We start from the raw sequence: 224,834 nt of genomic DNA, 5'->3' as shown, positions 1-224,834 counted from the left end.
GCTTGAGCAGCGCCCGGGCCTTGTCCGGGTCGTACTCGCGGTGGTCGTCGACGAACGCGGCGAGCTGCGGCGGCACGGGGTTGTCCCAGCCTGCCGAACCGGTGCCCTGCAGCGCGGTGTCGACGATCTTCCGGGGGTCGTAGGCGAGCTTCATCGCCTGGCGCACCCGCGGGTCGCTGAACTCGTCGCTCGTGGCGAGCATCGGGATCGTGTACCACTGGGCGTTCTTCGACCGGGCGACGGTGGCGCGGTCGGACGCCGACACCACCCGGGCGGTGGCGAAGTCCAGGTTGGTCTGCGAGATGAGGTCGATCTGTCCGGCGAGCAGGGCGTTCACCCGCGCGGTGGTGTCCTGGATCGAGTAGAAGTCGATGCCGTCGAGCGCCGGGCGGCCGGCGAAGTGGTCCGGGAACGCCTCGACGCTGCCGGCACCGGCGGGGGTGAACGACGACAGCCGGAACGGCCCCGTCCCGATCCCGGTGCGGCCGATGTCGGCGACGGCGTCGGCCGGCACGATGTAGCACTGGTAGGCCGTGAGCAGCGACGGGAACTCGGCGTTCGGCTTCGTCAGCGAGAAGCGCAGCGTGTACGGGTCGACGGCGCGCATCGAGTCGGCGTCCATGACCTCGCCGAGCACCCCGGCCTGCGGGCTGCCGGTCTTCTCGTCGAGGATGTGCCGGATGCTCGCGATGGCGTCGTCGGCGGTGAACCGAGAGCCGTCGTGGAAGGTCACGCCCCGGCGGAGCGCGAAGGTCCACTCGGTGCCGTCGGCGTTCGCGGACCACTCCTCGGCCAGGTCCGGGACCGGGGTGCCCTGCTGGTCGAGCTTGACGAGCCGGTTGTACAGCGCGCCGAGGTACTCGTAGGCCGACAGTGAGCTCGCGGAGTCGAGGGTCTCGGCGGCGGACGCGGCGGGCCGCGCGATGCGCAGGCGTCCGCCGCGACGGGCGACGCCGGTGGCCGCGGCCTCGGGGATCGTGGGGGTGCCGGCGGACGCGCCAGAGCTGCACCCGGCGAGCGTGAGCAGGCCGAGGCCGGCCAGACCGGCGGCGCCGGTGATGAGCGCCCGACGGCTCGGACCGTGGGCATTGCGGGGTTCGGGGACGATGGGCTGCATTCGGGGTGACCCCTCCTGTAATCGTTCCGGTGAACGATAGAGGTCCCAGGCCGATCCCCCAAGCCCGCTCCCAGCGGTCGCGTCGGTGCCGAGGGCGCCGAGAACGGCGGACCGGTGGGGATCCGGCCTGGGATACGACCGTTCCGTACACGGGTGGAACGTTTACCAACCCGTTACACGGCACCGCCCGCCACACGGCATGATCGGGAACGCACCGACGTCCCCGAGGAGGACCATGGCCACGTTCACCCGCGGGTTCGGCGGTCGCCGCGACGACCGCGACGACACCCGCATCCCGCCCGGTCAGACCCTGGTCCGCGACTGGCCCGTCCTGTCCGCCGGGGCGACGCCCGACATCGAGCCGACCGACTGGGCCTTCTCGATCCGCACCGAGTCCGGCCTGCACCAGTGGACCTGGGACGAGGTGCACGCACTCGGCGTCGAGGACGTCACCGTCGACATCCACTGCGTCACGCACTGGACCAAGCTCGACATGCCGTGGCGGGGTGTCCCGCTCGACCGTCTGTTCGAGGACGTCGAGACCGAACTCGACTACTGCATGGTGCACAGCCACGGCGGCTACACGACCAACGTCCCGCTCGACGAGCTGCTCGACGGCAAGTCCTGGATCGCGTTCGAGGCCGACGGCGAGCCCCTGACGCCCGAGCACGGCGGGCCCGCCCGCCTGCTGGTCCCCCACCTGTACTTCTGGAAGAGCGCCAAGTGGGTGCGCGGCATCGTCATGCAGTCCGACGACGAGCCCGGCTTCTGGGAGAACGCGGGCTACAACCTGCACGGCGACCCGTGGAAGGAAGAGCGGTACTGGTGACGCTCCCCGACACCGGCCTGGAGGCACGGATCACCCCCGTCGCTCGTCCCGCCACCCGCAGGCGGCCGGCCTGGCACGCCGCCACCGTCGCGTCCGTCGGCCGCGAGACGACGAACGCGCGCCGGATCGTCCTCGACGTCCCGACCTGGCCGGGCAACGACCCCGGGCAGCACCTGGACCTGCGGCTGACCGCCGAGGACGGCTACCAGGCACAGCGCTCGTACTCGATCGCGTCAGCCGGCCCCGCGACCGACGTCGTGCTCGCGGTCGACCGGGTTGACGGTGGCGAGGTCTCCCCGTTCCTCGTCGATGCCGTCGAGGTCGGCGATGCACTCGAGGTCCACGGACCCCTGGGTGGCTGGTTCGTCTGGCGGCCGGGCGAGTCCACCCGTCCGGTGCAGCTCATCGCCGGCGGCTCCGGCATCGTGCCGCTCGTCGCGATGGTGACCGCGCACGCCGAGGCGGACGACCCGGCGCCCTTCCGGCTCCTCGCTGCCGTCCGCACACCGGATGACGTCTTCTTCCGTCCGGAACTCGACCAGGCGCTCGCGAGCCGGGCACCGCTCGAGGTGACCCACGTGTACAGCCGCACCGCGCCTCCAGGCTCGACCGTGCCGGCCGGACGGCTGACGCGGGACGCGCTCGCTGCCGCGGTGTTCCCGCCGGACGCGGGCGCCCTGGTCTACGTGTGCGGGTCGACGCCGTTCGTCGAGCAGGTGCTGCGCTGGCTCACCGAGCTCGGGCACGACACGAGTGACGTCCGCGCCGAGCGGTTCGGGGGCAACTGATGGTCGTCGTGGACGGCAACGCGCTGGCGGGGACGCTGGCCGACAGCCTGGGACCCGAGCCGACCGTGGTCGCCCTGCGCTGCGCCGGGTGCGGGTCGCTCGGGGTGCTCGGGCAGACCACGGTCTACCGCACCGCGATGGGGTCGGTGGCGCGCTGCCGCGGGTGCGACACGGTGCTCGTCACGGTCGTCGAGTCCGGAGCCCGGCGGTGGGTCGGGTTGCCCGGTGCCCGCACGATGTCGGCGTCACTACCGGACGGCATCGAGTAGCACAAGGCTCACGCGGCGGGTCGTGCGGGGTTCTTGCGGGTTCCCGCAACCCTGGATCCGGTTCCCACCCGAACGGGGCACGGCTCCGGATACATCCTCGGAACTGCGCCGGGCCACCCACCCGGCGCGTACCGGTGGGGGCAGGGTCGCCTCCGCGCCCGGCGGGCGCGGGTACCCGAAGCCTGCGCCCGCCGGGCCCCCACGCCTCCGGTGCTGCGACGCCCCCGAACGACGGAACCCCCGCCGCTCTTCCGAGCGACGGGGGTTCCGGTCTTCCTGTTCTGAGCGGATGACGAGATTCGAACTCGCGACCCTCACCTTGGCAAGGTGATGCGCTACCACTGCGCCACATCCGCATTCACACGCCGTCCTGGCCGTGCGGAGATGACTCTACCCGAAGAAGGGCGGCATCACCGGTTCCGGTGGAGGTTCCGGGCGTGTCCGGCGCGGCGCGGGCGGTCCGTCAGGTCGACGGAGTTCGATCGGACCATGAGCTACGTGCACGACAATCCCGGCGGGACCGAGGCCCACGGCGTCGACCTGGTCGACGGCGACGCCCCCGCGATCCGGATCCTGGTGCACGGCGACCTGCCGACCACGATCGAGCACGAGGGTCGCACCTGGCTCGCGACGGGCGACGCCCACGACGCGGGCGACGACGACACCCCGCCGATCGCGATCTACCGCCCGGTCTGAGCCGACCAAGGGCGGCCCGGTCAGTGGCCGCGGACGTCACCCGTCAGGATCGCGTGCTCGACACCCGCTGACAGCTCGTCGTGCAGGGCGTCCGCGAAGAACTCGCCGGCACCGAGGCTGATGAGGTGCGCGACCGCGGCCTCGGCGGCCGGGAACCCGGGCTCCCACTCGTCGTGCAGGAACGCGCGGACGTGTCCGGACTCGTGCACGACGACCACGCCGATGTGCTCGTGCCGGGTGCCGTCCTCGAGCACGGCGTCGAAGACGATGGGTTCGGTGTCCTCGCCGAGCTCCTCGAGCAGGACGGTACCGGTGCCCGGCCACTCCGTCCGGTACGGCGGCAGGTCGGGTGCGTGCAGGTGCCCCGCGAGTTCGTCCGACGCCGACTCGATGTGTCCGGTGGACAGGTACTCGTCGACGACGTCGTGGATGCGGGCGTGCAGGTCCGGCTCGTACTGCCACCAACGCTGGTGCACGGTGCGGAGCCACTCCTGGGTCGCGGCGTCGGCCGAGGCCGAGATCCCCACGAGCTGCGGTGCGGTGCCGGGCGAACCGACGACCTCGAGCTGTTCGTCGTGCGTCTCCACCGTGATCGACCCGGTGGTCTCGTCCGGGTGCACGCCGTGGACGTCCTCGGGTGCGGCGGCCCAGATGCTGGCGGGGAGCTTCGGCGGCAGGTCGAACGGCACCGCGATCGCCGGTTGCGTCATCGCGTGGTCGATCGCGTCGCCGAGGTGCACCTCGTCCGCCCGGGACCCCATCACGATGCCACCGGCCGGCGGGACGAGCGACAGGTGTTCCAGGTCGTCCGGCGCGGCGTTCATCGAGGTGAGCACCGCGGTGTCGGCCCACTGCACGAACGCGCCGGCGGACCGGTCGTCCTCGCCGAACGGCACGTCCCAGACCGTCGGGTCGGTGAGCACCCACGATGCGGTGCGCCCGGCAGGTCCGTGGCGGACGGCGTCGACGATCGCCGGCACCAGTCCGGGCAGCCCCCGGTACGCGGGACGGACCGTGAGCCGGTCGACGGCGAGCAGGTCGGGCTTGCCGAGCATCTCGGCGGCGTGGGTCTGCAGCGAGAAGAACGTCTCCCCCGTCGCGTCCTGCGCGGCGACGGCGGACGCGAAGGACCCGGCGACGTCGGAGACCTGGTAGCCGAGCACCAGTGCCTCGAGCGACTCCGGTGCACGGCTCGTGAACGCGGTGACCTCGGCGACGGAGACCGCCTCGGTCTCGTCGTCGTCGGTGATCGGGACGCGGACGTCGATCACCCACCGGTCGACGTCCTGCCCGGGGTAGGCGTCACCGTCCTCGTCCGAGATCGTGATGTGCACCAGGCGCAGGGAACCGTCCCAGGCGTCGTGGACGTGCTGGGCGATGGCGGCATCGGGGTCGTCGTTCACGGACGCAACGGTACCGGTGCGGAGGGCGCCGACCGGAGCCGCGTGCCCGAGGAGGCGTAGGCGGAGCACGACGGGCACCGCGTCAGCAGGTCGTGGGTGCAGTCGATCACGTGCTCGAGGAACCGCTCGGCGTCGGCCAACTGGTCACGCTGCGCCCGGATCTGACGGAGACGTTCGGTGATGACTCCGGACCGGTCGGGTGCACTCCGTCGGAGCACCAGCCGGATCTCGGCAAGGCTCATGCCGACGCCCTGGCAGGCCCGGACGACCTGCAGGCGACGGACGTGTTCCTCGGAGTACTCCCGGTGACCCGACGGCGCTCGATCGGGCACGACGACCCCCGTGTCGTGCCAGTGCCGGAGCACGTGGACCTCGACGCCGACCCGCCGAGCTGCTGCACCGATCCGCACTGCCCCGTCCGTTCCTCTTGACCTCAGGTCGACATGAGGTCCTAGCGTGCGACCATGCTGCCACGTCGAGTGCCCCTCCCCGTCCCCGTCCACCTCCCCGCCCCGGTCCCGATCGTCGTCGACGGCACCACCATCGCCACGAGGGTCCTCGAGCCGGCAGGACCGGCACGCGGCGACGTCGTCCTGTGCCACGGGACGCCCTGGTCATCGGCGGTCTGGGCCGAGGTCGGCCGGGCGCTCGCGCAGGACCACCGGGTCTTCCTCTGGGACATGCCCGGGTACGGCGACTCGGACCGCGGGCCGACCGTGGACACCACGCTCCGAGCGCAGGCGATCCGTCTCGGCGCGCTCCTCGACCGGTGGGGGCTCGATCGACCCCACCTGGTCGCACACGACGTGGGTGGCGCCGTGGCGCTCCGGGCGCACCTGCTGCACGGTGCCGAGTACGCGAGCCTGTTCCTCTGGGACGCCGTCGTGCTCGACCCCTGGGGGTCTCCGTTCTTCCGGCTGGTGGCGGAGCACCGTGACGTCTTCGACCGACTCCCCGGTGACCTGCACGCCGCCCTGGTGCGGCAGTACATCGACGGTGCCTCGTCGCGGGGCTTCTCGCCGTCGGACCTCGAGGCCCTCGCGCGGCCCTGGGCCGGCCCCGAGGGGCAGGTCGCGTTCTCACTCCAGATCGCCGCGCTGACCCCCGACGACACCCGGGCCGTGGCCGAGCTGTTGGGCTCCGTGCGGTGCCGGACCCGGATCGGGTGGGGGCGGCAGGACCCCTGGATCCCCCTGCACCAGGCGTACGACCTGCAGACGGCGCTGCCTGGGCACCCCGAGGTCGTCGTGCTCGACGACGTCGGTCACCTCGCGCCGTGGGAGGACCCCGTCGCGGTCACGGCCGCGCTCCGGCAGTGGGTGCACCGTCCGGAGCGTTCGGAGTGACCCGCACGGGGCCGTTCAGATCAGGGCGCGGGCGGCGAGCACGACGGCCGCTCCCCCGACGGTCAGCGCCGCGAGCACCGACAGCACGACCGCGACGGTGTCCCGCCGGGCCGGGGCACTCGCGCGGACAGCACCGGCGACGAGCTGCTGGGCCGCCGCCAGGGACGCCGCGCTCCCGAGCGGGCGGTCGTCCTGGTCGAACGCCAGGAACCGCTCACGGACGTGCAGCACGAGCCCCAGGCTGGTCCCGTGGTCGCGCGCCACCCAGGACTTCGGTCCCTGCTGCTCCCAGCGGACGGCGAGCATCAGGGGCCGGGGACCGGCAGACCGGCCCGCTCCCCCTCCGGACGCGGCCAGCTGAACGCGACGACGAGCTGGACGACACCGAACACGATGAGCACGCTCCCCACGGCGGCCACCGTCACCAGCGCGCCGAGACCCGGAAGGTTCATCACCAGGATGCCGCTCAGCACACTGAGCACGGCGAGCACCACGGTCAGCGCACGGCGGCCCACCCACGGTGCGTAGATGAGTGCGATGCCCTCGAGGATCCAGGCGAACCCGAGCAGCAGCGCCACCCACCGCGCCCCGATCGGCGGGAACACGATCGCGACGACACCGCCGGCGACCACCAGCGCCCCGAGGACCACCAGCCCGACCTGACGCCACCAGACCCGAGGGTGCACCTGGAGTCCCCGGACGACCAGCACCGCCCCCGACACGACCAGGTAGATCCCGAAGACCCACGACACCGCGAACAGCGTCGCGTGGGGCAGGACGATCGCAGCCAGTCCGGCGAGCACGCCCACCGCGCCGACGATCCCGAACGCCACCCGGATCCCGTCGCCGCCCGGCGGAAGCGAGCCAGTCCGCTGGCCGACGTCACGTTCGTCACGCATGTCCGTCCGACCTCCCTGCAGGTCCCGACTGGTGCTGTGGTGCTGGTGGGTGCTGGCGACCTGTGACCGCCCGTGCAGTGCGTCCTGCGCACAGGACTACACCCGAAGGTGAGCACTTGTCCATGTCCCATGCGTGCGCATGAGGCCACGCCGCCGGCCCGGGCGTACGGGCGACGAGCGCTCCGGGGGCGGTAGCCTGACGCGCCGGCCGACGAACCACCGGCGATCGCGACGGCAGACCAGACGGAGGACCACGGTGCCAGCACTCGGAGACGGCCGCGCCGACGGCGTGTGGTGCACGCTCGGCGAACCCCGCACCACCGCGCAGATCGCCCAGAACGGGTTCGCCTGGCTCGGCCTCGACGCCCAGCACGGCGCCTTCGACGACGCCACGCTCCTGGCGACGATGCCGGCACTCGCCGCGGTCGCACCGCAGGTCCCCGTCGCCGTCCGGGTCGCCGAGGGCTCGGACGCAGCGATCGGCCGTGCGCTCGACCTCGGCGCCGACATCGTGATCGTCCCGATGATCGAGACCGTCGAGCAGGCCGAGCACGCCGTCCGTGCCGCGCACTACCCACCGCGGGGCCGACGGAGCTGGGGGCCGATGGCGGGTCTCTGGGGCTGCGCGGCACCATCCGCCGCCGCTGCCGACCCCGAGGTGTGGGTGATGCTCGAGACACCCGAGGGCCTCCGTGCCGCCGAGCAGATCCTGGCGGTCCCGGGCGTCTCGGCGGTGTTCGTCGGTCCCTTCGACCTGTCGATCGGGCTCGGCGTGGATCTGCGCGAGCTGCTCGACGCCGACAGCGCCACGGACCCCCTCCCCGCGATCGTCGCCGCAGCCCGCCGCGCGGGCAAGCACACCGGCGCCTTCGCCGGTGACCTGGCCCGCGCCGAACGGCTCCGCGCGCTCGGGTTCGACCGCGTCGCCGTCGTCACCGACGGGACCCTGCTGGCCCACGGCGCGGCCGCGGTGCTCGGCGCAGCAGCCACCGGTCGCACCTCGTACTGACGGGCCGTCAGCGGCGAAGTACTGACGGGCCGTCAGCGGCGAACGCACCGGCGACCGGTCCTCGTCGGCGTCCTCGACGCCGCTGAGAGGGCGTGCCCGCGCCCCGGTCCACACTCGGTCGGGAACCCGAGCCGACCGCGACCGCAGAGAGGACGAGACATGACCGACGTCTCCAGCCAACCGCCCGCCGAGGGCGACGACCGCCGCATCCTGACGAACCGCCAGGGCCACCCCGTCTACGACAACCAGAACCAGCGCACCGTCGGGGCCCGTGGCCCGGCGACGCTCGAGAACTACCAGTTCCTCGAGAAGATCAGCCACTTCGACCGCGAACGGATCCCGGAGCGGGTCGTGCACGCGCGCGGTGCCGTCGCCTTCGGGTACTTCGAGGCCACCGGCACGTGGGGTGACGAACCCATCGCGCAGTACACCCGCGCGAAGCTGTTCCAGGAGCCCGGCAAGCGCACCGACCTGGCGATCCGGTTCTCCACCGTGATCGGCGGCCGTGACTCCTCGGAAGCTGCCCGCGACCCGCGCGGCTTCGCCGTGAAGTTCTACACCGAGGACGGCAACTGGGACCTCGTCGGCAACAACCTCGGCGTCTTCTTCATCCGCGACGCCATCAAGTTCCCCGACGTCATCCACTCCCTCAAGCCCGACCCCGTGACCTTCCGCCAGGAGCCGGCGCGCATCTTCGACTTCATGTCGCAGACCCCCGAGTCGATGCACATGCTCGTCAACCTGTTCAGCCCGCGCGGCATCCCCGCGAACTACCGCACCCAGCAGGGCTTCGGCGTGAACACCTACAAGTGGGTGAACGCGGACGGTGACACCAAGCTCGTCAAGTACCACTGGATCCCGTCGGTGGGCGTGTCCTCGATGACCGAGGCCGACGCCGCCGCCGTGCAGGCCGGCGACCTCGGGCACGCTTCGAAGGACCTGTACGAGGCGATCGAGCGTGGTGAGTACCCCGAGTGGGAGCTCCGTGTGCAGCTCATGGACGACCACGAGCACCCGGAGCTCGACTTCGACCCGCTCGACGACACGAAGGTGTGGCCGGAGAACGAGTTCCCGCCGAAGCCCGTCGGCAAGATGGTCCTGGACCGCAACGTCACGAACCACTTCGCCGAGAACGAGCAGCTGTCCTTCGGCACGGGCGTGCTCGTCGACGGCCTGGACTTCTCCGACGACAAGATGCTCGTCGGCCGCACGTTCTCGTACTCGGACACGCAGCGCTACCGCGTCGGCCCGAACTACCTGCAGCTGCCGGTGAACGCCCCGAAGAACGGCGCCGTCGCGACCAACCAGCGCGACGGACAGATGGCGTACCACCAGGACCACGGCGGCGAGAACCCGCACGTCAACTACGAGCCGTCGATCACCGGCGGCCTGCGCGAGGCGGAGTACCCGACCCACGACGACCAGGGACCGGAGATCGTCGGGCGCCTCACCCGCAAGCGGATCCCCCGGACGAACGACTACACCCAGGCCGGCCAGCGGTACCTGCTCCTGCAGGACTGGGAGCGCGACGACCTGGTCGCGAACTTCGTCGACCTCATCTCGCAGGCGGCCCGTCCGGTGCAGGAGCGCATGCTCTGGCACTTCTACATGGTCGAGGACGACCTGGGTCGTCGCGTCGGCGAGGGACTCGGCATCACCCTCGACGAGGTCAAGGACCTGCCCCCGCTGCAGTCCCAGACGCTCAGCGACGACGAGCTCGCCCGCCTGGCGAACCTCGGCCACAACGGCTCCCGCGACATCGACGGGCTGATGATGACGCACTGCGTCCCCGACGAACGCGCCGTGCGCGTCTGAGACGCGACCCCAGGACGGACGGGAGGCCCGGTGCCAGCTGGCACCGGGCCTCCCGTCCGTCTCACTGCCGTTGCCTGCCGCAGCGCATCACGGACAACCCGGGACGGCGCCAGGGAGGCCACGCTCATCGTGGATCGACAGGAGCGACTCCGTGGTCCCGACCGGCACGATCGCGCGGTCGTCGCTCCCGTCCCGTTGATCCGCACCGATGCGTCTCAAGGAGGCCGCGATGGAACACACGAATCCCCGGCGGTGTGGCGCGAACGCGTCCGCTGCCCACCGACTCCTCGCCAGGACACCACGATGAGGGCCCGGAACCTCGCCGCCGCTGCGATGGTCACGGCTGCCGTCGGCGTCGTCGTCTCGCGCCGCCGACGCGGCGCACCCGGGCCCGTACGGAAGGTGCTGGCCGAACCGCGTTCCGGCTGGCATGCGGTCACGGTGAACCGCGGGCAGGACGAGGTGCTGCCAGGCGGGCGGATCCCCGCGCCGCTCACGGCGTTCGGGCAGGACGTCGAGGTGGAGGCCCGTCCCGCGCCCGGCGATCGTGGCACCGAGCTCCGTGCCCGGTTCCGTGGCGGCGGCCCGGATTCTCAGGGTCGGCTGCGGGCCGCTCTGCGTGAGGCGAAGCAACTCATCGAGGTCGGCGAGGTGCTCCGGGTGGATCCGGTCCCCCACGGCCGACGGAAGGCCACACCCACCGGCGCGTTGGTGGACGTGGCGACGAAACGGAGCAACGAGGAGGGTGTGCTGTGAAGGCGCTCTGTTGGACCGGGGTCAACGAGACCGCGGTGGAGACGGTGGAGGACCCGAAGATCCTCAACGAGCACGACGTGATCCTGAAGGTTCGTCTGAGCACCACCTGCGGCTCGGACCTGCACCTGCTCGGCGGGTACATCCCGACCATGCGATCCGGTGACGTCCTGGGGCACGAGTTCATGGGCGAGGTCGTCGAGACGGGATCGGCCGTCACGAAGCACAATGTGGGCGACCGGGTCGTCGTCTGCTCGTTCATCGCCTGCGGGCAGTGCTGGTACTGCACCCACGGGCAGTTCTCACTCTGCGACAACGGCAACCCGAACCCGGGCTTGACCGAGGCGATGTGGGGGTCGTCGATCGGCGGCTGCTTCGCCTACAGTCACGCGCTCGGCGGGTTCGCAGGCAGCCACGCCGAGTACGTCCGCGTGCCCTACGCCGATCAGGGGGCGTTCACGGTCCCCGACGGCGTGTCCGACACGGCCGCCCTGTTCGCCTCCGATGCCGCACCCACCGGGTGGACCGGAGCCGACCTGGCCGGGATCACACCGGGTGACACCGTCGCAGTGTGGGGCGCCGGTGGTGTGGGCCAGATGGCCGCTCGTGCGGCGATGCTCCTCGGCGCCGAGCAGGTGATCGTGATCGACCGTCTGCCCGAACGGCTGCGACAGGTGCGCGAGCACATCGGTGCCGAGACGCTCGACTACACGAGCGACGCCGTGCTCCCGGAACTCAAGGAACGCACCGGCGGTCGGGGTCCCGACGTGTGCATCGAGGCGGTCGGCATGGAAGCGCACGGCACCGGACCGCTGTACCTGTACGACCAGGCCAAGCAGCAGCTGCGCTTGCAGACCGACCGGCCGACCGCCCTGCGCGAGGCCATCTACGCCAGCCGGAAGGGCGGCAGCCTGTTCTCGCTCGGGGTCTTCGGTGGGCTCGTCGACAAGTTCCCGTTCGGCGCGATCATGAACAAGGGCATGACGGTCCGCGGCGCCCAGCAGCACGGGCACCGCTACATCCCGATGATCCTCGACCGCATCGCCGGGGGAGAGATCAGCACCGAGCACCTCGCCACGCACGTGATGCCACTGTCGCAAGGGCCGCGCGGGTACGAGATGTTCAAGAACAAGGACGACGGCTGCGTCCGCGCCGTCTTCACCCCCGGCGTGTGACGACCGACCACGCAGCGGACAGGGGGAAGGAACGATCGTGAAGGCACGACGATGAACGATCGGATACTCTCCACGCGCCGGGCCCTCGTCATCGTGGGGATCGGGGTCCTGGTCGGGGTCGCGCTGACCTTCACCGGGGCTCCGTCCCTCGGGCCGCTCGCGGCCTGGCGCGAGATCCGGCCTCGGTCGCGGCGGTCATGCTGGGTGTGCTCGGCACGATGGTGGCGTGGGCGTTGGTCAACACGGTCTACGCCTTGAAGTACGCCCGGATGTTCTTCCTCGACCACCGGGGCGGTGGGTTCGACGTCAAGCAGGACGGGCGGCCGACCTACAGCGACTTCGCCTACTTCGCCTTCACGATCGGCATGTCGTACGCGGCACCAGAGATCGAGCCGGATGACAGTGAGACCCGGCGGAAGGCGTTGCCGCACGCGCTGCTGTCGTACTTCTTCGGGACGGTGCTGATCGCGGTCGCCATCAACCTGGTGACGAACCTCGGTCAGGGGTGAGCAGAGGGATCCTCGTCGCCCCTAGGCTGGCCGACGTGACCGACCTCGCTCCTGACCAGACCGCGCCGAGCGCCGCCGGGTCCCCCGCATCGGCAGCCGTGCCGGTACCGCCCCTCAGCATGCTCGCGGTGGTGGCGATCGCCCTCGCATTCGTGGCACCGATCGGCGGTCTCGTCGTCGGGTTCATCGCGCGCCGCGACGTGCGACTGACCGGTGAGCGGGGTGACGGCATCGCGTTCGCGGCGATCCTGATCGGGGCGACGCTGACGATGTTCGGGGTCATCGTGCCGCTGTTCCTCGGCGGTGCGGGGTTCTTCGACCTGGATCTCCAGCTCTGAGCACCGGACGCCGGTCGCTACCCTGATCGAGTGGGGAACGATGACGACGTCTCGACGCTGATCCGGCCGGCGACGCTCGCCGATGCGGATGCGATCGCCCACGTGCACACGGTGTCGTGGCGAGAGACGTACGGCCGGTTCGTCGACGACCCGGACACGAGCCCCTGGTTCGACGCGGGTCGTCGGGTCGACATGTGGCGGTCGACGCTCGCGAGTCCTGACGCCCGAGAAGGCATCCAGGTCGCTCTCGACAGCACCGGCGTCGTGGGCTTCGCCGCGGCGCAGACGACCCCCGAGCCGGATGCCGTCCGCCCCGAGGAGCTGACGACGCTCTACGTCCTGGCACGTGCGCACGGGACCGGAGCCGGCCAGGCACTCCTCGACACCGTGCTCGCCGATCGTCCGGCGTCACTGTGGGTGGCCGCGGACAACCCGCGGGCGCACGCCTTCTACCGGCGGAACGGCTTCACGCCCGACGGTGCCGAGTCGGCGTTCGGACCCATCCCCCGGACCGTGCGTCTGGTGCGCTGAACGTCAGTCCCCCGCCGGCGCGGAGATGTCCCACACGGTGGTCTCCTCGTACTGCTCGGACCAGCCGCGGCGCATCCGTGCGGCGGCACGGTCGAACGCGTCGACGACGTCGGTGTCCGGCGTCAGCAGCGCCTGCAGGCGGATGCCGTCGTAGAGCGCGAGCAGCTGCTGTGCCCCGCGGATCGGGTCCATCGTCGCCGGTTCGCGGCCGGCGCGGACGTCTTCCTGCAGCGCGGTGCGGACGGTCTCGCGGAACTGCAGGTACGCGGACCGGTAGTAGTCGGCGCCGTCCGTCGACGGGTCGGTCGAGATGGCCAGCGTCGCGGCGATCAGGCGCATGAGGGACGGGTCCTCGGCGTGGGCGGAGAGCAGCGCGTGCAGGAACGCCACCGTGCCCTTCTCACCGGCGAGCGGCAGCAGCGGTGCCGACACCGCGCGGGTCCACCGCATCACCGCGGCGGCCAGCAGTGCGTGCTCGGAGGGGAAGAGCTCGAGGATCTCGGCCTGCCGCATCCCCGACCGGGACGCGACGCCCTCGAGCGAGAAGCGTGACAGTCCCCCGTCGTGGATGACCGCGATCGCACCGTTGATCGCCCGCGTGCGCGGGACTTCCTCGTCGGCGGCGTTCTGGTTCGTCAGTGGTGCCAGCGGGTGCTTCCGGAACCAGTCCAGGAGGGCGCGAGCGCGGGAGGCCCCGAACGCCGGATCAGTCGGGCGACCCGGGCTGAACAGGTCGCTGAACCCCGGGACGTCCTGCATCAGCGGGTCGAGGGACTGGAACGCCATCGACCAGTCCGGGAACGAGCGCTGGGCGATCGGCTCGTCGAGCAGCACCCGGACGTTCGTGTGTCGCGGGTCGGCCCGGACCTGGTCGAAGCGTTCCCGGACGACGTCGTCCTCGCCCTCGATGATCCCGATGCAGTTGTCGTCGCGGTGCGCGAGCATGCCGGTGACGCCGAGCCGGGTGTTCTTCTCGCGACCGACCGCCAGGATCTGGGCGAGTTCGGAATCCGTGATCGGACGGGTCTGGGTGCTGGTGTAGACGAGCGATCGCATGGTGCTGCTTCCTGGTCGGACGGTCCCCCGGTGTGTGGGAGGCGCCGCCGTGTCGAACCCGAATCGACTCGACGGCACCTCGTGGTCACCGTAACCAGCGGCGACCACCTTCACTGCGACGCAAGACGGTCCGTGGCTGTTCGGCACCCGGAGGATGCCGACCTCTGAATGGAACCATCTGGCCGAGTCCGGCGGTACCCCCACAACGGGGAACGCACGTTCTCCGGCCGCATTCCGGGGCGAGCGTCAGTGCGCGCGGTCGCCCGACGGCGGCGTCTCGAAGATGCGCTCGCCCGTCGTCGGGTCCCACCCGATGGTGCGGGGTTCCGCTGCTCGCGGGCGTCGTGCGTCCCGCGGGAAGAACGGACGGGCACTGGGCAGGTAGCTGAGCACCGCGGCGACGACGACGCAGACGGCCTCGATGAAGCTCCAGTCCACGCCGTCGGTGGCGATGGCAAACACTGTGCTGCCGGCACTCAGCCCGGCGATGATGGCGAGCCAGAGACGCGCGTTGCCGGAGCCTCGTCCCATCCGCGTCGCCAGCCACACGAACAGTGCCGACCAGGCGAGGACGAGGACGAGCCCGAGCGACGCCCCGATGATCGCGCCGCCGGCTTCGCGCATGGACACGACCATGCCGGGCGCAGCGGCCACGAGGCTGATGATGACGGACGCCCACCAGAGGGCCACGGCGATCGTGACGACCCGCGGTCGCGTGCGCTGTTCGGCGTGCTGTTCCATCAGGTGCTCCCCCGTCGTTCCGCTGGATGCGGCTCGACGATCCTACGGTGACGGAGCGGAACCACGGTCGCGCTGCCTAAGGGCGGTAGTCCTCGCGACGTGGCGGGACCTGCGCCGCGTGGGAATCGGTGTACGGCTTCGCGCCACGCATCCCGCCCAGCGTCTTCGCAGCCGTCGTCAGCAACCAGCCCAGCCCTCGTGCCACGATGCTCAAGATCTTCATGGCGCCCCCTCGTCGGACCGACCTACGGAGTCGGCCTCATGTCGTGACACCGTACGCGGAACAGCCGGATTCCCGCCAGGGACGGCAGACTCTCGGTCCCGTCGTCGATCGAAGTCGCGCATAGGCTGGACGCCCGACCGGGGAGGAGTCGCGATGCCGGTGGTCCGCGAGCGAGTGCCGTTGTGGCGCACACCCTGGTGGCACCCTCGCCGCTGGGAGGCGCGCATGTGGGTGCTGCTCGTCGCGGCTGCTGCTGGCGGCGTCCTCCGCGAAGTGGCGCATCCGTTCTACGACGACGGGGTCGAGGCGATCGTGAAGTGGCTCGGCCTCTGCATCCCAGGATGTGTGATCGCGTACGTCGTGGTCGGTCGGTGGAAGAAGGGCCTCACCACGCTCTGGAAGCCGTCGTGGCGCGAGCTCCGACGGATCCTTGTGGCAGCACCGCTCGGAGTGCTGGCCCTGCGGCTGCTCATCGAGGACGACGACGGGTGGTTGTGGCTGCTCGCCGGGGTGTCCGCCGCGCTGCTCGCGCTCGCGGTGGCTCGCTGGGTCGCTGCGCGCCGCGATCGTCGACGTCGGACGAATGCCTACGGGACGGTGTCCGCTGACCCGTACGCGTAGCGCCCGATGGGGTTCGTCTGTGCCCTACGCGTCCCGTGCGGCGGCCGTCTTCGACGGTAACCGCGATGCCACGAGCGTCCCGACGAGCGCCACCACCGCGAAGGCCGCGAACCCGAACGGCAGCCCGATCGCGCTGCCGACACCACCGACGACGAGTGGTCCGACGGCGTCCCCGGTCTCACGCCCGAGCTCCGCTGAACCCATGGTGCGACCGAGCCGATCCGGCGGAGTCGTCCCGGCGAGGTGCGCGAACGCGACGGGTGTCAGCGTGGCGACACCGGCCCCGGCGAGCAGGGCCGCGATGAAGACGGCCACCGCCGAGGGTGCGACGGCGACCACCAGGAACGCAGCGGCCACCGCGGCCGTCCCGGCCACACCCGCCACCCCGGTACCGAGACGCCCGGCGTCGTGCAGTCGGCCGGCGACGGGCTGCACGAGCGACGACGTCACGGCGAGGACGGCGACCGCGAGCGTCGACACCAGGAGTGGGATGCCGACCTCGGTGCCGAGCGCCGGGAGCATCCCGGTCAGCGCGCCGATCGCAGCGCTGCCGACGGCCAGGACGACGACCGGGATGAGGAACTGGCGGTCCGTGGCAGTTCGGACCATCACGGCGAGCGTGGCCCGCTGCCGGGGCAGGGGCACGATCGGCTCGACGGCGACGAGCACCGCCACCGCCGTCACGAGAGCCATCACGACGAGGATCCCGAACAGCCACTGCGTGCTGCCGAACTGCACCACGAGTGCACCGATGACCGGTCCCCCGGCGTAGCCGAGACCCTTCCACGAGCCGTACCGACCGAAGTACGTCCCGCGGCGGTGCGCCGGCACGAGGCGGGCAACTGCGGCGGACGATGCGGGCGAGAACGCGGAGGCGCCGGCACCCTGCAGCAGACGGGCGAGCCCGAGCCAGAACGGGCCGGTCCCGAAGACGCCGATGAGTGAAGCTGCCGCGAAGACGACGAGTCCGCCGACGATCACCGGTCGCGGGCCGATGCGGTCGGACAGTGCGCCGAAGACCGGCTTGAGGACGAGTTCGGCGACGTCGTAGAGCGCCAGGAAGAGCCCCAGCCACGCGAGCGTCAGACCCAGTTCGAGGTGCTCGCCGCCGACCGCCGCGGCGATGCCGTTCGCCCCGAAGGCGGTCACGAACCCCGCGGCGTACAGCGGAGCGAGCCGAGGGGGCGTGGTCGTCGACAGGGCGGTCACGTGACCACCCTGGCCGACCGCGCTCTGGCCCACCAGCCCCTCGTGGTCGACACGCGGGTCGGCGAACTCCGCGCGCCCTGCGACGAGGCCGGCTGACTCGATCTGGGCCATTCCAGTCGCCGTCGAGGGAACTCCGTCGCTACAGCCGGATCGCCCACTCGATGGTCGGCGGTGCTCCGCCGCCGTGTCGGAGGGCGTAGTCGTCCAACACCGCCCGGCGGACGTCCACACCGCTCGCGAATCGTTCCAGGTGTGCCAGGAGCCAGTCTGCCGGCGCCTCGTCGATCATCTCCTGCCACGTCGGGCCGAGCACTTCGTCCAGTTCGAGCACGGCAGCGTGGGTGTCACGGCCGTCGAACTCGTAGACCGCGACTCGGCGCGCGGTGAACGCCAGCCAGACTCCTCGTTCGACGACGACGTCACCGGGGTCCCGATCGTTCCGCTGCCACTCGCAGACCTTGTGGAACAGCACCGGCGTGGTGCCGCGTCGGGCACGCTTCCGCCTCCGGCCGATCTGCATGACCACCACCGTACCGGGCGGGGTCCACGGAACATCGCGGTCCTGGCGGACTGGGAACGGCGAGCAGACCGGAACGAAGAAAGCCCCCGACCGGACCTGGTGGTCCTGCCGGGGGCTTCGTGGTGGTGGGCGATACTGGGATCGAACCAGTGACCTCTTCCGTGTCAGGGAAGCGCGCTACCGCTGCGCCAATCGCCCAAGTCCCTGCGTGGACCGGGGTCCATCAAGGTCTTGGAGGGTGGATCTGGAGGTGGGGACGGGATTCGAACCCGCGTGGACGGCTTTGCAGGCCGCTGCCTAGCCTCTCGGCCACCCCACCATCGAGGTTCACGTCTCCGTGAGTACCCGAACGGTGGGATACCCTCTGGTGAGTCGCGGGCCTTCGAGAAGACCCACACTCGAGCGGATGACGAGATTCGAACTCGCGACCCTCACCTTGGCAAGGTGATGCGCTACCACTGCGCCACATCCGCACTTGTCGTTCCGCTGTCGCGGCGACGACGTAAACTCTATACGCACCGGGGCACTTCCACCAAAATCCTCCCCGTTCACCGGGCGTGTCCCCCGAGTTCATGCGGATCGGGGCGGTTCGACACCCCCTACGGGCAGCGCGCCACACCCGGGCCGCGCGACGTGTTCGATGCACCGCCGGACTTCCGCTAGTATCGATCCGCACGAACAGTGCAGGGGGCGATTGGCGCAGTTGGTAGCGCGCTTCGTTCACACCGAAGAGGTCATCAGTTCGAGTCTGGTATCGCCCACACAGCAACACACACCACCGACAAGAGCCCGACGCAGCAGCGTCGGGCTCTTCTCATCTCATCAGGCCGCAGCACGCGGGCCAGACCACCAGCACGATCGGACGAAGGGGCGCATGACCGACGTCGACCTCGAGTTCGCCCGGGTCCGAGCGGTCCTCGACCGTCCGACCCTGCGGCTCATGTCCCGGCCGACCAGCGCCACGGTCCTCGCCGTGTTCCGCACGGTCTTCGACCGCGACGTGCAGTACGTCCCCGCCGACCGCATGCACCTGCAGGTCGAGGAGCACGTCGCGCGCCTGCAGGCTGCTGGTGCCCGCGTGCCCGCGAGCGACCAGCCGATGCCGGCGGCCAGCGCGCAGGCCGACAGCGAGCAGACCGAGGGCGAGCAGGAGGCCCGCCCGAACGGCCGCGCCCTGTGCCGCGAGTGGGTCGGCGCCCAGTGGCTCGTCCGCTCGAACTCCCCCGACGGCGACGAGCAGTACTCCCTGACGAGCCACGCCCTCGAGGCGCTGAGCCTCGTCGACGCCCTGTCGGCTGACCGCGCCCTGATCAGCGAGAGCCGGCTGGCGATGATCGTCGACGCCGTGCACCGGTGGGCGGCCCGGGCCGAACCCGACCCCGACGTGCAGATCCGCAGGATCGACGCCCAGATCGCCGAGCTGCAGGCCGAGCGGGAGCGCCTGGAGCACGGCGACGACGTCGTGGCCGTCGACGACGACCGGATGCGCGACGGGTACACGAACATCTCCGACCTGATCCGGCAGCTGCCGAGCGACTTCAAGCGCGTGGAAGAGGCGGTCGCGACGATGCACCGCTCGATCGTCGAGGACTTCCGGCAAGAGGTCCGCCCCATCGGCGAGATCCTCGACGACTACCTGGCGCGCACGGACAACCTGATGGAAGCGACGCCCGAGGGCCGTGCCTTCGAGGGCGCCTTCGAACTGCTGCGCGATGACGCCCTGCTCCTGCGGCTCCGGGACGACATCGCGACGATCCTGGCGCACCCGTTCGCGCAGGGCCTCGGAGCCGGCGAGCGTCGGGCCTTCCGCAACACCGTGACGATCCTGCGCCAGGGCATCGAGGACGTCCTCGCCCAGCGCCGTCAGCTCACCGCCACGCTCCGCGACCAGATCGTCGCCCACGACGTGGTGCGCGACCGCGAGCTCGACGCCGTGCTCCGCTCGATCAACCGCGGCCTCGCCACCCTGATGGACCAGGGCGGCGCACGCGACCGGATCCCGCTGCCGCTCCTACCGGCGGCCGCCGAGGTCGGCACGCTGCGCGAGCGCTTCTACGACCCGGACGCCGAGTCCGTGCCGCCGCCCATCGAGGAACCCGACGACGACGTCTTCGAGGACCTCGACGTCGAGATGCTCCGCATGCACGGCGGGCCGCTCCTGACCGAGCTGCGCGCGGCACTCCGCTTCGCCGAGGCCGACTCCAGCGTCGACGCGTTCCACGGGCTGCCGCCCGAGCAGCGCCGACCGGTCGAGCTCTTCGGCCTCGCGCACCTGCTGACGGGGCGCGACGACTTCGAGTCCGCCGCGCACGTCGCCGAGCACCGCACGATCCGCCCCGACGGCACCGCGATCACCTTCCACATGCCCACCGCTGCGCTCGACGACGAGCGCACTCCGGTCGGCGACGCACACGACGAGAACGCACAGGAGGCACGGTGAGCGACACGACGCCGGCACCGGTCGACGACACGGTCCCCTACGACGACCCCGCATCCGTGATGCAGGACGACGAGCGTGACGAGTCCAGCTTCGCCCTCTTCGAGGGCGACGAGGGTCGGCTCGACGAGCACCAGCGACGCGCCCTGGTGGCACTGCTGCGGCACTCGTACGTCAGCTCCCGCACGCACCCCGACGAGTGGCGCGCGGTGCTCGACGCCGAGTACCAGCTGCGGTCCCGCCTGAACGACCTGTTCCTCGAGCTGCACGTCGACCGTGACCGCGAGGTCGCCTGGAAGCGCCAGGCCCGGTCGGAGAGCCAGCGCCGCACGTTCCCGACCCTGCTCCGCGACCTGCCGTACACCCGCGAGGAGACGATCGTCCTCGTCTACCTGCGGATGCGCCTGCGCGCCGACGCCCGACCGGGCCCGGACCAGGTCGTCGTCGACCGCTCCGAGATCCTCGGGCACGTCGCGGGCTTCCGTCCGGCGACCGCGACGGACCGCACCCGCGACGAGGGCCGGGTCGCGAAGGCCATCGAGCGCCTCGTGACCGCGCGCATCCTGATCCGCACCTCCGACCCGGACCGCTTCCGGGTGGCGAGCGTCGTCGAGGTGCTGCTCCCCCTGGAGCGCCTGCTCGAACTGGACGCCTGGCTGCGGACCACCACCTCGCAGGGTGAGGCGACCGCCCCGGGTGGCGAGCCGACCGACGGGGACGACCCGTCCCTCCAGGCAGACGGCGAAGCCGAGACCGACACCGACGACGAAGGCGAGACGGAAGCGTGACCGACACGTTCGAGATCCCGGCGCTCTTCGACACGGTCGCGCAGTGGCGCGCCGAGTCGATGCAGGTCGTCAACTGGGGTGGCTTCCACGGCCACCGGCAGGTCGAGCTGTCCGGCACGGCGACGCTCATCTCCGGCGCCTCGGGCACCGGCAAGTCGACGCTGATGGACGCCTACCTGGCCGTGATGATGCCGTCCGACGTGCCGTTCAACGGCGCCTCGAACGACGCCACCACCGGCCGCGCCCGCAGCGCCGACCAGCGCAACCTGCTCACGTACCTGCGCGGCAAGGTCGACACCCGGCGCGACCCGGAGACCGGCAGCCTGCGTGACGTGAACCTGCGCGGCGACGACCAGACCACCTGGGGTGCGGCGGCGGTCACGTTCCGGAACGACGACGAGCGGCGCTTCACGGTGCTGCGTGCGTACATCGTGCCGAAGCGCGCACGCGGGGTCGGCGACATCCAGATGACCATGGCGACGGTCGACGACACCTTCGACCTGCGCCGGCTCGAGGAGTTCGTGCCATCGCGGTTCCACCACCTCGAGCTGACCGGCCGCGTGCCGGGGCTCGTCATCCGCGACACCTACCAGGAGCTCGCGTACACGCTGCAGACCCGGCTGGGCATCGGTGACTCCGGCGGCGGCAACCGGGCGATGCGTCTGCTCGCCCGGATCCAGGCCGGCCAGCACCTGCCGACCGTCGACGCGCTGTACAAGTCGCTCGTGCTCGAGACCCCCGGCACGTACGAGGCGGCTGACCGGGCCCTCGCGCACTTCTCCGCCCTCGACGAGGCGTACGAGGCGATGGACACCGAGGAGCGCAAGGTCCGCATCCTCTCCCCCATCACCGACCTGCACGACGAGATCTCGCGCGCTACCGAGGCCGCAGCGGCCCTGGACGGCATCGCGACCGGCGCCGAGGTGTCGCCGTTCGCACACTGGACGGCCTCGCGGAAGCGCGACCTGCTCGACGCCGAGGTGTCGCGCAACGCCCGCGAGCGAACGGCATCGCGCGCCGAGGTCGCCGCGGCCGAGGCCCGGCACGCCGCCGTCGAGATCGAGCTGCGCGACGCCGAGGCCCGGCTCCGCGACCAGGGCGGCAACGCGCTCGCCCAGCTCGAGGACCGCATCGAACGGCTCACCCGTGAGCGCGACGCCGTGGTGCGCACCCGCGCCACCTTCGACGAGCGCACGGCGGTGCTCGGGGTCCCGGTCTCCTCGGAGCAGGACTTCACCGGGATCCAGCGTGCCGCGCACGAGTTCCTCGGGTCGTACGCCGACGCGCGCACCGCCCTCGACGAGCGCCGCGACGCCCTGACCCGCGAGGAGTACCCGCTCCTCGACCGCGAACGGTCCCTGCGGCAGGAGCGCCAGTCGCTCGAGCACCGGCAGGGCGCGATGCCGCTGCCGATGCACGAGGCCCGGCTCGCGATGGCCCGCGCCGCCGGCATCGACCCGTCCGAACTGCCCTTCGTGGCGGAACTGCTCGACGTGCTGCCCGGCGAGGAGCGCTGGCGCACGGCCATCGAGTCCGTCCTGGCCCCCGTCGCCCGCACGCTGCTCGTCGACCAGGACCGCCTCGGCGACTTCAGCGAGGCGATCGACGCACTGCGCCTGCCCGTCCGCGTGCAGTTCGAGGGTGTGCCGACCGGCCCGCACCTGGACCTCGACGGCGACCCGGCGATGGTCTCCGGCAAGCTCGCCATCAAGCCGTCGCCGTTCAGCACCTGGGTGCGCGAACGGATCGAGTCCGACCGCACCGACGCCCGCTGTGTCGCCTCGGCGTCGGACCTCGGCGGAGGTGGCCGCCGGGTCACCGAGTCCGGGCAGCTGCGTGACGGCCGTCGTGGCGCGCACGGTGACCGCCGCCAGTCGAACGTCATCGGCTTCACGAACGAGGCCCGCGTCGCCGCGGTCGAGCAGGAGCTCGCCTCGATCGCGCAGGACCTCGCCACGCTCGAGGCCCGCCGCACCGACGTCGCGCAGGACCTCACCGCGCTCGACGTGCTCCGCGCCGCGCACCAGCACGTGGTCGACGTCACGTGGGCCGTGATCGACGTCGACGGGCTCGGGACGTCCCTCGCCCGGCTCGACGAGGAACGGCAGGCGCTGCTCGCCGCCGACGACGGCCTGCGGACGCTGCGGGCCTCGGTCGCCCGGCTCCGGAAGTCCCTCGACGAGGCGGCCGACCGTCGCTCCGCCGCACGGCTGTCCGTCCAGCGGCTCGAGGATCGCCACGCGGTGCTCGTCGACGGCCAGGACGCCGCCGCCGAGATCCTCGAGCGCTTCGAGTCCTCGCCCGGTTCGCTGCCGGACGACCAGCAGTCCCGCCTGCTCGAGGAGACCTTCGAGGAGATCGGCGCCCCGGACGGCGTCGACGGGTTCGACGACGCCACTCGACGGCTGAAGCGTCGGCTCGAGGAGCGGCTCACGCAGGCGCTCGACGGTGCCGCGGCGGCCTCGACCTCGTTGACGCTGACGTTCCAGCGGTACCAGGACGCCTGGCCCGACCCGAACCTCGGCACCGGCGTCGCGTCGTACCCGGACTACCACGCGATCCTCGACCAGATCGTGGCGACCGGCCTGCACGCGCGTCGGAGCGAGTGGCGTCGACGCCTGTCGCAGTGGAGCGGCGAGGACCTCGTCCCGCTCGCCGGCGCCTTCGACCGCGCCGTCGTCGAGATCGAGGAGCGCCTCGAGCCGGTGAACGAGATCCTGCGGGAGCTGCCGTTCGGCGCGAACCGGGACCGCCTGAAGATCCAGATCCGCCGGGTCACCCGCGAGGACGTCACCGCGTTCCGCCGCGAGCTCCGCGCGCTGTCCGCCTCGGTCGACACCGAGCTGACCGACGACGTGCTCGAGACCCGGTTCCGACGGCTCCGGCGCTTCATGGCGGTCATCCGGCCCGACCCGGACGCCGCCCGGGGCCGCACCACCCAGCGCGACGCGGTGCTCGACGTCCGCCGGCACATGGAGATCACGGCGGTCCGGTACGACACCGACGGCAACGACCTCGGCGTCTACTCGTCGCTCGGCGACAAGTCCGGTGGTGAGACGCAGGAGCTCGTGGCGTTCATCGTCGGCGCCGCGCTGCGCTACCAGCTCGGTGACGAGACCCGTCCCCGGCCCCGGTTCGCGCCGGTGTTCCTCGACGAGGCGTTCATCAAGGCGGACTCGGAGTTCGCCGGCCGTGCGGTCACCGCGTGGCTCCGGCTCGGCTTCCAGCTCGTCGTGAGTGCGCCGCTCGACAAGGTCACGGCGCTCGAACCGTCGATGGAGCGGCTCCTGTCGATGCGCAAGCACCCCGAGACGGGCCACTCGTCCATTACCGAGATCGCCCGGGTGGAGCCGGCCGCCGTCTGACGCGGGTTGGGGTGAGTGGTCGCGCGTGTCGGGTGGTCAAGACACCCCGCTCAGGTCCGCCGAGGGGTCACGAAGTGTCGGATGGCGGCGCCGCCGCCGACAGTTCGTGACCACTCGACGCGCGGCAGGCAGGGTGTCCTGACCACCCGGCGGCCGGTCCGTCAGCGTGTCGACAGGTGCTGCACAGACGTTCCGTGACCACTCGCCGCTACGGTGATGGCGTGTTCGGACGCCGCCGCTCCCCCAGTCCCCGCCCCGACGACGCTCCCGGTCTCGGCATCGGGGCCCTCGTGCAGGTCATCGACACCGATCGGGGTGGCGAGCAGTGGGCCGACGAGCCGATCGGGGTGATCGTGGCTCCCGGCGGGAGTCAGATCGGCGGGACACAGCGCACGTGGACCGTCGCCTTCGATGAGCCCGCCTACACGAAGGACGGCCGCGGCCCCTTCGAGCGCGCGACCGTCCTGAGTCGTCAGTTGGTGCCGGTCACGACCGACAGCGGCGAGTAGTCCGGGTCAGGGACTCAGTACTCCTCGGAGCCGCTCTTCATCATGGCCGCGACGGCCATGCAGCACCCGACGCCACCGAGGACGCCGACGCCGATGATGATCCCTGCGATGAGTTCGAGCATGGGTGGTGACTCCTTGGTTGCGTCGGCGTGTGGCTCCGCTCAGGTTACCGGATGCCGCGCATGAGCCGCAGCACCGGCTTGGCCAGGAGCAGCAGGACCACGCCCACCACGACGGCGACCAGACCGAGGATCGTGAAGTACGGGGCCTCGTCCGCCGGGTCGTAGTAGCGGGACAGCACCCCGGTGACGGCGGTGCCGAGCGACACCGACAGGAAGAACAGCGCGACCATCTGCGTCTGGAACTTCGGCGGCGCGAGCTTCGTGGCGACGGACTGGCCGACCGGCGAGAGCAGCAGCTCCGCGAGCGTGAACACCAGCAGGATGCCGACGAGCGCCAGCAGCGGCGTGCCGTTCTCGCCCGAGCCGGTGAACGGCAGGAACAGCAGGAACGCGAGCCCCATGATCCCGGTGCCGAGGGCGAACTTCGTCGGGGTGGACGGCTGGCGGTCGCCGAGCTTGGTCCACAGCGCCGCGAAGACGCCGGACAGCACGATGATGAAGACCGGGTTGATCGACTGCACCCACGACACCGGCATCTCCCAGCCGAACAGTGAGCGGTCGAGGCGCTCGTCGGAGTAGACCGTCACGACGGTGAACTGCTGCTGGTAGAGCGACCAGAACACGGCACTGCCGATGAACAGCGGGATGAACGCGAAGACCCGCGACCGCTCGTCACGGGTGATGCCGCTCGACAGGATGACGACGAAGTAGCCGATGGTGGCCAGCACGACGACCGCCACCACGACGGTGGGCAGGTTGCCGACGTTGAGCAGGCCGGTCAGCACGGCGACGACGATGACGACGAGCGCGACGACGACGCCGGCTCCGATGAGCGGCAGACGGCGGCGGTCGACGGGGTTCGCCACGTGGCGGACGACCTCGGGCAGCTTCTTCCGCCGGATCGCGTACTGCACCAGGCCCGCCGCCATGCCGACGGCGGCCAGGCCGAAGCCCCAGTGGAAGCCGAGCGAGCTCTGCAGCAGCCCGGTGAGCAGCGGTCCGAAGAACGCCCCGAGGTTCACGCCGAGGTAGTAGAGCGAGAAGCCGGCGTCGCGGCGCGGGTCCTCGCGGCTGTAGAGGCCGCCGACGATCGTGGTGGCGGTGGCCTTGAGCCCGCCGGAGCCCAGCGCGATGAGCACGAGACCGACCCCAACCCCGGCCACCCCGGGGATGAGCGCGAGGGCGATGTGCCCGAGCATCACGACGATCGCGCTGCCGAACAGGGTCCGGTCCGCCCCGATCAGCCGGTCGGCGATCCACGCCCCGATGATCGTGAACAGGTAGACCGCGCCGCCGTAGGCACCCATGATGCCGGTGGCGATGCCCTTGTCGATCCCCAGGCCGCCCTGCGTGACCGTGTAGTACATGTAGATGAGGACGATGCCCTGCATCCCGTAGAACGAGAACCGCTCCCAGAGCTCCACGGCGAACGGTGTCGAGAGCTCGAACGGTTGCCCGAAGAAGGTGCGTCCGGGACGGCCTTCGCGGTCCGCGGGGGTGGTACGTGACATGGCGGCCAGTCTGCCCCTGGCCGGGTGGGCACGCCCAATCGTCGAACACGGCTCATGTCTTTGGAGGGTTCCCACGACCTCGTGACGCCACCGACGACACGGGGTTGTGCGGCCCGCACGGCGTTCCCGCCACTGTCGGCACCGGTGTCTAGCGTGGACGGTGCAACACGGACACCGCAGTTCAGGAGGACTCCGCCCATGGTCGACACCGCACCCGCCCAGCGCACCACCCCCGCCAGCGGCAACGACACCGCGCCGGACGTCGACGCGCAGCACGCCGCGCCGAACGCGGACGCCGCCGGCGACCCGGCAGCGGGCACACCGACCGCCGGCACGGACACCGACGTCCGCATCGACGTCGAGCTGGTGCAGGAGCTCCTGCTCGGACGCTGGGCCGAGGACCGCCGGATCTCCCGGCGGCTCGCGCTCGACCCCGCGATGCAGAAGATCGAGGGCCAGCCGATCCCCGAGCACCGGGCACGCGTGCTCGAGCAGCTCCGGACCCTGGTCGACGCCGGGGCGATCCAGCGTCCCTACCCCACCGAGTTCGGCGGCCAGGACAACCACGGCGGCAACCTGGCGGCGTTCGAGGAGCTCGTCGTCGCCGACCCGTCGATGCAGATCAAGGCCGGGGTGCAGTGGGGACTGTTCGGGTCCGCCGTGCACCACCTGGGCACCGAGGCGAACCACCGCGAGTTCCTGCCGGGCATCGTCTCGTTCGAGGTCCCCGGCTGCTTCGCGATGACCGAGACCGGCCACGGCTCGGACGTCCAGAGCATCGCCACGACGGCCACGTACGACCCCGCGACCGAGGAGTTCGAGATCCACACGCCGTTCCGTGGTGCGTGGAAGGACTACATCGGCAACGCGGCCCTGCACGGGCACGCCGCCGTCGTGTTCGCGAAGCTCGTGACCGCCGGTGTCGACCACGGCGTACACGCGTTCTACGTCCCGCTCCGCGACGCCGAGGGAGCGTTCCTGCCCGGCGTGAGCGGTGAGGACGACGGCCCCAAGGGCGGCCTGAACGGCATCGACAACGGCCGGCTCGCGTTCGACCACGTCCGGGTCCCCCGCACGAACCTGCTGAACCGCTACGGCGACGTCGCCGCGGACGGCACCTACTCGTCGCCGATCGCCTCGCCCGGCCGCCGGTTCTTCACGATGCTCGGCACCCTGGTGCAGGGCCGGGTGTCGCTCGACGGCGCCGCCGTCGTCGCGCAGAAGATCGCGCTGCAGATCGCCCTGACGTACGCGATGCAGCGCCGTCAGTTCCCCACCGGTGACGGCACCGAGGGCGTGCTGCTCGACTACGGCCGGCACCAGCGCCGTCTCATCCCGCGCCTGGCGACGGTGTTCGCGCAGTCGTTCGCGCACGAGAAGCTGCTGCGCACCTTCGACGACGTCTTCAGTGGGCGCGAGGACACCCCGGAGCGCCGCGAGGACCTGGAGACCCAGGCCGCTGCGTTCAAGTCGATGTCGACGTGGTCGGCGCTCGACACCCTGCAGGAGGCGCGCGAGGCCTGCGGCGGTGCCGGGTTCCTCGCCGAGAACCGCCTGACCGGGCTCCGCGCCGACCTCGACGTCTACGTGACGTTCGAGGGCGACAACACCGTGCTGCTGCAGCTCGTCGGCAAGCGCCTGCTCACCGAGTTCCGCGCGAAGGCCCCGAAGGACCCGGCGTCCACCGCGAAGTTCGTGGCGGCCGTCGCGGCGTCGAAGCTGGCCGACGCGTCCGGCATCCGCCGCCTCGGCCAGACCGTGGCCGACCGCGGGTCCCTGGCCGCCAGCGTCGCCGACCTGCAGGACCCCCGCACGCAGCGCGAACTGCTCGCCGGTCGGGTCGACACCATGGTCGCCGAGATCGGCATGCGCCTGGCGTCGGCCGGCAAGGACCGAGCCCGCGCCGCCCGACTGCTGAACCGCTCGCAGCACGAGCTCATCGAGGCGTCGAAGGCGCACGCCGAGCTCATGCAGTGGGACGCCTTCACCGAGGCGCTCGACGAGGTCACCGAGGGCGACACCCGACGCGTGCTCGTCTGGCTGCGCGACCTGTTCGCGCTCGGCCTGCTCGAGCAGCACCTGGACTGGTACCTGCTGCACGGCCGACTGTCGGCGCAGCGTGCCCGTGCGGTGTCGGCGTACATCGACCGGCTCGTCGCCCGGGTCCGGCCCATCGTGCCGCAGCTGATCGAGACCTTCGGCTACGAGCCCGGTCACGTCCGGGCGCCGATCGCGCTCGGTGCCGAGCAGGCCCGACAGGACGAGGCCCGTGCCTGGTTCGCCGCCGAGGCCGCCGCCGGCCGCCAGCCCGAACAGGAGAAGAAGCCCCGTCCGTGATGGACACGCGGCCGCGCCCGTGACGGACGTGCAGCCACGTCCGTAACGGGCGTGCAGCCCCGCACGTGACGGGCGCGGCCGTGTCGGCCGCTAGGAGTCGGTCGGCTCCGGCGAAGTCGCGCCGCCCGCGGCAGCCCCACCGCGGGCCCCGAGCGCCGCGCGCAGCTGCGCCTCGGCGTCGTCACCGGCAGCGGCGGCCTCGGCGTTCGCCTCGGCGACCGCACGCACGACCTCTTCGCGCTGGATCTTCACGCCGCGCGGGGCGTCGATGCCGATCCGGACGCCGTCGCCCCGGGAGTCGAGCACCGTGATGACGATGTCGTCGCCGACGAGGATCCGCTCGCCGACCTTCCGCGTGAGTACCAGCACCCGTTCAGCCTAGCGACACGACGGGGAGCCCCAGCAGGTCCACTGACCCGGGCGTGGCGGTCTCCCCCGCACCGATCGCCACGACGCCGACCACGGGCAGCCGCGAGGCCACCGCGGACACCATCGCGGCCGAGTCCGCGGGCTTCCGCCCGACGTCGACCACGACCCACACCTGGTCGGCCTGCAGCGCGTCGCCGGTCGCCCGGTCGTCCCACGCGGCGACGGCGAGCACGGCGTGCCCGTCGCGGACACCGTCGGCCCGCGCCAGGATCGCCGCACGGCGGTCGGCGGCGTCCGTCGGCCGGAGCGCGTGCCGCACCGCGAAGAGCCCGGCGGCCGCGTCGACGTCGTTCGGCCGCCCGACCAGGAGCACCAGGTCACCGTCCGCGGACCGCACGGTCGGGGCCGTGGGCCGGCCCACCGGTGCCGGCGAGGGCGCGTCGAGGACGCGGGACGGGCCTCCCGACCGGGTCTCGACGACCGGCTGCGCGACGGCCACCGCCTGCGCGTCGACCACCGTTTGCGCGTCGACGGCGGCCTGGAGGCGCGGGTCGACCCCGGTGGGCGCGTCCGGCTCGGACGGCGCGCGCGTCGGGCGCGGGGCGCTCGGCGTGATGCCGTCCGCCTGGAACCCGTCGAGCACCGACGCGAAGGCGTCGGCCCGCGTCGCCCTGGTGCCGTCGGTGCCGGCGATGCGTGCCTCGGCTGCCTCGGCGTCGGCGAGCAGCGCGGCGATGCCGACGCGCTGCACGGGCGAGTCGGCGATGAGGACCCGGGCGGTGGGCTGGTCCCCCGGTTCCGGCACCTCGACGGTGGCCTCGACGTGCGCCTTGCGGAACAGCCCGCCGAAGCCCGGCGTGGTCACGCGTTCGGCCGCGACGATCCGCGCACCCGCGCCGAACTCGGTCCGGACCGCGTCGCGGAGGGACTCGAGCGTGGCGCCGCTACGCTGCAATCGGGTCGGCGGCACGGACCACTCCCACGGTCTCGATGGTGGAGCCCGCGGCGGTGGCCTCCTGGTACGACAGCACCGGGAGCCCGTTCGACTGGGCGGCGACCATGCGGTGCACGGCCGGGCGGAGCTGCGGGGCGCAGACCAGGACGGCGGAGAGCCCCTGGTCCTCCACGGAGCGCACGGCGTCGCGGACGGAGCCCAGGACCTGCTCGACGCGGTGCGCGTCGAGCACGATCTGGCTGCCCTGCTCGGACGGCCGGAGCCCCTCGAGCATCGACTGCTCGAGCATCGGGTCGATCATGATGACGCGCAGGGTGCCGGCGTCGGTGTGGCGGGCGGCGAGGGCCGGTCCGAGGGCCGCACGGGCGGACTCGACGAGCCCCTCGGGGTCGGTCGACACCTTGGCGCGGAGCGTGAGGGCCTCGCAGATCCGGCCGAGGTCGTTGATCGGCACGCGCTCGGCGAGCAGGCCCTGCAGCACCCGCTGCAGCTCGGCCATCGAGAGCATGCCGGGGACGAGTTCCTCGACCGCAGCGGGGTTGACCTGCTTGACGCCCTCGGTCAGGACCTTGACGTCCTCGCGGGTGAGCAGGCGCGCGGCGTTGTCGCCGATGACCGCCTGCAGGTGGGTGACGAGCACCGAGACCCGGTCGATCACGGTCGCGCCGGTCATCTCGGCAGCGTGCCGGAGCTCGGCGGGCACCCACTTGCCGGTCAGGCCGAACACCGGCTCGACGGTCGAGGTGCCGGGCAGGCCGTCCAGGTGGTCGCCGAGCGCCAGGACGCTGCGGGCGGGCGCGGTGCCCCGACCGGCCTCGACGCCGGCGATCCGGATGGCGTACGTCGACGGCGGCAGGTCGATCGAGTCGCGGGTGCGGACCGGCGGGACGACGATGCCCATGTCGATCGCGATCTTGCGGCGGAGGGCACGCACCCGGCCGAGCAGGTCGTCGGAGGCGCCGGAGACCATGTCGACCAGGTCGGGGGCGAGCAGGATCTCGAGGGCGTGCACGCGCATCTGCTCGAGCAGGTCCTCCGGGGTGTCGCCGGTCGGTGCCGCCGCCGCGAGTGCCTGCTGCTGGGCGGCGTCGGCCTCGGCCCGGGCGGCGTTCCGGCCGATGCGCCAGCCCGTGAAGAGCAGGGTCGCGCCGACGAGCAGGAAGGGCAGGATCGGCATGCCGGGGATGAAGCCCATCGCGATCGCGGCGACACCGGCGATCATCAGGGCGTTCCGCGACTGCGACAGCTGGGTCGCGGCCGATGACCCCATCTCGGACTCGGCGCCGGACCGGGTGACGATCATGCCCGTCGACACCGCCATGAGCAGAGCCGGGATCTGCGTGACCAGGCCGTCACCGATCGTCAGGATGCCGTACTTCGACAGTGCGTCGGTGACGGACAGTCCGTTCTGCAGCATGCCGATCGCGATGCCGCCGATCAGGTTGATGATGATGATCAGGATGCCGGCGATCGCGTCGCCCTTGACGAACTTCGACGCACCGTCCATCGCGCCGTAGAAGTCGGCCTCGGCGGACACCGCGGCGCGGCGCTCCTTGGCTTCCTGATCGGTGATGAGCCCGGCGTTCAGGTCGGCGTCGATCGCCATCTGCTTGCCCGGCATCGCGTCGAGGGTGAAGCGTGCCCCGACCTCGGCGACGCGCTCGGCACCCTTCGTCACCACGACGAACTGGATGACGATGAGGATGAGGAAGATGACCGCGCCGATGATGATCGACCCGGAGACGGCGACGTGGCCGAACGCCTGGATGACGTCACCGGCGAAGCCCTCGCCGAGCACCAGCCGGGTGGACGCCACGTTGAGGCCGAGGCGGAACAGCGTCGCGACGAGCAGCAGGGACGGGAACACCGAGAAGTCGAGCGGCTTCTTCACGAACAGCGTCGTGAGCAGGATCACCAGCGCCAGCAGGATGTTGATGATGATCAGGAAGTCGAGCAGGAACGACGGCACCGGCAGGATCAGCAGCAGGATGATGCCGACGATGAACACCGGGACGACGAGCTTCGGCAGGTCCTTGCGGTTCATGCGGGGAGTCCTTCGGTCTGGTTCTCTGCGGTGCGCGGTGTGCGGAGCCTGCGGGGGCGGAGGTCCCCGGTCAGGGTGGCGGGGTCGATGACGCTCGCGACCTCGTCCGGGGTGGTCGGCCGTGGCGGCGCGTGCGTGCCGGCAGCGGTGCCACGGGCCTTGAGCGCCATCACGAAGGACAGGACGCGGGCCACGGGCGTGTACAGGTCGACGGGGATCTCGTGCCCGAGCTCGCACGCGGCGTGCAGGGCCCGGGTGAGCGGGACGTCGCGGACGATCGGCACGCGCTCGTCCTCGGCACGGGCGCGGATCACGTCGGCGACCGGGCCGGCCCCCTTCGCCACCACCCGGGGCGCGGACTTCCCCGGCTCGTACTTGATCGCGACGGCGTAGTGGGTCGGGTTCGTCATCACGACGTCCGCGGTGCCGATGGCCTGGATCATCCGGTTGCGGCTCATCGCGAGCTGACGGGAGCGTCGCTGCGACTTCACCAGCGGGTCGCCGTCGCTCCGCTTGTTCTCGTCCTTGACCTCGCGCTTGGTCATCATCGTGCGCTTCCGGTTGCGGCGGATCACCACGAACACGTCGAGGGCTGCGAGGACGAGCCCGGCGACGATCGCGGCGCGCAGCAGGGTGCCCGACCCGGCGGCGGCGGCCTCGAGCACGGCCGACAGCGGCAGCGAGCCGCTCGTCATCAGGACCGGCATGAGCCCCTGCACCGCGAACCAGAGGACGAGCCCGACGACGGCGGTCTTGAGCAGCGCCTTCGCCCCGTTCCAGAGCGCCTGGGTGCCGAACACGCGCTTCAGTCCGGCGATCGGATCGAAGTGGTCGGGCTGCGGCGTCATCTTGCGGAAGTGCACCCCGCCCTGGGTGACGGCGGCGGCGAGCACCGCGACCGCGACGACCGCGAGCATCGGGCCGAGGGTCGCACCCATCGAACCGAGGGCGTCGGCGAGCAGGGCCTGCACGGCACCGAGCTCGGGGTCCTCGATGACCCGCTGCACGGCGAGGAGCTGGTCCTGTCCGGCGGCCGCGGCGTTGCCGATCGCGGCCGGGATCATGAGCGCCGCGACGGCGATCCCGATCCACGCGCCGAGGTCCTGCGAGCGACCGATCTGGCCCTTCTCGTGGACCTCGCGCATCCGCTGCTGGGTTGCCTGTTCGGAACGTTCTCCGCTGTCGGACACGTCGTCACCCCCGTCCCGTGATCGCCTCGACGGCGTCGCCGGTCAGCGACGACACCACCGAGGGCAGGGCCATGAAGAGCGCGCCGGCGAACAGGACGGTCAGCCCGATCTTGATCGGGAAGCCCATCTGGAACGCGTTGAGCGCCGGTGCCACGCGGGTCAGCAGCCCGAGGCCGACGTCGGCCAGGAACAGCACGACGACGAGCGGGCCGGCGATCTGCAGGGTGGCGAGGAACATCTGCGACATCGCGGTCACGAGCATCGACGCGAGCCCGTCCACCGCGAAGGTGCCGGTGAGCGGCACGGCGTCGAACGACCGCACCAGGCCACCGACGATGAGCTGGTAGCCGCCCGAGGTGAAGAGCAGCGCGAGCGCGGTCATCTGGAACAGGCGGGTGAACTGGGCGCCGTTGACCTGGGACTGCGGGTCGAACGCCTGCGCGAGCGTGAACCCGCCGAACAGGTCGATGAGCGCACCCGCCGACTGCACGGCGGCGAACACCAGGAACACCAGGAACCCGAGGGACAGCCCGACGACGAGCTGGGTGAGCAGGGCGAGCAGGAACGGCCCCGTGTCGAGCGACTCGTAGCCGACGGCGACGCGCGGGGCGACGCCGATGGCGAGCCCCAGCCCGAGGATCACCTTGACGGTGCCGGGGAACGCCCGGTACGAGAACGGCGGCGCGATGACGAAGAACGCGACGAGCCGGACGCCGGCGAGCATGGTCGCCTCCAGACGGTCGGCGTCGATGCTGAGCTCCATCAACCGGCCCCGAGCAGCTTCGGGATCATGTCGAAGGCGACGTGCGTGAACGCGATCATCTCCGAGATCATCCAGTTGCCGCAGACCACCAGGGCGATCGCGACGGCGACGGCCTTCGGCACGAACGAGAGCGTGACCTCCTGGATCTGCGTCACCGACTGGAACAGCGAGATCGCGAAGCCGACGACGAGCGAGGTGACGAGCACCGGGGCGGCGAGCTTGCCGGACACCAGGAGCGCCTGGAGCACGAGGTCGATGACTGCCTGCTGGTTCATGCGTGCCCCCTAGACAACGTGGTAGCTCTCGATGAGCGACGTGATGATGAGGCCCCAGCCGTCGACCAGCACGAAGAGCAGGATCTTGAACGGCAGCGAGATCATGACCGGCGGGAGCATCATCATGCCCATCGACATCAGGGCCGCGGAGACGACGAGGTCGATCACCAGGAACGGGATGAAGATGACGAACCCGATGATGAACGCGCTGCGGAGCTCCGAGATGATGAACGCCGGGATCACCGTCGTCATCGGCACGTCCGCCATCGACTTCGGGTTGTCGAGCCCGGCGGCGCGGGTGATCAGGGCGACGTCCTCGTCGCGGGTCTGGTGGAGCATGAAGGTCCGCAGGGGCTTCGTGCCGATCTCGACGGCCTGGTTGAAGTCGAGGTGCCCGGCCAGGTAGGGCTGCAGGGCGTCGTCGTTGATGTGCCCGAGCACCGGTGCCATCACGAACAGCGACAGGAACAGCGCCAGTCCGGCGATCACCTGGTTCGGCGGGATCGACTGCAGCCCGAGCGCGTTCCGGGTCATCGCGAGCACGACGAAGATCTTCGTGAACGACGTCATCATGAGCATCAGCGCGGGTGCGACGCTCAGCAGCGTGATGCCGATGAGCGTCACCACGGCCGACGACGGGGTGCCGTCCGGACCGTTCACGCTGACGCTGAAGTCACCGGTCGCGGGGGCGGTCGGGGTCGCCGGGGCGGTGGGTTCGACGACACCGGCGGCGTGCGCACCGGTCGTCGTGAGCATCAGGAACCCGGCCACGACCGCCAGGCCGAGCAGGACGAGGGCGACGAGTCGACCCGACCGTGCCAGCCGGTGCGGCCCTGCCGCGGTCACCCGGCCCGCCGGTTCCGCAGCGCGGCAGCGGCCTGGCGCCAGGTGTCGACCGACAGGATCGAGCCCTGCAGCTGCTGCGCGCTCGGCACGGCGCGCTGCGGGCGACGGTTGCGCGGGCGCATCGGCAGCGGCGCGACGGCGCTGGTCGCGTCGGTCGTGCGGGTCACGTCGTCCGTGTCTGCCGGGAGGCCCGTGGTGGCGTCCGACTGCTGCGCGAGTTCCCGACCGAACGCGTCGGCCGACGGGGCGGGACGCACGGGCAGCGCCACCGGTCCGGTCACGATGGTGAGTTCCGGCGCGGGCGCCTGCCCGCTGGTGAGCAGGTTGACCCCGTGCTCGGACACGCCGAGCACGAGCCGCTCCCCCTCGACGTCGACCACGACGACGCTCGCCTTGCCGCCGATGCCCTGCCGACCGACGACCTCGACGGTCGCGGCACGACGGCCCGACGGCTTGCCCGAGAAGCGCTTGCGGCTCGCGCGGTGCAGCACCCACATGAGGGCGAGCACGACGCCGAGCGAGAGCGCGACGCGGAGGGTGACGACGAGGGTGTCCACGCGCGGGTCAGACCGTTTCGGCGACGTCGAGGATGCGGGTGATCCGGACCGCGTAGTCCTGGTCGACGACGACGACCTCGCCGTGCGCGATGAGGCGGCCGTTCAGCAGGACGTCGGCGGGGGCACCGGCACTGCGGTCGAGCTCGACGACGGCGCCGGGCTCCATGCCGAGCACGTCGCGGACCGACATCCGGGTGCGGCCGATCTCGACCGTCAGGGTCATCTCGACGTTGTTGATCCGGCCGAGGTTGCCGGCGGGCAGGTTCGCCACGACGGGCGCCGACACCGTGCCGTTCTCGCGGACCCGGATGCCGAACCACCCGGCGGGCAGGCCACCGGCGGCCAGTTCGAACACGACGGTGTCCGGGTCGGCCAGCAGCGACGCGGCCGACTCGCGGTTCGCCTCGCCGAGCACCCCGACGCCGAGGACCCCGGCCGCGGCCTCGAGCGACGGACGCAGGACGTCCGTGACGGCCACGATGCCGTGGTCGGTGCCTCCGGCGGCCGTGATCGACTCGAGGTCGGTGAGCACGAGCGCCAGGTCGGCCGACAGGCCGCCGACGAACGAGGCGACCACGGCGTCCGTCGCCGCGTCGAGCACGACCGGTGTCGCGCCTCCAGGCAGGAGCACCGCGGTCAAGGGGGCGGCCGTCGGGAGCTGCGCCGCGAGCGACTCGGCCGCTGCGGTGTGGAGGGTGGTCGTTTCGGTCATCAGTGCTGCTCCGTGCTCGTGGTGGTGACGACGATGCCGGCGAGGCGCGAGCCGTTCGCGCCGACCGCGGCGGTGCCGACGGGTTCGCCGTCGACCGCGATGGTGAGGGGCCGGTGCTGCGGGTGCGGCAGCGGCAGGACGTCGCCGACGGCGAGCCGCAGGACCTGCGTCGGCAGGACCGCGGCCGGGGCGAAGCGCAGGCTGACGCCCACGGGCACGCTCTCGAGCTGCGCGTCCAGCAGGGCTCGGGCGTCGGCGGGCGACACGTGTGCGGCGGCCTCGCCGAGCTGCGGCAGGACGGCCTCGGCCGGCAGGGCCAGCGTGCCGGGGGCGATGCGGTCGCCGACCCGGATCGAGAACGAGGCGACGATCATCAGGTCGCCCTTCTGCGCGGCCTGGGCGAACTGGCTGTTGAACTGGAACCCGCCGACCGTGACGTCCTGCGCGAGCAGCCCGCCGAACGAGTAGCGGAGGTCGTCGAGGGCGTCCTCGACGATCTTGCGGACCAGGGCCTGCTCGATGGGCGTGAAGGTGCGGTCCGGGGTCGGCAGCGGCTTCGAGGCGCCCAGCGCGTGGGACACCCACGTCAGCGCGGCGTCGAGCGGGACCTGCAGCACGCCCTTCGGGGTCAGGCCGGTGATCGGCAGCAGCACCATGCCGGTGAGCGCGGGCAGCGACGCGGCGTACTCGTCGTACGTCGTCATCTCCACCTGCTCGCAGGTGACCTGGCTGACCGCGCGGACCTTCGCCGTCAGCTGCGTGCCCCACTGGCGCGCGAACGTCTCGAAGGCGAGCTCGAGGACCCGGGCGTGCTCACGGGCCAGCGTCGACGGGCGCGCGAAGTCGTACACCTCGGGCGCTGGCAGGGTCTCGGTCACGGGTGCGTCTATCGGTCACCTGTGGGGCACCCGTCAGTGCTGTACCCCGTAGTGGGGCGGTGGCGGCAGCGCTCGTGCGCTCCGCGCGCTGCGTGTCCCGGCCCTGCTGCGCTCCGTGTCCCAGCCCTTGCTGCGCTCCGTGTCCCAGCCCTTGCTGCGCTGCGTGTCTCAGCCCTGCTGTGCTCCGTCCTGCGCCTTGGCCAGCGCTGGCATGAGGGCGCTGACGTCCTGGTCGGCGTTCGACAGGACCACGATGTCGACCCGCCGGTTCAGTGCGAGGTCCTGCTCGGTGCCGCCCTTCGCCAGTGGTCGGCTCGACCCGAACCCGACGCTCTGCACGTGGTCGCCGGGCATCCCGCCCCGCTCGACCAGGTCGCGCAGGACCCCGGTCGCCCGTGCTGCGCTGAGCTCCCAGTTGGTGGCGTACGGCGCGGTCGAGTTCCGCTGGTCGGCGTGCCCCTCGACGCTGACGTCGTGGGCGGAGGTCTTCAGCACCGGCGCGATCGCGTCCATGATCGACCGCGCCTGGTCGGACAGGTCCGCGCTGTTCGTGCCGAAGTACGTCTCGCTGCCGATCAACCGGACGATCAGGCCGCGGGCGTCCACGGTGAACTGGACGTTCTCGGTCTGACCCGCCTTCGCCAGGTTGCGCTGGATCGCACGCTCGAGCTTCGTCAGGTCGTCGAGCTCGCGCTTCGCCTCGGCCAGGTCCTGCTTGCTCGCCGTCGTCGGCACCACCGTCGACGCGGGGTCGACGTTGGTGTCCTTCGTGCCCGACGAGGCGGTCGAGTGGTCGGCCTGGGACTTGTCCGTCGAGTAGCCGGAGCCGTCCTCGACCTGGTCCTTCGTCACGACGGTGCCGCTCGCGGTGTCGATCTTCTGCGAGTCGACCTCGCCGAAGCCGGTGGCGAGCGACTGCTTCAGCTGGATGTACTTCTCCTGGTCGACGGTGGACATCGCGAAGAGCACGAGGAACATGCACATCAGCACCGTGATCATGTCCATGTACGACGCCATCCAGCGCTCGTCGGGGTGCTCGGCCTCGTCGTGGGACTTCTTCGCGCGACCGCGGCCGCGGCCCCGGGGGTTGGCGCTCACGGTCAGGCCGCCAGCTGCTGGTCGTCGGCCGCGTCGGCCTTCTTGCCGGCCTTGCCGGGCTTGCCACCCGTGTCGGCGCGGGCGGCGGGCGGGACCATGGCCTTCAGCCGCTCACCGAGCAGACGGGGCTGGCTGCCGGCCTGCACCGCGAGCAGCCCCTCCATCAGGAGCGTCTGGCGGTCCGACTCGAGCTGGGCGAGCTTGCGGAGCTTGCCGCCGATCGGCAGCCACATGAAGTTCGCGGTCAGCAGGCCCCACAGGGTCGCGACGAAGGCGCTTGCGATCAGCGGTCCGAGCTCGTCGGGCTTGCCGAGGTTCGCGAGCACGTGGGTCAGCGAGACCACGGTGCCGATGATGCCGACGGTCGGGGCGAAGCCGCCGAGGCCCATGAAGAACGCGCTCGCGCTCCGGGTCGGGGCCGCGTTCGACTCGATCTCGTCCTCGAGCAGGATCCGCAGCTCGTCACCGTCCGTGCCGTCCGCGATGTTCTGCAGCGCCTTCTTCATGAACGGGTCGTCGTGCTTGTCGGCCTCCTGCTCGAGGGCGAGCAGGCCGTTGGCGCGGGCGGTCTCGGCGAGCCCGACGACGTCGTCGATGACCGACGCCGGCGGGGTGACCTTGCCGGTGAACGCCTTCGGCACGGCCTTGAAGCTGGCGATCGCGTCCTTCAGCGTGGTGCTCGCGATGCCGCAGCCGATGGTTGCGCCGAACACGAGCAGCATCGGGGCGGGCAGGAAGAGTCCACCGAGCTCGACGTGCTCCATCTGGACCATGCCGAACAGGGCGCCGAAGGCGAGCAGGATGCCGACGATCGTTGCGATGTCCACGTCAGCGACCCCCATCCAGCGCGCGACCGTGCTGCGTGGAGCGGAGCGCGGCGACCGGGGCGAGCGTCGGCAGCGGGCCGGTGTTCGTGCGGGGGGCCTGGTCGGTGCCGTAGGCCATGCCGACGATGCGTGCCCGGTACGCGGCGATCAGGTCGATGACGTCGGCCATCGACTCCCGCACGATGTACTTCGCACCGTCGACCATGATGAGCGTCGTGTCCGGCGTCTCCTGGATGCGCTCCACGAGATCGGGGTTCACAGCGAATCCGCTGCCGTTCAGTCGTGTGACGACGATCATGGCCCGTCCTGGTTCTCGATCGTCCCGCCGCCGTCCGTGGGGCGGGATGCGGGCCCGTCCGTGGGCCTGCACGGAGGACTATCGGCGGGTGCGACGGGTGCGTTAGCGACGCGTTCTGGCCGTCTCAGGTGATCCCCAGGAAATCGCTGCATCCGATCGGGGTGCTCCGGCGGTAGTGGGAGTACGACGTCGAGGACGACGTCGTCCGCACCGGCCCGGACAGGCCCGAAGGAGACACGTCATGCGCAAGACACTCGCCACCGGCCTCAGCGCCGGTGTCCTGTTCGCCGCCGCTGCGGCCGTACTGCCCGCGACCGCTGCGACCGCCGCCACCGGCGAGGCGACGCTCTCGGTCCTCCATGCCGTCCCCGACGTCACCGTCGACGTGTACCTCGACGGCGAACGTGCCATCGACGACTTCACCCCGGGCACCCTCGCCGGCCCGATGATGGTGCCGGCCGGTGCTCACCAGCTCGCGATCACCGCCTCGGATGCCACCGACGCGTCGAAGCCGATCATCGGCCCGGCGGACGTCTCGTTCGACGCCGGCGGCAACTACACCGCCGTCGCCCACGACGCCACGGACGGGTCACCCACCGCCACGGTGTTCACCAACGACACCTCGGCCGTCGCGGCCGGCCAGGGACGTCTGGTCGTCCGGCACGTCGCCGCCGCACCGGCCGTCGACGTCCTCGCCGGCGGGAAGGCCGTCGTGTCGAACCTGTCGAACCCCGACGAGCAGGCACTCGAGCTGCCGGCCGGCACCGTGTCAGCGACCGTCGCCGCCACCGGGACCACCGACCCCGTGATCGGCCCGGCGGACGTCGCGGTCACCGCGGGCTCGTCGACCATCGTCTACGCCTGGGGCAGCCTGGACGACGACAACCTCGCCCTCGCCACGCAGACGATCGCGGACCTCGGCGGCACGCCGAACGGCGTCCCCGCCGGGAACGCCGGTCTCGTGGCCACGAACGACCAGGACCCCCTGCCCCTGGTCGGCGCAGCGGCGGCCGCACTGGCCGCCGCTGCCGCGATCGGGGCCGTGGTGCTCCGCCGCCGGCACGCAGCGACCCGCCGCTGAACGTGCCACGCCCCGTGCGGTCCGCCACGGTGACGCTCGTCGTCGCCGTGGCGGCCGCCGCCCTGACCGGGTGCTCGTCGGCCGGGACCACCCCCGGCGGGCAGCCGTCCGTCCTGCCGACCACCACCCCCACACCGGTCCCGTCGGCGTTCTCGACCGAGGTCCCGCAGCAGGCCGCCACGATCCCCCCGGTCCGGGACGCCCCCGCCCCCACCACCATCACGGTCGACCACGCCGGCATCCGCGCGCCGATCCGCCCCGAGGGGGTCGACGAGGACGGCGCCATGGCGCTCCCGCCCGACCCGGCCACCGCAGGCTGGTACCGGTTCGGTGCCGCACCGTCGTCCACCGAGGGCACCGTCGTCATCGCGGCCCACGTCGACGCGGTCGGCTACGGCATCGGCCCGTTCTCCCGGCTCGGCGACGCCCCGACCGGCACCCGGGTCACCCTGACCGACGCGGACGGTGCCGAGACCGCGTGGCGGATCGACTCCGTCAGCATGCTCGAGAAGCAGGGACTCCCCTGGGGCGAGGTGTTCCGTGACGACGGACCACGACGGCTCGTCCTGGTGACCTGCGGCGGGACGTTCGACGCAGCCACCGGACACTACGAGAGCAACCTCATCGTCACCGCGGTCCCGGCCTGACCGTGGCGACGATCCGCACCCTACGATCGGATCGTGGTCGACGACGACCGCGCCAGCGACAGGAAGACGTGACGACCATCCTCCCGGACGACAGCGAGCTCTCGGACGCGTTCCGCGCCGGGGGCGAGCACGCCCTGCGAGCCGTCTACGAACGGTGGTCGTCGCTCGTGTACTCGCTGGCCCTGCGCGCCCTGGCCGACCCGGCCGCCGCGGAGGACGTCACGCAGCAGGTCTTCGTGAAGGCCTGGCAGCGCAGCACGAGCTACGACCCCGGCCGCGCCCCGCTCGGCGCGTGGCTGGTCGGCATCACCCGGAACTGCATCGCCGACGCGCAGAACGAGCGTCGCCGGCACGCCAGCGCCGCCGACCCGGACGTGGTCGAGGAGACCACCCCGGCGCCGGAACCGGCCTTCGACCTGGCCGAACGCGCCCTGGTCGCCGGCGAGCTCGAGCGGCTCGACGAGGTCCCACGGCGCGTGATGCGACTGGCGTTCTACGACGACCTCAGCCATCGTGAGATCGCCGAACGGCTCGAACTGCCGCTGGGCACCGTCAAGAGCCACATCCACCGAAGTCTGGCTCGGCTCCGAACACGTCTGGAGGTGATCGAATGAAGCACGTCGACGACGAGACGCTGGCGATGCTCGCGGTCTCCGACCAGGTCGCCGCGGACGACGTCGCCGAGCACCTGGCGTCCTGCGACCGGTGCCGCGACGAGGTCGCCGCGCTGCAGCGGGTCGCCGCGGTGACCCGGGCGTCCGAGGACGTCACGCTGGCCGCGCCCCCGGAGCACGTGTGGGACCGGATCGCCGCGGAGATCGCCCGGACGCCGCAGCAGGCTGCGGCGCCGGCGGCCGACCCCGGACGAGCGGCCGAACGCGCGTCCGCCGCCACGACGTCCGACGCGCAGCACCACGCCGTGGCACGCCAACCCCGATCCCGTCCGCGTCGTCGCCGTGCCTTGGCGCTGGTGATCGCCGGCGTCGGTGTCCTCGCCGTCGTCCTCGGCATCGGTGTGGCGTCGGGGGTCGTCCCCGGACTCCCCCGCGGCGACACCGAGACCGTCCTGGCGAACACCGAGCTCGCCGCGCTGCCCGGTTGGTCGGGGACGACCGGCCGCGCCGAACTCGAACGTGACCAGGACGGCCGGGTGACCCTGCTCGTCGACCTGCACGGAGAGCGCGGTCGCTCCGGCACCGGTCCGCTGCGCGAGGTCTGGATGATGCGGTCGGACCTCGGTGGACTGGTGAGCGTCGGCTACCTCGACGGCGACCAGGGCCGCTTCACGGTGCCCGACGGCGTCGACACCGCGGAGTTCCCCGTGGTGGACGTCTCGGCCGAGGCCGACGACGGTGATCCGGCGCACTCCGGTGACTCGATCGTCCGGGGCACCCTGACCGATCCCTGAGCAGTGCGGGGCACTGGTGTCCGCGAGCGGGACAACGGTGCGCGCGGCCACGCGGAATCGTACGGGTGGGACTGCTCAACAGACGGCGTTGATTGGTGCCCCGCCTGTCGTGCAGCGCAGGCAGAAGGCCGATGGCCACTTGACGTCGCAGATCGCACTGCCTTGGGGTACTTCATCGCGTTGCAAGCAACCCGGACACAGGTGAACCGAAGAACGGCAGACTCGCTCGCTGCTTTCGCCGCACGGCTTGAGATTGGCTTCGGGGGACGAGATCGGTTCAAGGCTCGGCTCGAGCACGACGGAAAGGACCGTCCCCGAGGAGAAAGTGCAACAGCTGTGGGATGAAGCAATGCGCCCCGAGAGGCCGCCCGTACAAGTCAGTCATGGGGAGTTCGCCGAACAGATGCTGAAGACCGCCGACGGCGTTCTGAAATACCTGATCGGACGACCTTGGACGCTGGTCCGATTCGATCGCAGGTCGCTAGTCACCTCCGACTCCCCGGTGAGCTTGGTCGCACAGCCCGACGCTAACGAGTGGGAAGGGGTCGGATACATGACCGCTTGGGGCATCGCGATGCCCTTGACTCGGAAGCTTGGACTCATCATGGGAGACCCGACGCCGTTCCAAGGCCTGGTCCCCGTCGAGGAGGCGCACCAGGGCCTGCGAGACACACTCGTCCCTGTAGACACGACCGCCTACGAGCGCTTCTTCAACGAGCACACGATCGGCCACGCAAGCCGATGGCTCTACTGCCACCCCAGCGATGAGCACCGCATCCCGGACGACCTACCCGAGCCCCATCTCGTGAACATGCGCATCCAGAACAATCCTTGGGAGTTCAACGGCGAACCGAACGGTGTTGTCTAACCGCTCGCCGACGCCGAGCACGCCGCGAATCCGGCCCACGCGGACCGTCTCGATAGCCGATCGGCTACCGGACGAGATCAGCGGAAGAGCTCGGCGTTTTCCGCGACCCAGTCCGGGATCGAGCGGGCAGGCCGGCCCAGCAGATCTTCCACAGTGGACGTCTTTTCGGTGCTGGCGCCAGACGCAAGGGCTTCGACGTCGATGCTCACGAGGAGCCCCACGACCATCTCCGGCAGTCCGAGTGACAGCAGCAGGGCCCGCTGTTCGTCAGGGGTTCGGTGCGTGTAGGTCACGGTGCGCCCGATCGCTTCCGAGATGAGCTCTGCTATGGCGTCCATGTTCAGCCCGTCGGGTCCGGTGAGGTGGTAAGCCCTGCGGACCGAGCCGCTCGCTGCACCGCTCAGGATCAGGCGTGTCGCGACGTCTCCGACGTCGCGCACGTCGATGAGGTTCGCGGGAAGCGTGCCGGCAGCGCCTCCCCACAGGTCGCTCTTGATGAGTCCGGCCTGACCTCCGATGACGGCGCTGAAGGTCATGGGGCGCAGCACGCTGTAACCGATGTCGACCGCGCCGAGATGGTCCTCCACCTGCAGATGCCAGTCGATTGGGTGCATGCGGGAGGGCCAGCTCCACGAGCTGACCTTGACGATGTGTTCGACCCCGGCGCGGGCGGCCGCGTCGATGAGGGCGATTTCCTGGTGGGCTTGGTCGTCGGAGCTGCCGAGGCTGATGACCAGCACGTCGGCGCCGTTGACAGCGGACGCGATCGACTCGGGGTCCGCGTAGTCGATGTGGACGCTCGTGGTCTGGGTGCCAGCGTTTTGCGCTGCGGGTGTCCGGCTGAGTGCACGTACCGCGGTGCCGGCAGCGGAGAGCCCGTCGGTGATCACCCTGCCGACACGCCCCGTCGCGCCTGCGATGGCAACGAGCCCCGGTCCTGATACTTCGGTCATGTCGATGTCTGCCTTCTCTTGGTGACTGCGGCTCGGGCGGGCGCTTCGCGCTCCTTGACGACCGGGATGAGCGGTGGTCGTGGTGCGGCTCAGCCGTTCGCTCGGACGGAGAACTCCTTCCAGGACTCCCACTCCGCCAGTCGGGCGGCGTAGACCTGGGGGACGACAACCGTCGGTGCGGCGCCGAAGAAGACGCGGAGCGGCGGGGTCGGGTTGTCGACGAGCTCCAACATGGCTGCGCCGACGGCCTCGGGCTTGCCCAGCCACTCGACCGGTCGCTTCCTTTCGGCCGCCTCGGCTGCGCGGTGGGCGTCCTCGTACGCCGAGTTCGGGGTGGCGTTGACAGCGCTCGATCCTGCCCAGTCGGTGCCGTACTGCCCCGGTTCGACCAGGGTGACGTTGATCCCGAACGGGGCTACTTCCTGGGCGAGGGCGTCCGAGAGGCCCTCGAGTGCCCACTTGGAGGCGTTGTACCCGCCGAGGCCGGGGAACGCGATGACCCCGCCGATGGTGGAGATCTGCACAATGTGGCCGCTTCCCTGAGCGCGCAGGACGGGCAGCGCCGCCTGCGTGACGTTGAACGCGCCGAAGAAGTTGACGTCGAACTGCTGGCGGAGTTCGGTTTCGCTGAGTTCCTCGACCATCCCGAACAGGCCGTACCCGGCGTTGTTCACGACGACGTCGAGCGTGCCGAAGCGTTCGGCCGCCGCGTCGACCGCCGCGTGGACGGCGGCGGCGTCGGTGACGTCGAGTGCGATGGCGAAGAGGCGGTCGCCGTGGGTGGCGGCGAGGTCGTTGAGTGCGGCGAGGTCCCGAGCGGTCGCTGCGACGCGGTCGCCGCGTTCGAGGGCGGCAACCGTGAACTGCCGGCCGAAGCCGCGGCCGGCGCCAGTGATGAACCAGGTCTTGGAGGTCATGCGTTTGTTCCGATCTGCTGTGTCTGCGGAGTTGTGTTGCGGGGTGTCAAGTTGGAGCGGATCAACTGGTTGACGAGTTCGCTTCGGTTCGGCTGATGGTCCTGTCTCGGTGCGCACGGACGCGGGCCGCGTTGCCGCAACGGGCCGACGAATGCCACTTGCCGGCCCCGTTCTTCGACTGATCGAAGAACGCGACCTGGCAGTCCGGGTTCGCGCACAACTTGAGCCGCGAGAGCGCACCCGTGGCGCGCCCTTCGAGCAGCGCGACTGCGACCTTCGCCTCGATGAAGTCACCGCCGCCGTGCGGCACGGTGATGCCGTCGTCGTCGAGGCGCAGGCGGAGGGCGAGATCCACTGGCTGATGGTGTTCCGCGGGCCCGTCACCGAGCAGTCGCCTGAGGGCTGTCCGTAGGCGACGCAGGCGTTCGAGGGAGTCAACGTCGACGCCGGCCCCGGTGCCGGTGCCGATCGACGCCAGCCAGGTCGTTGCGCTGTCGGTGGATCCCAGGAGGTCAGCCCCGGGGCCGACGCTGACGGTGTTGACGAGGTCCTGCAGGAGCGCGAGGTCACCCGGTGCGGGGTTCGCCTCGTACCGGGTCGTCGCGGTGCCCTCGAGCATCAAGCCGCTCCCCCCAGGAGGGTGAGACCACCGAACCAGACAGGGCTGAGATTGAGGTGGTGAGGGTAGCGGGTGGTCATCTCCTGCAGGAACCGCTCCGGGGTGACACCGTCATCGAGCAGCGCCATGACGTCGCGCAGGTACATCCGGGTTTCGGCGATGGTTTCGGGGCTGTCCGCCAGTGCCCGGTTCTTGTGGCCTGCCACGACGTGATGGGCTCCGAGTGCTTCGATGACGTCGAGCGCTGCGAGCCAGTGCTCGAAGCCGCCACCAGGCCCCTCCAGGAGGTACTGGTGCACCCCGTTGTAGACGCTGTCGCCAGCGACGACGAGGTCCAAGTCCGGGACGTGGAGCACTGTGGTGCCGTCGGTGTCGGTGTGTCCGACCTCGATGGGGAGCAACCGATGACCTTCGAGGTCGAACCCGTCGGGGCCAACCTCTTCCGCGATGACAGGTGCCTCCGGGATCAGCCCCGGGAAGATCTGGTCCCACAGCTGTTCGCGGCCCGTTGTCGCCTCCTGGTGCATCATCGCGATCGTCTGCTTCGTCGCGACCACCGTCGCCGACGGGAACCGCTCCACCAGGGCGTGTCCACCGAACCAATGGTCACCGTGGCCGTGGGTTGCGTAGATGGACGTCAGTGTCTTGCCGGACGCTTCGACCCAATCACCGACCGCCTTGATCTGCTCGTGGGTGAACGGTGCGTCAACGAGCACCGCGTGCTCCGCCCCGGAGATCAGGACCGTGCTGCCTGGGTTCCACACCAGAGGGCGGCCGTCAGGCAGCCGTGCGTCACCAGCCCACTCCGGTCCGTCGGTCACGAGAACGTCGTAGCTCAATTCACTCATGCGACTCACTGTAACGTACAAAACGGTTTTGCTCGTTACAGAACCTCAAGGAGTTCGATGCTGCCGTTCGGTTCGGCTCGGCTCGGCACGCACCCGCCCGCGCACCCCCATCGGTCAGGCTGATCGCGGGGCTGCCACAACAGGCCTCACTCACTGAGCATGCCCTCATCGAGCAGGACCCACTTTTCGACATACGGTCGTATGGCGTGATGCGACCGCAGGACCGCGGCCATGCGACCGCGGGCGCTTCGGAACCGAGCGCCGTCAAGACACGACTCGCCGGCGAGGAGCCCCGTGAACCTGTACTTCCGACTTCTTCTGGTGCTCTTCGGACAGCGCTTCCGACGAGGCCTCAACATCCACGAGACCGACACCACCATCTTCCGCGTGACCGTCGGGGACCTCGATGTGTACGGCCACATGAACAACGGCCGCTACCTCACGATCATGGATCTCGGCAGACTGCGGTGGCTCCGACGCACCGGGATCTTCGGTCGCACCCGGGCCAGAGGTTGGGCAGCGGTCGTGGCGCAGCAAACGGTGACCTACCGGAGGCCCCTCCGAGTCGGCCAGCGCTTCGAACTCCGCACGAGGTACCTCGGTTCCGACGATCACGGCAGCTACACCGAGCAGACCTTCGTTCGACGCGGAAACCTGCACGCGCACGCCGTCGTGCGGACGAAGTTCTTGACGCGACACGACGGCCCCGTCGTGACCGACGATCTCCGCGCTCTCCTCGACGGGGACGATCTCGTTGTGCCCGACTGGGTCGCTGACTGGTCCGCTTCCGCTCGCAGCGCCGCGGCCGATTCGCCGTCGTGAGCCCGGCGGCAGCGTGACACAGATCCCGCTCAGGACCGCGGGGTGTCAGTCGCCGGACGGCCGATCGACGATGGCGTCGGCGTGCTCGACTATCCAGTCCATGAGGGGAACGAGTCGAGCTGCCAGTTCGCTACCGCTGTCGGTGAGCGAGTAGTCCACCCGAGGCGGGATCGTGGGCTGCGCGACCCGGTTCACGATCCCGTCGTGCTCCAGCGTCCGCAGGGTCGAGGCGAGCATCTTCTCGCTGATCCCCTCGATGGTGCGTCGAAGTTCCCCCCAGCGCATGCTGCCCGGCTCGAGCGCGAGGAGCACGAGGACACCCCACCGACTCGTGACGTGGGTGAGCACGACTCGCGTAGGACACGCCGCTGGGAAGCGCGCGAACGCATCCGGATCCTGCACGGGCGGTGCAGGGGCTTCCACGATTCCGACATCCATGTAAGTACCTTACAAAAAGGTGCGTACCTCCGTACAGGAGAGTTTCCTGCGATGCTGCGATCACCCGCTGAAGATCGCAGAAGGAGACCTCGTGTCCATCATCGTCACCGCCGCTTCCGGCCAGCTCGGCCGCCTCGTCGTCGAAGCTCTCATCGAACGCGGGGCCGACCCCGAGTCGGTCATCGCGACCTCACGCAACATCACTCGCCTCGCAGACCTCGCGACACTGGGCGTCCGGACCGCCGTGCTCGACTACACCCGTCCGAGCACGATCGCTGACGTCATCGGTGCCGGCGACGTCGTCGTCCTGATCTCGAGCGATGCCGTCGGGCAGCGTGTCGCCCAGCACACTGCGGTGATCGACGCCTCCGCAGCGGCCGGCGCCAGCAGGATCATCTACACGAGCGTCCTGGACGCTGGTCGCTCGGAGTTGATCCTCGCTCCCGAGCACAAGGCCACGGAGGAGGCCATCGCCGCATCCGGCGTCCCCGCCACCATCCTCCGCAACGGTTGGTACACCGAGAACTACGCGACCACGCTCGACATCGCACGGCAGTCGGGTGTGATCACGGCGAGTGTCGGAGACGGCCGCGTCGCCAGCGCCAGCCGACGCGACTTCGCTGAAGCAGCCGCGGTCGTCGCGCTCGATGACGAGACCGCCGGGCGTGTGTTCGAACTCTCCGGCGATTACGCATGGACCCATGCCGAGCTCGCCGATGCCCTCACCGACGTGATCGGTTCACCGGTGCACTACCAGGCCCTCAGCACGGACGAACACGCTGTCTCCCTCCGGGGAGCGGGGCTCGACGAGGGCACAGTCGCGTTCTTGGTGGCCCTCGACGCGGGCATCCGCGACGGTCTCCTCGCCCACACCAGCGGGGAGCTCAAGGCTCTCATCGGCCGACCGACCACCCCGCTCGCCGAGGGCCTCGCAGCCATCGCGGCGCAGTGACCCGCATCCAGTCCCGTCAACCACACACGAGCAGGAGCACAACCATGACCAACGACCTGATCACGCGCACACGAAGCAGCCGCATCGCCCGCGGCGCGGCGGCCGTCGCCGGAGCCGCCCTCCTCACCGGTCTCGTCGTGTCCACGCCGGCAGCGGCCGCTCCCGCAACCCAACCGAAGCCGACCGTGACGGTCGCCGGGAACCGGCAGAACACCAACACGGAACACCGCAACGCCTGCATCGTCCGGACGCTCATCACCCGGACCTTCACCGATCCTGACAGCAGATCCTCCCGGCAGGTCGCGGCACGGTTCGTGTCCCCGAGCGCAGTCACGCACGGCGCAGCAACCACTGCCGGACCGAAGGGTGTCCTTGCCCAGTTCTCGGCGGACCGTACCCGCATCCCTGGTGCTCGAGCAGTGATCAAGCGCACCGCAGCAGACGGCAACCTCGTCGCCGTGCACTGGCAGATCGCACCAGACCCGCGCAACGAACGACGCGGTGATGCCGCCGTCGACCTGTTCCGCCTCCAGCACGGACGGATCGTCGAGCACTGGTCGCTCGAGCAGCCCATCCCGACGGGCACCCCCGCAAGCGGGAACACGAACACCATGTTCAGCGACCTGTACCGGCCGGCACGTCCGACCACCGCGCCGTCGGAACGTCAGGAAGAACGCAACCGCGTCCTCGCGGTGTCGGCGTACAACACACTCTTCCGAGACCACGATGCGTCCGTCCTCGACCGCGCCTTCGACCCCGCGTACTTGCAGCACAACACCGTCGCTCCGAACGGGACAGCAGCCCTCAAGCAACTGTTCGGGAGCGGCGCCCAGTTCCCGGCGCAGCAGTCCGTCATCTCGCTCTCCGACGGTGACATCGTCTGGACCTTCTCCCGCGCGGTCGGGGCGAAGCCCGGCGACCCGCTCCTCGCTGCCGACCTGTTCCGCGTCGACGGTGGCCTCATCCGAGAGCACTGGGATGTCGTCCCCACCAGCTGACCACCGCCCGGGAGGCAGAACCTGCCACCGCGACGAGTTGTCTATGACGACTGCAACCAGTCGGCAAGACGGGGTCTCATCAGCCGATCGCCTACCGGGACAGCGGAGCTAAGGGTGATTCGCTGAGTGCCGTGACGGCCCCCGAAGTGATCCTCGTTCACGGCTTCTACCACCAGCGGCAGCACATGCAGCCACTCCGGGCAGCTCTCGAAGAGCAGGGCGCGATCGTGCACATTCCTCGCCTGCACCGAGGGTCTCTCATCAGCTCCGTCAGCGCAGGACGCCGAGCGCCCGGGCCTCGGACACCGCGGCGGTCCGGGATCCGACGCCGAGCTTGGAGAACACGTGGACCAGGTGTGACTTCACGGTGGCGTCGGTGATGTGCAGGCGTGCCGCCACGTCGACGTTCGAGGCGCCCTCGGCGACGAGCCGGAGGACCTCGATCTCACGAGCGGACAGGCTGACCCGTGGCGCACGCATCCGCGCCATCAGGCGGCTCGCGACCGCCGGCGCGAGGGCGCTCTCACCGGCGGCTGCGGCACGGACCGCGGCGAGCAGTTCGTCGGGCGGCGTGTCCTTGAGCAGGTACCCGCTGGCCCCCGCTTCGACAGCGCCCAGGATGTCGCCGTCGCTGTCGTAGTTGGTGAGGACGAGGACGTACGGCGCGGCGTCGGTCGACCGGATCTGCCGGGTGGCGTCGGCACCGGTGCGGTCCTGCCCGAACTGCAGGTCCATCAGCACGAGGTCGGGGTCCAGGGACGCCACGAGCGCGGCGGCTTCGTCGGGTGTCGCGGCCTCCCCGACGACGTCGATGTCGACCGCCCCGTCGAGGAGTGCGCGCAGGCCGGCGCGGACGACGGGGTGGTCATCCGCGATGACGAGTCGGATCACGGGCGACCGACCTCCACGGTCGCGGTGATGGTCGTGCCGTCCCCGGGTGCGCTGTCGATGGTGAGACGGCCACCCAGCTGGTCGACACGTTCACCCATCGCGCGGAGCCCGAACGCGTCGGACGTGCCGGAGCGGGTGCCGACACGGTCGGGGTCGAAGCCGGAGCCGTCGTCCTGCACCCGCAGGGACGCGTGCGTCGAGGTGACGTCGAGGGTGATGTCGACGGTCGTGGCGCCGGCGTGCTGGGCGACGTTCGCGAGGGCCCCTTGGGCGATGCGCAGCAGAGCGGTCTGCACGTCCATCGTCAACTCCGACGCTTCGGGTGCGGCCGTCACGGTGATGCCGAGCCCCTCGCGGTGCCACTGGTCGCTGAGGCGGCGCAGTGCCGCGGGGAGGCCGGCGTCGAGGGACGGCGGTGCGAGTTCCCGGATGAACCGCCGGGTATCGGCGAGGCCGTCGGCCGCTGTGGCGCGTGCGAGGCGGATGTGCTCGATGCCCGGCCGGCCGCCGTCGGCTGCTTCGGCGGCGTGGAGGAGCATCTGGATGCTCGAGAGGTCCTGCGCGACGGTGTCGTGGATCTCGCGCGCCAGGCGGGCGCGTTCGGTGAGGACGCCCTGCTGCCGTTCGGTCGCGGCGAGTCGGTCGCGGGTGGCGAGGAGTTCCGCCAGGAGTGCCTCCCGCTCGACGGACTCGCGGGCGAGCGCCCGGTAGCCGAGGCCGATGAGCAACGCGACCCCGGCACCGACGAGGGGCCCGATCACCCCGCCCACGGTGAAGCCGCCGTGCAGGCCCAGGGCGACGACCGCGATCAGGGTCGCTGCGACCACGGCGGCCGGCCCGACGATCCGGGGCAGGACGTGCAGGTAGAGGAAGAACAACGGGAACACCAGGTACGCCGCTTCCGGCACCAGGACGAGCAACGCCACCCACACGGCGGTCAAGGCGGTGATCCAGGCCGCTCCCACCACGGCTCGGCGTGCCTCCGGCGCGGCGGCGACACCGGCGCCGAGCAGGTACAGGACGGCGAACCCGACCACCAGGGCGATCGCCGCCCACATGGTCGGGTCACGGACGACGAGGACCCGGACGACGACGAGTGCCACGAGCGCGGCGAACAGCACGTGCAGTCCGGTGCGGAGCCCGACGAACACGGGCGTGAGGGTGCTGTGTGCCATGTCCGTTGCAGCGTACGGCGGCCACGACCTACCGGACATCAACCAGAAGTCGGACGACAGCAGTCAACCTCCCGGCGATGGCACCGGGACCCGCGACGGCGAGGCTCGTCTGGACGGCAGGGAGCGTCCCCGCCGTCGGGAAGGAACCATCGTGTTCGTCGCTTGGCGCGACCTCCGATCCGCCCGTGGCAGGTTCGTGCTCATCGGGTCCGTGGTGTCGTTGATCACCCTCCTGGTCGGCTTCCTCGCCGGCCTGACCGGCGGCCTCGCCGCGCAGAACGTGTCCGCGGTCCTCGGCCTCCCCGGGAACCGGCTCGTCCTGCAGGAGCCCTCGACCGGGCAACCATCGTTCTCGCAGTCGACGATCGACGCCGCGACGGTGTCCGCGTGGCGGGAGTCCTCCGGCGTCGAGCACGTCACGCCGATCGGGATCGCACAGGGGCGCGCCGCCGTGCACGCCGAAGCCGCACCAGCGGTCGCCGTCGCCCTGTTCGGCGTCCCACGGGGAGCCCCCACGTCGACGGTGACCGACCTTGCTCCGAGGTCCGACGACACGGTGGGCCTGTCCGCCGGCGCAGCGAAGGACCTCGACGTCGCCGTCGGGGACGCCGTCACGATCACCGGGACGACCTACCGGGTCGCCACCGTCGGCGGAGACGCCTGGTACAGCCACACCCCCGTCGTCGCGCTCTCCCCGACGGCGTGGGCGTCGACCGACCGGCGCCTCGGCGGGGACGGCGAAGCGACCGTGCTCGCCGTCTCCGGAACGCCGGACTGGGGCAGCACGGCGGACCGCACGCGCACCGTCGCCGTGTCGCCGCTCGCCAGCCTCACCGCGCTCGAGACGTTCAAGTCGGAGGTCGGGTCCCTCGGACTCATGATCGTGATGCTCTTCGGAGTCTCCGCGCTCGTCGTCGGGGCGTTCTTCACCGTGTGGACGCTGCAGCGTGCCGACGACATCGCCGTCCTGAAGGCCCTCGGCGCCTCCGACGCGTCGCTCGTGGGCGATGCCCTCGGCCAGGCACTCGTCGTCCTGGCCGCGGGCGTCGGGGTCGGGATCGGTCTCGTGTCGGTCCTGGGGACGCTCGCGAACGGTGTCCTGCCGTTCCTGCTCAGTCCGCTCACCACCCTGCTGCCGGCCGCCGTGATGGTCGTCCTCGGCCTCGCCGGTGCCGCCGTCGCACTCCGCACCGTCACCAGGGCCGACCCCCTCACCGCACTCGGGAGCAACCGATGATCACCCTCGACGACGTCACCCTCACCTTCCCCGACGGCGACTCCCGCATCACGGCGGTGGATCGCGTGTCCCTGACCGCTCCGAGCGGGGTCGTCACGGGCATCACCGGGCCCTCCGGCTCCGGGAAGTCCTCACTGCTCGCGGTCGCGGCGACCCTGATCCGCCCGGACTCCGGGCACGTGTGGATCAACGACGTCGACGCGGCGACCCTGAGCCGGAACGAGGCGACGACGCTCCGCCGCGACCAGGTCGGCATCGTGTTCCAGCAGTCGAACCTCATCGAGTCGCTCACCGCTCGGGAGCAGCTGCTCGTCATGGCGGAGCTCGGCGGCGGCCACCGTGACCGGACCGCGGTGCGCACCCGTGCCGATGCGCTGCTGGCAGCGGTCGGTCTCGCCGAGCACCGCGGCAAGCGACCCGCGCAGCTCTCCGGCGGCCAGCGGCAACGGGTCGCCATCGCCCGAGCCCTGGTGAACACCCCGTCCGTCCTGCTCGTCGACGAACCCACCAGCGCGCTCGACCAGGAGCGAGGCGCCGAGATCATGGCGCTGATCGCGCGCCTCACGCACGAGCAGGGCACGGCGACGATGCTCGTCACGCACGATCTCGTCCACCGCGAGGCGCTCGACCGCCTGGTCACCGTCGTCGACGGCCGCCTGACCGATGCCTGAGCGTTCGTCCCCCGAAATTCCCAACTGTGACGTATTCGAGACCTCGGGACGCGCAACGGGTGTCGATCTTCCACTGGTTTATCTCATGAGCGTGTTAGCGTGGCGCGCATGACCGACACCACCACCGTCGTCTCGCCGGCATCTCCGGCGACCGCAGCACCCCTCCGTGAGGTCGGCGCCCTGATCCGGGGCGCCCGCAAGGGCCGCAGCATGACGCAGGCCCAGCTCGCCGAACGCGTCGGCACCAGCCAGAGCGCCATCAACCGCATCGAGCAGGGCGGGCAGAACCTGTCCCTCGAGATGCTCACCCGCATCAGCGACGCCCTCGACCAGCAGATCGTCTCGATCGGCGGCGCCCCGCAGCGCGCCCACCTGCGCGTGCAGGGCGGCCGGAAGCTCAGCGGCTCCATCGCGGTGAACTCGAGCAAGAACGCCGCCGTGGCACTGCTCTGCGCCTCGCTGCTCAACCGCGGCGTGACCCGGCTGCACAAGGTCGCCCGGATCGTCGAGGTCGACCGCATCATCGACGTGCTCCGCAGCCTCGGCGCGAGCGTCACCTGGTCGGAGGACGGCGAGACCCTCGAGATCGTCGCCCCCGACGACCTGCACCTCGACGCGATCGACGCCGACGCCGCCCGCCGCACCCGCAGCGTGCTCATGTTCCTCGGCCCGCTCAGCGGCCGGTACGAGTCCTTCCGCCTGCCCTACGCCGGCGGCTGCGACCTCGGCACCCGCACGGTCGAGCCGCACCTCATCGCGCTCCGTCCGTTCGGCGTGGACGTCGAGGCGACCTCCGGTTGGTACGAGGTCGACGTCGCGAACCAGGCCGTCCCCACCAAGTCGGTCGTGCTCACCGAGCGCGGCGACACCGTGACCGAGAACGCGATCCTGGCCGCCGCGGCCCGCGACGGCGAGACCGTCATCCGGAACGCCAGCCCCAACTACATGGTGCAGGACCTCTGCTTCTTCCTCGAGCTGCTCGGGGTGCAGATCGAGGGCATCGGCACCACCACGCTCCGCATCACCGGCAAGAGCAAGATCGACGAGGTCGTGGACTACTGGCCGAGCGAGGACCCGGTCGAGGCGATGAGCCTGCTGACCGCGGGCATCGTCACCGCGTCGACCCTCACCGTGACCCGTGCACCGATCGAGTTCCTCGAGATCGAGCTCGCGACCCTGGCCGAGATGGGCCTGCGCTTCGACGTCACCGAGGAGTACGCCGCCGCCAACGGCCGCACCCGCCTCGTCGACATCACGGTGTACCCGTCCGAGCTGCACGCGCCGATCGACAAGATCCACGCGATGCCGTTCCCCGGCCTGAACATCGACAACCTGCCGTTCTTCGTCGTCATCGCGGCCATGGCCGAGGGCACCACGCTCGTGCACGACTGGGTCTACGAGGGCCGGGCGATCCACCTGCTCGACCTCACCCGCCTGGGCGCGAGCGTCACCCTGCGTGACCCGCACCGCCTCGACGTGACCGGTCCGACGCACTTCTCGGGCGCTGAGATCAGCTGCCCGCCGGCGCTGCGGCCCGCCGTGGTGATCCTGCTGGCGATGCTCGCGGCGAAGGGCGAGAGCGTCCTGCGCAACGTCGGCATCATCGCCCGTGGCTACGAGCAGCTGCAGGAGCGCCTCAACTCGCTCGGCGCGTCCATCGAGACGTTCCACGACTGACGCGACCACCCGCCCGCGCGACCTGACGGCCCGTCCCCGCAAGTGGGGACGGGCCGTCACCCGTCTGACGGGGTCCCCACGGGCCTCCAGGCCGATGCCCAGGAGCGCTCCATGCGCCGCCCAGCCCGACCGTGCTGGATGGGCAGATGGCCACGAGATCACTCCTGACCGTCCCCCTGCTCATCACCGTCGCGGCCGCCGCGGCGGCCTGGCTGGTGCTCGGCCCCGCCGCAGCGCTCGCCTTCGTCGCCCTCGCGTTCCTCGAGATCGCGATGGCCGCGGACTCGTCCGTGCCGATGGCCGGCATCGCCGGCCGGCTGCACTCCCCCGCCCGACGGCTGTTCCTGTCGCTCGGGATCGTCGCGGGCGTACTCGCGATGCGCCTGCTCCTGCCACCGGCCGCCGTCGCGGTCGGTGACGCGACCGACCCGGCCAGCTCGGTGGAGGAAGCCGTCTTCGCGCCCGGCTCGTTCTCCGCGCACCTGGCCGAGGTGCGTCCGGCCCTCGCCGCCTTCGGCGCCGCGTTCATCTGGCAGGTCTTCGCCGAGTACCTGTTCAACACCGACCGCGCGTCCCGCAGGTCGTGGCTGGGCAGCCTGGAGGCGCGGCTCGCCTCCGTCGCGCGACCGCGCGTCTGGTCGCTGGTCACCGCTGCGACGGGGGTCGTGGTGACCTCCGTGCTCGTCGGGTCGCGTTCCGGGTGGGCCGCCGGTGCGCTGCTGCCGGTCGCGCTCGGCGGGGTGGCCGGCATCGCCGCGTACCTCGTGTCGAAGCGGACCGCGTCGTGGGCGCTGCGCAGCGGCCCCGTCGGCGGCGCGTCGGACACGGCGTCGATCGGGGTCGGCCGCGGTGCCTGGCGCATCCACCTCTACGCGTCGACCGTCGTCTTCGAGCGGGGGCTCGTCGTGTTCATGCTGTTCGAGATCCTCGACGGCGTGTACAGCCTGTCGGGGTCCGGGCCGCTCGGATCGGACGGGCTCGGGGCCCTCGAGCAGGCCGCCGTCGCCATCGGGGCGATCGGTGTGGGCGCCGTCTTCCTCGCCCGCCTGACCTCGCGGGTGGACCAGGCTGCGGGGCTGAAGCGGCTGCGGTACCTGAAGGCCGGGGCGGCGTACGTCCTCGGCGTGCTGTCGGTGCTGCTGTGGGCGAGTCTGCTCGTGCCGATCCCGGGCGTCGTCGTGGGGTGGTTCGGGACCGTCGTGATCGGGTCGGCGCTGGTGAGTTCCCTGCCGTGGCGCGCGTGGTGGCGGCGGGTGGTGCGGCGGCCGCGGGCGGTGTGAGCGGCGGCTCGTGACGCGTCGTGCGCTGTGGTGCGGCGCGTCGTTCGGCTGTGCGCGGCGCGTCGTCCGGCTGTGTGCGGCGCGTCGTCCGGCTGTTCTGGAAGGATCCACCGTGGATCGGCGTTGACTGGCGGGTCGGACGACGATCGGAGTGCACGTGCTGGGACCGGAACTGGTGGTCGTGCTCGGCCTCGCCATCGCACTGACGGCGGCCGTGGCCGACCGGATCCGGATCGCACCACCCGTGCTGCTCCTGGTCTTCGGCGCGCTGCTCGGGCTCGTGCCGGAGTTCGCGGACGTCGAGCTCCCCGCCGAGGCCGTGCTGCTGCTGTTCCTGCCGGCGCTGCTCTACTGGGAGAGCCTGACGACGTCGCTCCGCGAGATCCGGAAGAACCTGCGCGGCATCGTCCTGATGGGCACCCTGCTCGTCGTGGTGACCGCCGGTGCCGTCGCCGTCCTGCTGCACCTGCTCGGGATGCCGTGGGGACCGGCCTGGGTGCTCGGCGCCGCGGTCGCCCCGACCGACGCGACCGCGGTCGGCGTGCTCACGAAGATGCTGCCGCGGCGGAACGTCACGGTGCTCCGCGCCGAGAGCCTGGTGAACGACGGCACCACCCTCGTCGTCTACGGCATCGCGGTGGCCGTCACCGTCGGCACGCAGGAGCTCACGTTCTGGGGCGTGTCCGGCATGCTCGTCGTGTCCTACATCGGCGGGGTCGCCGCCGGGCTCGCGGCCGCGTGGATCGGGACGATGGTGCTGCGGCGCGTCGACACCGTCGTGCTCGAGAACCTCGTCACCCTGCTCGTGCCCTTCGCAGCCTTCCTGGCCGCCGAGGCCATCGGCGCTTCCGGCGTGCTCGCCGTCGTGGCGGCCGGCATCGTCGTCAGCCAGGTCGGTCCCAAGCTCGACCGAGCCGAGACCCGCCAGCAGGTGCGCGCGTTCTGGTCGTTCCTGACCTTCCTGCTCAACGGCGCGCTGTTCGTCCTGGTCGGCATCGAGGCGATGGTCGCCGCACGTGCACTCGACCCCGCCGACCTGCTGCGCGGGACCGGCATCGTCTTCGCGGTCGCGGTGCTGCTCGTCATCGTGCGGTTCGCGTTCCTGAACGCCGCGGGCGGGACCATCTGGCTCGTCACCCGACGCACCGGCGGAGAACCCCGCGATGGCCACCGCGACCGGCTCGTCAGCGGGTTCGCCGGGTTCCGGGGCGCCGTGTCGCTCGCCATGGCCGTCGCCGTGCCGCGCACCCTCGAGTCCGGCGGTGACTTCCCCGAGCGGGACCTCATCGTCTTCGTCACCGCCGGCGTGGTCATCGTCACGATCGTCGGCCAGGCCCTCGTGCTGCCGGCCGTCCTGCGTCGCGCCGCGCTGCCCGAGGACGAGTCCGTCAGCGAGGAACGTCGCTACGCCGAACGCACCGCGATCGAGGAGGCACTCGATGCGCTCCCCCGCCTCGCACGGTCGACCGGAGCCGATCGTGCCACCGTCGATCGCCTGCGGAAGGAGTACGAGGCGCACCTCGACGTGATCGAGGCCCGCGAAGGGGACGACGACGACCACCCCGCGCTGCAGCGGCACGACAACGCGGTCGCCCTCGAGCTCGCACTCGTCCAGCACAAGGCGAACACCCTGTTGCGCCTGCGGGACGCCGACGAGATCGACGACCTGGTGCTGCGTCAGGTGCGTGCCGGGTACGACGCGGAAGAGGCGCGGCTGGACGGCATCGAATCGGTGGCGTCACCGCCCACGTCGTCGTAGGGCGACTCCGGGCACACCTGGTCGAAACGGGCGTACCCGGTCTGTCGTTCCAATCAGGTATGCCCGTTTCCGGCTCCCGTCGCAGCGGGAACGCTAGCCTGGCCGCAGTGATCCTCCGTCTCTCTCGGTGACCCACCGGTCACCCAGCACCACCGGCTCGCCCCGCCGACGCGCGGGGGTGGTCTCGTGCGCCCGGACGGGGAACTCCACCCGGAGTTCCCCCGCCCGCGGCACACCATCCAGACCACCAGAGGAAGACCACTCCATGACGACCACCGACCGGTCCGCCCTGCGCGCGGACTGCGGCAACTGCTTCGCGCTCTGCTGCACCGCCTTCGGGTTCCAGCGCTCCGCCGACTTCCCGATCGACAAACCCGCCGGCACCCCTTGCGGCAACCTCGCTGACGACTTCTCCTGCTCCATCCACGAGGCGCTGCGGCCGCGAGGGTTCCGGGGCTGCACCGTCTTCGACTGCTCCGGTGCTGGCCAGTACGTGTCCCAGACCCTCTACGACGGGGTCAGTTGGCATGACCACCCTGACTCCCGCGCGGAGATGTTCCGGGTGTTCCCGATCGTCCGCAGGTTGCACGAGATGCTCTGGCACCTCGCCGAGGCACAGGACCGTGCGGTGACCCCGGACTCAGCAGACGACGCTGCCCTGCTCGCGCAGGAGATCCGGCGAAGCCTCGACGCCGGTCGGCCGACGCTCCTCGCGCTCGACGTCGAGCCGCTGCACGCTCGAGTGCGCGACGTCCTGATCGAGGTGAGCGCCGAGGTCCGAGGCCGGTACAACGCCGGGGCGGACGACGCTCCGGACGGCCTGTTGCGACCGGGGGCGGACCTCGCCGGTCGCGACCTCCGCGCAAGGTCGCTGCGCGGGGCCGACCTGCGGGGAGCCGCGATGATCGCGGCAGACCTGCGCGGTGTCGACCTGTCCGGTGTCGACCTTCTCGGCGCGGACCTCCGGGATGCGCGGGTCGACGGAGCCGACCTGTCCACAGCGGTGTTCCTCACACAGGCGCAGGTGAACGCGGCGCGCGGAGACGGCACCACGGCGCTGCCCCGTGGTGTCGATCGACCGACACACTGGCCGTCGACGGCCGCCCCGGTTTCGCCCACGGCGCCGCGCTGAGACCGCGGATCGGCCGGTCAAGGCCTCGCGTCGAACCGTCGGCGGTAGCTCGAGGGTGTGCTGCCGAACGCCACGGCGAAGTTCTGCCGCAGCGTGACCGGGTTGCCGAACCCGCACGCTGCGGCGATCCGGTCGACGGGCAGGTCGGTGGTCTCGAGCAGCCGACGGGCCTCGTCCAGACGGCGACTCCGTACCCAGGCCGCCGGGGTGGTGCCGGTCGACGCCTTGAAGGCCCGGACGAAGCTGCGGCGGCTCATGTGGGCCGCCGCAGCGAGTCGGTCGACGCCGAGTTCCTCGTCCAGGTGCTCCACCGCCCAGGCCGATGCCGTCGCCACCGGGTCGTCGCCCCGACGCTGCACGACCGGCCGCTCGATGTACTGGGCCTGCCCGCCTTCGCGGTGCGGCGCGACGACCAGGCTGCGCGCGACCCGGTTCGCCGCCTCGGCGCCCAGCCGCGTCCGCACGACGTGCAGGCACGCGTCCAGCCCGGACGCCGTGCCGGCCGAGGTCAGCACGTCACCGTGGTCGACGTAGAGCACGTCGGCGTCCACGGTGACGTCGGGGTGCGCGGCGGCGAGCCGGTCGACCTCGCGCCAGTGCGTGACGGCGCTGCGTCCCGCGAGGAGCCCGGCACCGGCGACCGCGATCGACCCGAGGCACAGACCGACCACGCCCGAACCCCGCGCGTGCGCGTCGACGACCGCCCGCTCCGTCGGTGCCGGCAGTCGGGTGCCGTCGTCGGTCCAGGACGGCACCACGACCAGGTCGGCCTCCGCCGCGGCGTCGAGCCCCTGCACGGGACCGAGCGTCAGTCCCTCAGCGGTCCGGACCGAACCGGGCCGGTCGGAGAACACGACGGTCTCCCAGTCGGCGAGCCCGAGCCGGGTGACCTCGTCGAACACCATCTGCGGGACCGACAGGTGGAACATCGTGATGCCGTCGAAGGCGTAGATGGCGATCCGCACGCGGGACTCCTCCGGTTTGGCCTGGATCCATCGTACCGACGCACGCGTGCCAATCGCACCGAGGGTGTCGGCGGACGAGGATCGTCGAGTACGCCTACCGACCCAAGGAGCTCCCGTGTCCGATCCCCAGCGCGCCCTCGTCCTCGTCGACATCCAGCTGGAGTACTTCAGCGGTCCACTCGAGGTCCGGTTCCCGCCCGTCCGCGACGCACTCGCGCAGATCACGACCGCGATCGACGCCGCGACCGCTGCCGGCACGCCGATCGTCGTCGTCCAGCACACCGCCGGTGACGCTGCACCGGTGTTCAACCCGACGACGGAGGCGTTCGCCCTGCACCCCGAGATCGAGCGGCGACGGACACCCGAGTGGCATCAGGTCACGAAGCAGTTCAGCTCCGTCTTCGCCCACACGGACCTGCTCGCCTGGCTGCAGGAGCGGTCGATCGACACGGTCACCCTGGTCGGCTTCATGACGAACAACTGCATCATCGCCTCGGCTGCCGAGGCGGAGGCACTCGGCGTCTCGGTCGAGGTGCTGTCCGACGCGACCGGCGCGATCAACATCGTCAACGCCGGCGGGGCTGTGTCCGCCGAGACGGTGCACAACACCCTGATGGCGTTGTTGCAGTCGAACCTCGCCGCCGTCGCACCGACCGCGGAGTGGACGGCGGCACTCACCGCCGGAGTCGCGATCGCCGCGGACACGCTGCCGACGTCGGCCGTCGCGGGAACCCAGCGATTCCCGGGCTGACATCCGTTCTCATCTATAAATGTATTGCTACGTCTGCATATGTGATCTACGCTGAGGGCATCCCAACCGCCGATCAGCAGGAGGTCACCATGGCCGAGCACGAGAACAGCGCAGAGCACACCGTCGCCGAGCACACCCACCAGGACGGCTGTGGCCACGAGACGGTGCAGCACGAGGACCACGTGGACTTCGTCCACGACGGCCACAAGCACGCCCAGCACGGCGACCACTACGACGAGCACTGATCTCCTGATCAGCGCAGGCCCGTGATCAGCACCGATCGACGGACCTGCACGACGGCCCCGACGCACCGCGCCGGGGCCGTCGTGTTGCATGCACGTATGCGCGTGCGCTTACATGAGTCCATGTCAGACGGGATCGAAGCAGCAGCCGAACTCTTCAAGGCGCTGTCCTCGCCCGCCCGACTCCGGATCCTGTCGGCGTTGATCTCCCAGCCTTCCGACGTCGGCTCCCTCGCCGACGCGACCGAGCTGTCGCAGCCCCTGGTGTCCCAGCACCTCCGCACGCTGCGGCTCGCGGGCATCGTGCAGGTCGAGCGCATCGGGCGGAACGCCGTCTACTCGCTGCACGACGAGCACATCGCGCACATCGTCGGTGACGCGGTCAGCCACGTCAGCGAGTCCGAAGCCGACTGAACCACCGGCCGCTGGCTGACTCGGTTCAGCAGCAGTCGCAGCCGTCGCGCTCGCGCTCCCCCGTCAGCGCCGACACCGGCTGCTTGCACGCGTCGCCGCGCCAGGCTTCGAGCCCCTCGCGCACGGCGAAGACCACCACGACGAGTCCGGCGAGCGGGTCCGCCCACCACCAGCCGAACAGGCTGTTCGCCAGCAGGCCGAGCAGCACCGCCGCCGACAGGTAGCTGCAGATCAGCGTCTGCTTCGAGTCGGCGATCGCGGACGCCGAACCGAGTTCGCGTCCGGTCCGCCGTTCGAGGAGGCTCAGGAACGGCATGACCGCCAGGCTCACCGCGGCCAGCAGGATGCCGACCGGACTGTGCTCCGGCGACCGGACACCCGTGAAGGTCAGGACGGCATCGACACTGACCACGACGGCGAGCCCGAAGAACGAGACCGCGATCACCCGCAGTGCCGTTCGTTCCCGGGCTTCCGGGTCACGCCCGGAGAACTGCCACGCGACGGCCGCTGCCGACAGGACCTCGACGATCGAGTCGAGCCCGAAGCCGATCAACGCGGTGGACGAGGCAACCGAACCGGCGGCGATCGCCACGACGGCCTCGATCACGTTGTAGGCGATGGTCGCCGCGACGATCCACCTGATCCGTCTCCGGAGCACGCCGACACGAGCCGGTGCGAGCGACACCGCGGTCGTGGTCACCGCTCGACCTCGCATCCGTCGTCGTCGGTGACGTCCACCGCCAGCACCACGTCGACCAGGGACTCGAGCGCGCGGGTGAGGTTGCGGTCGGCGATCTCGTAGCGAGTCCGACGCCCCTCGGGCACGGCGACGACGATCCCGCAGCCGCGCAGGCACGCCAGGTGGTTCGACACGTTCGTCCGCGTCAACTCGAGTTCCTGGGCGAGCCGCGCTGGGTAGCCGGGTCCGTCGAGCAACCGGAGCAGGATGCGCGCACGCGTGGGGTCGGAGAGCGCCCGCCCGAGACGGTTCAACACGTCGTGCCGCGAGGCAATGGTCAGCATGCGCTGACCATACATCGGGCCACGCCCAGACCGCCACCGATCCGGACGACGCGTCGCGCTCCCGGGCAGCGTTCGGGCTCAGACCTCCCTGAGCCGACGCCCGGTCAACCCGTCGTTCCAGTTCGTGCGGGTGCTGCCAGCGCCCGATGCGTGGGGACCCGGATGGCCGTCCGGACGCTCACACCGCCAGCGGTCGAAGACGCTGCAGCATCGGTGGTCGGACTGGTGGTCGGTGTCGTGGTTCTCGCGCATCGCACCGATGAGACGTGGCGACGCAGCGTTTCGTCACGAACGGGCGCCGAACTCCCTGCACCACGAACGATGGTGAGCAGGAACGGTCGAGTCCCCCTTCAGCACCCGACCGTTCCTGCTCACCAAGCGCCCGCGACCCGAGACGCGAGCGCAGCGCCCGCGAGCCCCCGCGCCTAGCGCTTCAGGTTCGTGAGCTCCTGCAGCACCTCGTCCGAGGTGGTGATGATGCGGGCGTTCGCCTGGAACCCGCGCTGCGCCACGATCAGGTTCGTGAACTCCTGCGACAGGTCGACGTTCGACATCTCGAGCGTCCCCGCAGCGAGCGAACCGACGCCCGCCGAGCCGGGGCCGCCGACCGTCGCCCCGCCCGAGTTCGCCGTGGCGCGGTAGCCCGACGCCCCGGTCTTCTCGAGGCCGGCCGGGTTGGCGAACGTGGCGAGCGCGATGCGGCCGAGCGCGAGCGACGCGCCGTTCGAGAACGTGCCGGTGACGGTGCCGTCCTTCGAGATCGAGTAGCCCTGCAGCGCGCCGGCCTCGCGGCCGTTCTGCGAGCCGATCGCCGCGGTGTTGAGCGAGGCGAACCCGGTCAGGTCGCCCATGTCGACGCGGATGCCACCGACGGCGAGGGTGCCGCCGGCGGTCAGCTTGCCGTCGGTGCCGAAGGTCAGCGAGGTCGTCGCCGTGGTGCCCTGGCCGTTGCGCCCGGTGACGTCCCAGCCGTCGGCGGTGCGCGTGTAGGCGAGCGACATCGTGTGCTTGGCACCCGAGGCGTCGTACACGGTGGCCTCGCGGGTGATGGTCTGGCCGACGGCGGTCTCGGACGGCAGGTTGCCGGCGACGGTGGCGGCGGTGGTGCGGACCGCCGGGGCCGCTGCTTCGAGCGGCAGCGTAATGTCGGACAGCTGGCCGTTCTCGTTGACGACGCCGTTCGTGGCCGGGTAGCCCTGCACGATCTTGCCGTCGGCGGTGACCAGGCGGCCGTTGGCGTCGAAGTCGAACGCCCCGGCACGGGTGTAGACGGTGTCGTTGCCCAGGCGGGTGACGAAGAACCCGTCGCCCGAGATCATCAGGTCGGTGGCCTTGCCGGTGGCCTGCGCCGAGCCCTGCGAGAAGTTCGTGGAGACGCCGGCGACCTGCACGCCGAGGCCGATCTGGGCGGGGTTCGTGCCGCCGATGCCGGTCTGCGGTCCGCCGGCACCCTGGGTCATCTGCGACAGGGTGTCCTGGAACACGGTCGTCGACGACTTGAAGCCGACGGTGTTCACGTTGGCGATGTTGTTGCCGGTGACGTCGAGCATCTGCTGGTGGGAGCGGAGGCCGGAGATCCCGGAGTAGAGCGAGCGGAGCATGGTGCGTCCTTTCGGAGAGGCAGGAAGAGCGAGGAAGTACGAGGAAGAGCGAGGAAGAACAGAGAAGGAAACAGCGGGCGTCAGGACGCCGGAGCGGTGGTGGTGATGCCGGAGATCACGTCGAGAGCGACCTCCTTCCCGTTCACGGTGACCGTGGGCACGCTGTTCGCGTACGACACGGCCGAGGCGGTCCCGGTGACGGACTTGCCCGAGTCGGCGTCGGTGTAGCTGACCTGCTTGCCGACGAGGTTCGCTGCGGCGATGCGCATCTGGAGCGAGAAGTTCTCGTTCCCCGTCGTGGTCTGGTTGGTGATCTGCTCCATCATCGCGAGCTGCGTCTGCTGGCCGATCATCTGGTTGGTGTCCATCGGCGACGACGGGTCCTGGTTGCGCAGCTGCGTGACGAGCAGCTTCATGAAGACCTCGGAGTCCATCGTCTGGGACTTCTGGGCGGTGGAGTTCGCGGCGAGGGCCGCGGCCTGCGCGGTCGGGTCCACGCTGCCGGTGATGCCGTCGATGGGCATGGTGCGTTCCTGTTCGTGAGCCGGATCAGGCGAGGACGTCGAGTCCCGCGGTGCGGATGGAGGGCGTGTGGGCGGTGGGCTGCGTGCGCGGGGTGACCCGCGCCTCCAGGCCGGGGTCACCAGGCAGCGCACGCGCGGCCGGACGCTCGTCGCGACCCGGCGCATCCTGCGGCTGGTTCTGCGACGACAGGTCGAGCGTGGTGCTCACACCGGTGCCGGCCGCATCCCGCCGCAGGTCCGGCAGGACCTGGCGGACGGCCTCGCGGCCGGCGTCCGACGCGGCGAACAGCTCGACGTGCATGCCGTGCGCGGTGACGTGCGCGCGGACCGTGACCGGGCCGAGGCTGTCCGGCACGACCTGCACGGTGACGACGTGCTCGCCGGGGCCGGCCTGTGCGAGCGAGAACACCGGTCGCGCCAGCTGCTGGGCGAGCGGTGCCGGGGCCGGCGCGGTCGCCGCGGCGGGCGCGGCGGTCGGCGTCGTCGACATGACGAACGGCGTCTCGCCACCGCGGCTGGGGGCGACGGCCGGGAGGCCCGGATCACCCGGCGTCGACGCCTGCTGCTCCGTCCCGTGGCTGGCTCGGGAGCCGGTGCCGGCTGCCGGGGCGGCGGCCGCCACGACCGGCGGCTGGCCCGGGGTCACGGTGGCGGTGTCGCCGTCGCCGGTGCGGGCGGCGGCGGGGGCTGCGATCGCGGCAGCGGCCGTCGGGGCGGTGGTCGCCGGGTCGCTCGTGGCCCTGGTCGTCGACGCAGCGGTCGTCGCGGGGGTCGCGTCGGCGACGGTCGTCGCGGCAGCGGCCGGAGACGCGGTGCCGGCGGGCGTCACGGTAGGCGTCGCCGCGGCGGCGGTCGCCGGCCGGGTCGTCGCAGCGGCAGCCGTCTCCGGTGCCACGCCCGACGCCGGTGCCTGCTGCGGGGTCGCCGTGGCGGGGGCGGTGGTCGGCGCCGCAGTCGACGGGACCGGCGTCGACGTGTCCCCCTCCACCGACGGCGGTGTCGTGGTCGTGGTGTTGGTCGTTCCGGCGATCACCCCTGCGGCCACGACGGCGTGTGGGTCGCCGGCGGAGGTCTCGGCGGCGCGGCTGGCCGGAGCGATCGGTGCGGCCACGAGTCCGGCGGTGAGCAGCGCCTGCGCGTCGACGGGCGCTGCCTCGGTCGCGGGCACCGACTGGTCCGACGCGGACGCAGACGCGGACGCGGACGCGGACGGCGTGGCAACGGTGCCCGGCGTAGCCGCCGACCCGTCCGCCGTGCGGCCGTCGGCGTCGTCCCGCCCGGCAGCACCGTCGCCGGGGCGCCGCTCGGTCGCGACGGCGGCGGTCAGTGCCGCACCGAAGGACCCGGCAGCCGCGGGGTCGGACGATGCACCCCGGGTGGAGCCCGGTGCGGTGGGCACGGACGGCTGGGTGGCGATGGTCAGACTCATGCGGCGCTCCCGGACTGCATCATGGACAGCAGCGCGGCGGTCTGCAGGTCGGTCGCGGAACGCGCAGCCGAGGCGGTCGGCGCGGCGACGGCCGCCGGGGCCGCCTGGGCGGGGACGATCCGGCGGATGGTCGCGATGTCGGCGTCGGAGTACCAGTTGTCGACGATCCGGACGTCCTTGCCGGGGCGCGGTGCGTGCAGCACCTTGCCGTCGCCGACGTAGATGACGACGTGGCCCTCGCCCTTCGGGATGATCAGGTCGCCGGGCTGCGCGTCCTTCAGGGAGCCGACCTCGACGCCCATCTTCGCCTGGTCCGGCACGACCCGGGGCATCGTGACCCCGAGGTCCTTGAAGACCGTCTGCACCAGGCCCGAGCAGTCCATGCCCGCGGTCGTCTCCCCGCCGAACACGTACGGCACGCCGAGGTACTTCTTCGCGTCGGCCACCACGTCGGCGCCGGTCGCACCGCTGCCGGTGGCGAGGGTGCCGGCACCGGCGTCGACCGAGGTCGCCGGGGCACGGTTGGCCGTCGGGGTCGCTGCGGCGGTCGCACCGGCAGCGCTCGCGGCGCCGGTCGTGCCGTCGGCGGTCGCGAGGGCATCGGCGAAGGCCGACGATCCCGCGGCACCGCTGGTGGCGGAGGCGCTCGGGGCAGCCGTGGCCGTCCCGCCGCGCAGCGTGTCGATCTGGGACCGGATCTCCGAGATCCGGGAGAGCACCGCTTCGACGCTCATCGGGCACCACCTTCCGTGCGGCGTCGTGCCGCGATCTCGTCGAGGGCGTTCTGTTCGGTCCGGAGTTCCTCGGCCGCCTGCTGCTCGGTGTGCTTGCCCTCGAGCTTCTCGAGGCCGACGGCGGCGCGACGCGCGGCGGTGTAGTCCTGCTGCGCCCGGTCGGCGTCGGCACGGCGGTTCTGCACCACGGCGTCGAGCTCCTCGAGCATCCCGCGGGTCGCGGCACGGGCTGCGGCGACGGCGCTCAGGGTGGCGGCGTCCTGGATGGGCTGGGCGTCCTCGCTGTCGGCGAGGCTGCGGCGTGCGGCGATCCGGGCGTCGGCGGCGTCCCGGACGCGCTCGTTCGCGGTGGCCAGTGTGGCGGCGGCACGGTCCTGTTCGGTGTGGCGCAGGCGCAGGAGTCCGGCGAGCGGGAAACGGCGGGCCATCACGACACCCCCAGCTGCTGCACGAGGCCGCCGAGGCGCTGCCAGGACGCGTCGGCGGTCGCCCGCTCGTCCATGCCCTGGCGCAGGAACGCGTCGATCGATCCCTGGTGGTCGACGGCGGCGTCCACGAGCGGGTTCGACCCGCGCTGGTACGCACCGACGTCGAGCAGGTCCTGGGCCCCGGCACGGGCGGCCATCACCTTCCGCAGCACGGTGGCGGCGGCACGCTGCTCGGGTCGGGTGACCTTCGAGGCGACACGGGACACCGAGCCGAGGGCGTCGACCGACGGGAAGTGTCCGGTGATCGCGAGCTTGCGGTCGAGCACGACGTGGCCGTCCAGGATGCTGCGGGCCGCGTCGGCGATCGGCTCGTTGTGGTCGTCGCCGTCGACCAGCACGGTGTACATGCCCGTGATGCTGCCGACGCGGTCGGTCCCCGCACGCTCGAGCAGTCCCGCGAGCACCGAGAACGTCGACGGCGGGTAGCCCCGGGTGGCCGGTGGCTCCCCCACCGACAGGCCGATCTCACGCTGCGCCATCGCGACGCGGGTGAGCGAGTCCATCATGAGCACGACGTCCTGGCCGGCGTCGCGGAACGACTCGGCGATGCGGGTGGCGACGAACGCGGCACGCAGGCGCATGAGCGCCGGCTCGTCGGACGTCGACACGACGACGATCGAGCGGGCGAGCCCCTCGGGTCCCAGGTCGTCCTCCAGGAACTCGCGCACCTCGCGGCCGCGCTCCCCCACCAGGGCGATGACGTTGACGGCCGCGTCGCTCCCGCGCGCGATCATCGACAGCAGCGACGACTTGCCCACGCCGGACCCGGCGAACAGGCCCATGCGCTGCCCGCGGCCGACGGTGGTCAGGGTGTCGAGCACGCGGACGCCGAGCTGCATCGGGGTGTCGATGCGGGTCCGGGCCATCGCGCTCGGGGTGTCGTGGTCGAGCGGGACCCAGGTCACCGGTTCGCTGCCGGGACCCTCGAGCGGGCCGCGGTCGTCGATCGGTCGGCCGAGCCCGTCGAGCACGCGGCCGAACAGACCGGATCCGGTCGGCACGAGCACCGGGCGGCCGGTCGGACGCGCCGGGGTGCCCGCGGTCACGCCGGTCAGGCGGCCGAGCGGCATGCAGCGGACGCCCGAGGCATCGGTGGCGACGACCTCGACCGCGGTCTGGTCGCCGTCCTCGGCGCCGACCGTGACGACCTCGCCCACGCGGGCGTCGAGCCCGGCGATCGTGAGCCCCAGGCCGACGGCGCTCGTGACGACACCGACCCGCTGGGGTGCGGCACGCAGGAGCGCCTCGTCGAGACCGCGCGGACGGAGCAGCGTGGCGGTCACCGGTCGGCTCCCGTCGTGTCGACCCCGAGGGCGGTGCGGGCGCGGTCGAGCGCCGTGGCGATGCGCGCGTCGAGCATGCCGTCCGGCAGGTCGACGACGGCGTCGCCGTCGCGCAGGGCGCCGTCGGCGACGACCGGCACCGGCAGGTCGAGGTCGGCGACGCGCGCGGCGTCCGCCGGACTCAGCCGGACGGCCACCGGGACCGTGCGGTCCACGGACGCGAGCGCCCGCCGGACGGTGGCCTCCGCGCCGGACGCGATCCGGGCCTCCCGGCTGCCCGGTCCGTCCGGACCGACGGCGACGGTTGCGTCGTGTGCGGGCCTGGAGGCGCGGACCACGTTCCCGACGATCGCCTCGGCCAGGTCGACTGCCGCGCTCGCGACCGACGCCTCGGCGTCCGCCAGGACGGGTGCGACCGTGGAGAGCATGGCGTTCGTGGCGGCATCGAGGACCGCGATCCGGCGGGCCGTGTCGGCCTGCAGCGCGGTGATCCGCGCGGCGTGCTCTGCCACGAGCCGGGCGCGCAGGGCGTCGGTCTCGGCCTGCGCGGCCCGCAGGCCGGCGGTGTACCCGGCCGCGTGCCCGCGGACGTCCGCGCTCGACGCGCGCTCGCGTCCGGCGGGGTCGGCGAGCACCGGGAAGGCGACGCGGTGCACGATGGTGTCAGTCAACGAGCTCGTCCTCCTCGGCGCGGTGCACGGTGACGACGCCCTGGGCCTCGAGCTCGCGCACGGAGCGGACGACCTCGGCGCGGGCTTCCTCGACCTGCGAGACGCGGACCGGGCCCATGGCCTGCAGTTCGTCGTCGAGCAGTTCGCGGTTGCGCTCGGACACGTTCGCGCGGATGGTCTCGACGACCGGCCCGGCTGCGCCCTTCATGGCGGTCGCGAGGATCTTCGAGTCGATGCCGCGCAGCACCTGCTGGATGTCGCGGGACTCGAGCTTCACGATGTCCTCGAAGGTCAGCATGCGGGAGCGGATGTCCTCGGCGAGCTCCGGGTCCCGGGCTTCGAGTCCCTCGAGGACGGCCTTCTCGGTCGCGACGTCCGAGCGGTTGATGATGTCGACCAGGGGCGCGATGCCCCCGACGACCTCGACGCTCTCGCGCGGCGACACGACGGCCCCGGCGCGCTGGCGCAGCACACCGGCGACGATGCCGACGGCCTCGGGGGTCGCGCTGCCCATGGTGGCGAAGGCCTGGGCGACGTCGGTGCGGACACGCTCGTCGATCCCGGCGAGCACGGCACTGGCCTGCCCGGGGCCCAGGTGGGCGAGCACGAGGGCGATCGTCTGGGGCAGCTCGCCCTCGAGCAGGGAGATGACCTGGCCGGGTTCGGCGTCGTCGAGGAAGTCGAACGACTGGCCGGCGAGGTTCGAGGCCAGACGGTCCATCACGCCGGCGGCCCGCTCGGCGCCGAACGACGCCTCGAGCAGCCCGAGCGCGGTCTCCTTGCCGCCGCGCTTCTGCAGCCGGCCGCTCATCGTGATCCGGTGGAACTCCGACAGCGTCTGGTCGACGACGGTGTCCTCGACGCGGCGCATCCGGACGATCTCGGCGGAGATCTCCTCGGCCTCCATCTCGGTGAACTGCTTCATCACCTCGGCGGCGCGGTCGGTCTCCATCTGCATGAGGATGAGCGCGACCTTCTGCGCACCGGTCAGGGCACGGTCGCTCGGACCGGAGCCGCCGCCGGGGCTCGGCATGAGCGCGCTCACACCGGTGCCCGGTCGTCCAGGAGCCCGCGCAGGAGCTCGGCGGTGCGCTTCGGGTCGCGCTCGGCCAGGGCGGAGATGTCCTGACGGCGGCGCTCGGCGGTGATCTCCTCGGTCGTCAGCACCTCGGTGGGGGCGTCGCCGGCGGGCATCGCCGACAGCACGGCGGTCGGGGCGTCACCGGCACCGAGCGTCGCCCGGTCGTCGACGCCGTCCATCGCGAGCGGCAGCTGGAACGTCTCGCCGGCGAAGGCGTCGAGCTCGCCGAGGTCGACGGCCTCGCGCTCCTGCTTCCGGTTGCGGCGGGCGACGAAGAACATGATCGCGATGACGGCGAGGACGATGCCGATCACGATGCCGGCGGTGCGGATCGACGACCACAGTGCTTCCTGCTGGTCGGCCTTCTGCTGGGCCTCCAGGGCCTTGGCGGCCTGGTCGGAAGCGCTGGTGTCGAAGTCCATCATCGCGACCTTGACCTGGTCGCCACGGTTCTGGTCGACACCCGCGGCGGCGGACACCAGGTCGTTGATGCTCTGCAGGTTCGCGTTCTGCACGGCGGCGGCCTTCGAGTTCAGCGCGACCGAGATGGTCTGCCGGTCGAGCCCGCCCGAGGGGATCTGCGTGGTCTCCGTGGTGTGGTCGACGGCGTTGTTCTTCGTCGCCGACTCGTTCTTGTACCCGTCGTCGCCGGTGCCGCTCGTCGCGGTGCCGTTCGGGACGGCGATGTTGTCCGGACCGAGGACCCCCGTCGCGCCGCTCCCCGCGCCGGAGCCGGCGCCGTACTCCTCGGTGGTGCTCGACTCGTTCAGTGCGACCGGACCCGAGGTCGGGCTCGTGTAGCTCTCGGACGTCCGGGTGCCGGACTCCTGGTTCATCGTCCCGGAGACCACGACGGTCGCGTTGCCGACGCCGAGCGTGGTGTCGAGCAGGTCCTGGATCTTCTTGCTCGTCGCCGCGTCGTAGTCGGCGGCCTGGTCCGCGCCGCTCCCGGTCGCACCGGTGCCGACGGCGGACAGGGTCTGGCCCTTCGCGTCGACGACCGAGACATCGGTGGGCTGCATGCCCTCGACCGAGGCGCTCGTCAGGTGCACGATGGCCTGCACCTGGTCGGTGCTGAGCTGCGTGCCGTTGTCGGTCGCGATGAACACCGACGCGGTCGGGTCCTTCTCCTCGGAGACGAACACCGACTTCTCCGGGATCGCGAGCTGCACGGTGGCGGTCTGCACGCCGTCCATCGCACCGATGGTCTTGGCGAGCTCGCCCTCCATCGCACGCTTGTAGGTGACGTCCTGCTGGAACTCCGAGCTCGTCACGCCCATCTTGTCGAGCAGCGAGTAGCCGCCCTCGTTCGACGACGGCAGGCCGTTCGACGCCGCCTTGAGCCGCTCCGAGTACACCTGCGCCTGCGGCACGAGGATCGTCGCGCCGCCGTCGGTGAGCTGGAACGGCACACCGTCGGTCTGCAGCTGGTCCGTGATGGAGCTCGCGTCGGCCGCGGCGAGCCCGGTGAAGAGCGGCGCGTAGGACGCCTTGCCGAGCCAGGACGCGAGGGCGATCCCACCGAGCACGAGCGCCGCGATCGCCAGGATCGCGATGGTGCGCTGGGCGGCGGAGAAGCCCTTCACGTAGGCGCTGAGGCGCGCGAAGACGTTCTTGAACGCGACGGGCATCAGGCCTGCATCCTCATGATCTCGTTGAAGGCGTCGACGCCCTTGTTGCGGACGGCGGAGACGAGCTCGAGCGTGACCTGTGCGCGGGTGGCGGCGATCGTGGCGTCGTGGATGTCGTCGAGGTTGCCGGTCACGGCCTTGAGCGCGAGGGTCTTCGAGTCGCTCTGCAGCGACTGCAGCCCGTCGACGGCGTTGCCGAGGCTCGCGGCGAACCCGCTGCCGTCGGTCGTCGCGCCGGCAGCACCGGTCGCGTTCGTGCTGTCGCTGGACGTCCCCGACACACTCGTCAGGGCGTTCGTCATCGCGTTGGTGGTCACACCGTTCACGGCGTCGATGGGCATCAGTTCTTCCCGATCTGCAGTGCCGCCTCGTAGGCGGTCTTGGCACGGTCGACCACGGCGGCGTTCGCCTGGTAGCCGCGCTGGGCCATGATGAGGTCCGCCATCTGCGTGCCGAGGTCGATGTCGGGCATGCGGACGTAGCCCTCCTCGTTCGCGAGCGGGTTGTCGGGGTCGTAGGTCACCCGGCCGGCGGCGCTGCCGAACGCGGCGCCCTTGACGTAGGCGCCGGAGACGCCGGCGCCCTCCTGCACCTCGACGTAGCGCGCCTGGAACGCGGTGTCGTCCATCGACTTCACGGTGTTCGCGTTGGCGATGTTGTCCGAGACGGCGTCGAGCCACTTCCGGTGCACGGTCAGGCCGGTGCTCGCGATGCCGATCGCGTCGAAGGTCGTCACGAGTTCGTCCGCATCGCCGCACGGACGCTGGTGAGCTCGGAGTTCATCGCCTGCGTGGCGAACTGGTACCGCAGCACGGTGTCGATGTTCGACAGCGTCTCCTCGTCGAGGTTGACGTTGTTGCCGTTCGTGTTCGTCGGCTCGAGGCTGCGCGCCATCGTCGGCGTGGTGGCGCCGTCGCCGTCCACGATCGACTTCGCCAGGGCGTCCTCGAACTGCACCTTCTCGGCGTGGTAGTTCGTCGTGTTGATGTTCGCGATGTTGTTCGCGATCACCTTCTGGCGCATCGACAGGCCGTCGAGTGCGCTCTGCAGCGCGACGCTCGTCACGGAATCGAACACGGGGGTCCCCTCGTCAGGCGTCGTCGGTGCGACGTCGCCGTGCGGTGGTGGCCGATCCCTGGCCGAACTGGTGAGCGATCCGTGCTCGAGTGGCGCTATCGGAGCCCGTCGTCCGCCGCGTTAGGCGTCGCCCCGAACGGGGGGCGGTGGGGCGCGGGGCGGAGCACCCGAGATGCGACAGAGCACCCGTCGATCGACGGGTGCTCTGTCGCAGAACTGGTGCGGGGGCGCGGTCAGGCGGAAGCGTCGAGGTACACGGAGCCACGGGGCTCGCGCGTGGCGTCGACGGCGCGCAGGGCACCGAGGTGCTCCAGCGTCGAGCGGCGGTCCGCCTCGAGCACCGTCATGCGGTCCCGCTGCGCGGCGAGCAGCCGGGAGGCCCGTCCCACCAGGTCACGCGGCAGCGGTCCCAGCCCGGCCGGCTCCGACCACCCGGCCACGGCCGTGGAGTCGGCCGCCTGCCCGGCGGCGTCGTGCTCCAGGGACGTGAGCAGGGCCTCCCATGCGGCTCGTCCGTCAGACGGCTCAGGCGACACCGAGGGCTCCCCCGGTCGGCTGCTGCGTGGCGGGCGTCGCGGGCAGCGACGCGGCTGCCTCGTGCCACGACTGACGCAACGGCTCGAGGATCCGGATGCAGTCGCGGGTGGCTTGCACGTCGCGGTGCACGTTCGCCGTGATGAGCGACGTGGAGGCGTAGTTGTAGACGGCGAGCAGGCCCTCGCCACCGTCCCAGACGTCGATCCGGAGGGTGCTCGAGAGCTCGCCGACGATCGCCTGGGCGTGCAAGAGCTGCTCGCGGGCCGTCGCCCAGTCGGCGGCGACCTGCGCGGCCTCGGCACGGTGCAGGTCGAGCAGCAGCCGGTCGTAGAGCATCGTCACGAGCTGGGCCGGCGTCGCCGACAGCACGGCCTCGTTCGTGTACTGGGCACGGCGCTGGTCGGTGACGGTGCGCGGCTGGGCGGCCTGGCGGAAGGCGGCTGCCTGGAAGTCGAAGGTCATGGTCGTTCCCGTCAGCTCGACGTCGAAGCGAGCTGGCTGGCGAGCCAGCTCGACTGCGACTGGAGCTTGCTGAGGCTGGTCTCGAGGGATGAGTAGAGGGTCTGCAGCGAGGCCCGGCGCATCGCCAGCCGGTCGGTCCAGCTGTCGATCTGGGTGGTGAGGTCCTTGGCGACGGCCTGCTGCCCGGTGATGGACGTGGTGACCGAGCCGTCGTACTTGTCGGACGCGGCGGTGGCCGCGGCGCCGACGTTCGCGGCGACCCCGGAGAGCATCGCCTGGGTGGCCTTCGGGTCGGTCGCGAGGGCCTTCTGGAAGACCTCGGGGTCGAAGGTGAACGTGCCGTCCTTCGTGATCACGATGCCGATCGTCGACGGGGACTTGCCGTCGACCGGGGCGGACATCGTGCTCGTGAGCCGCTGCACGGCGTCGCGGGACGCACCGTCGCCGAGCAGGACGCCGGCCTTCGTCGTCGTGGTGCCGGACGTCGCGCTCGTCGAGCTCGACACCGCGGTGTTCGTCTTGTAGTAGGCCGCGATCGCGTTCATGGCGTCGACGAGCCCGGAGGCGACGGACTGCGCCTTGGTGGTGTCCTGCGCGACCGTCACGGTGACGGGCTCGGTGGTGGCCTTCGAGACGGTGACGTCGACCCCGGGGACGAGACCGGTGAAGGTGTTCGTGGCGCTCGTGACCGTCTGCGCGGCGGCGGTGCCGGCCCAGAGGGTGACGCTGGCGTCGGTCGCCGCGGTGACGACGGCGGCACCGGTCTCGGTGAGGACGTTCGTCGCGGTGCCCGCTGCCACCTCGTCGGCGCCGCCCCGGTACACCTGGAACCCGCCGGCCGCTCCGGTCGTGGCGGACGTGAGCTGCAGGCGGTAGAGCTTGGTGCCGTCGGCGTCGGTGCCGGCGGCGACCTTCGTCGCGGTGACGCCCGCACCGGACTTGTTCAGGGCGGACACGGCGTCGTCGAGCGAACCGGACGCCGGCGTCACGGTGGTGGACTTCCCGTCCGCGCCGACGATCGTGATCGGCTGCGCACCGGTCGACCACGTCGACATCGCGGCCGTCACCCCGACCTGGGCCGAGGCGGTCGATCCGACGGTGAAGCTGATGGAGCCCGCGGTCGCTCCGGTACCGGTGACGGCGGTGACGCTCGGCGCGGTGCTCGTCGCGGCGAAGAGGTCGAGCGACGAGGCCTTCGCGGCGTCCGCGGCCTTCGTGGCGAGCCCCTGGATCAACCCGTTGAGCGTCTGCAGTGACGAGATGAACGAGTTGGTGGTGGTGAGCTTGTTCTTGAGCAGGGTCTGCGGGACCCCCTCGACGCTCATCAGCGAGTTGATGAGGTCGGTCGTCTTGAGACCGCTGACCAGACCGTCGATCGCGAGGCTGGTGCTCGATGACACGGACGAGGACATCGTCGACACTCCCTGGCGTCGTGGAGGTGGTCAGGACGGCGGCGTCCGTCCTCCGGGGCACCCGATCGGGCCCGGAGGACGGACGTCGTGATGGCTAGCGCAGGAGCGAGAGCACGCCCTGGGTGCTCTGGTTCGCCTGCGCGAGCATCGAGGTGCCGGCCTGGCTGAGGATGTTGTCGCGCGTGTACTTGACCATCTCCTCCGCCATGTCGACGTCGGTGATGCGCGAGGAGGCAGCGGTGAGGTTCTCCTTGGCCACGTTCGTCACGTTGATGGCGTGGTCGAAGCGGTTCTGGACTGCACCGATGCTCGAACGGGCGGCGGAGACGTACTTGATCTGCTCGTCGATCGCGGTGATGGCGGCCTGAGCGTTCGTCGCCGAGTCGAAGGTGAGCGCGCCGACCGCGGTCGACACGGACTCCACGTTCGACTTCGACAGGTCCACGTCGATCTGGCTCGCCGCGTCGCCGTTCGCGCCGACCTGGAACTTCAGGACGCCTGCGGCGCCGGCGGAGCCGTCGAGCAGGTTGATGCCGTTGAAGTTGGTCGACGCCGAGATACGGGTGAGCTCCTTGGTGAGCTCGCCGACCTCGGTGGTGATCGCCGTGCGGGAGTCCGCGTTGTTCGAGTCGTTGCCGGCCTGGACGGCCAGGTCGCGCATGCGCTGGAGGATCGAGTGGGTCTCGGTGAGGCCACCTTCAGCGGTCTGCACGACGGAGATGCCGTCCTGCGCGTTGCGGGCGGCGACCGTGAGGCCACCGACCTGGGACTTCAGCCCCTCGGAGATCGTCAGACCGGACGCGTCGTCGGCAGCACGGTTGATGCGGAGGCCGCTCGAGAGCTTCTCGAGGGACTTCGACAGGTCGTTCTGCGTCGAGTTCAGGTTCCGGTACGTGTTGAGTGCCGAGAGGTTGGTGTTGATGGACATACCCATGGTGGTTTCCTCCGTGAATGTGGGTCGTGCGTCGGCCCGTCCGTGGGCTGACATGGATGACTCTCGACCGGTTGCCGGGAGTCGTTAGGGGATCGGCGGAGAAGTTTCCGCCGAGGTCTCAACTCGCCGCGACGGCCGGTCCTGCTGCGGCATCGTGCACGGCACGTGCGACACCGGCCGCGGCGTTCGTGGCGACACGGGCGAGGTAGGCGCTGCGGCGGGCCGCGGTGGTGCGGCTCGCGGGCTCGACGGTGGCGCCGTCCCCGTAGTGGGCGGCGAGACCGTCGTGGAGCAGGCGCATCGCCTCGGAGCGCTGCTGCGAGACGGCCGAGTGCGTGATGCCGAGCTCGGCGGCGACGTCGGTGACCGAGCGGTCACCGAAGTAGACGGCCTCGACGATGAAGCGCATCCGCTCCGGCAGGGCCTCGACCGCGGCGCGGAGGTACCGGCGCTTCTCGGTCTCGAGCAGGTCGTCCCCGGGGAGCGGCAGGTCCGCGGCCACGAGGTCGTGCACGGTCTCGTCGAGCGGCGCGACGGTGCGGGCAGCGTCGCTCATCGCGTCGACGGCGGTCTGCTTGTCGACGCCCATGGCATCGGCGATCTCCTGCGCACCGACGCTCCGGCCGAGGCGCGCGGACAGGGCCTCCTGCGTGGCGAGGGTCTCGCGGATCCGCTTCCGGGTGCCGCGGGACGCCCAGTCGGCCGAGCGCATGTCGTCCGCCAGCGCGCCGGCGATCCGGGTGCGGGCGTAGGCGCCGAACGGCACGCCGAGGGTCGGATCGAAGGCCTCGGCGGCTGCGACGAGTGCGAGGGACCCGACGGCGGCGAGGTCGTCGCGGTCCAGGTGCGTCGCCCGGGAGCGGACGTCGGCCACGATGTAGCCCACGAGCGGGAGGTGCTCCACGATCATCGCGTTGCGTTCGGTGCGGTCCATGCTGTTCCCCTGGTCGACCTGACGTGTGTCGGCTCACCCGTCCGTGGGCGCGACGGACGCCGGCCTCGGATGGCCGGTGCGTACGCCGAAGACCCGCCCGGGTCCCTCCGAGCGGTGCACCCCGCGTCGTTCCCGAGCGGTTCCGGGTGTCCCCCGGGGTGCGTTCTGAATGTATCGGCTGGCAATGCGCTGAACAGGTGCACAACCGTCCCCAGTGCGGGGGTGTCAGGCCCCGTTTCCGGTCGGCATTTGGGGGGACCCGGGGTCGGGAACGCTCGTTCTTGTCCCCCGACGGGGGTCATCGGGTCACAGCGTCGACGAGTACGGGTGACGGCACTCGGCCGCCGGGGCTTACGGTCGCGGTCACCGAGTCGATAGGTCCCGGTGTCCGCAGGATGACGGACCGGGGGCCACCCCGACGAACCACCACCTGGGAGGAGCTGATGAGCGTGAACGACCTGTCCGCCGTGCTCTGGCGCGAACGCGAGCTGCTCGAACTGCTCACATTCAAGCTCGAGGAGGAGCAGCTCCTGCTCACCGCGGGCCGCTCCCGCTGGGTGTCGCACGCCAGCCGCGAGGTCGAGCAGGTCCTCGACCGGCTCCGCAGCACCGGTCTCGAACGCGCCGCACAGAGCGCCGAGGTCGCCGAGGAGTGGGGTGTCCCCGCCGACGCTCCCCTGCGGGACGTCGTCGCCGCGGCACCGAACGGGCCGTGGGGCGAGATCCTGTCGTCGCACCTCACCGCGATGGTCGAACTGACCACCCAGATCGGCGCCCTGCGCGACGAGAACGACCGGTTCCTCCGTGCCGCCGCCCAGGCCACCGAGGAGACCCTGGCGGGGACCGTCACCGGTGCCGCCACCTACGACGCCAGTGGCACGTCCGGCGCGGGCCAGGACGGCGCCCGCCTGTTCGAGGGGACGCTGTAGCACCGTGGTCAGCACCTTCGGATCCCTCGCGACCGCCTACTCCGGCCTCGCCGCCGCCCGTGCCGGCATCGACGTCACCGGCCAGAACATCGCGAACGCCGGCACCGCCGGGTACACGCGGCAGCGCGTCCCGCAGAACTCGATCCCCGCGACCCAGACCGGTTTCATGCGGGGCACCGCGGCCCTCGCCGGCCAGGGCGTCTCGGTCGACGGCATCGCCCGCCTGGCATCCCTCACACTCGACGCCGGCGTCCGCGTCGCCGCCGGTTCGTCCGCCTACGCCGACGCCCGCGCCACGGCGCTCTCCGCCCTCGAGACCGGGTTGCACGAGCCCGGCAAGGACGGCCTGAGCGCCAAGCTCGACGCGTTCTGGTCGTCCTGGAGCGAGCTCGCCAGCCACCCCGACGACCCGGGTGCCGCCAGCGCGGTGCTCGGGGCCGCCGGCACCGTCGTCTCCGCCCTGACCGCCGGCTCGAAGGCCGTCGACGCGCAGTGGTCCTCGGTGCGCGGCACCCTGACCGGGCAGGTCGCCCAGCTGAACGGTGCCGCGGAGCAGGTCGCCGACCTGAACGGCCGGATCCGCACCGCGCTCGCCTCGGGCGGCACCGCCAACGAGCTGCTCGACCAGCGCGACCAGCTCACGCAGCAGATCGCCACGCTCGCCGGCGGCACCACCCGGACGAACGCCGACGGCACGGTCGACGTGCTCCTCGGCGGCAACCCGCTCGTGCAGGGCACCGACGCCCGCTCGGTCGCCCTCGGCGGCGGCGAGCGTCTCGCCGACGGCACCGCCGTCACCCTGACCTGGACCACCGGAACGGCCGGGGCGGTCGGGCTGAGCGGCGGCTCCATCGGCGGCGCCCTCGCGGTCCTCGCGCCGGCGTCCGGCACCGGTACCGGCGGCGCACTCGCCGAGGCCTCCGCGTCCTACGACGCCGTGGCCACGCGGCTGGCCACCACCGTGAACACCCTGCACGCCGCCGGGACCACCCCGACCGGTACCACCGGCGCACCCTTCTTCTCCCTGGCGACCGGCGTCCCCGCCGCCCAGGCGCTCGGCGTCGTCCCCACGGACGCTAGCGGACTGGCGACGCGGAACGCGGCGGGGGAACTCGACGACTCGTTCGCCGACGCGCTCGCGCGACTCGGGGCGTCGTCGGACGGTGCCGACCAGGTCTGGGCGACGTTCGTGGCGGGGGTGGGCACCGCCTCCAGGTCGGCGACGTCGGAATCCACGATGACCGGACTCGCGCTCACCAACGCACGCACCCAGCAGCAGTCGGGCGCCGGCGTCGACCTCGACGAGGAGAACGTCAACCTGCTGAGCTACCAGCACGCGTACCAGGGCGCGGCGCGCGTCCTGACCGCGGTCGACGAGATGCTCGACACCATCATCAACCGCGTCGGACTCGTCGGGAGGGGCTGATCGTGATCACCCGTGTGACCACCCAGATGTCGATGGCGGCCGCGTCGGCCCGGCTGCAGGCCGGGGCCGCGCGGGTCGCCGAGCTCACCGACCAGGCCACGACGCTGCGTGCGATCCAGAAGCCCTCGGACGACCCGGTCGGCACCGCTTCGTCGATGCAGGTGCGCAAGGAGCAGGCCGCTGCAGCGCAGTACTCGCGGAACGCGAACGACGCCGCGGCCTGGCTCGCGACCACCGACAGTGCGCTGTCGAGCGTCTACTCGGTGCTCAACAGCGTCCGCGACCTCACCGTGCAGGCCGCGAACTCCGGCACCATGAGCGACACGAACCGCGACGCCTTCGTCACGCAGTTCCGGTCGCTCAAGGCGGACCTCGAGGCGCGGGCCAACACGACCTACGGCACCCGTTCGGTGTTCGCGGGATCGTCGACCGCCGCTGCTGCCTACGACCCAGCCACGGGCTGGGCGGCCGCCGGCACCGACGTGTCCCGGCGGATCGGTGACGGCACGACGGTGCGCGTCGACACCGCCGGCACCGCGGTCTTCGGGTCCGGCGACGACTCGGTGTTCGCGGTGATCGACTCCATCGTCAACGACCTGCAGAACGGGGTGAACGTGAACGCTCGGATCAACGACGTGGACGGCGCACTCGGGACCGTCCGCGGCGCCCAGGCCGACGTCGGGATCCGGCACGCCGCCGCGCTCACGGCGCAGGACTCGCTGAAGTCCGCGACCGTCTCGCTCGAGAGCCGTCGCGCCGACATCGAGGACGTCGACCTCGCCAAGGCCGTCCTCGACCTGCAGGTGCAGCAGACCAACTACCAGGCAGCCCTCGCCGTCACCGCGAAGGTCCTGCAGCCGACCCTGATGGACTACCTCCGATGAGCATCTCCCTGACCTTCGCCGTCCCGCCGTTCGGGCTCGCCCCCGCCGCGGCCTTCGAGTTGTCGCCGGTCGACGGCGCCGAGGGGCTGTTCACGCTCGTCGGCGACGACGCGCGGCTGTTCCTGCTCGACGCCGCGGTGCACCTGCCGTCGTACGCGCCGGAGCTCACCGACGAGCAGGCTGCCGGGCTCGGGCTGACCGACCCCGCCGACGCGATGCTGCTGGTGGTCGCGAACCCCGGGGCGTCCGGCACCACGGTCAACCTGCTCGCGCCGATCGTCGTGAACGCCCGGACGGCCGTGGGCGCGCAGGTCATCCTCGAGGAGCAGGACCTGCCGCTGCGGGCGGAGCTCGCGCGGGTGTAGCGCGGGCGGGGCTGGGCGCGGCGGGGCGGGCGGGCGCGGGCTCCGGACTGGTCGACGCGGAACGACACTGTCGACGTCGTACGACATCGGTGCTGTCGCACCCCCGCGTCTGCAACTGTTCCGCACGCGTGACAGCGACAGAGTCGCCGTCGTACGACATCGACATCGTCGCAAGTTGCGTCCGCCTCATCCCTCCACAGCCTGGAGGCCCGGCTCGTCATCCCCAGATCGGCCCACCGCCGCCCCGTGGTCGGGCCCGGCAATCGATGGTTGATCCATGGACGACCGCGCACGCACCATCCCCCTCATCCGCACGACCGGCAAGCCCAGCGCCGAACGCCGGGCCCTGCAACGCCGGGTCCGTCTTGGGGAGTTGATCGCGGTCCGTCCCGGGGTCCTGGTCTCCCCGTCGTCGGTCGTCGGACTCCGGCCCGAGGACCACCTGTTGCTCCTGGTGCGCGCGACCGCGCCGATGGTCCACACGCCGAGGGCGTTCGCGCGCTCCGCAGCGGCCGCCGTGCACGGACTGCCCTTCGTCCATGCCCCTCCGTCGAAACTCGACGTCGTCGATCCGCGCCGCGAACGCTCCGACACGTCCGCGTACCTCCGGCTCCACCCCGGACCGCTCGTCCACGCGCCGACGACGGCCTCACGGTGGGCCGGCCTGCCCGCGACCACCCCCGCCGACATCGACGGAGCGCCAGTCACGTCGTTGGCACGGACCCTCGTCGACATCGCGGGGTCGTCCACCCTCGAGTTCGCACTGCCGATGATCGACCAGGCACTCCACGACCGGCGTCTCCTGCCCGAGATCCTGCTCGACGAACTCACCACGACGACACCCGCGGGTCACGACAAGGCGGGGATTGTGGTGGGGATGGGGTCGGCGCTGTCGGGGTCACCCGCGGAGTCGGTGTGCCGGGTGCGGTTCCGGGAGCTCGGAGTGCCGGAGCCGGTGCAGCAGCACGTGTTCGCCCGGGCCGGATCGGCCACGGCGATCGTGGACTTCTGGTTCCCGGACCAGGGCGTCGTGGTCGAGGTCGACGGCCGCGCGAAGTACGAGGACCCGGTGCTGCTCGACGGGCGCTCCACCGCGGACGCGCACTGGCGCGAGAAGCGGCGTGAGGACTTCATCCGGTCGTTCCCCGAGGTCCGCGCGGTCGTGCGGCTCTCGTGGGCCGACCTGATGCAGCCCGACCGGGTGCGGGCTGCCCTGCGGCGTGCGGGTGTCCCGTGCTGAGGCTGCGTGTTCGACGATCAGCGCGGACGACGCGGCGCATCCGGGTGGTACGTGCGCTGACGCTCGATCCGCGGGCGGCCGGAGGACGCCCCGATGTCCACTGCCCCACCGACCACGACCTCGCCGAGCCCCACGCGCACCCCACGGACCGGCCCGGTGCCCTTCACCACGCCGCCGCGGTGGTCCGGGTCGGGTTCGCGGTGGTCGCCGCCGTCCTCGAGCTCGACGTCGCGCACGGACACCGGCCCGAGCACCTGCGCGCCCACACCGATCCGCGCCGGCCCCTCGACGAGACACCCGGCCGTCAGGCGAGCCCGACCACCGATCACGACGTCGGCCCCGTCCGCGACGACGGTGACGGGGCCCGGGCCGAGTTCGGCGCCCTCCCCGATGTGCACCGTCGCCGCAGACGCCACGACGGTCACGGGTCCGGGGCCCAAGCGGGCACCGGTAGCCAGCGTGATCGCCCCACCGTGACAGGTCTCGAGCGTCGTGGACGGGTACAGCACCACGCCAGGCAGGACCGACACGCCCACCCCGATCAGGACGGACGCCGGATCGAGGACCCGGACCTCGGGCGAGAGAGCGGCCACCTGCCGGACGGTCAGGAACCCGGCCGCACGACGGGCGTCGTCGAGTGCTCGCTGCGCGGGGTCGGTGTCCATCCAGCGAGCCTCTCACGTGTGCGGCGTACGGTGAGCGCATGGCCCGCGCCCCGAAGGACCAGTCGATCGTGCCCCTGCCGACCGCACCGGTCTCCCCCACCACGTCCGACCCCCGAACGCAGCAGGTCCAGCCCACGGGCTGGGCGAAGTGGCTCGATCGGGTCATCAGTGTGCAGCGTCCCGTCGTGGTCGCGCACGTCAACGCGATCCGTCGCCGCAAGCCCGACGCGACCCCCGCCGAGGTGATCCAGATCCTTGAGCGGCAGTACCTGGCCGCCGTCACGACCGGTGGCGCCGCGGTCGGTGCGAGTGCGGTGATCCCCGGCGTCGGGATGGCCGCTGCGCTCGGACTGAGCGGCGCCGAGACGGTCGGGTTCCTCGAGACCACCGCGCTGTTCGCACAGTCGGTGACCGAGGTCCACGGCATCGCGCTGGACGACCCGGAGCGCGCCCGCACGCTGGTGATGGCGATGATCCTCGGCGCACCGGGCACGCAGCTCATCAAGCAGCTCGCCGGACAGGCTGCCGGCGGGCAGGCCCGGACGGCGTTCTGGGGCGAGATGGTGACGTCCTCGCTGCCGAAGCAGGTCGTCAACGGCATCGGCGGACAGGTCCGCGACCAGTTCATCAAGCGCTTCGCCATCCGGCAGGGCGGTTCCGTCCTCGGACGTGCGCTGCCGTTCGGCATCGGAGCGGCGGTCGGCGGTCTGGGGAACCACGCCCTCGGGCGCAAGGTCATCCAGGCGTCGCGGACCGGGTTCGGGATGCCGCCGGCGGAGTTCCCGATCGTGCTGACGGTCACCCCGGCTGCCGAGAAGACCCGGCGTGCCCTGCCGTGGAAGCGCGGCGCAGGCAAGGACCAGGACCTCTGGACCGAGCCGGGCCAGGACGACCCCCGCTCGAAGCGTTAGCCAGGACGACCGAGAACGGCCCGGCGCGACGCCGAGCAGGGCCCGGGCACGGATGCTCAGCAGCCGGGCCCGGGCCCTTCGTGCAACTGCGCCTAGAAGGATCGCACCGGCGTCGTCACGACCTGGCCGGCATGGGCGAACCCACCACCGAACCCGAACAGCAGGGCCGGCACCCCCTCCGGGAGGTCGCCGCGCTCCCAGGCCTTCGAGAGCCCGAGCGGCACGCTGGCGGCCGAGGTGTTCCCGGACTCGACGACGTCACGGATGACGAACTTCGACTCCCCGCCGAGCGCGGTGACGAGCGGCTCGATGATCCGCAGGTTCGCCTGGTGGAACGCGAACACCTCGATGTCGTCCATCGTGAGTCCGGCGGCCTCGACGACCTTGCGGGCGTGCCCCTCGGCCTCGGTGATGGCCCACCGGTAGATCGAGCGACCCTCCTGGTTGAAGCGCCCCGGCGACCCTTCGACACGCACGGCGTCGAGCAGGTGCGGCACGCTCCCCCACGACACCGGGCCGATCTCGGGCGTCTCGGCGACCCCGAGCACGGCGGCACCGGCCCCGTCACCGACGAGCACGCACGTCGACCGGTCGGTCCAGTCGGCGATCCCCGACAGCACCTCGGACCCGATGACGAGCGCGACGTCGGCCGAACCGGTGCGGATGGACTGGTCGGCGAGCCCGAGCGCGTACTCGAACCCGCTGCACGCGGTGTTGATGTCGATCGGCGCCGGGCCGTTCGTCATGCCCAGTGCGGCGGCGACGCGGCCTGCCGTGTACGGGGCGCGGTCCTGGTGGGTGGTGGAGGCGACGATGACGAGTCCGACGGCCGAGGGCGACACCCCAGCGTCGGCGAGGGCACGGCGTCCGGCCTCGATGGCCAACGACGTGACGGTGTCGTCGGGCCCGGCGATCCGACGGGTCTGGATCCCGGTGCGGGTGCGGATCCACTCGTCGTTCGTGTCGACCATCGTCGAGAGCTCGTCGTTGGTCAGGACGCGTTCGGGCTGGTGGTGTCCGAACCCGAGGATCCGGCTGCCGCGGAGTGCTGGGATGTTCATCGTCGGCACGTTACCCCCTCACCCCACCGCCGCATGCCGACCGGGGAATGGACGGCGCCCCACCCGCGGTCACTTCCGCGCGGCAGCGGTCGCGCGGTCGTTCGCCTTGCCGATCGCCTCGACCAGCTCGTCCTTCGTCATCTTGGAGCGGCCGCTGACGTCGAGCCGCTTCGCGACGTCCATCAGGTGCGCCTTCGAGGCGTTCGCGTCGACACCCCCCTCGGTCTTCCCGGAACCGCGGGAGCCGGCGGCACCGGAGTCGGACGGCCCGGAGGACTCCTTCTCCTCCCAGTGGTCGCCGACCTTCTCGTACTCGTGCTTCACGGCGGCGAAGGCCGTGCGGTGCGCCCGCTCACCCGGGCCGTACGTCTCGTTCGCCGAGTCCAGTGTCTTCTCGAAGATCTCCTGCGCGTGCTCCGGGGACCGCTGCAGGGTGCTGGGGATCTCGTCCTTAGCTGGCATGGCTGCTCCTCTCGAGTGGTCCCTCCTGACTACTCCCCACCACTCGACCGGTACTCCCAGGGCCTGGCACCACCAGCGCGTCACGAGTAGACCCGTCTCATGGACTACACACACCTCGGTCGCACCGGTCTGTCCGTCTCCCGCGCCGTGCTCGGCACGATGAACTTCGGCCCGGAGACCAGCGAGGACGACTCGCACGCGATCATGGACCGGGCCCACGAGCTCGGCGTCAACTTCTTCGACACCGCCAACGGCTACGGCGGCTCGGTGGGCAAGGGTGCCACCGAGGAGATCATCGGACGGTGGTTCGCCAAGGGTGGCGGTCGCCGCGAGAAGACGGTCCTCGCCACGAAGGTCTACGGCGAGATGACCGACTGGCCGAACGCCGGCAAGCTCAGCGCCCTGAACATCCGGCAGTCGCTCGACGCGAGCCTGCAGCGGCTGCAGACCGACCACATCGACCTGTACCAGTTCCACCACGTCGACCGTGCGACGCCGTGGGACGAGATCTGGCAGGCGATCGACGTCGCCGTGCAGCAGGGCAAGGTCCTGTACGTCGGCTCGTCGAACTTCGCCGGGTGGCACATCGCACAGGCGCAGGAGGCAGCGAAGCGCCGGAACACCTTCGGCCTGGTCAGCGAGCAGTCGATCTACAACCTCGTGGTCCGCGACGTCGAGCGCGAGGTCCTGCCCGCCGCCCGCGCGTACGGCCTCGGCGTGATCCCCTGGTCGCCGCTGCAGGGCGGCCTGCTCGGCGGCGTCATCGAGAAGACCGAGAACGGGTCCCGTCGGCTCTCCGGCCGCAGCGCCGAGTACGTCGACGCGCACCGCGACCAGCTGCAGTCGTACGAGTCGTTCGCGAAGGAGCTCGGCCACACGCCCGGCGAGCTGGCCCTCGCCTGGCTGCTGCACCAGCCCGGCGTCACGGCGCCGATCACCGGCCCCCGCACGATGGAGCAGTGGGAGTCCGCGGTCCGCGCCGTCGACATCCGCCTCGACCAGCGTGCGCTGGACCGTCTCGACGAGATCTTCCCGGGGCACGAGACCTCGCCGGAGGACTACGCGTGGTGAGCTGAGCCCGGAAAGCAGGGCACAGCCGGGAGGCGCGGTGCGGGACGGACCCGCACCGCGCCTCCCGGCCGTGGTCACGTCGAGAACGCGACCAACGCAACGACGACGGGCCCCGCGCTGCTGTGTGCGCGGGGCCCGTCGTCGTGCGGGTGGTGCCTGGTGACTAGCGGACGCTGACCGGGCTGTCGTCGGTCTGCTCGTAGAGGACGTAGCCCTCTTCGCCGTGGACCGCGGTGTCGATGCCGGCGACCTCGTCCTCGGTCTTGACGCGGAAGCCCATCGTCTTCTCGATCGCGAACCCGATGACCAGGGCGAGCACGAACGAGTAGACGCCGACGGCGAGGGCCGCTACGGCCTGCTTGCCGAGCTGCTCGAACGAGCCGGAGTAGATCAGGCCGGTGTCGTTGGCGAAGAAGCCGAGGAACAGCGTGCCGAAGATGCCGCCGACCAGGTGGACGCCGACCACGTCGAGCGAGTCGTCGAAGCCCAGGCGGTACTTCCAGTCGATCGCGAAGCAGCAGACGATGCCGGCGAGGAAGCCGAGCAGGATGCCCCAGCCCGGGGTCAGCGCGGCACAGGCCGGGGTGATCGCGACGAGGCCGGTGACGGCACCCGATGCGGCACCGACAGAGGTGGCCTTGCCGTCCTTGAGCTTCTCGATGAGCAGCCAGCCGAGGATGGCGGCGGCCGGGGCGGCGAGGGTGTTCACCCAGGCGATCGCGGCGATGCCGTCAGCAGCACCCTCGGAGCCGGCGTTGAAGCCGAACCAGCCGAACCACAGGATGGCGGCACCGAGCAGGACGAAGGGCGGGTTGTGCGGCTTGTGGGCACCCTTGGCGAAGCCGACGCGCTTGCCGAGCACGATCGCCAGGGCGAGACCCGCTGCACCGGCGTTGATGTGCACCGCGGTGCCACCGGCGAAGTCGATGACGCCCCACGTGGCGGCCCAGCCCGAGGTCAGGTTGAAGACCCACGAGGCGACCGGGAAGTAGACGACCGTCACCCAGACGCCGGCGAAGACCATCCACGCGCCGAACTTGGCGCGGTCGGCGATGGCACCGGAGATGAGCGCGACGGTGATGATCGCGAACGTCGCCTGGAAGCCGACGAAGGCCATCGACGGGTACGCCGCCTGGATGTTCGAGGACTGCGCTTCCTCGAAGGCCTGGCCGAGACCGATCTGGTTCCAGTCGATGCTGAAGAACCCGACCACGCCGGAGACCGCCGTGCCGTCGCCGTGGTTGGCGAAGGCGATCGCGTAGCCGTAGACCACCCAGAGCACGCTCACGAGCGCGATCGCACCGAACGACATCATCATCATGGAGATGACGGACTTGGCCTTCACCAAGCCGCCGTAGAAGAAGGCCAGGCCGGGTGTCATGAACAACACCAGCGCAGCCATCACCAACACGAACGTCGTGTTGCCCTGATCAACCATCTGCTCACCTCTCGATTGCACGAGCGGCTCTTGGACCGCCTCGGGTGTCACAGAGTCTGGCGAGGCGAGGTTTCACGAGGGAGCACGAACTGTTTCGCGGATGTAACGCGACCGCGCCGTTTGTAAACGTCGTGTTTCCAGCGGCCCGATGTCCCCTGCGCGAGGGGCAGGAGACCGCCGTGGACAGATCGGTCTGACGGCGAGCGACGCTCAGGCGCGGGTGAGCGCCACCACGCGGGACGCCGCGCGCAGGTACTTCTTGCGGTACCCGCCCTCGAGCATCACGTCGGGGTACACCTGGTCGAGCGGGGTGCCCGACGCGACGATGCGCACCTGCGCGTCGTACAGCCGGTCCACCAGGGCGACCCAGCGCAGCGCGTCGGTCTGGTCGGTGAACGCCCGGACGTCGGTGAGCCCGACGGCGTCGAGGTCCTCGACCAGCGCGACGTACTTCGACGGGTGCACGGAACCCAGGTGCGCGACCACCGCACCGAAGTCGTCGAGCGTCACGGAGCCGGACGGCAGCGCGGCGGGCACGTCGGACACCACCTGCGCCGACTCGTCCACGGCACGGCGGCGGTAGTCGAGGCCGTCGATGCGCATGGTGTCGAAGCGGTCCGACATCGCCTGGATCTCGCGCAGGAAGTCCTGCGCGGCGAAGCGTCCCTCACCCAGGGCTCCCGGGGGCGTGTTCGACGTCGCGGCGAAGCGGGTGCCGGTCTCGGTCAGTTCCTTGATGAGCCGGGTCATCACCATCGTGTCGCCCGGGTCGTCGAGCTCGAACTCGTCGATGCACACCAGCGCGGTGCCGCGGAGCAGGTCGACCGTTCCCTGGAACCCCAGGGCGCCCACGAGCGCGGTGTACTCGATGAAGGTGCCGAAGGTCTTCCGGCCGGTGGCCGCGTGGTAGGCGGCTGCGAGCAGGTGGGTCTTGCCGACACCGAACCCGCCGTCCAGGTACACGCCGGACTTCGCCGCCGGTTCCGCCGCCTGCTTCCGACGCCCGAACAGCCCGCGCCGCGGGGCCTCCGTCGGACCGGCGGCCACGAACGCGGCGACGGCATCGCGGACCGAGGCCTGCGAGTCGTAGTCCGGGTCCGGCCGGTACGAGTCGAACGACGCGTCCGTGAACTGCGGCGGGGGCACGAGCGCCGCAGCCATCTGCTGCGGCGTCACCTGGGGATCACGGTCGACGAGGTGAGCGGGCAATCGGGGAACCCTTCCGGGAAGCATGTCGTGGGGTGTCACGTTGCGTCAGGAGCACGGTACGTCCGCGTACCGTTGCCCACAGGCACCGACGCCCGATCCTAGTCCGGCGCCGGCAGCACGCACCCGGGCACAATGCTCGGCCCGCACCACGCTCGCCCCGCACCACGCTCCCCCGCACCCCTGGAGGTACCCCCGATGACCGCACCGGTCGACCCGTCCGAGAAGTTCGCCGCCTACGCGCACCCGGAGCGCCTCGTCTCCACCGAGTGGCTGCAGGAGCAACTCGACGCCGGGGCCGCCGCGCCCGACCTGGTGGTCGTCGAGTCCGACGAGGACGTCCTGCTCTACGAGACGGGGCACATCCCGGGTGCTGTGAAGATCGACTGGCACACCGACCTCAACGACCCGGTGCAGCGCGACTACATCGACGGCGCCGCGTTCGCCGAGCTCCTCGGCGGCAAGGGCATCGGCCGCGACACCACCGTCGTGATCTACGGCGACAAGAACAACTGGTGGGCGGCGTACGCCCTCTGGGTGTTCACCCTGTTCGGCCACGAGGACGTCCGCCTGCTCGACGGCGGTCGCGGCAAGTGGATCGCCGAGGACCGCGCCCTGACCACCGACGAGACCCCGGTCACGCCCGTCGAGTACCCCGTCGTCGAGCGCCACGACGCGCCCGTCCGCGCCTTCAAGGACGACGTCCTCGCGCACCTCGGCAAGCCGCTCATCGACGTCCGCAGCGCCCCGGAGTACAGCGGGGAGCGCACGACCGCGCCCGACTACCCGGAAGAGGGTGCGCTGCGCGGCGGCCACGTCCCCACCGCCGTGAACATCCCCTGGGCGACGGCCGCCGCCCCCGACGGCACCTTCAAGTCGCGCGACGAGCTCGACGCCGTCTACCGTGACGGCGCCGGCATCGGTGACGCCGACGAGGTCATCGCATACTGCCGCATCGGTGAGCGCTCGAGCCACACCTGGTTCGTCCTGCAGCACCTGCTCGGCTACGACAACGTCCGCAACTACGACGGCTCGTGGACCGAGTGGGGGAGCGCCGTCCGCGTCCCCATCGTGCAGGGATCCGAGCCGGGTACTGTTCGGAACCGATGAACGCCAGCACCGACGCACCACTCCCCGCCACCCTCGCCGAGATCCGCGACGACTTCCTCGCCCTGGGCCAGAAGGACCGCCTGCAGCTCCTGCTCGAGTTCTCGAACGAGCTGCCTGCGCTGCCCGAACGCCTGCAGGGGCACGAGGACGAGCTCGAACGTGTCGAGGAGTGCCAGTCCCCCGTCTTCATCACCGTGACGGTGGGCGAGGACGGCGACGCCCCGGACGTGGTCCGGATGCACGCCACCGCCCCGCGCGAGGCGCCGACCACCCGCGGCTTCGCCTCGATCCTGGCGCAGGGCGTGTCCGGCCTGACCGTCGAGCAGGTGCTCGCCGTCCCGACGGACTACCCGCTGACCATCGGCCTGTCCGAGGCGGTCAGCCCGCTGCGGATCCGCGGCATGGTGGGCATGCTCGGCCGCGTGCAGCGTCAGGTGCAGGCGGCGGTCGCGTAGACGCGACCCACTGACGGACGGGAGGCGCGGTGCCAGCTGGCACCGCGCCTCCCGTCCGTCGATGCATCCGCTTTCCGGCATCGCAGTCGCTGGCCATGCCAGGCTGGGTCGTCAGCACCATGAGGAGGGGGAACCGACGATGGCGACGAACCACAGGAACGATCCGGCCCGCTCCTCCGTCCGCCCCCGGAACACGCTCGACTTCATCGGCGTCGACTTCCGGCTCGATCTGCGCTTCACCGACGGTTCCGGCGTCCAGCTCGAATCTGCCTGCACCGTCACCGACCGGTCCGGACGCAGCGTGGTCGTCGACCCGGAGCGCAAGGACTCCCTGCTCCCGATCCTGCGGCTGTTCGGTGCCGAGCTCGTTCGGAGTTCGATCGACGACGGCGTGCGCACACTGACCTTCGCCGACGGCGCGACCCTCGTCGCGGATGCGGATGCGGATGCGGATGCGGATGCGGACGGGGATCGAGGGTGAGCCGCGTTCCGGGGCCGCCCTTCGCGCTGGACATCGTCGGCGACACCGTCGACTTCATCGGCATCGGACCGGACGTGACGCTCCGCTTCTCGAGCGGTGCGTCGCTGCGGTTCGAAACCGACCTCGCGCTGACGGACTCTGACGGGGAGCACGCTTTCCTCGATCCCGGCGACGCACCGTCCCTGCTCGACCTCCTCGCCCTGCACACCAAGGTCGTTTCGGACGGTGCAGTCACGGGCGCGCGGATCGCCATCCGGTTCGTGTCGGGTGAGTTGCTCGAGGGCTGGTCGAACCGCCGAGGTCCGTCCTGGCACTACAGCGAACCAGGGCGCGCACGGGTCGACATCGACGTCCTGCCCGACGGCGAGGTCCGGTACCGACACAGCCCGTCGTCCGCGGAGATCCGGCGGTGACGGACGTTGCCGCACCACCCGCTTGGTGAGCAGAAATGGTCGGGTGTCGGACGGCGACCCGACCATTCCTGCTCACCAAGCGACCGTACGGACGCAACGACGGACGGGAGGCACGGTGCCAGCTGACACCGCGCCTCCCGTCCGCCGTTCGGTCGCGGCTACCGCGCGCTGGCCGCCCCGCGCCGCTGGACCACCTCGGTCAGCCACGCGAGGATCCGCGCGTCGAACCAGTCGGCGTCGTGGTTCCAGAGCTTGGTGTGCCGGGCCGTGGTCTGGATCTCGAGTCGCACCAGGTCGGGCCGCGCGCGGGCCAGGTCGTGCGAGGCCGAGGACGGCACGAACCCGTCGTCGTCGCTGTGCAGCAGCAGGATCGGCACCGTGAGCTCGTCGGATCGCGTGACCATGTCGAGCTCGCGCAGGTCCACAGGAGCCTGGAGACCGGCGAGCCGGTGCAGCACCGGCGTGCGGAGCAGGCGCTGCGCGACCTTGCGCACCGGACGTGGCAGGCGCAGGAGCTGGCTCTGCGACTTCAGCACGGCGTGCCAGTCGACCACTGGGGACTCGAGCACCACCCCGTCGACCAGGCCGGCGAAGCGCGAGCGGAGCAGGGTCTGCAGCACGACGGCGCCGCCCATCGACCAGCCCATGAGCACGACGCTCTGGGCGTCCTGCGCGGTGAGCCAGCGGAGGACGGAGTCGACGTCCTCCCACTCGGTGCTGCCGAGGCCGTAGCGGCCGTCGACGCTCGGCGGGGCGACGCCGTCGTTCCGCCACGAGGCGAGCACGACCGAGTACCCGGCGGCGCGGAAGACGGGGACGGCGCGGATCGTCTCGGCACGGGTCACACCGCGGCCGTGAACCAGGACGGCCCACGGCGCTGCCGGGTCGTCGGCGCGGACGACCCAGGCGGGGGCGGGGCCGTTCGGGGTGGGGATGTCGACGTCCTCGACGGGCACGTCGAGCTCGCCCGGGGTCAGGTAGAACCAGCCGCCCCAGCGACCGCGACGAGCGGCGGTCGGGTCGCCGGCGTCGATCGCGATGATGCGGCGCGTGACGGTGGTGTCGGTCGTGCCGAGGACCTCGCCGACGCGCATGTGGCCGGTGCCGCCGCCGAACCAGAGCGAGTAGCGGCCCTGCAGCTCGGTGTCGGCGGTGCGCTCGATCGTGACGGTCTTCCGGACGGGGTCGACGGCGTGGATCGGGACGCGTTCGTTGCGCTTGCGGTCGGGGGTGACGACGGCACGGGCGACGGCGGCGACGAAGCCACCGATGACGGCCGTCCCCACCGCGGCAGCTGCCAGACCGGCGCCGAGTGCGATGAACCCGGCCGATCGAGCGGTCTCCTGGACGACGTCCTCGGCGGGTCGCGCGGATCGGGACATGGCCCGGAGCCTAGTCTGCATGTGTGTCCGAAACCCGAGAGCCCGACGCCTTCGCGCGGCTCCGCGCGTTCGTGTCCGGCGGCAGCGGCCGTGCCGAGACCACCGTCACCGAGATCCCCTCGCCGACCCGGATCGCACCGTTCTCGATCGCCCTGGCGGCGGACGTGTCCGGCACCGCGCACGGCGTCGAGTCGGACCTGGGGACCGGTCGGTTCATCGCCCTGTACGACCCGGAAGAACCCGAGGGCTGGGGCGGCGCATTCCGTGTCGTCTCGTTCGCCCAGGCGCCGCTCGAGCCGGAGATCGGCGTCGACGAGTTCGTCGCCGACGTCACGTGGAGCTGGCTCGTCGACGCGCTCGAGTCGCACGGTGCGACGTACGACCACGCCTCGGGCACGGCCACCAAGATCATCTCGCGCGGGTACGGCGACCTCGCCGCACAGGGCGACGGCGCCCAGTTGGAACTCCGCGCGTCGTGGACACCACGCGGCGACGACCTCACCGCACACGTCCGGGCCTGGCAGGACATCGTCGCCATGCTCGCCGGTCTGCCGCCCGCATCGGACGGCGTGACCCTGCTGGCCCCGAGGAGGCTCGCCAAGTGACCGACCCCGCTCCCCAGGACGCTGCTGGATCGACCGGCCCGGCTGCGTCCGCAGCCACCGCTGCCGGCGCGACTGCCGCCGCCGGCCCCGCCTTCGAGGCATCGCACGACGCCGTCAAGGTCATCGACACGCGCGAGGATTACCTCGAGGCGGTCGCCGCCATCGCCGCCGGCCACGGCCCCGTCGCGGTCGACGCCGAGCGCGCCAGCGGCTACCGCTACTCGCAGCGCGCCTACCTGATCCAGGTGTTCCGCCGCGGTGCCGGTGCGTTCCTGTTCGACCCGATCCCGATCGGAGACTTCTCGGAGCTGCAGGCCGCCATCGTCGACGAGGAGTGGCTGTTCCACGCCGCCTCTCAGGACCTGCCGTGCCTGCAGGAGGTCGGCCTCGTCCCGACGCGCATCTTCGACACCGAGCTCGGCGCCCGCATCGCCGGGTTCCCCCGCGTCGGCCTCGGCGCCGTCGTCGAGCAGCTGCTCGGCATCACCCTGGCCAAGGCGCACTCGGCCGCCGACTGGTCGACCCGTCCCCTGCCGCAGTCGTGGCTCGTCTACGCGTCGCTCGACGTCGAGCTGCTGCCCGACCTCCGCGACGCCCTCGCCGAGAAGCTCGACGAGGCCGGCAAGACCCGGATCGCCCAGGAGGAGTTCGACGCGGTCCTGCACCGTGCGCCGAAGCCCGCCCGTGCGGAGCCCTGGCGTCGACTGTCCGGCATGCACGCGCTCCGTGGTGCGCGAGCACTGGCGATCGCCCGGTCGCTCTGGCTCGCTCGCGACGAGTACGCCCGACAGGCGGACATCGCCCCCGGGCGCACGATCCCCGACTCGGCGATCGTCGCCGCCGCGGCCGCCGCACCCGAGTCCCGCGCCGAACTCGGTGCGCTGAAGACGTTCACGGGCCGCGCCAGCCGTTCCGAGCTCGACCGCTGGTGGGCCGCCGTCGAGGAAGGCCGCACCACCGAGGACCTCCCCCGACTGCGCGGTGCAGGCGAGGCCACCCTGCCCCCGCCCCGTGCCTGGGCGGACCGCAACCCGGCCGCCGACCGCCGGTACAAGGCCGCGCGCGCCGCGGTCACGAAGCGGGCCGAGGAGCTCGACATCCCGCTCGAGAACCTGCTCACGCCGGAGACGCTCCGGCTCGTGTCGTGGGCCCCGCCGTCGCCGCCGTCGACCGAGCTGGTCGGCGCGGCCCTCGCCGAGCACGACGCCCGCCCGTGGCAGGTCGAGGAACTCTCGTCGATCATCGCGTCGGCCTTTGTCGCTGCTGCACAGCGGCCCGCGGCGACGGACGACGACGAGTCGTAGGAACTGCCCAACCGGCATGCGGCCGCCCAGGCTGGGGGCATAGCGTCGGGAGGGTCGCCGGGCGAGGCCCGGCCAGGCCGGAGCGACCTGCGTTCCGGCCCGATCGATGAGGATCTGGGAGGCCCGGATTGCCAAAGGCATCAGACGTCGTGTTCGTGGACGGCGTTCGCACACCGTTCGGACGAGCCGGCGAGAAGGGGGTGTTCTGGAAGACCCGGTCCGACGACCTCGCGGTGCACGCGATGCGCGGACTGCTCGACCGGAACGCCTTCGACACCGCAGCGGTGGACGACGTCGCCGTCGCGGCCACCACGCAGCAGGGTGACCAGGGGCTGACGCTCGGCCGCACCGTGGGCATGCTCGCTGGTCTGCCGAAGTCGGTTCCCGGCTACGCGATCGACCGCATGTGTGCCGGTGCCATGACGAGCGTCACGACGCTCGCCGGCGCCATCGCCTTCGGCGCCGCCGACATCGCGATCGCCGGTGGTGTCGAGCACATGGGCCGGCACCCGATGGGCTTCAACGCCGACCCCAACCCGCGCTTCGTCGCGGAGCGCATGGTCTCGAGCGACGCCCTCGTCATGGGCGCGACCGCCGAGCGCCTGCACGACCGCTTCCCCGCGATCACGAAGGACCGCACGGACGCCTACGCCGTCCAGTCCCAGCAGCGCTACGCCGCCGCCTGGGCGAACGGCAAGCTCCAGCCGGACGTCATCCCGGTCGAAGTCAACAAGGGCGACGGCTGGGACGTCGTCAGCACCGACGAGCCGCCGCGGCCGGGGACCACCCTGGAGGCGCTGGCCGCGTTGAAGACGCCGTTCCGGCCCCACGGACGGGTCACCGCCGGCAACGCCGCCGGTCTGAACGACGGTGCGACTATGAGCCTGCTCGCGTCCGAGGACGGTGCGAAGCAGCACGGGCTGTCGACGAAGATGCGCATGGTCTCGTTCGCCTTCGCCGGTGTCGAGCCCGAGGTCATGGGCGTCGGACCGGTCCCCGCGACCGACAAGGCCCTGTCGAAGGCCGGCCTGTCGATCGACGACATCGGCCTGTTCGAGATCAACGAGGCGTTCGCCGTCCAGGTGCTCGCGTTCCTCGACAACTACGGCATCGCCCAGGACTCCCCGAACGTGAACGCCTGGGGCGGCGCGATCGCCGTCGGCCACCCGCTCGCGTCGAGTGGTGTCCGGCTGATGAACCAGCTCGCCGCACAGTTCGCCGAGCGACCGGACGTCAAGTACGGCATCACCACGATGTGCATCGGGCTCGGCCAGGGCGGCACCGTCATCTGGGAGAACCCGAACCACAGCAAGTCGGCCGAGCGTTCGGCTCGGAAGGGGGCGTGACCATGACCATCGTCGACAACGACCGACTGGCCGAACTCAGCGAGGACGAGGTCGTCACGCACTCGTTCGTCAAGCACGTCACGATGCCCTCTGGTGGCACGCTGGCGCTCATCACGCTCGACAACGGCAAGGACTACAAGCGGCCGAACACCCTCGGGCCCCGCACGCTCCGTGAGCTGTCCGGCGTGCTGGACACCCTGAAGACCGAGGCCGCCGCGGGCACGATCCAGGGCGTCGCGATCACCGGCAAGGAGTACTGCTTCGCCGCCGGGGCCGACCTGTCCCAGGCAGCGGCGGTCCCGTCGCGCGAGGCCGCCCACGACCTGGCCGCCCTCGGGCACGCCACGCTCCGCAAGTTCGCCGACCTCGGGGTGCCGTCGTTCGCGTTCGTGAACACCCTGGCACTCGGCGGTGGGCTCGAGATCGCCCTGCACTGCACCTACCGGGCGTTCTCGTCCGCGGCGCAGGGCATCGGCCTGCCCGAGGTGTTCCTCGGCATCATCCCCGGCTGGGGCGGCGCGACACTGCTCCCCCGCCTGATCGGCCCGGAGCGCGCGCTCCGCGTCATCGTCGAGAACCCGCTCAAGAACAACCGCCTGATGGACGGTGCGGCCGCGGTCGAGATCGGCATCGGCGACGTGCTCGTCCCGTCCGTCACGTTCCTGCCCTCGGCCGTGGCCTGGGCGGACGGCGTCATCACCGGCACGACCAAGGTGGTTCGGAAGAACGAACCGGGCATGCTCGAGAAGGCCGCCTGGGGCACCGTCGTCAAGGTCGCCCGCGGACAGGTCGCGTCGAAGATCGGCACCGTGCCGAAGTCGCCGTTCCGGGCGCTCGACCTCGTGGCCGCCGCCAAGTCGGGCTCGCTCGACGAACGCTTCGCCGACGAGGACGAGGCCCTCGCCGACCTCATCTCGGGCGACCAGTTCGCCGCGTCGATGTACGCCTTCGACCTCGTGCAGAAGCGTGCGAAGAAGCCCGTCGGCGCTCCCGAGGGCGTCGAACCGAAGAAGATCACGAAGGTCGGCGTCCTCGGCGCCGGGCTGATGGCGTCGCAGTTCGCGCTGCTGTTCGCCCGACGTCTCGGCGTCCCCGTCGTCATCACCGACGTCGACCAGTCCCGTGTGGACGCCGGCGTCGAGCGGATCCGCGGCGAGGTCGCGAAGATGCTCGACAAGGGCCGGATCTCCCCCGACGACGCGAACCGCATCACCGCACTCGTCAGCGGGTCGGTGTCCTACGACGCCTTCGCCGACGCCGACTGGGTGATCGAGGCCGTCTTCGAGGAGATGGCCGTCAAGCAGCAGGTCCTCCGGAACATCGAGCAGGTCATCGCGCCGGACGCCATCCTCGCCACGAACACGTCGTCGCTCTCCGTCGACGAGATGGCGTCGGTGCTCACCAACCCGGAGCGGCTCGTCGGCTTCCACTTCTTCAACCCGGTCGCGGTCATGCCGCTGCTCGAGGTAGTGCGCGCGGCGAAGACCTCGGACGAGGCCCTCGTCACGGCCCTCGCCGTCGCGAAGACCCTGAAGAAGACCGCGATCATCACCGCGGACCAGCCGGGCTTCGTCGTCAACCGGGTGCTCGCGCGGGTGCTCGGCGAGGCGATGCGCGGCGTCGAGGAAGGGACCTCGTTCGACACCGTCGCCCAGGGTGCCGCGCCCCTCGGTCTGCCGATGTCGCCGTTCGAGCTGCTCGAGCTCGTCGGGCTGCCGGTCGGCGCGCACGTGCTCGACTCGCACCACGCGGCCTGGCCGGAGCGCTTCTACCCCGGTGACGGCCTGAAGAAGATCGCCGAGCACGGGACGATCCTGACCCGCGACAAGAAGGGCAACGCGACCGGGTACGACCCCGCCGCCGTGAAGCTCGTCGCGCCGTCCAAGAAGGACGCGAAGCCCGTCGACGCCGCCGAGATGCAGCGCCGGTTCGAGGATGCCCTGGCCGACGAGCTGCACCGCATGCTGGAGGACCGGGTCGTCGAGCACGTCGAGGAGATCGACCTCGGGCTCATCCTCGGTGCCGGTTACCCGTTCCAGGCCGGTGGGATCAGCCCGTACCTCGACCGCTCCGGTGCGTCCGAGCGGGTCTTCGGCGGCACGTTCCACGAGCCCCGGATCGTCGGCCCCGCTTCCCGCTAGGGCCGACTCGGTCTCGAAGGCGGCACCGCCGCACAACAAAGTCACCCCGAACCGCGGATCGCCGTGGTTCGGGGTGACTTTGATTGTGCGGCGCCGAGGCGTGCCACCGTCTCCGACAGCAGCCCGGGCGTCTGCTACCGTGCGCCGCCGTCAGCCACCGACGCAGTCGTTGCTGCCACTGAAGCACGGCGGCACCGACGGCCGGGGTGCCGGCGGCTCTGGCGGCTCGTTGTCGTACGACGTGAAGTAGTCGGCGCTGTGCGTCACGACGAGCACGTAGTCCGCCCCGCTCGCCCGCACGGCGTCGTCTCGTCGGACGACACCGAGTCCCGGCGCGGACTGCACGACGGACGATCCGTCCGGTTGCCACAGTCCGAGTGACTGGTCCCAACCACGGACCCGGACGACGGCGAACCGGTCCTGGCCGACATCGCTGCCGAGTGCGATCGACTGCCGCCCACCGACATCGATCAAGGACGGTGTCGATCCGTCCGGCCGGATCGCCTGCGCCACGAGGTCCTCGTCGGTCAGGCCGCCTGCACGAAGCGCTGGGCCGACGATGCGCACCGCGTCGACCGGTGTGGTCGCACCGTCGATCGTGTAGACCACTCCGGCGTCGATCCGGCACGTGGTTCCTGCAGCGGGCTGGAAGAAGCCGGAGTTGCTCGCGTGCCCGCAGGAGTCGGTCCAGGTGGCATCGACCCGGTGGACCGCTTCCCCGCCGTCCCAGTCGATCACGCGGTGCATCGTCTGTCTGGCACCGACCCGGGCATCAGCACCGAGCTCCGGCGCGACCGAACCGTCGTTCATCGCCGAACACCCCGAAGTCAGCGCCAACACGGCGAGGCAGAGCCCCACCGTCACCGTCCTGAGCCCCCGTCGCATGTGGCGATCCTGCCAGACGTCCCCGTGGCACATGCCCCTCGCGGCATGGCAGCACGGCGGCAAGGCGGCCTCCCACCGAACCAGGTTCCGGACACAGCACCGCGGAGGAACGTGGTGCCGTGTCCGGAACCTGGTTCCGAGCGGTCAGCCGTCAGCCGTCAGGCGGTCAGCGGTCGGACGCCGCCGTCTCGCGGGACCGCGCGGGCTTCGCCTGCGGCAGCTTCGTCCCGACGACCTGATCGATGACGTCGCGGGCGATGGCCTGCGCCGTCAGCCCTGCGTCGGCGAGGATCTGCGACCGGGTCGCGTGGTCGATGAACGCGTCGGGCAGCCCGAGCTCGTTCACCCCGGTGTCGACCCCGGCGGCGCGCAGGTCCTGCCGCAGCCGGGTCCCGACGCCGCCGACCCGCACGCCGTCCTCGATGGTGATCACGAGTCGGTGCGTCCGCGACAGCTCGATCAGCGACGCGGGGATCGGCACCACCCAGCGCGGGTCCACGACGGTGACGCCGATGCCCTGCGCCTCGAGCAGCGCCGCGGCCTCGAGTGCCACCGGCACCATCGACCCGACGGCGACGAAGAGCACGTCCTCGACGTCGTCCGCGGCGGCGTGCAGGACGTCCACACCATCGGAGAGTCGACGGACCGCGGGGATGTCCGGCCCGACCTGCCCCTTCGACCACCGCAGCACGGTGGGGGCGTCGTCGACGGCGATCGCCTCGCGGAACTCCTCGCGCAGGGTCGCAGCATCGCGGGGCGCGGCGATCCGGATCCCCGGCACGACCTGCAGCAGCGCGAGGTCCCACATGCCGTGGTGCGAGGGGCCGTCCGGGCCGGTGATCCCGGCACGGTCGAGCACGAACGTCACGCCGGCCTTGTGCAGGGCGACGTCCATCAGCACCTGGTCGAACGCGCGGTTCAGGAACGTCGCGTAGAGCGCCACCACGGGGTGGAGTCCCCCGTAGGCCAGGCCCGCGGCGGTCGTCACGGCGTGCTGCTCGGCGATGCCGACGTCGTAGACCCGGTCGGGGTGCTGCTCCTGGAACAGGTGGAGCCCGGTCGGTCGGAGCATCGCCGCCGTGATCGCGACGATCCGGGGATCCGAGGCGCCGGCTTCGGCCAAGGAGGACGCGAACACCGAGGTCCACGACGGGCCCGATGCGGCGTCGAGCGACTCCCCCGTCTCCGGGTCGATGTGTCCGACGGCGTGGAACTGGTCGGCCTGGTCGCGCAGGGCGGGCTCGAAGCCGTGGCCCTTCTCGGTGATCGCGTGCACGATCACGGGAGCGCCGTACTCCTTCGCCTGCCGGAGTGCTGCCTCCATCGCCTGCTGGTCGTGGCCGTTCACCGGGCCGATGTACTTGATGTCGAGGTTCGAGTACAGCGCCTCGTTGTTCGTCAGCCGCGAGAGGAAGCCGTGCAGGCCACCGCGCATGCCTCGGTACACCGCACGACCCGGAGCGCCGAACCGCGCCGCCACGGCCTGCGTGCCCTCGTACAGGGCCCGGTACTCGCGGCGGGTGCGCACGGAGCTCAGGAACCGGGCCATGCCACCGATCGTCGGGGCGTACGAGCGGCCGTTGTCGTTGACGACGATGACCAGTCGACGGTCGTTGTCGTCGGAGATGTTGTTGAGCGCCTCCCACGTCATGCCGCCGGTGAGGGCGCCGTCCCCGACCACCGCGACGACGGTGCGGTCGGTCTGCCCGGTCTGCCCGAACGCGCGGGAGATGCCGTCGGCCCACGACAGCGACGACGACGCGTGCGAGGACTCGACGATGTCGTGCTCGGACTCGCTCCGCTGCGGGTAGCCGGCGATGCCGCCGCGTTCGCGCAGCTTCGAGAAGTCCTGGCGCCCGGTGACGAGCTTGTGCACGTACGACTGGTGCCCGGTGTCGAAGACGAACGGGTCGTTCGGCGAGTCGAACACGCGGTGCATCGCGAGCGTCAGCTCCACGACGCCCAGGTTCGGCCCGAGGTGCCCACCGGTCTTCGCGACCTCGGCGACCAGGAAGCGCCGGATCTCGGCGGCGAGGTCGGTCATCTGCGCGTCGGAGAGACGCTTCAGGTCGCGCGGCGACGTGATGCTGGCGAGCAGGCTCACGGGCGCTCCTTTCATGGGGCTGTCGGCCCACTCTATGCGCGTGGGGACAGAACGGACTGGAGGCGCGGTGCCAGCTGGCACCGCGCCTCCAGGCAGTATCCGGGTCGCGTCAGACGAGCGAGCGGAGCACGTACTGCAGGATGCCGCCGTTGCGGTAGTAGTCGGCCTCGCCGGGGGTGTCGATGCGGACGACCGCGTCGAACTCGATCGGCTGCTTGCCGGCCGGCGAGTGCTCGCTCGGCGTCGCGGTGACGTGCACCGTCTTCGGGGTGCGACCCTCGTTCAGCTCGGTCAGCCCGGAGATCGAGACGACCTCGGTGCCGTCGAGCCCGAGGGACTCGACCGTCTCGCCCGCCGGGAACTGCAGCGGGACGACGCCCATGCCGATGAGGTTCGAGCGGTGGATCCGCTCGAAGCTCTCGGTGATGACCGCACGGACACCGAGCAGGTTCGTGCCCTTGGCAGCCCAGTCACGGGACGAGCCGGAGCCGTACTCCTTGCCACCGAAGATGACGAGCGGGATGCCCTGCTCCTGGTAGTGCTGCGAGGCGTCGTAGATGAACGACTGCGCACCGTCCGGCGTCGTGAAGTCACGGGTGTAACCGCCCTCCACGCCGTCGAGCAGCTGGTTGCGCAGACGGATGTTCGCGAACGTGCCGCGGATCATGACCTCGTGGTTGCCGCGACGCGAGCCGTAGGAGTTGAAGTCCTTGCGGTCGACGCCGTGCTCGGCGAGGTACTGGCCGGCGGGGCTGTCGGCCTTGATCGAACCGGCCGGCGAGATGTGGTCGGTCGTGACCGAGTCGCCGAGCTTCGCGAGCACCCGGGCGCCGGAGATGTCCGACACCGCGTCGGGCTGCATCGTCATGCCCTCGAAGTACGGGGGCTTCCGGACGTAGGTCGACTCCTGGTCCCACTCGAAGGTGTCACCCGTCGGGGTCGGCAGGTTCTTCCAGCGGTCGTCGCCCTCGAACACGGAGCCGTACTCGTGGGTGAACATCTCGGTGTCGATCGACTCGTCGATGACCTGCTGCACCTCGGCCGCGTCGGGCCAGATGTCGGTCAGGTAGACGTCGTTGCCGTCCTGGTCGGTGCCGAGGGCGTCCTTGTCGAAGTCGAAGTGCATCGACCCGGCGAGGGCGTAGGCGATGACCAGCGGCGGGGACGCCAGGTAGTTCATCTTGACGTCGGGGTTGATCCGGCCCTCGAAGTTGCGGTTGCCCGAGAGCACCGCGGTGACGGCGAGGTCGTTGTCCTGCACGGCCTGCGAGATCTCCTCGGGCAGCGGGCCCGAGTTGCCGATGCAGGTGGTGCAGCCGTAGCCGACCGTATAGAAGCCGAGCTGCTCGAGGTAGGTGGTGAGACCGGCCTTCTCGTAGTAGTCGGTGACGACCTTCGACCCGGGCGCGAGGGTGGTCTTCACCCAGGGCTTCGCGGTGAGGCCCTTCTTCGCGGCGTTCCGGGCGAGGATGCCGGCGGCCATCATGACGGACGGGTTCGACGTGTTCGTGCACGAGGTGATCGCGGCGATCGCGACGGCACCGTGGTCGATCGTGAACGGATCGGCCCCGTCCATCGCGACCTTCGTCGGCGCCGAGGCGGTCGACGGTGCGCTCGACACGTGCACGTGCTCGTGCAGCGCCGTGTCCTCGTTGGTGGAACCGGCGGCGATCGGGTCGGAGGCCGGGAACGTCTCCTCGACCGCGTCGTCGAGGTCGGTCTGCTCGGACGGCGTCGTGTAGTTGTTCAGGTCGAGCTCGAACTGGCTCTTCGCGTTCGTGAGCTCGATGCGGTCCTGCGGACGCTTCGGGCCCGAGATGGAGGGCACGACCGTGGAGAGGTCGAGCTCCATGTACTCGGAGTAGTTCGGCTCGACCGACGCGTCGTGCCACAGGCCCTGGGCCTTGGAGTACGCCTCGACCAGGGCGATCTGTGCCTCGTCGCGACCGGTCAGCCGCAGGTAGTCCAGCGTGACGTCGTCGACCGGGAAGATCGCCGCCGTCGAACCGAACTCGGGCGACATGTTGCCGATGGTGGCGCGGTTGGCGAGCGGGACGGCGCCGACGCCCTCGCCGTAGAACTCGACGAACTTGCCGACGACGCCGTGCTTGCGGAGCTCCTGCGTGATGGTGAGCACCACGTCGGTCGCGGTCACGCCGGCCGGGATCTCACCGGAGAGCTTGAAGCCGACGACCTTCGGGATGAGCATCGACACGGGCTGGCCGAGCATCGCGGCCTCGGCCTCGATGCCGCCGACGCCCCAGCCGAGCACGCCGAGGCCGTTCACCATCGTGGTGTGCGAGTCGGTGCCGACCAGGGTGTCCGGGTACGCGTAGGTCTCGCCGTCGAGGTCACGCGTGTAGGTGACCTTCGCCAGGTACTCGATGTTCACCTGGTGGACGATGCCGGTGCCCGGCGGGACGACCTTGAAGTCCTCGAACGCGGTCTGGCCCCAGCGGAGGAACTGGTAGCGCTCACCGTTCCGCTCGTACTCCAGGTCCGTGTTGCGCTGCAGGGCGTCCGTGCTGCCGAACAGGTCGGCGATGACGGAGTGGTCGATGACCATCTCGGCCGGGGACAGCGGGTTGATCTTGTTCGGGTCGCCGCCGATGTCCGCCATGGCCTCGCGCATGGTGGCGAGGTCGACGATGCACGGCACACCCGTGAAGTCCTGCATGACGACGCGCGCCGGCGAGAACTGGATCTCGGTGTCGGGTTCCGCGTCGGGACGCCAGGAGCCGAGCGCCCGGATCTGTCCCTCGGTGACGTTCTTGCCGTCCTCGGTGCGGAGGAGGTTCTCGAGCAGCACCTTCAGGCTGTAGGGCAACTTCTCGTGCCCGGGAACCGAGTCGATCCGGTGGATCGCGTAGTCGACACCCCCAACCGACAGTGTGTCCTTCGAGCCGAAGCTATTGACTGCAGCCACCGTGCCGCCTCCCTACTGATCGGTTTGCCCTCATCCTCGCGGGCCGTGGACCGTCCCACCAGCAAGGCAAACCTAATCCCGAGGACGCGTGCGCGCCCTGCGAGAACTATCTTGATGTCGAGAGAACTCTACACCGGGGCGACGTCGTCGCGTCGGACGAACACGGTGCGGACCAGCAGCCAGGTCACCCAGAGCACCGCCGCGTACAGCGGCACACCGAGGATGAGCTTCAGCCCGGCGAGCAGTTCGACCTGCGCCGTCAGGTACAGCGGGACCTCCACCGCGAGCCGGACCGCGAACAGCCCGACCCAGATCCAGGTGGCGACCGTCAGCACGCGGCGCTTGACGGGGTCGGCGCGCCAGTCGACGTGCGAGCCGTCCTCGTTCGCCGGCAGCAGGAAGCCGACGACGAGTCCGATGAGCGGCCAGCGGATCGCCAGCGTGATCAGCAGCCCGACGAGCCAGACCGCGTTGATGACGATCCCGGGGATGAAGTTGCTCTCCGCGCGGCCGGTGATGAGCGCCAGGCCGGCCGAGACCGCGACGCCGAGGATGCCCGCGAACGACATCGTCACCGACTGCCGCTGCAGCAGCCGGAGCACCACGAAGACGAGCCCGACGGCCACCGGGATCACGACGCTCGGCACGAGCTCCTTCGTGATCGCGTAGACGACCAGGAACGCGAACCCGGGCAGCACCGACTCGGCGAGGCCGCGCACCCCGCCGACCGCGCCGAGGAGCGCCCGGCCGGACGGTGCCTCACCGGGTGCCACGCGGGCGATGCCGGCGTTCTGCACGGCGTCACGGAACTGCGCGGAGAACGACGGCGCCACCGAGGGCTCAGCCGCCGGCGCCACCGATGACTCAGCAGCCGGTGCAGCGGGGTCGGAGCCAGCCGTCTCGGGTCGTGGGGTGTCGTCGTGGTCCGGCACCGTGCCTCCAGGCGGGGTTGGTCGTCAGTCGGTCAGATCGCGGTCTGCGTCGACTTGGGCATGTGCAGCGGGATGAGGTCGCGCGGCGGCATCGGCGTCGTGCCGCGCACGACGACGACGCTGCGGAACAGCTCCTCGATCTCGCTCGCGTCGTCGGGCTGCTCGGCGGCCTTGCCGGCGATCACGCCGCGCAGGAACCAGCGCGGGCCGTCGACGCCGACGAACCGGGCCGGGCGGGAGCCGGCGGTGCCGCCGTCGCCGTCCACGGCGACCGGGACGGACGCGCGCAGCTCGGGGCCGAACGGACCGTCGACCTCGGTCACGACACCGCCCTGGCGCTCGATCTGCTCGGCGATCTGGGCGCGGATCTCGTGCCACAGGCCGGTGGACCGGGGTGCTGCGAACGGCTGGACCTGCAGCGTGGACTCGTCGTAGTCGAGCCCGACCGCGACGACGCGCTGCGAGCCCTCCTCGACCTCGAGGCGCAGGTGCAGGCCCTCGCGCGGGAGCACCTTCACCCCGCCAAGGTCGACGTAGGGGCGGACCAGGTTCGCCTCGGTCTCGTCGTGGGGGCCGTTCTCGGCCCGGTCCTCCGGAGCGGACTTGTCCGTCGGGGCGACCGCGTCGACCTCGTCGAGGTCCGCGTCGGCATCCGTCGCGATGTCGACCTCGGGGGACGTGTCCGCGACCTCGATGTCGTCGGCGACGGCGTCCGCCACCTCGACCTCGTCCCGCTTGCGTCGGCCGAACTTCATGCGCGCGTTCCTTCCTGAGCGTCTGCGGCGGCACCGGTCACGGCGTCGCTCCGGTCACCGTAGCCCGACGAGCCGAACCCGCCCTGTCCGCGGACACTGTCCGGCAGGTCGTCGACCCGGGTGTAGGTCACCTGCGGCACCGGCATCACGATCAACTGGGCGATGCGGTCGCCGACGTGCACCTCGTACGGTTCCGTCTGGTCGGTGTTGAGCAGGGCGACCTTGATCTCCCCGCGGTAGCCGGAGTCGACGGTGCCGGGGCTGTTCACGATCGTGATGCCGTGCTTCGCCGCCAGGCCGCTCCGCGGGACCACGAACGCGGCGTAGCCCTCGGGCAGCGCGATGCGCAGCCCCGTGGCGGCCAGGTGTCGCTCCCCCGGCTGCAGCACGAAGGCCTCGGTGGAGACGAGATCGGCACCCGCGTCGCCGGGGTGGGCGTGGCCGGGAGCGTGCTCCCCGGTCCAGAGGACGTCGACTGGTTCGGTCACGTGACGAGGGTAGTGCAGCCGTGACCGTTCCGTGACCTCGCTCGCTCGTGATCGAATGGAACCGTGACCCTGTACCGCGAACGACTCTGGGCCCCGCCCGCCCTCTACCTGGCGACGGCGCTCGTCATCCCCGCCACCCTGCTCGTCTTCCTCCCCATCAGCGTCCTGGCCGGCGTCCTCGTGGCGATCGGGATGGAGCTCGGGGTCCTGGTCCTCCTGTGGGCACTCGCACCCACCATCGAGGTCACCGACACCGAGTTCCGCGCGGGCAAGGCACACCTCCCCCGCGCGCTCGTCGGCACGACCGAGGCGTTCGAGGGCGCAGCGGCCACCGAGCAGCGCGGGCCGGCACTCGACGCCCGCGCCTGGACCCTGTTCCGCGGCTACGTGCGCGGGGTCGTCAAGGTCGAGGTGCGCGACGACGCGGACCCGACGCCCTACTGGCTGGTCAGCGTCCGGCACCCGGGCAAGGTCGTCGAGGCGCTGCGGTCCTGACGGACCACGGCCCACGGCCTGGAGGCGCGGCTCGGCCCCGCCTCGCAGCGCACGACGAAGGCCCCGCATCCCTGGAGGATGCGGGGCCTTCGCTGATCGTTGCGTCGAGAGCGACGCGGCTGTGCTCGCTAGAGCGAAGCGCACTCCGCGCAGACCGGTCCGAGCTTCGACTCGTGGTCGAGCTGGGAGCGGTGCTTCACGAGGAAGCACTCGACGCAGGTGAACTCATCGACCTGCGGGGGCAGCACCACGACGTCGAGGTCGACGTCGCTGAGGTCCTGCCCGGCGAGTTCGAAGCTGCCGGGGTTGTCGGAATCATCGTCGACGACCCCCGACATCTTGTCGGGAACGCGCTCCTTGAGGGCCTCGATCGACTCTGAGTCAGAGTTGTCGTCGGTCTTCCGGGGGGCGTCGTAATCGGTGGCCATGCCCATCCATTTCTCGTATCGAGAGGTCGTCGCCGGGTGATCGGCGGCGACAGTTTGCACCACGCCCCGCCAGAGCGCAAACCGAGTGCTGCGGCGGGTCGTGCTGGCTGTGCAACCCATGACCGGAACCGGACATTCCCGACACCCGTTGCCGGAGCGTCGCGCGCCCGGGATCGGCCGTGCGGATGTCCGCGGCACGCCCGTGCGCCTCCCCGGAAACCGCCCGTCGTCCCTGCATACTCACGGGGTACGACAGCAGGACCGTACGCGACGCTGGGAAGGCGGAACCATGCAAGACGTGAGAGTCATCGGAGTCGAGTCCGGCGCACTCCTCCTGGCGACCGACGGCGGCACCGAGTTCCGGTTGCCCGTCACGTCGTCGCTGGCAGGCCAGGTGCGCCAGGCGAACCCCGACGCCGGTCCGCAGAAGCGGGTCTCCCCCAAGGACGTCCAGGCGCGCATCCGTGGTGGCGCCGACGCCGCCGACGTGGCCGCCGCGCTCGACGTCGACGTCGAGTACGTCCGCCGCTTCGAGGGCCCGGTCCTCGCCGAGCGGGCCTTCATCCTCGACGCCTCACACCGCGTGCCGGTCACCCCGGTCGACGACGAGGCCCCCGACACCTTCGGCCCCGCGATCACCGCGAAGCTCGAGGCCGGCGAGGCCACCGCGATCACCTGGGGCTCCTGGAAGCACCCGGAGAGCGGCTGGCAGGTCCGCGTCCGCTACACCGCCGGCGAGGTCGAGCACGACGCCCAGTGGCACTTCGACCCCAAGACCTCGACCCTCGTGCCGGACAACGGTGATGCGCACCGGCTGTCGCACACCGACGACGAGGGCATCGCCCCGCGCCTGCGTGCGGTCGAGTTCGAGCAGCAGGACGACGACGGCACCCGCTTCGACTCGGGCGCCTTCCGCGTCGACGAGCCGGAGCAGCCGGCCGCCGAGCCCGAGCCGTCCCAGCACGCGCCGCTCCGTGCACCGCTGCCCCGCATCGGCCAGGCCGCCGTGGAAGAGCGCGCTCCCGGCAACGAGACCGCCGACCTGCTCGAGGCGCTCCGCCGTCGCCGCGGTGAGCGCGAAGCAGCGTCCTTCGGCGAGCAGCGCGACGAGTCCGCCCGCGGCACGTCCATCAGCGTCGTCGACATCCCGCTGCAGGGCTTCGAGGACGGCGGCGCGCACGACACCGCACCGCAGTCGACCGATGCCCGTCCGGCATCGGCGCCGGAGCCCGAGAGCCGTGGCGAACGCAAGAAGCGCAACCGCCGCTCGATGCCGAGCTGGGACGAGATCGTCTTCGGCACCCGTCCGGACGACGACCCCGCCTGATCGGCATGCTCACCGACCGTCGGCGCTGACACCCCTAGTGGGCGAACGCGCCGGCGAGCCGGAGCGGCACGATCGTCTCCTCGTCGGTCATCGCCCCGTGCTGGCCGATCATGCGCTTCGGCGTCTCGTCCTCGCGCAGGGCACGGTCGTCGTTGAACGCCCACGAGCCGCGCGCCACGACGAGCACGTCGCCGATGCGCGGCACCACCTGGTCGGACACCTGCCCGAACCACCCGGCCTCGATCGCCTCGGCACGGCTGGCGACGGAGGCCCTCTTGCCGTAGCGGGCCCGGAACGCGCCGACCAGGGCGCGGACGTCGGTACCGGGTGCGACGGTGAGCTGACGGCAGCGCGGGTCACCCGCGACGCCGACGACGTCGGTGAGCAGCAGCGGGTCGATGGCGATGTTCGCGTGGTCCGGCACGTCGAGCACACCGTGGTCCGCCGTCACCAGGACCCCCACGTCGTCCGCGGTCCGGGCATCGAGGCGGGCGAGTTCCCCGTCGAGCAGCTCGAGGGCGGCCGTCCACCGGTCGGACTGCCAGCCGTACTTGTGCCCGATCGAGTCGAGCTCCGGAACGTACAGGTAGACGAGCGAGCGGCCGGTGGCGGTCTCGGCCAGTGCGGCGTCGACACGCTGCGGGATGGTGTCCGCCGACACGTACCGGGCGCCGCCGAGCACGTTCGCGGTCATCCCGGACGAGCGGTACCGGTCCGGCCCGACGACGACGGGGTCGAGCCCGAGCTCCGTGGCCCGGGTGAACAGGGTCTGCGTCAGGAACCAGTCGGCGGGCACCTCGGTGTCCCAGCCGCCGAGCAGGTTCATCACGGCACCGGTGTCCGGGTTCCAGCCGCTGTACCCGACGACGCCGTGGGTGCCGGGCGAGCGGCCCGTGGTCAGGGTGCTCAGCGCCGCCGCGGTCGTCGTCGGGAACCCGCTCCGGAGCTTCTTCGCGGTGCCGGTGCCCTTCGCGCCGGTCAACCAGCGGGCGTGCCCCGCGCGCGCCGCCAGCGCGGCGGAACCGAGGCCGTCGACCAGCACGACGATCGCCGAGCGGGCGGGGCGGAGGGTGATCCGGGCCTCCAGGCCGTCGTTCCGCAACCACGCGTCGTCCGCAGCGCCGAGCGCCACGAGGCAACTCGGGAAGACGTCGGCGAGGTTCGCGACGGCGTCGGGGGCCGTCGGTACGCTTGTTCCCATCCCACGAGTCTCCCAGACGACTCCGGTTCTCCAGAAAGGTGCCATGGCACGCACGGACGTAGTCGGCCTGCCCGACGGTGAGCGCATCGAGGACGTCGACGTCTCCGAGGAGATGCAGGGCTCCTTCCTCGAGTACGCGTACTCCGTCATCTACTCGCGGGCGCTGCCCGACGCCCGCGACGGCCTGAAGCCGGTGCAGCGTCGCATCCTGTACCAGATGGCCGAGATGGGGCTGCGGCCCGACCGCGGACACGTCAAGAGCGCTCGCGTCACGGGCGAGGTGATGGGCAAGCTGCACCCGCACGGCGACGGCGCGATCTACGACGCGCTGGTCCGCATGGCCCAGCCGTTCACGATGCGCGTGCCGCTCGTCGACGGCCACGGCAACTTCGGCTCGCTCGACGACGGCCCCGCTGCCGCCCGGTACACCGAGGCGCGGCTCGCCGAACCGTCGATGGCGATGACCGAGGGCCTGGGCGAGGACGTCGTCGACTTCGTCCCGAACTACGACAACCAGATCATGCAGCCGGGCGTGCTGCCGGCGGCGTTCCCGAACCTGCTGGTCAACGGCGCCTCCGGCATCGCGGTCGGCATGGCCACCAACATGGCGCCGCACAACCTCGGCGAAGTCGTCGAGGCCGCGAAGCACCTGCTCATGAACCCGCAGGCCAGCCTCGAAGAGCTCATGGAGTTCGTCCCCGGCCCCGACCTGCCGTCCGGCGGCACGATCGTCGGACTCTCCGGGGTCCGCGACGCCTACGCCACCGGCCGTGGATCGTTCCGCACCCGCGCCAAGGTGAGCGTCGAGAACCTCACCCCGCGCAAGGTCGGGCTCGTCGTCACCGAGCTGCCCTACCTGGTCGGCCCCGAACGCGTCATCGAGAAGATCAAGGACGGCGTCCAGTCCAAGAAGCTCGTCGGCATCTCGGACGTCAACGACCTGACCGACCGCAACCACGGGCTCCGGCTCGTCATCGGCATCAAGAGCGGCTTCAACCCCACCGCCGTGCTCGAGCAGCTCTACAAGCACACCCCGCTCGAGGACGGCTTCGGCATCAACAACGTCGCGCTGGTCGGCGGGTCGCCGCGGACCCTCGGGCTCCGCGAGCTGCTCGACGTCTACGTGCAGCACCGGCTCGACGTCGTCACCCGGCGGTCGCAGTACCGGCTGGCACGACGCAAGGAACGGCTGCACCTGGTCGAGGGCCTGCTCATCGCGATCCTCGACATCGACGAGGTCATCCAGGTCATCCGCACCTCCGACGACTCCGAGGCGGCGCGCAACCGCCTGCGCGACGTCTTCGACCTGTCCGAGGTGCAGGCCGAGTACATCCTCGAGCTGCGCCTGCGCCGCCTGACGAAGTTCTCGCGGATGGAGCTCGAAGCCGAGCGTGACCAGCTGCTCGCCGACATCGCCGCCCTCGAAGAACTCCTGGCGTCCGACGAACGGCTCCGCGCGCAGGTCGCCCTCGAGCTCACCGAGGTGTCCGACAAGTTCGCGACCCCGCGGCGCACGCTGCTCACCGAGGCCGACGCCCCGGTGAAGGGCGGTCGGAAGGCCGCGGTCGACCCGGAGTCGCTGCAGATCGCCGACTCCCCCTGCCGCGTGCTGCTCTCCACCACCGGGCGGCTCATCCGCGTCGACATCCCGACGTCGGAGCTCGGCATCGTCCGCGTGCCGAAGCGCTCGAAGCACGACGCCGTCCGCTCCGCCGTGGTGAGCACGGTGCGGGGGCAGATCGGCGCGATCACCTCGACCGGGCGGGTCCTCCGGCTCTCCCCCGTCGACGTCCCCGCCGTACCGCCAGCCGCGGTCCGGCTCGACGCCGGCGTCCGGGTCACCGACTTCCTGGCGCTCACCAAGGGCGAGACCGTCGTGGCGATCGTCGACCTGTCCGGCGCGTCGTCGGACTCGCTGGCGATCGGCACCGCACACGGCGTGGTGAAGCGCGTCGTGGCGGGTGCATGGCCCGACAAGCCCGAGTTCGTCGCCATCGGCCTGAAGCCCGGCGACCACGTGGTCGGCGCTGCCCAGGCCCCGGAGTCCGACGACCTCGTGTTCATCAGCTCGAACGCGCAGCTACTGCGGTTCCCGGCGTCCGTCGTCCGGGCGCAGGGGCTGCCCGCGGGTGGCGTGGCCGGCATGGCCCTCGCCGACGGCGCCTCGGTGATCTGGTTCGGCTCGGTCGCACGCTCCGACGACGCCGTGGTCGCCACGGTGTCCACCACCTCGACCGCACTGCCCGGCACCGACGCTGGCCGCGCCAAGGTCTCCGCCCTGTCGGAGTTCCCGGCGAAGGGCCGCGCCACCCAGGGTGTCCGGGCGCACGCGTTCCTGAAGGGCGAGGACGGGCTCACCGTGGGCTGGGCGGGCATCGCTCCCCCGCACGCGGTCGGCACGGACGGCGCGGCGCGGACCCTGCCGGACTGGCTGTCGAAGCGTGACGGGTCCGGTGCGCCGCTCGAGGCCGTCATCGGCTCGATCGGTGGCAGCGCTGCGACACTCGACGGCACCGCCGGCGAGGCGTAGGCGCGCGCTGGCGTCCGCCGCGTTTCGCGCCTGACGACACCTCACGCCCTGCGGACCCCGTGAGGTGTCGCCCAGCGCGTGAGAACGCAGGGCGCACCGGCCTGGAGGCGCGGGGCGGCCCCGCCACGGGCCTCCCGTCCGCCATCGCGGAAGCGACAGAACCCCGCCGACGTTCGGCGGGGTTCTGTCGCTCTTGCGCCATGGACCGCGGGCGTCGGCCGAGCGGTGTCGCTTTCGCGACGCGCTACGCGTCGATGCGGTCGCGGTCCAGGCCCTCGCCGGCCAGGATGAACTCCTTGCGCGGCGCGACGTCGTTGCCCATGAGCAGCTCGAAGACCTTCGCGGCGCCCTCGGCATGGGTCACGTTCACCCGGCGCAGGGTGCGGTGCGCGCGGTCCATCGTGGTCTCCGCCAGCTGGTCGGCGTCCATCTCGCCGAGGCCCTTGTACCGCTGGATCGGCTCCTGGTACTTCTTGCCCGTCTTCTCGAGCTTCTTCAGCACCGTCCGCAGCTCCTGTTCGGAGTACGTGTAGAGCGTGTCGTTCGGCTTGCCGCGGTTCACCACGACGACCCGGTGCAGCGGCGGCACGGCGGCGAAGACCCGGCCCTGTTCGATCATCGGCCGCATGTACCGGAAGAACAGCGTCAGCAGCAGCGTGCGGATGTGGGCGCCGTCGACGTCGGCGTCCGACATGATGATGATCTTGCCGTAGCGGGCCTGGTCGATGTCGAACGTGCGGCCCGAACCGGCGCCGATGACCTGGATGATCGACGCGCACTCGACGTTCGAGAGCATGTCCGACACGGACGCCTTCTGCACGTTCAGGATCTTGCCGCGGATCGGCAGCAGCGCCTGGTACTCGCTGTTGCGGGCGAGCTTCGCGGTGCCCAGCGCCGAGTCACCCTCGACGATGAAGAGCTCCGTGCCCTCGGTCTCCTGCGAGCGGCAGTCGGCGAGCTTCGTCGGAAGCGACGAGTTCTCGAGCGCGTTCTTGCGGCGCTGCGTCTCCTTGTGTGCCCGCGCCGAGATGCGGGTCTTCATCTCGGACACGACCTTCTCGAGCAGGGCGGCCGACTGTGCCTTCTCGGTGCGCTGCGTCGAGGTGAGGATCTCGGTGATGCGCTTCGACACGACCTGGTCGACGATCTTGCGGACCGCCGGGGTGCCGAGGATCTCCTTCGTCTGCCCCTCGAACTGCGGCTCGGGCAACCGCACGGTCAGCACGGCGGTCATGCCGGCGAGGACGTCGTCCTTGTCGAGCTTGTCCTGCCCGACCTTGAGCTTGCGGGCGTTCGCCTCGACCTGGGCACGGACGGCCTTGACGACGCCCGACTCGAACCCGGCCTGGTGGGTGCCGCCCTTCGGCGTCGCGATGATGTTGACGAAGCTGCGGAACACGGTCTCGTAGCCACTGCCCCAGCGGAGCGCCAGGTCGACCTCGCACTCGCGCTCGACCGAGGTGGAGACCATGTGGCCCTTGTCGTCGAGCATCGGCACGGTCTCGGTGAAGGTACCGGTCCCCTGCACGCGCCAGACGTCGGTGAGGGGGCTGTCGACGGCGAGGTGCTCGACGAACTCACCGATGCCGCCCTCGTACCGGAAGCGCTCCACCACCGGCCCGGCGGCCACGGTGGTGCCCGTCGCCTCGGCCCGGGCGGCAGCGGCGTCGATGGACGCCGCGCGCTCGTCGGTGATGGTGATGCCGAGCCCGGGCACGAGGAACGCGGTCTGGCGTGCCCGCGTGACCAGGTCGTCGGTGCTGAACCGGGCGTCGGCGGTGAAGATCTGGCGGTCCGCCCAGTACCGGATCCGGGAGCCGGTGACGCCCTTCTTGACCTTGCCCACCACACGCAGTTCGCTGCCCGAGGTGAAGGGCGCGAACGGGGCGTCCGGCCCGATGCCCTTGCTGTCGTCGAAGATGCCCGGCTCGCCGCGGTGGAACGACATGGCGTAGGTCTTGCCGCCCCGGTCGACCTCGACGTCGAGGCGCTCCGACAGCGCGTTCACGACCGAGGCGCCGACACCGTGCAGGCCGCCCGAGGCCGCGTAGGACCCCGAGCCGAACTTGCCGCCGGCGTGCAGCTTGGTGAACACGACCTCGACCCCGGTCAGGCCCGTCCTCGGTTCGACGTCGACGGGGATGCCCCGGGCGGTGTCCCGGACCTCGACCGAGCCGTCGGCGTGCAGCACGACACCGATCTCGTCACCGTGTCCCGCGAGGGCTTCGTCGACCGAGTTGTCGATGATCTCCCACAGGCAGTGCATGAGGCCCCGGGAGTCCGTCGAGCCGATGTACATGCCCGGCCGCTTCCGGACCGCCTCGAGCCCTTCGAGGACGGAGAGATGGCGTGCGGAGTAGTCGGAGCTCACCGTCGGAGTTTACCGAGCGGCACCGACAGCACCGTGTGGACACTCGCACTGGGGCCAAGCGATCCGCGCTGAGCGAAACAGGCCCCGACAATGCGTCGCTCTCAGGCATCACGTGTTGAAATGGTGCAACCACCCGGCACCACCTGCGATCCGTGAGGAGCACAGCAATGACCCAGACCGTGCAGGACCCCTCCATCGACGAAGTCAGCAACCACCAGCTGACCGCCGCCGACCGTTGCGACAGCTGCGGGGCGCAGGCCTACATCCGAGCCACCATGTCGAGCGGCGAGCTCTACTTCTGCGCCCACCACGGCGCCGAGTTCAAGGACAAGCTCGCGGCGACCGCCATCGAGTGGCACGACGAGAGCAGCCGACTCTACGAGTCGAAGTAGTCGCGACCGACACAAAGACAGGAGGCGCGGTGCCAGCTGGCACCGCGCCTCCTGTCTGTCTGCAGCCCGGTTCAGAACTCGCGGTTCAGCGACCAGGCCACCCCGCGGTAGCTGTTCGGCCCCCAGATGCCGTCGATCGGCCCGCTGTACCTGCCGTGGGCGGCCGCCCATCGCTGCAGTGCCCGGATGATCTCGGGGCTCTGCCAGTTGTGGAGGTCGCCTGCACGGAAGTACCCGCCCTTCGCGAGCTGCTCGGAGACACCCGTCCAGGAGTTCGGACCCATGATCCCGTCGATCGGTCCCTTGTAGCCGTAGTACCCCGCCATGCTGCCGAGGCACTGCAGCCGCTTGTAGAAGATCGGCCCCGGGACGCCGTCCGACTCGGTCGTGGTCGTCGGCACCGAACTGCAGGCCGAACTGATGCGGGGCGTCGCGGCCTCAGCCGGAGCTGTCTGGACGACGGCAGCGGCAGTGGTGATCGCCACGACGAGTGCGCCGACCAGGGCGAGGACGGATTTGTTGGTGAGCATGAAGCCTCCTTTGTCGGCTTCCAACATTTCACATCTCGCACACGAGCGGACCGACTTGGCAATTGTTGCCACTCATCAGAGACGACGAAGGCCGGGCCCCCTCGGGACCCGGCCTTCGTCTTCGTGCGTCAGGCGATGCGCTTGAACGCCTTGTCGACGTAACGGTCGACCGTGGCGCGCGCTTCACGTGCGTAGCGGTCGATGGTCGCCGTCTGCTCCGCGTCCGGCGCGTACTCGCGGCCCAGCCGTGCGGTGGCCGCGGCGAGGACACCGTCGGTCAGCTGCGGGTTGAGCGGCAGGACCGGACCCTGGGTGTGCGTGCCGAAGGAGTTCCCGACGATCGCGCCCTCGACCGGGGAGCCGGCCTGGTTGCCGCCGCCGGAGACGACGTCGGCGAAGGGGGTGACCCCGGCTGCGAGCTCGATGCGGGTGGCGTGGTCCTCGAAGCCGGCGAGACGCTTCGGTGCTCCGGGGAGCAGCGGGTACCGGGTCTCGAGGACGAAGTAGTTCACGCGGCGCTCAGCACCGCGGACGGCACGGGCGTCGAACACGCCGAAGCCAGCGACCGGCGCACCCTCGGTCGGCACGACCTCGTTCGTCGCGAGGTCGAACCCACCGCCGACGGCGAGCACCGGCACACCATCGGTCGCGAACGCGCGGAGCGCGCCACCGATGCGTGTGACGTCATCGCCCAGGGAACGCATCGCGCTGAGCGGACCGTTGCCGATGACGACGACGTCCGCCGTGGTCGGCAGGTCGTCACCGGGCGCGTACTCGAGGACCTGGGTCTCGATGTCCGCGGCGGCCGCACGGCGGACCAGCGCCGCGACGTTGCCACGGTCGCCCGAGACGCCCATCTGCCGGGGGTAGACGTGCAGGATCGTCAGCCGATCGGCCGTCATGCGGTCTTCTCCATGTCCGGGTGGCCGAGGGCCTTGCGGGCGATCATCATGATCTCGTAGTTGACGATGAAGTTCTTCGTCCCACGGGTCGTCGAGCCGAGCTGCTCCATGTGCTTGATGGCCGCTTCGACGTCGGGCTCGACCCGGCCGATGCGGACACCGGCGTGCTCGAGCGCGATCGCGATCTGCCACGCCTTGTCTCCGGAGACGACGTCCACGTGGTCGAGCTTCGAGAAGTCGATGTCGTAGATCCAGGAGATGTCGGGCGTGCCCTCGTCGATCGCCATGAGGACCTGCTCGGGCTGGTCCGGCAGGGCGTCGAGGTTGAGCTGCAGGCTCGCGGCGTTCTTGAACATCGTGAACTCGGCGGACTCGCCCGCGATGGGCAGTCGCTCGCCGCGGCCGTACGCGGGCTTCATCGTGCCGAAGGCCTTGGTCACGGCATCGGCGCGGAACTGCGCGCCGAGGGCCGCACTCGCCGTCGCGGTGGCTGCAGCGGCGTCGACCGCGTAGTGCAGGCCGCGGGCGGGCAGCCGGACCGGGATCTCGGCGCCGTCGAAGCGGATCGTCGCGCCGTCGCCCGTGTGGGCCACGACCTCGGCGTCGGCGGTGTGCTGGGCACGGTCACCGGCGTCGAACGAGTCGGCGTTCTGCAGGCCGTTCGGCGCTGCGGCGATGACCTCGTCGCTCGCACCGAACCGCAGGACACGCTGCCCGGGGGTACCGGAGTAGCCGTCGAGGAACTGGTCGTCGTGGTTCGTGATGACGTTCGCCGTCGACAGTGCGGCGGTGTCGAGCATCATCGTCGCCACGCGCTCGGTCTCGAAGAACCGGTACAGCTGGTCGACCTGCACGTTGAGCATCGTCACCGTCGAGGGCGACAGGATCCCGGCGAGCTCGACCGCGAAGGCCTCGTCGACCTCGAGGATTCCGATGTCCGCCTTCAGGCGACCGGTCAGCGAGACCTCGGACAGCAGGGCCGACGCGATGCCCTGCGGCAGGTTCGCGCCGGACGGGTTCGTGAAGACCCGCAGCCCGTGGGCCCGCACGATGTCCGAGATCATGTGCGTGGTCGTCGACTTGCCGTTCGAGCCGAGCACGAAGACGACGCCGTTCGGGAACTGCTTCGTCACGTGCTGCAGGAAGTCCGGCACGAGCTTCAGGACGATGAACCCCGGGTAGGCGGACCCGCCGCCCCGCGCACGAGCGAGGGCACGGAGGATCCGCCCGATCAGGATCGGGATGAAGAAGCGCATGCCGGCTTACTCGAGGTAGTCGCGCAGCGACTGCGACCGCGACGGGTGGCGGAGCTTCGCCATCGTCTTGGACTCGATCTGACGGATGCGCTCGCGCGTCACGCCGAACGTGTCACCGATCTGGTCGAGCGTCTTCGGCTGGCCGTCACCGAGGCCGAAGCGCATGCGGATGACGCCCGCCTCGCGCTCGGACAGGGAGTCGAGCAGGCTCTCGAGCTGCTTCTGCAGCATCGTGAAGCCCACCGCGTCGGCCGGCACGACCGCCTCGGTGTCCTCGATGAGGTCACCGAACTCCGAGTCGCCGTCCTCGCCCAGGGGCGTGTGCAGCGAGATCGGCTCACGGCCGTACTTCTGGACCTCGACGACCTTCTCCGGGGTCATGTCGAGCTCGCGGGCGAGCTCTTCCGGAGTGGGTTCGCGACCGAGGTCCTGCAGCATCTGCCGCTGGACTCGTGCGAGCTTGTTGATGACCTCGACCATGTGCACCGGGATGCGGATGGTGCGGGCCTGGTCGGCCATGGCGCGGGTGATGGCCTGACGGATCCACCACGTCGCGTAGGTCGAGAACTTGAAGCCCTTGGTGTAGTCGAACTTCTCGACCGCACGGATCAGGCCCAGGTTGCCCTCCTGGATGAGGTCCAGGAACTGCATGCCACGACCGGTGTAGCGCTTCGCGAGCGAGACGACCAGGCGGAGGTTCGCACCGAGCAGGTGCGACTTCGCACGCTGACCGTCACGGGCGACCCAGCGCAGTTCACGCTCGGCGGGCTTCGAGAGCCCCGTCGCGTGCTGCAGCTTGTCCTCGGCGAACAGGCCGGCCTCGATGCGCATCGCGAGCTCGACCTCCTGCTCGGCGTTGAGCAGGGCGACCTTGCCGATCTGCTTGAGGTAGTCCTTCACCGGGTCGGCGGTGGCACCCGTGATGGTCGTCGAGTAGACCGGCGCCTCGTCGTCGTCGGTCTGCGAGATGACGAGCGCACCGGCGGCGACCGCGGCAGCGGCGTCCGGCTTGGCCGTCTTGTCGTCGGTGTCGTCGGCCTCGTCGGTCGGCTCCTCGACGGGCTCGTCGGAGGCGATCGCCTCGTCGACGGCGTCGGTCTTCTTCGCCTTGGGCGCCGCCTTCTTGGCGGGCGCCTTCTTGGCGGGGGCCTTCGTGGCGCGCTTCTTCGGCGCTGCGGTGCCCTCGGTGTCCGTGGCGTCCTCTGCCACAGCGCCCTCGGGCTCGGTGTCCTTCGTGGGATCGATCGTCGTGCTCCGGGCAGCCATGCGATCACCTCTCTCGTCGTGCCACGTTCGTGGGGTCGTGGCCTCCCTCGCCGCCCAGGTCCCGCGCCGCAGTCCCCCGCGTCGTACGAGTCCTACCGTTCCGGGCAGCACTAGGACCCATGTCAAGTCCCCCGAGTTCACCGGCGCACCGAAGTGCTCCGACAGACAGGGGTCCCGAACGGGTCCGTGATCATTATTGCACGTGCCGCTTCCGCAGGCGTGCAACGAGTGCAACCCAGAGTGGCCCGACGCGTATTCCCTCTTCCGAGTGCAGCACCCGGCGGGTCCGACGGCGGGCATGCAGGAGCATCCCGACGCCGAAACCGACCACGACGTACTGCACGGTGAGGGCGATCCGGAAGTTCTCCCAGGCGAACACCTCGGTGCCCGAAGCCCGCGCAGCGACGTCGAGGACGACGCCGATCAGGTACATCATCACGAAGGCCGCCAGGAAGCCGCCGACGTTCACGACGCCGTTCGCCGAACCGAGCGATCCGACCGGGTTGAAGGTCCGGGCGAAGTCGAAGCCGATCAGGGAACCGGGCCCACCGATCCCCATCGCGACGACGAGCAGCACGAGCAACCACGTCGGCGGGTGCCCGGGCCAGAGCAGGATCGCCGTCCAGAGCACCGCGAGCAGGACGACCACGCCGAGCACCAGGTTCGACCGGCGCATCGGGAACCGCGCACAGAGCACGCCGAGCACCGGACCGGCGACGAACCCGACGACCACGATGATCGTGAGGAACCCGGCAGCCTCACCCGGGGAGTACCCGAGCCCTCGGAGCATCGGCACGCCCCACAGCAGCGAGAACACCGTGCCCGACGACTGCGTGACGTAGTGCGACCAGAACCCGAGCTGTGTGCCCGGGCGCCGGAGCGCATGCCCGAAGGTGCTGAAGGCGGCACCCCACGAGTGCGGCAGCGGGATGGTGTCCGTCCGCACCGGCACGGGACCGTTCCTCACGAAGACCGCGGCGAGCACCAGGCCGACCGCGCTGGCCGCGGCCGCCACACCGAACGCCGGGGTCCAGCCCACCGTGTGCAGGAGCACGGCGAACGGGAACGCCGAAAGGATCTGGCCGATCTGCCCGAGGTTGCCCGTCCACTGCGAGATCTGCGGCAGGATCCGGCCGCTGAACCACATCGGCACCAGGCGGATCACCGAGATGAAGGTCATGGCGTCACCGGCACCGACGAGCACCCGCCCCGCGATGGCCGGCCCGATCGACGGGGACACGGCGACGATCGCCTGTCCGACGACCAGCAGCGCGGCGCCGAGGAGCACCAGCCGGCGCGGGCCCACGCGGTCGAGCGCGATCCCCACCGGGATCTGCAGCCCCGCGTAGACGGCGATCTGCACCACGGCGAGGGTGGACAGGACCGCGGCGGAGACGGCGAACCGGTCCTGCGCGTCGACGCCGGACACCCCGAGCGAGGACCGCTGCACCACGGCGAGGACGTACGCGAGGACCGCGACGCCCCAGATCAGGAAGGCACGACGGGAGTTCACCGGACCAGGCTACCGACGCGTCCCCACGTCGATGCGCGACGAGCGTCGTCGACGCGCGTCACGTCGTGCGGGCGACCAGAGGACGGCCTGGAGGCGCGGTGCGGGGCCGCCACGGGCCTCCAGGCCGCCCTGTGGGGACGTCCGGATCCCGCGACGGTCAGTCGGTCGCGTCGCCCTGGGTGCGCCGGTCGGCGAGGAAGCGCTCGAGCTCGGCCGCGATCGCGTCGGCGGTCGGCACCTCGCCGTCGACGCCGGTGAGCGGCGACGCGACGGGGTTGCCCTCCATGTACGTGTCGTGCCGCTCCTCGAGCACGGAGACCAGGCGCTGCAGCTCGGGGTTGCCGGCCACCTGCTCCTCGACGCGGGTGAGGAACTCGCGACCCGACTCGCGCAGGGCGTCCGTCGGGAAGATGAGCCCGGTCGCGGCGGCGATGCCGGACAGCGCCGCGACGGCGGCGTCGGGGAACTCGGTGTCGGACAGGTAGTGCGGCACGAGCAGCACGAGCCCGGTGACCTGCGCGCCGGTCTCGGCGAGGCGGTGCTCGACCAGGTGCAGGACGTTCGCCGGCGCCTGGGTCTCGGGCTTCCAGACGCTCATCTGCTCGACGAGGTCGGCCCGGGTGCCGGAGACGGTCAGGCTGATCGGACGGGTGTGCGGGACCGGCATCGGGATGGACTGCACCCACGTGGTGTCGGCCACCTGCAGGTCGGCGGCGAGCCCGGTGACGGCGCGGACGAAGCGGTTCCACTGGAAGTCCGGCTCGTAGCCCGACAGGAACAGGAACGGCTGGCCGATCTCGTCGCGCACCAGGTGCAGGGCCAGACGGGGCGGCTCGACGGCGCTGATGTGGTCGTGCTCGAAGGTGATGACCGGGCGACGGGCCCGCCAGTCGAGCAGCACGTCCGGGTCGAACTCGGCGACGAGCTCGGTGTCGAGGTCCTCGAGGATCGAGTTCGTCACCTGCGCCACGGCCGATCCGGCATCGGCGAAACCGGTCAGCCCGGCGATCAGGTGCAACCCTGCTGGCACGGTCGGGGCGTCCGCGTCGAACGTGTAGAGCTCCTCGGGGTGGTTCACCGTCCCCATGCTAGGCGGGGCCTCCGACGTCCCCGGTGCGCGACGACCACGCCGACAGCGAACAGGCCGTCGGTAGGGTTGGAGCATGGTCCGACCGACGCTCTCCACCACCAGTTCACCCCCCGAGACCACCACCGCCGACGTGCTCGTCGTCGGGGTCCGCCCGGGCTCGTCCGGCGAGGCCGACAGCCCCGCCGTGCTCGCCCCCACCGCCCTCGGCACGCTCGACGCCCTCGCCGGCCTCGACCTCGCCGCGATCGGGGTCACCGGCGCGAAGGACCAGCTCGTCCGCCTGCCCGCCACCGGCGTCGGTGCGAAGTCGGTCGCGCTGATCGGCCTCGGCTCCGCCACGGGCGCCGCGGCGATCCGCGCTGCGGCCGGCAGCGCCGTGCGACAGCTCCCCCGCGTCGACTCGATCACGCTCGCCCTGCCCACCGACTCCGCCGAGCTCGTCGACGCCGCCCTCGAGGGCGCGGCGCTCGGCGCCTACGCCTTCACCCGGCACAAGGGCACCGGCACCAAGGCCCCGGCCCGCGGTGACCAGCGCATCGAGGTCGTCGCCCCCACCGACGTCGCAGCCGACGCCGCCGTGCGCCCCGCGATCGTCGCCGACGCCGCGTCGCTCGTGCGCGACCTCGTGAACACCGCCGCGGGCGACCTCGGGCCGCAGGACGTCGCCGACGTCGCGACCGGGTTCGCCTCGGACCTGCCGCTCACCGTCGAGGTCCTCGACGAGCAGGCGCTCGAGGAGCAGGGCTTCGGCGGCATCCTCGGTGTCGGCCGCGGTTCGGCGCGTCCCCCGCGCCTGGTCGTCGTCCGGTACGCGCCGGAGTCCGCCACGAAGCACCTCGCCCTCGTGGGCAAGGGCATCACCTTCGACTCGGGCGGCCTCTCGCTCAAGCCCGCGGCGTCGATGCTCGGCATGAAGACCGACATGACCGGTGCCGCCACGGTGCTCGCCGCGACCGTCGCCGCCGCCCGCCTGGGGCTGAACGTGCGCGTGACCGCGTGGCTCGCCCTCGCCGAGAACATGCCCTCCGGCACCGCGACCCGCCCGGGCGACGTCCTGACGCTGAAGAACGGCACCACGGTCGAGGTCACGAACACCGACGCCGAGGGCCGCCTGGTGCTCGGCGACGGGATGGCCGCCGCGTCGCTCGAGCAGCCCGACGCGCTCGTCGACGTCGCCACGCTGACCGGCGCCCAGGTCGTCGCGCTCGGCGACCGCACCACCGGCCTGATGGGCAGCGACGACCTCGTCGCGAAGGTCCGCGCCGTCGCCGAGGGCGTCTCGGAGCCGATCTGGCCGATGCCGCTGCCCGAGGAGCTCGAGGCCCGGCTGTCCAGCGACGTCGCCGACATCGTCAACGCCACGGTCGGCAACCCGGCCGGTGGCATGCTGCTCGCGGGCAAGTTCCTCGAGCGCTTCGCCGGCGAGGGTGTCCCCTGGGCGCACCTCGACATCGCGGGTCCGTCGGAGAACAAGGGCGGCGGGTACGCCTGGTTGGGCAAGGGTGCGACGGGCGTGATGGTCCGGACGCTCATCGCTCTCGCAGAAGACCTCCAGTCCGAGTAGTAGGTTTGGTACCGGTGGGAACGGCGCACCGACGCGCCTCCCACCGGTACTGCACGGGACGGGACCGGAACCACGCGGTCCGACCGTCGGACGCCGCCCTCCGCGGTGTCCACGTAGGGCCCGATCGGCCCGACACGCACGAGGGAGTTGCACCAGGTGACGGAACAGACTTACGACGTCGTTGTCCTCGGTGGCGGGAGTGGTGGGTACGCCGCTGCGCTCCGGGCCGCCGAACTCGGCATGAGCGTCGCGCTCATCGAGGGCGACAAGCTCGGAGGGACGTGCCTGCACCGCGGCTGCATCCCGACGAAGGCACTGCTGCACGCGGCCGAGGTCGCCGACGCGACGCGCGACGCCGACAAGTACGGCGTGGTCGCGGAGTTCGCCGGTGTCGACGTGCCCAAGGTCATCGACTACCAGCAGGGCATCATCAACTCCAAGTACAAGGGCCTGCAGGGTCTGATCAAGGCCCGCGGCATCACCGTGGTCGAGGGCTGGGGTCGTCTGACCTCGCAGAACACCGTGCAGGTCGGCGACCAGACCGTCACCGGCAAGAACATCGTGCTCGCGACCGGCTCCTACTCGAAGTCCCTGCCCGGGCTCGAGATCGGCGGCCGCGTGATCACCAGCGAGACCGCGCTCCGCATGGACTACGTCCCGAACAAGGTCGTCATCCTGGGCGGCGGCGTCATCGGCGTCGAGTTCGCCAGCGTCTGGAAGTCCTTCGGGGCCGAGGTCACCATCGTCGAGGGCCTGCCGCACCTGGTCCCCGCCGAGGACGAGTCGATGTCGAAGCAGCTCGAGCGTGCGTTCCGCAAGCGCGGCATCGAGTTCTCGCTCGGTGTCCGGTTCCAGGGCGTCGAGCAGCACGAGAACGGCGTCGTCGTCACGCTGGAGGACGGCAAGACCTTCGACGGTGACGTCCTGCTCGTCGCCGTCGGCCGTGGCCCGGTCACGCAGAACGTCGGCTACGACGAGGTCGGCGTGGCGATGGACCGCGGGTTCGTCACCACGAACGAGCGTCTCGCCACGAACATCCCGAACGTCTACGCCGTCGGCGACATCGTCCCCGGTCTGCAGCTCGCGCACCGCGGCTTCCAGCAGGGCATCTTCGTCGCCGAGGAGATCGCCGGTCTCAACCCGGTGGTCATCGAGGACAAGAACATCCCGAAGATCACCTACTCCGACCCCGAGGTCGCGTCGGTCGGGCTCTCGCAGGCCAAGGCCGAGGAGCAGTACGGCGCCGACAAGGTCGACTCGTACGAGTACAACCTGGCCGGCAACGGCAAGAGCCACATCATCGGGACCTCCGGCTCCGTCAAGGTCGTGCGCGTCGTGGACGGCCCCGTCGTCGGCGTCAGCATGATCGGTGCCCGCGTCGGCGAGCTCATCGGCGAAGCCCAGCTCGCCGTGAACTGGGAGGCCTACCCGGAGGACATCGCTCCCCTGGTGCACGGTCACCCGACCCAGAACGAAGCCCTCGGCGAGGCGTTCCTGCACCTCGCGGGCAAGCCGCTGCACGCGCTGTGACCGGCACCGGCCGCACTGTGACAATGACATCAACAACCACTGCAATCCCCCGCGAAGAGGAGTCCACCCGATGAGCGAATCCGTCAACCTCCCGGCGCTCGGCGAGAGCGTCACCGAGGGCACGGTGACCCGATGGCTGAAGAACGTCGGTGACCGGGTCGAGGTCGACGAGCCGCTGCTCGAGGTCTCGACCGACAAGGTCGACACCGAGATCCCGTCGCCGATCGCCGGCGTCGTCGAGGAGATCCTCGTTCCCGAGGACGAGACCGTCGAGGTCGGCACCGCCCTCGTGAAGATCGGTGACGGCTCCGGCTCGTCCGACGGCGGTTCGGACTCGTCCGACTCCGGCGCCGACGACGCGAACGCCGCCGCTGCCGACGCCGAGGAGCCCGAGGCCGCTCCGAGCACGGAGCAGGAGGCCGAGACCCCCGCGCCCGAGCCCACCGAGCCCGAGCCGGCCCCCGCCGGACAGACGCAGCCCGCCGCCCCGCAGGCACCGTCCGCCCCGCCCGCGGCAGCGCCGGTCCCGGCCGCCGCACCGGTCCCGCCGCCCGCAGCCGCTCCGCCGGCAGCCGTGCCGGCCCAGGCCGCTCCGGCTCCGGCGTCCGCGCCGAGCACCACGGCCGCCGCGGCGGTGCCGAACCCCACGCAGGACGGCGCAGCCTCGGGCTACGTCACCCCGCTGGTGCGCAAGCTCGCCAACGAGCAGGGTGTGGACCTGTCCACGGTCACCGGCTCCGGTGTCGGGGGGCGCATCCGCAAGGAGGACGTCCTCGCCGCCGCCGCGAAGGTCCCGGCCGCCTCGGCAGCAGCAGCACCAGCCGCCGCGTCCGGCCCGTTCGTCGCCGAGGTCTCGCCGCTGCGCGGGACCCGCGAGAAGATGACCCGCCTGCGCAAGGTGGTCGCCGAGCGTGCCGTGCAGTCGATGACCTCGACCGCACAGCTCACGAGCGTCGTGGAGGTCGACGTCACGAAGGTGGCGCAGTTCCGCGACGCCCACAAGGCGGAGTTCCTCGAGAAGACCGGCTCGAAGCTCTCCTTCATGCCGTTCTTCGCCCTCGCGGCGTCCGAGGCGCTGAAGGCCCACCCGAAGATCAACTCCACGGTCGAGGGCGACGAGATCGTCTACCCGGAGTCCGAGAACGTCTCCATCGCGGTCGACACCGAGCGCGGCCTGCTGACCCCGGTCATCAAGGACGCGGCCTCGCTGGACCTGGCGCAGTTCTCGAAGTCCATCGCGGACCTCGCCGAGCGCACCCGGAACAACCAGCTCAAGCCCGACGAGCTGGCCGGCGGCACGTTCACGCTGACCAACACCGGTTCGCGTGGCGCGCTGTTCGACACCCCCGTGGTGTTCCTGCCGCAGTCGGCGATCCTCGGCACCGGCATCGTCACGAAGCGTCCGGCGGTCGTGAAGGTCGACGGCCAGGAGGCCATCGCCATCCGCTCGTTCGTCTACCTGGCGCTGTCGTACGACCACCGGATCATCGACGGTGCGGATGCCTCGCGGTACCTCGTCGCGGTGAAGAACCGTCTCGAAGAGGGCAACTTCGCTCCGAACCTCGGGTACTGATCCCAGCAGCACGGCCGACGGCCCCGGTTCCCCTCGTGGGAGCCGGGGCCGTTCCCGTTCCCGTTCCCGTTCCCGTTCACGGGCGGGTTCGGCTTCACCCGCCGCCGAGCAGGGTCAGGGCGGCGACCACCGACCCGACGGCGACGACGAGCCCCACGAGCACGCGGCGGAGCGGGAGCCGTCGGTCGGCTCCGAGCGGGACGCCGTGCTCGACCACGTCCCGCAGGCGCTCGAGCAGTCCGTCCTGCCCGTCCGATGTCGGCGGTTCGGCGAACACGAGGTCGCTCGGCACAGGGGTCCAGCGGAACGGCCGGGGCGCGGCGGTGCCGTGGACGACGTCGAGTGCCGTTCGTGCGCTCGGTCCGTCACCGTCGAGGGCGTCCTGCAGCGCGTCGAGCACCGGTTGCTGAGCGGGATCGGCCGGGTCGACGCGGTCCCACACCGTCCGGGCTGCGAGCACGAGGGTGCGGGTCGCGTCGGTCGAGTGCGCGGTGCGCGTCGGGGGTGCGGTGCGCGTCGGGGTCCTCGCGTTGGTTGGGTTCGTCGGGGTCATCGGGGTCAGCGGGTTCGTCGGTGTCGTCGGGCTCGTCGCGTTCGTCGGGCGGTCGCAGAGCACGACGGCACCGGAGTCGTCCACCAGCACGTCGTCGATGCCGGCTGTACCGAGCAGGACCGCGCCGTCGTGCACCGCCACCAGGAGCTCCAGGAGCGGGACCGTCAGGGTCACCGCGACGCCGGTGGTCGGGGTGCCGAGCCGGTCGAGCGCCGCCACGAGCGGTGTGCCGATCGGCCGGTCGAGGTCGACCACGAGATGCCCCGTCGGGGTCCGACCGACCGCGGCCACCGGGACGAGGTGCCGCTCGGCGGCCGCGGAGCGGTCGGCGACCCAGCTGAGCACGTCGTGCTCGTTGCCGGTCGCGATCCAGCGATCCGGGTGGTCTTCCGTACTCGTCTCCATGGTGACCAGCGTGGCGGTGGCGCGGCGGGCCTCCAGGCTCTCCCGCACCACCTGTGGACAAGACGTGTTCGCGCACAGCCGGACACGCGACGGTCTCCCCCGGCGCACGGAGGCCGTATCCTGTTCGCATGGCACGCAGCTCTTCCACAGACAAGAAGGCGAAGGAGCCGGGACGTCTCAAGCAGATGTTCCAGGTCTTCCAGATGACCCGAAAGGCCGACCCGTCGTCGGTCTGGTGGTTCGCCCTCGCCTTCGTCGGCCCGGTCGTCCTCGGTGTCCTGCTGGCGCTGCTCCTGCCGGGGCAGAACTGGCTCGCCATCGTCCTGTGGATCGTCGCCGGTGTGCTGCTCGGTGTGCTGCTCTTCCTCATCGTGCTCGGTCGTCTGGCCGAACGCGCCGCGTACTCGCAGATCGAAGGCCAGCCCGGCGCCGTCGGTGCCGTACTGTCGAACTCGCTCCGTCGCCAGTGGCGCTCGAGCGAGATGCCGGTCGCGGTGCACGGTCGCTCGCAGGCAGCGGTCTACCGCGCCGTGGGTCGCCCGGGCGTCGTCCTGATCACCGAGGGCCAGCGTGGCAACCTCAACCGCCAGGTCGACGAGGAGCGCCGCAAGGTGCAGCGCATCGTCCCGAACGTCGCCGTGCACGTGCTGCACGTGGGTGACGGCACCGGTGAGAGCCTGACGCTGCACAAGCTGCCCCGTGCCATGAACAAGCTCAAGAAGTCGCTCAACCGCAACGAGGTCCTGGCGGTCGCGAACCGTCTCGACTCGCTGACGCAGAGCCCCGCGGCCTCGATCCCGAAGGGCATGGACCCGATGCGGGCTCGCGCCGGACGGCCGCGCTGACCGAAGCACCTCGGAACGAGAACGCCCCCGACCAGATCTGGTCGGGGGCGTTCTCGTGTGTGCGTGGAGTGCCGGCGGGGGCGGGGTGTTCGCGAAGCACGCACCGTGCGACCTTCGCTGAACCGTGCGAGGTCGTCGGCTCGGTGCGGGACTCCGACGGCGCACGGGGCGGGCAAACTCGCACCCGATGAGCAACCTCGCACGGTGCGACGGCGCGGCCCCGGCCCTGGACCGTGCGAGGTTGCCAGCTCGGTGCGGGACTTCGACGGCGCACGGGGCGGGCAAACTCGCACCCGATGAGCAACCCCGCACGGTGCGAGGGCGATCGGCGGAGGCCCGGCGCGCAACCTCGCAGGGTGCGAGGGCGCGGCCCCGGCCCTGAACCGTGCGAGGTTGTCGGCTCCGTGCGAGACTCCGACGGCGCACGGGGCGTGCGAGGTTGCCAGCTCGGTGCGGGACTCCGACGGCGCACGGGACGGGCACGCTCACACCCGGTGAGCAACCTCGCACGGTGCGACGGCAAGCGGCGGAGCCCTGCATGGTGCGCGGTTGCGTACTCGGTGCGAAGGGACGGAGCACGCATGGAGTACGCAACCTCGCACCCGACGAGCAACCTTGCACGGTGCCGACGGCCACCGCCCGCGCGCCGCACCAGCCGACCAGCCGAGCCCCGGCTCAGCGGCGGACGAGCACCGTCCCCGCGATGCGGTCGTGCGCACCCCGGCTGTCGCGGTCGATGATGAGCGCCGGGACCACCAGGCAGAGCAGCACCGTCCGGAGGATCGGCCGCCACACCCCCACGTAGCCCCCGCGCATCGGGACGACCCGCAACCCGACGCAGATGTGCCCGAACGACCCGGACAGCAGGCAGATGAACACGATCTGCAGCACGGCGAAGATGGCGATCTGCACCCAGGAGTGCGCGATGTCGCCCGAACCGTTCACCGGCGACCAGACCCCGGTGACGTAGGCGACCAGGTCAGCAAGTGCGCCGTCGATCAGCAGCGCGACGACCCGCCGCCCGATCCGCCCGACACTCCGGGGCCCGGACTCGGGCAGACCGAGGTCCTTGCCCGGCCATCCGTCCGGGTGCTCGGAGGGCGCGGACGGACTGGGAGTGCTGCGGGCCATGGTCCCCAGCGTAGGCGACAGCCCGGGCGTAACACGCCCGAAACAAACCAGTCATGTCCGGGAAACCCCGTGTCAATAGCCTCGTCGGAGGTGCCTTGACCGGTGCCTCCGACATCACCCAACCCATTGGAGATCGGCCCCATGTTCAGCGATTCCTCCGAGGTCCTGGCCTTCATCAAGGACACCGACGTCAAGTTCCTCGACATCCGCTTCACGGACCTGCCCGGTGTGCAGCAGCACTTCAACATCCCGGCATCCACCGTCGACGAGGACTTCTTCTCGGTCGGCCAGCTGTTCGACGGCTCCTCCATCCGCGGCTTCGCGTCGATCCACGAGTCCGACATGCAGCTGATCCCCGATGTCACCACGGCGTACGTCGACCAGTTCCGCGCCGAGCGCACGCTCATCATGATCTTCGACATCTACAACCCGCGGAACGGCGAGATCTACGGCCGCGACCCGCGCCAGGTGGCGAAGAAGGCCGAGAAGTACCTCGCGTCGACGGGCATCGCGGACACCGCGTTCTTCGCCCCCGAGGCCGAGTTCTACATCTTCGACGACGTCCGCTACTCGGTCACGCAGAACGAGTCCTTCTACGCGGTCGACTCCGAAGAGGGCGCCTGGAACACCGGTCGTGACGAAGAGGGCGGCAACCTCGCCAACAAGACCCCGTACAAGGGCGGCTACTTCCCCGTGTCGCCGGTCGACAAGACCGCCGACCTGCGCGACGACATCACCCTCAAGCTGATCGACGCGGGCTTCGAGCTCGAGCGCTCGCACCACGAGGTGGGCACCGGCGGCCAGCAGGAGATCAACTACAAGTTCGACACGATGGTCCACGCCGCGGACGACATCCTGAAGTTCAAGTACATCGTCAAGAACACGGCTGACCAGTGGGGCAAGGTCGCCACGTTCATGCCGAAGCCGCTCTTCGGCGACAACGGCTCGGGCATGCACACCCACCAGTCGCTCTGGTCGGACGGCAAGCCGCTCTTCTACGACGAGAACGGCTACGGCGGTCTGTCGGACCTCGCCCGCTGGTACATCGGCGGCATCCTGAAGCACGCCTCGGCGCTGCTCGCGTTCACCAACCCGTCGATCAACTCGTACCACCGTCTGGTCAAGGGCTTCGAGGCTCCGGTCAACCTGGTCTACTCGGCCGGCAACCGCTCGGCGGCGATCCGCATCCCGATCACGGGCACCAACCCGAAGGCCAAGCGCATCGAGTTCCGCGCGCCCGACGCCTCCGGCAACCCGTACCTCGCCTTCGCCGCGCAGCTGATGGCGGGCCTCGACGGTATCCAGAACCGCATCGAGCCGCACGAGCCGGTCGACAAGGACCTCTACGAGCTCCCGCCCGAGGAGGCCAAGGGCATCCCCCAGGTCCCCGGCTCCCTCGACGAGGCGCTCGACGCGCTCGAGGCGGACCACGAGTTCCTCACGAAGGGCAACGTCTTCACCGAGGACCTCATCCAGACCTGGATCGACTACAAGCGTGAGAACGAGATCCTCCCGCTGGCCCAGCGCCCGCACCCGTTCGAGTACGAGCTGTACTTCGGCGTCTGAGTCTCGCTGACGCACTCGCGCTCTGCGCATGCGCGTCTGAGTCTCGCTGACACCACACGAAGGGCCCCGCACCGTCAGGTGCGGGGCCCTTCGTGTGTATGCCAAAGCGACAGTGCGCTGACTGCCAGGGCGCTGGCACCCGCGAGAGCGACAGAACGCCGCGAACGTTCCGCGGGATTCTGTCGCTTTCGCGAGAGGACGCTGCCACCGTGCGCGCGGGGTGCGGACGCGACCGCCTGGAGGCCCGGTGCCGGTCCGGCGGGCGGGCGCCGGGCCTCCAGGCGGTCGCGACGCACGTTCCTTCCCAAAGCAGCCGGACTGGAAAGCGGAATCGGGCGTACCTGGTCAGAACTCCCGACCAGGTACGCCCGATTCGACCAGGTACGCCCGATTCGACCAGGGACGCCCGGAACCGCGCGAACAGACCAGCCCCCGGGCGCACGGGAACGGGGCCCGCGCCGCCCGGCACGGACCCCGTCTCGCGAACGGTGACTAGCGGCTCGTGGCCAACGCGTCGTTCGTCCCCGCTGCGACGCTCACGGGTGCACCCGTGACCGGCGTGGGACGTCCCAGGGAACGGACGGTCCACCCCGCTTTCACCCAGTCGAGGACCGGGAGGCAGTTGCGCGCGTCGATCACGACGCGGCGCCCGACGAGGTCACCGAGGGCGACCGGGTCGGCGGTGATGATGTCGTCCCACTCGGTGAGCACGAGGACGACGTCGGCGCCCTCGATCGCGTCCGTCATCGACGCGGCGTAGCTCAGCGTCGGGAACGAGCGCTTCGCGGGCTCCATCGCCTCCGGGTCCCAGAGCGTCACCTGGGCGCCGCGGAGGTGCAGCGCAGCGGCGACGTTCAGCGCCGGGGAGTCCCGGACGTCGTCGGTCAGGGGCTTGAACGCGGCACCGATGACGGCCACGCGACGGTTGAGCACCGATCCCCCGGCCGAGTCGATCGCCATGTCGATGACCCGCTGGCGCTGCCCCATGTTGATCTCGTCGACCTGCTGCATGAGGCCGACGACCTGGCCCGCGCCGATCTCGTTCGCGCGGTACATGAGCGCCCGGATGTCCTTCGGCAGGCAGCCGCCGCCGAAGCCGAGGCCGGCGTTCAGGAACTTCCGGCCGATGCGGGCGTCGTGGCCGAGGGCGTCGGCGAGCGTGGAGACGTCGGCGCCGGTGATGGCGCACATCTCGGAGATCGCGTTGATGAACGAGATCTTCGTGGCGAGGAACGCGTTGGCGCTCACCTTGACGAGCTCCGCGGTGGCGAGGTCGGTCGTGATGACCGGGGTGCCCTCGCTGATGGGCGCGGCGTAGACCTCGCGGATCACGGCGTCGGCGGCCTCGGAGGCTCCACCCCAGACCAGACGGTCCGGGTGCAGGGTGTCCTCGACGGCCTTGCCCTCACGCAGGAACTCGGGGTTCCAGATGAGTTCCGCGTCGATGCCGGCGGGGGTGAACTCGCGGACGATACCGCGGAGCCGCGCTGCCGTGCCGACCGGGACCGTCGACTTGCCGACGATGAGGCCCGGGTGCGTGAGGTTCTCGGCGACGCCACGGGTGGCGCTCTCGACGTAGGCCAGGTTCGCGGCGTGCGACCCGGCCTTCTGCGGGGTGCCGACGCACACGAAGTGGACGTCCGCAGCGGCGACGGCCGAGGCGATGTCGGAGGTGAAGCGGAGCTTGCCGCTGGCGACGTGCTTCGTGATGAGCTCGGGCAGACCGGGCTCGAAGAACGGGACCTCACCGGCGGACAGTGCGGCGAGCTTCGACGGGTCGATGTCGACACCGATGGTCTCGAAGCCCATCTCGGCCATGGCGGCCGCGTGGGTGGCGCCGAGGTAGCCGGTGCCGATGACGCTGATGACGGGTGCGGGGCGGGTGTCGGCCGATGCGGTCGACTTCTTGGACTCGCTCATTGCGTGACCTCCTGCAGGTCGTAGTCGATGTCGTTGCGCTTGATGCCCTCGGCGAAGGCCTTGAGGGAATCGGCGCGGGAGTTGAGACGCCAGTCGTTCGTGGTGCGCTTGCCGTCGATGATGGTGGTCGCGGTCTCGCTGAAGTACGCGAAGCCGACGATGTCCTTGTTGGCGGGGTCCGCCAGCGCATCGAAGAGCGAGTTGATCCACTGCGTCTTCTGCGGGTTCGCGACACTCGTGCCGGTCTCGGTCGCCCCGATCTCGTTGAGCATGATGCCCTTGCCCGGCGCGATCTGGCGGAGCTGCGTGAGCGTCGCTCCGAAGGTCGTGCCGAACGTGGGCTGCTCGGTGGCGTCGCGGTAGTAGCCGCTCATGCCGACCCAGTCCACGTAGTCCGCACCCGGGTAGTACTGCTGCATGTAGTCGAGCGTCTGGTACTTCGGGTTGCCGAGCTTGTCGATGCGGCTCGGGGACCAGTCCCAGATGACGTACTTGTTCGCGCCGTTCGCCTGGAAGACGTCGTGCACGTGCTGCCACATCTTCACGTAGGAGCCGGCCGGGTTCTTCTGGGCGTCACCCTCGGACCAGTTGTACCAGGAGCCGTTCATCTCGTGGTCGAGACGGATGACCATCGGCTGTCCGTTGGCCGCCAGAGCCTTGGCGTACTTCGTCAGGTAGGCGTCGAACGACCCACCGGAGATGTCCTCGTTGGTGTACCCGGGGACGTACTTCTGGTCGTTGCCGGTCTGCGCCGGGACGGTCTCCCACGTCATGAGCGGGACACGGCCGTTGGCCCAGGAGCGCTGCACCGCGGGGGCGTTGAACTCCTGGTCGAAGCCCTGGAAGAAGCCGGTCATGTTCGACGCGGTGCCGACCTGACGGGAGACCTCGTCGTACTCGGCCCAGTTGAACGGGGACTGCGCGGTGTACAGGCCGTACCAGCGCGACTGCTGGCCGAGGATCTCGGCCTTGGTCGGTGTGACGACCGGGGTGGCACCCGGGTCGGTCGAGGGACCGGGGTTCGGCTTCGAGCCGCCACCGTTGCCGGAACCAGAGCCGGACCCGGAGCCGTTGCCGGAACCGGAGCCGCTGCCGGAGCCGTTGTCGGACGAGCCCGAGCCGGACCCGGACGCACCGGCCGAACCGGCACCGGACCCGCCGGAACCCGAGCCGCCGCTGCCGGAACCCGCGGCGTTGACGTTGGACGAGCCTCCCGAGTCCTTCGCGGCACCGAGCTGGGACTGCAGCGACGCGATCTGCGCCTTGAGTTCCGAGATCTGGTCGCCACGCGACCCGGCCTGGGCCGTGCGGGAGTCGAGCTTGCCCTCGAGCGACCAGATGCGCTCCTGGGCGGCGTCGAGCTGCGTCTGCAGCTCGGCGGCGGACACCTTCTTGGCCTTCGGCGCCTCGACGCCCAGAGCCTGGTGCACGGCGGTCGAGACGGGGCCGGAGGGTGAGATCCACACCGACCAGGTGATGAGGCCGAGCGCCAGCACGATGGCCGTCGTGCCGATGGCCGTCCGGCGGGCGTGCTTGCTGGACTGCGCCCACCAAGCACTCGAGGAACGGATGAAGTCAGACAATGAGGAACGCCTCCAGGGCGAAGATCGCGATGCCGATCACGTACGGGATCGCTGCGTACGGGTTGTACCGGCGGGCTCGGGCGGGGGCCGGCGCGGCTGCTCGCTGGGCCTCCTGCTGCGCGACCGCTGCTGCGGCCTCGCGGCGGGTGGCGAGCACGGTGGTGGTGGAGTTGGTCGCCGCGTCGGCGCCGAAGAGCTCGTCGAACGCACGGTCCACGGCCACCTGGTCGACGGTCTCGAGCGGAGCGGGCGAACCAGCGCCCGAACCCGCCTGCCCGGACCCGGCCGACCGGGCACGTTCGTCGTCGATCGGACTGACCGGGACCTGCGCCGCGGAGGACAGCGGCTGGACGGCGTCCGCCGGGTCCTCCTGCATCGGACCGCCGGCGTAGGCGCCGGCCCGGGTCCCCCAGCCGGACGCGTGCGCCAGGCGGAAGAAGCCGATGAGCCGGATCGGCATCAGGAAGAACGTCGACACGATGATGAACATCGGCAGGCGGAAGAAGTCGCTCGGCTTCTCGGACAGGTGCCGCATCTGGCGGATCGCCATGCTCAGCACGCTCGAGATCACCATGAGCGCCGCGACGTAGACGAACCCGGTCGAGAAGCCGTACTGCGACAGGATGCCCTGGTACAGGTTCTCGCCCTGGCCGGTGAAGGCACGGTAGATCCAGCCGGCGATCACGCCGAAGAGCATGAACGGCAGGATGATGTCGGTGATGAAGAACGCCGCGAGGACCGGCGCGTGGCCGAGCATCCACGGCAGCATCCGCAGCGTGTTGTACTGCGAGCCGCGGGCCCAGCGGAGCTGCTGCTTGAACAGCTTCTTCACCTGCAGCGGGGCGTCCGTGTAGACCAGCGACGTGTACTGGTAGACGGTCCGGTACCCCTCCTTGAGCGTGAGGTTCGTCAGTGTCCGGTCGTCCGAGACCTCGAGGAACACGCCCATGAACTTCTCGTGCATGAACCGGTCCATCACCCGCATGAGGATGCTCCGGCGGAACGCGATGGTGCGCCCGGGCAGGCAGCCGATCTGCCCGAGGACACTCTGTGCCGGCATCGAGTAGAGCGCCCGCGAGTTCTCGAGCCAGTCGGCCCAGCGGGTGATCCAGCTGCGCTCCGGTTCGAGGATGCGCTGCCGGGTCGTCACACCACCGACGGACTCGTCGGCGAACGGCTTGAGGAGTTCCTCGAGCGCGCCGGGGGTCCAGACGGTGTCGGAGTCGACGAGCACGGTGATGTCGCCGTTGGACATCTCGGTGCCGACCTTGACGGCGTTGCGCTTGCCCGGGATGGGCGTGTGGGTCCAGCGGACGAGCGGGGCGAACTCGTCGCAGACCTCCTCGAGCGCCTCGTTGCGGGCACCGTTGATGACGACGATGATCTCGCCGGGCTGCTGCTCGACCATGCGGCCGATGACGTCACGGAACAGGTCGAGCGGTTCGTCCACGACGGGGACGACGACGCTGGTGGTACCGACGAAGGTGCCGGTGAAGGGGCGGTAGCGGGCGGAGATGACGACCTTGAGCAACCAGAGCAACCAGATCACCGCGGAGTACACGGCGAACAGGTAGAACTCGGGGTGGCCTTCGACCATCTGCCTGATCTGCAGAATGAAGGTGAACACTGATCCCTGCTTCAACGTTCGAGGTGGAGATTCCGCTTCATCGGGGAATCAGGGCCGGTTCGGGTGATGCAATTGATGCAGAACCTGAACGCGCGCGCAACGCGGCCCCCGTCCGGGGGCGTTACGGGCACGTTACGGGGTACACACCGGTCCCCCTCTCGGCCGGTCGGAGCGGTCCCCCGTGGTGCTGACAGCACTCCTGCGGACCGCGCCTCGACGCAGCGTCGCCCTGATGGGCGACAGGTGCGGCCTGGAGGCACGGGTCGGGTCTGACGGAAAGCCCAGGTCAGCAGGTGGTCACGCGGCGTGTCGGGGGACGTCGGAAAAGGTCCCCTGGCGGTCCGGTGGGAGTTCGGTCACGGCCCGGTAACGAGCGGAGCTCTGTTTCGAACAGGGGTACGAAGAGGGTGCCGTCGGGGGACGTCGTGCGACACGGAGAATTAACCTTCGATGGCTGCTCAGGTCGGGTCCGTCCGCGGACGCTCGGGCGTGTCGCGGGGTGCTCGGCGCTGCGTCGGCGGCCGGTCAGGCGCTGCGTCGCGGGCGGGTCAGGCGCCGTAGAACTCGCGCTCGAACACCTGCCGTGCTCGCCGCGTGACGCCGAGGTAGTCGTCCTCGAGGCGGCTCGCGGAGCCCGGCGGGTACTCCATCAGCCGTGCGACACCCTCGAGCTGGACGCGGTCGACGGGCAGCACGTCGGTGGTCTTCCCCGACCACAGCACGAGGGCGCTGCGGGTGCGCGACGCGAAGCGCCAGGCGGCCCCGAGCCGCTCGCCGTCCTCGGCGCCGACCAGTCCGGCGTCGACCGCGGCGTCGAGCGCCTCGAGCGTCGACGTGGTGCGGAGCGACGGGATCTCGAGCGCGTGCTGCAGCTGCAGGAGCTGCACGAACCACTCGACGTCGCTGAGTGACCCGCGGCCGAGCTTGAGGTGCCGGGCCGGGTCCGCGCCGCGGGGCAGCCGCTCCGACTCGACGCGGGCCTTGATGCGGCGGACCTCACGCACCTGGTGGTCGTCGATCCGCTCCGGGTACCGGGTGCGGTCGGCGAGGTGCTCGAAGTCACGCAGGAGCTGTGCGTCGCCGACGGCCCCGCGGGCGCGGAGGAGCGCCTGCGCCTCCCACGTGAGCGACCAGCGGGCGTAGTAGGCGCCGTAGGACTCGAGCGTCCGCACGACGGGACCGTTCTTGCCCTCGGGGCGCAGGTCGATGTCGAGGTCGAGCGGGTGGATCGTGTCCTCGGTCAGGCGGTTGAGCTCGCGCACGATGGTCTGGGCGGTCCGGGACGCGACCTCGGGCGCCAGGTCGGGGGCCCGGTACACGTACAGCACGTCGGCGTCCGACCCGAAGCCGAGCTCCCGCCCGCCGTACCGGCCCATCGCGATGATGCCGAACTCGAAGCCCTCGGGGGCGTCACGGCGGGCGAGCGCGAGGGCGCCGGCGAGGGTGGCCTCGGTGACGTCGCTCAGGGCCGGGCCGAGCCCGTCGACGTCGAGGGAGCCGAGCACGGCGGCCATGCCGAGCCGCAGGGTCTCCCGACGTCGGGCCGACCGGAGCAGGGCCGCGGAGCCGTCGACGTCGTTGCCGTGCCGGGCGGTGGTCGCGGTCATCTCGGCGAGCAGGGAGTCGATCGGCCGCGGACGCAGGAGCGCCTCGGGTTCGTCGAGCCAGGCGACCGCTTCGGGGAACCGCTCGAGCAGCCCGGACAGGAACGCCGACTCGGACAGCACGGTGGTGAGCGAGTGTGCGGCACCGGACGAGTCGCGCAGCATGCGGAGGAACCAGCTCGACTCCCCCAGCCCGTCGCTCAACCGCCGGAAGGCCAGCAGCGCACGGTCCGGCGCCGGCCCCTCGGCCATCCATCGCAGGAGCACCGGGAGCAGGTTCCGCTGGATCGCCGCGCGTCGGCTCGTGCCCTGCGTGAGGGCGCGGATGTGGCCGACGGCTCCGGCGGGGTCGACGAACCCGACACCGGCGAGCCGGTCGACGACCTGGTCGTTGGTCAGGACGATCTCGTCCTCGGTGGAGGCCACCGCGGACAGCAGCGGCCGGTAGAACAGGCGCTCGTGCAGCCCGCGGACCTCGAGCTTCACGGCGCGCCAGCGGGCCTCGAGCGCCGGGGCCGATGCTGCGACGCCGCTCGACCGGGCGAGCACCCGCAGCTCCTCTTCGTCGGAGGGCATCAGGTGCGTCCGCTGCAGGCGCCGGAGCTGGATGCGGTGCTCGAGCACCCGGAGCAGGGCGTAGTCCGGCCCGAACCGAGCGGCCTCGGCACGGCCGACGTACCCGGCGTCGGTCAGGGCGTCCATCGCCTCGAGCGTCGATCGCACCCGCACGGACGGGTCGTCACGGCCGTGCACGAGCTGCAGGAGCTGCACGGTGAACTCGACGTCCCGCAGGCCACCGGGGCCGAGCTTGAGCTGCCGGTCGACGTCGGCGTCGGGGATGTGCTCGGTCACCCGCTCGCGCATGCGCTGCACCGACTCGACGAACCCAGGCCGGGTGGAGGAGTTCCACACGAACGACGCGACGGCCTCGGCGTACCGGTCGCCCAGGTCGGCGGATCCGGCGATCGGACGGGCCTTGAGCAGCGCCTGGAACTCCCACCCCTTCGCCCAGCGCTCGTAGTACGCCACGTGCGAGTCGAGGGTGCGGACGAGTGCACCGTCCTTGCCCTCGGGCCGGAGGTTCGCGTCGACCTCCCACAGGGCGGGCTCGGCGGCGAGGTCGGTGATCGCGTGCATGGCGGCGATCGCGATGCGGGTGGAGACGAGCACGGCCCGGTCGGTGGGGACGTCGTCGGTGGGCTCCGTGACGAAGATGACGTCGACGTCGCTGACGTAGTTGAGCTCGCGCGCACCGGCCTTGCCCATGGCGATCACCGCGAGCGGGGTCGCCGCGACGTCGGCCGCGGGGAACGGCACCTCGCGCCGGGCGATGTCGACGGCGGCGTCGAGGGTGGCGCCCGCCAGGTCGGCGAGTCCCGCCGCGACGGCCGGGAAGGCATCGGTCGGCACGGCGTGCAGCACGTCGAACAGGGCGATCTGGGCCAGGTGCCGGCGGTAGCGCACCCGCAGGCGCATCCGTGCGTCCTCACCCGTGGCACCGTCGACGGCCTCGGTCAGCGACGCCGTGTACCGCTCCTGCGACCACGGTTCGCCGACCGGTTCGAGCAGCAGTGCGAGCTCGGCCGGACGCCGGTGCAGGAACTCCCCGAGACCGATCGAGGCGCCGAGCAGGCGGATCAGGCGCTCGGTCGCGGCGTCGTCCGTCAGGACGGGGCGGAGCTCGTCCGGCGCGCGCTCGAGCAGCCGCTCGAGCATCCGCAGGGCGCCGTCCGGATCAGCGGTGCCGCCCCAGAGCGCGGCAGACCCGGCGACCGGCAGCGGCACGTCGGGGCCGAACCGGGCCTCCAGGTCGGCAGCCCGCTCGAGGCTCTCCGACAGCTCGGCGAACCCCAGACGGGCCAGCTCCGAACGTGACGTCGTCGTCCGACCGGTCATGTGGAACGTGCTCCCGAGGGATCAGGGCGCTCGGTTCTAGAGCGCGCCGAGGTTGGTGTCGAGCTCGAACGGGGTGACCTGGTCGCGGTAGCGCTTCCACTCCTGCCGCTTGTTGAGCAGCACGAAGTTGAACACCTGCTCGCCGAGGGTCTCGGCCACCAGCTCGGAGTCCTCCATGAGGCTCAGGGCGTGGTCGAGGCTCGCGGGCAGCTGGCTGTAGCCCAGGGCCCGGCGCTCCGAGTCGCTGAGGCTCCAGACGTTGTCCTCGGCCTCGGCGGGGAGCTCGTACTCTTCCTCGATGCCCTTGAGGCCGGCGGCGAGCAGCAGCGAGTACGCCAGGTACGGGTTCGCCGCCGAGTCGATGCCGCGGTACTCGATGCGCGAGGACTGGCCCTTGTTCGGCTTGTAGAGCGGCACGCGCACCAGGGCCGAGCGGTTGTTGTGGCCCCAGGTGACGAAGGACGGGGCCTCGTCGCCGCCCCAGAGCCGCTTGTACGAGTTGACGAACTGGTTCGTCACCGCGGTGATCTCCGGCGCGTGCTTGAGCACCCCGGCGATGAAGTGCTTGGCGGTCTGCGACAGCTGGTACTGGCCACCGGCCTCGTAGAAGGCGTTCTGGTCGCCCTCGAACAGCGAGACGTGGGTGTGCATGCCGGAACCGGGCTGGCCGGAGATCGGCTTCGGCATGAACGTCGCGTAGACGCCCTGCTCGATCGCGACTTCCTTCACCACGGTGCGGAAGGTCATGATGTTGTCCGCCATCGTCAGTGCGTCGGCGTAGCGGAGGTCGATCTCGTTCTGCCCGGGGCCGGCCTCGTGGTGCGAGAACTCGACCGAGATGCCGAGGTCCTCGAGCATCCGGACCGACCGGCGGCGGAAGTCGTGCGCGCTGCCGCCGGGGACGTTGTCGAAGTAGCCGGCCTGGTCGACGGGCTGCGGGCCGCCGTCCTTCCACTCGCGGCTCTTCAGCAGGTAGAACTCGATCTCGGGGTGCGTGTAGAACGTGAACCCTCGGTCGCTCGCCCGGGCCAGGGTGCGCTTCAGCACGTTGCGGGGGTCGGCCACGGCGGGCTGCCCGTCCGGCGTCGTGATGTCGCAGAACATCCGCGCGGTGGGGTCGATCTCGCCGCGCCACGGCAGGATCTGGAAGGTCGAGGGGTCCGGGTGTGCCAGGACGTCGGCCTCGTAGGAACGGGTGAGGCCCTCGATCGCGGAGCCGTCGAACCCGATGCCCTCGGCGAACGCGCCCTCGACCTCGGCCGGGGCGATCGCCACCGACTTCAGCGTCCCGATGACGTCCGTGAACCAGAGTCGGATGAACTTGATGCCGCGCTCCTCGATGGTGCGGAGCACGAAGTCCGTCTGCTTGTCCATGCACGACCTTTCCGTGTATCGGGTGGCCGCTGGCGGGCCTCGTCCCAGGCTAGTGGTCCGGCGGTGTGCGCGGGGCCGTGCGACGCGCCGTCACCGGGGCGCCGGCGGAGCGCCGGCCGCGGAGCTCAGCGGTCCTCGGCGTCCCACTTCTCGTTGTTCGCGGCGATGCGGTCGAGCGCGTGCTGCGCCTCCTCGCGCGTCGCGAACGGGCCGATCCGGTCGCGCTGCGGGGACTGCGGGCCCTGCTCGACCTGGCCGGTCTTGTCGTTGAACCACCACTGGGACTCGATCCGTTCTTCGCTCATGCCGCCCACCGTACCCACGCAACCGTCTGGAGGCCCGGTGCCGGTCCGGCGGACCGGCACCGGGCCTCCAGGCAGTCACGTCCACCACGTCGGGCCGCACCCCGGGGCGTTGTGCTCGGCGCGTCGCGCCGCGGCTAGAGTGGTCCGCATGCCCCGGGACGAACACGGACACCTGACCGCCGGCCGCATCTCCCCGCACCGCGCCGTCCCGAAGGACATCGAGCGTCCGGAGTACGTCGGGAAGGTCGAGCCCCACGAGCACGGTCTCGGTGACACCTACACACCGGACGAGGTCGAGCGCATCCGGGTCGCCGGACGCATCGCGTCGCAGGCCATCGACGCCGTCGGCGAAGCCATCCGCCCCGGTGTGACCACGGACGAGCTGGACCGGATCGGGCACGAGTTCGTCGTCGCGCACGGTGCCTACCCCTCCACCCTCGGCTACCGCGGCTACCCGAAGTCGCTCTGCTCGAGCCTCAACGAGGTCATCTGCCACGGCATCCCCGACGACACCGTCCTGCAGGAGGGCGACCTCGTCAACATCGACATCACCGCCTACAAGGACGGCATGCACGGCGACACGAACCGCACGTTCGTCGTCGGGCAGGCAGCACCTGAGGTGTCGGACCTGGTGACCCGGACCGAAGAGGCACTGCGTCGCGGCATCAAGGCCGTCGCCCCGGGCCGGCAGGTCAACGTGATCGGCCGCGCGATCGAGGCGTACGCGAAGCGCTTCGGCTACGGCGTCGTCCGCGACTACACCGGACACGGCGTCGGTCGGGCGTTCCACTCCGGCCTGATCATCCCCCACTACGACGCACCGCAGTACGACACGGTGATCGAACCCGGCATGGTGTTCACCATCGAACCCATGCTCACGCTCGGCGGCATCGAGGCCGACATCTGGTCCGACGACTGGACGGTCTCGACCCGTGACAAGTCGTGGACCGCGCAGTTCGAGCACACCCTCGTCGTCACCGAACGCGGCGCGGAGCTCCTCACCGTCTCCTGACCGGACACCTCCGGCAGGCAACCGAAAGGCACGACAACCTCATGACCTCCCTCGCAGTCGGCGTCGACATCGGTGGTACGGGCATCAAGGGCGCGATCGTCGACGTCGCGTCCGGCGCCCTCACCACGGACCGCATCAAGAAGGCCACGCCCGAGGGCGGGAAGCCCCAGGACATCACGGCGGTGGTCAAGGAGATCATCGGTGAGCTCGCCCCCGGTGACGACGTGCCCGTCGGGGTCTGCTTCCCGGCGATCGTGCGGGACGGCAAGACGATGTCCGCCGCGAACGTGTCGAAGAAGTGGATCGGCTTCGAGGCCGAGGCGCTGTTCGAGAAGGAACTCGGCCGCTCCATCCACTTCGTCAACGACGCCGACGCCGCCGGGTTCGCCGAGCAGCAGTTCGGTGCGGCCAAGGGCAAGGACGGCCTGGTCATCGTGACGACGCTCGGCACCGGCATCGGCACCGCGCTCATCAACGACGGCGTGCTCATCGTCAACTCGGAGCTCGGGCACCTGGAGATCGAGGGGCACGACGCCGAGTCCCGCGCCTCGTTCGCCGCCAAGGAGCGCGACGACCTGTCGTGGAAGCACTGGGCGAAGCGCCTGCAGAAGTACTACTCGACGCTGGAGGCCCTGCTCTCCCCGGAGCTCTTCGTCGTCGGCGGCGGGGTCTCGAAGCAGTACGAGGAGTTCCTCCCGCTGCTCGACCTGCAGGCCGACATCATCCCCGCGACGCTCCGCAACAACGCCGGCATCATCGGTGCCGCGACCCTGGCGGCGCGCAGCGTCTAGTCCGGGTCGCGCGTACCTGGTCGGGGGTACTTGGTCGCGCGCGTACCTGGTCGAATCGGGCGTACCCGGTCGGAACTTCCGACCAGGTACGCCCGTTCTCATCAGGTACGCGTGTGCGTGGGGCTCCCCTCGCATCGGGCGCCGCGGAGCCGGGTAGACTCGCTCCAGCGAATGGGTCGGTGAGACGGTCGCGTCGCTCCCCCGGGAGCGCCGAGGAACGTCCGGGCTCCACAGAGCAGGGCGGTGGGTAACACCCACCCGGAGCAATCCGCGAGACAGTGCCACAGAAAGCAGACCGCCGGCGGCAACGTCGGTAAGGGTGAAACGGTGGTGTAAGAGACCACCAGGGGTCCGGGTGACCGGATCCGCTCGGTAAACCTCGCCCGGAGCAAGGTCAGACAGAGGACGTTGAGGCTGCTCGCCGAGTCCTCGGGTAGACCGCTGGAGGCCGACGGCAACGTCGGTCCGAGAGAGATGGCCGTCACCGCCGTGCAAGCGGCGGGACAGAACCCGGCGTACGGCCGGCCCATTCGCCCCTTCTCCGTGCCGCGTCGGTCCACGCGGACGTCGCGCGCGGCGCGCGCGGTCACGACGCCCCGCTCAGGTTCGCGGAGTGGTCACCAAGTGTCGGCCGGCAGGGCCGCAGCCGACAGTTCGTGACCTTTCGGCGCCCGGCGAGCGACGCGGTGCGACCAGCCCACGACGGACCGGAGGCGCGGTGCGTCGCCGCCACGGGCCTCTCGTCAGGCGGCACGCACGGTCACGACTCCCCGCTCAGGTTCGCCGAGTGGTCACCAACTGTCGGCCGGCACGACCCCAGCCGACAGATCGTGACCGCTCGGCGGCACGCACCCGACGCGTTGCGACCAGCCCACGAACGGACAGGAGGCGCGGTGCCAGCTGGCACCGCGCCTCCGCCACGGACGTCGCTCGCGTCTACAGCCCGGACTCGGCCGTCCGCACCAGGATCGCGTCGCTGTCGGGGCACAGCACCACGTCGTCAGGCGCAGCCCGGCGGATGGTCTGCAGGTCGGAGTTGTTGAGCGCCACGCCCGAGGCCGTCGACACGCCACCCTGCAGCAGCGAGGCGCCGAAGCCGTAGCGCGCACGCTGCCGGTCGTACAGGGCGAGCAGCTCGGCCGGCACCTTGGCGGCGACGTCGGCACGGGCCTGCTCGGCGGACTCGCGGTCGGCCGTGAGCCGGGCGATCTCGGCGTCGCGCTCGGCGACCAGGCCACCGCGGGCGGCCTCGACGTCGGCGAGCTTGGCCTCGATGTCACCGACCCGGGCGCGGAGGCCGTCGAGGTTCTCCATGATCTCGAGCTCGGCGGTCTCGAGGCCGCCGATGCGCCGCTGCAGCGAGTCGAGCTCGCTCTGCAGTCCGGCGGCGTCCTTCGCGTTCGCGACGTTCTGCAGCATCGTGGTGTCGCGTTCGACACGGGCCTGCGCGACCGCGGTGTCGGACTCCAGGCGGGCGAGGTCGCGCTCGGCGTCCTCGACCTCGCCGGTGGCGGCGACGAGTTCGCTCCGGAGCGCCGCGGCCTGCTTGCTCAGCTCGGTCAGCTGGTCGCCCTTCTGCAACGACGTGATGCGGTGCGCGATGCGGGTGACGTCGTTGTCGAGACGCTGGACGTCGAGGAGGATGACCTGGTCCTCGGGTGCTGCCTTCATGGTCAGGCTCCTTCTGTGGGGGTGGTGGGTTCGGCGGCCGGCAGGACGGCGAAGTCCCACGGGTCGGTGCGGAGGTCGCTCACGGTGACGCGGACCCCGGCCCGGGTGCGCAGCTGCTCTGCGGCAACGTCGAGCCAGAGCCACTCGGTGGCCCAGTGCGAGGTGTCGATGAGCGCCGGTCCGCCGCCGAGGAGCGCCTGTTCGCGGAACTCCGAGGCCGGGTGGTGCCGCAGGTCGCTCGTGATGTAGACGTCGGCGTCGAGTACGGCGGGGTGGCCGAGCAGCGAGTCGCCGGCACCCGCGCAGAGCGCCACGGTGCGGACGGACTGGTCGAAGTCACCGGAGACGCGAACCCCGGTGGCCGTGGGCGGCAGCAGGTCGACGAGCTTCCGGGCGAGGGCGCCGAGGGTCGTCCCCTCGGGCAGCACGCCGACGCGACCGATGCCCGTGTCGGGGTCAGTTCCGGCGTCGAGCGGTCGCTGCGCGGTCAGCCCCAGGCGGTCGGCGAGGATCGCCGAGGTGCCGGTCGTCACGACGTCGGCGTTGGTGTGCGCCGCGAGCAGGGCGCTGCCGCCGCGAACGAGGGTCGCGAGGACGCTGCCCTTGTAGGTCGACTCGGCGATCGTCGTCACCCCGCGGAGCAGCAACGGGTGGTGCGTGAGCAGGAGCCCGGCACCGAGTTCGACGGCTTCACGGGCGGTGGCCGGCACCGCATCGACGGCGAGGTGCACGTGCTCGACGGTGGCGTCCGGGTCGCCTGCGACGAGGCCGACGGAGTCCCACGACTCGGCACCGGCGGCGGGCCACAGGTCCTCGATCACGGCCTGGAGTTCGCGGAGCGTCGGCATCCCGTCAGTCTACCGAGGCGACCGCCCCGCACGGGGCAGCCGGTCCGTGTGGGGTGATCCGGGCCTCCAGGCAGTGCAGCCGGAAGCGGGGTGACCGGAAGCGGTGCAGCCGACCGCGCCGCGGCCGCGGGTCGTCAGCGACGACCGAGCAGGCCGAGCAGGCGGTCGACGAGTCGCGACCACCAGCCGGCCGGGGCCGGCGCTGCCGCCGTGGCGGAGTCGGTGTCGGCTTCCGTCGCGTCCACGACGTGGGCCGGGACGACGGGTGCGGCGACGGCGTCCGGCAGGACGACCGGCGTGCTCGCGGTGACGCCCTGGTGCGCGGTGAGCGCTGCGGCGAAGGCCGCGCGGTCGATGACCGTCGGCCCGGTGGCGGGCAGGACGAGCGGGGTGGGTCGCGTGGCCGCGGACACCGGGGACACGGCCGGGAGGCCCAGCACCGGTCGGACGGGTTCGTCGCGTTCCGGGGTGACGAGTGCCACCACCGGCGCGGCTTCCGCGGTGGGTGCGGCCTGCGCTGCTGCGGGGACGCTCGGTGCTGCGCGGGTCGGCACGGGTGCCGGCCGGGTGACGAGCGCCACCGGCGCGGTCGCTGCGCGGCGGGCTGCGGCACGGTCGCGGCGGTCCGCCTCGGCGGCGGCGTCGGTGAGCAGGTCGGCGAAGACGGTGTGGGCGAAGGCGCGGGCGGCCGTCACCTCGGGGTCCTCCGAGCCGGCGACGGTGGCCTCCCACGCGGCGAGGCGGGCGAGGTCCTCGTCACGGCGGCGGACCTCGTCCTCGAGCAGGACGATGCGCTCGATGCTGCTGCGGCCCGTGGACGACGACACCTCCACCGCGAGGTCCTCGATGCGCAGGGCCAGACGCTCCGGCGGCTCCGGGAACGACGGGGCGCAGACGGCGGCGTGGCGGGCGCGGTCGCGGCGGAACGCGGGGGCGGCGACGGGTGCCGACCGGGTCGTCTCGTCGGCCGGTGCCGGGGTGGCGACGTGCGCCGGGATGGTCAGCTGGTCGGCGGTCGTCGCGTCGGCGGTTGCTTCGGCGGCCGCGGTGGTGGTGCTGCTCGCGGCGTGTCCGGGGCGCTGCACGGGGCCGGTGACGGGCGGGACGACGAGGTCCGGCACGTACGGGGCACGGGTCGCCGGTGCGTCGCGGAGCCACTCCTCGAGCTCGCAGCCGAACGGGTCCACGAGCGGGGTGCGTGCGCCGGACTGGGTCTCCATGTCCGAAGGATAAATATCGCGCGGGCCGAAACGCGGGACATCCGCGGTGTGTCGCTGCACCGCCTGCCATATCGGCGCGGAGTTGAGCGGCGTGTCGCACCCCGTGGTCACCGAGGTGGGCGGAGGCCGTCCTCGAACGCCCGCAGCAGTTCCCGGCCCGCGGGCCAGGCACCGACGCCACTCGCGACGTTCACGTGCCCGAGGGCGCCGACTCGGACGACGTCCGCGCCCATCGCGTCGGCGAACACGAGCGCCCGGTCCGCGCTGCAGTACGGGTCGTCGTCGCTCACGACGAGGCGTGTCGGGACCTGCTGGGCAGGGGGCACCGGGCGCGGTGTCACGAAGCCCGCGGCCTCGTCCGGGAACGTGTCGCCGAGTGGGTCGGGCGGGGCGACGAGGAAGGCACCGGCGACGAGCGCGGGAGCGTCCGCCGTGGTGGCGAGCCAGTCGGCGACGGCCAGGACCCCGAGGCTGTGGGCGATGAGGACCGGGGGCTCCGGGCACGAGGCCGCGGCCGTCGAGATCGCGTCGCGCCAGTCGTCCGGGTCCGGGTCGCTCCACGAGGTGGGGGCGATGCGGACGGCGGCGGGCTGCTGGGGGCGGTGGTCGTGCTGGATGTGCTCGTCGTGCTCGTCGCGCTCGTCCTGCTGCTCCCGCTCCCAGACGGACTGCCAGTGGTCCGGGTCCGAGTTCCAGATGCCGGGGACGATCACCCACGGTCGCGCTCTGCTCACCGGGGCAGCGTAGCGAACCGGCGAGGCACCGTTCCGGAGTGTGACGCGCGGTGCGCTGCCCTGTTCAGAGCTGCGGGACCGCGCCCCGGGGCTGCTGCAGCGTGTCGCGCGGGTACTGCCCGAAGCGGGACGCGTACGCCGCCGAGAACCGGCCGAGGTGCGCGAAGCCCCAGCGCAACGCCACGCTCGCCACCGTCAGGTCGCCCGCCGACGCGCGGCGGAGTTCCTCGTGCACGCGGTCCAGCCGGATCCCCCGCAGCAACGCGTTCGGCGCCGTTCCGACCTGCCGCTGGAACGCCTGCTGCAGCCCCCGGACGCTCAGGCCGACGTGCTCGGCGACGTCGGTCGTGGTCACGGGCGTGTGGGCGAAGGCGTGCATGAACTCCACGGCCTCGCGGACACGACCAGTGGCCCCCTGCGGCAGCGCGACGTCGGGGGCGATGGTCTCGTGCGGGAACGTGTCGAGGAACGCCAACGCGGTCTCCCGCACGGTCTCGGCGAGGGCCAGTGCGGTGAGCGGTGCCGGGCCGAGCACGATCGACGCGGCGCGCTGCACCCGGGCGTTCCAGGCGCGGAGGTCCTCGGGCCGGGGCGCTGCGGTGTGGTCGAACACGAGGGGGCCGGGCCGGGTGCCGTGCACCTCGGCGGCGACGCCCTCCAGGTATGTGCGGTCGAACTGCACGAGGCTCTGGCGGACGTCCTGCAGGTCGAACACGAAGGGACGCCGCGTCGGGAACACCCGCGGGGCCCCCGGTGCGAAGTCGACCTCCTGGCGACCGACGTCGACGCGGCCACCGCCGTCCGACGTCCACATCACGACGTACTCGTCGGGGACCTCGACCTCGCCCTGCATCCGCCCGTCGAACCGGGTGGAGCGGAAGGTCATCGATCCGTCGCCCACGACCTGGAATCGGTACGCGAACGGACGATCGGTCCGGGACGCCGAGAACCCCGTGCTCTCGTAGGCCTCTTCGTACAGTTGCACGGCCGCGTCGAGTCCGGCGCCGGACGTCTCGAACCGGATCCGGGGATCGGGCTCGACAGTCATCGCGCGAATCGTGACACGGTATCCGGGAAACGCGACAATCGCCGACCCGTCATTGCGGTTTACGGCCCACGGAGTGCGCTGGGCGGACGACCGCTGCGACTCGGCCGATCGATGACGGCCGTGCTCCCGCTCAGTGCCGGGAGCGCAGCACCGTCCAGCGGTTCCGGTCGGCCACGCGTTCGTACCGCAGGTCGTCGACGACCATGCGGACGAGCGCGAGCCCGCGACCGCCCTCGGCGAAGTCGTCGGGCAGCACGGCGGCGTCGGGATCGACCGTCGCCGCGACCCCGTCGTCGGACAGCAGCGCCTGGAAGCGCTCGTCGCCGATCTCGAGCCGGAGCTCGCACGAGACACCGTCCGGGCGGGCGCCGTGCTCGATGACGTTCGAGGTGAGTTCGACCAGGGCGAGCTCGAGGGCCATCCGGTCCTCGGCGGCGACGGACGGCTCGTGCTGCCAGACGCCTGCGAGGAAGTCGTGCACGGCGGACACGTCGTCCGGGGGGCACGCCAGTGCGAGCATGTGCTCGGCGACGGGGGCGGTCATCACCAGTCGGTCACCGCGGCGTCCCCGTCGGGGTACGTCCGCAGGATCTTGTCGATGTTGGAGAGCTTGAGCACCATCTGGACCTGTTCCGACGGCGCCGCGATGCGGAGGTCGCCGCCGGCCTGGCGTGCGGTCTTCAAGCTGCCGACCAGGGCGCCGAGGCCGGAGGAGTCCATGAACTCGACCCCGGAGAGCTCGACCACGAGCCGCGAACGCCCGTTGCCGACGATCTGGGCGACGGTCTCGCGGAAGGTGGGCGCGGAGACCATGTTGAGCCGGCCGCTGCACTCCAGGACGGCGGTGTCGGTCTCCGCCTCGTGTACGACGATGTCCATCTCGGTGGGTCTCCTCAGATCGGTGCGCCTTGCAACCAGCAACCTACCGGCTCAGCCCCTCAGTTGTGGGACCGGTTTCGCCGCGTCGCCGTCACCTGGACCACGACAGCCGCGGCCATCAGCGCTGCCATCACCCCGCCCATCGCCAGTGCGGTGCCGCCGAGGGCGCCGGCGAGCGGGGTGCCGAGACCGCCGATGCCGAAGGTCAGGCCGCCCTGCAGGGCAGCCGCCGTGCCCGGGTGTGCCGCACCGACGTGCTGCGTGCGGGTCATCGCCGCCGGCAGGACGAAGCCCCACGCGGCCGTCACGACCGCGAGGGCGCACCACACCGGCACCGGCCCGAGCCCGAGGAGCGCCGACACCAGCACGGCCGTGGCCCCGACCGTCCCGACGACCAGGCCCAGGGTCAGCAGGGCGTCCTCGCTGAACCGCCCGACGAGCCGACCGAACAGCAGCGTCGTGACGATCATCATCGACGCGTTCGTGGCGAAGACGAGCGTGTACAGCCCCTCGGAGAACCCGAACTCCGACTGGAACACGAACGAGCTCGTCGCGATGTACGCGAAGAACCCCACCGTCGACAGCACCCCGCTCAGCACGTAGGCCCGGAACCGCGGGATCGCCAGGAGCTCGCGGATCCGCTGCCCGTTGGCCGCGAACCCGACCCCGCCACGCCGCTCCGGCGGCAGGGTCTCGCGGAACCGCAGGACCACGGCCACGAAGAACACGGCGCCGAGCACGGCCAGCACGACGAACATGAGCCGCCACGTCCCGACCGTCAGCACAGCTCCCCCGGCCAGCGGGGCCACCACGGGTCCGATCGCGTTGATGGCCGCGAGCGTGCCGAACACCTTCGCCATCCGGGTGCCGCTCGTCACGTCGGACACCATCGCCCGACCGGCCACGGCACCCGCGGCTCCGGCGAGTCCCTGGGCGACGCGGGCCACCACCAGCGTCACGACGTCGGGCGCGAGCGCGCAGCCGACCGACGCGAGGGCGAACAGGGCGGTCCCGGCGACGAGCATCGGCCGACGACCGATCCCGTCGCTCACCGGTCCGACGAGCAGCTGGCCGACCGCGAAGGCCACGAGGAACGCCGTGAGCGACAGCTGCACGGCGCCGGGCGTCGTGTCGAGGTCGCGCGCGATGGCCGGGAGTGCGGGGATGTACATGTCCGTCGCGAACGGCGAGACCCCGACGATGAGCGCCAGCGGCACGATCGGGGGCAGCACGGTCGTCGTCGGTCCCGGGCTGCGCTCCGTCGTCACCTCGGACACGCTACGCGTCCCCGAATCGATTCGACGGGCACTTCGTGAGCAGCAATGGTCGGTTCGCGGTGCCGGAGGCGACCGTTCCTGCTCACGAAGTGCGGCCCTGGACCTGCGCGGGGACGGACGGGAGGCCCGGTGCGGGCCCGCCACGGGCCTCCCGTCCGGGGACGCGCGCGGTCACGACACCCCGCTCACGTCCGCCGAGTGGTCGCGTTCCGTCGCCCGGCGACGGCGCAGCCGACGCTTCGTGACCACTCGGCGGTGCGGCCCGGGACGTGCGCGCGGACGCACAGGAGGCCCGGTGCCAGCTGGCACCGGGCCTCCTGTCCGTCGGGTGGGGGCGTCAGCCCGTGTTCTGCAGGCCGGCCGCGATCCCGTTGACGGTGAGCAGCAGGAGCCGGTGGTCAGCGTCCGTCGGGTCCGTGCTGCCGGACGTGCGGATGGCGCGCAGCGCACGGAGCTGCAGGTGCGACAGTGCGTCGACGTACGGGCTGCGGAGGCGCACGGCGCGGGCGAGGACGGGTCGGTCCTCGAGCACGTCGCTGCCGCCGGAGACACGGAGCACCCAGTCGCGGGTGCGGACCATCTCGTCGAGCACCTTCGCGGCGAGGTCGTCGCGGTCGGCGAGCTCGAGGTACCGGCGGGCGATGTGCTCGTCGGTCTTCGCGAGCGACATCTCGACGTTCTTGATCATCGCGGCGAAGAGCGGCCACTCGGCGTAGGCGGCGCGGAGGACCTCGACGTCGCCGACGGCCTCGAGCGCGGAGCCGAGCCCGTACCAGCCGGCGAGGTTGATGCGCGCCTGCGTCCACGAGAACACCCACGGGATGGCGCGGAGGTCCTCCAGCGACTCCACCGACAGGCCACGACGGGCCGGGCGGGAGCCGAGGGGCAGCAGGCCGATCTCCTCCATCGGGGTGACCCGGGCGAACCAGGGCGCGAAGCCGTCGGCCTTGACCAGGTCGTAGAAGGCGACGCGCGAGACGTCGTCGAGCTGCTGGGCGAGGTCGGCGAACCGGGCGGCCGCGGCGGCGGTGCGCGCCTCGTTCGACGGCGTCGACGCGAAGAGCGTCGCCGAGGCCATCTGCTCGAGGTGGCGGGCGGCGATGTCCTGGTCGCCGTACTGGGCGAAGATGACCTCGCCCTGCTCGGTGAGCTTGAGCCGGCCGTCGATCGATCCCGGCGGCTGCGCGAGGACGGCCTCGTTGGCGGGACCGCCACCGCGGCCGAGCGAACCGCCGCGGCCGTGGAACAGGGTCAGCTCGATGTCGTTGTCGCGGGCCCAGTCGGCGATGCGGGCCTGGGCGTCGTACAGCGCCAGGTTCGCGGACACCGGGCCGACGTCCTTCGACGAGTCCGAGTAGCCGAGCATGACCTCGAGTCGACGGCCGGTCGCGGCGAGGCGTCGCTGGAACGCCTCGGTCCGGACGGCCTCGTCGAGGATGTCGACGCTGGCGTGCAGGTCGGCGAAGGTCTCGAACAGCGGGATGACGTCGAGCACCGGCGCAGCCTCGGCGGACCCGAGCGCGGCGACCGCGAGCTCGTGCACGTTCGCCAGGTCCGCCGGGGACTGCGTGAAGGAGACGATGTACCGGTTCGCCGCGCGGACGCCGTAGCGGGACTGCAGCCCGGCGATCGTGCGGAAGACGGCGAGGACCTCTTCGGTGGTCTCGCTCAGTTCGCCACCGGCGCGGATCTCGGCCAGGGCCGTGCGGTGCACTTGCGAGTGCTGGCGGACCTCGAGCTCGGCCAGGTGGAACCCGAAGGTCTCGACCTGCCAGATCAGGTTCTGCAGCTCGCCGTTGGCCGGGCGGATCGCGCCGGCGGCGACGAGCGACGCCTGGATCGTGCGGAGGTCGGCCAGCAGCGCCTCGGGGCCGTCGTAGGCCAGTGGCGTGGTGCCGGTCCGGGTGGCGTCGATGCGCGCGGCGACGAACAGGAGCGCGCGGCGGTGCGTTTCGTTCGGTGCGCGGACGCCGATGCGCTCGGCGATGCCCGGGTCGAGGGACTCCTGCGCGGCGACGAGGGCGGTGAGCCCGGCGTCGGCGGGGGTGTCGCTCGCGTCGAGCGTCAGGGCGCTGCCGATGCGCGTGGTCGCGCGGGCGAGGCCGAGCAGGATGTGCTCCGCCGCGATCTCGGCGGCCTGGCGGGTGACGTCGGCCGTCACGTGCGGGTTGCCGTCGCGGTCGCCGCCGATCCAGGTGCCGAACCGCACGAACGCGGGGGCGATCACGGATGCGCGGCCGGCGTCGTCGCCCTGCAGCCGGTCGTCGAGCAGGCGGTAGACCTGCGGGACGATCTCGAACAGGGTCTGGTCGAACACGCTCATCGCGGTGCGGACCTCGTCGAGCGGGGTCGGCCGGGTGGTGCGGAGCGGCGAGGTGCGCAGGAGGGTCGTGATCTCCTCGAGCAGGCGGCGCTCGTTCTCGGCGCGGGCCGTCGCGTTCCGGGCACGGTCGCGCTCGTCGATGAGGTCCGTGATGCGGCGGACACCCGTGGTGACCGCGCGGCGGCGGGCCTCTGTCGGGTGGGCCGTCAGCACCGGGTGGAACCGCAGGGTGCGGAGGCGCTCAGCGGCCTCGGCCTCGCCGACCTCGGCGACGAGCTCGGCGTAGGTGGCGGGGAACGAGTCGCCGGCCACGCCGCCGTCGTCACCGCGCTGCCGGAGGACCCGCACGCGGTGGTGCTCCTCGGCCAGGTTCGTCAGGTGGAAGTAGGTGGTGAACGCCTGTGCCACAGCCTCGGCGCGTTCGGCCGACATGCCGGAGACGATCGCCTGGGCACGCGCTGCGCCCTCGGCGTGGTCGCCCTCGTAGGCGTCGATCACGGCGGCGCGCAACGACTCCACGTCGTGGAGCAGTTCGTCGCCCCCGTTCTCCCGCAGCACCCGGCCGAGGAGGTTGCCGAGGTACCGGACGTCGGCGCGCAGGTCACTGTCGACCGCACCGCTGACGTCGTCCCGCGCGCGCTCGTGGCGTGCAGATCCGTCGATCGCCGTCATGGAGTCCTTTCCGGGTCGTCCGGGAGGCTGGTCCCGGGTCCCAGCAGCGTATCGGCACCCGGGGGCGCATGACGTCGACCGTCCGGACGGACGCGGAGCGGGGTCCGGACGGACGCGGGGCAGGGTCCGAGCTGGCCTGCGCGGCGACCGCCGCTGTGCGGTCAGGCCGTGACGGCGGCGACCGTCGTGTCCCCCGGCTCCTGACGGAACGGAGCACGGCGGGCATCGAGGCCGGCGAGCAACCCCCGGTTCAGGTCGTAGGCGAGCTCGACCTCGGCGATCACCCGCTCCTGCTCGTCGGCCGTCCAGGGCGCGGCGTCGAGCTGGGCCCGGTAGGTGTGCTCGAAGTCGCTCGGGTCGGCGACCTGGTCGAAGATGTAGAAGAGGACACCGTTCGTGTCGAACCCGAACCGCTCGGCCAGCACCTGCCCGATCACGTGCCCGCCGGACACGTCGCCGAGGTACCGCGTGTAGTGGTGCGCCACGAAGCCGCCGGGCCACTCCGCCGCGACCTCGTTGAGGCGTCGCACGTACGCGGTCGTCGCGGGCAGCGGGCACACCAGCTCGGACCAGTCCGGGCCGATCAGGTACTCGAGGTCGGCACGGATCGCCGGCATCCGGGTGAGCTGCGCGGTGACGAACGGCGCCGCGACGGGGTGGTCGGCCATGCGTTCCGCCGCCCGCTCGAGCGCGTCGTACACGAAGGCGTACTGTCCGAGCAGGTCCGCGTAGTCGGCGACGTCGCAGTCGCCGCCGAGCAGGTCCTGCATGAAGCCGCTCGTGGCCGAGGCACCGTGCGAGCGCCGCGTGCGACGCCGCAGCAGCTCGGAGAACGGGATGACGGTCGAGTCCATGAGGTAAGGCTAACCTTAGTGATGCGCGCGTCAAGCAGGGATCACCCAGGTGGCGCCGAACCCGCGAGAGGAAGCTCCCCCACGATGAGCTCGAAACCCAAACGCCCCCAGCACGTCTTCGTCGTCGACCGCACCGAACGGCTCTCGCCCCACATGGTGCGCGTGCACCTGGGTGGCTCGGCCTTCGAGGACTTCGTCGCCCAGGCCGACCCCGACCGGCTCGGTGCGACCGACAAGTACGTCAAGCTCCTGCTCGCGAAGCCGTCGCTCGGACTCGTGCCGCCGTACGACCTCGAGGCCTTGCGCGAGACCCTCCCAAAGCACGACCGCCCGGCCCGCCGCACCTACACGGTGCGCGCGGTCGACCACACCACGCGGACCATCGCGATCGACTTCGTCGTCCACGGCGACGAGGGCCTCGCCGGTCCCTGGGCAGCGTCCGCGCAGCCGGGCGATCGACTCGCCCTGTCCGGGCCCGGTGGTGGCTACGCGCCGACCACCGACCCGGCGGTCACGCACGTGCTGCTCGGTGACGACAGCGCCCTGCCCGCGATCGGCGCGGCACTCGAGTCCATGCCCGACTCCGCCACCGGGGTCGCCCTGGTCGAGGTGGCCGGGCCCGCGGACGAGCAGGACATCCGGCACCCGGCCGGGGTCGACCTGCGGTGGCTGCACCGGGACGCCACCGGCGCCCAGCCGGGCACGCTCCTGCTGGAGACGGCCCGCGGGCTGCCGCGTGCCTCCCGGCCGGTCCAGGTCTTCGCGCACGGCGAGCGGACCGCGATGAAGGCGATCCGTCGGCTGCTGCAGGACGACTGGGGGCTGGAGAAGCGCGAGATGTCGCTGTCGGCGTACTGGGCGCTCGGTCGTGGCGAGGACGAGTTCCAGGAGGAGAAGCGCGAGCCCGTCGGGGTGATCTTCACCGACTAACGGCGGGCCTGCGTGTCTGTTCCTTCCCATGACGGGCGGGATGGCTGGTGGAAACGGGCGTAGCTGGTCGGAAGAACGGACCAGGTACGCCCGTTCTCGGTCGGTACGCCCGTTCTCGGTCGGTACGCCCGTTCTCGAGCGGTACGCCCGGATCGGCGGACGTGCGTGGCGCCCGTTTCCCGCAGGTACGCCCGTTCCTTCCCAGAACGGGCGCGATGGCTGGTGGGAACGGGCATACCTGGTCGGAAGAACGGACCAGGCACGCCCGATTCGACCAGGTACGCCCGGCACGCCCGATCTCGGTTGGTACGCCCGGTTCGGCGGACGTGCGGGGCGCCCGTTTCCCGCAGGAACGCCCGTTCTTTCCCAGAACGGGCGCGATGGCTGGTGGGAACGGGCATACCTGGTCGGAAGATCGGACCAGGTACGCCCGGTTCGACCAAGGACGCCCGATTCGACCAGGGACGCCCGGGACGCCCGGTGGGCCCAGCGCGCGCAGCGGCCGGGAGGCCCGGGGCACGTCGGTGGGTCGGGCTAGCGTTCGGCGCATGGTCACCTCGTCGTGCTGCGTGCCGGGTTGCGCAGGCGTGCTCGCGGACGGGCTCGCGGACGTCCCACTGTGCGGCGCGCACGTCGCGTTCGTCACCGACCTCGCGGCCGAACACCCCGGCATCGAGGACGCCCTTCCCGGGGCGTGCCCGGCGTGCGGGTCACGGATCGGGGTGCGCTACCCCTCGGGGATGGTGTGCGCCCGGTGCGAGTGGCGGTGGGGTGACGTGCCGGACGGCGACCTCGCTCTCCCACGGGTCGACGTCGTCTACTACCTGCGGATGCGCGACGACTTCGGCGACCGCATCAAGATCGGCACGACGATGAACCCCCGGCAGCGGCTCGCGGCGATCCCGCACCAGGACCTGCTGGCGTTCGAGCGCGGTGACCGGACCCTCGAACGCCGACGGCACGCCTCCTTCGCCGCCAGCCGGTACCCGGGTACCGAGTGGTTCCGGGTGACGCCGGAGCTCCTGGCCCACGTGGACACCGTCGCTGCCGGGGTCGACGACCCGTGGGACCTGCACGCCCGGTGGACGAGCGAGGCGCTCGCGCTCCGAGGCTGAGCCCCGACCGGGCGGTCGGGGCTCCTGCTCAGGCGGCCTGCAGCATGCGGTCGGCGGTGCGGAGCGAGAGCGCCATGATCGTCAGCGCCGGGTTCGCGATGACCGCGCTCGGGAACACCGAGTTGTCGGCGATCCACAGGTTCGGGACGTCCCACGAGCGGCCGTCCTGGTCGACGACGGAGGTCTCGCGGTCCGTGCCCATCCGCGCGGTGCCGATGGTGTGCGCCGTGCGTTCGAGCACCCGGACGTCCTGACCGCCAGCGGCCTCGACGATGGTCGTCATCGTGCGGACCGCGTGGCGGCGGATCGCCTCCTCGTTGGAGCCCGGGGTGAACGAGACCCGGGCACGCGGCACACCGTGCTGGTCGAGTTCGTCGGTCAGCTCGAGGCGGTTGTCGTCGTACGGCAGGCACTCGGCGTTGATGCCGACGCCGGCCGAGAACGGGTAGTCCTGCAACGCCCGGACGAGCTCAGCACCGCGGAGTCCGCCACCCCGCACAAGCGAGGTCGCGAAGGTCTGCGGCTGCACGCCCAGGCTCTGGATGAGGTAGCCGCCCGCGAAGTCGGCGTCCGCCGGTCGGACGAAGTCCTCGGTGATGATCGACGACGGGTACCCACGGTACGAGCGCATCGACTCGTCGAACCGCGCCCACACCTGGGTGGCTCCGTGCGCCGTGAAGTTCCGGCCGACCTGCCCGCTGCCGTTCGCGACACCGGTGTGCAGCAGCAGTCGCGGCGTCTCGACACCGCCCGCGGCGAGGACGAGGGTCCGGCAGCGCTGGCGGTGCTCGCGCCCGTCGGCGGTGTACAGGACCGCCTCGACCCGTCCCGCCGCGTCGAGCTCGATGCCGTGCACGAAGGACTCCGGACGGATCTCGGCACCGAACGCCACGGCGGCGGGCAGGTACGTCGTGTCCATCGACACCTTCGAGCCGTTGCGGCAGCCCTGGTGGCAGGAGCCGCAGGACACGCAGGCCTGGCGCAGCCCGTGGTGCTCCTGGTGCCGGTCCTCGGTCGTCAGGCCGACCGGGGCGTCGGTCGCGGTGATCCCGGCGGCCGCGGTGCCGCGCATCATCATGTCCGACGAGGCGTTCCGGGCCGGTGGGCGCATCCGGTACCGGCGGGAGGGGTCCCACGGGTAGTGCTCGGGGCCGGCGACGCCGACGTCGTGCTCGACCTGCTCGATCCAGCCGGTGAGCTCGGCGTGGCTGATCGGCCAGTCCTGCCCCGCGCCGCTCTCGGTCCGCAGCCGCAGGTCGTGCTCGCTCGGCCGCGGGGTGAACGCGCCCCAGTGCAGCGTCGAGCCACCGACGCCCGTGCCGCTGTTGTTGGGGCCGAAGGCCGTGGGGGCTCCGCCGCCGCTCAGCCGCTCGTCCATCCAGTTGATGTCACCGGGGGCGGCGACCTCGTCCGGGACGTGGTCGCCCGGCTCGGTGTTGCGGCCGGCCTCGAGCGCGACGACCGTCAGGCCTCGGCGGGCCAGCGATGCGAGGAGCGGTGCTCCCCCGGCCCCGGTGCCGACCACCACCACGTCGACGACGTCGTCCGTGCCGTACGTGCGTTGTCCGTCGAGTCTCATCGTGCAGCTCCGGTCGTCGGTGCGGTGTCCATCGTGGTGGCGGTGCCGGCGGGGGCCTCGGGTTCCCAGGCCTCGCGCTCGCCCGCCGCGAGCAGCTGGAAGCCCTGCTTGCGGACGCCGTCGCCGCCGTTCGCGTAGCCGTCGAAGTCGATGGCGGCCATGGTGGCGGGGTGTGCGAGCCAGTGCTTCACGAGGTCGACGCTGGCGTCCTCGAACCACGCGCGCAGCTGCTCGGCGTCGAGGTCGCCGTCGGCGCGGTACCGCCCGACAGCCACGGACTCGAGGGCCTGGTCGAGCACGCCGTCGCGGGCGGGTGCAGCGAGCACGTCGAGCGCGGCACGGTAGGCCTCGGCGTCCACCGGCAGGCCGTCCGGCCGCCAGCCGTCGCCGAGCCCCGCGGCCAGCTGCGCGTCGACCCGCAGCGCCAGGTCGACCTGGTCGGTGCCGGGCTGCGGGACGACGATCCGTGCGACGGCGCGCAGGGTGTCCAACTGCGTCGGCGTCAGCGCGTGGGGTGCGGCCGACGGGTCGTCGGGCAGCGCGCGCTCGGCGAGCAGGCCGCGGGTCCGGGCGCTGACCCGCGGCGAGGCGATCACGCGGGCGTGCTCCACGGGGACGACCGGCGACCCCGCGACCCGGCGCTGCCAGAAGTCGCGGATGCGCTCGGCCACGGCCTCGGGCTGTTCCCAGGGCAGCAGGTGTGCGGCGCCGTCGACGACGTGGAGCTCGCTGTTCGGCCAGTGCGGCAGGGTCAGGCGGCGCTGGGCGTCGGCATCGAGGTCGCCGTCCTCGGCGCCGGCGAGCACCAGGGCGGGCACCGGGTTCGGTGCGGCGTCCGACCAGTCCTCGCGGCTGCCGCGGGACAGCCAGTCCGTCCAGGCGGCGGGGTCGGTCCGCTCGACGTCCTGCACCGCCGCGATGTGCCGCGCGGGCGCCAGGGGCGACGCGGTGTTGGCGGCGACGAACTCCGCGGCGTCATCGGTGACGATCGGGCCACCGGCAGCCCACGAGAGCATCGTCCAGCGGCGGTCGTCGTCCATCGGCTCCGGAGCGAGCGGGGACGCGGCGAGGAGCACCACGGCCCGCAGCCCGAACAGGCCGTTCGCGCCGGAGATCGTGCGGTCGGCCACCACCGTGGCGACCTTGCCGCCCATCGAGTGTCCGAGGAGCATCCACTCCGTCGAGCCGCTCGCCCCGATCGCGCGCTCGACCAGGACGGCCATCTCCTCGACGGTGGTGCCGGACGACGCCGGGCTGCGGCCGAAGCCGGGCAGGTCGATGCCGATCAGGTCGAGGTCACCGAGGAGCTCGGCGCGCAGCAGCGCGAACTCCTCGGAACTCGCGCCGAGGGCGTGGAGACAGAAGACGGTGGTCACCCTGTATACCTACCCGTCGCTCGCGACCGCTCCCAGCCGGGCCGTACCCCGCCGGGTCGCGCGTGTACCCCGATCGACGGCGTCACCGGGCGTACGCGTCGACGAACAGCGCGCCCCGGAGCTCGCGCAGGGTGTCCGCCAGCCGGTCGACGGTCCGGCCGGAGATCCCCGACACCTGGAGGTCGTGCGGGCCGAGCGCGGGGAGCCGCCCGGTGCGGATGCGGACGACCTCCCACCCCACGGCGCGGACGGCGCGGTCCTTCTTCCGGTCGGTCTCCTGCCGCGGGCCGACGTGCTCGAGGCCGTGCCGCCCGGTGGAGTCGTACTCGATGGCGACGCGGAGCTCCGGCAGGATGATGTCCGGCCAGGCCTCGACGTGGTCGAAGAACGGGCGGTCGAGTCGGATGGCGGAGTGGTCGTAGGTGAACGCGAACCGCTCGGACAGCATGCCGCGGAGTTCGGCCTCGACCGCCGAGGCCGTCGCCGGGGCACAGACGCTCGTGAACGACTCACCCGACGGCAGCCGCGGGGTCTTCGGGCAGATCGCGCGGGGAACGGGCTGGGCGGTCCGCCGTGGCGCCCCACCGGCCGACCCGGCCGAGCCGGCGACGGGCCGACGGGACCGGGACCGGGAACGGCTCGACGCGACGGCTCCGGCCGGGACCCCGCGCACCGGAGCCGCGGGCAGGGTCTGTCGTCCCGCACTCCGGACGACCCGCTGCGGCACGGGTACCGCCTGCGGCCAGTCCGACGGCAGCACCGGCCACCGCTGCGGTTGGGCCTGCACCGCGCACTCGGGGCACCAGACAGATCGCCGACGTTCACGGCCCGGGCGGGACCGCTGTTCGGACGGGGTCGCGACGAAGACGTGCCCGACGTCGCACTCCCAGGTGAGCAGGACCTCGGCAGCCGGGGGGACCTGGGTCAGGACGACGCCGTGGTTCCAGTCGGGGTGGTACTGCCGGATGAGCACCGGGTACGGAGCCCAGTCGGCGCGGAACTGTCCGACGGCGTACGGCACCGCTTCGCCGCGCGACCACTGTCGGCGGCGCCACCACGCATCGACGGGTTCGGCCACGCCCCCACGCTAGGAACGACCACCGACACCCGCTGCACCACGCGGCCAGCAGCGCGACCGACGCCACCGACACCCGCCGCACCACGCACTGCGACCGACACCCGCCGAACCACAGGCGAGCGACGCGACCGCTCAGGAGGCCAGCGCGTGCTTCACGTAGGCGACCAGGGCGTTCGCGTGCCCGTGCCCGAGGCCGTGCTCCGCCTTGAGCCACCCGACGACCTCCATGTGCTGGTGGTCGTCGAGCCGGTCGGCGACCAGGTCGAGCCACTCCTGCACCGGGCGTCCGTACGTCGTCTCGATGCTCGGGAAGTACGACGCCGGACCCTTCACCTTGGTGCCGTCCGCCGGGGGCACCGGGGCGGTCACACGATGCGCTGTCATGGCGCAACGGTAGCGCTCCGTCGGCCGTCACGGAACGTCACGCAGGACACCGTTTCGTGACGCCGCGTTGCGCCGGATGGCCGGGTGTTGCGCCGCGTGGCGGGGTGTTGCGCGAGGCGTTGTCGGCGTCGGCCGGCCCTCCTACGGTCGCGACATGACCGACACCACCAGGGCCCCGCAGTGGGAGGCGACCAGCGTCGACGACGCGGGCCGGACGACCGGGGCGAGCCGCGCCTCCAGGCCGGAGACCGCGACCATCGACGCGGCCGGACACGCCGCACTCGACCGTTCCGTCGTGCCGTTGCGGCACCCGCTGCGGTGGATCGCCGCGGCCCTCGTGCTCGTCGTGCTGCTGAACTTCGGCGAGACGCTGTTCACGAACGAGCAGTGGGGCTGGCCGGCCGTCGGCAAGTGGCTGTTCAGCCCGGCGGTCCTGACCGGCCTGCAGCTGACGCTCACCGCCACCGCGCTGAGCGCCGTGATCAGCTTCGCCGGCGGGATCCTGGTGGCCGTCGCCCGGCTGTCGCACAACCCGGTGCTGTCCGGGCTGGCGTGGGGGTACGTGTGGCTGTTCCGGTCGGTGCCGCTCATCCTGGTGCTCGTCTTCCTGTACAACCTCGGGTCGCTGTACCCGACCATCGGCATCGGGATCCCCTTCGGGCCGCAGCTCGAGGTGCCGACCGCGAACCTGCTCGGGGACCTGGCGATCGGGGTCATCGGGCTGAGCCTCAGTGAGATCGCCTACGCGTCCGAGATCGTCCGCGCCGGGGTGCTCGCCGTCGACCACGGCCAGCACGAGGCCGCGCAGGCGCTCGGGCTCCCCCGTCGCCGGCAGTTCCTGCGGGTGATCATGCCGCAGGCGCTGCGGTCGATCGTCCCGGCGTTCGTGAACCAGGTCGTCGGACTGCTGAAGGCCTCGTCGCTGCTGTTCTACGTGTCGCTGCTCGACCTGTTCGGCGTGGTGCAGAACCTGTCGAGCACGTACCCGGGCGACATCATCCCGCTGCTCGTCGTCGCCACCATCTGGTACCTCGTGCTCACCAGCGCGGTCTCGATCGTGCAGTACTACGTCGAGCGCTGGACGGCCCGCGGGTCGGTCCGTGCGCTGCCGCCGACACCGTGGCAGCGGGTGCGGAGCGCGCTGCGGGGCGGCGGGCCCGGACGTGGTCCGGGACGGCCTGGAGGCGCGGGTCGCCGCACACGGGCAGCCGCCGCCGAGCGCGCGGTCGCGTCCGGGTCCGCTTCCACCGTCGACGACAGGAGCATCTGATGAGCGCCGCCATCGCGATCCACGGGGCCGTCAAGGCGTTCGGGGACAGCGTCGTCATCGACGGCATCGACCTGTCGCTGCCGTCGGGCAGCGTGACCGTCGTCCTCGGCCCCTCCGGTTCCGGCAAGTCCACGCTGCTCCGGGCGATCAACCACCTCGAACCGCTCGACCGCGGGGTCGTCACGGTCGGCGACGAGCCCATCGGCGTCCGCCTGCGCACCGGCCGCGACGGGGTCCCCCGCTGGAAGGAGCTGCCCGAGCGGCACATCCTGCGGCAGCGTGCCCGGATCGGGTTCGTGTTCCAGCACTTCAACCTGTTCCCGCACCTCACCGCGCTCGAGAACGTCGCCGAGGGGCCGATCGCCGCCGGGGTCCCCGTCGCCACGGCCCGAGCGCGGGCACAGACCCTGCTCGATCGGGTCGGACTCGGCGACCGCGGCTCCGCCCGCCCCCGGCAGCTGTCCGGCGGGCAGCAGCAGCGCGTCGCGATCGCCCGGGCCCTGGCGCTCGAGCCGTCGGTGGTCCTGCTCGACGAGCCGACCTCGGCGCTCGACCCGGAGCTCGTCGGCGAGGTGCTCGGGGTCATCCGGGGGTTGGCGGACACGGGCACCACGCTCGTCATCGTCACCCACGAGATCGCCTTCGCCCGCGAGATCGCCGACCACGTCGTGTTCCTCGACCACGGGCGGGTCGTCGAGCAGGGGCCGCCGGCCCAGGTACTCGACCACCCGCAGCACACCCGCACGCGCGACTTCCTGTCCCGCGTCCGCTGACCCCTGACCCCTGACCCCTGATCCCCGCACGCACCCCAAGGAGAACCATGTCCACGACCACCCCGTCCCGCTGGCGCAACCGCGCCGGTTTCCTCGTCCTCGCAGCCGGCGTCGTCGTCGCCCTCGCCGGGTGCTCCGCGGGCGCTTCCGCCGACACGAGCGGCGCACCCGACGGCTCCGTCACCATCGGCGCCGCCTCGAACGGTGCGGCGAAGGAGACGACCGTCGAGGTCACCGAGGACACGAAGCTGCACGACGCGCTCCCCGCCGCGGTCCGGAAGTCCGGCAAGCTCACGATCGGCGTGGGGGCCCTGCCCGCCGGGTTCCCACCGCTCGCCTTCACCGGTGACGACCAGAAAACGATCACCGGTTCGGAGCCCGACCTCGGACGGCTCGTCGCCGCGAAGCTCGGGCTGCGCGCGGACGTGCAGAACGCCACGTGGGACAACCTGTTCGTCGGCATCGACAGCGGCAAGTACGACGCCGGCTTCTCGAACGTCACGGTCACCGAGGAGCGCAAGGAGAAGTACGACTTCGCCTCGTACCGGCAGGACAACCTGGCGTTCCAGGTGCTGGCGTCGAGCTCGCTGCGGTTCGACGGCGACCCGTCCGTGCTCGCCGGGAAGACGCTGTCCGTGAGTTCCGGCACGAACCAGGAGAACATCCTGCTGGAGTGGCAGAAGGAACTCCGGGCGAAGGGCGAGGACTTCACGATCAAGTACTACCCGGACGGCAACGCGATCAAGCTCGCGCTCGACTCGGGCAAGATCGACGCATACTTCGGCCCGAACCCGACGATCGCCTACCAGAACACGCAGAGCAAGGGCACCGCGAAGGCGACGAAGACCGCGGGCACGTACTCCGGCGCCGGCTCCTCGTTGCAGGGGCTCATCGCCGCGACGACGAAGCAGGGCAGCGGGATCGCGAAGCCCGTCGCGGCGGCGATCAATGAGTTGATCGAGGACGGCACCTACGCGAAGTGGCTCGCGGCCTACAACCTGTCGAACGAGGCCGTGAAGACGTCCGAGGTGAACCCCGAGGGTCTGCCGCTCGACAACAGCTGAGGCCGTACCGTGACACCCCCGTGGCCGTCGTGGTCGCGGGGGTGTCGTGCGTGCGGGGGGCACTCCCCGCTCGACGATCGACAATCGACGATCCACGAGGGGAACGACTCGTGGATCGTCGGAACATGCACACGCACCCGATGCGTGGGCAACGAACGACGTCCCACGAGGGGAACGACTCGTGCATCGTCGGAACATGCACACGCCCCCGATGCGTGCGCAACGAACGACGTCCCACCAGTCGAACGACAGGTGGGACGTCGGGTTGCCGCCGCCGGACGACGGGGTCGACGTCGTACGGCGTCGGCGTTGTCGCACCACGGCGCGCGCAACAGTCGCAGCCGCGCGGGAACGACATCGTCACCGTCGTACGACGCCGGCGTTGTCGCACCACGGCTGCGGCGGCCCACGCCCAGAACGACGATCCACGAGGGGAACGACTCATGGATCGTCGGAACATGCACACGCACTGAACTGGCGGGCCGTCGGGTTGCCTCCGCCGAACGACCTCGTCGCCGTCACGCGGCGTCGGCGTTGTCGCACCCCGTCGCCGGCCCACGCCCACGCCCACGCCCACGCCCACAGCGACGATCCACGAGGGGAACGACTCGTGGATCGTCGGAACATGCACACGCACCGAACTGGCGGGCCGTCGGGTTGCCGCCGCCGAGCGACTTCGTCGCCGTCGTGCGACGCCGGCGTCGTCGCTCCACGGCGGCGACCCACGCCCACAGCGACGATCCACGAGGGGAACGACTCGTGGATCGTCGGAACATGCACCCGCACCCGATGCGTGCGCAACGAACGACGTCCCACCCGTCGAACGACAGGTGGGACGTCGGAACACGCGCACGCAGCGAGCTACCGCGCAGCCAGGGCGGACTCCCCCACGACGGCACCCGCGCCCCGAGCCGCCCACTCGGCCGCGAGCAACTCGTACGAGCGCACCCGTGCCGCATGGTCGTGCGTGATCGTCGTGACGAGCAACTCATCCGCCCCGGTGGCACGGCGCAGGGTCTCGAGCCGGTCCGCGACCTCCGCCGCGTCGCCGACGAAGCGCGTGCCCACCCGGTCGGCGACGGACTTCGCCGCCGTCGGGTCCAGCGGGTCCAGTCGCGCAGCGGCCGGCGACGGGTACGCGATCGCACCCACGCCGGAGCGGATCGAGTACACCCACGAGTCGTACCCGAGCGCGAGCTCCTCGGCCTCGGACGACGACCGCCCGACCACGACGTCGGCGGAGACGATGACGTGCGGGGCGTCGAGCTCTCCCGGCCGGAAGGCATCGCGGTAGGCCTGCACCGACGCCAGGACCGTGCCCGGTGACGTGTGGTAGTTCGCGCCGTAGGGCAGCCCCAGCGCACCGGCGATCCGGGCGCTCTCGCCACCGGTCGACCCGTGGATCCAGAGCTCGACGGGTGCGCCGGCGGCCGGCGGAGCCTCGACGACGGCACCGTCCCGCGACCACGTACCGGCGAGCAGCCCGCGGATGAGCTCCAGCTCACCCTCGAACCGGTCGACGTCGCCCGGCACCCGCCCGAGCAGTTCACCCTGCAACGCGAACCGGCTGCCCGGCGCGACGTGGAAGTCGAACGGGGCGGGGACGAGCAGTCCGTCGACGACCTGGTCCGACCGCGGCGCGAGCGACGGCGGCTTCGGCGTGCCCGGTGCCGGGGCGCCGGACCGTCCGAGCCCGAGGTCGATCCGGGGACCGTACAGCGCGGCGAGCGTGCCGAAGGTCTCGGCGATCTGCAGCCCGCGGGTGTTGCCGACGAGTGTCGCGGCGCTGCCGACGCGGATCGAACTGGTGGCAGCGGCGACCGCACCGATGACGACGGTCGGGGCGCTGCCCGCTACTCCGGGGTTCAGGTGGTGCTCGGCCAACCAGTACCGGGCGTACCCGGCGCGCTCGGCGGCGACGGCCAGGTCGACCGTGTTCGCCAGGGCGGTGGCGGCGGACGAGCCGGCGCTCACCGGCACCAGGTCGAGGACGGAGAGCGGGACGGGCCGCGCGGCGGTCACGATGCGTCCTTCCAGGCCCCGGTGAGCTGGTCGAGTCGGGTGTCGGCGCCGAAGGCGATGCCGTGGACGTCCGTGGCCGGGGCGATGATGCTCGTCAGCTCGTGCACCGGGACGAAGTCGACCTGGGACGCGATGCGCTCCTGAATGTCGGCGAAGGTGGCCGAGCGGTCCTGCGCGGACGACTGCGACAGCTCCTTCGTGAAGAGTGCGTCGAGCGTCTTGTCCGCGGCGCCGATCGACTGCGCACCGGTGCTGGAGAACTTCGAGCGGAGGACGTCCCCGTCGGCACGGGAGTTGTTGTCCCACGACAGGTCCCAGTCGCCGCTGGTCAGGTTGGCGAGGTACTGCGGGACGGTGCCGCTCTCGAGGGTGAGCCCGACGCCGACCTTCCCGAGCTCCTGCTGGATGAGCTCGAGCGACGTCTGGTTCGGCCCGAAGTTCGTGATCCAGATGAGCTTCAGCTGCAGCTTCGTGCCGTCCTTCGACCGGATGCCGTCGGAGCCCTCCTTCCATCCGGCGTCGTCCAGAGCGGCTGCTGCGGCCTTCGGGTCGTACGCGGGCAGCGCGTCGGACGCGTCCGTGTACCCGGGCGTCGTGGACCCGAGCACCGAGGTCCCCACCTTGAACAGGTCGTTCAGCGAGGTGTCCCGGACGGCAGTGGCGTCGACCGACTGCGCGATGGCCTTGCGGACCACCAGGTCGGACACGATCGGCCGCTCCTGGTTGAACGTCAGCCCGAACACCTGCCCGGGGTTGGCCCGGGTGACCAGGTCGTACTGCGCCTTGAGCGTGTCGACGTCGCTCGGCTGGACACTGCTGATCGCGTCGAGCTGCCCGGACTCCAGGCTGCCGGTGCGGACACTGGCTTCCGGCACGACCTGGAAGGTGACCTTCGACAGGTGCGCGGCGCCCGTGTTGCTCCGCTCGGCGGGACCCCAGTCGTAGTCCTTCCGCTTGGTCAGGACCGTCGAGGTGTTCTTCGTGTACGAGGTGAGCGTGAACGGCCCGGTGCCGATCACGGCCTTGCCGTCGGCGCGGTCGTCGAACTTCGTCTCGGTGGTCTCCGGCGCGACGATGCCGAGTCCGACCGACGCGGTGGCGTTCGGGAACGCGGCGTTCGGCGTCGTGAAGTCGACCTCGACGGTGTCGTCGTCGATGACCTTCGTCTTCTCGTACCCGGAGAAGGACGCGGCGGCCGTGCTCGACGCCCCCGCCGCGACGATGTCGTCGAAGGTGTCCTTGACGGCGGTCGCGTCGAAGGCGGTGCCGTCCGAGAAGGTGACGCCGGAGCGCAGGTCGAACGTGAAGGCGGTGGCGTCCGCGTTCGCCGAGTACTTCGTCGCGAGCCAGGGCTTCAGCGATCCGTCGGAGGGGTCCTGCCACAGCAGCGAGTCGACGAGCTGTCGGGTGATCGCGAAGGTGTCGTTGCCGGCGCCGGTACCCGAGGGGTTGAGCGAGATCGGGTCGTTCGCGATGGCGTAGGTCAGCGAGCCGCCGTCGACGGGCTTCGACGACGACGTCGACGCGGTGCCGCCCGACGAGCAGCCGGCCATCACCAGGGCCGCCGTGGTTCCGGCCGCGATCGCGGCCACCAGACGGAACGGCGTGCGGTGGATGGTCATGAGACTCCTTCGGGTGCGGGTGCGGGTGCGGGTGCAGATGCAGGAACAGGAACGGGAACGGGCACGACGCGCCGGGAACGCCCCGGGATCGCGTCGAGCAGGGCACGCGTGTACTCGTGCTGCGGGTCGTGCAGGACCTGGGACACGTCGCCGTGCTCCACGACCCGCCCGCCCCGCAGGACGGACACCTGGTGCGCGATGCGGCGGACGACGGCCAGGTCGTGCGAGATGAACAGGTACGAGACGCCGAGCGTCGACTGCAGTTCCGCGAGCAGGTCGAGGATCTGTGCCTGCACGGACACGTCGAGCGCGGAGACCGGCTCGTCGAGCACGATGAACGACGGGTCGAGCGCGAGCGCACGGGCGATCGCGACCCGCTGCCGCTGGCCGCCGGAGAGCTCCGCTGGTCGTCGTGCGGCGGTCGAGGCCGGCAGTGCCACCAGGTCGAGCAACTCGGCGGCACGGGCTGCGCGGGACCGCCTGGTACCGATGCCGAACGCCGCGAGCGGGTCGGCGATGACCGACCCCACGGACAGCCGCGGGTGCAGCGCCGCGTACGGGTTCTGCTGCACGATCTGCGCCTGCCGCCGGTACGCCCGGAGCGCGGCGCCGCGGGCTCCGGCCACGTCGGCACCGTCGAACCGCACGCTGCCCTCGTCGGGCCGTTCGAGTCCGAGCACGAGCCGAGCAGTGGTCGACTTGCCGGACCCGGACTCCCCCACCAGCGCCAGCGTGCGGCCTCGCGGCACGGTCACGTCGACGCCGTCGACGGCGGTGACGCGGTCGAAGGACTTCCGCAGTCCGGTCGCGACGACGAGTGGGTCGGGGCGTCCGGACGGGAGGCCCGTGGCCTGTCCCACGGACACGGTCACGTCGTCGAGACTGGGCGCCGCTCGGATCAGTGCACGCGTGTACACCTCGCGGGGTGCGCCGAGCACCTCGGCGGGGGTGCCCTGCTCGACGATCCGCCCCTCCGACATCACGACGATCCGGTCGGCCCGGTCGGCGGCGACCCCGAGGTCGTGCGTGATGAAGAGCACGCTCGTGCCCCGCTCGGCGACGAGCCGGTCCAGGTGGTCGAGGATCGTCCGCTGGACCGTCACGTCGAGGGCACTCGTCGGTTCGTCGGCGACGAGCAGCTCGGGGTCGCCGATCAGCGCGATCGCGATGAGCACCCGCTGCCGCATCCCGCCGGAGAGCTCGTGCGGGTACTGCCGTGCACGGAGCTCCGGACGGTCGATGCCCGCACGGCGGAGCTCCTCGACGGCACGGTCCCGGGCCTCGGCGCCGGTGGCGAGGCCGTGGATGCGGAGCACCTCGGCGACCTGGGTGCCGATCCGCGTCACGGGGTTGAGCGAGACCGTCGGGTCCTGCGGCACGAAGCCGATCCGGACGCCGCGAACGGACCGGACCTCGCTGTCGGTCGCGGTTACCAGGTCGAGGTCCGCGGAACCGGCGGCCGCCCCGGAGAGCCGCACCGTGCCTCCCGTCAGATCCGCTGCTGCGGGCAGGAGCCGGAGGACCGCGTGCGCCGTCGTCGACTTGCCCGAACCGGACTCACCGACGATCGCGACGCGCTCGCCGCGGCCGACCTCGAGCGAGATCCCGTGCAGCACGGGACGCGCGGTACGGCCGCGACCGTACGAGACGGTCAGGTCGCGGATGGAGAGGAGGCTCATCGGACGGCCCGCCGTTCGGTGTCGAGTGCCCGCGCCACGCGGTTGCCGGCGAGGACGGTGACGGCGATGACGAGCCCCGGGATCGTGGTGAGCCACCACGAGGACGCGATGAAGTCGCGGCCCGTCGCGACGAGCGAACCCCACTCCGGCTGCGGTGGTTGGGCGCCGTAGCCGAGGAAGCTCAGGCTCGAGACGGCGAGGATCGCGGTGCCGAACTCGAGCGCGGCGAGCACCAGCACGGGGCCAGCGGCGTTCGGCAGCACGTGCACGAGCAGGACGCGCCACCAGCTGTTGCCGTTCGCGCTCGCGGCCTCGACGTACGCGGCGGTGCGGACACGGACCACCTCGGAGCGCATGATGCGGGCGATGGTGGCGATGCTCGCGACGCCGACCGCCACGGCGACGTTCACGGTGCCGAAGCCGAGGACGGTGACGATCGTCAGCGAGAGCAGCAGGCTCGGGATCGCGAGCAGGACGTCGGTGACGCGCATGAGCACCGCGTCGACGACACCGCCGACGAAGCCGGCGACGAGTCCGATGAGCGAGCCGCCGACCAGTCCGATGACGATCGCGAGAACCGCTGCCTGCAGGGTGAGCGCGGTGCCGTGCACGACCCGGGCGTACAGGTCGCGGCCGAGCTGGTCGGTGCCGAACCAGTGCGCGGCGTCGGGGGCGGTCAGCTTGGCGGCCGGTTCGGCGGCCAGGGGGTCGTGGTGGGTGAGGGCTCCCGGCACGAGGGCGGCGACGATCACGAGGGCCAGCCAGACGACGGCGATGGTCAGGGTCGGGCGGGCGACGATGGCGCGGAGGGCCGTGGTGCCGCCGGGCACACGGTCGGCGGTGGTGGCGAGCGGGGCCGGACGGCCGATGGCGAGCTGCGTGGTCTCGGTCATGCGTGGACCGCCTTGGGTTCGGGGGTGCTGGACGGAGTGGTGCCGGGCGCGCCGGGGGTGGCGCCGGGGGTCGCGCCGTCCCGGTCACGGAGCTTCCGACGGCTGTCGGCGATCACGACGCGGGGGTCGAGCAGCGGGTACACGAGGTCGACGACGAGGTTCACGACGACGAAGATCGCGGCGGCGAGCAGGACGATGCCCTGCACGACGGGGATGTCCTGCTGCTGCACGGCCGTCGCCGTCACCCGCCCGAGGCCCGGCCGCGAGAACACAGTCTCGGTGACGACGGTGCCGGAGAACAGCTGCCCGACGATGAGTCCGGTGACGGTGAGGGCGGGCAGCGCGGCGTTCCGCAGTGCGTGGCGGAGCTGCACCCGCCAGCGCCCGGCGCCCTTCGCGTACGCCGTGTCGACGTACGGCTCGCGGAGCGTCTGGACGAGCGACTTGGAGAGCAGCTGGGCGATGGTGGCACCGGTCGGCAGCGCCAGGGTGATGGCCGGCAGGACGACGGACGCGGGTCCCTCGCCCCCGAACGCCGGGAACAGGTGCAGGCCGAACGAGAACCACTGGACCAGGAGCAGCGCGAACCAGAACCCCGGCACCGCGACGCCGATCGGGGGCAGTTGGAGCAGGAACTGTCCGAGGGCACGGTTCCGGGTCCAGGTCGCGAGGACGGCGATGCCGCCACCGAACACGATCGCGAGCACGAGGCCGGCGAGGGCGATCTGTGCCGTCGGGGCGATGGCCTCGCCGATGACGTCGGCGACCGGGCGACCGACCCCGATGGACCGGCCGAGGTCGCCGGTGAACAGGGAGCCGAGGTGCTGGAAGTACTGCACGAGCACAGGCTGGTCGAGCCCGTACTGGTGGCGGAGAGCGTCGAGCTGCGCCGCGGTCACGTCGGTGGCGTCCGGGCCGACCATGATCCGTGCGGGGTCGCTCGGCAGCACGTAGAGGACGAAGAACGAGATCGTCCACGCCGCCCAGAGCACGAGCAGCGCCTGCCCGATGCGGGAGAGCACGTAGCGGGTCATGCGGCGACCACCACCTGGTGCGTCCGCGCCGTCCATCCGAGCGCCGGCGCGACCCGCTCGACGACGTCGGCGACGATCTGCTCGTACTCGTCGCCGGCGAACTCGTAGGGCAGCTCGATCCGGAACTCGTCGACCTCGGCGAGGGTGGCGTCGTGCACGAGCTGCTCGACGATCTGCTCGGCAGGACCGACGAGGTCGGCGGAGAAGAGGGTGCGGCGGGGCCCCTGCGGTGCGGTCTGCCGTGCCAGGCGCGACTCGTTCCACGCGCGGTAGCGCTCGCGCGAGACCCGGTCGGTCGAGTCCGTCGGGACGACGCAGCGGCCCCAGGCCACGCGCGGGCGGCGACCGTCGGGCAGCGCGGCGCGGTAGGCGGCGAGCTGGTTCCGCTGGGCGGTGCCGTAGTCGTCGGTGCCCTCGCCCGAGGTCAGGTTGCCGATGAGCAGGTTGAGGCCGGCACTGCCCGCGAAGGCCGCGGAGCGGAGCGACCCGCCCCCGTACCAGACCCGGTCGACCAGGCCAGGCGCGTACGGCTGCAGGCGGGGCCGCTGGACGTTGCCCGGGCTCTCGATGACGGTGTCCGTGTCCCCCAGGAAGTCCCCGCGCAGGTTGTCCACGAACCGGGCGACCCGGCCGTACCCGCGGTCGAACGAGCGCCAGTCGCCGTCGAACACCAGGTCGCCGAGGATGTCGGCGTGCGGTGCGCTCGTCGACAGCCCGACCTGCACCCGCCCGTGCGACAGGACGTCGGCGAGCGAGAAGTCCTCGGCGAGGCGGAACGGGCTCTCCCACCCGATCGGCACCACGGCGACGCCGAGTTCGATCGACGTCGTCCGCTGGGAAGCCGCGGCCAGGAACACCGCGGCCGAACCGATGCCGTGCTCGAGGTGGCGGTGCCGGACCCAGGCGCCGTCGACGCCGAGTCGTTCCGCGGTGGCGAAGAGGTCGAGGGTGGCCTCGAGCCCGTCGGCGGGGGCGTCGTCGTCGAAGTTGCCGGGGACGAGGATCGCCAGGCTCGAGATCGTCATGCGAGCACCCCGGCGGACGCTGCCGTACGCGCCGGACCCGCCGCAGCGGCCGTGCGTGCGGCGACCGAACGGTCGCGGATCGTGCCGGGCAGGTCGAGCGTCTGCCGGAGCGTCGCGCCCTCGTCGTACGACTGGCGGTACACGCCGCGCTCCTGCAGCAGCGGGACGACCCGGTCGACGAACTCGTCGAGCCCGTACGGGTTGGTGTGCGGCACGACGACGAACCCGTCGGTGGCGCGCTCCTGCACGTACCGGTCGATCTCGGCGGCGATGTGTGCGGGCGTGCCGACGAAGCCGCCACGGGTCGAGGCGCGGATGACCAGGTCACGGATCGACAGGTGCTCGGCCGCGGCGAGGTCACGCCACGACTGCACCAGCGCGGGGACGTCGCGGGTGTGACGGACGCGGCCACGGGTGATGTCGGCGCCCTCCAGGTCCGGCTCGATCGAGGGCAACGGCCCGTCGACGTCGTACGACGACAGATCGCGGTTCCACACCTGTTCGAGGAACGCGATCGCCGTCGCCGGGCTGACCTGGGCGCGGCGGATCGCCCGGGAACGTTCCTCGGCCTCGTCCGCCGTGTCGCCGAGCACGAAGGTCGCGCCGGGCAGGATCAGCAGCTCGTCCTTCGACCGTCCGACCCGTTCGAGTCGCTCGGTCACGTCGCGGTAGAACGACTGCGCGTCGTCGAACTCGGTGTGCAGCGAGAAGACCACCTCGGCGTGCCCGGCGGCGAGGTCGCGGCCCTCGTCGGAGTCGCCGGCCTGCACGATCACGGGGTGCCGCTGGGGGCTGCGCGGCACCGGGAACGTGCCGGTCACGTCGAACTGCGGACCGTGGTGGTCGACGTCGTGGATGCGGGAGGGTTCGGCGAAGGCGCCGGCGGCCAGGGTCCCGGCGGCGCCCGACCCGTTCGCCACGATCGCGTCCGACTCCCACGAGTCCCAGAGCTCACGCGACAGCTCCACGAACTCCGCTGCCCGCGTGTACCGGTCGGCGTGGTCGAGGAACCCGCCGCGGCGGAAGTTCGCACCGTGGAACGCGTCCGAGCTCGTCACGACGTTCCAGCCGGCACGGCCGTCGGTCAGGTGGTCGAGCGTGGCGAGCTGCTTCGCGAGCTCCACGGGCTCGTTGAAGGTCGTCTGCAGCGTGCCGACGAGCCCGATGTGGTCGGTGACCCCGGCCAGCGCGGCGAGGATCGCGAGCGTGTTCGGGCGTCCGACGACGTCGAGGTCGTGGATGCGTCCCTTCTGCTCGCGCAACCGCAGCCCCTCGGCGAGGAACAGGAAGTCGAAGGACCCCCGCTCGGCGTTCCGGGCGAAGTGCTCGAACGACGAGAACGCGATCTGGCTCTCGGCGCGGTCGTCGCTCCAGACGGTGGTGTTGTTGACGCCCGGGAAGTGGGCGGCGAGGTGGACCTGACGCTTGGCGCTCATGCTGAGACCCCCGAGGAGACGGAACCGACACCGACACCGACACCGGTGACGGCAGGACGCGCGTACCGGCTGACCGCCGGCGCGATGCCGAGCCGCGTGCGCAGGTCGGCGGTGGGACGGGACGCCACGTCGGCGCGGAGCCCGGCGGTGACGAGCGCGGGGACGAGCTGCCGCGCGATGGCGGTCGAGTCGATCGGGATGCGCAGCGGACGGAGCCGGACGCCGGCGTACCCGAGGGCCCGCAGGTCCGCGATCCGTGCCACCAGGTCCGGTACCGTCGTCGCGAGGACGGACGTGTCCGACCCGGAGCCGACGGCGTACGGAGCGCCCGCTGCCGCGTCGAGCGCGGCGAGCTCGTCGGAGGCGGCCGCCGGCGACGACCCGATGAGCACCGCGAGGTCCGCGAGGACCGGACGACGGAGGTCGGACCCGGCCGCCTGCTCGGCGTCACGGACGAGTGCCAGCGCAGCACGATCCTCCAGGCCGTCAAAGCCGGGCGTGACCAGCACGACGTCCGCGGCGTCCACCGCGAACGCTGCCGCGTCGGCGCGGTGCGCGAGCGCGAACACCGGCGGGCGCCCCTGCGGCGACCGCGGCACGATCGACGCGCCGTGCACCGACACGAACGAGCCGGAGAACGCCGCGTCGTGGATGCGGTCGCGGTCGATGAAGCGGCCGGTCGTGACGTCGCGGATGATCGCGTCGTCGTCCCAGCTGTCCCAGAGGCGGGAGACGACCTCGGCGGCCTCGCGGGCCTCGTCGAACAGCGTGGCAGCGTCGTCGCCGCCGGGGCGGCGGCCGAACAGCGCGGCCTCGCGAGTCGTCGGACTCACCTGGATCCGCCATCCGGCCCGCCCCAGCGAGACGTGGTCGAGGGTCTGGAGGCCCGTGGCGACGTGGAACGGTTCGGTGTGCGTGACCGAGACGGTCGGCACCAGACCGATCGCGCGGGTCGCCGGGGCGACCGCGCTCGCGACGAGGAGGGCATCGAGGCGGCCGACGACGGTCGACGTGTCGAGGTCGCCGTCGGGGTCGGTGGGGCCGGCGGTGAAGGAGTCCTCGAGGGTGACGGCGTCGACGCCGAGCCGGTCCTGCTCGACGACGACGTCCCGCCAGTGCCGGAGGCTCGTGAGCCGGTGCGCTGCCGAGCTGGCGGCGCGCCAGGCGGCGGGGTGCCAGCCGGCGCCCTGCAGCGCGGTGACGAGGGTGATGCGGTCGGGCACGGTCATGGGGCGACGCTAGGACGGTTCGGCCGGGCGGCGAAGCGGTGTTGCGGAACGTGACCGACGGTGTCGCCGTGTGACGTACCTCGCACCGTGCGAGGATCGCCGGATGGTCTCGTCGTTCCTGACCCACGCGGAAGTGGTGGTCGACCCCGCGGTCCCGATCGAGTCGTGGGGGCTGTCGCCCGAGGGTCGTGTCCGGGCCGCCGCCGCACACCGGCTCGCATGGACACCGGTCTCCCGGCGGATCGTCTCGAGCACCGAGCGCAAGGCCGTCGAGACCGCAGACCTGCTCGCCAGCGCCGTCGGACTGCCCGTCGAACAAGACCCCCTGCTGGGCGAGATCGACCGGAGCGCGACCGGCTACCTGCCGCCGTCCGAGTTCGAGGCCGTCGTCGACGCGTTCTTCGCGGAGCCCGAGCAGTCGGTCCGCGGCTGGGAGCGGGCGATCGACGCCCAGGAGCGCATCGTCGCGGCCGTCCGCCGGCACTGCGCCACCGGCGACGTCACGATCGTGTCGCACGGCGCGGTCGGCGCGCTGCTCCTGGCCCACCTGCGCGGCGTCCCGATCACGCGCGCCCTCGACCAGCCCGGCATGGGCAGCGTCTTCCACTTCGACGTGCCCGCCTGGCGGGCGACCAGCGGCTGGAGACGCGTCCCAGCGACCTGACGGGAGGCGCGGGGCGGGGCCGCCACGGGCCTCCCGTCCGCCGCCTGCGCGGCCCGACCGCCCCGCTCGTCAGACCACGCGCGTCGCGCCCGTCACGGGGCCGGGGGCGGCGTCCTCGTCGTCGGCGTCGTGCAGGGTGCGCTCGGCCTGCCCGAGCAGGTGGTGCACGGCGAGGCCGATCGAGCGGGCACCGACGACCGCGACGAGCACGCTCAGCAGCGCCAGCAACGCGGTGGTGGGGATCCAGGCGGACGGCAGCGCGAGTGCCCGGAACCACTCCACCGCGGCGGTGGCGACCGCGGCGGCCGGGAACACGAACGACCAGAACCCGAGCGAGAACGCCAGGCGGACGTACCGCGGCAGCAGGGCCAGCTGCACGAGGACCATCAGGACGCCGAGCCCCGCGATGGCCTGCACGGGCAGGGTCACAGCGCCGTCGGTGAGGGCGAACACCGACAGGGTGGCGACCGCCGGCGGCGCGACCAGGATCGCCATCGTCGGCACGAGCGGCCCCGGCAGCGCCGGCCGGAACGCCAGCCGGATGAGCAGCAGGCCGGTCATGACGCCCCAGAAGAACACGCCGACACCGAGGGCCGGCCAGGACAGCCAGCCGACGCCGACCTCGTGCGTGGCGACCGAGGCGACCAGGGCCGCGGCGACGGTCGGCAGCAGGTAGCCGCCGTGCACGGACTCCAGGGCGAGCCGGCCCTCGAACCAGGTGCTCAGCAGCCAGGCGGCGAACCCGGCCGCGGTGGCCACGGCGGCGAGCACCACGACCTGCCCGGCGACGGGGGCGAACCGCGCCAGGTCGACGCCGAGCAGCATCGCGGTCGCGGGGACGAGCGCGGCGATCGGGCCCTGCGCCGGGTGGCGGAGCTGGTCGACCAGCCGTTCGCTGACGCGTGCGCCCCGGACGATGTGCGCACCGAGCAGCCACACCCACGCGACGGCGGCGATCGCCCAGAACACCTGCGGCACCACGGTGGGCAGGTGCAGCACGGGGGCGGCGTACGACCACGTCTCGGCGAAGCCGGCGAGGCCGAACGGGACGGCGAGGGTGTTGAGCGGGATGCGGGAGGTGGGTCGTGGCATGGCTCCCCCATTGTCCTGGACGGGTCGGTTGCGCCGGTGCGCGGCCGCGGGCCGGGCGTGCTCCGCGGTCAGGCTGCGGGCAGCTGCTCGCCCGCCTCGATCGCCACGTCGAGCCGGTTCTCGGCGGGCGGCAGCGGGCAGGTCGCGTGCGGGGTGTAGGCGCACGGCAGGTTCGTCGACCGGTTGAAGTCGATGCGGGTGGCACCGTCGGCGTCCGGTGCGGCAATGTCGAGACTCCGGTTCGCCGCGTACGTCGTGACCCCGCTCGTGCGGTCGGTGAACAGCACGTGCAGGCCGCCGGCGTGCCCGTTGAACGCCAGGAGCGACCGCGGCCCGTCGAGGTCGAACGTCAGGACGCCGGGGGCCTCGTACACGTGCAGCAGGCCGTCGACGACGCTGCCGACGGTTACCTCGCGCGGGGTGCCGAACGGCTCGAAGTGCGCGTCCACGACGAAGCGCTCAGCAGGGGCGTACGCCGGGGTGCCCTGGTAGCCGACGCGGGTCGGGTTCGACGGGTGCCGCGGGCGGAGCAGGTCACTGCCGCCGCGCCGGGCGACCTCGATCACCACGGTCTCGTCGCCGTCGTGCCACACCACGTTCGTGCTCGAGCGCTCCGGCAGCGGGCCGAACCGGTGCGTCCCGGTGACCGGCTGTCCGTCGACCTCGATGGTCTCGTCGTCGGCCAGTGCGACCACCGGGCCGTCCTCGTCCGTCGACCAGCTGCCCGGGGCGTCCTCGAACCGTTCCGGCGTGCCGGTGAGCCAACGGATGCTCGTGATCGCGAGGAAGCCGTGCTCGCTCGCCCGGGCCTGCTCGTGGTCGTCGTGCCACGTGGTCCACGATTCGGCGAAGGTCGGTGCGGCCGGGGTGGTCGGGTTCGTCGTGGTGGTGTCGCTCGTCGGGGTCGTCGTGCTCATGGGTCGACCGTACGACTCGTGGCCCGGTGACGCGACGATCGTGTCGCCGTGCGTCGGCGGGCGGCGGGGCGGGCGGGCCGGGCCGATGCGGAACGACACCGTCGACGTCGTACGACATCGACCCTGTCGTTCGCACGCGCCTGCAACCGTCCGCGCACGCAACAGGCGACCGAGTCGGTGTCGTCCGACATCGACCCTGTCGGTCGGCGTCCGCACGCAGCCGTGGTCGCGCAACGTAACGGGCCCGATCGCTCGTGGCAGAGTGGCACTGCAGCGCACCGCGAAGCCTCGCGCGCGGCCCCCGACTCCCGACAGTCCGCACCCATCGAGAGGAAGGCAGCGCATGCCCTTCGAGAACACCGACCGCATCCAGGCCACCACGGCCGGATCGCTCCCCCGCACCCCGGAGCTCATCGCCGCGAACGCCGCACGGCCCGTGGCCGACGACGGCTTCACGCTCGAGACCACCGACGAGGTCCGGGCCCTGACGAGCGCGGCCGTCGACGACGTCGTCGCACGGCAGACCGCGCTGGGCATCACGCAGCCCGGTGACGGCGAGTTCGGCAAGGCGATGTCGAACAGCGTCGACTACGGCGCGTGGTGGGGCTACTCGTTCCAGCGTGTCAGCGGCCTGAGCCTGACCGACGAGAACATCTTCTCGCAGCAGCCGGTCCGGTCCACCCCGGGGAACATCCGGCTCACGAGCTTCCCGGACCGCCGCGACTGGACGATCTTCCACAAGGCCTACACCGACCCCGAGTCGGGCATCGGCACCGGCAAGAACGCCACCGCGTTCCCGACCACGACCGGTCCGATCACCTACACCGGCCACGAGGCCGCGGCCACCGACGCCGCGAACCTCAAGCACGCGGTCGAGGCCGTCGGCGCGGACAACGGCTTCATCACGGCGCTCTCCCCCGGCTCCGCCGCCCGCATCGCGAACGAGTACTACGCGACCGAGGAAGAACACATCTGGGCGTGGGCGGACGCCCTGCGCGAGGAGTACACGACGATCCTCGACGCCGGCCTCGTGCTGCAGATCGACGATCCCTCGATCGCCGAGAACTGGGACCAGATCAACCCCGAGCCGAGCATCGAGGACTACCGCGCCTTCACCCGCATCCGTGTCGAGGCGCTCAACCACGCGCTGCGGGGCCTCGACACCAGCCGCGTGCGCTTCCACCTGTGCTGGGGCTCCTGGCACGGCCCGCACACCACCGACATCGAGCTCCGCCACATCGTCGACCTGATGCTCGACATCGACGCCGGTGCGTACTCGTTCGAGGCCGCGAACGCCCGCCACGAGCACGAGTGGACCGTCTGGCAGGACGTCGCCCTGCCCGAGGGCAAGGTCATCGTCCCGGGCGTCGTCGGCCACGCCACGAACGTCGTCGAGCACCCCGATCTCGTCGCGCAGCGCATCGAGCGGTTCGCCTCGGTGGTCGGGCGTGAGCGCGTCATCGCCGGCACCGACTGCGGCCTCGGCGGCCGCGTGCACCCGCAGATCGCCGCGGCGAAGCTCGAGTCGCTCGGTGAGGGTGCCCGGCGCGCGAGCGCGAAGCTCTTCTAGCCGCCCGTTCCTTCCCAGAACAGCTGCGATACCTAACGAGATCGGGCGTACCTGCCAAGAAGAACACCGCAGGTACGCCCGATTCCGCCAGGTGCGCCCGGTTCGGGGAAGTACGCCCGGTTCGGGCAGGTATGCCCGGATCGGGCAGGTGCGCCCGGTTCGGGCAGGTACGCCCGGTTCGGGCAGGTACGCCCGGTTCGGACGCACGCGCGGACGGACGGGAGGCCCGGTGCCAGCTGGCACCGGGCCTCCAGGCCGTCAGCGGGTGCGTCTACCGACGCGAGCGGCCGAGCACGACCGCCGCGCCCGCAGCGGCGACGCCGAGCCACACGAGGGGGCGCGTGACGCGCCGTCGCTTCGCGACCCAGCCGCCGTTCGTCGCGTTCGCGGCGTCGGCGGGGGCGTAGAGGTTCCCGTCGGTGGGGGCGCCCTCGCCACGGAGCGCGAACGTCTCCACCATCGGCTTCGTGATCTTGTGGAACAGGCCCGGGAACACGTACTGCAGCGGCACGAGCGACGCCTGGATGCGTCCGACGAAGCGGTAGCGCTTGGGGTGCGTGGCGGCCTGCACGACGGCACGGCCGGCTCGCTCGACCGAGACGGTGGGCGGCAGCGGGTGCGAGGTCTTGCCGGTGTAGTTGGCGCCGTTCTGGTAGATCGGGGTGTCGATCGTGGACGGCAGCAGCGCGGTGAACTTGATGCCGGTGCCCGCGAACTCGTCGCCGAGCACGTCGACCAGGCCGAGCGCAGCGTGCTTGCTCGTCACGTACGCCGACTGGTACGGCGCCGAGAGCAGCGACTGGATCGAGCCGACGAGCACGTAGGTGCCCTTCCCGCGCTGCTTCCAGTGCGGCAGCAGGTGCGTGATGGCGTTGAGGTGCCCGTACAGGTTCGTGTCGACGACGCGCTTGAACGCCTCGGTGGGCGTCTGCTCGAACAGGCCGTAGACGAACAGGGCCGCGTTGCCGACGAAGACGTCGATGCGACCGAAGCGGGTCGTCACCGTGCCGATCAGGTCCTTGACCTGGTGCTCGTCGGCGACGTCGGTCGGGATCGCGATCGCCTCGGCGCCGAGCTTCCGGCACTCGGCGGCTGCGGCCTCGAGCGAGTCGTGCCCGCGTGCGGCGAGCACGAGCGTGGCGCCCTGCCGGGCGAACTCGTGTGCGGCGGCCCTCCCGATGCCGCTCGATGCTCCGGTGATGACGACGATCTTCCCGCGGTACCGATGTCCCATGTGTCCTTGGTACCCGGCCGTGGTCCGTTCCCGCACAGCCGGGTCGTACCCCTGCACGCGGTGCGAAGATGGAGCATGCGCAAGGACGACCTGACCGTCGACGAAGCCGCGGTCATCGCCGAACACGCCCGCGCCGGTGTCCTCGACGTCGACGACCCCGAGGTGCGGAAGGTCGTCGAGCAGGCGAACCGGGTGCTGGTCCGTGCACAGATGTGGGGCGAGGAGCGGAGCCCGAAGCTGCGGCGTCGCCGACGGCTCATCGCGGTCGGCGCCCTCGTGATGGTGCTCGTCTGGGTCGCGGGGTTGCTCGTGCCGCTGGCGATGCGCTTCGGCTGACCGGTGCGCCCCGCGGACGAAGCGGGATCCGGGCCTGTTCAGGCGCAGCCGGATGGTGCATGATCCGACGACCACACCACCATCGCGCTGCAGGGAGCACGACATGGACCAGCACATCGATCGACGGCGCTTCATGACGCTCGGACTCACCGGAGCCGCGACGACCGCCCTCGGCGCGACGGCGATCGGCTCGGACGGGTCGGCACAGGCCGCGACCGGAGCTGCGGCGCCGACCGCTGCCCCCGTGCTGCTCGCCGCCGACGAGTTCGACGGCCCGGCCGGCAGCGCGCCGAACCCGGGGATCTGGCGGTACGACCTGGGTGCGGGCGGCTGGGGCAACGCCGAGCTGCAGACCTACACGGACTCGCGGCGGAACGCGGCGCTCGACGGTGCCGGCAATCTCGTGATCACCGCACACCGCGAAGCCGACGGGTCGTACTCATCGGCCCGGCTGAAGTCCGAGAGCACCTACACCGCGCAGTACGGCCGCATCGAGGCGCGGATCCGCATCCCGCGCGGCCAGGGCATCTGGCCGGCGTTCTGGATGCTCGGCGCGGACATCGGGCAGGTCGGCTGGCCGGCGTGCGGGGAGATCGACGTCATGGAGAACGTCGGGTACGAGCCGGGGATCGTGCACGGCACGGTGCACGGACCCGGGTACTCCGGCGCGCAGGGCATCTCGGCGGCGTACACGAACCCGTCCGGAGCAGCGTTCGCCGACGACTTCCACGTGTACGGGGTCGACTGGCGCCCCGGCTCGATCACCTGGACGGTCGACGGCGTCGCGTACCGGACGATCACCCGGGCCGACGTCGGCTCGGCCCCGTGGGTGTTCGACAAGCCGTTCTTCGTGATCCTCAACGTCGCGGTCGGCGGGAACTGGCCGGGTTCGCCGGACGCCTCGACACGGTTCCCCCAGCAGATGACCATCGACTGGCTGCGGGTCCACCAGAACGCCTAGCCGGGATCGCCGAAGCGGACGAGCGTCAGGGACGGCGGTTCGCCCGGGCGACGAGCCACAGGTAGGTGCTGTGCCCGACCAGGGCGAGTCCGAAGAACACCGCGGCGACCGCGTAGACCCGGTCGAGCTTGCCCTGCCCGATCACGAGCATCACGACGCAGAACGCGACGGCGATCGCGAGGACACCGACCTGCACGGTCGACCAGATCCGTCGGAAGCGCGGCATGCCCGTCTCGTTCACGCCACCCATTCTGCCCGATGCCGTCAGTGCTTCTCCGGGTCGTGGCCCCAGTTCATGAGCGAGTACCGCCACGGGGTGTCGTGCACGTCGCCGCCGGGCCGCTGCTCCGAGTGCCGGGCGACGTAGCCGACGACCTTCCGCATGTGCGCCAGGTCGTCGTCGGTGCGGTCTGCCCTGTGCTTCTCGAGGATGCGGATGATGTGCCGGCCGCTCTCGTGGCCGGTCGACTCGCCGCCGCCCGAGGGCTTCTGCCCGACGGACTTCGACTCGTCGGTGTCGAGCCACTTCCGCAGCTCGGTGGCGGTCATGTTCACCGCGTCGTCGAAGTCGGCCCGGGTCTGCTCGTCGTCGTGCTCGCTCATGCGGTCGAGACAACCCGACGGTGCTGGACGACTGCGCAGGGCGGGGCGGGTCAGATGGGAATGGAACGGCCCCGCCCGGTGTCGAACACTCCACCGACCACGAAGGAGCCCACCATGAGCCTCGACCTCCACAAGAGCCCCGGCGCCGGAACCGTCACCGACGAGCGCGCCTGCCTGCCGAAGCCCGTCCTGCCCACCCTGCACGACGAGCGCACCCCGTCCTTCGGTCGCTGGCTCGGACAGATCAACCACACCGACTGACCCACCGTCGGGAGCGACGGCACGCACGGCCCGCCGACGGCCCGGCCCCTCGCCGCGCACTGCTACCGTGCACCCATGTCCTGGGGCCGGCGGTACTACGCGCTGCAAGCCGTCGGTGGAGCGGCCTGGTGGATCGCCGTCGCGACGCTGCCCTGGATCCGCACGGCGACGCTCGGCTCGCTCGACCCGGTGCTCGTCGCCGTGTTCGACGTCCCGCTGTTCGTCGTCGCCTCAGCGCTCGCCGCCGCCGGTGTCCGAGCCGCCGCGGTGGTCACGACGGTGTGGACCGCCCTGGTGCTCGTCGCCCTGAGCGTCTGGGCGACCGTGACCGGCGAGGCCGGCTGGGGCGTGCTCGTCATGCTCGCCGCCACGATCGGCTCGGCCCTCGCCCTCGCCCTGGTGCTGCTCGGGCGGGTCCCGACGGAGTGGGTGACGAGCGGTCCGCTGCGGATCCGCACCGCCGACGCCAGCGCCCCGCGCTCCCGGCACGTCACCGCGACCGCGCTGCAGATCGTCGTCTTCTGGGGCCTGTTCCTCGGGGCGTTCCCCCTGCTCATCGCGTTCGCCGAGCACCGCTGGGGCCTCCACCCGCAACTGCCGGCACCCTTCGTCACCACCCTCACCGTCGTCGGTGTGGTCGTGCTCCTGCTGGCCAGCGCGCTCGGCATCGCGTCGGCAGCGGCGATGTCGACGAAGGGCGAGGGCACGCCGCTGCCCTCGGCCACCGCGAACCGCCTGGTGGTCGCCGGGCCGTACCGATCGGTGCGGAACCCGATGGCACTGGCCGGCATCACCCAGGGCGTCGCCGTCGGCCTGCTGCTGTCGTCGTGGCTGGTCGTCGTCTACGCGGTCGCCGGTTCCGTGGTCTGGAACTGCATCGTCCGCCCGCTCGAGGAATCCGACCTGGCGGAACGGTTCGGCGACGACTTCCGTCGCTACGCCGAGCAGGTCCGGTGCTGGGTGCCGCGGTGGCCGGTGCCGGCACGCGTGGGTTCGGTGCCGCTCAGCTCGTCGCGCCGCTGATGTTGACCAGCCACGACACCCCGTGGCGGTCGGTCAGCATGCCGAAGGTGTCGCCCCAGGGGGCGGTGGTGAGCGGTTCGACGATCGTTGCGCCCTGGGCGAGGCCGTTCCACCACCGCGTCAGCAGTTCGTGGTCGTCACCGCTGAGCGAGAGCGAGATGCTGCTCTCGGCCGGCGTCGGCATGCCGGACGGCGCGTCCGAGGCCATCAGGAGCAGGCCCTCGTCGCCGTCGAGCTGGCCGTGCATCACCTTGTCGGCGTCGGCGGGGTCCTGGCTCATGCCGGCTTCACCGAACGTGCCGATGGTGAGCGTGCCGCCGAAGACCGAGTGGTAGAACTCGAGCGCTTCGCGGGCGCCGCTCCGGAACCCGAGGTAGGGGTTGAGGCGAACGGTCATGACGGTCTCCCTCGTCCAGCGCGGGCGCCGTCGCCCGCGTCGTGATCATGCTGGCAGAGTGCGCGTCCCCGCGTAAGGAGACGCCGTCGTCTTCGTTCGGCGCCGCCAGGTCGTCGAGACGCCTCCACTTTCGGCGGCGTCTCGACGGCGGGGCGGCGGCGCAGCGGGACGCCGGCGTGTTCGAAGCAGCACCAACGCCGGACGGGAGGCGCGTGGCGGCGCCGCCACGGGCCTCCAGGCCGTCACCCGGCGGGGTCCACCACCGGCGGTCGCGCGGACGGGGCGAGCTCACGGATCCGCTTCGCGGGGACGCCGGCGTAGACGCCGTGCGCCGCCAGGCGGCCGACGACCACGGCGCCGGCGGCGACCACGACGTCGTGCTCGATGTGGGCGCCCGGCAGGATCGTGGCGCGGCCGCCGATCCAGACGTGCTCCTCGACGACCACCGGGCGGCCGGTCGCGACGTCGCTCCACCGGCCCTCGGCGTCGATCTCGTGGTGGCTCGTCATGATGAGCACCTGCATCCCGATCGCGGTGTTCGCACCGATCGTCACGGGAGCCACGGCCTCGACGGTCACGTTGCGGTTGCAGAAGACGCCCCGGCCGATGGTGAGGTGCTTCGGGTCCCCCGTCAGCGAGAACCCGGTGCCCACTCCGGACTCGGCGCGTGCCCCGGCGGCACGGAGCAGCAGCCGCCGGACGATCCGGGGCAGCAGCGGGGATCCGAGCAGTGCCGTGAAGACGAAGTGCTCACGGGCGTAGGAGGCGTCCTCGACGAGCCGACGGCCGAACGTCGACGGATCGGTCGTCGGCGGGACGGCCGTGGTCGGGACGGGTGGTGCTGCTGAGCCGGCCATGGGGTCTCCAGTCGTCGTGGCTGCGTGTCCGTGCAGCGCAAACGTAGGGCGACGATCGTCGGCGATCGGCCGGACGGCGGGCGGTTGCGGGATTCTTGCGGGCCCGCGCGGCTGCTCGCTAGGCGCGGGCGCCGTCCCGCGCGGTGGACGCCGTCTGCCGGGGCAGCTCGCCGAACTCCTCGCGGTAGCTCCCCGCGAACCGGCCGAGGTGGGCGAACCCGGTGGCCCGGGCGATCTCGGCGATGCTCCGACCGTCGCCCGACTCGAGCTGTTCGCGGGCGAGCAGCAGCCGGATGCGACGCAGGTACATGGTCGGGGTGATGCCGTGGTGCCGCTGGAACGCCGCCTGCACGCCACGCACGCTCAGGCCTGCGGCCTCGGCGACGTCGTCGACGGTGATCTGCTCGGTGGCGTGCTCGAGCAGGAAGGTCTCGGCACGGGCGAAGCGGGCGGTGGCGGCCATCGCTGGCTCGTGCTGCCCGACCGGCCAGTGCGGGATCGCGGTGAGCAGCCCACCGGCGGCGAAGCGCGCGAGCTCCCGCTCGCGTTCGACCGGGACGGCGTCCGGTCCGGCCAGCACCTCTTGTGCGACGGACCGCACCATGAGCCACCAGGCAGCGAGCGGGGCTCCCTCGGGGACGTGCCGCGGACGGAACTCGATGGGACCGGGGGCCCAGTCGCCGCGCTCGGCCGCGACCTGTTCGACGATCGAGCGGTCGATGCGCAGGACGTCCTTGTTGCACGCGATCCAGCGGAAGCGCTGGGGCCCCTGCCGGAAGAGCGTCGGGCGGCCGATCTTCACGGTGTTCTCGTCGACCTGGGCGACCCCGGACTTCATCCAGAAGATCATCATCGCGTCGCCCGGCTCGATCGTGCCGCTCAGGACCCCGGTGCAGCGGGTCGACTCGAGCGACAGCAGTGCCGTCCCGCGCACGCGCTCCTCGAACACGAACTCGGCGTCCGTGGGTTCGACCGACAGTCCGTGGGTGATGTGCGTCCGAGCCATCGCCTCGGCCGCGACCGACGGCTCGGCGGTCTGGGTCTCCCGCAGCAAGCGGTGCATCGTCTCGGGCACGTGATGATCCTCCCGACAAGTCGGCGTCCGCGCAACGAGCGACGCGCCGCGTTCCTGTACGGCGGCCAGCCAACGCGCTGTTGGCTGTGCTCCAGGAGGTCGAACATGAAGTACATCCAGTACGACCGCTCGACGATCCTGACGAGCGACGACGTGGCCGATGCCGTGATCGAGTACGCCGCCGCACTGGCCGGGGGCAGCCGTGCCGACACCGTGGCGATCCCCGCCGTGGCCGCCGACGGCACCATGACGACCACCAAGGTGCTCATCGGTCCGTCGAGCCAGCTCGTCGTCGAGGACGCCGAGGAGGACGAGCTCGAGGGTGAGGACACCGTGTTCGTGGCACGGCTGCGCGCCGCCGCGCTGACGTTCGACCACGACGAGGTGATCCACGCGGACACCCGGTCGGACCTGACCGAGGGGCCGGTGGAGTAGGGGCGTCGGCTCAGCGCCCGAAGTCCGGCGGCGACGCGTTGGTGTCGACGGCGAGCACGGCCTCGGTGCGCCGACCGAGTTCGAGCAGGAACGCCTCGCCCTCGGGTTCGAGGTCGTCGTCCGGAGCGGGCTCGAGGGCGACCGGGATCGCCGGGGCCAGGAGCACCTCGATCGTGCTCGCCACCCCGAAGTCGTCGGCCGTCGGGATCGACACGACGTCGCTCAGCCGGCTCTGGTGCAGTGCTGCGGCGTACCGGATCACCGCGTCGGCGATCGTGTCGCTCGTCAGGACACGGACCGTGCCCGCGTAGTTCACGTACTTCAACGTTGCTCCCTGGTGAAGAGGAGCTTCCGTCGCGGTGACGGTTCCCTGATCCGGTGCCACGGTAGGCCGCCGTTGCGCGCCGCACACATCTTCGCTTTCCGGACGGGGTACGCCCGGAGCCTGAACCGGTGCCCAGTGGGGGTCGCCGACCATCGGGGACGTCCAGGGAAACCGACCACAGGGAGAGACATGACCGAGCAGCAGCAGCCCCCGGGGAGCGACCAGGAACTCACCCCGAAGGCCGACCACGGCGAGGAGTCGTACCGCGGCTCCGGCAAGCTCACCGGCAAGCGCGCCGTCATCACCGGCGGGGACAGCGGCATCGGGAAGGCCGTCGCGATCGCGTTCGCGCGCGAGGGTGCCGACGTCCTGATCAGCTACCTGCCGGAAGAGGAGGACGACGCGCAGGACACGAAGCGCTGGATCGAGAAGGCCGGTCGGAAGGCCGTGCTGTTCCCGGGCGACGTGAGCGATCCCGCGTACTGCCGATCCGTCATCGACCAGGCGGTCTCGGAACTCGGCGGGCTCGACGTCCTCGTGAACAACGCCGCCTACCAGATGACCCACGAGACGATCGAGGAGATCAGCGACGAGGAGTGGGACCACACCCTCGCGACGAACCTCAGCGCCTACTTCCACCTCGTCAAGGCCGCGCTGCCGCACCTCGGCCCGGGGTCGTCGATCATCGGGTCGAGCTCGGTCAACTCCGACAACCCGAAGCCGAACCTGGCGCCCTACGACGTCACCAAGGCCGGCGTCGCGAACCTGTCGGCCGCGCTGGCGCAGCTGCTCGGGGAACGCGGCATCCGCGTGAACAGCGTCGCCCCCGGTCCGATCTGGACGCCGCTGATCCCGTCGACGATGCCGCCGGAGCAGGTCGAGCAGTTCGGCAAGCAGTCGCCGCTCGGCCGTCCCGGCCAGCCGGCCGAGCTCGCGCCCGTCTACGTGCTGCTCGCCAGTGACGACGGCAGCTACGTCTCCGGCGCACGGGTCGCCGTCACCGGCGGCACCCCGATCCTGTGACGGGACGCCGGTCCGGCAACGGGACCAGGTGACGGACGGGAGGCCCGGGGCACGACGTGCGCCGGGCCTCCCGTCCGTCGTCGGGGGACGCTCCTGGCTGAACCGCCGCCCACCGGGGCCGGCCTACGTTCAGGGCCATGTCCACGCGAGCGAAGACCGTCACGGCGCTGTTCGGCGCCGCCACCGTAGCCCTCCTGCTCACCGCCTGCGACCCCGGCGGAGCGCAGAACATCAACCCCGTCGGCAAGGTCCCCGGCTCCGAGGAGAAGTCGCAGTCGGCCCAGTGCGACGTGGCCGCCAGCGCCGCCGTCGACATGATCGACAAGGCCGTCGGGTCGCACGACACCACCGAGTTCGCGAACATCCAGAAGGGTGACGGCGGCTGGTACCTCGGTGCCGCGATCGTCCCCGCGGACAGCAACGACTCGAACGACGACGAGGTCACCATCTGGGCGACCACCGCCGACCCCACGGCCGACGACTTCGACGGTCCGCTGTACGCCGTGAACGACGTCGCCAAGCAGGCCGTCGCCGACGAGACGACCACTACCTCGGACGCGCCGACGCCGTTCGCCGACGACTCGAAGGCCGCCCAGCAGGTCGAGAGCTGCGTCGTCGAGGCATCCGACCGCTAGTCGTCGGACACCGTGTTGTGGCCGATCAGTCCTTGGGCTGGTCGGCCACTTCCACGTCCACGTGGTAGTCGTCGCCGCCGTCGGTGCTGATCGTGGACACCGAGTCGTAGACCACGTCGTAGCCCGCCGTGTTCACGTCGCAGTGCACCTCGGCGCCGTCCTCGATCGCGATGTCGTCCGCACCGCAGTCGACCTCGGGCGTCGCGTCCGAGACGTCCGCCAACGCGTCGACGACGACGCGTTCGAAGGCGTCCGGTGTGACGGTCCGTGACGACGACGTCGACACCGCGCACCCGCTGAGCGTCACCGCCAGGGCGATCGTCGCGGTGAGCGTCGTGAGTGCGGTGATGGCGCGCTGGTGCTGCATGGTGTCCCCCGTGGTCCCCTGGCCGCTGCTCGCCCGAGATCGGGGACCGGCGGTTCCTCGACGATAGCGGGAAGGTGCGAGGACGTCTGCACGAGTTCGGGTCAGGAGCAGACGTCCTCGCGCTACGACGCCGTCGGGTTCGACGCGGTGGTCATGACGAGGCCAGCCCGGGAACGGGGGGTCGGGCACCCGCCGGTAGGGTCCGGCGGGGTAGCTTCCGGAGACTGTACGTCGACCACGGCTCAGACGTGTACAGAATCCGCCGGAACCGGACAGGAACCGGCGGGTCCCGGATCAGCCGCGCAGCCGCTAGCCGTGCAGCAGCCGGTCCGCGACGCGGGCCCACTGGTCGTGCTCCCACTGGGCGTAGGCCTGTCGCCGACCGGACGACCCGAAGTCGTTCTCGACGTTCGCGCTGACGGTCATGATCGTCTGCCCGTCGGTGGCTCGGACCGTGAAGTCGATGTTCAGCACCGATCCGGCCCCGCCGATGTTCTGATCGGTCGCGGTCATGATCAGGCCGGAGTTCACGCCCGGCCGCACCGTCGGATCCGAGTAGTCGTACAACGTGCTCACCCGGAAACTGTCGTCCCCGAACCGGTTCAGGGTGAACGGCACCACGTCACCCACCTGCGGGAACGCGGTCGGGGCGCCGGTGATCGGGATACCGCAGGAGAAGCAGGTGTGCAGCCGGTTCCAGATGTCCGTGGGGCTCGCGTGCCCCAGGGGGTAGGTGAACGAGTAGTTCCAGTGCTGCGACGGGGTGGTGGGGGTGGACGGCGTGGCCGCCGTGGGCACGGCTGCAGCCGCCGGCGCGGCGTCTGCGGAGGCCGGCGCCGGAGCCGCCACCAGGACCGAACCCAGGACGAGCGCGACGCCGGAGAGCAGCGCGGAGACGTGGTGCGCCCGAGAGGGCACGGAGATGGACATGTCGTCTCGTTCCTCGGCGTGTGCCGTCGGCTTCACCAGACGATCGTCTGGTGACTCCACGGTAGGCGAGCTGGGACCGCGCCCGGCTGGGCGTCCGCCCGGGGAGTCGTGAAGGCCTGCTCAGCAGCACAGCGGCTCACTAGACGATCGTCTTCTGAACGCCTACGGTTCCCAGCACCCCGTTCCGCTCCCGAACCGTGAGAGACCGCATGCGCAGCCCCCGCCAGACCACCGAGCTCGAGACCGGCCGCTGACGTGGCCGCGGCGAAGGCGACCGTCCTGCTCGCGAGCGACTTTCCCCTGTCGGCGATGCGGGGTGAACGCGCCGCGCTGGTCGAGCAGGCGAAGGCCTTCGCGGAGTCCGGTCACGTCGTCTGGGTGGCGACTCCGCGCTCGAGCGAGACCGCGGAGCTGCGGAAGCACGGCGTCCGCCTGTTCGAGGTCGAACCGTCGATCAGCGCCCCGGAGAGCGACCTGCCGGTGGTCCGCAACTCGGTCCGTGTCCGCCGGTGCCTCGGCACCCTGATGCTCGAGGAACGGATCGACCTCGTCGTCACCCACTCGGACTTCGGCCTCGCCGCGGCGGCGCTGACCACGGCGCGCTCCCTCGAGCTGCCGACGATCCACACCGTGCACGGCTCGGCGCCGGTCCGGGGACGGACCGCGGCGGCGATGGCGCCCCTCGCACGGCACGCGCACCGTGTGGTGACCGGCATCCGGTCCACGCGGCACCGCTTCACGGGGCACCCCATGGACGACGCGCGCCGCAACATGGCCGTGGCCGTTTCGAGGGCGGCCGACGTCGTCGTCACCCCGACGACCCGGCAGGCCCGTGTCCTCCGCGAGGCCGGCGTCGGCCCGGTCCACGTCGTGCCCAACGCCCTCGGCCGCCGACCGGTCGAACCGCCGCCGGCGCCGGAACTCGGCCCGCTCCGACTCGTCTGGGCGTCGCGGTTCACCCCGGACAAGCGCCTCGACGTCCTCCTCAACGCGATCCGGCTGGTGGAGATCCGGCTCGGGGCACACGCCGTGCGGGTCGACGTCGCCGGCGGGACCGTTCCCCCGACCCGCACGCCGGTGTCGGTCCGTGTCCACGGCCGCCTGTCGTCGCAGGCCGTCCACGACCTGCTGCTGTGCGGGCACGCGGCGGTGGTCTGCTCGCTCGAGCACGACGGCCAGCCGATGACCGCGCTCGAGGCGTTCCGGGACCACCGTCCGGTCATCGTGTCCGACATCCGCCTGGCGAGCGAGTTCGGCTCCGCCGCCGTCCTGACCGACGACGAGACCGCGTTCGGGCTCGCCACGACGATCATCGAACTCGCCTCGGACCGGACGCTGCTGCGGCCGCACACCGCCGCCGCGATCGAGCACGCGCGGCTCGCGACGGCGGAACGGCACACCGATCAGGTCCTCCGGCTGGTCGCCGGCAGCTGCCGGCCCTGAGTGACGGCTCCCCCGCGAGCGCGCGCCGCCCTGGGCGCACCACGGGACGGACGGGAGGCACGGTGCGGGCCCGACCCGGGCCTCCAGTCCGCAGGCGGTCGAGCAAGGAGAACGCCCCGATGAGGAGGGGGGATCTCATCGGGGCGTTCCGTTCGTGGGGCCGCGTCAGGCGGCGAGGCGCGCAGCGAGCGCGGTGGCGCGGGACCGGAGGTCAGCGTAGGTGGCCTCGTACGCGTCCGGCGTGCCGACGCGCGAGGGGTTCGGCAGCGACCAGTGCAGGCTGTCGCCGTCGTTGATCGACTCGTGCGCACGGTCGCAGACCGTGACGACCAGGTCGCCGTCGGCGACGAGGTCGCGGAAGGCTCGCGGAACGTGGCGGCCGAGGTCCAGGCCGTGGCGTTCCCCGACGGCGACCGCCCCGGGGGCGATGGCGGCCGCGGGACGCGTCCCGCCGGACAGCGAGCCGATCTCGCTGACCTGCGCCCAGACGCCCGCGGCCAGCGGTGAGCGCGCGGAGTTGCCGGTGCAGACGAACAGCACGCGGGACACCGGGCCCGGCACCGCCGCCGAACCGTGCGGGACACCGCTCGGTTCGAGGTGCAGGTAGCTGCGGCGCCCGTCGCCGTCGGAGCGGCGTCGTGTGACCAGACCGGCCTGCTCGAGGACGCGCAGGTGGTGCGCCAGGAGCGGCCCGGAGATCCCGAGGGCGGCCCGCACCTCGCTCGGGCTGACGTCGGACGCGGCGAGCAGGTCGACGATCGCCAGGCGGGCGACGTCGCCGAGGGCCGCGTGCTGCGTCGCACGCCGCTCGAGGTCCTGCCGCCCGGTGTTCATCGGTTCAATGTTGACTGAACCATCTGCCATCGTCAAGATGAGCGGGTGACGACCAGCCCTGAGCCCCTGCGGTCATCCGCGGCATCGGTGTTCCTGGTGTTCCTGCGGCTCGGGCTGACCTCGTTCGGCGGGCCGGTCGCACACCTCGGGTACTTCCGTGAAGCCTTCGTGGTGCGTCGCCGCTGGCTGCGGGACGACGCCTACGCCGACCTCGTCGCGCTGTGCCAGTTCCTGCCCGGACCGGCGTCGAGCCAGGTCGGGATGGCCCTCGGGCTGCAGCGCGCCGGACTGCTCGGGCTCCTCGCGGCGTGGTGCGGGTTCACCCTGCCGTCCGCGGTGCTGCTCGTCGCGTTCGCCCTGCTGGTCTCCGGCACGCCCGACCTGGCCGGCGCCGGGTGGCTGCTCGGGCTGCAGGCCGCCGCTGCCGCGGTGGTGGCGCAGGCGGTGCTCGGCATGGCGCGCTCGCTCACACCGGACCGCCGTCGGGCGACCATCGCGGCGGCCGCCGCGATCGTGGTGCTGCTCGTCCCCGGCCCGGCGGCGCAGGTCGCGGTCATCGCGGTGTGCGGTGTGGTCGGCGTGCTGTGGCTCGGTCGGGTGGTCGGCCCGGTCGAGGATGTCGGAGACACCGAGGACGTCGACGACGCCGAGGTCGCCGTGCGCCTCCCCCGCTGGGTCGCCGTGTCGGCGCTCGTCGCGTTCGCCGCCCTGCTCGTCGCGGCACCCGTCGCCGCGAGCGGCACCGGGGCCGTTCGCCTGTTCGGGGTCTTCGCCCAGGCGGGCTCGCTCGTCTTCGGCGGCGGCCACGTCGTCCTGCCGCTGCTCGAGTCACAGACCGTGGCCACGCACCTGGTGGGCCACGCGGACTTCCTGGCCGGGTACGGCGCCGCACAGGCCGTGCCCGGGCCGCTCTTCACCTTCGCCGCCTACCTCGGCGCCGTCGCCGACGGCAGTCCGAGCGGGCTCGTCGGCGCGGCGGTGGCACTCGTCGCGATCTTCCTGCCGGCGGCACTCCTCGTCATCGGCGCCCTGCCGTTCTGGCACGTGCTCCGCGCCCTGCCGTGGGCCCGGCGCGTGCTGGCCGGCGTGAACGCGGGGGTCGTCGGGCTCCTCGCCGCGGCACTCTGGGACCCGGTCATCACCGAGGGGGTCCGCTCAGCACCCGCACTGGCGCTCGCCGTGGCCGCCTTCACCGCCCTCACCCGCTGGTCCGCTCCCCCGTGGGCCGTCGTCATCGGAGCCGGCCTGCTCGGCGCCGTCGTCCTCTGATCGGAGCACCCCGCATGCCCACCGTCCTGTTCGTCTGCGTCCACAACGCCGGCCGCTCCCAGATGGCCGCCGGCTTCCTGCAGCACCTGGCGGGTGGCCGCGTCGACGTCCGGAGCGCCGGCTCCGAACCGGCCGACCAGCTCAACCCCGTGGTCGTCGCGGCGATGCTCGAGGAGGGCATCGACATCCGGAACGAGCAGCCCGCCCTGCTCAGCACCGATGCCGTCCGCGCCGCCGACGTCGTCATCACGATGGGGTGCGGCGACGCCTGCCCGGTGTTCCCGGGCAAGCGCTACGAGGACTGGGAGCTCACGGACCCTGCGGGGCTCGACCTGGACGCCGTCCGGCCGATCCGCGACGACGTGCGCGCGCGGGTGCAGGACCTCATCGCCCGGACCGCTCCCTGACGCGGTCGAGCAGGCGGTCGACGAGCTGCTCGCGCCACGGGACCGACGACCAGACGTGGTCCGCACCCTCGACCGCGGTGAACGTCGCCCCGCTGAGCAGTTCGCCGTAGCGCCGGCCGTACTCGACCGGGACGATCTCGTCGGCAGTGCCGTGCAGCACGTCGACCGGCCCGTCGTACCCGCGTGCCTGGGCGTAGACGTCGAGTCCGTCCCGGACCTCGTCGACGAACCCGCGCCCGAGGGCGGTCCCACCGAAGTCGAACCAGCCGCGGTCACGGACGGGTGCGAGCGGCTGCCCCTGGATGGTGTCGTGCACGGCGATGTCGTCGACCACGACCCCGGCCGGCGACCACAGGGTCAGGCTCCGCACCAGGTCGGGGACCCTCGCCGCCGCCATCGCCGACTCGACGGCGCCCAGGCTGTGGGCGACGACGTCGATCGGTGCCCCCTGGTCGTCCGAGAACGCCCGGATCATCGTGACGACCTGCTCGACCTCGTCGCCGATCGAGATGTCCGCGAACCGTCCGTCGCTCGTGCCGTGCCCGAGACGGTCGTAGGAGCGGACCGTCAGACCGGTGTCGGTCAGGGCGGTCGCGGCCTGCACGAAGAGCTGGCGCGGACCGATCGACGAGTCACCGAACCCGTGCACGAACAGCACCGCGCCGCCGGCAGCCGCGGGCGCCGACGCCGACGCCGACGCCGGGCGGTACTCCCACCCCCGGAGCGCCCCGCCCCGGTGCTCGAGCCGGATGCTCGTCAGGGCACGCTCCACCGGACGTTCCGCGGTCATGCTCAGTTGCTCCGGTCGGCGAACCCGGCCGGCAGGTCGGCGGGCGCAGTGTCGACGACGGTCTCGTCGTCCTGGCCGACGAACTCGAACAGGGTGATGTGGGCGAACTCGGGGACGACGTAGATCGGGTAGGTGGGGCCGGCGTCGCGGTACTCGCGCATCCGGTCCAGGTGGTCGTTCTGGAACAGCACGGTCTTGCTGCCGTCCTCCTCGACCCAGTGCGGGAAGAAGATCGTGCCGTGCAGCACGCGCTCCCCCGGCACCACGGTCACGACGACGCTCGTGCCGGTCGGCTCGTTCCACGACACCTTGTAGACGCCGGCGGTGAGCACCACGAGGTCGACCTGCTGGTCCTTGACCCAGCGACCGCCGACCATGCCGGAGTGGATGCGGTAGTCGATGGTGGTGGCGTTCTTGACGTACATCTCGTACTGCCAGCCGTTGGCGTACGTGTAGATGAACCGGTGTCCGACGATGCCGGAGAGGTCCTGCGACGGGACGGGCTGTGCGACTGAGGTGGTGATCGTCATGCACCCATCCTGCGCCAAACATAGTTTTGTTGCAAACCTTTTTCGAGGACCTAAGCTGAGGACATGGGCAGCGAGCACGACACCGCAGGACTCCGGGACATCGCCCGGCGCCTCAGCGACCAGGTCGGCCCGTTCCGCCGCACCCTGCTGAACGCATCACGCCGTGACGGTGCACTGCCGGAACTGCCCGACGCCCAGATCGAGGTCCTGCGACGACTCGACGACGCCGGATGGCTCACGCCGACGGCGCTCGGCCGGTCCCTCGGCCTCGCCCGCTCCACGGTCAGCAACCTCGTCACCGCGATGGAACGCGGCGGGCTCGTCCACCGGCGGCTCGCCACCGGCGACGGCCGCAGCACCGAGATCGCCCTGACCGAGCTCGCGTCCGAGCGGCTCCGGGTCTACGACGCCTCGGCCGAGCACGTCCTGGTCGGCGCGCTCGAACGCCTGGGCCCGGACGGGGTCGACGCGCTGCGCGCCGCGCTGCCCGTGCTCGCCGAGCTCCGCCTGGCCATCGACGAGCCCGGAGCGTAGGGATCGGCTGACAGTGCGCGTGAGCCGTCGCACAGGTCCGGCTCGTCGATCACCAGCGGGAGCGGGTCACCCTGGCAGCGCGCGCACAGGCCGCCCTGGAGGCGCGCACCGCGACTGAGAAGCCGGTCACGGTCGAGCGAGTGGCGGCCCCAGGGCGCGCGTGGGCTTCCAGGGACCGGTTCCATCGTTCTGCCGTGCAGACGACATCACTTCTCCCCATCATCGCCAAGGCGTGTGCGGTGGCAGCTCCGGTCGCCATCGCCGTGTCGCTCGTGGCCGGTCCGGCCGTGGCGGCACCCCTCCACACCTCCACCTCCTCCTCCACCTCCGTCACCACGGCGACCTCCGCGCACCACACGGTGGACCGTGCGGCGCGGACGACCTCGGGTGGCACGGCGGTCTCGCGGCTCGACCGTCGCGCCGAGCAGCGCAACGAGGCCACGGTCCGGCACCTGTTCCGGTGCGCGTTCCGGTCCCCCGCGTCCGCGAAGGCCCGTGCGGCTGCACGGACCGCCGTCGCGACCGGTGCCGTCGCGCACGGTGCGACGAGCGCCTCGGGTCCGTCGGCGTTGCTCGCCGAGTTCACCGCCGACCGCTCCCGGGTGCCCGGCGCCCACGCCGTGATCAAGCACATCGCCGGTGACGCGGACCTGGTGGCCGTGCACTGGCAGATCACCGCGAAGCCGAAGGACGAACGCACCGGTGACGCCGCCGTCGACCTGTTCCGCATGCGCAACGGGCGCATCAGCGAGTGGTGGGCACTCCGCCAGACGGTCCCGACGGGGACCCCGGCCAGCGGCAACACGAACAGCATGTTCAGCGACCTGTACCCGGCCGCGAAGCGTGACCGTCACCTGACCGAGCGGCAGGAGGAGCACAACCGGGTGCTCGCCGTGACCGCGTACGACCGGCTGTTCCGCGACCACGACGTGTCCGTCCTCGACGAGAAGTTCGACCCGGCGTACCTGCAGCACAACTCGGTCGCCGCGAACGGCACGGCCGCGCTCAAGCAGTTCTTCGCCGGCAGCGCCGCGCAGAGCCTGCCGAAGCAGGAGTCCGTCATCTCGCTCGCCGACGGCGACCTGGTGTGGACGTTCTCGAAGCCGGTCGGGGCGAGGGCCGACGCACCGTTCGGCGCGGCCGACCTGTTCCGGGTCGACCACAACCTGATCCGCGAGCACTGGGACGTCGTCCCGACGAGCTGAGGCTCGACCACGGAGCCGCGCGTCTCAGGACGCGCGGCTCCGTCGTGCCCGCTCCTTGATCGCGGTGATGACGGCCGTCTTCGCCTCGGCGTAGGCGTTCATGTCGTCCCAGCTCCGGTCGAGCAGCTCCCGCTTCGTCCGTTCGTACAGCGCGCGGTCGTCGGCGTCGGCGCGCAGGTGATCCCGGAGGAGCAGGTACTCGTCGACCGCCGTCGCGCCCCGCTCGTAGACGTGCACGTGGACGTCTCGGGCCGGCGTCCGGACCAGGCGGTGGCCCGGTTCGCGGACACGCAGCTCGTACCCGGCGGCGAGGAGCTGGTCGAGGTACGTGGCCTCGGCGGTGACGTCGGCGACGACGACCACGATGTCGACGATGGGTTTCGCTGCCAGGCCGGGGACGGCCGTGGAGCCGATGTGCTCGACGACCGGAGCGTCCGTGCCGGAGCCGGGGAGGGCCTCCAGGATGCGTCGCCGGTGGTCCGCGAAGACCGCAGCCCACCCGCTGTCGGCGGGGTGCAGGGTCACGGTGACCGGCTCCGGGCCGCCGATGATCGCGATGGTCGTGACGTCCGGGCGGGGGTGGTCGTCGTCGTGCTGCACCCGGACATGATCGCAGCCCGTGGTCGCCGTCGTCGATCGCGTCAGAGCTTCGCGGGGAACGCCGATCCGCGGCCGATGACGGTGAGGAGCGCCGCGACCGCCCCGAACACGATCATCACCACGGCGAGCACCAGCCCGTCGAAGGCCGTCAGCAGGGCGGCACCGAACAGGCCGGCCGCGAAGATCGCGATGTTGAACGCGACCGGCAGGAACGCGCTCGCGACGTCGGCGTCATCACCGCCGGCGGTCGTCAGGGCGGCCTGCAGCTGCGTGGAGGACCCTCCGAAGCCGATGCCCCACAGGCCCGCGGCCACCAGGACCGCGACCGGCGACTCGTGCCCGACGAGCAGCACCACGCCCGCCAGGACGAACAGGCCGACGCTGCCGTGCAGCAGGGGTCGGGGGTGCCGGTCGAGCAGCGCGCCGGTCACGACGACGCCGAGGATCGCGGCGATCCCGTAGACGAGCAGCACCAGCCCGGCGCTCAGGTCGGTGCCGGTCGCCCGCAGGTACGGCGAGATGTACGTGTAGATCGTGTTGTGCGCCACCATCCACGTCGCGATCACCGCGAGGATGACCGCGATGCCGCGGATCCGGAACACCTGCACGACGGACAGCTTCGCGCCGCTCGTCTGCCCCTGGGCGTCCGGCACGAACAGCGCGATCAGTGCCAGGACCACCACGCCGACCAGGCTCAGCCCGATGAACGACGACCGCCAGCCCAGGGCGTTGCCGATGAAGGACCCGAGCGGGGTGCCCAGCGCGAACCCCACCGGCGCGCCCGTCGACACGATCGCGAGCGACACCCCGGCGAAGCGTGCCGGGCTGATCCGCCGGGCGTAGGTGGCGAACATGCCCCAGATCGTCCCCGACATCGCGCCGGCGACGAACCGGGTGACCAGCGCGACCGCGACGTTCGGCGCGAACGCGGTCAGGGTGTTCGCGACGAGGAGCACGGCGATGGCGGCGACGATGAGCGGCTTGCGGCGGAACCCGCGGGTCAGGGCGATCGCCGGGACCGTGGCGATGACCGTCCCCATCGCGTACGCGCTGACGAACAGGCCGACCGTGCCCTCGCTCGTGCCCATGCCATCGGCGATCGCGGGCAGCAGCCCGGCCGGCATCGTCTCCATGGCGACGAGGAGGAACCCGATCGCGGCGAGCAGGGCGAGCGGGAACCAGGGCAGTCGACCGTCGGTGGCCCGGTCGGTCGTGGGGAGGTCGGAGGTCGTCGTGGTCACGGACCGACGGTAGGGGCATGGTCCGGCGGACAGGGAGGTTCGGCTGGACCCCGTTTCGCCGGAGCCTCACTGGGCGGGTGGTGGTGGGGCTTCGATGGTGGTGTCCACGAACAGAGGGAGCCCCGATGCACGTCCGCACCAGACGCCGTCCCGCCGCGGGTCCGCACCTCGCACTGGGCCCGCTCGCGCTGGCTCCGGTCGTCGCGCTGGTGGTGGGGGCGCTCGCCGGGTGCAGCGGCGTCGACCGCGCGGAGCCGCCGGCGCCTGCGTCCGCGGCCGCGACTGCGACCGCGACTGCAGCTCCCACGATCACCACCCCGACGGAGGCCGACCCCGTGCACATCACCATCGAGCTCGACGGCGAGACCCTGACCGGCCGGTTGACCGACAGCGCGACGGCGCGCGCGCTGGCCGCCCGGCTGCCGGCGACGCTGACCTTCGCCGACTACGGCGGGCAGGAGCAGATCGCCCGGCTCCCCGCGCCGCTCGACACCACCGGCGCCCCGAGCACGAGCGATGCGCCGGCGGGCACCATCGCCTACTACGTGCCGGATCAGTCGATCGTCCTGTACTACACGGACGTCGGCAGCTTCCCGGGGATCGTGCCGATCGGCACCGTCGACGACGTCGGAGCGGTGCGCGACCTGCTGTCCGGCGCCGCCACCATCCGAGTGCGCGGCTGACGGGCGTCCGCCCCTTCCCCGCGTCCCTGCCTCGCCTCGCGTCCCTTCCACCGAACAGGAACCACACCCCATGACCGGAACCAGCACCTTCCTCATCACCGGCACGAGCCGCGGGATGGGCACCGACTTCGCCCGGACCGCCCTCGACGCCGGGCACCGGGTCGTGGCGACCGGACGCGACCCCGAGCGGGTCCGCGCCGTCCTCGGCGACCACGAGCGCCTGCTCGCCGTCGCGCTCGACGTGACCGACCCGGAGTCGGTCCGAGCCGCAGTCGACGCCGCGACCGACCGCTTCGGCGGCGTCGACGTCCTGGTGAACAACGCCGGGAGCTTCCAGGCCGGGTACTTCGAGGAGATCTCGGCCGAGCAGTTCCGCGCGCAGATGGAGACGAACTTCTTCGGGGCGCTCGCGGTGACGCGTGCCGTGCTCCCGGTCATGCGACGGCAGCGCTCCGGGCACGTCATCAGCATCAGCTCCACCGCGGGCATCGTCGCCGGCGCAGGTGGGAGCGCCTACTCGGCGTCGAAGTTCGCGCTCGAGGGCTGGATGGAGGCCCTGCACGACGAGGTGGCGCCCTTCGGCATCCACACCACCGTGGTCGAGCCCGGCTTCTTCCGCACCGACCTGCTGGCCGAGGGCGACTCGACCTTCTGGGGCGACGTCGCGATCGACGACTACGCCCCGCTCTCGGCCGGGTCGAAGGAGTTCTTCCGCGGCATGCGGGGCAACCAGTCCGGCGACCCCGCGAAGCTCGCGCAGGTGCTGCTGACGCTGATCGCGATGCCCGAGCCGCCGCTGCGGTTCGCCGCCGGTGCGGACAGCGTGGCGGGGATCGTGCAGAAGGGACAGCAGCTCGTCGACCAGGCGCAGGCGTTCCCCGAGCTGTCGACGACGCTCGACCTGGATGCGTGACGATTGCCCCTTGCCAACTTTGGCTATGGGTATTAGCTTCTGAGTTACTACCCGTAGCCGAAGGAGCCACGTCATGCTCGAACACCTGGACACCGAGGGCGGCACGATCGCCTACGACCTCTCCGGAACAGGGCCGCTCGTGGTCCTCGCCCACGGCATGGGCGACAGCCGGCACGCCTACCGCTTCGTCGTGCCGGAGCTCGTCGCGGCCGGCTACCGGGTGGCGAACGTCGACCTCCGCGGCTGCGGCGACTCGAGCACCGGGTGGGCCGGCTACCAGCGCGCCGACATCGCACGCGACCTCGTCGCGGTGGCCCGCCACCTCGGTGGCCCGGCCGTGGTCGTCGGACAGTCCATCAGCGGGGGCGCGGCGACGATCGCCGCGGCCACCGCACCGGACCTGGTCGCGGGCATCGTCGAGCTGGCGCCGTTCACGCGCAAGCAGTCCGTCGACCTGGGCGGACTGCTGCGCAACCGCCGGCACCGCGCCGGCACCGTCCAGCTCGCGCGGGTCATGACGAGCGGCAGCCTGCCCGGCTGGCTCGCGTACCTCGACATCGCGGTCCCCGCCAAGCCCGCCGACTGGGCGACGGAGCGCAGCCGGATCGAGACGACCCTGCGGCAACCGGAGCGGATGGCGGTCCTCCGCGCCATGACCCGCACGTCGCCCGCCGACGCCGGCGAGCAGCTGGGTGCCGTCCGGTGCCCCGTGCTCGTCGTCGAGGGCAGTGCCGACCCGGACTGGGCCGTGCCCCGCGCCGAGGGCGAGCGGATCCTCGCCGACCTGCCGGACGGCCTCGGGGAACTCGCCGTGATCGACGGCGCCGGTCACTACCCCCACACCGAGACGCCGGCGGCGCTCCTCGCCCTGCTGCTGCCGTTCCTCGCCCGCACGCTGCCCGTCGCAGGTCCCGTTGCCTAGGGCGGGGCTCGACCCGGCGACCGTCACCGAGACCGCGGCGACGCTGGCCGACGAGATCGGCCTGGCCCAGCTGAGCATGAGCGTCGTCGCCGACCGCCTCGGGGTGAAGGCACCGTCGCTGTACAAGCACGTCGACGGACTCGGCGACCTCACGCGCAGGATCGCGATCCTCGGTGCGAACGAGCTCGGTGACGCACTCCGCGACGCCATGCAGGGCCGCAGCGGTCGGAGTGCGCTCGAGGCGGCGGTGCAGACCGTGCGCCGGAGCGTCCGGGAACACCCGGCGCGGTACCAGGCAGCCGTCGGCGTCCGGCCGACCGGTGCCGATGACCCCCTGGCGGTCGCACTCGGTCGCACCCTGGCGTCCTTCGCCGCGGCGCTCCGCGACTACCCGCTCGACCCGGCCGACGAGGTCCACGCGCTCCGGGTGCTCCGCAGCGTCCTGCACGGGTTCGCCACGATCGAGGCGTCCGGCGGGTTCCAGATGGACACGGACGTCGATGCGAGTGCCGCGTGGATGGTCGACTTCCTGGATCGCGGCTTCCGTGCCGCGACGACACGGTGACCGTGTCCACGGCGGCGCGCCCGTCGAGGCCCGTCGGTCACGACCCGCTCCGTGGCGGCCTGCGGTTCCTGGCGGAGCTCGTCGCGTGGGTGGGCCTGCCGTGGGCGCTCTGGCCCCACTCGCCGGTGCTCGCGATCACCGCCGTCCTGGTCCTCGTCGTGCCGCCGGCGGTGTTCGGGACCACGGGCGACCGCCCCGGCGGCGACCCGCCGGTCGCGGCACCGGGAGCGGTCACCATCGCGTCGGTCCTCGCGCACCTCGTGGGGGCGGTCGCTGCAGCCTGGGTCCTGTGGCCGACGGCGGTCGCGATCGTCGTCACCGCCCTGTGCGTCGCCGTCGTCGTCTCGGAACAGCCGCGGTGGCGCGCGCTGGTCGGACGCGGGCGCTGAGCCGTTCGTAGGCTGACGCCATGGCAGCAGCAGACGAGACCGGTCCGTTCTGGCACGGCACAGTGGCAGCCCTGCGGCCCGGCGAGTTCCTCTCCCCCGGTTTCCGCTCGAACTACCGCCCCGACGTCGTGATGAACCACGTCTACTTCACGGCGACCCGCGACGGAGCAGGGCTCGCGGCCGAACTCGCGGCCGAGCTCGTGCCCGGCGACCGTGAGCCGCGTGTGTACCGCGTCGAGCCGACCGGTCCCTTCGAGGACGACCCGAACGTGACCGACAAGAAGTTCCCCGGCAACCCGACCCGGTCGTACCGCAGTGTCCTCCCGCTCCGCGTGGTCGGCGAGGAGACCGGATGGACACGGCTCACCCCGGAGGCGTTGCGCCAGTGGCGGGAACGGCTCGTCGCGCTCCCGCCCGAGGAACGCGGCGAGATCGTCAACTGACCGACGTCAGGCCGCGATGATGTTCGGGGCGAACCGGCACCAGTAGTCCGTGATCGGCCCGTCGGACTCGCGGATGCCGACCCCGAAGGACTCGCCGCCCACGACCCACGACCCGAGGACCGGGTGGTTGTGCCCGTTCGACCCCGGGAAGTCCGGGAGCTCGTGGTACTGCTGCCACACCCGTTCGGCCCCGGTGCCGGGGCGCCGGTACTCGCGACCGTTCGTCGTGACCGAACCGTCGGCTCGGTGCACCGCGATGCCGTCGCCCTCGCGCCCGAACACGGGCTTCACAACGAAGTCGCGCATGCCGTTCGGACCGTCCGCGAAGGCCGGCAGCAGGTTCGGGTGGCCAGGGAACAATCGCCAGAGCGCGACGAGCAGCAGCTTGTTCGACAGGAACATCTTCCACGCCGGCTCGTACCAGCGGCCGAGCCGCCCGCGGTCGCTGACCAGGAAGGCGCCGAACTCCTCGTCGCCCTGCGCCCGGTCGTCCCCGGAGACGAGGTCCTCCCACGGGTACAGCTTGAAGAGGTTGCGGATCACCGGGTACTGGGTCCCCGGATCGTCCCCGGGCAGCGTGAACACGCTGCGCGACGAACCGACCGGCTCCTGGTCGCCGACGAACTGTCGGGCCGTCGCGTGCCAGCCGATGTCCTTCATCTCGATGCCGGTGTGCTCCCACCCGGCCTCCCCCGCCAGGTCGCGCATGTAGGCCACCGTGTCCCAGTCCTCGCCCGCCGTGTCGAGGTCGGAGTGCGCCACGAACAGTCGCCCACCGTCCTCGGCGCGCAGGGACTCGTGCAGCAGTGTCCGCCAGCGCGCCACCATCGCCTCGTGGATGCCGTTCCACTGGTCAGTCTCGGCGGACAGTTCGCCGGTGGTGAGCCGGTCCTGCATCCAGTGCCACTGCGTGACCGATGCCTCGATCAACCCGGTCGGGGTGTCCCCGTTGTACTCGAGCATCTTGGCGGGTGAACCGTCTCCGGCGTAGGCCAGGTCGAACCGCGCGTACAGGTCGGGCTCATCGTGCTCGAGCGACCACGAGGCGAGGTCGAACCCGGCTCGCGTCAGGCCCAGCGTGCCGAGGGCACCGGTGGCGAGGTACCGGGCGGCTTCGAGGCACATCCGGTGCAGTTCCTCGGTCTGCCGCTCGAGCGCCTCGACCTCCGGCAGCGTGAAGACGTACGCGGCGGTGTCGTTCCAGTACTCGACGGGCGTGCCGTCGTCGCGGACGGACCGCGAGTAGATCAACCCGGTCTGCTGGATCCGGCGCCGCCAGTCCGGACGCTCGGGGAACTCGATGCGCTCCATCAGCCGCCGAACCCACCGTGACCGCCGGCTCCGCCGAAGCCGCCCTTGGTGACGGAGCTCCCACGGGACGAGACGCCGGCCTTCGCGGTCTTCCCGGCGGGCAGGGCGCTCGTGCCGCCGGAGACCGCGTCCCCCACGCCGGGGACCCTCGTGGCACGGTTGGCGAAGAGCGGCAGGAAGTACCAGCCGGCGTGCCCGCCGTGGTTGTTGCAGTCGTCGTCCGGCAACCGCTTCTCGGTCGCGTTGTCGCGGCAGATCTTCGCGTAGTCGCTGTCGACGCCGGCTCCCTCGCCGCACCCGGTCAACGACGCCGCCAGGGCTGCGACCACCCCTATGGAGACGACACGGGAAGCACGGCGACGAACACTCACGAAGGGGAACAGTACCGCTCCCCATGGACCGGTGTCCGCGTCGGCACCTCGACCAGCGCAGACGATCGTCTGGCGAACCGGTAGCGTGTGCGGTGGCGGCAGCCGCCGCACACCGTCCACGAAGGGGCCGACCATGCCGCGGAGCACCGATCGGGTCCGGGCGTCTCCGATCATCCTCGCCGTGGGGATCGCTGCGCTCGCCGTCGCCATCGCCCTGCCCGCGCCGTCACCGACCACGCCGGGCCCCGAGACGATCGGCCTCGGCGCATCCGGCGCACTCGGCGCCGCACTCGGGGCACCGACCGTGACGAGTGGCGCACACCGGTTCGCGATCCGCCCACCACGGACGGTCGGCACCAGCGGAGTCGTCAGGGTGCGGTTCGCCGGGCTGGGCACCCCCGGTGCCGTCGTGGTCGTCCACTACGGCAGCCCCGGGGACGACTCCGGGAACGAGCGCGTCGCGGAGATCGAGCCGGGCAGCAGCGCCGTCGGCCCGACCGGCCGGTTCGCCTTCACGGCGGCGCTGCCCGAGCTGCCCCGTGGAGCCGACCGGGCGTCCTGGAGCGCCCGCCTGATCGACCCCGCGTCACTGGACGTCCTCGGCCGCGTCGAGGGCGTTCACCTCGTCGAGCACACCGAGCACTGACCACCGATCCACGGCCGGCACGATGAGAGGGCGCGCAGGGTGCTGGCTCCCGCCTCGTCCTGCGGTTACGTTCGCTAGACGAACGTCTGGCCAGCAGTCAGCGGCGAGACCTGACCTCGAGGAGCCCCCGTGTCGACACCCCACCGCACCCCGTCATCCCGACCCGCGTCCATCGCACTCGGGGCCGCGCTGCTCCTGACCCTCGGCCTCGCCGGCTGCTCCACGGCCGGATCCGCAGCACCCTCACCCTCGCCGTCCCCGGCCGCGCAGGGCGACGCTCCCGCGACGACCGACTCGTCACCGTCGGTCGACGTGACCGTCGCCGCGACGACACTCGGCAAGGTCGTCGTCGACGGCAAGGGCATGACTGCCTACTACTTCGACGCCGACGTCAAGGACTCCGGCAAGAGCACCTGCACCGGTGGCTGCGCGACCGCGTGGCCCGCGATCGAGGCGACGACGGCGACACCCAAGGTGTCCGGCATCACCGGCAAGGTCGGCACCATCACGGGCGTGGACGGCGGACGGCAGATCACGATCGACGGCCGACCGATCTACACCTTCATCGGGGACAAGAAGGCCGGTGACGTGACGGGTCAGGGCGACAAGGGCGTCTGGTACGTCGTGAACCCGGACGGCTCCGAGCAGAAGAAGTAGGGCATGGCACCCCGGCGGGGACGGCAGGGATGTCACGCCCGCCGGGGTCAGCCCTCGGCCTCGGCCGGATGACCGCCCACGCGCACGGGCTCCACCTGCTCGAGCAGCGCGTGCACACCCGGCAGACCGAGCCCGGTGAACAGCGCCGCCCACAGGTCCCGGAGCTGCCCCTCGGTGTCCCGCGTCAGCCGGGCGCTCGTCCGGGCCCACATCACCCCGAAGGTCGACGTCAGCACGAGGTCCGCCGCACGTGCCCACTCGGGGTCGGTGGCCGGTCCGGTGCCACCGCTCGAAGCCGACAGGTGCCGACGGACGTAGTCGTCCCACGTGAAGACCCGTGGAATCACTTCCCCCGCACCGCGGAGTTCGTGACTCAGGCGGATCGCCCCGGCAGCCACCGGACACCGTATGGCGTCGGAGCAGGCGGACGTGAGCATGACGAGCAGGTGCTCGAGCCCCTCGGGCTGCCGGATCAGCGAGTCGATCGCCGCCCAGCGCGCCTGCTGCCGCTCGATGACCGCGAAGGCGAGTTCGTGCTTGGACGAGAACACGTGGTAGCCGATCGCCGACTTCGGGCGGTCCATCGCGGCGGCGACCCGTGCGAACGAGGTCCCCGCGTAGCCGTGGCTCGCGAACACCGCCGCCGCAGCCTCGATGATCTGCTCGCGGGTCCGGGTCTTCGCCTGCTGCCGCTGGTTCATCGCACTCCTCGGTCGGGTCTTGGTTCATCATACGAACGTCTGACCAGGAGTCGGCAGCGGTCGCACCGGGCGCAATGCCTCTGATCCCCTCAGCTTCAGGATTTCGCTAGACGATCGTCTGGCGCGTTGTTAGCGTTCACGCACACCGGGCCACCCCGGCCCGCACCCCCACGAACCAGAGGAGTCTCCATGCGTTCGACCCCGTCCACCCACCGCTCCCCATCGGTCCGCCGACTGACCGTGCTCGCGACCTGCGTCACCCTCGGCGGTGCGCTCGCCGCCGGCGTCCTGGTCCCCGCGCAGGCCGGAGCCGCCACGATCTCCCACACGGCGGACGCCACACACACCTCGACCCGGGCTGCGGCCGTGGCGTTCACCGCGAAGACCCACGGCGGGCCCGACCGGAAGAGCTTCACCGGCATCACCTTCGCCGGGACCGGGAAGCCCGGCGCCCTGGTCATCGTCTACTACGACGCACCGGGCAAGCCGCGCGGCCTGTTCAACAAGCACATCGCCGAGGTCACTTCGGGGGACGACGTCGTCAGCGCCAGCGGCCACTACCGCTTCACCGCCGCGTTCCCGGACCTGCCGCGCGGCACCACGACGCTGCACTGGCACGCCCGTCTCGGTGACCCGGACACCCTGTCGGTGATCGGACGCGTCAACGGCACCCGCACGCTCGGCTGACCCGTGACCCGCCACGCGCAACCGGCGCTCGTCCGCACCCTGGCCGTCGCCGTGTCCCTGGCGGCCGTCGTCGGGGCCACCCTCACCTGGGCTCCGTCGGCCTCGGCCACCACGAGCGACCCCGACCGGGTCGCAGCGCCGATCATCGCCGGCACCGAGGTCGGGGTCCCCGGCGGCACCTGCACGGTCGGTGCCGTGCTGGCCGCCAAAGGGTTCCGGAGTCAGCTGAAGCAGTACCAGCGAGCGACCCGGTGGGTGGTGCTCGCGAAGCACTGCGCGCCGCTGCAGGCACCCGTGCAGCTCGCCGGCGCGACCGTCGGCAACGTGGTCTGGCAGTCCGCGGAGTCGGACCTCGAACTCGCCGTCATCCCGCCCCTGGCGTGCACCCGGGCCCGGGCGGCGACCGGGTCGTGCGACCCGTCCGTCGCAACGTGGACGCCCCGGGCATCGGGTCGAGTGTTCAACCGGGTGGACGGGGGCCTGACACGCGCCGCCGTCACCGGCATCGGCAAGCCAGATGCCGATCCCTTCTGCACCAGCGGGGCGGCGAGCGGGCTGCACTGCTCCTGGACGGCCACACGCGTGCCGGCAGGGAGCCGTCCCGGCGTGCAGCACCTCGCCGCCGCGCGCGGCGGCGCCGGAGCCGGCATCGAGCCGGGCGACGCCGGCGGACCGGTGATGAGCGCCACGAACCGGTTGTACGGGATCGTCTCGGGCAGTTCGACGAGGGCTGCAACGGGCACGACGAGCACGACGGGTTCGACGGTGCTGCTCTACACGCCCGCCCGGCAGGTCCTCAGCGAGTTGTTCCGGTACCGGCTGGCCCCGGCGTCCTGAAGCACGGGCCGTCGGGTGCGCGACTGAGCGCTGCCTCATGACCCGGACACGCCCCGGCCACCTCGCCGCCACACCGCCGACGACCCGCGCCGCGATCCTGCGGGGAGCCGGACGCCACCACGTCCGGCTCCCCACGACCCCCGGGTCCTGATCAGATCGAGGTTGCCCCGTGTCCCCGCTCCGCCGCTCCCCACTCACCCACTCCCCACTCACCCGTTCGCCGCGCACCACCCGCGTCGCAGCGACCGCCCTCGCCGGCTTGGCCGTCGTCGCCTCCGCCGCGTTCTCCGTCACCGCCGCCCACGCTGACGACACCCTGCAGCCGGCGTTCACCGCCGCCGACCACCCGATCACCGACGTCCCCGGTCTGGTCAACGGCCGTGAGCTCGCCGCGGTCCACGGCCGGTCTGGTCAGACCGTGAACGCCCCGCGCCTGATCCGCTCCGAGTCACTCGACAAGATCACCGCCGCCGGGGCCACGTCCCTGGCCGACGAGTACCACGTCGACCTCGTCGTCGACCTGCGCACCCCGTCCCAGATCGCCGCGAAGCCGGACGTCGCGATCCCGGGTGCGCGCCACGTCGACATCTCGATGTTCGGCGCGGACGGCGACTACAGCGACGACACCGCGATGTACCACGACCTGGTCGACAAGGGCCGGGTCGACCAGGCCACACCCGGGTCGATGATCACCGCGTACCGCCGGGTGCTCCGGATCCTCGCCACGCACACCAGCGGCACGGTCCTGATCCACTGCTCCCACGGCATGGACCGCACCGGCACCGTGGTGGACCTGCTCGACCGGGTCCTCGGCGTCGACAGCGCGGACATCCTGCACGACTACCTGCTCTCGAACACGCAGCTCGGGGTGACCTGGGCGACCCCGCAGCTGCTGCAGGGCACCTTCGAGCAGGACATCGCGACCGAGTACGGCGGCATGGGCTCCTACCTGACCGACACGATCGGCGTGACCAAGCACGAGGCTGCCGCCCTGCGCGAGCGTTTCCTGGTGTCGAACGACCCCACCGTGTCCTCGATCGCGGTCGCGGGCGTGCGTGTCCACCTGCCCGCCGCTGCCTCGTCGCACGGTGCGACCGTGACCGCTCCGGTCCGGACGCTGCGCGTCGCCGACGTCCACGTGCACACGACGAACCCGAACGCGGCCGCCGCAGTGCACGTGTCCGGCCGGACGGCACGCATCACGGTCACCGCCCAGGACGGCACGACGAAGAAGGAGTACCGCCTGACGCTCCGTCGCCCGGCGACGAAGCGCTAGCCCGGCACCCACGCCGACCGCCCGCGGCCCGCGCCGGGCGGTCGGCGTGACCAACTGTTCACCACCACCGTCGCCCGGTCCGGGCGTCCCTCCGGCTACCGTGACAGTCGTGCAGTCCTCCAGACAACGGCGCCCGCGGTGACCGGACACCCCGCCGTCCCGACCATCCACGACGTCGCCGCCCTGGCCGGTGTGTCGAAGTCGGTCGTCTCCCGCGCCCTCGCCGGCGCGTACGGCGTGGCTCCGTCGACGACCGAGCGGGTCAAGCGGGCCGCGCTCGACCTCGGCTATGTCGCGAACGCGAACGCCCGCGGCATGTCGGCACACCGCACGCACACGCTCGGGGTGTTCGTCCGCGACGCCTCCACCCCCTTCTACGGGCACCTGCTGACCGCGTTCCAGCTGCAGGCCGCGGCGCGCGGGTACCGCGTCGTCACCGCCACCGGTGCAGGGTCGTTCCCGGTCAGCGAGGAACGCCGGGCGTTGGAGACCCTGGTCTCCCTGCGCGTCGAGGGGCTCATCGTCTGCAGCGGCGCCCTGCCGATCGCCGACGTGCTGCCGTTCGCCCGACGCATCCCGACGGTGGTCTCCGGGCGCCCCGAGACGAACGACGCGGTGAGCAGCGCGTACTGCGACGAACGCGGCGGCGGACGCGGGCTCGCCGACCACGTCGCCGACCTCGGACACCGTCGCGTCGCCGTGCTGACGGTCACACCGTCCGGGTCACTGACGCAGTCGGCACGCACCGACGCGATGGTGCGTCGGCTCCGTGCGCGCGGCGCCGAGGTGCTCCGGATCCGCTCCGAGGACCACGGAGCAGACCCCGAGGACCTCGACTCGTTCCTCGAGCAGGTCCTGCGGGCCGGCGGCGTGACGGCGATCATGGCACCGAGCGACCGCTGGGCCGTCGGTGTGCTCGAGTCGATGCGCCGCCGCGGCCTCCGAGCACCGGACGACCTGTCGGTCACGGGCTACGACGGGGTCGCCCCACTCGCCACCGAGCTGCTCGGCATCACCTCGTGGCGACAGCCGCTCAGTCTGATCGGTCGTCTGTCCGTCGACGATGTGGTCGACCAGATCGACGGCCGTTCGACGGGCGTCACCCACAACGCGGTCGACGGCAGCCTGGTACCGGGCCGGACCGCCGCCCGGGTCTGACCCCCTTGCAGAACGCACCCCTGGCCTGCCCGGCCCGCTCCTCAGCCGCGACGTTCGGTCGTTCGAGAGTCCGAGTGACGATGTGGTCGGCGAACACGGTCAGCACGCGGGGAGCGTGACGCTGGCGACGGCACCCCCGGAGGGGACGTTGCGGAGGTCCGCCGTCCCGTTGGCACGTTCGGCGATGCCTCGTACGAGGGAGAGCCCGAGTCCGCTCCCGCCGAGGACGGCACGCCGTGCGCTGTCCGCCCGGGTGAAGCGGTCGAAGGCCTGTGGGAGGAAGTCGTCCCGGACGCCGGGTCCGTCATCGACGACGCGCAGCTCGAGCCGCCCGTCGGCGGACTGCTCGAGCGTGACCCGGATCACGCCGCCGTCCTCCCCCGCTGCGATCGCGTTCGCCACGAGGTTGTCGACGACCCGGGCGAACGCAGCGGGCTCGATCCCGTAGTGCTCGTCCGGCGAAGTCAGGCGGACGGCGAAGTCGATGTCGCGCAGACCGACGGACGAGACGGCGCGAGCACGGTCGATCGATCCCATGAGTTCCGTGACGAGCGCAGCGACCGGAGTCGATGGAACGGCGCCGCCTTCACCCAGTCGACTGAGTTCGAGCAGGGCGTTCGCCAGCGCGACCAACCGGGCGGCATCGCTCTCGGCTGCGCGCAGCGCACGTTCGAGGGCCACGGCATCGCCGGACGAGCGATGCGCGAGTTCGAGCCGCGCGGTCAGTGCCGCCAGCGGCGTGCGGAGTTCGTGGCTCGCATCGGAGACCATCCGCCGCTCACGCTCGGTGTTCTCGCGCTGCCGGTCGATGAAGGTGTTGAGGGTCCGGGCGAGTGCCGCGAGTTCGTCGTCGGACGCCCCGACGGGCAGGTGTCCAACACCGTTCCCGGCACTGAGGTGCTCGGCGATCCGGCGCATCCGCCCCACCGGGCGGAGGGCGAGCGTCGACAGCAACCACGCCGTCGCGGCGAAGGCGAGCAGCGCCAAGACCGTGCCGACGACCAGTGACCGGTCCACCCGCGCCACCGTCTCCTCTCCGGCCCGACCGTCGTGCGCGGCCCAGACGACGAACGACCCGGCGGCGTTCCGCACCGGCACACCGACGACCGTCACGACCCGGTGTGCGGTGTGGAGTCTCAGCGTGTCGCCGTCATCCGGCACCGTCGAGGGCAGCGCCGCACGGACGTCGCGCGGCAGGGAGTCCACGACCCATCCGCCGGACGACGACCGGATCCCGACCAGGACGTCCTCTGCCGGACGGTCCGGCGCCTCGTCCGGGTTGCGCCGGAGATCGGAGACGAAGGGCGCGGCGTCACCGGAGGCGAGGGACCGGTCGGTCGCGAGCGTCGCGCGTTCGATCTGCACGTGCAGGACGACCGCGACCCCGGAGAGCACGACTGCACCGACCATCAGACTCCCGAGGGTGATCCGGGCACGGATCGACAGACGGCGCAGGAACCTCACCTCGCCGACACGACCTCGAGGGCGTACCCCACGCCGCGCACCGTCCGGATCACGACGTCAGCGCCCGAGGCCTGCAGTTTCTTGCGGAGGTAGCTGACGTACTGGTCGACGATGGTCGGATCGAAGTGCTCGGGGCTCCCCCAGACCTCCTCGAGCACCTCGGTTCTGGTGCGCGTGTCAGGGGCGCCCTGGATCAGGAACCGCAGCAACGAGAACTCCTTGACGCTCAGCGGCAGGTCCCGCCCGTGCACCGACGCACGCACGGCCAGGGTGTCGAGCCGCACCGACCCGGCCTCCACGATGGTCACCCCACCCGCGGCGCGACGCCGCAGGTGCGCCCGGATCCGCGCGTTGAGCTCGGTGATCGCGAACGGCTTCGTGAGGTAGTCATCCGCCCCGGAGTCCAGCCCGAACACCCGGTCGTCGACGGCGTCCCGTGCGGTCACCAGGATCACCGGGAAGTCCTGGCCGAGCTCACGGAGCCGCCGACAGACCTCGAAGCCCGTCATCCCGGGCAGCATGACGTCGATCGCCGCCGCCTCGAACGACTGGGCCCGGGCCTGGACGAGTGCGGCGATGCCGTCGGTCACGACCGTGACCACGTGTCCTTCACCGGTCAGGCCGCGCTCGACGAGGGCACCCATCTCCGGGTCGTCCTCCACCACCAGGATGTTCGCCATCTCAGACGACCCCGCTCGTGCCGAGCAGGGACCCGATGACGAAGGTCGCCGCGAGGGCCAGGGCTCCACCGACGACCACCCGGGCGGTGGCGCGGCGCAGCGAGCCTCCGCCGATGCGGGCTCCCGTGGCTCCGGTCAGGGCCAGCGCGAGGAGGACGACGACGAACGTCGCGGGCACCCGGATCGCCTCCGGGAAGAGGAGGATCGCCAGGAGCGGAAGGAGCGCACCGATCGAGAACGCTGCGGCGGATGCGAACGCGGCGTGCCACGGGCTGACCACCTCGTCCTCGTCGATCCCGAGTTCGGTGGTGAGGTGTGCGGCGAGGGCGTCGCGCTCGGTCAGTTCCGAAGCCACCTGTTCGGCCGTTGCTCGTCGGAGACCGCGGGCCTGCCAGAGCTGCGTGAGCTCCTCGAGCTCGGCGGCCGGGTCGTCGGCCAGTTCGCGGCGTTCCTGCTCGATGAGGGACTGCTGGCTGTCCTTCTGGCTGCTCACCGACACGTACTCGCCGAGCGCCATCGACACCGCGCCGCCGACGAGGGCCGCGCTGCCGGCCGTCGCGATCGCCGGCACGGACGACGAGGCACCGGCGACGCCGACGACGATGGAGGCCGTCGACACGATCCCGTCGTTCGCGCCGAGGACTCCGGCGCGCAGCCAGTTCAGACGTGCCGCGAGGTCGCCGGTGTGCGCTTCTCCGGCGTGCGGCTCCGCGGTGCTCATGGTCTCAGCGAACCATGTCCGGGACGCCCTGTTCGTGTGAGGTTTCGAACGATCCGAGCCGCCAGATCCTGTTGTCTGGTCGAACCGCGCCTGCACCGTCGGGCGCTCGACGTGAAAGGCCGTCATGGACTGGCAGTTCGGCGGGATACCGCTCCACCCCCTCTTCGTCCACCTGACCTCGGTCGCCGTCCCGGTCGCGGCGTTGACCGCGATCGTGGTCGCGGTGTGGCCCGCGGCACGACGGTGGCTCGCGGTCGGCGCACCGATCATCGGCCTCATCGCCCTCGTCTCGGTCCCCCTGGCGACGTCCTCGGGTGAGTGGCTCGAGCACCGAGAGCGCGAGAGCGCACTGCTCGAACGGCACACCGAACTCGCCGACGGCCTGCTGCCGTGGTCGATCGCGGTCTTCGCGCTCCTGCTGCTGTGGTGGGCCTGGCACAGGTTCGCGACCGACCGGGTGACGAGCGGCGGGGCGCTGCGCGCGGTCGCGGTCGTGGGGCCCGTGCTGCTGCTCGCCGCCGGCGTCGTGTCGATGATCGAGGTCATCGTCATCGGACACGCGGGCGCCGCGTCCGTCTGGAAGGGCTGACCGCACGGACAGGGACGGCACCTGCTCGGCGCCGCCGACACCCATCGTTCACCGTTCCGTCACGGACCGACGGGTGATACCCGGGCCCGTCCGGTCGATCATGGGGAACGTTCCCGACCATCGGGAACGTTCCCCATCCCCGATCCCGGACGGACCCATGCCCCAGAACGTCACCGCCAAGCTGCCGCGCGACCCGAGCGACCCGTACCGCCACGGCATCTACCTGCGCCCGGACGCCCGCACCTGCCGGGCCGTCACGGTCGTCACCGACCAGCTCCGCGCGCAGTACGGCCTGCTGTCGGCCGGTGCCTTCCCGCCGCACGCCACACTCGTCGGCAGCCAGCCGTTCGGCAGCCACGAGGACCAGGTCGTCGCGGCCGTCACGGCGCTGCTCGACAGCCGACCGGCCTTCGACGTCCACAACGCCGGCGTCCGTGAACAGGGCATCGGGTTCGTCTACGACGTCGCGACCCGACCGGACGGCTCGCACAACGACGACTTCGTCCGGCTCGCCGCTGACATCGAGGCCGTGGTCGCACCGTTCCGGCAGCCGATGCAGGTCCCGCTGGCGAACGACTACGACCCGGAGCAGTACCGCGCGCACCTCTCCCTCGCCTCGCACGACCTGTACGGCCGGCCGGACCTGCACGACGAGGTCGGCGCGTTCATCCGCGAGCTCGACGTCGACGTCCCGACCGGATTCCGCGGCGACACCGTCGTGCTCTACCGCACCACGAGCCCGGACTGGTCCGGTCGCTGGTGGCAGACGATGACGTGGGAACACGTCCACACCTGGAAGCTCGCCTGACCGTGGCCGCGACCCTCCGCGACGTGGCCGAGCGGTGCGCCATCTCGCGATCGCTCGTGTCACTCGCCCTGCGAGGCGACGACGGTGTGTCCCGGCCACGTCGGGAACTCGCGGTGCGGACGGCGGACGAGCTGGGCCTCCCGGTCGGTTCGCTCGCCAGGCGACGCGCGCAGGGCGCGCCGCTCGTACTCGGGGTGGTCGTCACCGAAGCCGCCAACCCGTTCCACGACGAAGCGCTCCGGAGCGCACGCGCGACCGCGCAGACCCTGGGGTTCGCGCTCCGCGTCGTGGACGGGTTCCGGGACCCTGCCCGGCTGGCCGACGGCCTGGAGGCCCTGCACGCCTCCCACGGATCGGCCGACGGTGTGCTCGGGGTCGCGGTCCTGAGCAGTCGGCTCGCCCCCGCACGGCTCGCTGCGGTCGCGCGCGACCTGCCGGTCGCGGTCCTCGGGTCGAGCGGGTCGGCGCTCGCGGGTCTCGGACTCGACACCGTGCGCGCCGACGAGGAGTCGGGCATGCGCGCGCTGGTGCTCCACCTCGCCGCACTCGGGCACCGGCGCACGTGCTTCGTGGCGGAGTCCGATCACCCCTCGACGACCCGTCGTGCCGTCGCGCACGCCGCGCTCACCGCGCAGCTCGGTGCGCCGGGCGACCACCGCGTCGACGACGTCGAGGCCCTGGCGGCCGACCCGGCGCGGATCGCGCGGCACCTCGGTGACGGGGTCACGGCGTTCGTCGCGACGAACGACGCGACCGCGGCGCGGCTCGTGGCGATCGCCGACGGCGCGGGACTCGCGCTCCCCCGGATGGCGGCGGTGACCGGGTTCGACGGCACCGGCCTCGGCGAACGGCTCGACCTGACGAGTGTCGACCAGCCGCGCGTCCGGATGGGCGCGCGGGCGGTCGAGCTCGTGGTCGAGCGGCTCCGGGGTCGCCGCGGCGACCGGCACGAGGTGCTCCCGACGCACCTGCTGCCGCGTGGGTCCACCGCGCGAGCAGTCGCCGGGCACCCGCTCGGCTGACCGCTCGCGACACCCGAGTCGAACCGGTCGGCGGCCCGGTCTGTGCCTCAGTCGGCGAGCCGGCTGGGGGGCCCGGTCCGTGCCTCAGTCGGCGGGCCGGCGGCCCGGGCGGCGGCTCAGTCGGTGGCGGTCGTGGCCGACAGCTCCTGCACCCGGCGCACCAGCTCGGCATGCGATCCCCCGGCGCCGGCGGCGACGTAGTCGTCGGCCAGGTGGGCGCGGTCGACGGCTTCGCCCCGACGGAAGCCCCGGAACCATCCGCCGGCGCGCTCGAGCACCAGTGCCCCGGCGGCGACGTCCCACGGGTGCGTAGCGAAGCCCATCGTCACGTCCGACCACCCGGCGGCGACGTGCACCAGGTTGAGGGCGCCGCTGCCGAGGCTGTGGTGGTGGCGGTACCGGAGCGTCAGGTCCCGGAGCAGGTCGAACGCCGCGGCCTCGCCGAGCAGGTCGAGGTCCTGCTGCACCGGGAAGCTCGTCAGGACCGTCGCTGCGTCGTCGGGCCCGGACGACGAGTGCATCGGCGCACCGTCGAGCCAGGCACCGTCGTCGTCCGCCGCGAACACGTGGTCGGCGACCGGGTCGAAGACCACGCCGGCGACGACCTCACCGTCGACCTCGGCCGCGATCGAGATGCACCAGTACGCGAGTCCGCGGGCGAAGTTCGCGGTGCCGTCGATCGGGTCCACGATCCACCGCACCACGGGGTCCGCGGTGCTGCCGGTGTCGCCGGCGGTACCGGTGTCGCCGGTGGTGCCGCCTTCTTCGCCGAGCACGACGGAGCCCGGCACGGCGGCGGTGAGCACCGCCGTGATCGTCTCTTCCGCGGCGCGGTCGTGCAGGGTCACCACGTCGTGCGCATCGCGCTTCGTGCTGATCGTCATCGGGGCGCGGAACACGGCGAGCAGGTCGGGCGCGACGGTGCGCGCGGCCTCCTCGGCGATCGCCCGGAGTGTCTGGGGAGCAGGAACGGTTCGCATGGTCCCCGGTTCTACGACGCCGAGGCCCCTGGACGGCGAACCACGCCGGTCGACGGGCCGAACCCGAGGTGAACGCGCGGCGTGCGGCGGTGAACGTCGGCACCCGATCGGCGGAGGGGTTGAACGCGGCGTGAACGGGTGACGGCGGGTGGCCGACGTGGCTTGACCGGTCTCCGACCCCCGCCGCACAGTGGAGTCGTTCCCGGTTAGGGAACGTTCCCTACTCGGAGGAGTCCGCCCCATGACGGTCCCCGTCAGGTCCGGCCTGGTCGCCGGTCCCCCGCGTACCGCAGGGTCGCCGCGGTCACCGCAGTCGCCGCGTCCGCCCCGGGCGACCAGGACGACGCGGTCCTCGTTGCGCTCGGACCGCCGGCTCGGTCTGGTGCTCCTCGCTCCGGCGCTGCTCGCGTTCGCGGTCTTCGTCTTCTACCCGCTCGGCCGCGTCCTGGTCCTCAGCACCCAGGGCACCGACATCTTCGGTCAGCCGGCGGGCTCGGTGGGGCTGCAGAACTACGTCCGCACGTTCACCGACCCCGCGTTCGGACGGACGATGCTGACCACCGCGGTCTTCTGCGTCGGCGTGGTCGTCGGCCGCATCGTGTTCGGTCTGCTCGTGGTGATCCCCCTGACCGTGAAGCTCCGCGGCCTGCCGGTCTTCCGCGCACTCCTGACGGCACCCATGGTCGTGTCCGTGTCAGCGGGGTCCGTCGCGTTCGCGGCGATGCTCGCACCCGGCAACGGGCTGCTGAACACGGTGATCACCCAGTTCGGCGGCGCGCCCGTGCCGTTCCTGACGAGCACGCAGTGGGCCCTGGCGAGCGTCATCGTCGTGACGATCTGGGGGTCGCTCGGGTTCACCGTGCTGCTCCTGCTTGGAGCGTTCGGCGCCATCGACCAGGACGTCATCGAGGCGGCGCACCTGGACGGCGCCGGGCCCGTGCGGACACTCTGGTCGATCTCGTTGCCGCTGGTCACGCCGACGCTCTTCTTCGTCGTCGTGACCGGAACCGTCGAGGCACTCACGACCTTCGGGCAGATCCAGATCCTCACGGGCGGCGGTCCGGCCGACTCGTCGAAGACCCTCGTCTACGCGATCTACCAGCAGGCGTTCGGGTCCGGCAGCGCGAACTTCGGCCTCGCCGCCGCGCTCGGGGTCGTGCTGTTCCTGCTGGTCCTCGGGCTGTCGCTGGTGCAGTTCGGCGTGCTCGAGAAGCGGGTGAACTACTGATGCGCCCCGTCACCGCACGCCGGCTCCGGAGCGTCTTCGTCTACGCCTGGCTCATCATCGCGGTCGTCGTCGTCTGCTTCCCGCTCTACTACGTGTTCGAGGGCGCGCTCACCCCGACCCGGTACCTGGACCAGGGCCTCGCCGGTCTGGTGCCGATCCACCTGACGCTCGACAACATCGTCCGCGCCACGCAGGTCGTCCCGCTCGGGCAGCAGTTCCTGAACAGCGTCGCCGTCACCCTCGCCCAGACGGTGCTGCAGGTCGTGATCGGCATCATCACCGCCTACGCCCTGGTGTTCTGTCGGCTCCGGGGCACCCGTGCCCTGTTCCTCGTCCTGCTCGCCAGCATGATGATCCCCGGCGAGACGACCCTGATCGCGAACTACCTGACCGTCTCGTCGTGGCACCTCATCGACACGCTCCTGGTTGTCTTCCTGCCGTTCGTGGCCTCGGCACTGACGATCTTCCTGTTCCGCCAGGCGTTCCTGAGCTTCCCGGACGAGCTGCGCGAAGCCGCGGTACTCGACGGCGCCGGACACTTCCGGTTCATCCGGTCCATGCTCCTGCCGCTCACCCGCCCGACGCTCGTCTCGGTCACCCTGGTGAGCGCGACGGCCGCCTGGAACGGGTTCTTCTGGCCGCTCCTCGTCACCAACTCGCCGGAGCACCGCACCGTGCAGGTCGGCATCGCCCAGCTGTCCGACGCCGAGGCCGCCGACATCGGCGTGGTCCTCGCCGGCGCCGCCATGGTGACCCTCCCCGTCCTGGTCCTCGTCCTCGTCGCCCAGCGGTTCCTCGCCGGCGGTCTCACCGCCGGGGCGCTCAAGTGACGACACGCTCGATCCCCTCCCCGACCCCCGCCCGCCCCACACCCGAAGGACGCACCATGCCCGCACGTCGTTCCACCGCCCTCACCGCACTCGCCACCGGGGCCGTCGCGGTCCTCGCCCTGACCGGGTGCTCCACGTCGAGCTCCGCGTCGGACATCTCCGGCCCCGTCACCGTCGACTTCTGGCACGCCATGTCCGGGCCGCCCGCGACCGAGCTCGACGCGCTCGTCGCCCGCTTCAACAAGGAGAACGACCAGCACATCACCGTGAAGTCGTCGTTCCAGGGCGACTACGCGGCCGTCCAGACGAAGTACACGGCGGCGGTGCAGTCCGGCTCGACGCCGGACCTGCTCATGATGAACGACGTGTCGACCGGCTTCATGATCGACTCCGGCCAGACGGTGTCCCCCGCGAAGATCAGTGGATCGACGTCGGGCACCGACACGATCGCCCCGGCCGCCGCGACCTACTACAGCGACGGCAAGGCACTCGCGGCGATGCCGTTCTCGGTCTCGATGCCCGTGCTCTACCTGAACAAGGCACTCGTCGCGAAGGCCGGTCTCGACGCCACGAGGCCGCCGAAGACGCTGGCGCAGGTCGCGACCTGGGCCGAGAAGATCCACGCCGCGACCGGTGGCTACGGCATGAGCATGAACATGGGCGACTCGTGGATGCTCGAGGAACTCAGCGCCTCGGGCGGCCAGCCCTTCTGCACGCCGGACAACGGGCGGAAGGGCAAGCCGGTCACCGGCGTCTCGCTCACCTCGGACACCCAGGTGCAGTTCATGACCACGCTGCAGAAGCTATACCAGGACGGCGCCGCCCTGAACCCCGGCACCGACTCGACCGTGCAGAACTCGGCGTTCTCGAGCAACAAGGTCGGGATGCTGCTGACCTCGTCCGGTGCCTACACGACGGTCGACCCGGACGGCTCGAAGTCCGTCGTCGCCGGGTTCCCCACCACGTCGGCCTCCGACGACGCCGGGCAGGTCATCGGCGGCAACGCGCTGTGGATCTCCGGCAAGGGCCACTCGTCGGCCGAGCAGCAGGCGTCGTACACGTTCGCCAAGTGGCTCCAGACGCCGGACGTGCAGGCCGAGTGGGCGAAGGCGACCGGCTACGTCGCGATGAACACCGACGCCCAGGACACCACCGTGGGCAAGCGCTCCCTGTCCGACCCGAACATCGCCACGATGTACCAGCAGCTCGCCGACGACCCCACGAGCGTCGCCGCTGCTGGCTGCATCACCGGCGCGTTCCCGACGGTGCGCGCCACCGTCATCGGCGCCTTCAACCGGATCGTCGAGGGTGCAGACGTCGAATCGACCATGCAGGACGCCGAACAGCAGGCCGGCAAGCAGATCGAGTCCTACAACGAGGCCGCTGGCAAGTGACCGACTCCGGGTGCACGCCCCGTCGAGGCTGACCAAGGGTTCATGGAGCACGACCGTCGTTCGCCATACGGTTGTCTGACGAAGCGGGCGGGCAGCCCGCGCGACGATCGGAGCCCTGTGGTGTCTGCTGCGAACGGCCGGTCCGGCTACGGGGCTCCGGAACCCCTGCGCATCGTGTTCTCGTTCCCACGGGGGCGGGGACACCTCGCGCCGATGCTGCCGCTCGCCCGCGCGGCCAGCGCTGCCGGACACCGGACCGCACTGAGCGGCGCACGCGAGGCGGTTCTCGAACAGACCGGTTTCTCGCACCGGCAGCCGCGGGACGTGGAGCTGCCGGCGAGCAGGCCGGGCACCGGCACCCTGACCCCGCTCGACCCGAGCACGGTGCTCACCCGCGTCCCCCAGGTGTTCCTGGGGGACGCGGCCGCCGGGGCCGTCGTCGACGTCGGACGGCTGGTCACACGGTGGACGGCCGACCTCGTGGTCTGCGGGGAGTTCGACTTCGGCGCGATGACCGCCGCCGAACGAGCCGGGGTGCCGTGCGTGGTGGTCCTGGCCTTCGCCTCGGCCGGTGGGACCTGGCGCGACGCGGTGCGAGAGTCGCTCGAGGCGCTCCGCCGACGCGCGGGACTCGGGCCCGACCCGCAGCAGCACATGCTCGGCGGCGCGCTCACCGTCATCCCGTTCCCGGCGTCGATGCGATCCGGGCACGAGCTGCATGGCCCGGTGATCCGGATGCGACCGGACACCTGGTCGTCACCACCGTCGGATGCCGCGGCGTGGTTGGCCGCCGGCAACGGACCGCGCGTCTACGTCACGCTCGGCACCGAGTTCAACACGAAGTCAGGCGACCTGTTCGCTCGGCTCATCGACGCCCTCGCCGCCCTGCCGGCACGGATCCTCGTGACGACCGGACCCTGGGTCGACCCAACGACCTTCCCGGTGCCGGCGGGGCCGGGAGCGGTCCGGATCGAGCAGTACGTCCCGCAGGACTCGGTGCTCGGGCTCGTGGACCTCGTGGTGAACCACGGCGGGTCCGGATCGGTGACCGGGGCGCTCGCGCACGGGGTGCCCCTGCTGGTCCTGCCGCTCGGTGCGGACCAGTTGCCGAACGGCGGCTGCGTCGAGGCCCTGGGCGCCGGACTCGTCCTCGACGCAGCGACGGCGACCGCGGAGGACATCCGCACCACCGCGTCGCGACTCCTGACCGAGCCGTCGTTCCGCGTCGCGGCCGGACGGGTCCGGACCGAGATCGTGACAGGTGAACCCCCGGCCGTCGTCCTGGCCGCCGTCGAGCGCCTGGTCGGCTGGACGCCCGCCCCGCGGTGAGGAGCGCAGGTCCCGCCACACCACGGCGGCGCGGCTGTCCGACGGTCAGCTCGTTGGTGAGCGAGGGTCTGTCGGCGCCTGCGGCGGTGGGCGAGTTCGGCGCGAGTTCCCAACCTGCATCGCTACCGCTGTCCGGCCGCGCATGACCCTCCTCCGCGGCCGTCGGTATGCCTGCGGCGCCGAGCTCATAGCTGAACAGCCGATGCAGGACCGCGAAGCGGCCATCGAGGCACCTCGTCGCTCACGTCTCGGATCGTCAGCAGGTTGACGGAAGAAGTCAGTGGCTGCCGGACGAGACGGTCGCTGCATCGATGAGCACCGCTGCGGCGGCGCGGGCCTCCGCCATGACGTCGCGCGACTGAAGAGAGGTCGTCAGCGCCCGCGATCCCTCGAAGAGGACCGAGATCTGGCGCGCCAACGAACCCGGATCCGACGCGCCGGCCTCCGCGGCGGTTGCCGTGAGCTTCGCCAGGAACGCGGTCTTGTGCCGGATCACGGCTTCCCCGACGGCCGGCATCGTGGCGGCCGCTTCCACGCTGGCGTTGTGGAAGGCACAGCCGCGGAGGGGGGCGTTGTCGGGAAGATCGGCGAACATCCCCAACAGGCGATCGCGCGGGCTCACCTGCACCTGGTCGAGGACCCGCTCACTGTCGATGCCGGATTCCTCGAACTGACGGAGGTACTCATCGACGATCAGGGCCTTGCTCGGAAAGTGGTCGTACAGGGTGCGTTTGGACACGTGCGCGACCTCGGCGAGCCGTTCCACGCCGGTGGTGACGATCCCCTCCTCGTAGAAGAGCGTCGCCGCTGCCTCGAGGATTCGTCCGCGAGCCCCGCGACCGCTCCGCGACCGCTTCTCGGGTGCAGCTGATTCCGTCGTCATGCCTCAAGTATACCGATCGTTGTGGTTTGGCTCCAGCTTGTGTACGTTCGTGGGGTTGCACACCGATCGGTGTACTTCGCCATCCCGAGGAGCAGAACCATGACTGAAGCCGTCACCCTGACGCCGCGATACGACCACTCCGGTTTCACCGTCCCGTTGCACATCACCGAGGAGAGCCCGGGCTTCGTCCGCGCGACGTTCGCGAACCCGCCCATGAACATGCTCGGCCCCAGCGTCTACGCGGCACTGCGTCTCCTTGTCGAGCGCATGGAGACGGACCCTGCTCTCAAGGTCGTCGTCTTCGACAGCGCGGATCCTGACTACTTCCTCTCGCAGCTCGACGTCCAGAACATGTCCGACGTGCCTGACGTGCCCGGTGCCGCGTCCCTGCCGGAGACCTGGCACGACTTCGTCACACGGATGGCACACGCCCCGGTCATCACCATCGGCTCGGTGCGTGGCCGCACTCGCGGGATCGGGGACGAGTTCGCGCTTGCCCTCGACATGCGCTTCGCAAGCATCGAGAAGGGCGTGTTCGCACAGCCGGAGATCGGCTCCGGTGCCGTCCCGGGCGGAGGGGGCTTCGACTGGCTGCCGCAGCTGGTCGGACGTTCCCGAGCGCTTGAGGTCCTGGCATCCGGCAACGACTACGACGCTGTCACCGCAGCGGAGTACGGGTGGATCAACCGAGCGCTCCCTGACGCCGAACTCGATGGTTTCGTCGATCGCCTGGCCGGACGGCTCGCGAGCTTCGACAAGCACGCGCTCGCGACCGTGAAGCGTCTGGTGAACGAGCGCGTCGCGCCGCCTTCGGCGGGAGACCTCCTGCAGTCGTTCCGCGAGATCCTCGACGCGATCCCTCGCCCCGAGACCCAGGAGCGCTTCGGACTGCTCGTCGCTCGCGGCTGGGCACAGGACACGCAGACCGACCTGGACCTGCCGGCGGTCATGGGCGCTGTCAGCGCCGAGCTCGCCACCCAGGCACAGCGATGAACCACCAGCTGCACGACGCCACCATGCCGGCGTCCGCACGAGGCGCACGATGATCGCGGCAGGCACGGCTCAGTGGAGCGGGTCGTGGAAGGAAGGACGTGGGTCGTTGTCGACCGGCACAGACACCCTCGCTGATGTCCCGTACGACTTCGCCAGCCGTTTCGAGGGCGCAGACGGAGCGATCCCGGAGGAACTCCTCGCGGTCGCCTACGCCGGCTGCCTGAACCAGGCCTTCGCGAACGTGTTCGGGTGGGGTAACTTCACCGCGGAGTTCATCGAGACGACCGTCGACGTCGACAACGAGCTGAGCCTCGACGTCACCCAGGCGGGACCGATCACGATCACGATGCGCGCGAAGGTGCCCGGCATCGAACCCGGCCAGTTCCAGGGACTCGCGATCACCGCGGCACGGGGGTGCCTCATCTCACGGTTCCTCAAGGTCGAGCCGAAGATGACGTTCACCCTCGTGGACTGAGCACTGCGAACAGCGGCGCGGACAGCACCACAAGATGCCGCTCCGCGCCGCTGGCCCCGCACGTCAGCGCCTCCGCTGCGGCGCTCGCACGTACGTAGGGACCGATGAGACCAGCAACAGGCGAGCGACCGGACCTCGAGCCCGACGCCGCCGCGAAAGGAACACTGATGACGTGGATCGAATCCACCCACTCCGGCCGCCGCGAACAACTCGGACCGTTCATCCTCGGCACCGGCAACATCGGCGGCGTCGCCATGTCGACGGGCCCCGGCATCGGATTGTCCGAAGACGAGGGACTCGCCCTGCTCGATCGAGCGGTCGCAGAAGGGTTCACGGCGTTCGACACCGCTGACGCCTACACAGGAGGCACGAGCGAGCGCGTCATCGGACAGTGGAACCGGACGCATCCGGACAGCTCCACCCTCAC

General features: G+C 71.5%; 228 protein-coding genes, 5 tRNA genes and 1 other RNA gene (2 of these 234 running past the window's edge). 104 read left to right on the top strand and 130 right to left on the bottom strand.

The genetic code is table 11. The features are described from left to right. A protein-coding gene (locus tag DEJ08_RS09280; RefSeq protein ID WP_111054197.1) for an ABC transporter substrate-binding protein crosses the window boundary here: on the bottom strand, positions 1-1,117 show its 5' portion. The gene continues 485 nt to the left of window position 1, outside the view; only the first 1,117 of its 1,602 coding nucleotides appear in the window; its start codon is at positions 1,115-1,117; the stop codon falls past the left edge of the window. 235 nt (positions 1,118-1,352) lie between these two features. On the opposite strand from DEJ08_RS09280, the gene DEJ08_RS09275 reads away from it, so the two are divergent. From DEJ08_RS09275 to DEJ08_RS09265, 3 genes are read left to right on the top strand one after another with little or no spacing between them, the layout of a single operon-like run. Beyond that, positions 1,353-1,946 carry a molybdopterin-dependent oxidoreductase gene (locus tag DEJ08_RS09275; RefSeq protein ID WP_111046062.1) on the top strand — a complete coding sequence of 198 codons (594 nt, stop codon included), beginning with the start codon at positions 1,353-1,355 and terminating at the stop codon, positions 1,944-1,946. Beyond that, entirely contained in the window at positions 1,943-2,734 is a 792-nt protein-coding gene (locus tag DEJ08_RS09270) for a ferredoxin reductase (RefSeq protein ID WP_111054196.1), read from the top strand. Before DEJ08_RS09275 ends, DEJ08_RS09270 begins: the two co-directional genes overlap by 4 nt. Continuing rightward, entirely contained in the window at positions 2,734-3,003 is a 270-nt protein-coding gene (locus DEJ08_RS09265; protein WP_111054195.1) for a DUF6510 family protein, read from the top strand. The genes DEJ08_RS09270 and DEJ08_RS09265 overlap by 1 nt, the downstream gene beginning before the upstream one ends. Before the next feature lie 284 nt (positions 3,004-3,287). Here the strand turns inward: DEJ08_RS09265 and DEJ08_RS09260 are convergent. Beyond that, positions 3,288-3,359 (bottom strand) — tRNA-Gly (locus DEJ08_RS09260). 133 nt (positions 3,360-3,492) lie between these two features. Here DEJ08_RS09260 and DEJ08_RS09255 point away from each other — a divergent pair. Next, positions 3,493-3,699: a hypothetical protein gene (locus DEJ08_RS09255; RefSeq protein ID WP_027465565.1), complete on the top strand. Its 207-nt coding sequence runs from the start codon at positions 3,493-3,495 to the stop codon at positions 3,697-3,699. A gap of 20 nt (positions 3,700-3,719) precedes the next feature. Here the strand turns inward: DEJ08_RS09255 and DEJ08_RS09250 are convergent, their stop codons facing one another. Both DEJ08_RS09250 and DEJ08_RS09245 read right to left on the bottom strand, forming a co-directional pair. Further along, a complete protein-coding gene (locus DEJ08_RS09250) occupies positions 3,720-5,102 on the bottom strand; it encodes a hypothetical protein (protein WP_111039577.1) in 1,383 nt (460 codons plus the stop codon). Further along, complete coding sequence (locus tag DEJ08_RS09245) at positions 5,099-5,512, bottom strand: MerR family transcriptional regulator (protein ID WP_111054194.1); 414 nt, start codon at positions 5,510-5,512, stop codon at positions 5,099-5,101. Before DEJ08_RS09245 ends, DEJ08_RS09250 begins: the two co-directional genes overlap by 4 nt. Before the next feature lie 54 nt (positions 5,513-5,566). On the opposite strand from DEJ08_RS09245, the gene DEJ08_RS09240 reads away from it, so the two are divergent. After that, positions 5,567-6,448 (top strand): alpha/beta fold hydrolase, encoded by an 882-nt coding sequence (locus tag DEJ08_RS09240; RefSeq protein ID WP_111054193.1) that lies wholly within the window; start codon positions 5,567-5,569, stop codon positions 6,446-6,448. Between the two features lie 15 nt (positions 6,449-6,463). Here DEJ08_RS09240 and DEJ08_RS09235 read toward each other — a convergent pair whose 3' ends face one another. Together DEJ08_RS09235 and DEJ08_RS09230 are read right to left on the bottom strand one after the other, a co-directional pair. Beyond that, positions 6,464-6,754 carry a hypothetical protein gene (locus DEJ08_RS09235; protein WP_111022873.1) on the bottom strand — a complete coding sequence of 97 codons (291 nt, stop codon included), beginning with the start codon at positions 6,752-6,754 and terminating at the stop codon, positions 6,464-6,466. Then, positions 6,754-7,347 (bottom strand): HdeD family acid-resistance protein, encoded by a 594-nt coding sequence (locus tag DEJ08_RS09230; protein WP_111054192.1) that lies wholly within the window; start codon positions 7,345-7,347, stop codon positions 6,754-6,756. The genes DEJ08_RS09235 and DEJ08_RS09230 overlap by 1 nt, the downstream gene beginning before the upstream one ends. 256 nt (positions 7,348-7,603) lie before the next feature. Here DEJ08_RS09230 and DEJ08_RS09225 point away from each other — a divergent pair, with 256 nt between their 5' ends. From DEJ08_RS09225 to DEJ08_RS09195, 7 genes are all read left to right on the top strand, one after another. Next, entirely contained in the window at positions 7,604-8,356 is a 753-nt protein-coding gene (locus DEJ08_RS09225) for an HpcH/HpaI aldolase family protein (RefSeq protein ID WP_181438949.1), read from the top strand. Positions 8,357-8,515: 159 nt separating this feature from the next. Further along, positions 8,516-10,171: a catalase gene (locus tag DEJ08_RS09220; protein WP_111054190.1), complete on the top strand. Its 1,656-nt coding sequence runs from the start codon at positions 8,516-8,518 to the stop codon at positions 10,169-10,171. Positions 10,172-10,474: 303 nt separating this feature from the next. Continuing rightward, positions 10,475-10,927, top strand: coding sequence for a hypothetical protein (locus DEJ08_RS09215; protein ID WP_111054189.1), 453 nt, complete (start codon positions 10,475-10,477; stop codon positions 10,925-10,927). After that, positions 10,924-12,099 carry a zinc-dependent alcohol dehydrogenase gene (locus tag DEJ08_RS09210; protein WP_111054188.1) on the top strand — a complete coding sequence of 392 codons (1,176 nt, stop codon included), beginning with the start codon at positions 10,924-10,926 and terminating at the stop codon, positions 12,097-12,099. Before DEJ08_RS09215 ends, DEJ08_RS09210 begins: the two co-directional genes overlap by 4 nt. Before the next feature lie 197 nt (positions 12,100-12,296). Then, on the top strand, positions 12,297-12,608 hold the full coding sequence (locus tag DEJ08_RS09205; RefSeq protein WP_111054187.1) for a DUF1345 domain-containing protein: 312 nt from the start codon (positions 12,297-12,299) through the stop codon (positions 12,606-12,608). Positions 12,609-12,643: 35 nt separating this feature from the next. Continuing rightward, the gene (locus DEJ08_RS09200; RefSeq protein WP_111054186.1) at positions 12,644-12,946 is read left to right on the top strand and encodes a DUF4190 domain-containing protein; all 303 of its coding nucleotides are present in this window, start codon (positions 12,644-12,646) and stop codon (positions 12,944-12,946) included. A 30-nt stretch (positions 12,947-12,976) separates the two neighbouring features. Then, positions 12,977-13,477: a GNAT family N-acetyltransferase gene (locus tag DEJ08_RS09195; RefSeq protein WP_258367019.1), complete on the top strand. Its 501-nt coding sequence runs from the start codon at positions 12,977-12,979 to the stop codon at positions 13,475-13,477. A 3-nt stretch (positions 13,478-13,480) separates the two neighbouring features. Here DEJ08_RS09195 and DEJ08_RS09190 read toward each other — a convergent pair whose 3' ends face one another. The 3 genes from DEJ08_RS09190 to DEJ08_RS09180 form a co-directional block, all read right to left on the bottom strand. Then, entirely contained in the window at positions 13,481-14,533 is a 1,053-nt protein-coding gene (locus DEJ08_RS09190; RefSeq protein WP_111054185.1) for a BLUF domain-containing protein, read from the bottom strand. A 246-nt stretch (positions 14,534-14,779) separates the two neighbouring features. Beyond that, positions 14,780-15,274 carry a hypothetical protein gene (locus DEJ08_RS09185; protein ID WP_111054184.1) on the bottom strand — a complete coding sequence of 165 codons (495 nt, stop codon included), beginning with the start codon at positions 15,272-15,274 and terminating at the stop codon, positions 14,780-14,782. Between the two features lie 76 nt (positions 15,275-15,350). After that, complete coding sequence (locus DEJ08_RS09180) at positions 15,351-15,497, bottom strand: hypothetical protein (protein ID WP_181437703.1); 147 nt, start codon at positions 15,495-15,497, stop codon at positions 15,351-15,353. A 225-nt stretch (positions 15,498-15,722) separates the two neighbouring features. Here DEJ08_RS09180 and DEJ08_RS09175 point away from each other — a divergent pair, with 225 nt between their 5' ends. Beyond that, positions 15,723-16,118 (top strand): hypothetical protein, encoded by a 396-nt coding sequence (locus DEJ08_RS09175; RefSeq protein ID WP_111054183.1) that lies wholly within the window; start codon positions 15,723-15,725, stop codon positions 16,116-16,118. Positions 16,119-16,142: 24 nt separating this feature from the next. Here DEJ08_RS09175 and DEJ08_RS09170 read toward each other — a convergent pair whose 3' ends face one another. The 5 genes from DEJ08_RS09170 to DEJ08_RS09150 form a co-directional block, all read right to left on the bottom strand. After that, on the bottom strand, positions 16,143-17,438 hold the full coding sequence (locus tag DEJ08_RS09170) for an MFS transporter (RefSeq protein ID WP_258367018.1): 1,296 nt from the start codon (positions 17,436-17,438) through the stop codon (positions 16,143-16,145). Positions 17,439-17,466: 28 nt separating this feature from the next. Continuing rightward, complete coding sequence (locus DEJ08_RS09165) at positions 17,467-17,847, bottom strand: hypothetical protein (protein WP_146248461.1); 381 nt, start codon at positions 17,845-17,847, stop codon at positions 17,467-17,469. A gap of 123 nt (positions 17,848-17,970) precedes the next feature. Next, positions 17,971-18,045 (bottom strand) — tRNA-Val (locus DEJ08_RS09160). 47 nt (positions 18,046-18,092) lie between these two features. Beyond that, positions 18,093-18,166, bottom strand: a tRNA-Cys gene (locus tag DEJ08_RS09155). Positions 18,167-18,248: 82 nt separating this feature from the next. Then, positions 18,249-18,320 (bottom strand) — tRNA-Gly (locus tag DEJ08_RS09150). A gap of 215 nt (positions 18,321-18,535) precedes the next feature. On the opposite strand from DEJ08_RS09150, the gene DEJ08_RS09145 reads away from it, so the two are divergent. From DEJ08_RS09145 to DEJ08_RS09125, 5 genes are all read left to right on the top strand, one after another. Then, positions 18,536-18,608: transfer RNA gene (locus DEJ08_RS09145), tRNA-Val, on the top strand. A gap of 113 nt (positions 18,609-18,721) precedes the next feature. After that, positions 18,722-20,287 carry a DUF3375 family protein gene (locus tag DEJ08_RS09140; protein WP_111054181.1) on the top strand — a complete coding sequence of 522 codons (1,566 nt, stop codon included), beginning with the start codon at positions 18,722-18,724 and terminating at the stop codon, positions 20,285-20,287. Beyond that, positions 20,284-21,072 (top strand): DUF4194 domain-containing protein, encoded by a 789-nt coding sequence (locus tag DEJ08_RS09135; RefSeq protein WP_111054180.1) that lies wholly within the window; start codon positions 20,284-20,286, stop codon positions 21,070-21,072. The genes DEJ08_RS09140 and DEJ08_RS09135 overlap by 4 nt, the downstream gene beginning before the upstream one ends. After that, positions 21,069-24,437: an ATP-binding protein gene (locus DEJ08_RS09130; protein ID WP_111054179.1), complete on the top strand. Its 3,369-nt coding sequence runs from the start codon at positions 21,069-21,071 to the stop codon at positions 24,435-24,437. The genes DEJ08_RS09135 and DEJ08_RS09130 overlap by 4 nt, the downstream gene beginning before the upstream one ends. 221 nt (positions 24,438-24,658) lie before the next feature. After that, on the top strand, positions 24,659-24,946 hold the full coding sequence (locus tag DEJ08_RS09125) for a hypothetical protein (protein WP_111046098.1): 288 nt from the start codon (positions 24,659-24,661) through the stop codon (positions 24,944-24,946). A 166-nt stretch (positions 24,947-25,112) separates the two neighbouring features. Here the strand turns inward: DEJ08_RS09125 and DEJ08_RS09120 are convergent, their stop codons facing one another. Continuing rightward, positions 25,113-26,579 (bottom strand): peptide MFS transporter, encoded by a 1,467-nt coding sequence (locus DEJ08_RS09120; protein WP_111110866.1) that lies wholly within the window; start codon positions 26,577-26,579, stop codon positions 25,113-25,115. A 198-nt stretch (positions 26,580-26,777) separates the two neighbouring features. On the opposite strand from DEJ08_RS09120, the gene DEJ08_RS09115 reads away from it, so the two are divergent. After that, positions 26,778-28,916, top strand: coding sequence for an acyl-CoA dehydrogenase family protein (locus tag DEJ08_RS09115; RefSeq protein ID WP_111054178.1), 2,139 nt, complete (start codon positions 26,778-26,780; stop codon positions 28,914-28,916). A gap of 90 nt (positions 28,917-29,006) precedes the next feature. Here DEJ08_RS09115 and csrA read toward each other — a convergent pair whose 3' ends face one another. The 13 genes from csrA to DEJ08_RS09050 form a co-directional block, all read right to left on the bottom strand. Then, positions 29,007-29,285 carry a carbon storage regulator CsrA gene (gene csrA, locus DEJ08_RS09110; RefSeq protein WP_111054177.1) on the bottom strand — a complete coding sequence of 93 codons (279 nt, stop codon included), beginning with the start codon at positions 29,283-29,285 and terminating at the stop codon, positions 29,007-29,009. A 4-nt stretch (positions 29,286-29,289) separates the two neighbouring features. Further along, positions 29,290-30,255: a hypothetical protein gene (locus DEJ08_RS09105; RefSeq protein ID WP_111054176.1), complete on the bottom strand. Its 966-nt coding sequence runs from the start codon at positions 30,253-30,255 to the stop codon at positions 29,290-29,292. Continuing rightward, positions 30,230-32,284 (bottom strand): flagellar biosynthesis protein FlhA, encoded by a 2,055-nt coding sequence (locus DEJ08_RS09100; protein ID WP_111054175.1) that lies wholly within the window; start codon positions 32,282-32,284, stop codon positions 30,230-30,232. The genes DEJ08_RS09105 and DEJ08_RS09100 overlap by 26 nt, the downstream gene beginning before the upstream one ends. Next, on the bottom strand, positions 32,281-33,474 hold the full coding sequence (locus DEJ08_RS09095; protein WP_111054174.1) for an EscU/YscU/HrcU family type III secretion system export apparatus switch protein: 1,194 nt from the start codon (positions 33,472-33,474) through the stop codon (positions 32,281-32,283). Before DEJ08_RS09095 ends, DEJ08_RS09100 begins: the two co-directional genes overlap by 4 nt. Positions 33,475-33,478: 4 nt before the next feature. Next, positions 33,479-34,237, bottom strand: coding sequence for a flagellar biosynthetic protein FliR (locus DEJ08_RS09090; RefSeq protein ID WP_071403902.1), 759 nt, complete (start codon positions 34,235-34,237; stop codon positions 33,479-33,481). Further along, positions 34,237-34,512 (bottom strand): flagellar biosynthetic protein FliQ, encoded by a 276-nt coding sequence (locus DEJ08_RS09085; protein ID WP_017887433.1) that lies wholly within the window; start codon positions 34,510-34,512, stop codon positions 34,237-34,239. Before DEJ08_RS09085 ends, DEJ08_RS09090 begins: the two co-directional genes overlap by 1 nt. Positions 34,513-34,521: 9 nt before the next feature. Continuing rightward, positions 34,522-35,358, bottom strand: a complete 837-nt coding sequence (gene fliP / locus DEJ08_RS09080) for a flagellar type III secretion system pore protein FliP (protein ID WP_027465540.1) — start codon at positions 35,356-35,358, stop codon at positions 34,522-34,524. After that, positions 35,355-35,915 carry a FliO/MopB family protein gene (locus tag DEJ08_RS09075; protein WP_071403903.1) on the bottom strand — a complete coding sequence of 187 codons (561 nt, stop codon included), beginning with the start codon at positions 35,913-35,915 and terminating at the stop codon, positions 35,355-35,357. The genes fliP and DEJ08_RS09075 overlap by 4 nt, the downstream gene beginning before the upstream one ends. A 7-nt stretch (positions 35,916-35,922) precedes the next feature. After that, positions 35,923-36,627: a flagellar motor switch protein FliN gene (gene fliN, locus DEJ08_RS09070; protein WP_111054173.1), complete on the bottom strand. Its 705-nt coding sequence runs from the start codon at positions 36,625-36,627 to the stop codon at positions 35,923-35,925. Next, positions 36,627-37,505: a flagellar motor switch protein FliM gene (locus DEJ08_RS09065; RefSeq protein ID WP_084740413.1), complete on the bottom strand. Its 879-nt coding sequence runs from the start codon at positions 37,503-37,505 to the stop codon at positions 36,627-36,629. Before DEJ08_RS09065 ends, fliN begins: the two co-directional genes overlap by 1 nt. A gap of 168 nt (positions 37,506-37,673) precedes the next feature. Further along, positions 37,674-38,603, bottom strand: coding sequence for an OmpA/MotB family protein (locus DEJ08_RS09060; protein ID WP_111046112.1), 930 nt, complete (start codon positions 38,601-38,603; stop codon positions 37,674-37,676). A gap of 2 nt (positions 38,604-38,605) precedes the next feature. Further along, entirely contained in the window at positions 38,606-39,430 is an 825-nt protein-coding gene (locus tag DEJ08_RS09055) for a motility protein A (protein WP_111030043.1), read from the bottom strand. Position 39,431: 1 nt separating this feature from the next. Beyond that, a complete protein-coding gene (locus DEJ08_RS09050; protein ID WP_502869457.1) occupies positions 39,432-39,689 on the bottom strand; it encodes a flagellar FlbD family protein in 258 nt (85 codons plus the stop codon). A 280-nt stretch (positions 39,690-39,969) separates the two neighbouring features. Here DEJ08_RS09050 and DEJ08_RS09045 point away from each other — a divergent pair, with 280 nt between their 5' ends. The 5 genes from DEJ08_RS09045 to DEJ08_RS09025 all read left to right on the top strand — a co-directional run bounded on the left by DEJ08_RS09045 (position 39,970) and on the right by DEJ08_RS09025 (position 43,732). Further along, complete coding sequence (locus tag DEJ08_RS09045) at positions 39,970-40,809, top strand: DUF4397 domain-containing protein (protein WP_071403907.1); 840 nt, start codon at positions 39,970-39,972, stop codon at positions 40,807-40,809. A 14-nt stretch (positions 40,810-40,823) separates the two neighbouring features. Continuing rightward, entirely contained in the window at positions 40,824-41,456 is a 633-nt protein-coding gene (locus DEJ08_RS09040) for a class F sortase (protein ID WP_181437706.1), read from the top strand. Positions 41,457-41,524: 68 nt separating this feature from the next. Continuing rightward, entirely contained in the window at positions 41,525-42,070 is a 546-nt protein-coding gene (locus tag DEJ08_RS09035; RefSeq protein WP_071244624.1) for an RNA polymerase sigma factor, read from the top strand. After that, positions 42,067-42,864, top strand: a complete 798-nt coding sequence (locus tag DEJ08_RS09030; RefSeq protein ID WP_111054171.1) for an anti-sigma factor — start codon at positions 42,067-42,069, stop codon at positions 42,862-42,864. The genes DEJ08_RS09035 and DEJ08_RS09030 overlap by 4 nt, the downstream gene beginning before the upstream one ends. Positions 42,865-43,213: 349 nt before the next feature. After that, positions 43,214-43,732: a DUF4238 domain-containing protein gene (locus tag DEJ08_RS09025; RefSeq protein ID WP_146248460.1), complete on the top strand. Its 519-nt coding sequence runs from the start codon at positions 43,214-43,216 to the stop codon at positions 43,730-43,732. A gap of 77 nt (positions 43,733-43,809) precedes the next feature. Here the strand turns inward: DEJ08_RS09025 and DEJ08_RS09020 are convergent, their stop codons facing one another. From DEJ08_RS09020 to DEJ08_RS09005, 4 genes are all read right to left on the bottom strand, one after another. Further along, positions 43,810-44,685: an NAD(P)H-binding protein gene (locus DEJ08_RS09020; protein ID WP_111054169.1), complete on the bottom strand. Its 876-nt coding sequence runs from the start codon at positions 44,683-44,685 to the stop codon at positions 43,810-43,812. 89 nt (positions 44,686-44,774) lie between these two features. After that, on the bottom strand, positions 44,775-45,602 hold the full coding sequence (locus DEJ08_RS09015) for an oxidoreductase (RefSeq protein WP_111054168.1): 828 nt from the start codon (positions 45,600-45,602) through the stop codon (positions 44,775-44,777). Between the two features lie 61 nt (positions 45,603-45,663). Continuing rightward, the gene (locus tag DEJ08_RS18965) at positions 45,664-46,221 is read right to left on the bottom strand and encodes a CGNR zinc finger domain-containing protein (RefSeq protein WP_071244619.1); all 558 of its coding nucleotides are present in this window, start codon (positions 46,219-46,221) and stop codon (positions 45,664-45,666) included. After that, on the bottom strand, positions 46,221-47,042 hold the full coding sequence (locus DEJ08_RS09005) for an MBL fold metallo-hydrolase (protein WP_220035438.1): 822 nt from the start codon (positions 47,040-47,042) through the stop codon (positions 46,221-46,223). The genes DEJ08_RS18965 and DEJ08_RS09005 overlap by 1 nt, the downstream gene beginning before the upstream one ends. A gap of 321 nt (positions 47,043-47,363) precedes the next feature. Here DEJ08_RS09005 and DEJ08_RS09000 point away from each other — a divergent pair, with 321 nt between their 5' ends. Beyond that, complete coding sequence (locus DEJ08_RS09000; RefSeq protein ID WP_111046121.1) at positions 47,364-47,891, top strand: acyl-CoA thioesterase; 528 nt, start codon at positions 47,364-47,366, stop codon at positions 47,889-47,891. Between the two features lie 45 nt (positions 47,892-47,936). Here DEJ08_RS09000 and DEJ08_RS08995 read toward each other — a convergent pair whose 3' ends face one another. Then, on the bottom strand, positions 47,937-48,329 hold the full coding sequence (locus DEJ08_RS08995) for a winged helix-turn-helix transcriptional regulator (RefSeq protein ID WP_083404110.1): 393 nt from the start codon (positions 48,327-48,329) through the stop codon (positions 47,937-47,939). Positions 48,330-48,420: 91 nt separating this feature from the next. Here DEJ08_RS08995 and DEJ08_RS08990 point away from each other — a divergent pair, with 91 nt between their 5' ends. Together DEJ08_RS08990 and DEJ08_RS08985 are read left to right on the top strand one after the other, a co-directional pair. Continuing rightward, the gene (locus tag DEJ08_RS08990) at positions 48,421-49,281 is read left to right on the top strand and encodes an SDR family oxidoreductase (protein WP_111030032.1); all 861 of its coding nucleotides are present in this window, start codon (positions 48,421-48,423) and stop codon (positions 49,279-49,281) included. A gap of 44 nt (positions 49,282-49,325) precedes the next feature. Next, positions 49,326-50,279: a nuclear transport factor 2 family protein gene (locus DEJ08_RS08985; RefSeq protein WP_111030031.1), complete on the top strand. Its 954-nt coding sequence runs from the start codon at positions 49,326-49,328 to the stop codon at positions 50,277-50,279. 270 nt (positions 50,280-50,549) lie between these two features. On the opposite strand, the gene DEJ08_RS08980 is transcribed toward DEJ08_RS08985, so the two are convergent. Then, complete coding sequence (locus tag DEJ08_RS08980; RefSeq protein WP_111030030.1) at positions 50,550-51,170, bottom strand: response regulator; 621 nt, start codon at positions 51,168-51,170, stop codon at positions 50,550-50,552. Further along, positions 51,167-52,345: a sensor histidine kinase gene (locus tag DEJ08_RS08975; RefSeq protein WP_111054167.1), complete on the bottom strand. Its 1,179-nt coding sequence runs from the start codon at positions 52,343-52,345 to the stop codon at positions 51,167-51,169. Before DEJ08_RS08975 ends, DEJ08_RS08980 begins: the two co-directional genes overlap by 4 nt. A 151-nt stretch (positions 52,346-52,496) precedes the next feature. On the opposite strand from DEJ08_RS08975, the gene DEJ08_RS08970 reads away from it, so the two are divergent. From DEJ08_RS08970 to DEJ08_RS08945, 6 genes are all read left to right on the top strand, one after another. Next, positions 52,497-53,582 carry an ABC transporter permease gene (locus tag DEJ08_RS08970; RefSeq protein WP_111054166.1) on the top strand — a complete coding sequence of 362 codons (1,086 nt, stop codon included), beginning with the start codon at positions 52,497-52,499 and terminating at the stop codon, positions 53,580-53,582. After that, entirely contained in the window at positions 53,579-54,253 is a 675-nt protein-coding gene (locus tag DEJ08_RS08965; RefSeq protein WP_111054165.1) for an ABC transporter ATP-binding protein, read from the top strand. The genes DEJ08_RS08970 and DEJ08_RS08965 overlap by 4 nt, the downstream gene beginning before the upstream one ends. 108 nt (positions 54,254-54,361) lie before the next feature. Next, positions 54,362-55,930 carry a helix-turn-helix domain-containing protein gene (locus DEJ08_RS08960; protein ID WP_171907747.1) on the top strand — a complete coding sequence of 523 codons (1,569 nt, stop codon included), beginning with the start codon at positions 54,362-54,364 and terminating at the stop codon, positions 55,928-55,930. A 146-nt stretch (positions 55,931-56,076) separates the two neighbouring features. Then, positions 56,077-57,210 (top strand): DUF475 domain-containing protein, encoded by a 1,134-nt coding sequence (locus DEJ08_RS08955; protein ID WP_027465527.1) that lies wholly within the window; start codon positions 56,077-56,079, stop codon positions 57,208-57,210. 157 nt (positions 57,211-57,367) lie between these two features. Further along, entirely contained in the window at positions 57,368-58,969 is a 1,602-nt protein-coding gene (locus DEJ08_RS08950) for a Na+/H+ antiporter (protein ID WP_111054247.1), read from the top strand. Positions 58,970-59,234: 265 nt separating this feature from the next. Next, positions 59,235-60,101 (top strand): pentapeptide repeat-containing protein, encoded by an 867-nt coding sequence (locus tag DEJ08_RS08945; RefSeq protein WP_111054164.1) that lies wholly within the window; start codon positions 59,235-59,237, stop codon positions 60,099-60,101. 17 nt (positions 60,102-60,118) lie between these two features. Here DEJ08_RS08945 and DEJ08_RS08940 read toward each other — a convergent pair whose 3' ends face one another. Further along, positions 60,119-61,066 carry a GlxA family transcriptional regulator gene (locus tag DEJ08_RS08940; RefSeq protein ID WP_111054163.1) on the bottom strand — a complete coding sequence of 316 codons (948 nt, stop codon included), beginning with the start codon at positions 61,064-61,066 and terminating at the stop codon, positions 60,119-60,121. A 115-nt stretch (positions 61,067-61,181) separates the two neighbouring features. On the opposite strand from DEJ08_RS08940, the gene DEJ08_RS08935 reads away from it, so the two are divergent. The 3 genes from DEJ08_RS08935 (at position 61,182) to DEJ08_RS08925 (ending at position 62,473) form a co-directional block, all read left to right on the top strand. Beyond that, positions 61,182-61,817 (top strand): isochorismatase family protein, encoded by a 636-nt coding sequence (locus DEJ08_RS08935; RefSeq protein ID WP_111054162.1) that lies wholly within the window; start codon positions 61,182-61,184, stop codon positions 61,815-61,817. Positions 61,818-61,906: 89 nt separating this feature from the next. Then, positions 61,907-62,062 carry a hypothetical protein gene (locus tag DEJ08_RS08930; protein ID WP_017887460.1) on the top strand — a complete coding sequence of 52 codons (156 nt, stop codon included), beginning with the start codon at positions 61,907-61,909 and terminating at the stop codon, positions 62,060-62,062. A gap of 120 nt (positions 62,063-62,182) precedes the next feature. Beyond that, complete coding sequence (locus DEJ08_RS08925; RefSeq protein ID WP_111054161.1) at positions 62,183-62,473, top strand: ArsR/SmtB family transcription factor; 291 nt, start codon at positions 62,183-62,185, stop codon at positions 62,471-62,473. A gap of 25 nt (positions 62,474-62,498) precedes the next feature. On the opposite strand, the gene DEJ08_RS08920 is transcribed toward DEJ08_RS08925, so the two are convergent. From DEJ08_RS08920 to DEJ08_RS08830, 19 genes are all read right to left on the bottom strand, one after another. Next, positions 62,499-63,188 carry a cation diffusion facilitator family transporter gene (locus DEJ08_RS08920; protein WP_111054160.1) on the bottom strand — a complete coding sequence of 230 codons (690 nt, stop codon included), beginning with the start codon at positions 63,186-63,188 and terminating at the stop codon, positions 62,499-62,501. After that, a complete protein-coding gene (gene cmtR, locus DEJ08_RS08915) occupies positions 63,170-63,496 on the bottom strand; it encodes a Cd(II)/Pb(II)-sensing metalloregulatory transcriptional regulator CmtR (RefSeq protein WP_111054159.1) in 327 nt (108 codons plus the stop codon). The genes DEJ08_RS08920 and cmtR overlap by 19 nt, the downstream gene beginning before the upstream one ends. A 425-nt stretch (positions 63,497-63,921) precedes the next feature. Further along, positions 63,922-65,097: a flagellar hook protein FlgE gene (locus DEJ08_RS08910; protein ID WP_110863826.1), complete on the bottom strand. Its 1,176-nt coding sequence runs from the start codon at positions 65,095-65,097 to the stop codon at positions 63,922-63,924. 80 nt (positions 65,098-65,177) lie between these two features. Continuing rightward, positions 65,178-65,621, bottom strand: coding sequence for a flagellar hook assembly protein FlgD (locus DEJ08_RS08905; protein ID WP_071403921.1), 444 nt, complete (start codon positions 65,619-65,621; stop codon positions 65,178-65,180). A gap of 25 nt (positions 65,622-65,646) precedes the next feature. Continuing rightward, complete coding sequence (locus DEJ08_RS08900) at positions 65,647-67,050, bottom strand: flagellar hook-length control protein FliK (RefSeq protein WP_111054158.1); 1,404 nt, start codon at positions 67,048-67,050, stop codon at positions 65,647-65,649. Next, positions 67,047-67,784 carry a C40 family peptidase gene (locus DEJ08_RS08895; protein WP_111054157.1) on the bottom strand — a complete coding sequence of 246 codons (738 nt, stop codon included), beginning with the start codon at positions 67,782-67,784 and terminating at the stop codon, positions 67,047-67,049. Before DEJ08_RS08895 ends, DEJ08_RS08900 begins: the two co-directional genes overlap by 4 nt. Next, positions 67,781-68,212 carry a flagellar FliJ family protein gene (locus tag DEJ08_RS08890; protein WP_071403924.1) on the bottom strand — a complete coding sequence of 144 codons (432 nt, stop codon included), beginning with the start codon at positions 68,210-68,212 and terminating at the stop codon, positions 67,781-67,783. The genes DEJ08_RS08895 and DEJ08_RS08890 overlap by 4 nt, the downstream gene beginning before the upstream one ends. Next, positions 68,212-69,555 (bottom strand): FliI/YscN family ATPase, encoded by a 1,344-nt coding sequence (locus DEJ08_RS08885; RefSeq protein WP_111054156.1) that lies wholly within the window; start codon positions 69,553-69,555, stop codon positions 68,212-68,214. The genes DEJ08_RS08890 and DEJ08_RS08885 overlap by 1 nt, the downstream gene beginning before the upstream one ends. Next, a complete protein-coding gene (locus DEJ08_RS08880) occupies positions 69,552-70,226 on the bottom strand; it encodes a FliH/SctL family protein (RefSeq protein WP_111054155.1) in 675 nt (224 codons plus the stop codon). The genes DEJ08_RS08885 and DEJ08_RS08880 overlap by 4 nt, the downstream gene beginning before the upstream one ends. Beyond that, complete coding sequence (gene fliG / locus DEJ08_RS08875) at positions 70,219-71,271, bottom strand: flagellar motor switch protein FliG (RefSeq protein ID WP_244993480.1); 1,053 nt, start codon at positions 71,269-71,271, stop codon at positions 70,219-70,221. Before fliG ends, DEJ08_RS08880 begins: the two co-directional genes overlap by 8 nt. Next, the gene (fliF, locus tag DEJ08_RS08870; RefSeq protein ID WP_111054154.1) at positions 71,268-72,938 is read right to left on the bottom strand and encodes a flagellar basal-body MS-ring/collar protein FliF; all 1,671 of its coding nucleotides are present in this window, start codon (positions 72,936-72,938) and stop codon (positions 71,268-71,270) included. Before fliF ends, fliG begins: the two co-directional genes overlap by 4 nt. Next, positions 72,938-73,279: a flagellar hook-basal body complex protein FliE gene (fliE, locus tag DEJ08_RS08865; protein ID WP_027465513.1), complete on the bottom strand. Its 342-nt coding sequence runs from the start codon at positions 73,277-73,279 to the stop codon at positions 72,938-72,940. Before fliE ends, fliF begins: the two co-directional genes overlap by 1 nt. After that, positions 73,279-73,674: a flagellar basal body rod protein FlgC gene (locus tag DEJ08_RS08860; protein ID WP_017886136.1), complete on the bottom strand. Its 396-nt coding sequence runs from the start codon at positions 73,672-73,674 to the stop codon at positions 73,279-73,281. The genes fliE and DEJ08_RS08860 overlap by 1 nt, the downstream gene beginning before the upstream one ends. After that, positions 73,671-74,015, bottom strand: a complete 345-nt coding sequence (locus DEJ08_RS08855; RefSeq protein WP_017886135.1) for a flagellar basal body protein — start codon at positions 74,013-74,015, stop codon at positions 73,671-73,673. Before DEJ08_RS08855 ends, DEJ08_RS08860 begins: the two co-directional genes overlap by 4 nt. Before the next feature lie 233 nt (positions 74,016-74,248). Continuing rightward, complete coding sequence (locus DEJ08_RS08850) at positions 74,249-74,551, bottom strand: hypothetical protein (RefSeq protein ID WP_111054153.1); 303 nt, start codon at positions 74,549-74,551, stop codon at positions 74,249-74,251. Next, positions 74,541-75,014 (bottom strand): flagellar export chaperone FliS, encoded by a 474-nt coding sequence (locus DEJ08_RS08845; protein ID WP_111054152.1) that lies wholly within the window; start codon positions 75,012-75,014, stop codon positions 74,541-74,543. The genes DEJ08_RS08850 and DEJ08_RS08845 overlap by 11 nt, the downstream gene beginning before the upstream one ends. 11 nt (positions 75,015-75,025) lie before the next feature. Beyond that, positions 75,026-76,414: a flagellar filament capping protein FliD gene (gene fliD / locus DEJ08_RS08840; RefSeq protein WP_258367016.1), complete on the bottom strand. Its 1,389-nt coding sequence runs from the start codon at positions 76,412-76,414 to the stop codon at positions 75,026-75,028. 106 nt (positions 76,415-76,520) lie between these two features. Beyond that, complete coding sequence (locus DEJ08_RS08835; RefSeq protein ID WP_071403929.1) at positions 76,521-77,360, bottom strand: flagellin N-terminal helical domain-containing protein; 840 nt, start codon at positions 77,358-77,360, stop codon at positions 76,521-76,523. A 118-nt stretch (positions 77,361-77,478) separates the two neighbouring features. Next, on the bottom strand, positions 77,479-78,294 hold the full coding sequence (locus tag DEJ08_RS08830; protein ID WP_111054151.1) for a sigma-70 family RNA polymerase sigma factor: 816 nt from the start codon (positions 78,292-78,294) through the stop codon (positions 77,479-77,481). 443 nt (positions 78,295-78,737) lie between these two features. Here DEJ08_RS08830 and DEJ08_RS08825 point away from each other — a divergent pair, with 443 nt between their 5' ends. The 5 genes from DEJ08_RS08825 to DEJ08_RS08805 all read left to right on the top strand — a co-directional run bounded on the left by DEJ08_RS08825 (position 78,738) and on the right by DEJ08_RS08805 (position 83,138). Further along, positions 78,738-79,223, top strand: a complete 486-nt coding sequence (locus DEJ08_RS08825; protein ID WP_071403931.1) for a flagellar protein FlgN — start codon at positions 78,738-78,740, stop codon at positions 79,221-79,223. 4 nt (positions 79,224-79,227) lie between these two features. Beyond that, on the top strand, positions 79,228-80,649 hold the full coding sequence (gene flgK, locus DEJ08_RS08820; RefSeq protein ID WP_111054150.1) for a flagellar hook-associated protein FlgK: 1,422 nt from the start codon (positions 79,228-79,230) through the stop codon (positions 80,647-80,649). Between the two features lie 2 nt (positions 80,650-80,651). Continuing rightward, positions 80,652-81,533: a flagellar hook-associated protein FlgL gene (flgL, locus tag DEJ08_RS08815; protein WP_111054149.1), complete on the top strand. Its 882-nt coding sequence runs from the start codon at positions 80,652-80,654 to the stop codon at positions 81,531-81,533. Then, complete coding sequence (fliW, locus tag DEJ08_RS08810) at positions 81,530-81,898, top strand: flagellar assembly protein FliW (protein WP_027465503.1); 369 nt, start codon at positions 81,530-81,532, stop codon at positions 81,896-81,898. The genes flgL and fliW overlap by 4 nt, the downstream gene beginning before the upstream one ends. 277 nt (positions 81,899-82,175) lie before the next feature. Then, positions 82,176-83,138 carry a hypothetical protein gene (locus tag DEJ08_RS08805; RefSeq protein WP_111054148.1) on the top strand — a complete coding sequence of 321 codons (963 nt, stop codon included), beginning with the start codon at positions 82,176-82,178 and terminating at the stop codon, positions 83,136-83,138. 17 nt (positions 83,139-83,155) lie between these two features. Here the strand turns inward: DEJ08_RS08805 and DEJ08_RS08800 are convergent, their stop codons facing one another. Continuing rightward, entirely contained in the window at positions 83,156-83,803 is a 648-nt protein-coding gene (locus DEJ08_RS08800) for a hypothetical protein (RefSeq protein ID WP_111054147.1), read from the bottom strand. A 38-nt stretch (positions 83,804-83,841) separates the two neighbouring features. Between DEJ08_RS08800 and DEJ08_RS08795 the strand changes: the two genes are divergently transcribed. Beyond that, a complete protein-coding gene (locus tag DEJ08_RS08795) occupies positions 83,842-84,714 on the top strand; it encodes a hypothetical protein (RefSeq protein WP_181431590.1) in 873 nt (290 codons plus the stop codon). A 92-nt stretch (positions 84,715-84,806) separates the two neighbouring features. Here DEJ08_RS08795 and DEJ08_RS08790 read toward each other — a convergent pair whose 3' ends face one another. After that, positions 84,807-85,775 carry a beta-ketoacyl-ACP synthase III gene (locus tag DEJ08_RS08790; protein ID WP_071403937.1) on the bottom strand — a complete coding sequence of 323 codons (969 nt, stop codon included), beginning with the start codon at positions 85,773-85,775 and terminating at the stop codon, positions 84,807-84,809. Positions 85,776-85,844: 69 nt separating this feature from the next. Next, the gene (locus DEJ08_RS08785; protein ID WP_071403938.1) at positions 85,845-86,237 is read right to left on the bottom strand and encodes a ChaB family protein; all 393 of its coding nucleotides are present in this window, start codon (positions 86,235-86,237) and stop codon (positions 85,845-85,847) included. 99 nt (positions 86,238-86,336) lie between these two features. On the opposite strand from DEJ08_RS08785, the gene DEJ08_RS08780 reads away from it, so the two are divergent. Beyond that, positions 86,337-87,308: an aldo/keto reductase gene (locus DEJ08_RS08780; protein ID WP_111054146.1), complete on the top strand. Its 972-nt coding sequence runs from the start codon at positions 86,337-86,339 to the stop codon at positions 87,306-87,308. Between the two features lie 163 nt (positions 87,309-87,471). Here the strand turns inward: DEJ08_RS08780 and DEJ08_RS08775 are convergent, their stop codons facing one another. Both DEJ08_RS08775 and zapE read right to left on the bottom strand, forming a co-directional pair. Beyond that, positions 87,472-88,746, bottom strand: a complete 1,275-nt coding sequence (locus tag DEJ08_RS08775; RefSeq protein ID WP_111054145.1) for an ammonium transporter — start codon at positions 88,744-88,746, stop codon at positions 87,472-87,474. 210 nt (positions 88,747-88,956) lie between these two features. Next, the gene (gene zapE / locus DEJ08_RS08770) at positions 88,957-89,979 is read right to left on the bottom strand and encodes a cell division protein ZapE (protein ID WP_111030005.1); all 1,023 of its coding nucleotides are present in this window, start codon (positions 89,977-89,979) and stop codon (positions 88,957-88,959) included. A gap of 171 nt (positions 89,980-90,150) precedes the next feature. On the opposite strand from zapE, the gene DEJ08_RS08765 reads away from it, so the two are divergent. From DEJ08_RS08765 to DEJ08_RS08750, 4 genes are all read left to right on the top strand, one after another. Next, positions 90,151-91,062, top strand: coding sequence for a sulfurtransferase (locus DEJ08_RS08765; RefSeq protein WP_111054144.1), 912 nt, complete (start codon positions 90,151-90,153; stop codon positions 91,060-91,062). Beyond that, on the top strand, positions 91,059-91,517 hold the full coding sequence (locus tag DEJ08_RS08760) for a SufE family protein (RefSeq protein ID WP_111054143.1): 459 nt from the start codon (positions 91,059-91,061) through the stop codon (positions 91,515-91,517). Before DEJ08_RS08765 ends, DEJ08_RS08760 begins: the two co-directional genes overlap by 4 nt. A 139-nt stretch (positions 91,518-91,656) precedes the next feature. Beyond that, complete coding sequence (locus DEJ08_RS08755; protein WP_111054142.1) at positions 91,657-91,998, top strand: DUF6188 family protein; 342 nt, start codon at positions 91,657-91,659, stop codon at positions 91,996-91,998. Then, complete coding sequence (locus DEJ08_RS08750; RefSeq protein ID WP_111054141.1) at positions 91,995-92,411, top strand: DUF6188 family protein; 417 nt, start codon at positions 91,995-91,997, stop codon at positions 92,409-92,411. Before DEJ08_RS08755 ends, DEJ08_RS08750 begins: the two co-directional genes overlap by 4 nt. A 158-nt stretch (positions 92,412-92,569) precedes the next feature. On the opposite strand, the gene DEJ08_RS08745 is transcribed toward DEJ08_RS08750, so the two are convergent. Continuing rightward, positions 92,570-93,793, bottom strand: a complete 1,224-nt coding sequence (locus tag DEJ08_RS08745; RefSeq protein ID WP_146247938.1) for an alpha/beta fold hydrolase — start codon at positions 93,791-93,793, stop codon at positions 92,570-92,572. A 23-nt stretch (positions 93,794-93,816) separates the two neighbouring features. Between DEJ08_RS08745 and DEJ08_RS08740 the strand changes: the two genes are divergently transcribed. The 4 genes from DEJ08_RS08740 (at position 93,817) to DEJ08_RS08725 (ending at position 99,189) form a co-directional block, all read left to right on the top strand. After that, entirely contained in the window at positions 93,817-94,398 is a 582-nt protein-coding gene (locus tag DEJ08_RS08740; protein ID WP_017886108.1) for a DUF3000 domain-containing protein, read from the top strand. Next, positions 94,395-95,702: an HRDC domain-containing protein gene (locus tag DEJ08_RS08735; RefSeq protein WP_502869456.1), complete on the top strand. Its 1,308-nt coding sequence runs from the start codon at positions 94,395-94,397 to the stop codon at positions 95,700-95,702. The genes DEJ08_RS08740 and DEJ08_RS08735 overlap by 4 nt, the downstream gene beginning before the upstream one ends. Positions 95,703-95,830: 128 nt before the next feature. Further along, entirely contained in the window at positions 95,831-97,048 is a 1,218-nt protein-coding gene (locus tag DEJ08_RS08730; protein WP_027465475.1) for a thiolase family protein, read from the top strand. 2 nt (positions 97,049-97,050) lie between these two features. Then, positions 97,051-99,189 carry a 3-hydroxyacyl-CoA dehydrogenase NAD-binding domain-containing protein gene (locus tag DEJ08_RS08725; RefSeq protein WP_111054583.1) on the top strand — a complete coding sequence of 713 codons (2,139 nt, stop codon included), beginning with the start codon at positions 97,051-97,053 and terminating at the stop codon, positions 99,187-99,189. Positions 99,190-99,339: 150 nt separating this feature from the next. Here DEJ08_RS08725 and DEJ08_RS08720 read toward each other — a convergent pair whose 3' ends face one another. From DEJ08_RS08720 to dut, 6 genes are all read right to left on the bottom strand, one after another. Next, positions 99,340-100,074 carry a hypothetical protein gene (locus tag DEJ08_RS08720; RefSeq protein ID WP_146248494.1) on the bottom strand — a complete coding sequence of 245 codons (735 nt, stop codon included), beginning with the start codon at positions 100,072-100,074 and terminating at the stop codon, positions 99,340-99,342. A gap of 166 nt (positions 100,075-100,240) precedes the next feature. Continuing rightward, positions 100,241-102,178, bottom strand: coding sequence for a 1-deoxy-D-xylulose-5-phosphate synthase (gene dxs, locus DEJ08_RS08715; protein WP_111054585.1), 1,938 nt, complete (start codon positions 102,176-102,178; stop codon positions 100,241-100,243). A gap of 109 nt (positions 102,179-102,287) precedes the next feature. After that, positions 102,288-105,104, bottom strand: coding sequence for an aconitate hydratase AcnA (gene acnA / locus DEJ08_RS08710; RefSeq protein ID WP_111054586.1), 2,817 nt, complete (start codon positions 105,102-105,104; stop codon positions 102,288-102,290). Positions 105,105-105,232: 128 nt separating this feature from the next. Further along, positions 105,233-106,036, bottom strand: a complete 804-nt coding sequence (locus tag DEJ08_RS08705; RefSeq protein ID WP_111054587.1) for a DUF3159 domain-containing protein — start codon at positions 106,034-106,036, stop codon at positions 105,233-105,235. Positions 106,037-106,068: 32 nt separating this feature from the next. After that, the gene (locus DEJ08_RS08700) at positions 106,069-106,791 is read right to left on the bottom strand and encodes a DUF3710 domain-containing protein (RefSeq protein WP_027465470.1); all 723 of its coding nucleotides are present in this window, start codon (positions 106,789-106,791) and stop codon (positions 106,069-106,071) included. Further along, positions 106,788-107,279, bottom strand: coding sequence for a dUTP diphosphatase (gene dut / locus DEJ08_RS08695; RefSeq protein WP_071403948.1), 492 nt, complete (start codon positions 107,277-107,279; stop codon positions 106,788-106,790). The genes DEJ08_RS08700 and dut overlap by 4 nt, the downstream gene beginning before the upstream one ends. A gap of 63 nt (positions 107,280-107,342) precedes the next feature. Here dut and DEJ08_RS08690 point away from each other — a divergent pair, with 63 nt between their 5' ends. Next, on the top strand, positions 107,343-107,774 hold the full coding sequence (locus DEJ08_RS08690) for a DUF3093 domain-containing protein (protein ID WP_111054588.1): 432 nt from the start codon (positions 107,343-107,345) through the stop codon (positions 107,772-107,774). 128 nt (positions 107,775-107,902) lie between these two features. On the opposite strand, the gene DEJ08_RS08685 is transcribed toward DEJ08_RS08690, so the two are convergent. Beyond that, positions 107,903-108,202: a DUF4193 domain-containing protein gene (locus DEJ08_RS08685; RefSeq protein ID WP_017886098.1), complete on the bottom strand. Its 300-nt coding sequence runs from the start codon at positions 108,200-108,202 to the stop codon at positions 107,903-107,905. Between the two features lie 298 nt (positions 108,203-108,500). Between DEJ08_RS08685 and sepH the strand changes: the two genes are divergently transcribed. Next, positions 108,501-109,529, top strand: a complete 1,029-nt coding sequence (gene sepH / locus DEJ08_RS08680; RefSeq protein WP_163343679.1) for a septation protein SepH — start codon at positions 108,501-108,503, stop codon at positions 109,527-109,529. A gap of 34 nt (positions 109,530-109,563) precedes the next feature. Here sepH and DEJ08_RS08675 read toward each other — a convergent pair whose 3' ends face one another. After that, entirely contained in the window at positions 109,564-110,730 is a 1,167-nt protein-coding gene (locus tag DEJ08_RS08675) for an alkaline phosphatase family protein (RefSeq protein ID WP_181438994.1), read from the bottom strand. A 43-nt stretch (positions 110,731-110,773) separates the two neighbouring features. On the opposite strand from DEJ08_RS08675, the gene DEJ08_RS08670 reads away from it, so the two are divergent. Next, entirely contained in the window at positions 110,774-113,260 is a 2,487-nt protein-coding gene (locus DEJ08_RS08670) for a DNA gyrase/topoisomerase IV subunit A (RefSeq protein ID WP_110863934.1), read from the top strand. Between the two features lie 244 nt (positions 113,261-113,504). Here the strand turns inward: DEJ08_RS08670 and DEJ08_RS08665 are convergent, their stop codons facing one another. Further along, on the bottom strand, positions 113,505-115,631 hold the full coding sequence (locus tag DEJ08_RS08665; RefSeq protein WP_111054589.1) for a DNA gyrase/topoisomerase IV subunit B: 2,127 nt from the start codon (positions 115,629-115,631) through the stop codon (positions 113,505-113,507). A gap of 167 nt (positions 115,632-115,798) precedes the next feature. Between DEJ08_RS08665 and DEJ08_RS08660 the strand changes: the two genes are divergently transcribed. Next, entirely contained in the window at positions 115,799-116,023 is a 225-nt protein-coding gene (locus tag DEJ08_RS08660) for a DUF7455 domain-containing protein (protein ID WP_017886093.1), read from the top strand. A 71-nt stretch (positions 116,024-116,094) separates the two neighbouring features. On the opposite strand, the gene DEJ08_RS08655 is transcribed toward DEJ08_RS08660, so the two are convergent. The 6 genes from DEJ08_RS08655 to DEJ08_RS08630 form a co-directional block, all read right to left on the bottom strand. Continuing rightward, entirely contained in the window at positions 116,095-116,553 is a 459-nt protein-coding gene (locus DEJ08_RS08655; RefSeq protein ID WP_111046153.1) for a peptidoglycan-binding domain-containing protein, read from the bottom strand. A gap of 128 nt (positions 116,554-116,681) precedes the next feature. Continuing rightward, positions 116,682-117,455 (bottom strand): type 1 glutamine amidotransferase, encoded by a 774-nt coding sequence (locus DEJ08_RS08650; RefSeq protein WP_111054590.1) that lies wholly within the window; start codon positions 117,453-117,455, stop codon positions 116,682-116,684. Beyond that, positions 117,452-118,711, bottom strand: a complete 1,260-nt coding sequence (locus DEJ08_RS08645) for a MurT ligase domain-containing protein (RefSeq protein ID WP_017886091.1) — start codon at positions 118,709-118,711, stop codon at positions 117,452-117,454. Before DEJ08_RS08645 ends, DEJ08_RS08650 begins: the two co-directional genes overlap by 4 nt. 6 nt (positions 118,712-118,717) lie before the next feature. Continuing rightward, a complete protein-coding gene (locus DEJ08_RS08640; protein ID WP_027465462.1) occupies positions 118,718-119,977 on the bottom strand; it encodes an RNA polymerase sigma factor in 1,260 nt (419 codons plus the stop codon). Between the two features lie 193 nt (positions 119,978-120,170). Further along, the gene (locus DEJ08_RS08635; protein ID WP_071403956.1) at positions 120,171-121,490 is read right to left on the bottom strand and encodes an MFS transporter; all 1,320 of its coding nucleotides are present in this window, start codon (positions 121,488-121,490) and stop codon (positions 120,171-120,173) included. 157 nt (positions 121,491-121,647) lie between these two features. Next, positions 121,648-122,577, bottom strand: a complete 930-nt coding sequence (locus DEJ08_RS08630) for a proteasome assembly chaperone family protein (protein ID WP_027465460.1) — start codon at positions 122,575-122,577, stop codon at positions 121,648-121,650. A 76-nt stretch (positions 122,578-122,653) separates the two neighbouring features. Between DEJ08_RS08630 and DEJ08_RS08625 the strand changes: the two genes are divergently transcribed. The 3 genes from DEJ08_RS08625 (at position 122,654) to sucB (ending at position 127,247) form a co-directional block, all read left to right on the top strand. Next, entirely contained in the window at positions 122,654-124,144 is a 1,491-nt protein-coding gene (locus tag DEJ08_RS08625; protein WP_111046156.1) for a leucyl aminopeptidase, read from the top strand. A 156-nt stretch (positions 124,145-124,300) separates the two neighbouring features. After that, complete coding sequence (lpdA, locus tag DEJ08_RS08620) at positions 124,301-125,674, top strand: dihydrolipoyl dehydrogenase (protein WP_111046157.1); 1,374 nt, start codon at positions 124,301-124,303, stop codon at positions 125,672-125,674. Positions 125,675-125,744: 70 nt separating this feature from the next. Beyond that, on the top strand, positions 125,745-127,247 hold the full coding sequence (sucB, locus tag DEJ08_RS08615) for a 2-oxoglutarate dehydrogenase, E2 component, dihydrolipoamide succinyltransferase (RefSeq protein WP_111054591.1): 1,503 nt from the start codon (positions 125,745-125,747) through the stop codon (positions 127,245-127,247). A gap of 94 nt (positions 127,248-127,341) precedes the next feature. On the opposite strand, the gene DEJ08_RS08610 is transcribed toward sucB, so the two are convergent. Further along, the gene (locus tag DEJ08_RS08610; RefSeq protein ID WP_146248495.1) at positions 127,342-128,205 is read right to left on the bottom strand and encodes a hypothetical protein; all 864 of its coding nucleotides are present in this window, start codon (positions 128,203-128,205) and stop codon (positions 127,342-127,344) included. Between the two features lie 128 nt (positions 128,206-128,333). Here DEJ08_RS08610 and DEJ08_RS08605 point away from each other — a divergent pair, with 128 nt between their 5' ends. Further along, entirely contained in the window at positions 128,334-129,050 is a 717-nt protein-coding gene (locus tag DEJ08_RS08605; protein ID WP_027465455.1) for a DUF4191 domain-containing protein, read from the top strand. A gap of 675 nt (positions 129,051-129,725) precedes the next feature. Here DEJ08_RS08605 and DEJ08_RS08600 read toward each other — a convergent pair. Continuing rightward, entirely contained in the window at positions 129,726-130,181 is a 456-nt protein-coding gene (locus DEJ08_RS08600; protein WP_071244549.1) for an RDD family protein, read from the bottom strand. A 141-nt stretch (positions 130,182-130,322) separates the two neighbouring features. Between DEJ08_RS08600 and glnA (DEJ08_RS08595) the strand changes: the two genes are divergently transcribed. After that, positions 130,323-131,747 (top strand): type I glutamate--ammonia ligase, encoded by a 1,425-nt coding sequence (glnA, locus tag DEJ08_RS08595; RefSeq protein ID WP_027465453.1) that lies wholly within the window; start codon positions 130,323-130,325, stop codon positions 131,745-131,747. A 492-nt stretch (positions 131,748-132,239) separates the two neighbouring features. Here the strand turns inward: glnA (DEJ08_RS08595) and DEJ08_RS08590 are convergent, their stop codons facing one another. From DEJ08_RS08590 to DEJ08_RS08565, 6 genes are all read right to left on the bottom strand, one after another. Then, positions 132,240-133,667, bottom strand: a complete 1,428-nt coding sequence (locus tag DEJ08_RS08590) for a UDP-glucose dehydrogenase family protein (RefSeq protein ID WP_071403961.1) — start codon at positions 133,665-133,667, stop codon at positions 132,240-132,242. Further along, positions 133,664-135,250: a glycosyl hydrolase gene (locus DEJ08_RS08585; RefSeq protein WP_111054593.1), complete on the bottom strand. Its 1,587-nt coding sequence runs from the start codon at positions 135,248-135,250 to the stop codon at positions 133,664-133,666. The genes DEJ08_RS08590 and DEJ08_RS08585 overlap by 4 nt, the downstream gene beginning before the upstream one ends. Then, positions 135,243-136,877, bottom strand: coding sequence for a glycosyltransferase family 2 protein (locus DEJ08_RS08580; RefSeq protein ID WP_111054594.1), 1,635 nt, complete (start codon positions 136,875-136,877; stop codon positions 135,243-135,245). Before DEJ08_RS08580 ends, DEJ08_RS08585 begins: the two co-directional genes overlap by 8 nt. 548 nt (positions 136,878-137,425) lie before the next feature. Further along, positions 137,426-140,377 carry a bifunctional [glutamine synthetase] adenylyltransferase/[glutamine synthetase]-adenylyl-L-tyrosine phosphorylase gene (locus tag DEJ08_RS08575; protein ID WP_111054595.1) on the bottom strand — a complete coding sequence of 984 codons (2,952 nt, stop codon included), beginning with the start codon at positions 140,375-140,377 and terminating at the stop codon, positions 137,426-137,428. 36 nt (positions 140,378-140,413) lie between these two features. Then, positions 140,414-141,751, bottom strand: coding sequence for a type I glutamate--ammonia ligase (gene glnA, locus DEJ08_RS08570; RefSeq protein ID WP_027465449.1), 1,338 nt, complete (start codon positions 141,749-141,751; stop codon positions 140,414-140,416). A 125-nt stretch (positions 141,752-141,876) separates the two neighbouring features. Further along, positions 141,877-142,056, bottom strand: a complete 180-nt coding sequence (locus tag DEJ08_RS08565; protein WP_111023013.1) for an SPOR domain-containing protein — start codon at positions 142,054-142,056, stop codon at positions 141,877-141,879. A gap of 148 nt (positions 142,057-142,204) precedes the next feature. Between DEJ08_RS08565 and map the strand changes: the two genes are divergently transcribed. The 3 genes from map to rnpB all read left to right on the top strand — a co-directional run bounded on the left by map (position 142,205) and on the right by rnpB (position 144,392). Then, complete coding sequence (gene map / locus DEJ08_RS08560; protein WP_071403965.1) at positions 142,205-143,068, top strand: type I methionyl aminopeptidase; 864 nt, start codon at positions 142,205-142,207, stop codon at positions 143,066-143,068. A 41-nt stretch (positions 143,069-143,109) separates the two neighbouring features. Then, complete coding sequence (gene ppgK, locus DEJ08_RS08555; protein ID WP_027465446.1) at positions 143,110-143,859, top strand: polyphosphate--glucose phosphotransferase; 750 nt, start codon at positions 143,110-143,112, stop codon at positions 143,857-143,859. Between the two features lie 172 nt (positions 143,860-144,031). Beyond that, positions 144,032-144,392, top strand: an RNA gene (gene rnpB / locus DEJ08_RS08550) — RNase P RNA component class A. A gap of 403 nt (positions 144,393-144,795) precedes the next feature. Here the strand turns inward: rnpB and DEJ08_RS08545 are convergent. The 10 genes from DEJ08_RS08545 to DEJ08_RS08500 all read right to left on the bottom strand — a co-directional run bounded on the left by DEJ08_RS08545 (position 144,796) and on the right by DEJ08_RS08500 (position 155,385). Then, positions 144,796-145,530 carry a zinc ribbon domain-containing protein gene (locus DEJ08_RS08545; RefSeq protein WP_027465445.1) on the bottom strand — a complete coding sequence of 245 codons (735 nt, stop codon included), beginning with the start codon at positions 145,528-145,530 and terminating at the stop codon, positions 144,796-144,798. 2 nt (positions 145,531-145,532) lie between these two features. Beyond that, positions 145,533-146,378: a Nif3-like dinuclear metal center hexameric protein gene (locus DEJ08_RS08540; protein WP_111054596.1), complete on the bottom strand. Its 846-nt coding sequence runs from the start codon at positions 146,376-146,378 to the stop codon at positions 145,533-145,535. A gap of 134 nt (positions 146,379-146,512) precedes the next feature. After that, on the bottom strand, positions 146,513-147,598 hold the full coding sequence (locus tag DEJ08_RS08535) for a hypothetical protein (RefSeq protein WP_111054597.1): 1,086 nt from the start codon (positions 147,596-147,598) through the stop codon (positions 146,513-146,515). Positions 147,599-147,705: 107 nt separating this feature from the next. After that, a complete protein-coding gene (locus DEJ08_RS08530) occupies positions 147,706-148,332 on the bottom strand; it encodes an RBBP9/YdeN family alpha/beta hydrolase (RefSeq protein WP_111054598.1) in 627 nt (208 codons plus the stop codon). Positions 148,333-148,396: 64 nt separating this feature from the next. Further along, a complete protein-coding gene (locus DEJ08_RS08525; RefSeq protein ID WP_111054599.1) occupies positions 148,397-149,380 on the bottom strand; it encodes a helix-turn-helix transcriptional regulator in 984 nt (327 codons plus the stop codon). 130 nt (positions 149,381-149,510) lie between these two features. Continuing rightward, positions 149,511-149,924 (bottom strand): ATP-binding protein, encoded by a 414-nt coding sequence (locus tag DEJ08_RS08520; protein WP_035808261.1) that lies wholly within the window; start codon positions 149,922-149,924, stop codon positions 149,511-149,513. After that, positions 149,924-150,259, bottom strand: a complete 336-nt coding sequence (locus DEJ08_RS08515) for an STAS domain-containing protein (RefSeq protein WP_017886068.1) — start codon at positions 150,257-150,259, stop codon at positions 149,924-149,926. The genes DEJ08_RS08520 and DEJ08_RS08515 overlap by 1 nt, the downstream gene beginning before the upstream one ends. A gap of 59 nt (positions 150,260-150,318) precedes the next feature. Beyond that, the gene (locus DEJ08_RS08510; protein WP_258367079.1) at positions 150,319-151,527 is read right to left on the bottom strand and encodes a multidrug effflux MFS transporter; all 1,209 of its coding nucleotides are present in this window, start codon (positions 151,525-151,527) and stop codon (positions 150,319-150,321) included. Positions 151,528-151,873: 346 nt separating this feature from the next. Then, the gene (locus DEJ08_RS08505; RefSeq protein WP_111054601.1) at positions 151,874-154,531 is read right to left on the bottom strand and encodes a phosphoenolpyruvate carboxylase; all 2,658 of its coding nucleotides are present in this window, start codon (positions 154,529-154,531) and stop codon (positions 151,874-151,876) included. A 161-nt stretch (positions 154,532-154,692) separates the two neighbouring features. After that, complete coding sequence (locus tag DEJ08_RS08500; RefSeq protein WP_071406136.1) at positions 154,693-155,385, bottom strand: biliverdin-producing heme oxygenase; 693 nt, start codon at positions 155,383-155,385, stop codon at positions 154,693-154,695. A gap of 84 nt (positions 155,386-155,469) precedes the next feature. On the opposite strand from DEJ08_RS08500, the gene DEJ08_RS08495 reads away from it, so the two are divergent. Both DEJ08_RS08495 and DEJ08_RS08490 read left to right on the top strand, forming a co-directional pair. Further along, complete coding sequence (locus DEJ08_RS08495) at positions 155,470-156,315, top strand: siderophore-interacting protein (RefSeq protein ID WP_111030172.1); 846 nt, start codon at positions 155,470-155,472, stop codon at positions 156,313-156,315. A 548-nt stretch (positions 156,316-156,863) separates the two neighbouring features. Then, on the top strand, positions 156,864-157,430 hold the full coding sequence (locus DEJ08_RS08490) for a GIY-YIG nuclease family protein (RefSeq protein WP_111054602.1): 567 nt from the start codon (positions 156,864-156,866) through the stop codon (positions 157,428-157,430). A 28-nt stretch (positions 157,431-157,458) separates the two neighbouring features. Here DEJ08_RS08490 and DEJ08_RS08485 read toward each other — a convergent pair whose 3' ends face one another. From DEJ08_RS08485 to DEJ08_RS08470, 4 genes are all read right to left on the bottom strand, one after another. After that, the gene (locus DEJ08_RS08485) at positions 157,459-159,009 is read right to left on the bottom strand and encodes a GMC family oxidoreductase (RefSeq protein WP_111054603.1); all 1,551 of its coding nucleotides are present in this window, start codon (positions 159,007-159,009) and stop codon (positions 157,459-157,461) included. Continuing rightward, complete coding sequence (locus DEJ08_RS08480) at positions 159,006-160,385, bottom strand: alpha/beta fold hydrolase (RefSeq protein WP_111054604.1); 1,380 nt, start codon at positions 160,383-160,385, stop codon at positions 159,006-159,008. Before DEJ08_RS08480 ends, DEJ08_RS08485 begins: the two co-directional genes overlap by 4 nt. Positions 160,386-160,467: 82 nt before the next feature. Beyond that, the gene (locus DEJ08_RS08475) at positions 160,468-161,463 is read right to left on the bottom strand and encodes a putative endonuclease domain-containing protein (RefSeq protein WP_111054605.1); all 996 of its coding nucleotides are present in this window, start codon (positions 161,461-161,463) and stop codon (positions 160,468-160,470) included. 132 nt (positions 161,464-161,595) lie between these two features. Continuing rightward, positions 161,596-161,847 (bottom strand): DUF4287 domain-containing protein, encoded by a 252-nt coding sequence (locus DEJ08_RS08470; RefSeq protein WP_111054606.1) that lies wholly within the window; start codon positions 161,845-161,847, stop codon positions 161,596-161,598. A 154-nt stretch (positions 161,848-162,001) separates the two neighbouring features. On the opposite strand from DEJ08_RS08470, the gene DEJ08_RS08465 reads away from it, so the two are divergent. From DEJ08_RS08465 to DEJ08_RS08455, 3 genes are read left to right on the top strand one after another with little or no spacing between them, the layout of a single operon-like run. After that, entirely contained in the window at positions 162,002-163,117 is a 1,116-nt protein-coding gene (locus DEJ08_RS08465) for an amino acid ABC transporter permease (protein ID WP_111054607.1), read from the top strand. Next, positions 163,117-163,890 (top strand): amino acid ABC transporter ATP-binding protein, encoded by a 774-nt coding sequence (locus tag DEJ08_RS08460; protein ID WP_111054608.1) that lies wholly within the window; start codon positions 163,117-163,119, stop codon positions 163,888-163,890. The genes DEJ08_RS08465 and DEJ08_RS08460 overlap by 1 nt, the downstream gene beginning before the upstream one ends. Positions 163,891-163,937: 47 nt before the next feature. After that, positions 163,938-164,954, top strand: coding sequence for a transporter substrate-binding domain-containing protein (locus DEJ08_RS08455; protein WP_071405264.1), 1,017 nt, complete (start codon positions 163,938-163,940; stop codon positions 164,952-164,954). A gap of 861 nt (positions 164,955-165,815) precedes the next feature. Here the strand turns inward: DEJ08_RS08455 and DEJ08_RS08450 are convergent. From DEJ08_RS08450 to DEJ08_RS08415, 8 genes are read right to left on the bottom strand one after another with little or no spacing between them, the layout of a single operon-like run. Next, the gene (locus DEJ08_RS08450; RefSeq protein ID WP_111054609.1) at positions 165,816-166,976 is read right to left on the bottom strand and encodes an LLM class flavin-dependent oxidoreductase; all 1,161 of its coding nucleotides are present in this window, start codon (positions 166,974-166,976) and stop codon (positions 165,816-165,818) included. Continuing rightward, the gene (locus DEJ08_RS08445; RefSeq protein WP_111054610.1) at positions 166,973-168,598 is read right to left on the bottom strand and encodes an ABC transporter substrate-binding protein; all 1,626 of its coding nucleotides are present in this window, start codon (positions 168,596-168,598) and stop codon (positions 166,973-166,975) included. Before DEJ08_RS08445 ends, DEJ08_RS08450 begins: the two co-directional genes overlap by 4 nt. Further along, entirely contained in the window at positions 168,595-170,277 is a 1,683-nt protein-coding gene (locus DEJ08_RS08440) for a dipeptide ABC transporter ATP-binding protein (RefSeq protein WP_111054611.1), read from the bottom strand. The genes DEJ08_RS08445 and DEJ08_RS08440 overlap by 4 nt, the downstream gene beginning before the upstream one ends. Beyond that, entirely contained in the window at positions 170,274-171,170 is an 897-nt protein-coding gene (locus tag DEJ08_RS08435; protein ID WP_084741010.1) for an ABC transporter permease, read from the bottom strand. Before DEJ08_RS08435 ends, DEJ08_RS08440 begins: the two co-directional genes overlap by 4 nt. Next, the gene (locus tag DEJ08_RS08430) at positions 171,167-172,204 is read right to left on the bottom strand and encodes an ABC transporter permease (RefSeq protein ID WP_071405268.1); all 1,038 of its coding nucleotides are present in this window, start codon (positions 172,202-172,204) and stop codon (positions 171,167-171,169) included. The genes DEJ08_RS08435 and DEJ08_RS08430 overlap by 4 nt, the downstream gene beginning before the upstream one ends. Continuing rightward, complete coding sequence (locus tag DEJ08_RS08425; RefSeq protein WP_111054612.1) at positions 172,201-173,229, bottom strand: LLM class flavin-dependent oxidoreductase; 1,029 nt, start codon at positions 173,227-173,229, stop codon at positions 172,201-172,203. The genes DEJ08_RS08430 and DEJ08_RS08425 overlap by 4 nt, the downstream gene beginning before the upstream one ends. Continuing rightward, positions 173,226-174,665 carry an NtaA/DmoA family FMN-dependent monooxygenase gene (locus DEJ08_RS08420; RefSeq protein WP_111054613.1) on the bottom strand — a complete coding sequence of 480 codons (1,440 nt, stop codon included), beginning with the start codon at positions 174,663-174,665 and terminating at the stop codon, positions 173,226-173,228. Before DEJ08_RS08420 ends, DEJ08_RS08425 begins: the two co-directional genes overlap by 4 nt. Beyond that, on the bottom strand, positions 174,662-175,894 hold the full coding sequence (locus tag DEJ08_RS08415; protein ID WP_111054614.1) for an LLM class flavin-dependent oxidoreductase: 1,233 nt from the start codon (positions 175,892-175,894) through the stop codon (positions 174,662-174,664). The genes DEJ08_RS08420 and DEJ08_RS08415 overlap by 4 nt, the downstream gene beginning before the upstream one ends. 103 nt (positions 175,895-175,997) lie before the next feature. Here DEJ08_RS08415 and DEJ08_RS08410 point away from each other — a divergent pair, with 103 nt between their 5' ends. After that, complete coding sequence (locus DEJ08_RS08410; protein ID WP_111054615.1) at positions 175,998-176,558, top strand: histidine phosphatase family protein; 561 nt, start codon at positions 175,998-176,000, stop codon at positions 176,556-176,558. A 69-nt stretch (positions 176,559-176,627) separates the two neighbouring features. On the opposite strand, the gene DEJ08_RS08405 is transcribed toward DEJ08_RS08410, so the two are convergent. After that, on the bottom strand, positions 176,628-177,650 hold the full coding sequence (locus DEJ08_RS08405) for an SLAC1 family transporter (protein ID WP_111054616.1): 1,023 nt from the start codon (positions 177,648-177,650) through the stop codon (positions 176,628-176,630). Between the two features lie 68 nt (positions 177,651-177,718). After that, positions 177,719-178,567 carry a DUF1684 domain-containing protein gene (locus tag DEJ08_RS08400; protein ID WP_258367082.1) on the bottom strand — a complete coding sequence of 283 codons (849 nt, stop codon included), beginning with the start codon at positions 178,565-178,567 and terminating at the stop codon, positions 177,719-177,721. A gap of 343 nt (positions 178,568-178,910) precedes the next feature. Here DEJ08_RS08400 and DEJ08_RS08395 point away from each other — a divergent pair, with 343 nt between their 5' ends. Beyond that, positions 178,911-180,137, top strand: coding sequence for a cobalamin-independent methionine synthase II family protein (locus tag DEJ08_RS08395; protein WP_111054618.1), 1,227 nt, complete (start codon positions 178,911-178,913; stop codon positions 180,135-180,137). Positions 180,138-180,408: 271 nt separating this feature from the next. Here DEJ08_RS08395 and DEJ08_RS08390 read toward each other — a convergent pair whose 3' ends face one another. Beyond that, positions 180,409-181,371, bottom strand: coding sequence for an SDR family NAD(P)-dependent oxidoreductase (locus tag DEJ08_RS08390; RefSeq protein WP_181438995.1), 963 nt, complete (start codon positions 181,369-181,371; stop codon positions 180,409-180,411). A gap of 75 nt (positions 181,372-181,446) precedes the next feature. Here DEJ08_RS08390 and DEJ08_RS08385 point away from each other — a divergent pair, with 75 nt between their 5' ends. Both DEJ08_RS08385 and DEJ08_RS08380 read left to right on the top strand, forming a co-directional pair. Further along, complete coding sequence (locus DEJ08_RS08385) at positions 181,447-181,707, top strand: hypothetical protein (RefSeq protein ID WP_071405277.1); 261 nt, start codon at positions 181,447-181,449, stop codon at positions 181,705-181,707. 103 nt (positions 181,708-181,810) lie between these two features. Continuing rightward, complete coding sequence (locus tag DEJ08_RS08380) at positions 181,811-182,668, top strand: glycoside hydrolase family 16 protein (protein WP_111054672.1); 858 nt, start codon at positions 181,811-181,813, stop codon at positions 182,666-182,668. Positions 182,669-182,693: 25 nt separating this feature from the next. Here DEJ08_RS08380 and DEJ08_RS08375 read toward each other — a convergent pair whose 3' ends face one another. After that, the gene (locus DEJ08_RS08375) at positions 182,694-182,909 is read right to left on the bottom strand and encodes a hypothetical protein (RefSeq protein WP_138803199.1); all 216 of its coding nucleotides are present in this window, start codon (positions 182,907-182,909) and stop codon (positions 182,694-182,696) included. Positions 182,910-182,932: 23 nt separating this feature from the next. After that, positions 182,933-183,271: a DUF3140 domain-containing protein gene (locus DEJ08_RS08370; RefSeq protein WP_111054620.1), complete on the bottom strand. Its 339-nt coding sequence runs from the start codon at positions 183,269-183,271 to the stop codon at positions 182,933-182,935. Between the two features lie 114 nt (positions 183,272-183,385). Here DEJ08_RS08370 and DEJ08_RS08365 point away from each other — a divergent pair, with 114 nt between their 5' ends. Together DEJ08_RS08365 and DEJ08_RS08360 are read left to right on the top strand one after the other, a co-directional pair. Next, a complete protein-coding gene (locus DEJ08_RS08365; protein WP_181438996.1) occupies positions 183,386-183,532 on the top strand; it encodes a hypothetical protein in 147 nt (48 codons plus the stop codon). A gap of 75 nt (positions 183,533-183,607) precedes the next feature. Beyond that, positions 183,608-184,555 carry a methyltransferase family protein gene (locus tag DEJ08_RS08360; RefSeq protein WP_111054622.1) on the top strand — a complete coding sequence of 316 codons (948 nt, stop codon included), beginning with the start codon at positions 183,608-183,610 and terminating at the stop codon, positions 184,553-184,555. On the opposite strand, the gene DEJ08_RS08355 is transcribed toward DEJ08_RS08360, so the two are convergent. From DEJ08_RS08355 to DEJ08_RS08345, 3 genes are all read right to left on the bottom strand, one after another. Next, complete coding sequence (locus tag DEJ08_RS08355) at positions 184,536-184,952, bottom strand: VOC family protein (protein ID WP_111046900.1); 417 nt, start codon at positions 184,950-184,952, stop codon at positions 184,536-184,538. The genes DEJ08_RS08360 and DEJ08_RS08355 overlap by 20 nt on opposite strands. A 242-nt stretch (positions 184,953-185,194) precedes the next feature. After that, positions 185,195-185,809, bottom strand: a complete 615-nt coding sequence (locus DEJ08_RS08350) for a DapH/DapD/GlmU-related protein (protein WP_111054623.1) — start codon at positions 185,807-185,809, stop codon at positions 185,195-185,197. Positions 185,810-185,927: 118 nt separating this feature from the next. Next, positions 185,928-186,884 (bottom strand): AraC family transcriptional regulator, encoded by a 957-nt coding sequence (locus DEJ08_RS08345; RefSeq protein WP_111054624.1) that lies wholly within the window; start codon positions 186,882-186,884, stop codon positions 185,928-185,930. Between the two features lie 105 nt (positions 186,885-186,989). On the opposite strand from DEJ08_RS08345, the gene DEJ08_RS08340 reads away from it, so the two are divergent. Next, on the top strand, positions 186,990-187,319 hold the full coding sequence (locus DEJ08_RS08340) for a hypothetical protein (RefSeq protein WP_111054625.1): 330 nt from the start codon (positions 186,990-186,992) through the stop codon (positions 187,317-187,319). Positions 187,320-187,329: 10 nt separating this feature from the next. Here DEJ08_RS08340 and DEJ08_RS08335 read toward each other — a convergent pair whose 3' ends face one another. Next, on the bottom strand, positions 187,330-187,644 hold the full coding sequence (locus DEJ08_RS08335) for a hypothetical protein (protein WP_071244494.1): 315 nt from the start codon (positions 187,642-187,644) through the stop codon (positions 187,330-187,332). Positions 187,645-187,833: 189 nt separating this feature from the next. Here DEJ08_RS08335 and DEJ08_RS08330 point away from each other — a divergent pair, with 189 nt between their 5' ends. Beyond that, entirely contained in the window at positions 187,834-188,667 is an 834-nt protein-coding gene (locus DEJ08_RS08330) for an SDR family oxidoreductase (protein ID WP_111054626.1), read from the top strand. 137 nt (positions 188,668-188,804) lie between these two features. Beyond that, positions 188,805-189,302: a hypothetical protein gene (locus DEJ08_RS08325; protein WP_027465412.1), complete on the top strand. Its 498-nt coding sequence runs from the start codon at positions 188,805-188,807 to the stop codon at positions 189,300-189,302. Positions 189,303-189,327: 25 nt separating this feature from the next. On the opposite strand, the gene DEJ08_RS08320 is transcribed toward DEJ08_RS08325, so the two are convergent. Both DEJ08_RS08320 and DEJ08_RS08315 read right to left on the bottom strand, forming a co-directional pair. After that, the gene (locus DEJ08_RS08320) at positions 189,328-189,669 is read right to left on the bottom strand and encodes a DUF4333 domain-containing protein (protein ID WP_111054627.1); all 342 of its coding nucleotides are present in this window, start codon (positions 189,667-189,669) and stop codon (positions 189,328-189,330) included. A gap of 309 nt (positions 189,670-189,978) precedes the next feature. Continuing rightward, complete coding sequence (locus tag DEJ08_RS08315; protein WP_146248497.1) at positions 189,979-190,599, bottom strand: hypothetical protein; 621 nt, start codon at positions 190,597-190,599, stop codon at positions 189,979-189,981. A gap of 309 nt (positions 190,600-190,908) precedes the next feature. On the opposite strand from DEJ08_RS08315, the gene DEJ08_RS08310 reads away from it, so the two are divergent. Continuing rightward, complete coding sequence (locus DEJ08_RS08310; RefSeq protein ID WP_146248498.1) at positions 190,909-192,042, top strand: glycosyltransferase family 4 protein; 1,134 nt, start codon at positions 190,909-190,911, stop codon at positions 192,040-192,042. 165 nt (positions 192,043-192,207) lie between these two features. On the opposite strand, the gene DEJ08_RS08305 is transcribed toward DEJ08_RS08310, so the two are convergent. Continuing rightward, on the bottom strand, positions 192,208-192,876 hold the full coding sequence (locus DEJ08_RS08305; protein WP_111054630.1) for an arsenate reductase/protein-tyrosine-phosphatase family protein: 669 nt from the start codon (positions 192,874-192,876) through the stop codon (positions 192,208-192,210). A gap of 45 nt (positions 192,877-192,921) precedes the next feature. Between DEJ08_RS08305 and chrA the strand changes: the two genes are divergently transcribed. Together chrA and DEJ08_RS08295 are read left to right on the top strand one after the other, a co-directional pair. Beyond that, positions 192,922-194,145 carry a chromate efflux transporter gene (chrA, locus tag DEJ08_RS08300; protein ID WP_111054631.1) on the top strand — a complete coding sequence of 408 codons (1,224 nt, stop codon included), beginning with the start codon at positions 192,922-192,924 and terminating at the stop codon, positions 194,143-194,145. 14 nt (positions 194,146-194,159) lie between these two features. Continuing rightward, positions 194,160-194,552 (top strand): arsenate reductase ArsC, encoded by a 393-nt coding sequence (locus DEJ08_RS08295; protein WP_111030197.1) that lies wholly within the window; start codon positions 194,160-194,162, stop codon positions 194,550-194,552. On the opposite strand, the gene DEJ08_RS08290 is transcribed toward DEJ08_RS08295, so the two are convergent. Both DEJ08_RS08290 and DEJ08_RS08285 read right to left on the bottom strand, forming a co-directional pair. After that, a complete protein-coding gene (locus DEJ08_RS08290) occupies positions 194,530-195,342 on the bottom strand; it encodes an alpha/beta hydrolase (RefSeq protein WP_111054632.1) in 813 nt (270 codons plus the stop codon). The genes DEJ08_RS08295 and DEJ08_RS08290 overlap by 23 nt on opposite strands. 2 nt (positions 195,343-195,344) lie before the next feature. Continuing rightward, positions 195,345-195,872: a phenolic acid decarboxylase gene (locus DEJ08_RS08285; RefSeq protein WP_017885669.1), complete on the bottom strand. Its 528-nt coding sequence runs from the start codon at positions 195,870-195,872 to the stop codon at positions 195,345-195,347. Between the two features lie 63 nt (positions 195,873-195,935). On the opposite strand from DEJ08_RS08285, the gene DEJ08_RS08280 reads away from it, so the two are divergent. Both DEJ08_RS08280 and DEJ08_RS08275 read left to right on the top strand, forming a co-directional pair. Next, a complete protein-coding gene (locus DEJ08_RS08280) occupies positions 195,936-196,406 on the top strand; it encodes a MarR family winged helix-turn-helix transcriptional regulator (RefSeq protein WP_111054633.1) in 471 nt (156 codons plus the stop codon). A gap of 239 nt (positions 196,407-196,645) precedes the next feature. Next, positions 196,646-197,611 (top strand): nuclear transport factor 2 family protein, encoded by a 966-nt coding sequence (locus DEJ08_RS08275; protein WP_111054634.1) that lies wholly within the window; start codon positions 196,646-196,648, stop codon positions 197,609-197,611. A 24-nt stretch (positions 197,612-197,635) separates the two neighbouring features. Here DEJ08_RS08275 and DEJ08_RS08270 read toward each other — a convergent pair whose 3' ends face one another. Together DEJ08_RS08270 and DEJ08_RS08265 are read right to left on the bottom strand one after the other, a co-directional pair. After that, entirely contained in the window at positions 197,636-198,211 is a 576-nt protein-coding gene (locus DEJ08_RS08270; RefSeq protein WP_111054635.1) for a GrpB family protein, read from the bottom strand. A 41-nt stretch (positions 198,212-198,252) separates the two neighbouring features. Beyond that, positions 198,253-199,452: an MFS transporter gene (locus DEJ08_RS08265; protein WP_258367087.1), complete on the bottom strand. Its 1,200-nt coding sequence runs from the start codon at positions 199,450-199,452 to the stop codon at positions 198,253-198,255. Between the two features lie 125 nt (positions 199,453-199,577). Here DEJ08_RS08265 and DEJ08_RS08260 point away from each other — a divergent pair, with 125 nt between their 5' ends. The 6 genes from DEJ08_RS08260 (at position 199,578) to arr (ending at position 203,367) form a co-directional block, all read left to right on the top strand. After that, the gene (locus DEJ08_RS08260; RefSeq protein ID WP_181438997.1) at positions 199,578-200,135 is read left to right on the top strand and encodes a cyclophilin-like fold protein; all 558 of its coding nucleotides are present in this window, start codon (positions 199,578-199,580) and stop codon (positions 200,133-200,135) included. Positions 200,136-200,205: 70 nt separating this feature from the next. Then, the gene (locus DEJ08_RS08255) at positions 200,206-201,048 is read left to right on the top strand and encodes an SDR family NAD(P)-dependent oxidoreductase (protein ID WP_111054638.1); all 843 of its coding nucleotides are present in this window, start codon (positions 200,206-200,208) and stop codon (positions 201,046-201,048) included. Positions 201,049-201,121: 73 nt separating this feature from the next. Continuing rightward, complete coding sequence (locus DEJ08_RS08250) at positions 201,122-201,970, top strand: alpha/beta fold hydrolase (RefSeq protein WP_111054639.1); 849 nt, start codon at positions 201,122-201,124, stop codon at positions 201,968-201,970. Further along, on the top strand, positions 201,963-202,535 hold the full coding sequence (locus DEJ08_RS08245) for a TetR/AcrR family transcriptional regulator (RefSeq protein WP_071405299.1): 573 nt from the start codon (positions 201,963-201,965) through the stop codon (positions 202,533-202,535). Before DEJ08_RS08250 ends, DEJ08_RS08245 begins: the two co-directional genes overlap by 8 nt. Then, positions 202,532-202,924, top strand: coding sequence for a hypothetical protein (locus DEJ08_RS08240; RefSeq protein WP_111054640.1), 393 nt, complete (start codon positions 202,532-202,534; stop codon positions 202,922-202,924). The genes DEJ08_RS08245 and DEJ08_RS08240 overlap by 4 nt, the downstream gene beginning before the upstream one ends. Before the next feature lie 20 nt (positions 202,925-202,944). Further along, positions 202,945-203,367 (top strand): NAD(+)--rifampin ADP-ribosyltransferase, encoded by a 423-nt coding sequence (arr, locus tag DEJ08_RS08235; RefSeq protein ID WP_111054641.1) that lies wholly within the window; start codon positions 202,945-202,947, stop codon positions 203,365-203,367. A gap of 6 nt (positions 203,368-203,373) precedes the next feature. On the opposite strand, the gene DEJ08_RS08230 is transcribed toward arr, so the two are convergent. Both DEJ08_RS08230 and DEJ08_RS08225 read right to left on the bottom strand, forming a co-directional pair. Beyond that, on the bottom strand, positions 203,374-204,678 hold the full coding sequence (locus DEJ08_RS08230) for a glutathionylspermidine synthase family protein (protein WP_111054642.1): 1,305 nt from the start codon (positions 204,676-204,678) through the stop codon (positions 203,374-203,376). Beyond that, on the bottom strand, positions 204,678-205,007 hold the full coding sequence (locus tag DEJ08_RS08225; protein WP_258320836.1) for a tRNA-dihydrouridine synthase: 330 nt from the start codon (positions 205,005-205,007) through the stop codon (positions 204,678-204,680). Before DEJ08_RS08225 ends, DEJ08_RS08230 begins: the two co-directional genes overlap by 1 nt. 175 nt (positions 205,008-205,182) lie before the next feature. Here DEJ08_RS08225 and DEJ08_RS08220 point away from each other — a divergent pair, with 175 nt between their 5' ends. Beyond that, positions 205,183-205,695, top strand: a complete 513-nt coding sequence (locus DEJ08_RS08220; RefSeq protein WP_111054643.1) for a hypothetical protein — start codon at positions 205,183-205,185, stop codon at positions 205,693-205,695. A 129-nt stretch (positions 205,696-205,824) separates the two neighbouring features. Beyond that, positions 205,825-206,352, top strand: coding sequence for a COG4315 family predicted lipoprotein (locus tag DEJ08_RS08215; RefSeq protein ID WP_111033552.1), 528 nt, complete (start codon positions 205,825-205,827; stop codon positions 206,350-206,352). Between the two features lie 47 nt (positions 206,353-206,399). On the opposite strand, the gene DEJ08_RS08210 is transcribed toward DEJ08_RS08215, so the two are convergent. Then, a complete protein-coding gene (locus tag DEJ08_RS08210; protein ID WP_111054644.1) occupies positions 206,400-207,053 on the bottom strand; it encodes a TetR family transcriptional regulator in 654 nt (217 codons plus the stop codon). 189 nt (positions 207,054-207,242) lie between these two features. Here DEJ08_RS08210 and DEJ08_RS08205 point away from each other — a divergent pair, with 189 nt between their 5' ends. From DEJ08_RS08205 to DEJ08_RS08190, 4 genes are all read left to right on the top strand, one after another. Continuing rightward, complete coding sequence (locus DEJ08_RS08205; protein ID WP_111054645.1) at positions 207,243-207,740, top strand: hypothetical protein; 498 nt, start codon at positions 207,243-207,245, stop codon at positions 207,738-207,740. A gap of 3 nt (positions 207,741-207,743) precedes the next feature. Then, entirely contained in the window at positions 207,744-208,577 is an 834-nt protein-coding gene (locus DEJ08_RS08200; protein ID WP_111054646.1) for a trypsin-like serine protease, read from the top strand. 169 nt (positions 208,578-208,746) lie between these two features. After that, positions 208,747-209,853 (top strand): tyrosine-protein phosphatase, encoded by a 1,107-nt coding sequence (locus DEJ08_RS08195; protein WP_111054647.1) that lies wholly within the window; start codon positions 208,747-208,749, stop codon positions 209,851-209,853. A 138-nt stretch (positions 209,854-209,991) separates the two neighbouring features. Next, complete coding sequence (locus tag DEJ08_RS08190) at positions 209,992-211,011, top strand: LacI family DNA-binding transcriptional regulator (protein ID WP_111046923.1); 1,020 nt, start codon at positions 209,992-209,994, stop codon at positions 211,009-211,011. Positions 211,012-211,110: 99 nt separating this feature from the next. Here the strand turns inward: DEJ08_RS08190 and DEJ08_RS08185 are convergent, their stop codons facing one another. The 3 genes from DEJ08_RS08185 to DEJ08_RS08175 are packed head-to-tail and all read right to left on the bottom strand — an operon-like array spanning position 211,111 to position 213,876. Continuing rightward, entirely contained in the window at positions 211,111-212,421 is a 1,311-nt protein-coding gene (locus tag DEJ08_RS08185; RefSeq protein WP_146248499.1) for a sensor histidine kinase, read from the bottom strand. A gap of 50 nt (positions 212,422-212,471) precedes the next feature. Beyond that, positions 212,472-213,155, bottom strand: a complete 684-nt coding sequence (locus DEJ08_RS08180) for a response regulator transcription factor (RefSeq protein ID WP_111054649.1) — start codon at positions 213,153-213,155, stop codon at positions 212,472-212,474. 1 nt (position 213,156) lies between these two features. Further along, entirely contained in the window at positions 213,157-213,876 is a 720-nt protein-coding gene (locus DEJ08_RS08175) for a VIT1/CCC1 transporter family protein (protein ID WP_111054650.1), read from the bottom strand. Positions 213,877-214,000: 124 nt separating this feature from the next. Between DEJ08_RS08175 and DEJ08_RS08170 the strand changes: the two genes are divergently transcribed. From DEJ08_RS08170 to DEJ08_RS08160, 3 genes are all read left to right on the top strand, one after another. Continuing rightward, positions 214,001-214,465, top strand: a complete 465-nt coding sequence (locus DEJ08_RS08170) for a DUF2231 domain-containing protein (protein WP_111030218.1) — start codon at positions 214,001-214,003, stop codon at positions 214,463-214,465. A gap of 157 nt (positions 214,466-214,622) precedes the next feature. Then, on the top strand, positions 214,623-215,273 hold the full coding sequence (locus DEJ08_RS08165) for a 2'-5' RNA ligase family protein (RefSeq protein ID WP_111054651.1): 651 nt from the start codon (positions 214,623-214,625) through the stop codon (positions 215,271-215,273). Between the two features lie 2 nt (positions 215,274-215,275). Then, positions 215,276-216,295, top strand: coding sequence for a LacI family DNA-binding transcriptional regulator (locus DEJ08_RS08160; protein ID WP_181438998.1), 1,020 nt, complete (start codon positions 215,276-215,278; stop codon positions 216,293-216,295). A 116-nt stretch (positions 216,296-216,411) separates the two neighbouring features. Here DEJ08_RS08160 and DEJ08_RS08155 read toward each other — a convergent pair whose 3' ends face one another. Continuing rightward, positions 216,412-217,275: an inositol monophosphatase family protein gene (locus DEJ08_RS08155; protein WP_111054652.1), complete on the bottom strand. Its 864-nt coding sequence runs from the start codon at positions 217,273-217,275 to the stop codon at positions 216,412-216,414. Between the two features lie 355 nt (positions 217,276-217,630). On the opposite strand from DEJ08_RS08155, the gene DEJ08_RS08150 reads away from it, so the two are divergent. The 4 genes from DEJ08_RS08150 to DEJ08_RS08135 all read left to right on the top strand — a co-directional run bounded on the left by DEJ08_RS08150 (position 217,631) and on the right by DEJ08_RS08135 (position 222,056). Next, the gene (locus DEJ08_RS08150) at positions 217,631-218,503 is read left to right on the top strand and encodes a carbohydrate ABC transporter permease (RefSeq protein WP_228516251.1); all 873 of its coding nucleotides are present in this window, start codon (positions 217,631-217,633) and stop codon (positions 218,501-218,503) included. Further along, entirely contained in the window at positions 218,503-219,333 is an 831-nt protein-coding gene (locus DEJ08_RS08145) for a carbohydrate ABC transporter permease (protein ID WP_111054653.1), read from the top strand. The genes DEJ08_RS08150 and DEJ08_RS08145 overlap by 1 nt, the downstream gene beginning before the upstream one ends. Positions 219,334-219,389: 56 nt before the next feature. Further along, the gene (locus DEJ08_RS08140; protein ID WP_111054654.1) at positions 219,390-220,727 is read left to right on the top strand and encodes an ABC transporter substrate-binding protein; all 1,338 of its coding nucleotides are present in this window, start codon (positions 219,390-219,392) and stop codon (positions 220,725-220,727) included. A gap of 120 nt (positions 220,728-220,847) precedes the next feature. Then, on the top strand, positions 220,848-222,056 hold the full coding sequence (locus DEJ08_RS08135; RefSeq protein ID WP_258367090.1) for a glycosyltransferase: 1,209 nt from the start codon (positions 220,848-220,850) through the stop codon (positions 222,054-222,056). A gap of 277 nt (positions 222,057-222,333) precedes the next feature. Here DEJ08_RS08135 and DEJ08_RS08130 read toward each other — a convergent pair whose 3' ends face one another. Beyond that, the gene (locus DEJ08_RS08130) at positions 222,334-222,939 is read right to left on the bottom strand and encodes a TetR/AcrR family transcriptional regulator (RefSeq protein WP_111054656.1); all 606 of its coding nucleotides are present in this window, start codon (positions 222,937-222,939) and stop codon (positions 222,334-222,336) included. Positions 222,940-223,038: 99 nt separating this feature from the next. Between DEJ08_RS08130 and DEJ08_RS08125 the strand changes: the two genes are divergently transcribed. The 3 genes from DEJ08_RS08125 to DEJ08_RS08115 all read left to right on the top strand — a co-directional run. Beyond that, positions 223,039-223,932, top strand: coding sequence for an enoyl-CoA hydratase/isomerase family protein (locus DEJ08_RS08125; RefSeq protein WP_111046932.1), 894 nt, complete (start codon positions 223,039-223,041; stop codon positions 223,930-223,932). A gap of 49 nt (positions 223,933-223,981) precedes the next feature. Next, positions 223,982-224,407 (top strand): OsmC family peroxiredoxin, encoded by a 426-nt coding sequence (locus tag DEJ08_RS08120; protein WP_111039627.1) that lies wholly within the window; start codon positions 223,982-223,984, stop codon positions 224,405-224,407. Between the two features lie 167 nt (positions 224,408-224,574). Further along, on the top strand, positions 224,575-224,834 hold the start of the coding sequence (locus DEJ08_RS08115; protein WP_181438999.1) for an aldo/keto reductase. The gene runs 700 nt beyond the window's last position; 260 of the gene's 960 nt are visible here — the first part of the coding sequence; it begins with the start codon at positions 224,575-224,577; the stop codon falls past the right edge of the window.

The sequence above is a fragment of the Curtobacterium sp. MCLR17_054 genome, from assembly GCF_003234335.2.
Lineage (GTDB): Bacteria > Actinomycetota > Actinomycetes > Actinomycetales > Microbacteriaceae > Curtobacterium > Curtobacterium flaccumfaciens.
This window is presented reverse-complemented; position numbering and strand designations above follow the sequence as displayed.

Coding starts and splice junctions, on each gene's coding strand:
- DEJ08_RS09275 (WP_111046062.1), top strand. CDS start 1,353: ATGGCCACGTTCACCCGCGGGTTCGGCGGTCGCCGCGACGACCGCGAC.
- DEJ08_RS09265 (WP_111054195.1), top strand. CDS start 2,734: ATGGTCGTCGTGGACGGCAACGCGCTGGCGGGGACGCTGGCCGACAGC.
- DEJ08_RS09255 (WP_027465565.1), top strand. CDS start 3,493: ATGAGCTACGTGCACGACAATCCCGGCGGGACCGAGGCCCACGGCGTC.
- DEJ08_RS09240 (WP_111054193.1), top strand. CDS start 5,567: ATGCTGCCACGTCGAGTGCCCCTCCCCGTCCCCGTCCACCTCCCCGCC.
- DEJ08_RS09235 (WP_111022873.1), bottom strand. CDS start 6,754: ATGCTCGCCGTCCGCTGGGAGCAGCAGGGACCGAAGTCCTGGGTGGCG.
- DEJ08_RS09230 (WP_111054192.1), bottom strand. CDS start 7,347: ATGCGTGACGAACGTGACGTCGGCCAGCGGACTGGCTCGCTTCCGCCG.
- DEJ08_RS09220 (WP_111054190.1), top strand. CDS start 8,516: ATGACCGACGTCTCCAGCCAACCGCCCGCCGAGGGCGACGACCGCCGC.
- DEJ08_RS09215 (WP_111054189.1), top strand. CDS start 10,475: ATGAGGGCCCGGAACCTCGCCGCCGCTGCGATGGTCACGGCTGCCGTC.
- DEJ08_RS09205 (WP_111054187.1), top strand. CDS start 12,297: ATGCTGGGTGTGCTCGGCACGATGGTGGCGTGGGCGTTGGTCAACACG.
- DEJ08_RS09190 (WP_111054185.1), bottom strand. CDS start 14,533: ATGCGATCGCTCGTCTACACCAGCACCCAGACCCGTCCGATCACGGAT.
- DEJ08_RS09185 (WP_111054184.1), bottom strand. CDS start 15,274: ATGGAACAGCACGCCGAACAGCGCACGCGACCGCGGGTCGTCACGATC.
- DEJ08_RS09180 (WP_181437703.1), bottom strand. CDS start 15,497: ATGAAGATCTTGAGCATCGTGGCACGAGGGCTGGGCTGGTTGCTGACG.
- DEJ08_RS09175 (WP_111054183.1), top strand. CDS start 15,723: ATGTGGGTGCTGCTCGTCGCGGCTGCTGCTGGCGGCGTCCTCCGCGAA.
- DEJ08_RS09170 (WP_258367018.1), bottom strand. CDS start 17,438: ATGGCCCAGATCGAGTCAGCCGGCCTCGTCGCAGGGCGCGCGGAGTTC.
- DEJ08_RS09165 (WP_146248461.1), bottom strand. CDS start 17,847: ATGCAGATCGGCCGGAGGCGGAAGCGTGCCCGACGCGGCACCACGCCG.
- DEJ08_RS09140 (WP_111054181.1), top strand. CDS start 18,722: ATGACCGACGTCGACCTCGAGTTCGCCCGGGTCCGAGCGGTCCTCGAC.
- DEJ08_RS09120 (WP_111110866.1), bottom strand. CDS start 26,579: ATGTCACGTACCACCCCCGCGGACCGCGAAGGCCGTCCCGGACGCACC.
- DEJ08_RS09115 (WP_111054178.1), top strand. CDS start 26,778: ATGGTCGACACCGCACCCGCCCAGCGCACCACCCCCGCCAGCGGCAAC.
- DEJ08_RS09100 (WP_111054175.1), bottom strand. CDS start 32,284: ATGAACCGCAAGGACCTGCCGAAGCTCGTCGTCCCGGTGTTCATCGTC.
- DEJ08_RS09090 (WP_071403902.1), bottom strand. CDS start 34,237: ATGGAGCTCAGCATCGACGCCGACCGTCTGGAGGCGACCATGCTCGCC.
- DEJ08_RS09085 (WP_017887433.1), bottom strand. CDS start 34,512: ATGAACCAGCAGGCAGTCATCGACCTCGTGCTCCAGGCGCTCCTGGTG.
- fliN (WP_111054173.1), bottom strand. CDS start 36,627: ATGACCGAAACGACCACCCTCCACACCGCAGCGGCCGAGTCGCTCGCG.
- DEJ08_RS09045 (WP_071403907.1), top strand. CDS start 39,970: ATGCGCAAGACACTCGCCACCGGCCTCAGCGCCGGTGTCCTGTTCGCC.
- DEJ08_RS09030 (WP_111054171.1), top strand. CDS start 42,067: ATGAAGCACGTCGACGACGAGACGCTGGCGATGCTCGCGGTCTCCGAC.
- DEJ08_RS09025 (WP_146248460.1), top strand. CDS start 43,214: ATGCGCCCCGAGAGGCCGCCCGTACAAGTCAGTCATGGGGAGTTCGCC.
- DEJ08_RS09020 (WP_111054169.1), bottom strand. CDS start 44,685: ATGACCGAAGTATCAGGACCGGGGCTCGTTGCCATCGCAGGCGCGACG.
- DEJ08_RS09015 (WP_111054168.1), bottom strand. CDS start 45,602: ATGACCTCCAAGACCTGGTTCATCACTGGCGCCGGCCGCGGCTTCGGC.
- DEJ08_RS18965 (WP_071244619.1), bottom strand. CDS start 46,221: ATGCTCGAGGGCACCGCGACGACCCGGTACGAGGCGAACCCCGCACCG.
- DEJ08_RS08995 (WP_083404110.1), bottom strand. CDS start 48,329: ATGGATGTCGGAATCGTGGAAGCCCCTGCACCGCCCGTGCAGGATCCG.
- DEJ08_RS08985 (WP_111030031.1), top strand. CDS start 49,326: ATGACCAACGACCTGATCACGCGCACACGAAGCAGCCGCATCGCCCGC.
- DEJ08_RS08975 (WP_111054167.1), bottom strand. CDS start 52,345: ATGGCACACAGCACCCTCACGCCCGTGTTCGTCGGGCTCCGCACCGGA.
- DEJ08_RS08965 (WP_111054165.1), top strand. CDS start 53,579: ATGATCACCCTCGACGACGTCACCCTCACCTTCCCCGACGGCGACTCC.
- DEJ08_RS08960 (WP_171907747.1), top strand. CDS start 54,362: ATGACCGACACCACCACCGTCGTCTCGCCGGCATCTCCGGCGACCGCA.
- DEJ08_RS08955 (WP_027465527.1), top strand. CDS start 56,077: ATGGCCACGAGATCACTCCTGACCGTCCCCCTGCTCATCACCGTCGCG.
- DEJ08_RS08945 (WP_111054164.1), top strand. CDS start 59,235: ATGACGACCACCGACCGGTCCGCCCTGCGCGCGGACTGCGGCAACTGC.
- DEJ08_RS08930 (WP_017887460.1), top strand. CDS start 61,907: ATGGCCGAGCACGAGAACAGCGCAGAGCACACCGTCGCCGAGCACACC.
- DEJ08_RS08925 (WP_111054161.1), top strand. CDS start 62,183: ATGTCAGACGGGATCGAAGCAGCAGCCGAACTCTTCAAGGCGCTGTCC.
- DEJ08_RS08920 (WP_111054160.1), bottom strand. CDS start 63,188: ATGCGAGGTCGAGCGGTGACCACGACCGCGGTGTCGCTCGCACCGGCT.
- cmtR (WP_111054159.1), bottom strand. CDS start 63,496: ATGCTGACCATTGCCTCGCGGCACGACGTGTTGAACCGTCTCGGGCGG.
- DEJ08_RS08910 (WP_110863826.1), bottom strand. CDS start 65,097: ATGCTCCGCTCGCTCTACTCCGGGATCTCCGGCCTCCGCTCCCACCAG.
- DEJ08_RS08905 (WP_071403921.1), bottom strand. CDS start 65,621: ATGCCCATCGACGGCATCACCGGCAGCGTGGACCCGACCGCGCAGGCC.
- DEJ08_RS08900 (WP_111054158.1), bottom strand. CDS start 67,050: ATGAGTCTGACCATCGCCACCCAGCCGTCCGTGCCCACCGCACCGGGC.
- DEJ08_RS08895 (WP_111054157.1), bottom strand. CDS start 67,784: ATGAGCGTCGAAGCGGTGCTCTCCCGGATCTCGGAGATCCGGTCCCAG.
- DEJ08_RS08890 (WP_071403924.1), bottom strand. CDS start 68,212: ATGGCCCGCCGTTTCCCGCTCGCCGGACTCCTGCGCCTGCGCCACACC.
- fliF (WP_111054154.1), bottom strand. CDS start 72,938: ATGCCCGTCGCGTTCAAGAACGTCTTCGCGCGCCTCAGCGCCTACGTG.
- fliE (WP_027465513.1), bottom strand. CDS start 73,279: ATGCCCATCGACGCCGTGAACGGTGTGACCACCAACGCGATGACGAAC.
- DEJ08_RS08845 (WP_111054152.1), bottom strand. CDS start 75,014: ATGACCTTCGACTTCCAGGCAGCCGCCTTCCGCCAGGCCGCCCAGCCG.
- DEJ08_RS08835 (WP_071403929.1), bottom strand. CDS start 77,360: ATGGGTATGTCCATCAACACCAACCTCTCGGCACTCAACACGTACCGG.
- DEJ08_RS08830 (WP_111054151.1), bottom strand. CDS start 78,294: ATGGACCGCACCGAACGCAACGCGATGATCGTGGAGCACCTCCCGCTC.
- DEJ08_RS08825 (WP_071403931.1), top strand. CDS start 78,738: ATGAGCGTGAACGACCTGTCCGCCGTGCTCTGGCGCGAACGCGAGCTG.
- fliW (WP_027465503.1), top strand. CDS start 81,530: ATGAGCATCTCCCTGACCTTCGCCGTCCCGCCGTTCGGGCTCGCCCCC.
- DEJ08_RS08805 (WP_111054148.1), top strand. CDS start 82,176: ATGGACGACCGCGCACGCACCATCCCCCTCATCCGCACGACCGGCAAG.
- DEJ08_RS08800 (WP_111054147.1), bottom strand. CDS start 83,803: ATGGACACCGACCCCGCGCAGCGAGCACTCGACGACGCCCGTCGTGCG.
- DEJ08_RS08795 (WP_181431590.1), top strand. CDS start 83,842: ATGGCCCGCGCCCCGAAGGACCAGTCGATCGTGCCCCTGCCGACCGCA.
- DEJ08_RS08790 (WP_071403937.1), bottom strand. CDS start 85,775: ATGAACATCCCAGCACTCCGCGGCAGCCGGATCCTCGGGTTCGGACAC.
- DEJ08_RS08785 (WP_071403938.1), bottom strand. CDS start 86,237: ATGCCAGCTAAGGACGAGATCCCCAGCACCCTGCAGCGGTCCCCGGAG.
- DEJ08_RS08780 (WP_111054146.1), top strand. CDS start 86,337: ATGGACTACACACACCTCGGTCGCACCGGTCTGTCCGTCTCCCGCGCC.
- DEJ08_RS08775 (WP_111054145.1), bottom strand. CDS start 88,746: ATGGTTGATCAGGGCAACACGACGTTCGTGTTGGTGATGGCTGCGCTG.
- zapE (WP_111030005.1), bottom strand. CDS start 89,979: ATGCTTCCCGGAAGGGTTCCCCGATTGCCCGCTCACCTCGTCGACCGT.
- DEJ08_RS08765 (WP_111054144.1), top strand. CDS start 90,151: ATGACCGCACCGGTCGACCCGTCCGAGAAGTTCGCCGCCTACGCGCAC.
- DEJ08_RS08760 (WP_111054143.1), top strand. CDS start 91,059: ATGAACGCCAGCACCGACGCACCACTCCCCGCCACCCTCGCCGAGATC.
- DEJ08_RS08755 (WP_111054142.1), top strand. CDS start 91,657: ATGGCGACGAACCACAGGAACGATCCGGCCCGCTCCTCCGTCCGCCCC.
- DEJ08_RS08745 (WP_146247938.1), bottom strand. CDS start 93,793: ATGTCCCGATCCGCGCGACCCGCCGAGGACGTCGTCCAGGAGACCGCT.
- DEJ08_RS08725 (WP_111054583.1), top strand. CDS start 97,051: ATGACCATCGTCGACAACGACCGACTGGCCGAACTCAGCGAGGACGAG.
- DEJ08_RS08720 (WP_146248494.1), bottom strand. CDS start 100,074: ATGCGACGGGGGCTCAGGACGGTGACGGTGGGGCTCTGCCTCGCCGTG.
- DEJ08_RS08700 (WP_027465470.1), bottom strand. CDS start 106,791: ATGAAGTTCGGCCGACGCAAGCGGGACGAGGTCGAGGTGGCGGACGCC.
- DEJ08_RS08685 (WP_017886098.1), bottom strand. CDS start 108,202: ATGGCCACCGATTACGACGCCCCCCGGAAGACCGACGACAACTCTGAC.
- DEJ08_RS08675 (WP_181438994.1), bottom strand. CDS start 110,730: ATGGGAACAAGCGTACCGACGGCCCCCGACGCCGTCGCGAACCTCGCC.
- DEJ08_RS08670 (WP_110863934.1), top strand. CDS start 110,774: ATGGCACGCACGGACGTAGTCGGCCTGCCCGACGGTGAGCGCATCGAG.
- DEJ08_RS08660 (WP_017886093.1), top strand. CDS start 115,799: ATGACCCAGACCGTGCAGGACCCCTCCATCGACGAAGTCAGCAACCAC.
- DEJ08_RS08655 (WP_111046153.1), bottom strand. CDS start 116,553: ATGCTCACCAACAAATCCGTCCTCGCCCTGGTCGGCGCACTCGTCGTG.
- DEJ08_RS08650 (WP_111054590.1), bottom strand. CDS start 117,455: ATGACGGCCGATCGGCTGACGATCCTGCACGTCTACCCCCGGCAGATG.
- DEJ08_RS08645 (WP_017886091.1), bottom strand. CDS start 118,711: ATGCGCTTCTTCATCCCGATCCTGATCGGGCGGATCCTCCGTGCCCTC.
- DEJ08_RS08640 (WP_027465462.1), bottom strand. CDS start 119,977: ATGGCTGCCCGGAGCACGACGATCGATCCCACGAAGGACACCGAGCCC.
- DEJ08_RS08630 (WP_027465460.1), bottom strand. CDS start 122,577: ATGGGGACGGTGAACCACCCCGAGGAGCTCTACACGTTCGACGCGGAC.
- DEJ08_RS08625 (WP_111046156.1), top strand. CDS start 122,654: ATGGTCCGACCGACGCTCTCCACCACCAGTTCACCCCCCGAGACCACC.
- sucB (WP_111054591.1), top strand. CDS start 125,745: ATGAGCGAATCCGTCAACCTCCCGGCGCTCGGCGAGAGCGTCACCGAG.
- DEJ08_RS08610 (WP_146248495.1), bottom strand. CDS start 128,205: ATGGAGACGAGTACGGAAGACCACCCGGATCGCTGGATCGCGACCGGC.
- DEJ08_RS08605 (WP_027465455.1), top strand. CDS start 128,334: ATGGCACGCAGCTCTTCCACAGACAAGAAGGCGAAGGAGCCGGGACGT.
- DEJ08_RS08600 (WP_071244549.1), bottom strand. CDS start 130,181: ATGGCCCGCAGCACTCCCAGTCCGTCCGCGCCCTCCGAGCACCCGGAC.
- glnA (WP_027465453.1), top strand. CDS start 130,323: ATGTTCAGCGATTCCTCCGAGGTCCTGGCCTTCATCAAGGACACCGAC.
- DEJ08_RS08590 (WP_071403961.1), bottom strand. CDS start 133,667: ATGAGCGAGTCCAAGAAGTCGACCGCATCGGCCGACACCCGCCCCGCA.
- DEJ08_RS08575 (WP_111054595.1), bottom strand. CDS start 140,377: ATGACCGGTCGGACGACGACGTCACGTTCGGAGCTGGCCCGTCTGGGG.
- glnA (WP_027465449.1), bottom strand. CDS start 141,751: ATGGACAAGCAGACGGACTTCGTGCTCCGCACCATCGAGGAGCGCGGC.
- DEJ08_RS08565 (WP_111023013.1), bottom strand. CDS start 142,056: ATGAGCGAAGAACGGATCGAGTCCCAGTGGTGGTTCAACGACAAGACC.
- map (WP_071403965.1), top strand. CDS start 142,205: ATGCCCCGGGACGAACACGGACACCTGACCGCCGGCCGCATCTCCCCG.
- ppgK (WP_027465446.1), top strand. CDS start 143,110: ATGACCTCCCTCGCAGTCGGCGTCGACATCGGTGGTACGGGCATCAAG.
- DEJ08_RS08545 (WP_027465445.1), bottom strand. CDS start 145,530: ATGAAGGCAGCACCCGAGGACCAGGTCATCCTCCTCGACGTCCAGCGT.
- DEJ08_RS08540 (WP_111054596.1), bottom strand. CDS start 146,378: ATGCCGACGCTCCGCGAACTCCAGGCCGTGATCGAGGACCTGTGGCCC.
- DEJ08_RS08535 (WP_111054597.1), bottom strand. CDS start 147,598: ATGGAGACCCAGTCCGGCGCACGCACCCCGCTCGTGGACCCGTTCGGC.
- DEJ08_RS08525 (WP_111054599.1), bottom strand. CDS start 149,380: ATGACTGTCGAGCCCGATCCCCGGATCCGGTTCGAGACGTCCGGCGCC.
- DEJ08_RS08520 (WP_035808261.1), bottom strand. CDS start 149,924: ATGACCGCCCCCGTCGCCGAGCACATGCTCGCACTGGCGTGCCCCCCG.
- DEJ08_RS08515 (WP_017886068.1), bottom strand. CDS start 150,259: ATGGACATCGTCGTACACGAGGCGGAGACCGACACCGCCGTCCTGGAG.
- DEJ08_RS08505 (WP_111054601.1), bottom strand. CDS start 154,531: ATGACGGCGATCGACGGATCTGCACGCCACGAGCGCGCGCGGGACGAC.
- DEJ08_RS08500 (WP_071406136.1), bottom strand. CDS start 155,385: ATGGACTCGACCGTCATCCCGTTCTCCGAGCTGCTGCGGCGTCGCACG.
- DEJ08_RS08495 (WP_111030172.1), top strand. CDS start 155,470: ATGAGCTCGAAACCCAAACGCCCCCAGCACGTCTTCGTCGTCGACCGC.
- DEJ08_RS08490 (WP_111054602.1), top strand. CDS start 156,864: ATGGTCACCTCGTCGTGCTGCGTGCCGGGTTGCGCAGGCGTGCTCGCG.
- DEJ08_RS08485 (WP_111054603.1), bottom strand. CDS start 159,009: ATGAGACTCGACGGACAACGCACGTACGGCACGGACGACGTCGTCGAC.
- DEJ08_RS08470 (WP_111054606.1), bottom strand. CDS start 161,847: ATGACAGCGCATCGTGTGACCGCCCCGGTGCCCCCGGCGGACGGCACC.
- DEJ08_RS08465 (WP_111054607.1), top strand. CDS start 162,002: ATGACCGACACCACCAGGGCCCCGCAGTGGGAGGCGACCAGCGTCGAC.
- DEJ08_RS08460 (WP_111054608.1), top strand. CDS start 163,117: ATGAGCGCCGCCATCGCGATCCACGGGGCCGTCAAGGCGTTCGGGGAC.
- DEJ08_RS08455 (WP_071405264.1), top strand. CDS start 163,938: ATGTCCACGACCACCCCGTCCCGCTGGCGCAACCGCGCCGGTTTCCTC.
- DEJ08_RS08445 (WP_111054610.1), bottom strand. CDS start 168,598: ATGACCATCCACCGCACGCCGTTCCGTCTGGTGGCCGCGATCGCGGCC.
- DEJ08_RS08440 (WP_111054611.1), bottom strand. CDS start 170,277: ATGAGCCTCCTCTCCATCCGCGACCTGACCGTCTCGTACGGTCGCGGC.
- DEJ08_RS08435 (WP_084741010.1), bottom strand. CDS start 171,170: ATGACCGAGACCACGCAGCTCGCCATCGGCCGTCCGGCCCCGCTCGCC.
- DEJ08_RS08430 (WP_071405268.1), bottom strand. CDS start 172,204: ATGACCCGCTACGTGCTCTCCCGCATCGGGCAGGCGCTGCTCGTGCTC.
- DEJ08_RS08425 (WP_111054612.1), bottom strand. CDS start 173,229: ATGACGATCTCGAGCCTGGCGATCCTCGTCCCCGGCAACTTCGACGAC.
- DEJ08_RS08420 (WP_111054613.1), bottom strand. CDS start 174,665: ATGAGCGCCAAGCGTCAGGTCCACCTCGCCGCCCACTTCCCGGGCGTC.
- DEJ08_RS08415 (WP_111054614.1), bottom strand. CDS start 175,894: ATGACCGTGCCCGACCGCATCACCCTCGTCACCGCGCTGCAGGGCGCC.
- DEJ08_RS08410 (WP_111054615.1), top strand. CDS start 175,998: ATGGTCTCGTCGTTCCTGACCCACGCGGAAGTGGTGGTCGACCCCGCG.
- DEJ08_RS08405 (WP_111054616.1), bottom strand. CDS start 177,650: ATGCCACGACCCACCTCCCGCATCCCGCTCAACACCCTCGCCGTCCCG.
- DEJ08_RS08400 (WP_258367082.1), bottom strand. CDS start 178,567: ATGAGCACGACGACCCCGACGAGCGACACCACCACGACGAACCCGACC.
- DEJ08_RS08395 (WP_111054618.1), top strand. CDS start 178,911: ATGCCCTTCGAGAACACCGACCGCATCCAGGCCACCACGGCCGGATCG.
- DEJ08_RS08390 (WP_181438995.1), bottom strand. CDS start 181,371: ATGGGACATCGGTACCGCGGGAAGATCGTCGTCATCACCGGAGCATCG.
- DEJ08_RS08385 (WP_071405277.1), top strand. CDS start 181,447: ATGCGCAAGGACGACCTGACCGTCGACGAAGCCGCGGTCATCGCCGAA.
- DEJ08_RS08380 (WP_111054672.1), top strand. CDS start 181,811: ATGGACCAGCACATCGATCGACGGCGCTTCATGACGCTCGGACTCACC.
- DEJ08_RS08370 (WP_111054620.1), bottom strand. CDS start 183,271: ATGAGCGAGCACGACGACGAGCAGACCCGGGCCGACTTCGACGACGCG.
- DEJ08_RS08365 (WP_181438996.1), top strand. CDS start 183,386: ATGAGCCTCGACCTCCACAAGAGCCCCGGCGCCGGAACCGTCACCGAC.
- DEJ08_RS08360 (WP_111054622.1), top strand. CDS start 183,608: ATGTCCTGGGGCCGGCGGTACTACGCGCTGCAAGCCGTCGGTGGAGCG.
- DEJ08_RS08355 (WP_111046900.1), bottom strand. CDS start 184,952: ATGACCGTTCGCCTCAACCCCTACCTCGGGTTCCGGAGCGGCGCCCGC.
- DEJ08_RS08350 (WP_111054623.1), bottom strand. CDS start 185,809: ATGGCCGGCTCAGCAGCACCACCCGTCCCGACCACGGCCGTCCCGCCG.
- DEJ08_RS08340 (WP_111054625.1), top strand. CDS start 186,990: ATGAAGTACATCCAGTACGACCGCTCGACGATCCTGACGAGCGACGAC.
- DEJ08_RS08330 (WP_111054626.1), top strand. CDS start 187,834: ATGACCGAGCAGCAGCAGCCCCCGGGGAGCGACCAGGAACTCACCCCG.
- DEJ08_RS08325 (WP_027465412.1), top strand. CDS start 188,805: ATGTCCACGCGAGCGAAGACCGTCACGGCGCTGTTCGGCGCCGCCACC.
- DEJ08_RS08320 (WP_111054627.1), bottom strand. CDS start 189,669: ATGCAGCACCAGCGCGCCATCACCGCACTCACGACGCTCACCGCGACG.
- DEJ08_RS08315 (WP_146248497.1), bottom strand. CDS start 190,599: ATGTCCATCTCCGTGCCCTCTCGGGCGCACCACGTCTCCGCGCTGCTC.
- DEJ08_RS08310 (WP_146248498.1), top strand. CDS start 190,909: ATGCGGGGTGAACGCGCCGCGCTGGTCGAGCAGGCGAAGGCCTTCGCG.
- DEJ08_RS08305 (WP_111054630.1), bottom strand. CDS start 192,876: ATGAACACCGGGCGGCAGGACCTCGAGCGGCGTGCGACGCAGCACGCG.
- DEJ08_RS08295 (WP_111030197.1), top strand. CDS start 194,160: ATGCCCACCGTCCTGTTCGTCTGCGTCCACAACGCCGGCCGCTCCCAG.
- DEJ08_RS08290 (WP_111054632.1), bottom strand. CDS start 195,342: ATGACCGCGGAACGTCCGGTGGAGCGTGCCCTGACGAGCATCCGGCTC.
- DEJ08_RS08285 (WP_017885669.1), bottom strand. CDS start 195,872: ATGACGATCACCACCTCAGTCGCACAGCCCGTCCCGTCGCAGGACCTC.
- DEJ08_RS08280 (WP_111054633.1), top strand. CDS start 195,936: ATGGGCAGCGAGCACGACACCGCAGGACTCCGGGACATCGCCCGGCGC.
- DEJ08_RS08260 (WP_181438997.1), top strand. CDS start 199,578: ATGCACGTCCGCACCAGACGCCGTCCCGCCGCGGGTCCGCACCTCGCA.
- DEJ08_RS08255 (WP_111054638.1), top strand. CDS start 200,206: ATGACCGGAACCAGCACCTTCCTCATCACCGGCACGAGCCGCGGGATG.
- DEJ08_RS08250 (WP_111054639.1), top strand. CDS start 201,122: ATGCTCGAACACCTGGACACCGAGGGCGGCACGATCGCCTACGACCTC.
- arr (WP_111054641.1), top strand. CDS start 202,945: ATGGCAGCAGCAGACGAGACCGGTCCGTTCTGGCACGGCACAGTGGCA.
- DEJ08_RS08230 (WP_111054642.1), bottom strand. CDS start 204,678: ATGGAGCGCATCGAGTTCCCCGAGCGTCCGGACTGGCGGCGCCGGATC.
- DEJ08_RS08220 (WP_111054643.1), top strand. CDS start 205,183: ATGCCGCGGAGCACCGATCGGGTCCGGGCGTCTCCGATCATCCTCGCC.
- DEJ08_RS08210 (WP_111054644.1), bottom strand. CDS start 207,053: ATGAACCAGCGGCAGCAGGCGAAGACCCGGACCCGCGAGCAGATCATC.
- DEJ08_RS08205 (WP_111054645.1), top strand. CDS start 207,243: ATGCGTTCGACCCCGTCCACCCACCGCTCCCCATCGGTCCGCCGACTG.
- DEJ08_RS08185 (WP_146248499.1), bottom strand. CDS start 212,421: ATGGTCGGTGCAGTCGTGCTCTCCGGGGTCGCGGTCGTCCTGCACGTG.
- DEJ08_RS08180 (WP_111054649.1), bottom strand. CDS start 213,155: ATGGCGAACATCCTGGTGGTGGAGGACGACCCGGAGATGGGTGCCCTC.
- DEJ08_RS08175 (WP_111054650.1), bottom strand. CDS start 213,876: ATGAGCACCGCGGAGCCGCACGCCGGAGAAGCGCACACCGGCGACCTC.
- DEJ08_RS08170 (WP_111030218.1), top strand. CDS start 214,001: ATGGACTGGCAGTTCGGCGGGATACCGCTCCACCCCCTCTTCGTCCAC.
- DEJ08_RS08165 (WP_111054651.1), top strand. CDS start 214,623: ATGCCCCAGAACGTCACCGCCAAGCTGCCGCGCGACCCGAGCGACCCG.
- DEJ08_RS08155 (WP_111054652.1), bottom strand. CDS start 217,275: ATGCGAACCGTTCCTGCTCCCCAGACACTCCGGGCGATCGCCGAGGAG.
- DEJ08_RS08145 (WP_111054653.1), top strand. CDS start 218,503: ATGCGCCCCGTCACCGCACGCCGGCTCCGGAGCGTCTTCGTCTACGCC.
- DEJ08_RS08140 (WP_111054654.1), top strand. CDS start 219,390: ATGCCCGCACGTCGTTCCACCGCCCTCACCGCACTCGCCACCGGGGCC.
- DEJ08_RS08130 (WP_111054656.1), bottom strand. CDS start 222,939: ATGACGACGGAATCAGCTGCACCCGAGAAGCGGTCGCGGAGCGGTCGC.
- DEJ08_RS08125 (WP_111046932.1), top strand. CDS start 223,039: ATGACTGAAGCCGTCACCCTGACGCCGCGATACGACCACTCCGGTTTC.
- DEJ08_RS08120 (WP_111039627.1), top strand. CDS start 223,982: ATGATCGCGGCAGGCACGGCTCAGTGGAGCGGGTCGTGGAAGGAAGGA.